Origin of the sequence: Arthrobacter sp. efr-133-R2A-63 (assembly GCF_030209795.1) — a bacterium.
In the GTDB taxonomy this organism is placed as follows: Bacteria; Actinomycetota; Actinomycetes; order Actinomycetales; family Micrococcaceae; genus Arthrobacter; species Arthrobacter bambusae_A.
In genome coordinates, this window is the sequence record NZ_JARVRG010000004.1 from 1 (window position 1) to 227,151 (window position 227,151).

Consider the following 227,151-nt stretch of genomic DNA (forward strand, 5'->3'; position numbering starts at 1 on the left):
CCATCTCGAAGAAAAACCCGTCCCAATGCTTGACAAAAACATAGGGACACCCCCCTTGGGGGAGGCCGGTTCGTTTAGCTGTTCTACAGCTTGACGAAGTACGGTTAAGGGGTGTTGAAAACCGCTCTGAAGCCCCGCTGGATCGCAGGACTTGTCTTCGCGCTCCTGCTCTCCGGGGTGTTTGTGCTGCTCAGCCAGTGGCAGTTCGGCAGATCCACCCAGAGCGACGCCCCGGTTGACAACCCCGCGGTGGAGCAAGTCAAGCCGCTTACCGGGGTATTGCAGCCTGGAACGTTCTTCCCGGGCACCGCATCGGACCAAATGGTCAGCGCCAAGGGCAGTTACGACCCCGCCAAGCAGGTCCTTGTGGAGGGCCGGCTTCTGGCAGGGCAAAAAGGGTACTGGGTAGTGAACGCGTTCGCTGTCGACGGCGCCCCCGTCCTGCACGGTGTCGCCGCCTCCGCGAAGACCTGGATCCCCGTGGCCCGCGGCTGGGTGGCCGATCCCGCCCAAGCCGGGCCTCCGCCGTCGGGCACTATCGAACTGACCGGGAGGCTCCTGCCGTCCGAGGCGCCGGTGCCAAACGTCGACGCCGGAGCGGGCCGCGCGTCTGCGGTGTCGGTCGCGGAACTCATCAACACGTGGCAAGTCTCAAGCTATCCCGGCTTCGTCGCCGCGACCTCGGAAGTATCGGCTGGCAAGACCCTCGCCCTTCCGACGCAGCTGAAGCCATTGAACATCCCGGCCCAACCCCCCAACCAACAAATCAACTGGCTCAACCTCTTCTACTCCGTGGAATGGGTGGTCTTTGCAGGATTCGCCCTCTACGTCTGGTGGCGCATGGTGGCCGATGACTACCGGCGCACCCTCGAAGACGACGAGGACGAGCCCGACGACGAATTCCCGTCAGACGATTTGCCAGCAAGTACCAAGCCAGAACAGGTAAAGCCATGATTGAGCCCAAACCGGCCATCCAGCCCGAACAGTCCGGAGAATCTGCCGCCAAGCCAACCGCGGCCAAGAAGCGCCGCTTCGGCGGAACGACTGCCCAGATCCGCTCGGCCTTGAAATTCTACAAAGTCATGGCCTACCTCACCGGTACCATGCTGCTGCTCCTGTGCGCCGAGCTCGTTGCGCGCTATGTGTTCGGCGTGTATCTCTTTGCCGGCGGAACCAACGCAATCACCGGTCAGCCCTTCGGTTTTGGATTCGCGGATGCTGAGTCGAAGGCGGTCCTGGGTGGCGTCAACGTTTCCGTCGGAGTCCTGATCGTCCACGGCTGGATGTACGTGCTGTACCTCATCTCGGACTTCCGCTTGTGGTCGCTCATGCGCTGGCCGTTCATGAAGCTCATCCTGCTCGCCTTGGGCGGCGTTGTCCCTCTCATGTCCTTCATTGTGGAGAAGAAGTTCCACTCGGAGGTAGAGATGGAACTCGCCGCGAATCCGCGGGCGTCCAAGCGCTACTGACGGGCCCGCCACGGCGGGCATTGTGAGATCGCTAACGTCGGGCTGGTTTCCCGGCTTCACGACCGGCTTCAAGGTGCACCGGGGCATCCCGGCAAAGTAGGCTGTTACGGTGACTACTCCCACCGCACCCTTCAGTTCTGAAGCTCAGACTTCCCAGAAGCCGGTGCTGGTTGTTGACTACGGTGCCCAGTACGCGCAGCTGATTGCCCGCCGCGTCCGTGAAGCGAATGTGTACTCGGAAATTGTTCCGCACACGTTCACCACCGAGCAGCTTCTGGCCAAGAACCCGGCAGCGATCATCCTCTCCGGCGGACCTTCCAGCGTTTATGCCGAGGGTGCCCCGAGGGTCGGCGCGGACCTTTTCGAGGCCGGCGTGCCGGTCTTCGGCATTTGCTACGGCTTCCAGGCCATGGCCAACGCGCTCGGCGGCAAAGTCGCGCAAACCGGTTTGCGCGAGTACGGCGCCACCGAGGCCACCACTGTCGGCGAAGCCCGTTCGATCCTTGCCGGCGTTCCGGACTCCCAGAACACCTGGATGAGCCACGGAGACTCGGTTCACGAAGCTCCTGAGGGCTTCGAAGTCCTGGCTACAACTGCAGGCGCACCTGTGGCAGCTTTCGCGAACGAAGAGAAGCATCTCTACGGCGTGCAATGGCACCCGGAAGTAAAGCACTCGGCGCACGGCCAGCAGGTTCTGGAGAACTTCCTGTTCAACGGTGCCGGCCTGAAGCCCAACTGGACCACGGGCAACATCCTCGAAGAGCAAGTGGACCGGATCCGCCGGCAGGTCGGCGATTCCAAAGTCATCTGCGGCCTCTCCGGTGGCGTCGACTCGGCCGTAGCCGCAGCCCTCGTGCAGCGCGCCGTGGGCGATCAGCTGACCTGCGTTTTCGTGGACCACGGGCTGCTGCGCGAAGGTGAAGCCGAACAGGTCGAACGTGACTTCGTTGCCGCAACCGGCGTCAATCTCTATGTCGCCAACGAGCAGGAGCGATTCCTTTCGGCGCTGGCCGGGGTCAGCGACCCCGAGACCAAGCGAAAGATCATCGGCCGCGAGTTCATCCGCGCGTTTGAGGAGGCCGAGCGGGCCATCATCGCCGAGGCCGCATCCGAAGGCGAGAGCATCAAGTTCCTCGTCCAGGGCACCCTGTACCCGGACGTCGTCGAATCCGGCGGCGGCGAAGGTGCCGCGAACATCAAGAGCCACCACAACGTGGGCGGTCTTCCCGAGGACCTGCAGTTCGAACTTGTTGAACCGCTCCGCGCCCTGTTCAAGGACGAGGTTCGCGCAGTGGGCGCACAGCTCGGCTTGCCCCAGGAAATCGTCGGACGCCAGCCGTTCCCCGGACCCGGCCTGGGTATCCGCATTGTCGGCGAAGTGAACAAGGAACGGCTCGAGCTGCTTCGCAAGGCGGACGCCATCGCGCGGGCCGAACTCACCGCGGCCGGACTCGATAACGACGTCTGGCAGATGCCTGTCGTACTCCTCGCCGACGTCCGCAGCGTTGGCGTGCAGGGCGACGGCCGCACCTACGGACACCCGATCGTACTGCGCCCGGTTTCCTCCGAGGACGCCATGACTGCCGACTGGTCGAGGCTGCCGTACGACCTCCTCGCCAGGATCTCCAACAGGATCACCAACGAGGTTGACGGGGTCAACCGCGTGGTACTGGACGTCACCAGCAAGCCGCCGGGAACCATCGAGTGGGAATAGCATCCTGAGTGACCGGTCCCTGTTTGAGGGACCGGTCACTTTGTTTTTCCCCTGAAATCAGGGGTAATTTGCCTTTCCAACAGTGTTGCGGTGCGGACTGCCGGTGGATTCCCGCTACCCTCGAAAGTATGCCGATTTGGTCCAAGTCGTCTCGAGCTAGAACAGAAAAGAAGGCAGCGGTGTCAGTAGGTCAAAGCCACGAAGAGGGCTCCGTAGAGCTTCGGAAATGGCTGTCCGGCCTCAAACCCGTGACTGGCGCGGACACCATGCTGCGCTTCGTCAAGACGCCGGAAGGGTCGATAGACCTTAGCAACGGCCACCCATCAGGCCTGGCGCAGCTCCTCGCCGGGCGCCGAACCCGGCTTTCCACCTTGATCCGGGACCGCCAGCAGTATCTTGTTGCCGCGCGGGCTGCCAGGAACCTTCGCTCAAAGATTTTCGAACTGGGAAACGACCGGGGGATCGACGCCGGTTACCTGTCCTGCGGCACGGTCGTCTGGACGTCGGCCGTGGGCGGAAAGCCCCAACGCGTCTCCGCCCCCGTCATGTTGGCCGCCATCTCACTCACGGCACGGCCGGGCGAAGACGACTACGAGCTGCAACTCACCGAGCAAGCGGGCATCAACCCCGCTTTGGTCCGGCATTTGAAGACCGTCCATGGCATCGTCTTTGACGTCAATGCCGTGAGCCGTATGGCATACAACACCGCACGACTTGACCCCCTGCCGGTCCTTGACCGTCTTGCCACGCTGGTGCAGCCGATCCACGGTGCCGAGGTCACCCCGAATCTCCTCATCACGACGCTGGCAGATCTGTCCGGGAATTTGGAAGACCCCTGGATCAACGAGAACAGCAGCATCGTTGCATCGCTGTTCGAAGCCGCCAACGGCGGGGGCGTGGAACCTGAGCCCATCAAGTCCGGAAGGTTCCCGAACCTCGACGAGCGGGACCCTTCTGAAGAGTCGCTCCTCCTGGATGCGGACTCGGACCAGCAGTACGTCGTGGATGCCGTGCGGGCAGGCGATTCGCTGGTGGTCAGCACCCCGCCAGGCAGCGGCCAGACGCAAACGGCCATCAATGCCATCGGCGCCCTCGTCAACGAGGGCAAATCGGTGCTCGTCGTGGGCGACCGGCGAGCGAGCCTCAACGGTCTGGCGGGCCATTTTGAAGCCCTGGGCCTCGAATCGATGGTCTTCAGGCCGGGCAACGGTGCCACTCCGCAGCAGCTCAAGGGCCAGCTCGTCAGCGCCATCATCCGCAACGAAAAGTCGCTGGAACCCCAGCTTGCCAACCTGCACAAGACCTTGACCGAGCACCGGCATGCCCTCATGGACCATGTCGCGTCTTTGCACAACGTGCGCCAGCGCTGGGGATGTTCGCCCTACCAGGCCATGCAATCGCTCGCGGAACTGACCGCCATCCAACCCGCTCCCGCCACGACCGTGCGCTTGAAGCGCAGTGTCTTGGACAACATCAAGGACCGCGCTGAGTTGGCTGAAAGATTGCGACGCGCCGCCGAGCTTGGCAGCTTCAGCCGGGCATCGACGTCGAGCCCCTGGTACGGGGCGCGCCTGGTCACCCGCAAGGAGACCGAGGAAGCGCAGCAACTGGCCAGCAGCGCCGCGGAACAACTTCCCCAATTGCGGGATCGGATGAACCAGCTCGCGGAGCACTCCGAAATCCGGCTTGGGGCGAACTTCGCCGAATGGGGCGCTCAGCTTGAGCTCCTGATGGCGGTACGGGAAAGCCTGGACAAATTCACCCCGGACATTTTTGACCGGCCGGTCCACGATCTCATCTCGGCTACGGCTACCTCCGCCTGGCGCCGTGAGCGGGGCCTTGAGATGCCCTCGATGCAGCGCTCCCGCTTGCGCCGCGTGGCAAAGGAATATGTGCGCCCGGGTGTCCACATTGCGGATTTGCACAGCTCCTTGGCCCTCGTTCAGGAACAACGGGCCCTCTGGTCCCAGTACGCCACCACCCAGCGCCATCCGGCAGTGCCATCCGGCCTCGCGGATTTGGGCGCCAGCTACCGCGAACTGGACAGGGACCTCCGCCGTCTGGGCGATTGCCTCAAACATACGGCTGCCGGCGGTGATCTGCACGCGAGCCGTTACGAAGAGCTCGTGGAGCGACTTGAGCGCCTTGTTGCCGACACGGGCACCCTGGAAACGCTTCCAGAGCGCACGCTTCTGGTCGAGAACATGCGCGAGCATGGGCTCGCCGAGCTTCTTGCGGACTTGGCCGAACGGGAAGTGCCTGCCGAATCCGTTGCCGCGGAACTGGACCTTGCCTGGTGGCAGTCCGCCCTCGAAGCAATGATCAGCGGCGACGACTACCTCGCCATGTCCGACGGCGATTCCCTGCGCCGGCTTGAAGCCGAGTACCGTCTGGCGGACCACGCGCACATCGCCAGTGGAGCTGCCCGGCTGCGGTGGAGGCTCGCCGAAATGTGGCGGGCCGGAATCGCTGAACATCCCCGCCAATCGGAACTCCTGCGGAACCTGATCAAAGATGGCCGCGTTACCCTCTCGGCGCTGAGCGCCCAGGCACCTGCCCTCGTAGCCCGGCTCGTTCCCGTGTGGTCCATCAGTCCGTACTTGCTGACGAGCCTCCTGCCTGCCGAACAGAAGTTCGATGCGGTGGTGATTCTCGATGCCGAGAGCACGTCCTTGCAGGCTGTGCTGCCTGCCATCGCGCGAGCCCACCAAGTGATTGCCTTCGGCGACGCGAAGATCGGCAACGCCCGCACGTTCAGCGTTGCGGTGGAGCCGCCCATGGCCGGTGCCGCGAGCCAGGACACCGTGGACAGTGCGTTCAGTGCCTTGGCCCGGGTCCTGCCCACGTGGCAGTTGAACTGGGTGTACCGGGCGGTTGACGAAGACCTCCTGCTGCAGTTGAGCAAGAACTACTACGACGGCGGCCTGCGTCGATTGCCGGACGGCCAGTCCGTCACGGGGCTGGACCGCTCGGTAGTGGTTGAATACATCCCGGACGGCACCGGCCTGCCTGGTGCCGACCACGAAGGTGTCGAATCTGTCGCCGCCGAAGTGAACCGCGTAGTTGACCTGGTGTTTCAACACGCCAGCCTCCGGCCGCGGACCTCGCTCGCCGTCGTCACCGCAAGCCTGCGCCATGCCGCAAGGATCGGTGAAGCCATCCGGCTCCAACTTCCCAACTATCCGCTGCTCTCGGGTTTCTTCAACGCCGGCGCGGAGTCCTTCCGCGTGGTGGATCTGGAGCGCGCGCAGGGACTGGTCCGCGACCACATCATTTTCTCGCTGGGCTTCGGGCGCACCCCGCATGGCCGGGCGCTGCACAGTTTCGGCCCTCTGTCCGTCGAAGGCGGGCGAAACAAATTTGCCCTGGCTATGACCCGCTCCCGAAGGTCCATGCACGTCCTGAGCTGCTTCCGTCCGGAAGACCTCGATCTTGACCGGCTGGCCCACGGCGCCGTCGACTTCCATGAACTCCTTGACCGTGAACTGTCGGGGAACTCCGATCTGGGGACACCGGCCACCAGGGCAGCCGCCAGCGAGCAAGCGCTCGGCGAGGATCCGTTGGTGGCGGATCTGGGCGAGCGGCTCCGAGCCCGGGGAGCGCGCGTGTGGCACCACTATGACGGAGTCCTGGACATCGCCGCGGCGGCCGATCCCGTGCACACGATCGGCCGGGATGACAGCGAAATGCCTACGCCGGTGGCCATTGAATCGGATGGCACGGAACGATACCGCCGCATGAGCGTGAGGGAGCGCAGCAGGCTCCGGCCACAGCTCCTGGAACGCCTTGGCTGGCGCTACATGTCGCTGTGGACCATCGAAGTATTCACGGATCCCTCGTCCTGCGCGGATCGCATTGGATCCTATCTGGGACTCGAGAAGCCTGTGGCGCCATCGTATGGTGATGTCCAGGATGGATTCCTGGACATCGATGTTGAACAATTGGAACTGAATAGCCAGGCGGAACCCTCCGCGGCCAGGTCCAGCGGCGCGCAAGGCGCTGGCTCGGGTCCGGCTATCCCCTAAGGAAACGCAATGGCGGAAAGCAAAAGCACTCATTCCAGGCCGCCCGCGGACACCAGCGCCGGAGCGGCAGACGCTGATACCGGGTTGGCCACGCAGGAGAAGGCAGAAGTGAAGCCCGCACCGGAACGGAAGCCGGCAGGAGAAGGTATTCTGCCCAAGAAAGCTTCCGAGGACGATCCGCGCCGTTGGGGCGATGAATCCAGCTACGACCATGACGCTTGGCTGAAGGAACAAAGGCCCCCGCACTGGGGCTGAATGGACCATCATGGTGGTGACTCTCCGGCGGGGTTTCGCATTACCGGTTACCTGGGGGACTGACGAGGACAAAGAACAGTTTCCCGCGTGTGGAAGCCCCGGCCAGGATTTCGGCCTGTTGCGGATTGGCAGCGACAACCACAAGGCCGTCCGCCTCGTTCGTGCCCAACCATTGGCCGGCCTTGCCTCCTTGCGCGGACGTCCACAAAACCGGGACCGCAGCCGCCAGGAGTTCTGATTTCCTGCCGGGCCCTTCGAACCCGTCGGCCGCAGTGAGCACAACGTTGACCAATTGGCCCGGCGAGATGAGTTGAATAGAAGCGGGATCGGCCATGCGCAGCGGAACGGCCGCCGTCGCGGGTGCGGTGCCGGTCAGCAGGCCGGGTCCCAGGATCTGCGCGTCTGTGGGGATCTGCCCCTTCTGCAGGGGCGAGGCGAGCTGCTTTCCCCTATAGGCAGTGCCGGGCGTGAGCGCCCCGGCTGGGATTCCGTCAGGAAGGACTTCGAGTGGTTTGAGGTCGGAATCCGTCAAGCTGGACCCCGCAGGAAGATCCCGCGCGGCGGCCAGGACGATGGCTCGCTGCTCCGAAGCAGGAGTCAATTGATGGACTGCGACCCCGACCGCCACGCATAGCAGGAGTGCCACCACGAGGCGACGGTTGCGGTTCAGCCAGCTAGCGAAGGTGCGGTGCTTGTACTGTCTCTTGGGAGGACCCAAGCGGCCTCCGGCTTTGGAGGGGAAACCCCGAAGACGGCGGGTGTGGGACGCGGCAATCGGCCCCGGCAGGCTATTGCGTGGAATCGATGAAGGCCTGGTTGGACCGAAGCCAGGCGATGCTGAACCGGGGCCTTGGGAAGCGTTCGGGGTTGCGGGCATGCTGCCACGCTAACCGGGCACTAAGGCGCATGGCAGGGCCTTAGTGAGCTATGTGGAAACGTTGAGCTATGTGGAAAACCGGGGGCAACTGGTACCCAGGAATCAGCTCGCGGCAGCCGCAGGAACGGACGCCGGAGCCGGAGATGCGGCAGGTGCCGCGGGAGCGGCCGAAACAGTACTTCCCTTGGAGTCCCGGGAGTCGGTGCGGTAGAAGCCCGATCCCTTGAAGACAACGCCCACGCTGTTGAACTTCTTGCGCAACGATCCTTGGCACTCAGGACAGTCGGACAGGGAGCTGTCCGTGAAAGCCTGAACGATGTCAAAGGCATGTCCGCAGTCTTTGCAGGCATAGGCGTAAGTGGGCACTGGTGATCCTCCTCCGGGACGAACTGCAGGTCCTGTGCTGCCGAGGCGGATTGTTCCGTCCATTAGCAGTCCCAGGGCCTGAGTGCCAATTCTATCATCCGGCGTCGGGACCGGTACTACGGAATGTGGCGAAGCAGACAGGGGAATGTGGCGAAGCAGACAGGCCGGTAAAGCCTCATCATGCGGGCCGAACAAGCTGGACGATCCGATGTGGGGTGAGTGCCTCCGCCACCGGCTTGTCGAACGGTTCGGCCGGGATCGTCCCCGCAGGCAGTACTTCATGGTCGTAGACGACGGCCACAGTCGGCGGACGGTTCCCGTCGGCGTCGAGCTTGTCGAGGAGCCGGTCGTAGTAACCGCCCCCTTGGCCGATGCGGTTTCCACCCTCGTCGACGGCGGTGGCCGGCAGGAAGATTCCGGTCGCATCCTTGATGACGTCACTGTCGAAACGTTCGCCCACCGGCTCGTCGATCGGGGCATACTTTGAGCGGACAAAAGCGGTCTCCTGTGTCCAATAGACCCAGCTCAGACGCCGTTCCGGTTCGCAGACGGGAAGGAGGATCCTGTGCCCGGCCGCGTGGAGCGCAGCGAGCAAAGGCATTGTGGGCGGTTCGGCGGCCACTCCGAGATAGGCCGCGAAAGTCGCGGGTCTCCCATGGGCAACATCAGCCGCCCATGAAACGCCCCGGCGGGCAATCCCCGCTCCAGCCTCTGCGCGCTGTTGCCCGGTCAAGGAGAGCCGGCGCTTGCGGTGATCCCGGCGGATGTCGTCTTTCAAAGTCACTTTTGCTCCATTTCCCGCTGCTGTGCGGCTCAGGGATGGGGAAAGGAACGGTGTGCTCCTTTTGGCCGGCACGTTCCTTTTTGCCCATTGTCCAGTTACTTCCGTTAGATTAGTCCGGTGACTTCCAATAACTGCGCCGTCCGCAAGGCCGTTATCCCTGTAGCCGGACTCGGCACCAGGTTTCTGCCTGCCACTAAAGCCATGCCCAAAGAGATGCTCCCGGTAGTCGACAAACCGGCCATCCAATATGTTGTCGAAGAAGCTGTGAGCGTGGGACTCAATGACGTCCTCATGATCACAGGCCGCAACAAGCGTGCATTGGAAGACCACTTCGACCGGGTACCGGCTTTGGAAGCGACGCTGGAGGCCAAGGGAGACATCACCAAGCTGGACTCGGTGCAGGCCACGAGCAACCTCGGCGATATTCACTACGTCCGCCAGGGCGACCCCAAGGGGCTGGGACACGCAGTGTTGCGTGCAAAGCAGCACGTCGGGTACGAACCTTTCGCGGTTCTTCTCGGCGACGACCTCATCGACGCCCGGGACACGCTCCTCAGCGACATGATCGAGGTCCAGCACAAAACCGGTGGATCCGTTGTGGCCCTCATCGAAGTCGAGCCCTCCCAGATCAGCGCCTACGGCTGCGCGGACATCGAGGACATCGGTGAAGACGGCTACGTCCGCATCAAACAACTTGTCGAAAAGCCTGCTGCCGACGAAGCTCCGTCCAACCTGGCCGTGATCGGCCGGTACGTACTCCACCCCTCGGTGTTCGACGTTCTCGAGAAGACCGAACCGGGCCGTGGGGGAGAGATCCAACTGACGGACGCCCTTCAGGTCCTGGCTGCCGGCGAGGGTGAGGGCAGCGGCGTCTACGGAGTCGTCTTCCGTGGCCGTCGCTACGACACCGGAGACAAGCTCAGCTACCTCAAAGCCTGCGTCCAGCTCGCATGCGACAGCGAAGACCTCGGGCCTGGACTGCGGGAGTGGCTGCCGGGCTTTGCCGCCGGCCTCAGCAAGTAGGTCCTTGTGTGGGGGTCGGCCATATGGCCGGTGACGCTCGAATGCGGCGACCTCATGTTGCGTCCCATTCACTACCGGGACAAGAAGGAATGGACCGAGGTCCGCTCACGCAACAGTGATTGGCTGGCGCCTTGGGAAGCCTCCAACCCGGCCCCGGGTGGTCGCCTTCCCAACTACCGGCAGATGGTGGCTTCCCTCAACGCCCAGGCCCGGCAAGCGAGTGCGCTCCCCTTTGTGATCACGGAGCGTATTCCTGGATTCCAGGAGCCTAGGATCGTAGGGCAGTTGACGGTCTCTTCGATCATGTGGGGATCGGCGATGACGGCCACGCTTGGCTACTGGGTGGACCAGGCCCGGGCCGGCCGCGGAATAGCTCCCACTGCGGTTGCCATGGCCACCGACCATTGCTTCAAAGCCCTTGGCTTGCACCGGATGGAGATCAACATCAGGCCGGAGAACGGGCCGAGCCTGCGAGTTGTCGAGAAGTTGGGATTCCGCGACGAAGGGCGCCGCGAGCGTTTCCTTCACATCAACGGAGAATGGGCTGACCATCGAAGCTTTGCGTTGACCTCGGAAGAGGTCCCCGGAGGCTTGCTGGCCGCTTGGCTTCGGCACGGAGCCAACTAGCCGCTTTCGGCGAATAAGGGTCATAAGTCCATTGATTTGCCGACTCTCCGACGACACACCGTTGGCAATGCGGTGGCCTCCGGCTATTTGCTTCTACGGTTTTGATTGTGGACTTCCCTCTCAGCAGCTCGGTGATATTGGTCATTGCTGTCGCGCTGTGGATCGTTTGGGTTGCGCCATACATACTCCGGAATCGTCGCCAGCACATCCAGATGGCCGGTGACTTCCCAACAGATGTTATTGACGAAGACGCTCATGAACTGCAAGCCGGGGTGGTTCTGTCAATCACCCCTCGGCAGGAGAAAGCAATGGAAACCATGCAGAGCACCGCAACCGCATTGCCCGAGGTATCGGCCGGCGCCGGCGAACGGCGTGATGCTGCATCGGAAACAGCGGTCTTCAAAGTCAGATACGGGCGCTGTGCCCTTGCCCTTGCCGCCGTTCTCCTCCTGCTCGCGGCTGCCGTTTCCGGCGTCCTCCGCATTCTTGGCCTCGTTTCCGCGTGGCTGCCGCTGGGATGCATAGTGGGCGTGGTCGCGACCGTCTTCCTGCTTCGCCGACTGGCCATCCGGGACCGCAGGGCGAAGATGAACAAGGCCTTCCGGAACGCGATGGCCCCTCCAGCCGAGAGTCCCCGCGCAAGCGCTCCTGCAACGGACCGTCCGGCGACCAAGATTTTCGACGCCGAAGCCCACGCCCGTGAAGCGACGCGACTGACCGCCGTCGAACTTCGTCAAGCCGCCCTCAATGTTGCTGTCGCCGCCGGCGACAACACAGTCCGGTTTACAGCGGAATCCAAGGAAGCTGAATGGCAGCCCGTGGACGTCCCCAAACCAACATACGTCGATGCCGCCAAGGCGCCGCGGCCCGCCCCCGAGCCCCTCGACCTGCCTGAGGCTCCCAAGCCCCTCGGCAAGCCGACGTTGAAGCCAGCCAGCGCACCGTCCGTGGGCGCGTCGGTCCAGGCGCAGCACGGCAAGCCCCAGAGCGGCCTCAGCAACCTCGACGACGTCTTGCAGCGCCGCCGGGCATAACCTCCAGTGACTACCGTCTGCGTGGCAGGTGGCACGGGACAAGTGGGCCGTGAAGTCGTCCGTTTGGCGCTCGACGCCGGGCTCGACGTGACGGTGCTGAGCCGCCGCCCGCCGTCGGGCGCGTCACCAGTCCATCGCGACGGCGCGCGCTACTTTCAGGCTGACGTCACCACCAGTGCCGGGCTGGCCGAAGCCCTGCAGGGGGCCGATGTGGTGATCGATTGCTTGGAAGGGCAATTCGGAAAAGCGCGGAGGAAATTCGCCGACGGCGGCGCGCGCCTGCTCGCCGCGGCCACCGTCGCCGGAGTCCGAAAGGCCGTTCTCCTCTCGATCATCAATTGCGACCAGAGCAGCGCGGCGTTTTATGTCTCCAAAGCAGACAAGGAGCGGGTCTACGCACTCTCGTCGCTGGAGACGGTTGTTGTGCGGGCCACCCAATTCCACAGCCTCGTGACGGCGGTTTTCCAGGCGGGCTCGAAAGTCCGCCTCATCCCGGTCTTCAAGGGTGCGCGCTTTCAAACGATTTCGCCGGCGAATGTGGCGTCCGAGTTGCTTGCCGAGGCGTTGCGGGAGCCTTCAGAAGAGCGGCACCGGAGGCGAACCATCGGCGGACCGGACATCCGGTCCATGCGCGAACTTGCTGAGATCTGGCGCAAGGCGTCGGGCCGTGCCGGGCTTCTCGTGGAGGTGCCGTTGCCGGGGGAGATGGGCAGATATCTTCGGAAGGGGCTGAATCTGGTCCCAAGCCAGCGGACCGGGACAGACACGTTCGAGTCGTGGTTGGCAAAGCGCGAAGATAGTTTGTAGCCTAGGGACACTGGCAATGCACAGTTGACCAGGGGCTATAGCTCAGTTGGTAGAGCGCTTCGTTCGCATCGAAGAGGTCAGGAGTTCGAATCTCCTTAGCTCCACAGTGAAGGCCCTCCCACCTGCGGAAACGTTGGGCAGGAGGGTCTTCGTTGTTGCTGGGGTTGCGAAATCACTAACCTGGCACTGACATGGGTCCCGGATTGAGACGGGCTCCGGTGGTTCTGCCCCTTTCGGCCCGTCGAGCCCTTCCCCCTGTTCGGGTGTGAGGAAGCGCAGCGCGTTGGGTGAGGCCCGGTTGTGTTCCATTGCGATCTCGGCAACGTTCTTCACCTGTCCCGGGGAGCCGCCCATGACTTCGGCCAAGCCGGCGGCGGCCATTGAGGAAGCGGAGCCGGCCTCGCCCTGGCAGCCCACTTCGGCGCCGGAGATCGAGGCCTGCTCCTTGTAGAGCACTCCGACGGCGCCCGCGGCAAGCAGGAACTTCAGGGATTTAATGTTGAGGTGACCAGCAGGCCCCTTCGGACCCGACGGGCGTACCGAGCCGATCCCGGACTACGCTAGGTTCGCGACGCCGGGGTAGAGCGGGTGCGCGGCGGCGAGTGCCTCCACGCGGTGACGCAGGCCGGAGAGGTCGGCGTCGGCGATCAGTGCTTCGGCGATGATGTCCGCAACTTCGCGGAACGCCGCTTCACCGAAGCCGCGGGTTGCCAGTGCCGGGGTGCCGATCCGCAGGCCGGAGGTCACCATCGGCGGACGCGGGTCGAACGGAACCGCGTTGCGGTTGACGGTGATGTCGATCGCGGCGAGGCGGTCCTCGGCTAATTGGGTTCCTCCCCGCTCTGTATCGGACCTGAGAGATTCCGCAGAACGCATTGTCGCGTTGTGTTCGGCTTGCACCGTCGGTGAGCCGGACCGAAGCCTGGCTGCTTTCCAGAGTCGCCTCGCCGCGGCGGTACGGGGGCCTGAGAGATTCCTGGGGAGGATTTGCTCCTACGGCGCCTGCCCGGTTGATGGCTGGGAGGACTCTCCCGCCACGGTTCGAAAGGCATATTCAGATTTGGGGTGATTTGGCTCACACCATACACACAACGTCAGTGCCGGGGCAACATCTGCTTGCGGACATTGCTATCGGCAGCGGGTTTACTTGTGCATGGCCTCATGGATCTGGAGCGCAAACCAAAGCTGGGCCAACGTGGAGGTTTCGGTCATGTCGAGCCCCGTCAATTCGCTGATTTTCCGGATGCGGTAGATGATGGTTTGGCGATGGGCGAAGAGCGCCGCGGCAGTCTTTTGCCACGACCTCTGAGTGTCCAAGTAGGTCTTCAAAGTCACGATGAGATCGCCTTCCTGGCTCTGTTCATACGTGAAGATCGGGCCGAGCAGCCGCTGTACCAACGCCGTGCCCTCCTCGAAACTCGTGAGCCCCAGCCAGGAGGGCCCCTCGGCGTAACGGGTCAGGCTTACGGCATTGCCTTTCGCTGAACCGAGCGCCCACAGCGATTCCTGGAGTGCGCGTTGGACGCCCCCGGCAGACGTAGGCGAGCTGATGCCAATCCGGACCCCGGGCCCCGCGCAGTGGATCAAAACGTCATCTGTCACCCCCGCGGTTACCGCCACATGAAGGGTGTTGAGACGCCGCAGGCAAGCGACCTGAAGTCCGTGGCGCCACAGTTCCACGTGAATGTTCGCCAGCCGCTCGCCGTCGTCGGCCCCTATCGAAACCACCACGAAATTCTGCGCGGAAATCTCAAAATGGCCGAGCCTGATCTCCAGTTCCGCGATCCCGAGGCGCCCATCGAACGCCTGCAGGAGGAATTCGCCTGCTAGGTGGTGCCGCCCTTCCAGGGACAGGGCCGTTCGCGAGAGTTCCAGTCCCAGCACCGTCGCCGCATGCAGAAGCACGACGGCGTCAGGGTGCGGATCGCTTTTCGGCAGCACCACCAGGACCGCATTGGCGTGGGTGGGGATGTCCATCATCAACACGTGCCGGTCCCGAAGCCGATGCCATTGGAACTTCTTTCCGGTCATGGGTATATGTCCCGTCAGGGGGGCCAATTCCGCTTGCAGGAAGTCCGGCAGCGGCTCACCGTCCGGGTGCCAGGGATGGAGGCATCGCCGGTCCACGACGAAAAGCTCCGCATTGAGCTCAGCCGCGAGTCCTTGGAGAAGGCCTTGCCAATGGTCCTCAATTGTTCCCGCCGTACGAAGCAAGTCATACACCCGTGCGGTCTGACGCAGGCGTCGCGATTCCTCCAAAAGGGAAGCTTCAGCCACGGTTCGAGCGATAGCGATGAAGGGCAATGGATACGGAATGCTAATCAGCGGCAGCGGCAACTGCTCGCAGGCCGCCAGGAACTCCGGCAGCAGCTCCGGAGCATGCATCTTTTCCCCGATGGCAAGGGCACTGGCACCTGCATCGACGAGCGCCTCGGCGAGCGCAACCTGGCCTTGGGGGTCGGCGGGGATGGACAGGCCATTGGTCATCATCAGTTCGCCGCCGGTGACCCATTCCCACAGCCTCGGCAGGTCGGAGGTGTGTGCCCAGGTGATCCGGTTGTCCCTACCCTCCGACCCGGCCAAAAACGTGAGTCCTAGCTGAGGTTCCGCCACGAGCTCAGCCACAGTAATCGCCATGAAAATGCGCTCCCGAATCGTTGGGTTCCGGCCGATTTCACGGTGCTTAGACATTTGTATAAGAGCCTCGGCCATTTGTAGTCAATCTACCGCTATGCGTCGTGATGCACGTCACTAAGAATTGGATTACCTACTTCCCGCTCAAAGGCGAGCACCCCCACATCCCAACACCGCTGCCAGCGTCGCCGCCCGGCAGCAAGCTACCGAAGGATCCCGGCATGACAACGCATCAGCCCATCGGCCCCGTCGACGCAACAAAAGTTCCCCGGTATGCGGGCCTCGGCACTTTCGCCAGGCTTCCCCAAATCGACCGCGTCCCGGACTACGACATTGCGATCGTCGGCGTACCGTTCGACGGCGGAACGTCCTTCCGGCCCGGCGCCCGTTTCGGTCCTGCCGCGGTCCGCGAAGCCTCCCGGCTTCTGCGTCCCGGGTACCATCCGGAATTGGACGTTGAGCCCGTCAACGAAGTCCAGGTTGTGGACGCCGGCGACATCGCCTGCACCCCCTACGACATCGCACGGGCCGTCCGTGAAATCGAAGAGCAGGCATTGCCCCTGATTAGTGAGGACAAGAAGCTCATCTCGATCGGTGGCGACCACACCATCGCCCTCCCGATGCTCAGGGCCCTGAACAAAGTCCACGGACCGGTCGCGTTGCTGCACTTCGATGCCCACCTGGATACATGGGACACCTACTTCGACCAGCCGGTCACACACGGAACCATCTTCCGGCGGGCGTTCGAGGAAGGCCTCCTCGTGGAAGATAGGTCCATGCACGTCGGAATCCGCGGGCCGGTCTATGACCGCAACGATTTCCTCCGCGACCATGAATTCGGATTCCAGATCATCCGCTGCTCGGACCTGGACGTCATAGGCGTTCCCGCCGCCATTGCTCGGGTCAAGGAGCGGCTCGGCGACACCCCGGTCTACGTCTCCATCGACATCGACGTCCTGGACCCCTCCTATGCGCCGGGCACCGGCACCCCTGAGATGGGCGGACTCCACTCCCGGGAGCTGCTGGCCCTGCTCCGCGGACTGGATGGCATTAACATCGTCGGTGCCGACGTCGTCGAGGTCGCGCCGGCCTACGACCATGCAGACATCACCTCGGTGGCCGCGGCCACCCTTGTCTTCGACCTCCTCGCGCTGATGGTGAATCGCGGCAAGGCCGAAACGTCCGCTGTCCGTCAATTGCAAGCAGCATCCTGGACCGCATCATGAGCACCCGAAGCAATCCCGCCGCTGTCACCGAAGTGCCCAGACTCGAAGACAAAACCATTCAGCCCATCCCGTTGAACGAACGCCACGGAAAAGCGCGGGACCTCTTCACCATCTGGTTCGGGTCCAACATCATGATCATGACCATCGTTACCGGCGGACTCGCCACGACGGTGTTCGGGCTAAGCTTTGTGCCTGCCATCGTGGGAATCATCCTCGGAAACGTCATCGGTGGCATCTTCATGGCGCTGCACTCCGCCCAAGGACCGCAATTGGGCGTGGCACAGATGATCCAGACCCGCGGCCAATTCGGCTCCTTCGGAGCACTACTGATCGTTGTCATCGTGGTGATCATGTACGTCGGATTCTTCGCCGCGAACCTGGTCTTTGGCGGCGAGGCAATGGCCGCAGTCAGCCCGGACATCAGTGTTGACGCGGGCATCATCATCATCGGCGTCGTGAGCGTTGTTGCCACGATTTTCGGCTACCGGCTCATTCACGCCTACGCTCGGTTCCTCAGCATCGTGGCTGGTTTGGCGTTGCTTCTGGCCTTCGTCTGGATCATGTTCGTCCACGGGCTGCCTGCCACTTTCCTCTACCAGGGAAACTTCAACTGGGTCGGCTTCATGGCCACCGTCTCCGTATCCGCCTTGTGGCAGCTCGCCTACGCTCCGTACGTCTCGGACTACTCCCGCTACATGCCGCAAGGCACCGGCTCGGGTCCGGCGTTCTGGGCCTCCTACTCAGGCTGCGTCCTGGGCACGCTCTTCCCGATGATCCTGGGCGCCCTGGTGGGAACCTTGGCGGTCACGATGGGCGCAGACGCCGGCAACGTCGAAATCGTCGGCAGCATGGGAGCGTTGCTCCAGCCATGGACCCTGGCAGTCGTGGGAATCTTCTGCCTCGGCGTTGCAGCCTCGAACGCCATGAATCTCTACTGCGGCGTGCTGTGCAGCCTCACTATTGGCCAGACGTTCAAGCCGAACTGGCTGCCCCGCGCCAAGACCCGAAGCGTTGCGGCAATCATCCTCTTTACCTTCGCACTCCTGATCTCGCTGTTCGCACGCGACAATTTCATCCTGTTTTACACCAACTTCCTTTCCTTCCTGATGTACGTGCTGGTTCCCTGGACGGCCATCAACCTGGTCGACTACTACCTTCTCCGGCACGGCGACTACAGGGTTGAAGACTTCTTCAAGCGCGACGGCGGAGTGTACGGGCGCTTCAACTGGGTGGCCATCGGAGCCTACGTGGCAGGCGCCCTGGTCCAGCTTCCTTTCTCGGCAACAGCGATCTACACCGGGCCCGTCGCAGCGGCAATGGGTGGCGTGGACCTCTCATGGATCGTTGGCCTCGTTGTGGTTGCCCCGCTCTACTACGTCGCGGCACGCGTGTTCCGGAAGAAGGCCGAGGCCACAACGTTCCAGGCCCCCGTACTCGCAAGCGACTTGGTCTGACGCACCGCAGACCATCCGCCTGTACTTCCCATAAACTCCCGACGCCACGACCGGCGCTAGAAAACAAGGGCAAAATCATGACACTCATCAACACCGAACAGTTCATCGTCCGCCGCGTGAGCGAAGACAGCAGCTCCCCTGCAGCCCACCACGCCTCGGGCATCGTGCCATTGCCTCTGCCGCCCGGCGGGCACTTCATTGGAGGATCGTTTGTTCCGGGCACCTCTACCCACCTCATCGACGTCGTAGATCCCGCCACTGGACTGGTCATCGCCTCCGTGCAGGCCGGCACAGCCGCGGACGTTGACGTTGCTGTTGAAGCCGCCGTGGCTGCCCAGAAATCCTGGGGCGCCACCACGCCGAAGGAGCGGTCCGAGGTCTTGAACATGATCGCCAACATCATTGAAGCCAACCGTGAAGTCTTCGAAATCATCGAGTCCGCCAACACCGGCAAGCCGCGAACCGTTGCTGAGGACGATGTCTCCAGCACTATTGATACTTTCCGTTTCATGGCCGGAGCATCCCGCACGCTGACGTCCATGGCTGGCGGGGACTATGCGACCGGGCACACCTCGGTGATCCTCAGGGAGCCCGTGGGCGTGGTTGGCGTCATCACCCCGTGGAACTACCCGTTGCTGATGGCTGCCTGGAAGATCGCGCCCATCCTGGCCGCCGGAAACAGCATCGTCCTCAAGCCGTCGGAGCAGACACCGCTCTCGACGCTAAAGCTCGCGGAACTCCTGGCCGGACGTATTCCGGACGGAATCCTCAATGTTGTGACGGGACAGGGCCGGACCGTCGGACAGCGGATTTCCGAACACCCTGACGTTGCCCTCGTCGCCTTGACGGGGAGCGTTGTCAGCGGGCAGGCCGTCGCGGAGACCGCGGCCAAATCGGTCAAGCGTGTTCATCTGGAACTCGGCGGCAAGGCTCCGGTTGTTGTGTTTGCAGACGCGGACCTCCGTGCTGCCGCCGCCGGCGTGCGAAACGCCGGGTACTGGAATGCCGGGCAGGACTGTGGCGCTGCGTGCCGCGTACTTGTGCACGAGTCGGTGGCTGCCGAGTTCACGGAACATTTGGTGCGTGAAGTCAGCACCCTGGTGGTCGGCGCTCCGGGGGCAGGGGACGACGTGGAAATCGGTCCCATGATTTCCCACCCGCACTTCGAACGAGTCAAGGAATCGCTGGCCGAGGCTAAAGCCGCCGGCCTGCACATAGCCATCGGAGGTTCTGCCCTCGAAGGACCCGGCTACTTCATCGAACCCACGGTCATCAGCAACGTGCCGGCCGGGGCGCCTATCGCCACCCACGAGATCTTTGGTCCCGTGGTCACGGTCGAGACTTTCACTTCCACCGATGAAGCCATTGCACGGGCAAACGAGAGTCCCTACGGACTGTCTGCCTCGGTATGGACCCGGGATTCAAGCCTCTCCTTGAGCGTTCCAAAGCAACTCGACTTCGGTACGGTCTGGGTAAATTCACACTTGGTGTTGGCTTGCGAGGTACCGTGGGGCGGATTCAAGGGATCCGGCTACGGCCGGGACCTCTCGCTTTACGCCCTGGACGATTACTCCCGCACCAAGCACCTTATGATCAACCACGGCGCATGAGCGTTCAGACAAGCAACGGAGCTTAGCAATGACCACCGCGAACCTTCCCGGCACATCAGTCTCGTCGCGCGCGGCCACCCCGCCGGCCCCTTTCGGAACAGACGTCACCTGGACCAATTGGGGCGGGAACCAAAGCGCCACGCCGGCCTTCACCGTCCGGCCGCGGACTGAACAAGAAGCGCTCGACGCCGTTCGTTTCGCGATCCGCGAAGGCTTGCCCGTGCGGGCGGTCGGCTCAGGGCATTCGTCCTCACCGCTGGTCCAGACGGGGGGCGTCCTGATGGACATGTCCGCACTGTCGGGCATCACCGGAACCGACCCTGTCCGGCGTCGCGCCAGGGCCCTTGCAGGCACCACGATCAATGCCTTCGGCGATCCATTGTGGGAGCAAGGCCTCGCGCTGAGCAACCAGGGAGACATCGACAAACAGCAGATTGCTGGGGCGCTTTCAACCAGCACCCACGGTTCCGGGAAGGACCTGGGTAGCTTCTCCTCAAGCCTTCGTTGGGTGAAGCTGATCAATGGTTACGGCGAGATCGTCGAAATCGGCGAGGGGCAGCTCCGCGAACTCAGGGCAGCCCAGGTGGCTTTGGGTACCCTGGGGATCTTCCTTGAGGTGGAGTTGGCGGTTGAGGAGCGCTACTACCTGCAAGAACAAATCACCTATCCCACGTGGGCGGAGACCAAGGCAACGTGGCAGTCCGACATCGACGAGAACCGCCATTACTCGTTCCTCTGGTGCCCGGAAGAAGGTTCGTGCGAGCTCTTGGACCTCCCGGGCGCGCCGGGCCTTAGCATGGCAAACCGCAGCTACACCAAACGGTACAATATCGCGCAGATCCAGGACGAGGGCGAAATTTCGGGTACGGAAGGTGCCCGGCTCGACCGTTCGTACCGGATTTACCCGGGCGGATTCACCACGCCGTTCCATGAACTCGAGTACTTTGTGCCGAGCGAAGTCGGACTGGCCGCCGTCGAGGCCGTCCAGGACCTGATCCGAACCAAACACCCTGACCAAAAATACCCCGTGGAGGTTCGCTGGGTGAAGGCCGATGAAGGCTACATGTCCCAGTTCCAGGGACGTGACACCACCGTCATCACCCTGACCACCGAACCCGGGACCGACTACTGGCAGTTCTTCCGCGATGCCGATACGGTGCTGCAGGAATTCGAGCCACGAGCGCACTGGGGAAAGATCCACTTTATGACCAGGAGCCGCTTGGAACGCCTCTACCCGGAGCTGGACACCTTCATCCAGATACGTCGCGAGTTCGATCCGCGCGGCATATTCCTCAACGACCACACCCGCGCCCTTGTAAGTTAATTGGCCGCCCCTGAAGGTCCGCCGCGTAAACGCCCACTATCGGGAGTAGAGGGGTCGGTGTTGCGTTAGGGTGGGACACGAAGGCCTCCTGGGTGAGCAGCGGTTCTTTGACAGCTCCACTCCACCCCGGGAGGCCTTCGTCATGGCGGAAATCTATGCCGTGTTCTCACACGACTTCAACCAATGTCCCTGGGTGGGCAGTACGTCTGGCCGCTACGTCGGCATCGCGTCACGCTACGCAATTTTTTGGGCCCCGGGCTCTTCCGAAACCCCGGAATCCCGGGCTTGATGTCTCTCGGGAGCGTCAAAAACCTGCTCGGCGTGACACGGTTCCTCCTCAGGCCCACCTCCTTCAGCTCAGCCGCTCCGCCAGGGACACGATGATTCCCTCCGGACCGCGCACGTAGGCCATTCGCCAGGCACCCTCGTACTGGCCGATGCCACCGACCAGCCCATACCCCTCCGCAGCCAGCCGATCGACCCGCGCCTGAAGATCGTCGACTTCGAAGGACAAGCTGCGCAGTCCGAGTTCGTTGGCCATGGCGGCAGGCGATCCCGGCTGGGGGTCCGGCCTGACGAAGCTGGAAAGCTCCACGCCGGTTCCTCCGTCAGATGTTCTCAACATGACGATCTCCGTACGGGAATCCGGGATCGCTGTGACCGTGTCAATGAAATCGCCCTCCACGAACGTCCGGCCTTCGACTTCGAGCCCGAGTCCGACGAAGAACGCCGTCACCTTATTGAGGTCCCGAACCGTGACACCGACATGGTCGAACCGCATGATGCGCGACATGGGAAAAGCCTCCAGATCTTCGTTTGCGCGGCCCCGGAGGAGCCCACAGCGGACTCTACGGCGGATTCACGTGGAGAGAAAGAACTCTGTTCAGGGTGGGGATACTGTTCCGCCCGACTGCGGGAGGAGTTTCGGCACGCTCACCGGTGAGTGGGCGCCCCGTGCGTAGGCTGGGGGAGTGGCCATGCATAAGAGTCAGCTCAGTCTGGACCGGTCTGAAGCAGTGCGGTTGGTGCGAGGGCTTTTTCCTTCGTTCACCGAATCGGAGGTCACAGCGGTCGAGAGTACCGGGACGGTCAACTACCTGTATCGGGTGGGAACCCGCACCGCCGTCAGGTTCCCGATGCAAGGCGGCGACGCTCGCGAAGTCCGTGCAGTCCTCCTAGCGGAACACGCCGCAATGCTCGAGTTCGCCGCAGCGAGCATGGTGCCGTCTCCGTTGCCAGTTGCGATTGGTGACCCCGGCAGGGATTATCCATTGCCGTGGTCTGTCCAAACGTGGATCGAGGGCGAGATTGCGACCCCAGGCTCGGTCGCGTCATCCACATCGTTCGCGTTGGACGTCGCAGCGCTCATCGGGAGCCTTCGGCAGGCGGATACTAAGGGTCGCTCATTTTCCGGCGAGGGCCGCGGTGGGGAACTGACAGCGCACGACGGGTGGATCGCGCATTGCCTGCAACGAAGCGAAGGACTCTTGCCGGTGGATCGGCTCCGCCGGGCCTGGGGATCGTTCAGATCACTGCCTCGTCTAGGTGACGATGTGATGTGCCATAAGGATCTCATTCCCGGAAATGTGGTCCTTAGGGACGGTCGCCTCGCGGGGATCCTGGACACTGGTGGCTTCGGCCCTGCTGACCCGGCGCTCGACCTCGTTGCCGCCTGGCACATGCTCGACTTCTCACGACGGGAAACCCTGCGAACCAGCCTCGCGATCGGGGACCTTGAGTGGAGGCGGGGCGCCGCTTGGGCCTACCAGCAGGCAATCGGGCTCGTCTGGTACTACGCCGAATCGAATCCGACAATGAGCGCACTTGGGCGGAGCACGCTGATTCGCCTGCTCACGGATCCGATCCTGGGGTTGTAGAACGGATGCCGCCGGACATCTTGTGCCATGTCAGACTGAACCCATGTGTCCCCGTTCCGTGAAGCCGCCCACTCTGTCCCTCAGCGCAGAGTCCGAGAGCGCAGAATCAGAAAGCGTAGCCGGCGGCGACCCGAAATCGTCGAGCGGTGCAAGCCCGACGCCGTCGAGCCGCGTACGCCGCCACCTCGCCTTGAGACTCGACGACGGCTGGCTCAAGTTTCAAACGCGTCTCGCAATCCGGCGCGGTCGGGTGGAGACCGTCATCCCCTACACCGGTTACGGAACCACTTCCTGGGTCCGGGTATTGGCGCGTGTCGTCCGCAGTGACGCGCGGGACACCGGGTCCGGCGCTCAGGCAAACGGGCTCAACCCGTTGCAGGAAGGAATGCGCGGCTGGCGCAATTTCACGAGTGCGCCCGTGGCACACGCCGCCGTGCGCGTGACCATCGCAGGCACAGATCATGACGTCGAAGCGGACCGTGGAGGCGTGGTCGACGCGCGTATCCCGGTAGCCCTCGACGCCGGTTGGCACACAATCACGCTGCAATCCGGGGAATCCAGGATCGTGGAGGCGCCAGTGCAGATCGTCGCTGACGACACAGACTTCGGCGTCGTCTCCGACATCGACGACACCGTGATGGTCACGGCGCTTCCCCGCCCGTTCCTGGCCGCTTGGAACACTTTCGTACTCGACGAACACGCGAGGACGCCGACGCCGGGCATGGCTGTGCTGTACGAACGGATCGTCAGGACGGTGCCCGCGGCACCCGTGGTGTACCTGTCGACCGGAGCCTGGAACGTCGCACCGACGCTGTCGCGCTTCCTGTCCCGCAATCTGTATCCCGCCGGCCCCAAGCTTCTCACCGACTGGGGTCCCACCCCGGACCGCTGGTTCCGCAGCGGCCAGGAGCACAAACGGACCTCCCTGGAACGTCTCGCGGCGGAGTTCCCCGGTGTCAAGTGGCTGCTGGTTGGTGACGACGGACAGCACGACGAGGCCATCTACGCCGAGTTCGCCCAACGCCATCCGCAGAACGTCAGGGCCATCGCGATCCGCCAGCTATCGGTCGGTGAGGCGGTGCTCGCGGGCGGACGGTCGAAGTCCGGGGGGCAACCCACCCCGGGGGTCCCCTGGATCTACTCTCCGGACGGTGCAGGGATGTCCGCCCAGCTAGAGCAGCTGGGCATCATCCGGCGCAGCCTCCGGTCCCCTATAGTTGGCAATTAGCGCCGCGCGTACCATTAGCTCAACCCTTCCATCATCATCATCTGGAGGTTGACGTGACAACTGCAATTATTGGAACCGGAAACATCGGGTCCCGGGTCGCCCGAAACCTTGTCCAAGGCGGCGAGCCAGTTGTTTTGGCAGCCCGAGATCAATCCCATGCTGAAGCGTTGGCAGCTGAGCTGGGTTCGTTGGCGAGTTCGGCGAGCGTCGCCGATGCGGTGTCACAGGCTGACGCCGTCGTGATGGCCGTGTGGCTGGACACCGAGAAGGAACTAGTCTCCCAATTGTCAGCGGCACTGGTCGGCAAAGTCGTGATCGACCCCACCAACCCGATCGGGCCTGATGGCCACGGCGGCTATACCACTACGCTGCCGGAGGGCCAATCGGCGGCCTCGATCGTGGCAGCCCTGCTTCCAGCCGGTGCGTACTTGGTGAAGGCCTTCGGTACGTTGGGTGCTGACGCGCTGGGGTCGGCAGCCAACAGGCCGGACGAGCGGGCTGTTCTGTTCTACGCCACTGACGACGACGCGGGGGCCGAAACCGCGGAGCGGCTCATCAGTGCTGCTGGCTTTGATCCGGTCAAAGCCGGGGGAATCGATGCGGCCGGCAGATTGGAGCTGATGCGAGGCGATCTTCACCAGAATGGCGGCCTTGGTGGACGGCTTTTGAACGCTGACGAGGCGCGCGCCGCCCTCTAAGGCCGGTCGATCGCGGCAGCTTGCACAGAGAAGGCCCTCCGAACTGCGGAAACGCAGGATCGGAGGGCCTTCGCCAAGCCAGGGGTCAGACGAAAACGGAAAGCAGCAGTACGAACGCGAATCCGACGACGGAAATGATGGTTTCCATGACCGACCAGGTCTTGATTGTTTGCCCTACTGTCATCCCGAAGTATTCCTTGACCAGCCAGAAACCGGCGTCGTTGACGTGGGAGAAGAACAGCGATCCGGCACCGATGGCAAGCACAACCAGCGCAAGCTGGGCAGGCGACAGACCGGTCGCGAGGGGTGCGATGATTCCGGCGGCCGTCACCGTAGCAACGGTGGCCGAGCCGGTGGCAAGGCGAATCAGCACTGCGATGATCCATCCCAGCACGAGGGCCGACAGGCTGGCCGCTACCGCGATCTTGGCGATCGCGGTTCCGGTGCCGCCGTCGACGAGCACCTGCTTGAAACCGCCGCCCGCGCCGACGATGAGCATGACCCCGACAATCGGCAACAGGCTCTCGCCGATTTTCTTGGTCAGGGTGGAGGCGGAGAAGCCCACCCGGGTACCGAAAGTCACCATGGCCAGAAGGACCGCCACGAGCAGCGCAAAGACCGGATCGCCGATGAAGTCGAGCAAGGGCCGCAGGGCGGCGTTCTTGTCCATCCAAATGTCTGCTCCGGCTTTGATCAGCATGAGCACCAGCGGCGACAGTAGGGTCACCAGGGTCCAGGCGAAGGACGGGCTCCGCGTTGCTTGCGGATCCTGTGCTTTTCCTGCGGGTGCGTCGCCGCGCGAACTGGCGGCTTTCGCACCAGGGCCTTGGGAACTGTCCGGCCGGGCGTTCGCGCCTGCCCCAACGGTGACGGCCAAGCCGGCACCCGCAGCTCCGATCGGTACCATCCGTGCGGCGAGACGGCCAAAGAGGGGACCTGCGATGATGACGGTGGGAATGGCTATGAGCAGGCCGAAGGCAAGAGTCACACCAACATTGGCGTGCAGGATGCCGATCGCGGCCAACGGGCCTGGGTGCGGCGGGATGAAACCGTGGAGCACGGACAAGCCTGCCAAGGCCGGAATGCCAAGGCGCATCGCCGGGCCCTTGGAACGGTGCACGGCCAGCATCACGACGGGTATGAGCAGCACGAGCCCGATCTCGAAAAACATGGGGATGCCGATGATGCCTGCGATGAGTGCCATCTTCCACGGGAGCGTTGCGGGCCGCCCATGAAGAAGCGTGTCCACGATCTTGTCCGCACCGCCGGAATCGGCCAAGAGCTTTCCTAGCATGGCTCCCAATGCAATGAGCACGCCGACATAGCCCAGCACCCCGCCAACGCCGTTTTCGTAGGACGTGGTCACCTTGTCCAACGCGATACCCGAGGCTATACCCACGAAGAGGGCGCCGATGCTGAGTGCCAGGAAAGCGTGCATCTTTACCCAGACGATCAGCAAGACTACTATCGCGATGCCGATGGCCGCCACCACAAGTACTTGGGTGTCATGGCCGGTCCACGGTTGATGCATCGCGTCCGTCGTGGCGTCGGTGGCGACTCCGGCGAAGGGTCTGTTGAGGATGGAGATTCCGTTCATGGTTCTCGTCCTGTTCCGCTCGGCCGCAGGCCGAACTTGTCCATGATTTGTTGGGCAATCACTCCTGGAGCTGGACCAACGTCGATCCGGATTCCTGGCTCATCCGGGGACAGTTCCTCAAGGTCCGCGAACTGACTCCCCAACATACTGGCGGGCATGAAATGGCCGTGTCGTTCGGCCAGCCGTGCGCTGATGGTCCCGGGCGTCCCGGACAGAAAAACGAAGACGACACCTGAACCTCGGCGATTGATGATGTTTCGATAAGACCGCTTGAGCGCCGAACAAGTAATGACGCCGTTTTCCCCATGATCCAGCCTCCGGTCGACCCACTCGGCAACCTTCTCCAGCCAGGGATATCTGTCCTCATCCGTGAGCGGATGTCCCGCTGCCATCTTGTCGATGTTTGTTTGGGGATGCAAGGCATCGCCTTCTTCGAAGGCCCAGCCAAGCCGCCCCGCAAGGAGGGCGGCGACCGTGGACTTGCCGGAGCCGGAAACACCCATCAAAACCAGCACAACCGGTTCGGCCAAAGCACGCGTCGCAAAGTCCAGAGGGTCCATGGAGCCCATCTTGGCAGCACGTTGGCCTCTGAGCCATAGCGAATCGCAGCTGATTTCCCGGCGGCCAAGGCCGGAAATGCTTCCATCAAGCGCATATAGGAAGCATACTGATGATCTACTCAATGAGGAGGGTCATGTCAGCAGTGAAAGGTGCAACAAGCGACATCATCGAAACCGACATCCCCGGCCGGATGGATCGGCTGCCGTGGTCCAGATGGCATTGGATGATCGTCATCGGCCTCGGCACCGTCTGGATCCTGGACGGACTGGAGGTCACGATCGTCGGCGCCATTGGGGACAGCCTCACGCAGCCGAATGGCGGCCTCGGCATGTCCACAGCGGACATTGGCGTCGCGGCCGCGGTCTATGTAGCGGGCGCCTGCGTCGGGGCCCTCGTTTTTGGGCATCTCACGGACAGGTTCGGGCGGAAGAAGCTCTTCCTGCTTACCCTCGGGCTGTATCTGCTTGCCACGGTGGCCACGGCGTTTTCCCTCAACCCGATGTGGTTCTTCATTTGCCGCTTCTTCACCGGTGCGGGCATTGGCGGAGAGTATGCGGCGATCAATTCCGCGATAGACGAGCTCATCCCGGCAGCACGTCGCGGCGTCGTGGATTTGGCCATCAACGGCTCTTTCTGGCTCGGCACGGCGTTCGGCGCCTCGCTCTCCGTGCTACTGCTCAATCCAGCCTTCTTCGCGCCGGGCATTGGCTGGCGTCTCGCCTTCGGCCTGGGAGCGTTTCTCGGCCTGCTGATCCTGCTTGTGCGGCGAAATGTGCCTGAATCGCCCCGTTGGATGTTCATCCACGGACGGGACAAAGAGGCGGATCAGCTCGTGCGCACGATCGAGAACGACGTCGAGGAGGCCACGGGGGAGAAGCTGTCCGCAGTCCACGAGACGCTCAAGGTCCGCCAGCGCAAGTCGATCGGCTTCGGTGTCATCATCAAGACGGCTGTCCAGCGCTACCCGAAGAGGGTCGTCCTGGGCTTGTCGCTCTTCATCGGCCAGGCCTTCCTCTACAACGCGGTGTTCTTCACCTATGCGCTCGTGCTGACGAAATTGCTGAACGTCCCCAGCGACCTTGCCCCATGGACGCTGGTCCCGATCGCCGTCGGCAACTTCCTTGGCCCGCTCGTCCTGGGCCGCTTCTTCGACAGCGTCGGGCGCCGCACGATGATTTCCGGTACCTACATCGCGTCAGGTGTCCTGCTTGCCATCACGGCGTTCGTCTTCGCCAGCGGAGCGCTTGATGCTTTCTGGCTCACCGCCTGCTGGATGGTGATTTTCTTCTTCGCTTCAGCGGGCGCCAGCTCCGCGTATCTGACAGTGAGTGAAATCTTCCCCATGGAGACTCGGGCCATGGCCATCGCGTTCTTCTACGCCGTGGGCACCGGACTGGGTGGCATCATCGGCCCCATCCTGTTCGGTAGGTTCGTTGGAGAGGGAATCCAGTCCGTGGCCTTCGGTTATGTCATCGGCGCCGTGCTGATGGTCGCCGCCGGCGTCGTCGAGATCGTGTTCGGAGTTGAGGCCGCAAGACGGTCGCTGGAAGACATAGCTGCCCCGATCACTGCCCAGTCGGAGGGAGTACCGGCCTGACGACGGCTCAGTCCGAGCCCTTGCCGATCGCGGACAGGAGCGGCAATTCTCGAATGGCACCCGGAGGCGGCAATTCAGCAAGCCGAAATCACGACGCCGGAGCTCGCCGCGGCGAGTACGGCACCGGTCGGAAGGAACAGGGCCAGAACACCGGCCAGAGCAGCGGCGATCGGGTCGATACCCCACGTGAGGACCCTGCTGGCGGATGAGAATCTTCCGAGGGCTTCGAGGGGAATAAGAAGCTGTTTGAGTGTTTCGGTTCCGGTGATGATGACCATCACGCAAGACGCCCAGAAGCCGAGCGAAAGCCCGAGGAGAAGTACGTTCGAGACGACTTGTCCAGGCGTGAGTACGAGCATGCCGAGTCCTGCGAGGGCTGGGAGCATGAAAGTTGCCATGAGTGCCCGGACAGGCCGAAACTTGTCCCACACCCATGGCGCGAGCGGCATGGAGAGCAGGCCGATGATTCCGCCGACAGCTCCTGCGATTCCGACCTCGGCCGGCGTCATGGATCCAGTCCGCAGTGCATGCGTGACATAAATCGACTGGATCGCCGTCGTGGAAAGGTTGAAATGGGCAATCGACGACGTGACAGGCCACATCACCCGATCCCGGACGAGAATCGCGAATCCTGAACCTAGCGACAAGAAATAGTCGCGGAAAGTGAATGTCTCCGGCGGCGCCTGCCGCTCTTCCCGGATCCGGCCAAGCGCCAGCGCCGACACCAGGTACGTGACCCCATCTGAAATAAAGAGGGCCACGGACGCCGCTCTTGCGAAACAAACCAGTCGACCCGATTTCGAGCCGGTCGGCGCTCCTCCGCTGGTGCCCGGCCGTCCGCAGAAAAGACGCGGCGGGCCACCGGAACCCGGGCGCGCCGGGATCTACGTTTGTCAGCGGTTGGTGTGGAAGCCGTGCTTGCTGGGTCTTGCCGATGGGCTTTTAGGCGGCATTGCAACCACTACACCCAAAAATAACGAAAACCGTGGCGTGGCACATCGTGATCGGGGTTACTGTGTTTGCATGTGGAAGGCAGAGCCCGACAAAGGCAGTACATGGCCGACAGAAATGCGGATTGCAGTGGACCTGCACAATCCGGAACTGCTGAGGCTTTTGTATGCACGGGATTCTTGGCGTCTCGATGCATCTGAGGATCTCCCCGGGCTTGGCCCATCTCCGGCTCCTGTTCAGATCACTGACGCCCAGAGATCCGCCTTCGCAAAGGATTGGGGCGGACACTGGTCTGAACTGAGGTCCTGGCTTTTTGAGTTCGAAGATTTGAAGAGCACCCAAGGGATTGAGACGTTCACCGAAAAGATCGCTACGCCGCCTATTTGGTACGATGTGCTCCACGGTGACCTGTTCCCGGAAGAAGACTTTGAAATTTGGCGTGCCGGACTGCGAAGCTTCCATAGCGACCCGCTGGACGAACAACCCGAACGGAAGAGCTTTGATGCCTTGAAACGTGCCTGGGAAAGGGGGCTGACAAATATTCTCGTCTTGCCTTACGAGAGCCCTGTTTTGCGAGTGCTTTCCCCCCACACAATCGAAATGGACTTCGCGACGTACGCTGAGCCCGAGCTATTTGATAGCGCTTTGGATCATTTTTCCGCTAACTAAAAATTCGCCAGAAAAAAGGATGCAGGGAAGCTTTCGCCTCCCTGTATTCTTTTCGCCGTTATTGGTTATCCGTAGGCGGCAGTTGGCCCTCCGGAGTAGCAGGCCGAACCGTCATTGAGAATGACGTATGAGGAGATGGGGACGACGGCGGCTCCCGGACCGACCGCTGTTTGGGCGCCTTGAGCTGACCATGAAGGGCCTGTGGAACCGCCGCTGAAGTTAAAGCTTGCAGAGTCAATCCGCCCGACCGCGTTGACATACCAGCTGCGCGTCCACACTCCCACATAGACGGAATAGCCGGTATTCACGGCAAGAATGTCATTGGAAAGTTTGGCGGCCGTGACAAACGACGAGCCGCAGGGCCTGCTCACTGAACCGTAAGGAACGGCTTGATCGACCTTTATCCCCTTGGCCTGGGCGTTTGCCTCGCGAGCCTTTTCCGCAAGCGCTTTCGCCTTCGCGGTCACCGGAAGCGGATCGAGATCACCCCTCAGGCCGGCCTGCACGGAATGCACAATCCGGAGGAGGCAGATGATTCGCAGCCCGTCACTACCGGGCTCTCCTAAGGCGCCTCGGAATCACGGTGGCCTCCTGCTCGGCAGCCGGCACCGTCTACAACGCGCACAACGCCGCCGGCGAACTCTGCCGGGTCGGTTGCAGGGCCGGGAGCTGCTCCACGCGGCCGGGCGGCGCCACCACCTACTCCTATGCCGGTAACGGCCCGGTCTTCGCCAATCGAACTCGCAAGTTGCCAATATTTGGCAATCGGTTGTCAATCCGACACCAAGCTGACTAGACTCGAGGCGAATGCATGCCCGTGAACGACCACTTGGCGCCATATGCCGCCGTGCGGGCGAAGGGATCCGAAGGAGATTTCCGTGACTGAAACCAATGCCGTGTGGAGCCTGTCCGGTTTCGGCGACGAAGTAGATCCCGATCCCGCGGTCCAGGCTGCCGTACTGCAGGCTCTCGGTGCCAGCCACATCGAAGTGCGCAGCGCGTGGGGCACCAATGTCTCCGAGCTCGAACCCGAAGAGGTTGAGCGGCTCAAGGCCATCCTGGACGGGAAGGGACTGAAGGTTTCCGCGGTCGCGAGCCCCATCGGCAAGATCGACGCCAGTGTTCCCGTGGAACATGAACTCGCCCGGCTGCGCCAGATTATTTCGGTGGCCAAGGGCCTCGATACCAAATACATCCGCATCTTCTCCTTCTACCGAGCCGAAGGGCAGAGCCCGGAAGACATCCGCGACTCAGTGATGGCGCGCCTGACCGCACTCACGAACGAAGCGGCCGCGTCCGGCGTCGTGCTCCTGCACGAAAACGAAAAGGGCATCTACGGCGATACGCCCGAGCGAGTCCTGGACCTCATGGAGACGGTCGATTCCCCTTCATTGCGGGTTGCCTGGGACAGCGCCAACTTTGTCCAGGTGGGCGTCAAGCCCTACACCGAGGGTTACGCCCGGCTGCGCCCGTATCTGGAGTACTTCCAGGTCAAGGATGCGGTGGCCGGTACCGGTGAAGTAGTGCCCGCCGGCGAAGGCGACGGCGAACTGGACGCCACCATCGCCGCACTCAAGGCCGATGGCTTTTCCGGCTTCTTTTCCCTCGAACCTCACCTGGCAAGCACCCACGAACTGGGCGGATTCTCCGGACCCGTAGCCTTCGGCGCCGCCGCGCGCGCCTTCGCGGCACTCGCTGCCAAGAACGGTGTTGCCCTCGCCTGAGGGCCTGTAGGTTCAAAGGAAAGAACTTTCGAGGGAGAAGAATGCCTACAGCAGCAGTCATCGGTTGCGGCGATGTATCGAGCGTGCACTTCGGAGCCATCGCCAAGATGGACGATGTTGAACTCGTGGCGGTCTGCGACACCGACGCCGGACGCCTCGAGGCGGCAACGGCCGCCCACGGCGTGGCCGGGTACGCGGAATACCTGGAGATGCTCGAGGCGGTGAGGCCCGACGTCGTGCATATCTGCACTCCGCACCACCTGCATGCCTCGCTGGCTGCGCACTGCCTTGAGCGCGGCGTCAGCGTGATCGTCGAGAAGCCGCTCGCCCACACCCTTGAAGAGGGTCGCCGGCTGGTCGAGGCGGCGGAACGGAGCACGGCGAAGATCGCCGTCTGTTTCCAGAACCGCTACAACGCGACGTCGCAGGCCATGCGGAGACTGCTCGACGACGGCGGGCTGGGCCAGGTTCTGGGCGCCTCGGCAACCGTGATGTGGCACCGGACAGCCGAGTACTACCGGGACAGGCCGTGGCGCGGCACCTGGGCTGGAGGGGGCGGCGGCCTCATGATGAACCAGGCCATCCACACGGTGGATCTGCTCCAGTGGCTGGTAGGCGACGTGACCAAGGTCGAAGGCCATGCATCCACGCGCTCGCTCGGCGGCGTGATCGAGGTGGAAGACACGGCGGAATTCATCGCCGGGCACTCCAACGGTGCTACCAGCGTCTTTTACGCCACCCTGGCCAACGCCACCAACGCACCCGTGACGCTCGACATCGTGACTGAAAAGGCCACGCTCAGCCTCCGGGGCGACCTCGTTGTCAGCTACGCCGACGGCACCGTGGAAACCATCCCGGAACGTGCCTTGGAATCGGGTGGGCGCGCGTATTGGGGAGTATCCCACGAACTCCTGATCAAGGACTTCTACGCCAAGCTCGGGGACCCTGCTCCGTTCTGGATCAGTCCTGCCGAAGCCGAAAAGTCACTCAGGATCGTCAAGGACATCTACGCCCAGAGCTACCCGGAAATCTCCGGGTACGTGGGCTAACCACGCGGCCTATGAGGGCCCGGAACCAACGGAGGACAAAGTGGCCAAAATCGGCGTACAGGCAATGATGCTGAAGGGCAGCTTTGCCGAAGCCGGGGCGTTTGAAACGCTTCGCAAGGTCAGCGCGATGGGGTACAACGCCGTCGAGATCTCCCAGATCCCGATGACACCGGAAAACGTTGCCGATCTGGACCGCTCCCGCGGCGAACTGGGCATGGACATCGCAGCGCTTTCGGTTGCCATGGAAACGCCCAAGGGCATGCCAGGCGATTCGCTCAAAGACCATTTCGACAAGATCGTGGACGACGCAAAGCGACTTGACACGCACCTCCTGCGGATTGGCATGATGCCGTTCCCGGCCATGAAGTCGATCGACGCCGCGGTGGACTTCGCGAAGCAAGCCAACGAATACGCCGAAAACCTCCGGGAACACGGCATTGGCCTGTACTACCACAACCACCACATCGAGTTCGCGAAGTTCGACGGCAAGTACATGCTGGACATCATTGCCGAAAACTCTCCGGCCATGGGCATGGAAATCGACGTGCACTGGGTGCAGCGCGGCGGACTGGACCCTGTCCGGACCCTGGCCAAATACGCCGGACGCACTGCCATGGTGCACCTGAAGGACTACCGGATCGGCGGGTTGCCTGAGCAGGCCTTCGGGCTCCTCGAAACGGGGGACATCGCAGGCTTCATGGCCGAGTTCAAGAACGTGGTCCAGTTCGCCGAAGTGGGCGAAGGCAACCTTGACTTCCCATCCATCATTCCCGCCGCCCAGGCCTCCGGCGCGGAGTACTTGCTCGTGGAGCAGGACGAGCTCTACGGCCGCACGGTGTGGGAAGCGCTGCAGACTTCCTACGACAACCTCGTGGCCATGGGCCACGCCGACCTCTTCTAATCCCACTACAACGGAGATCTACTCATGAGCAAGAAAGTACGCCTAGGCATCATCGGCCTGGGCCAGCAGGGCGGCACGTACGCCAAGTTCATCACTGACGGAATGGTCCCGAACATGGTGATCGGCGCTATCTGCGACACCGATCCCGGAAAGAAGGAACTGGCAGCCTCCCGGTACCCCGATGCGCCTTTCTACGACGACTACATCGCCATGCTTGAAAGCGGCGACGTCGATGCGATCGTCACGTGCGTGCCGCATTACCTGCACCCGGAAATGGGCATCGAATCGCTCAAGCGCAATATCCACGCCCTCGTGGAGAAGCCCGCCGGCGTCTACACCAAGCAGGTCAAACGGCTCAATGAGTTCGCGGCCTCCAAACCCGGGCTTTCCTTCGGGATCATGTTCAACCAGCGCAACAACCCGCTCTACAAGAAGCTGAAGGAGATCGTCGACAACGGCGAGATCGGGGCTATCCGCCGCACCAACTGGATCATCACCAACTGGTGGCGTCCGCAGGGCTACTACAACTCCAGCGAATGGCGCGCCACGTGGGGCGGCGAAGGCGGGGGCGTCCTGGTCAACCAGGCACCACACCAGCTCGACCTGTGGCAGTGGATCTGCGGCGTTCCGAAGTCCGTCTACTCCAAGGTGGCGTACGGATTCCGCCGGGACATCGCCGTCGAAGACGAGGTCACCGCCGTCGTGGACTACGGCAACGGCGCCACCGGTGTCTTCGTCACGGCCACGCACGACCTCGTGGGCACGGACCGCTTCGAGATCCTGGGCGACCAGGGCAAGATCGTGGTGGAAAACAGCAAGACCGCCACAGTCACCCGACTGGTCAAGCCCGAGCGCGAACTCAGCGACGGAATGGACATGGACGATGTCCGCAAGCTCTTCATGGGCGAATTGAAGGCCGAGGACTACTACACCACCGAGGTCATCGAATTCGAGTCGGCCTGGGGCGGACAGCACGCGGGCGTCCTGGAGAACTTCGCGGCCAACATCCTGGACGGCACCCCGCTGTTGGCACCCGGCTCGGACGGCATCAAGGGCGTCCGCCTGGCCAACGCCATCCACCTGTCGAGTTGGACCGGCAGGGAAGTCCCCCTGGACTTCGACGAGGACGAGTACATGCGCGAGCTCAACAAGCGCATCGCCGAAGAAGGCAAGTTCGCGGAACGTTCCTAGTCAGCAGGACATTCAAGCAGGACGGTCGCCGGCCGAAGGGTTGGCAACCGTCCTGCTTTTGTTGCCATGCCGGATTACGATGGAGCCGTGACTGAAGCGACGAACTCCGGAGCAGTAACCTCCCCCGCCAAGCGTGGACGCGGGGAGAAATCCTCGCCCACCATCTACGACATCGCGAGGCTCGCGGGAGTCAACCCGTCCACGGTTTCGCGCGCGCTGAGCAAGCCGGGCAGGGTCAGTGCGAAGACCCAGAAAATCATCGAGGACGCCGCCGAACAGCTGAACTACCGGGTCAACCCCTTCGCCAGGGCACTTCCCACAGGCCGCACCCAGACGATCGGACTGATTGTCGCGGACATCACCAACCCGACGTTCTTCGATATCATCCGGGGCGCGGAAACCACAGGGTCTGCCCGGGACTACACCCTGGTGCTTGCCGAGTCCGCAGAGTCGCCTGAAACCGAGCTCGTTGCGGCCCGCAGGATGTTGAGCACGGTGGATGGCCTCATTTTGGCGAGTCCGCGCATGGACGACGAAAAGATCCTGGCCTTGGCCGCGGACAAGCCAGTGGCCGTGATCAACCGCGAAATAGAGGGAGTCCCGTGCGTGGTCCCCGACGTCAACAAAGGCATTAGCCAGGCCGTGCGGAGCCTCGCCTCCAATGGCCACCAGGAGCTCGCGTATGTTGCCGGGCCGCCGCAGTCGTGGATGTCGAGCCGCCGCTGGGAAGGCGTCCAGGCTGCCTGCGATTGGTACAAGTTGGGGGCGGTCCGCTTGGAATCGTCCAAGCCAACCGTCGACGGCGGCCGCCAAGTAGCGCGCGACGTCCTGGCGAGCGGCGCGACGGCGGTCATCACCTACAACGATCTCCTCGCCATCGGCCTCATGCAGGAGCTCCAGGCCGCCGGGATGCACGTTCCCGACCAGATCAGCATTGTGGGCTTCGACGACATCTTCGGGGCAGACTTCACGACCCCGCCGCTCACCACTGTCAGGTCGCCGTTGGGGGAGTGCGGTTCCCGCGCTGCCACCCTCCTGCTGGACATGTTGCTGGGCCAGGATGGGCCCGCGGAAGCCGTCCGGGTGGACACGGAGCTCGTGGTGCGCGGTTCAAGTGGGCGGTTGATCGCGTAGCTTCAAGCGATCCGGCGGATGGGTTGCAACGGGATGGCAATAGTTGGCAACCGGTTGACAGATCGGTTCTTCGGGCTGAAAATTGACCTATGTCACAGTCGATCGCAGCCAATCCTGACCGGCTCCTGCCCGCGGATCCCGGGACGCGCAGCATTGCGCACTCCCTGCTGGAGCGCGTCCAGGACCTGCCCATCATCTCTCCGCACGGCCACGTTGACGCCGCCGTCATCGAGCACAACACCCCGTTCCCTGATCCGGCCGCGCTCCTCGTCAGCCCGGACCACTACGTCACCCGGCTGATCCACGCCAGCGGAGTCCCCATGGACAAACTGCTCTCGGAAAGCGCCAACCCGTCCGAATCGCGTGAGATCTGGCGGACTTTCGTCCAGGCCTGGCCCCTCTTCGAGGGTACGGCGTCCGGATATTGGCTGCGCACGCAGTTCGAGAGCGTGTTCAAGCTGGGCGCGGATCTCGGCGAGATGTCTGCCGACGCCAGCTACGACGCCATTGCCGCCAAGCTCGTCGAGCCCGACTTCCGTCCCCGCCAGCTCTTCAAGGACTTCAACATCGAGGTCCTGGCCACCACGGACGATCCGCTGGACAGCCTGGCGAGTCACAAGGCGATCGCCGAGGATCCTTCGTTCAACGGCCGCGTGCTTCCGACCTTCCGTCCGGATGCCTACCTGAACATCGCCCACCCGGCGTGGAGTGCCAACGTGGAGAGGCTTGTCGATTCCGCCGGCGACGGGACCGCCGGCTACGCCGGCTACATCAAGGCCCTGGAAAACCGCCGTCGTTATTTCGTGGACCATGGCGCGGTCTCCGCGGACCACGGCGTCCTCACCCCGGCAACGCTCAAGCTGGACCGGGCAGACGCCGAGCGGATCTTCGAACTGGCGCGCGCCGGCAAGGCCACGGCCGAGGACCGCAACACCTTCGAGGCCCACATGATGTACCAGATGGCCCGGATGTCGGTCGAAGACGGCCTGGTAATGACCATCCACCCGGGTTCATTCCGAAACCACCACCAGCCCACCTTCGAGGCCTACGGCGCGGACACCGGACACGACATCCCATTTGCCACGAACTACACCGAAGCCATCCGCCCCCTGCTCCAGGACTTCGGCACGGCCAAGGACTTCCATCTGGTGCTGTTCACCCTGGACGAGACGGTGTTCTCCCGCGAACTGGCCCCGCTGGCCGGGTTCTACCCCTCGGTGTACCTCGGCGCGCCGTGGTGGTTCCTCGACGCACCGGACGCCATGCTCCGCTTCCGCTCCGCCGTCACCGAAACCACCGGCTTTTCGCGGTCTTCGGGCTTCATCGACGACACCCGCGCATTCTGCTCCATCCCTGCGCGGCACGACGCCTCCCGCCGGATCGAAGCGTCCTTCCTCGCCCGCCTCGTGGCCGAGCACCGTGTCAGCGAAGACCGAGCCCATGAAATCATCGTCGACGTCGTCGACTCCTCACCCCGAAGGGTCTTCAAGCTGTGAGCAACGAACCCGGGCAAACTGCGGATCTTCCCCGCTTGAGCCGTGCCATCAAACCAATCGGCAAAGCCCCGGTGCGCATTGTGCACATGGGACTGGGAGCCTTCCACCGCTCCCACCAGGCCTGGTACACCCAGCATGCAGGCGACGCGGCTGAGTGGGGCATCGCAGCCTTCACCGGCCGCCGCCCGGATGCAGCGGAGGTCCTCGCTGCACAGGACGGCCTGTACACCGTCGTGGAGCGCTCCGACGCAGGGGACTCCTTCGAAGTCATCGGCAGCATCGTCGAAGCCGTCGACGGTGCCGACGTCGAGCGTTTCGCCGATCTTGTCGCCGCGCCCCTGACTTCACTCATCACCCTCACTATCACCGAGGCCGCCTACCGGCTCGGGTCGGACGGGAAGCTGGACAACCAAGCGCCCGACGTCGTCGCGGACCTCGCCGTCCTCGCCGGCGGTTCTGCTTCCGGCAAGCCGACGACGCCGCTGGGCAGGCTCGTGCTGGGCCTCGCAGCGCGCCGCGACGCCGACGCCGGCCCCCTCGCCGTGGTGTGCTGCGACAACCTCTCCAGCAACGGGGCGGTCGCCAGGAGCGCCGTGCTGGGGATGGCCAAGGCGTTCGACGCCGGACTCGCCGCCTGGATCGACGCCAACGTCAGCTTTGTCAGTACCTCTGTTGACCGCATCACGCCGCGGACGACGGACGCCGACATCGACGCCGTCGCTGCCGCGTGCGGCTACCGCGACGAATCGCCCGTGGTCGCCGAGCCTTTCGTCAACTGGGTGCTCAGCGGGGACTTCCCCGCGGGGCGACCGCACTGGGAGGACGCAGGCGCCGTTTTCGTGGACGAGATCGAGCCGTACGAGAACCGCAAGCTGTGGCTCCTCAACGGCGCACACTCCCTCCTCGCTTATGCCGGCCAGTTGCGCGGACACAAGACCGTGGCAGAAGCCCTCGCGGACGATTTCTGCCGACGGGCAGTGGAGGACTTCTGGGACGAGGCCGCCTCCAACCTGCCCGGTGAGGACTTGCGCATCCCCGAGTACAGGGCTGCCCTGCTGGAGCGTTTCGGCAATTCCCGGATCGCCCACCATCTGGCCCAGATAGCCATGGATGGCAGTGCCAAGCTGCGCATGCGGGCGCTGCCTGTGCTCCGGGCCGAGCGCGCCGCCGGCCGAAGCGGCCAGGCCGCTGCCCGGATGATCGCGGCCTGGACTGCCTACACCGCCACGGCAACTGGGCTCCAGGACCCGCAAGCGGCAGACATTGCCGCCGCGAACCTCCTGCCAGGCCGTGCACGGCTCGAGGCCCTGCTCGGCCTCGTTGATCCCGACTTGGTTGCCGACGCGGGGATCGTGGACCTCGTTGAACGTTTGGCCGAGTCCTTTGCGGCCGCTGGCAACCTTAGGTAGTCCGCAGGCACTCTCGACGGCGCCCGTTTCCTTCCCCGTGAAGGCAGCGGGCGCCGTCGTTTAGGCCCCGATACATGAGCGAGCGTTCGCCGGATATTCGATATATGTGAGCGAGCGTTCGGCGGGACCGACGCTCGCTCACGTATGTCGGGTTTTCCCCCGACGCTCGCTCACGTATGTCGGGTTTTCTCCCGACGCTCGCTCACGTATGTGGCTTTTTCCCCCGACGCCTGCTCACCTTGCGTGAGCGGGGGTTGGGTGGGACGGACGCTGGATTCCCATTGACGCGGAAATGTTTCATGGAAACATTTGGCAACCGCTTGCCGAATAGTTGCCGAGGTGACTAGAATTACATCAAGCTTCAACTATTTCAGGCCTGATTCGACCGAAGCCTTTCCATCATCGCAAGCCGGAACATGGGGTACCGGCAAGGGTAAAGGAGCCCGCAATGAACAAGCTCAGCAAACTCAGCATCGTAGGCTATGGGGCTGGCGACGCCGCCAACAACCTTGCCTTCACTACCGCCACCATGTTCCTGCTCGTCTACTACACCGACGTCGCAGGCATTTCCGCGGCGGCCGCCGGGACCCTGTTGCTTACCGTCAGGATCTTCGACGCTTTCGCTGACGTCTTTGCCGGACGGTTGGTTGACCGCGCGTACAGCAAGCGTTTTGGAAAATTCCGCCCATTCATCATGTTCGGCTCCATCCCGTTGCTGCTCCTGAGTGTCGCAGCCTTCTCCATTCCGCAGATTGGCGAAACGGGGATGTTGCTCTACGCCTACGTGACATACGCCGCCCTCGGCCTGGCCTACTCGTTGGTGAACATCCCCTACGGTTCGCTGGCCGGCGCGATGACGCAAGATCCGGGGGAGCGGGCAAAACTGGGCTCGGCCCGAATGGTCGGCGCCCTTATGGTCAGTTCCGCGCTGGGTATCTTCGTGGCTCCGCTGATCAGGCCCGGCGCCAACCTGCAATCCACGTTCACCATCATTACCCTGGTCTTCGTCGTGATCGGCGCAGCGCTGTACTTCTTCACATTCCTCACCGCCAAGGAGCGCGTTCACCGGGCGGTCCCCAAGGTTTCCTTCAAGCAAAGCATGGCGACACTCAAGACCAACCGTCCGCTGCTCATGCTGTGCCTGAGTTCCTTCCTGTTCCTGACCGGCTACATGGCGCTGTCCTCGGTGCAGCTGTACTACTTGCGTGACGTACTCGGCCGGCTGGATCTCTACGCCACCCTCGCGATCGTCCAGCTGGTGGTGACATTTGCCCTCGCTCCGCTCATGCCACGGCTGGTCCGGAACTTCGGCAAAAGGACCATTTACGCGGCTGCCGGGGTCCTCGCGATCATCGGTGGCGCAATCGTCTTCTTCGCTCCGGCCGCCATGGTCTGGGTCGGGTTCTCCGGTCTGCTCTTGAGCATGCTGGGCGTCATGGCCGTCAATATTGTGGTGTGGGCCCTGGAGGCTGACACGGTCGAATACGGCGAATGGAAGACCGGAGTCCGGACTGAAGGCATCACCTATGCGCTGTTCTCCTTCACCCGCAAGACGGGCCAGGCCGTCGGCGGAGCCCTTGCTGCATACGCACTCGCGGCGGGCGGCTATAAGTCGGGCACCGCGCACAGCGCCGAATCCCTGCAGGCCATCCAATTTGCCGCAGGTGCGTTGCCGGCCGTCATGACCATCCTCGCGATCGTCGTCATGGCCAAATACAAGCTGAGTGACGCGTTCCATGCGCAGATCCTGGGCGAAATCAAAGCCCGCCGTTCCCTCGAAAGTTCCGGCGCCGAGCCAATCGGCGGGGGACGCGCTGCCGGGAATCCTCCCGGTCGAGTGGTCGCGGAAACCTCGCCGGTGACCGGTGGACCGGGAAATATCTCGACGAAATAATACTGCAACCGGTTGCCAATAATTGTCATCCATCCTAAGATCGTCTTTACCCGCCCCGTGGTGCACGTCGCATCCGGGCCAGGCCAGCCCTCGATCAGCACCCCTGAAAGGACCAGCTGTGAAAATCATTGCCGCTGAAGTCTTCGTGACCAGCCCCACCCGGAACTTCGTGACCTTGCGGATCACCACCGAGGACGGCGTGACCGGCATCGGCGACGCGACCCTGAACGGCCGTGAACTCGCCGTGGCCGCGTACCTGAAGGAACACGTTGCGCAGCTGCTCATCGGCAAGGACCCGCACCGCATCGAGGACACCTGGCAGTTCCTCTATCGCTCCTCGTACTGGCGCCGTGGTCCGGTCACCATGGCCGCGATCGCCGCCGTCGACATGGCCCTGTGGGACATCAAGGGCAAAGTGGCCGGGCTGCCGGTCTACCAGCTCCTGGGCGGTGCCTCCCGCAACGGGCTCCGCGCGTACGGCCACGCCTCGGGCGCGGACATCCCTTCCTTGTTCGACTCGGTCCGGGAGCACCTGGAGCTGGGTTACAAGTCGATCCGCATCCAGACTGCCATCCCGGGCATCAAAGCCGTGTACGGCGTGGCCGCACAGGCGCAGGCCTCGGGTGAGCGCTACGACTACGAGCCAGCCGGTCGCGGTGCGTTCCCACAGGAAGAGGACTGGGACACGCGCGCCTACCTGCGCCACCTGCCCACCGTCTTCGAAGCGGTTCGGAATGAATTCGGCCCGGAAATCCCGCTGCTGCACGATGGCCACCACCGCATGACCCCCATCCAGGCAGCCAAGCTCGGCAAGGCCCTGGAACCGTACGACCTGTTCTGGCTCGAAGACTGCACCCCGGCCGAAAACCAGGAAGGGCTGCGCCTGGTCCGCCAGCACACCACAACACCGCTGGCCATCGGCGAAATCTTCAACACGGTCTATGACTTCCAGACGCTCATCAAGGAACAGCTCATCGACTACGTCCGCGCCGCGTCGACGCACTTCGGCGGCATCTCACCGCTGAAGAAGGTCATGGACTTCGCCGCCCAGTACCAGATCAAGTCCGGCTTCCACGGCCCCACCGACATTTCGCCCGTCGGATTCGCCGCGCAGCTGCACGTGGGCCTGGCCATCCACAACTACGGCATCCAGGAGTACATGCAGCACTCGGACAAGACCAACACGGTCTTCGAGCAGTCCATGACCTTCACCGACGGCTATCTGCACCCGGGCGACAAGCCGGGCCTCGGCGTCGAATTCAACGAAGAAGCCGCCAACTCCTTCCCGTACCAGCAGGCCTACCTGCCCTACAACCGCCTCGTGGACGGCACCGTCCATGACTGGTAGGAACGTCGCCACGGCCGGCGACCCCATCGCCGGAGGGAACAAGCCGCGGCGCATCGTGGTGATGGGCGTCTCAGGTTGCGGCAAGACCACCATCGGGGACCTCGTGGCCCGGGCGCTGGGCGTTCCGTTCCTCGACGGCGATTCCCTCCACCCAGTGGAAAACGTCGCCAAAATGGCCGCCGGAACCCCGCTGACCGATGAAGACCGCTGGCCCTGGCTCGCCACCGTGGGCACCGAACTCGCCAACGCCGGCGACGGCGGGCTGGTTCTCGCGTGCTCTGCCCTCCGGCGCAGCTACCGGGACGCAATCCGCGAGAAGGCACCCGACACGGTCTTCCTGCACCTTCATGGCAGCAAAGAGGTGCTGAGGGAAAGGACAGAGGGCCGTTCCGGCCACTTCATGCCGCCCGCGCTGCTGGACTCACAGCTCGCCACGCTGGAACCGCTCGACGCCGACGAGGCCGGGTTCGTCGTCGACATCGCCGTACCGGTCAACGAGGTGGTCGCCGAAGCGCTCGCCGGGATTGCCGCCGTCGCAGGCTCCGAAGCTCCGGCGGGGCACACCCGCGCCGGCGCCGTGGGCACCCAGGTGCGGCAGTTCGACGTCGACCTCCAGTCGGCGCCGTTCAACCTCGACGACGACGCCGTTGCCTGGGTGGACTCCACCATCCGAGGCATGAGCCTCGAGGAAAAAATCGGGCAGCTCTTCATCAACCACAACAACGATTACTCCCCGGAGTACCTCGACGGCGTGCTGGAGAACTATCACGTCGGCGGGATGAGGTACCGGCCGGGTCCATCTGCTGCTGTCCAGCAACACATCCGTTATGCCCAGTCCAAGACGCGCATCCCGCTCCTGGTCGCCTCCAACCCGGAAATGGGCGGAGCTGGAAGCTGTGACGACGGAACCTTCGTGTCGACCCACCTGCAGGCCGGTTCCCACCCGGACAAGTCCATTGCGAGGAAAATGGGCCAGGTGGCCGGAGTGGAAACCGCGGCTTTGGGCTGCAACTGGGCGTTCGCGCCGATCGTGGACATCCACTACAACTGGCGCAACACGGTCATCTCCACCCGGGCGTTCGGCAACACACCGGAAATCGTGGTGGAGCGCGCCAAGGAGTACTTCGACGGCATCAGCGAATCTCCCACTGTCTGCGCCATCAAGCATTTCCCCGGCGACGGCGTGGACGAACGCGACCAGCACGTGGTCACGTCGTACAACACGCTCGGGTACGCGGAGTGGAATTCCAGCTACGGACACGTGTACCGGGAGATGATCGGCCACGGGGTCCAATCCATCATGGTCGGACACATCGGGGCTCCTGAGCTCACGCGGCATTTCCGGCCGGGGACTGAAGACCGGGATATCCTGCCCGCCACCCTTGCTCCGGAGCTTCTGCAGGACCTGCTCCGTGGCGAGCTCGGCTTCAACGGACTGATCCTCACTGACGCATCGCAAATGGTCGGACTCACCCAGGCAAAGAAGCGCAAGGACCTCGTTCCAGCCACCATCGCCGCGGGCTGCGACATGTTCCTGTTCTTCCGCAACCCTGCCGAGGACTTCCAATACATGATGGACGGTTACAAAACCGGCGTGATCACCGATCAGCGCCTGCATGACGCGTTGCGCCGGATCCTGGGGTTGAAGGCCAGCCTGGGGCTGCACAAGAAGCTGCCGGAAGAGTTGACGCCGTCGGCCGAGGCACTGAGGCTGATCGGCAGCGAGGCCCACCTCACCGTCGCCGCCGAAATCGCGGACAAAACCGTCACCCTGATCAAGGACACCGCCGGCAACTTGCCCGTCACGCCGAAAACCCACAAGCGGATTCGCCTGTACGGCATCTCCGGCGGATCCGATTTCACCCGGGCGGACCCGCTGGCCTACCTGGATACGGTCAAGGAGGAACTTGAAGCCGCGGGGTTCGAGGTCCACCTCTTCAAGACGGCGGAACAGCGTGAGGCTGCGGGGGAGTCGGGCGTGAACTTCATGAGCGTCATCTCCGACGAAGCCACCGGCGATTATGCGGACAAGTATGATGCCGCATTCGTCTTCGCCAATGTCAAGGGCTTTGCCCAGGAGGCGGCGATCCGCATCAAATGGTCCAGCCCCATGGCGGCGGAAATCCCTTGGTACGTCACGGAAGTCCCCACGGTGTTCGTTTCGCTGAACCAGCCGAACCACTTGATCGACGTGCCGATGGTCAGGACGGCCATCAACGCCCATGCAGGGACGCGCGAGGCCATCCGGGCTACCATCCAGAAAATCCAGGGCAAGTCCGAGTTCCAGGGGACGTTCAACGAGAACGTGTTCTGCGATTCGTTCGACACACGGTTATAGGCCGGTTCCACCCTGTTGCGGCCACTTCCCGGAGGCACGGGGAGTGGCCGCCGCACGCAGGGGGTCGGCATCCTGGAGCTACGGAGTTCGAATCTCCTGACCTCCATATTGTCGATGCCCCGCAGTAGTATTCGGGCATGCCTGACCAGCCCGAATACCCCGCGCCGTTGAATTCAGTCGGCGCCCCGCCTCCGCGCCAAACGGAGCCCCTTTCAACCGTCTCCAGGGTGCCCGTGATCGCCAAGCTCGTTTGGCCGAAGTACCTTCAATATGTTCCGGCCATGGTCACCCGGACGTCGGAGGGCAAGGTCCTGGTCCAGTGGTGGCCGAATCCCTTCGGATCGGCCACCAGATTGACGTGGCTGAAGGATACGGACGTGAGGGCCGAGCTGCGCTACGAGCGTTGAGTCAGGCGGCCGGGTTCGCGACGTCCACCAGCTTGGTGTTGTCTTCGACGAGTTCCACGGGCCTCATCGTCCACGCCGACGACAAGGCATACGCCTCGCCCAGCACGGCATCCAACAAGGCCTGGCCCCTGGTTTCCTTGGGGTCGATCCAATCGTCGATCAAGTCCGGAGAGATCGGAACCGGGATCCGGTCATGCAGATTGTGCAGCCGCTCATGGACGCCTTCCGGAGGTGAGTCCATGGTCAGGATCGAGCATGACAAGCGCCACGCGTCGGGTGCCGACTTGTCCTCGATGCTCTCGTCGCGCCAGGGCGCAAACAAGCCGGCGAAGGTAATCAGCTCATCTTGAGGTTCGACGATGTAGCGCTGCTTGGGATCCTTTCGGCCGGGCCCCGATTTCTTCCACTCATAGTAGGCAGAGGCCCATTTATCTGTAGTCATTTTGCGGGAAATGGCATTTGGCCTGGTCGCATCGTTCAGGACGCGTCTTCAAGCAATGCGGGCTCCAAGAAATATCTTGCGTAGGATGGCGAGGCTTGGCTGCCAGTTGGAGGAATCTGCGGTCGCGTAAGAATTGTCGGCATAACCGCCAGCGCCATGAGCACCGGGCGGGAAGGTCGGCGGGTCATGGCTCACCAAGCAACTGGAGGAGCACTAGAACCTCATCGGACGACCAACCCCCGTCAATCGCGTCCCCGATCTCATCGAGCCTCGAAACCGTTGCCGAGATGCCATCCTCGTCTGCCTGCGCGAAATCGATCTCGATCGGCCGAATCGGACCGTTACCCGATCTGGCCACGTAGCCGCGGCGGACGAACGACGCCCATGCCTGCGTCAGCTGGGGCGAGAAGGCGCCGTCAATCAGTCCTCGCAGAACCAAAACTGCGGCCCTGCGAGTGACGATGAGTGGCTCGCCGAGGGTCGCTGCGGCCTCGCGAATAGCGGCATGATCGACCGCCAGAATAGCGGAGAGTGCCCCCAGGTCACCTCTGACGAGGCGCTCAAGCGCTTCTGGCAAGTGGGACTCGGAATTACGGTCCACCACGCACCCACTTAGTCTCGATCAGAAGCCAACTGCGTGAACCGTTTTTGTGGTCGATCACTTGTCCTCGCCAAGTTGAGCTGCTAACTGTCGCGCTGGATCCCAACCGATAGGCGGCTGGTCGATGCCCAGACCGTCCCACGGCATCCCTCGCGCTGCCCAGCGCTGACGCCAGCTTTCGTACGTGAACCCCAAATCGTCATCGGTCACGCCGAACTCAAATCCGCACGAGTAACAAATTTCGTAGGATCCTCCGCCCACGGTTCGAGGCGGCTCGGTGAGGTCAGGGTAGCCGCAGACCGGGCACGTGTAATGACGCATACTCACTGAAGCGCCCCCGGCTGTCGGTCCCCGCGCCCTTCCCGGCGGCGAGACGTGCTTTCGTGTTCTGTTTCGGGTTGCAGGAGCATGGGCTGGCGGCCTAAATCGGTGAGGTCAGGATCTTGCTCGACAAGACGGTCTTCAAAGTCGGCCCAGCCATGATGAACGATGTAGTGGGCCTCGCTTGCGGAGATCGGCACCAGCCAAGCGATGACAATCGTATGGTCCTCTTCCTCGCAGGTGGCGAATTCGTCCGGGAAGTAGACGGGTAGCGTCACGTAGAGGGCTTCCATCTGCGAGCCCGGGATCAAAGGTCCACGCGGGCCGATGACGTCACCCCGGAGAAGCGGCCTTTGGCTGTGGATCGTTTCCTCGCCGACTTGCTGAATCAGTGACGGGAGCACGCCATCACCTAACGACTCAGGGGCCAGCATGAGAAGTTCGTGGCGGATCTCAATATCCGAGTTAGGAGACGTGAGCGGATAGCGGCCCAGCCCGAGCGTCGCGAAGCTGATGGTTCCGGGCCCTGATCCCTGCGGGAACCGGACGATCTGGAACGGCATCCGGCGGCCGTCGGCGTCGACACTCCACCCGACCTCTATCTGCCCGAGAAATTTCTCGAAATGTTCTACGAGTCCCATTACTTTGACCCCCACCTCTGCTTTTCTGATCACCAGGGCGGCAGCCGGGGACGGTCCGCGCGGGGCTTTGTTGATGGGTCGTTTCTCATTCGGTTGAGGAGGAACTCGCAGGCTTCGCTTTCGCTGAAGAATACTTCTTCGGAGACATGGTTTCCTCGCTCTGAGCAATATACGGCCCACTCATACGCGCGGTCCTCCAGAATATGGGATTCTGGGGCCGGTCCTCCGCCGAGATCGTAGCTGAACGGGTAGAAACCTTCGGTCTCCAGTATCTGCTTCAGCTCAGATCGATTCATTTACCTACTCCATCGTTGTTGATCAGGTCTGCAGGCTTTGGGTTAGTCCACGCCTGAACTGGGGTAGCTTTTCAGCCTCGGTTGTGGGCACGTCGTGTCCGGAGGGCAATGACGGAACACGCTTCTGCTCGAACGCCGCCAGCCGCGGCTGGCACCGATAATTGTGCCGTCGATGGTCATTCCTCTGTGACGGAGACAGGCTCAACCAGTTCGGGTCCGTTGTTGCGCACGGAGTTGACTCTGTCGCTGACGACCCGGGGCACGAGGTGCGGTTCGGGCATGGAGTCCAGCAGGGCGCGCACGTCAGCTTCGGACGTGGTGTCGGGGTCGAGCCAGTCCGTATACATGTCAGGTGGCACGATCAGCGGCGTGCGGTCATGGATGTGGCCGAGTGCGTCTGAGGCCGCCGTCGTGATGATGGTGGCCGTCCGCAACCACTTGTCCGGGTGCCCGTCCGGGAGGGCAGGATCCGGCCAGTTCTCGAACAGTGCAGCGAACGCCAGGATCTGGCCATCAGCCCCGTGCAGATACGTCGGGATCTTCCCGCCCCCGGCGATCTTTTCCCACTCGTAGTAGCCGTCGCCGACGAGTAATCCGCGCCTTGCCGACGCGGCCTTCCGGAACGATGGCTTCTCGGTGACCGTCTCCATTCTGGCGTTGATGAGACGCGCCCCACCTTTGGGATCCTTTGCCCAGGAGGGGACCAGTCCCCAGCGTGCCGTGACAAGCTTCCGGGTCGCGGGCTCGCATTCGTGGGAGCTGCGGTCCAGGACCAAGGGCACGGGGTCGGTGGGCGCGACGTTGTAGGAAGGCTTCAGCTCTTCGACATACGACTCCCGGACGTCGAACGCAGCCATCAGGTCAGCGGTCGATTTGGAGACCACGTAGCGTCCACACATGAGCCCATTATCCCGTGTCCGGGTCTGGCGTCCATGGTCGGGAGCCCTGCTGGCGTTGCAGGGTGAGGATCTGGCCGTGGGCTGCTGCCAGGGCTGTTTCAAGTTCGGTGATCCGTTGGCGGTTCCTGGTGCGTTCTTCGGTGAGTTTGCCCGTCAGTGTGCGGATGATGCTGCTGGTGTCCGGCACGCGCCCGGGGTCTGGGGCCGGGACAGGGGCCGGGCGCGTGGAAACGGGGGCTTGCCGAGCGCGCAGTGTCTGGATGCGGTCGCGCAGGTCCGGGGTGCGGTAGAGGAAGTCTTTGGAGACGCCGCCGGCGGCGGCAACGCCTTCAAAGGTGATTGGCTCTGCGTTCTTGAGCAGACGACGCAGGCCCTGCTCGGCCCGTTTGATGGCGGCGGCGTGTTTTGCCTGGGCAGCCTTGCGCAGGTTCTCAACATTGCCTCTGGCCATTATCCGGTGACCTGTCGTGGTGCCTTGGCTATGTCGGCTTCGGCCCTGGAGAGAGTGCCCAGGCCTTTCATTGGTCCGGTCGGTCGGTCCGGGGCTTTCAGTGCCTGGATGATGGTGCCGAGGGCTCGTTGTTCCCTGCGCCGCAGGCTCAGCCACACGTGGTTTTCGGACATGGGTTCGCCGGTGCGCGCGGTATGGGCTTCCTGGCGTTTGCCGATCAGGGAATCCAGCGAGACGAGTTCGCCTTCGTGAACGCCCAGGAATCTCTCGTCGGTGACAAAGAGGTCGCAGCTCAGGCAGGCATTGCCTTTATCGCATGATTTGGCAGGTGGCAGGGTGCACCAACCGTTGGGAAGCACCCGGTCCGTCCTGGAGTCCAGCGCCATCAGGTCATACAGATCATCCGGGGCGAGCTCGGGGCCTGCGCCGTTCGTGGTGATCTTCCGGTATTTCAGGAACTCCGCCTTGGCCGTGGAGTCCAGTGTCTGGGCGTAGTGCAGGGTCATCTCAGGGGTTGTATGCCCCATGTACCGCTGAACAACGTGCAGCGGCACCCCGGCGTTGATCAGGCTTGTTGCCTTGGTATGGCGGAAACGGTGGGTCTGGGAGAGCCCCAGCGGCTGGCCGTCATCGTCTTTCAGTTCTGCCCGTTGGACCAGCTTCTCCATCTGCCTGCGGAAGACATGGCTGTAGTAGTGATGCCGGCAGTGCAGGTTGTTGTGGGCCTTCAGGAAAAGGTATTTCGGCGCGTCGGTGATCCCGAGGTCGTCGAGGCGGGATTTGAGCCAGCGTTGCTGCTCGGCGATTATTTCGATGACTTCGGAATCGACGAAGATCGTCTCGGGTGCGCCCTCGATCTTGGTTTGCTGGTAGCGGAGCTTGGCGATCCGTGTCCCGTCCTCGGGCTCCGGTCCGGTGACCGGAAACAGGGGGTTCGCGTCGAGCATGCAGATTTCGCTCACCCGCCGCCCGGTCGCGATCATCAGCAGCAGGATCCGCATGGCCTGCGGATCTCCGAAACCGCCCTCGGACTGGGGCGCGGCCAGCAACGGTGCCTGTGCCGCGATCCGAGACAGCACTTGGTCACTGAACAAGTGATCCTCCGTGAACTTTTGCTTCTTTGACCGGGGGATGTCTCCTGGCCTCCAGAAGCGCAGATATTCCGGGCTGAGGCCCACCCACCGGGGATCGCCGGTTGCTTTGGCCGCGTCGTCGCCATGGTCGTGCATGAACTCATACAAGCCCCGGACGGCCGCGGTGATGCGCCCGATGCTGGAGTGTGATCGTTGCCTGCCGGAAGTCCTGCGCAAGGGATCGTAGGAGAGGAAGTCCATCATGATGGCCCGGATCTTCGTCTCGTCATCGTCAAGCCGCGGGGACACAATGCCCCGTTCGGTGACAAAGGTCCCGAAGAGCCGGAAGGAGTGTTTGTGCCCCATCGCTGTCGTCCATGATGCCCGCCCGGTTTCCAGGAGGGTCTTCGTATAGAACATCGCTCCGCGCCGCAGCCACTCCGGGTCGATGTCGTGCCAATGCATGACGTATCCGCGTGAGGGTTCCTGTTCCCGCCGCGGTATCCGGAGGTCCATGTCCAGGGACCACACTTCGCGTTGCCACCAGGGGCTGTCGTCGTAGGCGAACCAGAGGAGCTTGCAGGCCCGGTCCAGTGGGCCCACGATGCTCCGCATGGTCGATGCATTCGGGAGCGCTTTGATCCGGCGGGCCCAGGTGGTGTTGAGTTCGGTTCGCCACTCGCCCGGGGTGCGGTCCATCAGGCTTGCTGAAGGCAATCCGAGGCTCTTCAGCCGCCGGCTCGTTTCGGCAAGTTCACGGCAAAGCAATCCGAGCGTCGAGCAGGGAACCCGGCCGCCGACGTCGATGATCCGCCAGATGACGAACATCAATTCCCGCTGCATCGTTTCGGGCAGGGCATCCAGGTGAATGTTGCCGATCTTGTCGTGGTAGTAGGCAAAAGTCCTCAGATACGGTTCCGGGATCGATTGCCTCGTGTAGTGCAGGAGCTGAAGCTCCGCCGGAACCTGCTGCAGCAGGGCAAGGTTCGCGGCCAGGTCGAAGGGACGCTTGTTGTGCTGGTGGAGCGCTCCGAGAACCCGGGCATCAGCTGATTTCATGTCCGTCCTTCCATCGTTCGGTCACGGTCTTCCATTCGGCCAGGGCCCTCAGTTCCTCGTCTTCGGTCACCCACGCATAGATGTCCAACGTCGTCTGCACGTCCGCGTGCCCCAGCCGCCGGCTGACAACGTGCAGCGGGCACCCGGACAACAGCAAGGCAGTCGCGTGGGTGTGCCGGAACCAGTGCGGCGTCCAGGCGGCCGGCGTGTTGTCGCCCAGCCGACCGCGGATCCGTCCGACGAGTTTGTAGATCGTCTCGGGCCGCATCGGCGCGAATTTCCGTGGCCCGTGCAGATTCACGAAGACATGCGCCTCATCGATGGCATCCACGGCAAGATCCATGCCTTCGTCGCACAACTGCCACACATACTCGGCATACAGACGGTCCAGCCCATCGGAGATGTACAGCTTGCGGTAATTGCCGCCCTTGACCCGCGCGCCGTGCGGGTGGGGTCGTGGCACGATCTCGATGAACGGGCTCTCGCCCTGGCCGGTATGCCAGTCCCGGTGCTGCAGGGACAAGGATTCGCCCATCCGAAGGCCCGTTTCCTCCAGAAGGGTAAAGAACAACCTGTCCCGCAGGGCGCCCGTCCAGGCTCCGGTTCCGGCATCAAACCGGGCACACGAATCCTTGATCACCTCGATCTGTCGAGGGGTCAGCACCGGCGCAACTTTGCGGCGCCTCCGCACCCGCACCGTCGCCGCACGCGGCTCATACGGTCGCGCATGCCCGAGAAACGGCTTGTACGGGGACCTCGCCGGGCGGGAGGAGAACAAACTGGGACCAATGTCGGCTCCGCGCCATTGGTGGAAGAGGTAGAACGAGCGGACACCCTGCAACCGCACTGCCGCCGTCGCGTCAGAGATGCGAACCTCCACGGGGTCGTGAAGGGTGCGCACCTCCGGGGGAATGCCCGTTCGAATCCACGCCAGGAAGCCGGTCAGGTCCTCCAACGCCAAAGCGTCCCAAGCCTTGTTCCGCAACCCCAGAAACTGCCACCACAACTGCAGGGCCCGGGCATAGGACTTCACGGTGTTCGGCGAACAACCGGTCTGACGAAGATGCTCAAGGAACAACTCGATAGCGGCCACCGGAAGAAGGTCATCACCGAGCACAGTCCATGTAATGTCATTGTCGTTGATCCGGACACGCTGGACTCTCACCATCCAAAGTTCCTTCAGTCACCCGAGAACAGAAACGCTGATCAGCATTCCCGGCCCCGGGAAACGACACGCCGCCTGAAGGGTGAAATCCACACGACGTTAAAGACTGCTACCGGATAAACCCGTCCTCAACAGTCCAAGGGAAGTCCGAGGGACTCTTAACGCCGTTAAAGACAGCCTCCAACGGGTACCGGATAAGCCGGAACCACCGCCCGCCACTTGGGCAGGGAAGCCCTGAATGCCGGTGTTGCGCCAGCCGTTTCCGATCGCGCGTTCCAAGTGGGCACCTTTGAATCGAACGACTTGGAGAATGTTGGAACCAGGCCCCATCGCCCGGCCGCGAGCTCGCGACCGACTGGCCCGTCTCCTGACCGTCCCCGCAGAAAGACCACGGGGTCGGTCGGGTTGATCTGGAGCGTTGGCGAGGGGTAGTCGGTATCACCGCGCAACACGGCACCGAGCTTCCTCGAGAGATAGTCTGCCTCGAAACCGACACTGAACCGACCGCACATATCGACATTCTCGCTTAGCGCTTGGGACAACGCCAGCCGTCGAAGTCCATACTGGAGCAAGATGGACCAATCCGCATCCTGATAGTCCGGACATTTGGAGGGCACCCATGAGCAACCCGCGCGGCGAGGACATGCCTCTGGCCAAGGGCAGCCCCGCCCGCTTGACCGGACCCGTTTTGGCCGGGGTTCTCCCGCACCAGCCTCGCACCGTGGTTGAGAAAGCCGCTGAAGTAGCGCTCAGCGCCGGTTTGGAGCTGGTCCTTGCCTTCGCCGACGTCACGAGTTTCCCGGCGGCAGGGGACCGGGACGGGCACTTGGCCGCTCAGGCGATTGACCCCGACGGAATCGACGACGACGCCGCGGCCATCTCGGAGTCGCTCCATTCCCGCATCGCGGATCAACTCGACGGAACGGGCGTGCAGTGGACCTTCGTGATGCTCGCCGGCGAGCCTGCCCGGTCACTAGGCCGTTACGCGGCGAGCATCAACGCTTCCATGATCGTGGTCGGAACAAAGGAACACGGCCTCGGACCGAAGTTTGAAGGACTGGTCACCGGATCGGTAGCCTTGCATCTGGCACATCGCCAAAACTGCCCCGTGCTCATGGTTCCCTTGGGCCGTCACGACCCAAGCAGGGATCAATGAAGGAAAGCAGCACCGCCCCTCCCGGAGCCGAAGCAAGGACGGCGCCATCGGACAGGACCCTGCACCGCCCCCTCCATCTACACGGCCGGTTCGTTCTGCTCGTCGCAGCCGGAGGAATCCTTGGGGCTTTGAGCCGCTACGGGTTTGGCATGGCGCTTCCCGCACCGGACTCCTGGCCGCTGCCCACCCTTCTTATCAATCTGTCCGGCGCGCTTGCGCTGGGCTGGCTACTCGAAGCGCTCGCGCGGAGCGGGCCCGACGCCGGTCTCCGCCGGATTGCCCGCTTGGGCATTGGAAGTGGTTTCCTCGGGGCCTACACCACCTACAGCACCCTGGCGCTGGACTCGGTGCATCTCTTCGGAGCAGGACGCGGAGTGGACGCTATGTGGTACTTGGTGGCCAGCCTGTTGGGCGGCGTCGCGGCCACAACCCTTGGTATCTGGCTTGGGACGCTCCGGCACAAATCCGCCCCACGGGGGAAGGTCCAGCCATGACCCTCCTTCTGATCGCGCTCGCGGGGGGTGCAGGGGCGGCTGCGCGTTTCGTGGTGGACGGAGCGGTCCGTTCCTGGGCCCGGACTGCGCTGCCGCTGGGCACCATCTTCATCAACCTCTCCGGGTCGCTGCTCATGGGGATCCTGGCGGGACTGGTCATGGCGCATCAGGCTCCCGAATCCCTTCAGCTGATTCTCGGCACTGGATTCCTCGGCGGATACACGACCTTCAGTACGGCGAGCTTGGAGACCGTCCGGCTTGTCCAGAGCGGCCGGACCGGCCTTGCCTTCCTTAACGGCGTGGGCACTATGGCGGCATGCGTCGGGGCCGCGGCAGCCGGCGTCGGGCTCGTCTTGTTGTTCTGAAGCGGTACACCGCACACGTCCGGGAAGTCACCTACACCCAGTGGCAACCAAACTCTGGAATAACCCCTCAGGAGAAAACAATGTTTGAAAAAGTCGTGCAGGACGGGGTCGTCCTGAAGCCTCTTGAGCCATGGCACGCCGGCGAGTTTGCCGAGCACATGAACAGGGCGAGAGACCATATCCGGCCGTGGGTCGGACCGACCTTTGTCACCGACACCGTCGAGGGTGCCCGCGCTACGCTTCAGCGTTACGCCACAGCCACTGCGAACGACGGGGCGCGCATCTATGGACTCTGGAACGAAGGCAGGATCGTCGGAGGCGTGATGTTTGTGACGTTTGACTCCGCCTGGGGCATTTGCGAGATCGGCTGCTGGCTCGAACCCGGTGCTGTCGGAGGCGGTCTCATCACCCGGTCGGTCCAGCTGCTCATGGAATGGGCTTTCGTGGAGCGTGGGATGTCCCGCATCGAATGGCGGTGCCGCACCGACAACGACCGCAGTGTTGCTGTCGCGCAGCGACTGGGTATGCGTTCGGACGGAGTCCTTCGCAGCAGCTGGGTCTACGACGGAAAGCGATACGACAAAGAGGTATTTTCAACACTTCGCGCGGAATGGATGAGCACACGGCCTGATATCGCTCAGTGAGAGTAGGGGGTCACTCAAGGCCACGGTGACGAAATTGTTCGATTAATCACTTTTGCCCCGCGGGGTCCACTAGCCTCATCTGAGGACTAAGGGGGCCCATGTTGGAAATCGCGTTGACCTGCGCAAACGCAAACTTGAATGTAGATGCAGGGGGTACCTTCCATTTGCGGTGGGCGCCAGGTTCATCGGTGTCGGGCGCCGATGCCGACGCCGTCGTCGCTGCTGTCCGGGGTGTCACCGGAGGTCGGCTACAGCCGATGCTCGTCGAGGTCGTGGACGTATGTTTGGGTCTCGAGGCCAGAGCGACGCTGTTGGGGACCCGGTTTGTGTCCGCTGTTGCACTGGTCGGGGCTACGGTGGTCGACCGGGTGATGGCTGCCGCGTTGTTGCGTGAGCAAGAGTGCCCGCACGGATACTTCACGTCCGTCGAGGACGCCAGGGAATGGCTGAGAGGCTTGCCGGATCCCCAGGCGTTGGAAGAAGCGGTCGTCTGAGAAGCCCACACGGAAGGCTTCCGCGGGTCCGCCGACTACGAGCGGTGGAAGGGGTTGCTGCACCATTTCTACGACCCGTTCCCCGTCGTCGAGCACTTCACGACGGTTCCGAAACGCGCCTCGTAATGGATCCGCGTGCGGGTCAGAGCAGGCCTTTGCGGACGGCTTCGTAGATGGTGCTGATGGTCGGCGTGAACCCGAGGCTGCGGGCGAGGTTCACATCCATTTGTCCCTTCCAAGGGTGGGTGTCTGGCGGTCGTCGCGGGTGCGGAATACTGCGGCAAGGTGGATGACCGCGGTGACGCCTTCCACGGCTGCCGGCAGGGACTCGGGTCTGAGGATGTCACCTTCGGCGCGTTCCACGCCATCCGGGGGTTCTTTTCCGGGGCGGACGAGGGCGCGGCATTCGATGCCCGCGTCGGTGACTCTCTTGAGGAGACGGGACCGACCAAGCCGGTTCCTCCGGTGACGAGAATGGTCATGGTCTCCCTCCGATGAGGGGTGCTGCGAGTCCGGCGAGCAGGATGCTGATGCCTTGGTCCAGTTCGGCGGCGCCGTCGTAGTCGGCGAGGACCGGGCCGAGGGCGCGGAGGCGGGGGAATTCCTTCGCGGGCAGGCGGTGCAGGCCAAGGCGGAGCAGTGCTTCGTTTTCCTCCGGGTCCACGATGAATTCCTGCAGTTCATTGAGGATGTGGCCGTACAGGAAGCCGTAGTACGCCCGGTAGACGTGCAGTGCGTCGCCGGGGGTGAAGCCGGCGTCGATCAGCAACGAGAGGATTTGCTCGAGCGGGCGCAGCGTGCCCAGCGGGCGCAGGCCCAGGGGCGTCGACAGCGGGCGGGTGACGAGCAACGGCACGACGTTCGGGTGCCGCAGCGCGAGCAGGCGCAGGTCGTGGGCTATCTGGCGCAGCTGTGCCTGCCAGTCGGGGTTGTCCGGGGAGATGGGAAGCTCTTTCAGGACCTGCTCCGTCACTCCGTCCAGGAGCGCGGCGCGGTTGGCGGCGTACCGGTAGAGGCTCATCGGATCCCGGCCTAGTTCCTGGCCCAAGCGGCGCATGGTGAGCGCGTCCAGTCCTTCCGCGTCCACCAGTGCCAGGGCGGTGGACAGGACGAGGTCCCGGCTCAGCCTGGGTTTCTGCCCGGCGGGCTTGTCGCCGGCACCTGCAGCGGAAGAATTGGCCGGAGACTCTGGGGGAGGCATGGGGTTACGTCCTGATCTGATCGTTTCATCGCGGCTCTTGCCGGGAAAATAAGCTTGCTTACTTTGTAGTCTACGCGTAAAGTCTACACTGTAGATAAGTTCCTACCTAGGTTCGAGGAAGCAGGCTCAAGCGCATGGCAGCGGGCCGTTCGCACCGCTTCGGAAGTCCGTGACTGCGCACCACGCATGGACCGTCAAAACCGCACTTACCCACCATCCACCTTTACTTACACTCAATAGTAAGTATGCTTACTAATGAATGCCCCAGGCCGCCGGCCGGGGCACGCAAACAAACAAGGGAGATTCACATGTTGCTTTGGATAGCCATCATTATCGCCGTTCTCTGGCTTCTCGGCCTGCTCGGCGGCATCGGCGGAGGCCTCATTCACATCCTTCTGGTCGTCGCTGTGATCGTTCTGATCTTCCACTTCGTCCGCGGCAGGTCACGCGTCTAGCCTCCAGCTGCCACGCTGCCGCCCCTCTTGGGCTAAAGTCCAGGAGGGGCGGCGCATTTAAGGGCCGGACTCCTCCGGGGAACGGCCTTCAGCTGCCCCCGGCCTCTACTTCTTCAAAAGGCTCCGGGGCTTCCACCCGGCCCAGGAGCGACAGCCGGCTCGCGATTCTGGCCATGTCAACGGTCGGGGCGCTTGTCTGCCGGGAGCCACTCGGATGCTTCGGGTCCCGGGCCGGATCACCGGCTAAGCCCCAGTCCAGGGGGCCGTGCCCGACCAGGAACAGCGTGATGTCCCGGTCGTAGAGGACATCCACCACATCGCTGAACCGTTGCCAGGCCGATGCGGACCCGGCAGCCGACTCGACCGTGGGCGAGGGTACGCCGTCGATCACCCAGGCATCGTAGTCCTCCGCCAAGGCGAGGTAGTCCGCCGTCGACATCCTGCCTCCGCACAATTCCGCGAAACCAACCCAGAGCACGTCGTCGGCCGCTTTGACGGTGAGTCGTTGCGTTGTGGGCGTGAGGATCCTCTCTTGCGATTTCGACGGCGGGAACAAACCGAAAGCTCCCAGCTGCGCCGGCGTTCCGGGGGTAATGATCCTGCCCCTGCTGAAGCCATCCTGCCCGGGAGCCACTAGAGCCAGTTCTTCCGCTTGAAGATGACCCACATGACAAAGCCCGCGAGAACCATCATGCCGAGTGCCATGGGATAGCCGAGCGGCCAATGGAGTTCAGGCATAACGTCGAAGTTCATGCCGTAGAGCCCGGTCACGAATGCGGGTGCGAAGAAGATCGCGGCCCACGAGGAGATTTTCTTGGTTTGTTCGTTTTGTGCCGCGCTCGCCTCGTTTTGCCGGTTCGCGGTCAGGGTCCCGTCGAGGGTCAGGGCGTTTTGGAGCAGGTCGCGGAACCCGTTTGCCCGGGAAATTACCTGCTCGACGTGGTCTTCCACGTCGCGGAGTTTGCGCTGCAGTTCGATGTCGACCCGGTATTTCTCGAACCCGCGCTTCAGGGAGGCCATCATTTCGGGGAGCGGGTTGATCGCGCGCTGGAACTGGATGACCTCCCGGGCGAGTTCGTAGATGCGCCGCGAAACCAGGGGATCGCCGCCGAAGAGCTGGTCCTCGATCTCGTCGATGTCGTTTTCCAACCCGGAGATCACGGGGCCGTAGTCGTCCACCACCTGGTCCAACAATGCGTACAGGACGGCCTCGGGACCATGGCGCAGCAGCTCGGGTTGTTGTTCCAGATCGCGACGGACCTGGGCCACCCCGGGTGTTTCAGCGTGCCGGACCGTGACTACGAAGTTCTTCCCCGTGAAGATATGAAGTTCACCGAACTCCACGGTCTCCGTAGCGTCAACGTATCTCGCAGGCCGGAGGACCGTGAAGAGGTTGTTGTCGTACCGTTCCAGCTTGGGCCGCTGGTGGGCATTGACGGCGTCCTCGACGGCGAGCAGGTGGAGGCCGAACTCGGCAGCCACTGCCGCCATTTCCGTCTCGTCCGGCCGGTACAGTCCAATCCACACCATTCCGCCGTGCGCGGCCAGCGTTTCAACGCTTTGCTCAAGGCTTTCCGGAGTCGCGGTCCGGATACCGTTCACATAGACGGCATTGTCAATGATGGTCACGAGGTTATTCTCCTCCGCTACTGCAACGCCCCGATGATTGACCCGGCGGCGGTCATGGCCACGATGTCGTGGCCGGAGTCGATGAGGGTCACGGCGGACGGCCTGCCCGCGAAACCGTTGTGGATGACGTGGCCGCCCACGCGGAAGACGACAGCAATTACCAGCGCGAAGAAGCCGCAGGCCAAGCTGCCATGCACGCCCAGCTTTCCGATGAGGACGGCCAGCAGAATGCTCGTGAGTGCTGCGGCAACCATCATGGGGGTCCAGATTCCAGCCCCGCCGTCGATCTTCTTGAGGTCTTCTTCGGTCTTGCCGATGGCCTGCATCCATCGTCTGCCGAGGACCGCCGGCATGTACCAGACAAATCCGATGACCATGCTTGAGAAGAATGCCAGGAGTATGGCCAGCCAGTTGATGTGCGGAAGAGAAGAGAGCCAATCCATCCTGGAATCCTAGTCGGCTTGGCTGACCGGCGAATCAGGGGAAACCTGCGTTTTTGCCCGTTTGGCAGCTCCGGCCGTTTCTGCCGCGCCCACGAGCCTGCCGATGAGAGGTTCTGTCCGGTAGGGGATATGGGTGTGCAGGGCAAGGACCGTTTCCGTGCGAATGACGCCTTTGGTTCTGAGGATGGAGCGAAGCGCGGTTTGCAGGTTGTGCGTGTCGGTGGCCACCACCCGGCACAGGAGATCGCCCCGCCCGGAAATTTCATGCACCTCAAGGACCTGGGGGATGCGGCGGAGGGCTCCGATGACCCCGTCGAGTTCCCGGTGGGTCACCTCCAGCGTCACGAAGCCGACGACGTCGTACCCCACCTTTTCGAGGTCGACCTCGCGGCCGCCGTCGTTCAGTACGCCTGAGCGGACCAGGCGGCGCATCCTCGATTGGGCGGTGTTGCGTGCAATCCCCAGGGACTCGCTAAGTTCGCCGATCTGTACCCGGGGATCACGGATCAACTCGAGCAGGATCTTCAGGTCCGTCGGATCGAGGCTGTTCAAATCATCACTCCGGATCATTTTTAGTCATCGACAAACATCAATTTTGACTGTTCTGATCAATTGTTTCATGGAGATCTGATCTATCCAGCAGGTTTGCGACATCCTGTTGCCATCAAATATTTTGGGCCGCATAGTCCCGGCCCACAAAGCCAGGTTCCGTGACGGCCGCTGAGGCAAAGGCACGGAAATGACGGTCTTTAGCGAACTCCGCATGCGCCAGGCCACCGCCGGGCGCTGGGGCTGGGATGCTTCCACCACGGCGCGGCTGGTTTTGGCCGGCGCCGTCATGTTCACGCTCCTGGTCGGTGCCAACTTGGCGAGTCCGCTGTATCCGTTGCTTCAGGCGGAACTGGGGATCACCTCACTCGGGGTGACAATTGCCTTTGCAAGCTACGTCCTGGCGCTCGTCGCTGTGCTGATGCTCGCCGGCCACTGGTCGGACCACATCGGCCGGCGTGCGGCACTGGTGCTGGCTGTCCTCGTGGGCTTGGCCGGCGGCCTGGTTTTCGCCAACGCGGACAATCTCCTGATGCTCTCGGCCGGCAGGATGCTCCAAGGCATCGCCGTCGGCCTTGCCACCGGAGCGAGCTCAGCGGCTTTGCGTGAATTGCTTCCGTCCCGGCCGGAGTGGGCTTCGCGCTTCACCTTGCTGTCGTCCTCCGGAGGTGTGGCCGCGGGTCCTGCCATCGGCGGATTGCTCTCGCTGCTCCCGGGCGCTACCTCAACGCCGTTCTTCATCCACGCTGCCGTCCTGCTTCTTCTGCTGATCCCACTGTGGCTCCTCAAAGCTCGTCCGGCGATTCGGCCCGCCGAAGGCCCGCGTCCCTACACCGTGCTTGCCCCGCGGCGACCCTCCGTTTCGCGGGAAGCCAGGGGAGCCTTTTGGCTGGCCTCCAGCGTGGGATTCCTCAGCTTTGCCGTGTTCGGATTCTGCCTTTCGCTTGCGCCCGGCTACTTCGCCGTCGTCGTGCACGCCGATTCCCGCCCCATGACCGGGCTGCTGGCCGGACTCACGCTCGGGGCGTCCGCTCTCAGCCAATTGCTGACAGTCCGCGGCCGGTTCGCCGTGCCCGCTGGACTGGCCGTCCTGGGAGTGTCCATTGTGCTGGTCGGCGTGGCGGCTTCTTTGTCCAGTCCGGTGCTGCTGGTGGCGGCGAGTCTGTCCGCCGGGGTCGGGCAGGGGATCGCCTTCCGGCTCGTGTTCAATGACGTCGCCAGCAAGGTGGAGGCGTCCCGGCATGCGCAGATCATCAGCACCGTCTATGTCATCACCTACCTTGGCAGTGCCGTGCCGGTCATCGGGCTGGGTCTGGCCGCCTCGGTCATCGGCTTGAGCGCCGCTGCCAGCTATTTCACCGTGGTGTGCGGGCTGGCAGCTGCCGTGCTCGCTGTCCTGTCCCTCCGCAGGGTGCTCCGGCAGGGCTGAGCGGCAGTTAATCCGGCATAACCAAGTTCGCAAAGATTGATTTGCAAAGAAATGCTTGCAAAGGTTTCTTTGCAAGCGTATCGTTTCCGACATGGACAAGGCCCCAGAGCAGGAATTCCCCGTCCGCAAGGTCGATACGGCGTCCCTCAAAGCGCTCGCGCACCCGTTGCGCGTTCAAATTCTCGAGATGCTGTCCCGTTACGGGCCGCAGACTGCCTGCAGCCTGGCCGAGCTCCTCGATGAATCCAGTGGCGCCACGAGCTACCACTTGCGGCAACTTGCCAAATTCGACTTCGTCCAAGAGGTGCAAGGCAAGGGGACTGCGCGGGAGCGGTGGTGGGAGCGGCCCAGGGGAGCCATCCAGATCACCTCGCCCGAGTTGGCTCATTCACCGGCAACGCAGGAGGCATCGCGGCTGGTAACCCGGGAGTTTGAACGGAGCAGGCAAGCAGTCCTCGCCGACTTCATGGCACATGGGATGGACTCCCTGGACGAAGATTGGCTTGACGCAGCCATCGTCAACACCGCCAACGCCAGGATGTCAGCCGAGCAGCTCGCCCGTTACTCCCGTTCCATGGAAGCCTTCGCCCGCAAGCTCCTGGAAGACATCAGGAGCGAACCCGAGGCGGACGACGCCCGCCCCGTGCAGATCCACTTCAATGCATTCCCGATCCTGGGCGTCCCGGCGTGGGCCGGGGACAAGAAATCCCGCGACGCAAAGTCGCAGGCAGCAGACACCGAAGGGAAAGAATCATGAGCACTGCCACCGCATCATGCGGCACTTACCGCCGGCCCTCCATGCTGGAGTCGGCAGCCGCCGGTATCGGAACCAGCCTGGTCTCGTGGGCCGAGCGTAGGCGGTACATCCCTCCGGCCGAGCTGGCCATGCAGCGAGCGGCGTTCACTCGCCGGGAGGAACTCGGTGAATTGCGCCGGGACGCACTGGGGGCCGCACACTCGGGACTCGAGCCACGTCACTGAGCCGATCTCATCCACGCCGGGTCCAAGCCGGCAGCTATTCCGGCAGCGGACCGTGGTTGCCCTGGATGTGGGCAAAGACCAAGGTGGTTTCGGTGTGGCCCACCACGGGGTCCGTCGCGAGGTTGTCCAGGACCCAGTCGCGAAGGTCGTCGGTGTTGGCAACCGCGATATGCAGAAGGTAGTCCACGGAGCCCGAGGTGTGGAACGTGGAGATCACTGCGGGGAGCGCGGGAACCCGGGCTGTGAAGCGGTCAATCTGGTCGCGGTCATGGGCGCGGAGGCGCACGGCGATCAGGGCCTGGACCGAACGCCCGATTGCCGGAAGGCTCAGAACGGCTTCGAAACCCTCGATGATGCCGCGTTCGGAAAGCGACCGCGTGCGCATGAGCGCCGTCGACGGTGCGATTCCGACCAGTTCGGCGAGCTGCTTGTTGGAGATCCGGGCATCGTCAACCAATGCCGCCAGGATGCGTTCGTCGATCGCATCCAAAGGCTCGCTGATTCCGACGGGCCGAACGTTCTTCGGGGTGGTGCTCACGGATCCTCCTGAAAGTGCTTTCTGTTCATCATAGAGGCCAATTTCCGCACAATCCATTCATTTGCACTGTCAATATCCGAATTATTGCCAGATACTAACCGAATTCAACGGTGAATAATTCAAGGAGAACTGTGACAGCCATCGACACACTCGCAGTCCACGCGGGCCGGACAGGACTCACGGAACAGGGCGTGCACGCCGTTCCCATCGACCTTTCAACCACTGCGCCTTTGCCTTCAGTCCACGACGGCGGCCTCGCGTACGAGCAGATGGCCACGGGCGGCGTGCCCCTCGACGGTCAAAGCACCGTGTACCAGCGTCTCTGGAATCCTACGGTAGCCAGGTTCGAAGACGGCGTAGCGGCGCTCGAAGGCGCAGCGCAATCCGTTGGTTTTGCCTCAGGCATGGCCGCGTTCAGCGCGGTGCTGCTCGCCGCCCAATCGGAAGGCAAGACGCACGTGGTTGCGGTGCGGCCCCTCTACGGCGGCACGGACCACGTGCTGGCCAGCGGCCTGCTTGGCAACCAGGTCACGTTCGTCAACGCCGACGGCGTGCGGGATGCCCTTCGTCCGGACACCGGCCTGGTGGTGGTGGAGACCCCCGCGAACCCGAGCCTGGACCTCGTGGACCTGAACCGCCTCGTGTCCGACGCCGGAGACGTTCCGGTTCTTGTGGACAATACGTTCGCGACGCCGATCCTCCAGCAACCGCTCAAGCACGGCGTCGCGATGGTGCTCCACAGTGCCACGAAATTCCTGGGCGGCCACGGCGATGCCATGGGCGGTGTCGTGGCAACGAGCGTGGAGTGGGCCACGCGGCTGCGCCGGGTCCGTGCCGTGACCGGCGGCATCCTGACTCCGTGGCCCGCGTACTTGTTGCACCGGGGCCTGGCGACCCTTCCCATCCGGGTGCGAGCCCAGCAGGACCACGCCCACAAGATCGCTGCTGTGCTCACGAGCCACGAACTGGTCGCAAAGGTCTATTACCCGGGGCTTCCCGAGTGCGATCCCCTGCACTTGGTGGGCACGCAGATGAGCGGCCCGGGCTCATTGATGGCTTTCGACCTCGAATCGGCCGAGCATGCGGAACGCATTCCCGGCGCCGTCCGCCTCATCACGCACGCGGTGTCGCTGGGCGGCATCGACACGCTGATCCAGCACCCCGCCGGCCTGACCCATCGCCCGGTGGCCCCGGAGGCCAAGCCCCAGGCGCGCATGCTGAGGCTTTCCATCGGCTTGGAAGATCCGGCCGACATCATCGAGGACCTGGTCCAGGCTATCGAGTCCACCCGTTAGCGTGTCCCGGATCCCGGAGCTGCCGTGAGCCTTGGTTACCCAAGGCAATCGACTGGTTACCTTGAGTCGTTCGCATTACCATGAAATTACTGGGGTTGTCAATTTCCAAAGGTGAATCGGATGACTCAAGGAGGCACTCGGAATGAGTGATGTCAGTCCACTAAGGAATGCAGTCCGCAAGGGAAGTGGCCTCAAGCAACTGGGTGGTACTTGGGGTGAACTCCTCGCCGAGTTCCTCGGCACGTTTGTCCTGATCGCTTTCGGCGACGGCGTCGTGGCCATGGCAGTTGCCGCCTTGCCCGGCTCGGGACGGGCCGCGACGTCGACCACGATCTTCATGGCCGCCGGCGACTGGTTGTTGATCACGTGGGGATGGGCCATCGCCGTCACGATGGCAATCTACGTCGGCGGCGGGGTTAGCGGGGCCCACATCAATCCGGCCGTGACGCTCGCTTTCGCGGTACGGCGGAAGTTTCCGTGGAAGAAGGTGGGCCCCTATATCCTTGCCCAGATTGTCGGCGCGTTCGCCGGTGCCGCGCTGGTGTACCTGCTCTACCACGATGCCATCGACGCCTATAACAAGGCTGTCGGCACCGGGCGCGGGGATCCGAAGGGCCTGGCCACCTACTCCATTTTCGCCACGTTCCCGGCACCGTACTTCAACGGGAATCCCGTGGGGCCGCTGGTGGATCAGGTTGTTGGCACGGCTTTCCTCGTTTTGTTCGTCGTGGCGATCATCGACGTGCGCAATACCGCCGTACAGGCGAACCTGGGTCCGTTCATGATCGGGCTGGCGGTGGCGGCGATCGGCATGTCCGTGGGCGCGAACGCCGGCTACGCGATCAACCCTGCCCGTGACTTCGGACCGCGGTTGTTTGCGTGGCTCGCCGGATGGGGCCAGACGGCGATGCCGGGCACCGTAGACGGATCGTTCAGTTGGTATTTCTGGATCCCGATCGTCGGCCCCCTCGTCGGTGGAGTGATCGGTGTGCTGATCTACGACTGGTTTATCGGGGATGTGCTCCATGCGCGCACCCTGCTGGCGGAACCCACGCTTCCGGGACGGACCGGCGCGGACATCCCCCGGGCGTCCGAACCTAAGCAAGCAGCCTAGGGATAGCTCAATCCCGGGGCTGATCCGCCGAGCCGTGCGGCGCGCGCACGGTCACGCGGAGGAGCCGACGACGGCGACCTGGCGCGCCGGGGACCGGTGCACGACGGCGGTGATCACCGCCGTCGTGCACGCCAGTGCCATGACCGTCAAGGCGAGCGCCGTCCAGCCGAAAGCCTGGAAGGCGAGTCCTCCGGCCCAGCCGATGATGCTGGAACCCAGGTAGTAGAAGAGGTTGTACAAGGACGCGGCTTGCGCGCGGCCGCTCGTCGCGATGGTCCCGGTCCAACCTGCACCGATGCTGTGCGCGGCGAAAAAGCCGCCGGTGAAGACCACCAAGCCGGCCAGAACGGCGGCGATGTTGTCCCACAGGGTGAGTCCAAGGCCGGCTGTCATGGTCACTATCCCGGCGAGCAGGACCGTGCGGCGGCCGAATCGCATGGACAAGCCGGCTCCCCAGCGAGAGCTCACGGTTCCCGACAAATAGGCCAGGAAAATCAGGCTGACGACCGTGGCGGGAAGTCCGAAGGGCGCGGCGTGGAGTCGGAATCCGAGGTAGTTGTAGACAGCCACGAATCCACCCATCAACAGGAACGCTTGAACGTAGAGGGCCAGCAGCCGCGGATTGGAAGAATGGCCCGCCAGCGTCTTCATGGCTCCGCGGAAACCTCCAGCGGAACGGGGCGTGAAGCGTCGCGGCTTCGGGACCAGCAGCAGGAACAGGGCGGCAGACACTGTCGCCAGGACGGAGACTGCGAAGGCTGCGGCCCGCCAACCCCACAATTCACCGATGGGTCCCGCGAGCAGGCGGCCGGCCAGTCCGCCGAGGGTGGTGCCGGCGACGTAGCTGCCCGCGGCCAGCGCAGCGTGCACTTTGTTGACTTCTTCATTCAAGTAGGCGATCGCGATCGCCGGAATACCGCCGAGGGCCATGCCCTCCAATGCCCTCAAGGCGAGGACAAGGGGGAAAGTGGGAGCAAGGGGGACAAGCAGGCCCAGGACGGTGGCGGCCGCGATTCCGATGGCCATCGCACGCACGCGGCCGATCTTGTCGGCAACGAAAGACCAAGGCAGCACCGTTGCCGCGAGGCCTACCGTCGCCAAGGAGATGGTGAGCGCCGCCCCTGCGGCCGTGATGTGCAGTTCGTTCGCCATGAGCGGCAAGACAGCCTGGGTGGAGTACAGCTGCGCGAAGGTGGCCACCCCGGCGAGGGCCAGGCCGGCGAGGATCCGCCGGTACGCGGTGGAGCCTTTCAGGTGGCCCTCCCAGTCGAACTCGGCAGGGCTCGGGGATGCTGCGCTTGTACTCACCTTTCCACAGTAGGGCGAGCCTAAGTGATGACTCCAATGCATTAGTTATTTAGGATTGATAGCAGATATGGATGATTTGCAACGGCGGTCGATCTGAGATTGGACAAGCATGGACATCGAACACAAGCAATTGGTCCAATTACTCCCGTTGCTGCCACTGCTGGCCGAGCTTGGCCGCACCGAACATGTCACCGAGACAGCCGAACTGCTCGGAGTACCCCAATCGACGGTGAGCCGGGCGCTGGCCCGGGCAAGCGCCGTCGTCGGAACCGAGCTCCTGATCCGTGAGGGGCGCGGCGTCCGCCTGACCCCTGCCGCGAAGACGCTGATTCCCTACATCGAGGCGGCGCTCGCGGAATTCCAGGCGGGACTCGACGTGGTCCGCCACGAGTCCGACGTTGTCCGCGGTCGAATCGCCGTAACCTTCCAGCACACCTTCGGCGAGGCGACGTTGCCACTCCTCATGAGCGCCTTCCGGAGCCGGCATCCCACCACGGCTTTCGAGCTGAGCCAAGGAGCGCGCGCCGCCTGCCTTGAATCACTCATCGCCGGTGAAGCCGACTTCGCGTTGACGGCACCCGTGGCGGGTCCGGGCAGGAACCTTGGCTCGGCGGCGCTGTACCGCGAGCCGCTGCGGCTCGTGGTCCATCACCGCCATGCAGTGGCACGGCGGCCCAGCGTGCGGCTCGCCGAGCTCAAGCACGAGCCGTTCGTTTCCATGGGCCCGGGCTTCGGCCTGCGCTCGCTGACCGACGCGATCTTCCGGGATGCGGGCTTTCGCCCACGGGTCGCTTTCGAGAGCCAGGATTCGCACACCATCCGCGGGCTTGTGTCCGCCGGCCTGGGGTACAGCATCCTGCCGCCCGGGGGACTGGGTCCGGGACCCCAAGGGGTTCTGGATTCCACCGACCTGGGGTGGGTGGAAGTACCGCTCGACTCGGAACTCGCATACCGGGAGATAGGGATAGCCTGGCGCGATCGGCGCAAGGAACCGGACCCTGTCAGGCTTTTCCGCGAACTCGTGCTTTCCGAAGGGCCGGGGCTGCTCGCCGGCCTTGTCAAAGCGCGGTCCGGAAGCCAATAGGAGCACCAAGCGGCCCGCGCTAGGCTTTTGGACGTGGAGACTGCAGAGAACGCGACGCCCCGGCCCGACGTAACGGTCATCGGGCTCGACATCGGTGGCACGAAGACCCGCGGCGTCCGTTTCGAAGACGGCAAACCGGTCCGCGACGAAAGCACCGGCAGCTCCAACGTCCAGAACGTCAGCCGGGAGACGGCGGCCAGGAATCTCGCCGAGCTCTTCGCCATGATCGGTGGCGGCGACGTTGACCGCGTCCTCGCCGGCGCAGGCGGAATCGACACCGACGCCGATGCCCGCGCCCTCGCCGAGCTGATCGAACCCCATGTCCCCGGCGCCCAGGTCACGGTGGTCCACGATTCCCGCCTCCTGCTGGCGGCAGGCCGGGCCAGCACGGGAGTGGCGGTCATCGCCGGGACCGGATCCGCGGCCTGGGGTAAGAACGCCGAGGGGGAAGAAGCCCGTGCCGGCGGCTGGGGTTTTCTCCTGGGCGACGAGGGCAGCGGTTACTGGCTCGGCCGTGAGGCGGTGCGCCACAGCCTCCGCAGGATGAACAAGGGGCTGGCACCGGATGGCCTCACAGCGGCCCTTTTGGAATCCTGCGGGGTGGACGATCCAAACAAACTCATCGCGCTTTTCCATTCGGAGGACACCGACCGGCGGTATTGGGCCCAGCGCGCAAGCGCAGTGGTCGAGACTGCACGCGAGGGGCTCGAGATCAGCCGCCAACTTCTGGACCAGGCAGGACGGGATCTCGCGGAGCTCGCGGCGCAGGCCGTCCGGCAACTGAGCCTCTCCGGTCCGGTGATTCTTGGCGGCGGGCTCGGGATGAACGTGGAACCCTTGCAGTCCGCATTCCGGGCGGGACTGGCCGCGCACGGAATCACCGATGTGCGCGTCCTGGACCAGGAACCGGTTTTCGGTGTGCCGCGGATTGTCGCGGAGCTTCCTTAGCCGGGCACGGACCCAGGGGCGACGCGCAAACGGCCAGCGGACCCGGAGAGAGACCGGCGACACGCGGAGACCGGAGTCCCGAGCCCTGCTCTGTGTCGCCACGCCATTTGGGTGTCGGGACCGTTAGCCAGTAGCCCTGTTCCGGGACCTCGGCTTGAGCTGGACTCCCGGCATGGGCGGTGCGGCGATGCGCCCGGCTTCAGCTCCGGCGTCGGGCCCGTGGCCGTGGATCCAGCCGAATCGGGCATTGCGGGCATCCTCGTCGTTCAGGAGGGCCTGGGCTTCCCAGTCTTCGCGGGCCTGCTCCACTTCCTCGTGCGTCCGGCCCACGAAGTTCCACCACATCAGGATGTCCTCTTCGAAGGGTTCGCCGCCCAGGAGCATGAAGCGGGTTCCCGGAGCTGCCTCAAGCCGGAGCGATTCCCGGCCCATGCCGAGGAAGGCCAGGGGACCGGGGTCGACTTCTTGGCCGTCGATCACCGCGGAGCCGTCCAGGACCAGGACGGCATGCTCGAAACCGGGATTCAGCGGCATCTCGACGGCGCCCGAGGCTGAGACTTCGACGCCGACTATCGGGCTGTACATGATCGCGGGGGAGCGTTGTCCGGCAAATTCACCCACGAGCACAATCGCCGTGAAACCGTCGGCGGCGACCACCGGAAGGTCCACGATCTGCTGGAACGACGGCGCCCGGTGCCTTACGGCGTCGGGCAAAGCGACCCACAACTGCAGGCCGCGGGACAGCGGCAGGAGAGCGCCGCCGTCGGGCGCGTCCGGGTCGAGTCCTGCCGGGAGGACGCCGAACTCGGAATGCGAAATGCCGCGGCCGGCCGTCATGATGTTCAACTGCCCGGGACGGACCACGACGTCGCTGCCGACGCTGTCGCGGTGCCGCACCTCGCCGTCGAGGGGCCAGGTGACCGTCTGCAATCCCATGTGCGGGTGGGGAAGGACGCTCATTGCGACGCGATCCGGGCCGAAGCTGTCGAGGAAACACCAGGCTCCTACCGTCGGCATCCCGCGCTGGGGGAGAGTGCGGGAGACATTCATGGCCCGGACGCCGCCGAGGGGAACCTCGCGGGCCGGCCAGAGCTGCACAAAGGGTCCTTGCCCGGGATGTCCGGCCGGGCAGACTTCCTGCGACGGGGCCGTTTCCAAGTTGGTCACAATGCAACTCCCTGTGCTGAACGGTGTTCCCTCCAGCTTAGGCCTAGGCTGGCTCCATGAGCATCCAGTTCGACACCCGCCCGGCCGCGTACGGAGTGGTCATCCGCGACGGAGCGATCCTCCTCGCCTATTGGAAGCAAGACGGCAAGGAAGGCTGGACCCTTCCCGGAGGAGGCCTGGACCTGGGGGAGCATCCCGTGGACGGCTGTCGCCGCGAGATCCAAGAGGAAACCGGGTACGACGCCGATATCGGGACGATGCTCGGAATCGACGTCGGCCACTGGCCGGGTGAAGAGCGGCTGGACGGATCCGACCGTGATTTCCAGGCCATCCGGCTGGTCTACGAGGCGAGCATCACGGGCGGAGAATTGACACACGAAATAGACGGCAGCACCACCCACGCCGCATGGGTGCCGCTGGGCAAGGTTCCCGGACTGAACCGGGTATCGCTGGTGGACATCGGCCTCCGCCTGCACAGCGAGCGGCCACTCAACGGAAAACTGCAGTCGCCCTGAGCATTGCCGATTCATTACGGTCTTCGCGCCTGCGCTGACATCGTCGGTGGCGCTGGTTAGGCTGTAGAACATCAGTTCACTGTTGATTGACTTCCATCGTTGATATTTGCGGCCCGAAAAGTTAGGTAAGCCCCGGAATGGCTGAAGCCATGATTGAGTTCCAGAGCGTCACCAAGCAGTATCAGGGTGGGCAACCCGCCGTTGATGGATTGAGCATGTCCATCGACAAAGGTGCCATCACCGTTTTCGTCGGGCCCTCGGGCTGCGGAAAGACCACGTCCCTGCGGATGATCAACCGCATGGTGGATCCCACCTCGGGCACCATCACCGTGGACGGCAAGGATGTTTCGAACGAACCTGCCGCCCAGTTGCGCCGCTCCATGGGCTACGTCATGCAGTCTTCGGGACTCATGCCGCACCGTTCGGTCCTGGACAACATTGCCACCGTTCCACGGCTCAACGGCGTTTCCAGGGCGGCAGCCCGCAAACGCGCGGAAGAGCTGCTCGACGTCGTCGGGCTGGCTTCGGTGCTCGGCAAGCGGTACCCGTCCCAATTGTCCGGCGGCCAACAGCAGCGCGTCGGGGTAGCCCGTGCGCTCGCAGCGGACCCACCCGTGCTGCTCATGGATGAGCCTTTCAGCGCCGTGGACCCGGTGGTCCGCGACGAACTCCAGCAGGAACTCCTGCGGCTGCAGCGCGAACTGGCCAAGACCATTGTTTTCGTGACCCACGACATCGACGAAGCCACCGTGCTCGGTGACAAAGTGGCCGTCTTCGCCGTCGGAGGCAAACTGGCGCAATACGCGGCACCGGAGGAGATCCTCCGGGCCCCTGCCAATGACTTCGTCGCCTCGTTCGTGGGCCGCGACAGGGGATTCCGGCACCTTGCCTTCAACGGCGCCGAAGCTGTTCCGGTACATCCGGTCAAGACGGTGGAGGTCCCGCAGGTTGCCGCGGGGAGCACAGAATGGGCCTTGGTGCTCGACGGCGACTCCCGGCCCCTGGGGTGGGCCTCGCCACGCGACGGTGCCGGGCTGATTCCCGGAGGCTCTTTGTTCCGGCGCGGGGATACGCTCCGCCGGGCGCTGGATGCCGCCTTGTCCTCGCCTTCCGGCCTTGGCGTGGTGGTTGACGACGACGGCAGGCTCGTCGGCGTCCTCAAAGCCGATGAAGTGCTGGCCCTGATCGAAGTGACCCGGCACAACCGGGAGGACGCCCCCTGATGGAATGGTTCCTGGCGAACAGCGGCATGGTCTTCGAACGGGCCGGCGAGCACCTCATCCTGGCTTTGATTCCCATGGTTTTGGGACTGCTCATCGCGGTGCCCCTGGGGCAGCTGGCCCGTCGGAACCGTACCCTCAGGGCCGTGGTCACCACGGGAAGTTCGCTGCTTTACACCATTCCTTCCCTGGCGCTTTTCATCATCCTGCCGCCGATCCTGGGAACCCGGATCCTGGATCCGCTCAATGTGGTGGTCGCCCTCACCCTCTATGCCGTTGCCCTGCTGGTGCGGGCTGCCATGGACGCCTTCGATTCCGTGGACGACGACCTCCGCATGGCGGCTGTGTCCATGGGATTCAAGCCGACCGCACGCTTCCTGCAGATCGACCTTCCGCTCTCCCTGCCGGTGCTGTTTGCGGGCCTTCGCGTGGTGTCAGTCAGCAATATCTCCCTCGTGAGCGTCGCCGCGCTCCTGGGCGTCGGGAACTTGGGAATGCTGTTCACTGACGGGCTGCAGCGGGCGTTCGTCACAGAGGTGGTGGTGGGCATCATCGCGATCCTCCTGCTGGCCCTCGTCATGGACACCGTCCTGGTCCTTCTGGAGAAGCTGCTGACGCCCTGGACGCGGGCCGGTGCGGTCACCGCCAAGCAGGATGGCAAAACAGCGCAGTTCATCGCTGATGCCCGGGTCCACGCGGAGGCAGGCCGATGAGCAACATCTTCGTTGACACCATCGCGTGGCTCACGGATCCGGCCCACTGGTCAGGAAGCGACGGAATCGCCACGAGGCTCGTGGAGCACCTGCAGTACTCGGGGCTGGTGCTGGTGATTGCCGCGGCCATCGCCGTGCCGGTGGGTCTCTTCATCGGCCACACGGGACACGGGCGCGTCGTTGCCGTGGCGTTTGCCGGCGCTTTGCGAGCCCTTCCCACCCTTGGCCTGCTTGTACTCTTCGCCTTGTTGGCCGGGAGCGGTCTCATGCCACCCGTCTGGGCCCTGGTCATCCTGACCGTGCCGCCCCTCCTGGCCGGGACCTACGCGGGGATTTCCAGCGTGGATCCGACGGTGGTTGACGGTGCACGGGCCATGGGCATGACAGAACTCCAGATCTTGTTCCGTGTGGAGCTGCCCAACGGACTCCAAGTCATGTTCGGCGGCATCCGCACTGCGGTCCTCCAAGTCATCGCAACGGTTTCCGTGGTGGCGTATCTTCCGCTGGGCGGCCTGGGGCGTTATCTTTTTGACGGATTGGTCCTTCAGGACTTCCCCCGCATGCTCGGCGGGTCACTGCTCATCGCGGCGTTGGCAATCGCCGTCGACCTCGTTCTGGCCTTGGCGCAGAGGATGCTCCTCCCGCCCGGGCTTTCCATCGATTCCCACGGCGGCCACAAGGCCGCCGGAGATCTCGCAGCCACCGCACCAGCGGGGGCTGCCGTTCAAGGAGGTACCGCATGAAGCAACCCGTCACCCTGACCCGCCGCGGGCTCGGCGGCCTGGCGGCCGGCGTCGGCATTGCGCTTGCATTGAGCGCATGTGGCGGCAGCCCGCTGTCCAGCCCGTCCACCAACGCCCCCTCCGGGGCCGGTGGCTCGCTCGTCGTGGGCTCGGCAGATTTCCCCGAGAGCCAGGTCATCGCCGAAATCTACGCCGGAGCACTGAACGCCGCCGGCGTCACCGCTACGACGAAGCCCAATATCGGATCCCGCGAGATCTACTTCAAGGCGGTCCAGGACGGTTCGATCGACCTCGCCCCCGACTATTCCGGTAACCTCCTGTCCTACCTGGACACCAACGCCTCGCAGGTCTCCGCCGACGACGTCTACAAGGCGCTTCCCGGGAAGCTTCCGCAGGGCCTGGGAGTACTCGACCCCGCCAAGGCCGAAGACAAGGACGCCATGGTTGTCACGAAGGCCACGGCGGAAAAGTACCAGCTCAAGTCCATCGAAGACCTCGCCAAGAACTGTGGAGACTTCACGATTGCGGCACCGGCAACCTTTGAGACCCGCGCCTACGGACTCCCGGGCCTCAAGGCCAACTACAACTGCGTGCTCAAGGGCCTGAAGCCGTTCAGCGACGGAGGCGGCAACCTGACACTGCAGGCGCTGCTTTCCAACGACGTCCAGGTTGCCGACATCTACACCACCACGCCGTCCATCCAGGACAACGCGCTGGTGGTCCTGGATGACCCCAAGAACAACTTCAAGGCCCAGCAGGTCCTCCCGCTGTACAACATGGCCAAGATGACGGACAAGGCGAAGCAAGCGCTCAACAACGTGTCCAAGATTCTGACCACGGACGACCTCATCAACCTCAACCGCGCCGTGAGCGGCAACCAGAAGCAGAATCCCAAGGATGCCGCAGCCGCTTGGCTCAAGGACAAGGGGATCGTGAAGTAAGTCCCCACCGCCTCCCTCGCCTCGCTCCGCTCGTCCAGGGAACCCTCCCCGCCACCTCCCCAAAACTCGCAAGCTCGATTGGGGCCCCTCGGTGGCGTGGGCCCAGGCGGCGGAGGCCCGTGCAAAGGACGACGGCGGTGAGGAACCCTTGTGGGGGCCTCGCCGCCGTCGTCGTCAATGTGAGTGATGTCTCAACGGAAGTACATCCCCGGTGTGGCATATTTGATGAATGGCAGAATTCAAGCAGTCCACCAAGCTTCATAATGTCCTTTACGACATCCGTGGACCGATTCTTCAGGCCGCCCAGCAGATGGAGGCAGAGGGTCACCGCATCCTCAAACTGAATATCGGAAACCCGGCACCGTTCGGATTTGAAGCGCCGGACGCGATTTTGGTGGACATGATCCGCCATCTGCCCCATGCCCAGGGTTACAGCGATTCGCGCGGAATTTTCTCGGCCCGTACCGCCGTTTCGCAGTACTACCAGACCCGTGGCATCCAAAACATCCACGTTGACGACATCTACCTTGGCAACGGCGTCAGCGAGCTCATCACCATGTCGCTCATGGCGTTGCTGGAAGTGGGAGACGAGATTCTCATCCCCACTCCCGACTACCCGCTCTGGACCGCCTCGGTAGCACTGGCCGGCGGCCGTCCGGTCCACTATCTGTGTGACGAAGAATCGGGCTGGCAGCCGGACCTTGAGGACATGGAATCCAAGATCACGCCGCAAACCAAGGGCATCGTGGTCATCAACCCCAACAACCCCACGGGTGCCGTGTACCCGGAGGAGACCCTCAAGAAGATCGTGGCACTGGCCGAAAAGCACGGCCTTGTGGTGTTCGCCGACGAGATCTACGAGAAGATCCTCTACGAAGACGCCGTCCATGTGAACCTTGCCGCGCTCACCGGCGACGACGTCCTCTGCCTGACGTTCAGCGGACTGTCCAAGGCCTACCGGGTGTGCGGCTACCGTGCCGGCTGGATGGCCATCTCCGGTCCCAAGAAGGACGCCGCAGACTACCTCGAGGGCATCAACCTGCTCGCCAACATGCGTTTGTGCGCCAACGTGCCGGCACAGCATGCCATCCAGACCGCCCTCGGGGGCCACCAAAGCATCAACGATCTCATCCTGCCCGGCGGCAGGCTACTTGAACAGCGGAACAAAGCCTACGACCTGCTCAATGCCATCCCCGGCGTGAGCACACAACAGGCCAGGGGAGCCCTCTACCTGTTCCCGAAGTTGGACCCCGAGGTCTATCGCATCCGCGACGACGAGAAATTCGTCCTCGACCTGCTCAGGGAACAGAAGATCCTCGTCTCACACGGACGGGCCTTCAATTGGGTGCGTCCGGACCACTTCCGCATGGTGACCCTGCCAAACGTCAAGGATATTGAAGAAGCGATCGGCCGCATGGCGGACTTCCTCGGTCGGTACCAAGGGAACTAGCCTGTTGTGCAGGCCGCGACGACTGCGGCCAGACCAGAGGAGAAGCCCACATGGCCGCTGCAGTGCGTTTCAAGCACAGTCCGTCAAAGGAACTGAAGGCCGGCCCGGGCTTCCTGCTGTCCGGTGTGGACCCGGAATCCACGCCGGGCTACAAAGGGAAGAAGTCTGACGGCGTCGCGTTGCTTGCCGCCCAGGACGAACGCTTGGACGAACTGCAGGAGATGCTCTTTGCGGAGGGAAAGTTCGGATCGTCCAAACGCGTGCTGCTGATCCTCCAGGCCATGGATACTGCCGGCAAGGGCGGGATTGTCGAGCACGTCGTCGGGTCCATGGATCCCCAAGGAGTCAAGGTCGCTCCGTTCAAGGCTCCAACGGACGAGGAGAAAGCCCACGATTTCCTCTGGCGGGTTGAGAGGTCCCTTCCCGACGCTGGATTCGTCGGGGTCTTTGACCGCTCGCACTATGAGGATGTGCTGATTCACCGGGTGCACGGTTGGGCCAACGAGGCCGAACTGGAGCGGCGCTATGCTGCCATCAATGAGTTCGAGGCACGCCTCGCCGAACAAGGCACGGCGATCGTCAAGGTCATGCTCGACATCAGCCGCGATGAACAGAAGGAACGCCTGCTTGCGCGCTTGGACGACCCGTCCAAGCACTGGAAGTACAGCACCGGCGACCTCAAGGAGCGCGCGTTTTGGGATTCCTACATGGAGGCCTACCAACTCGTCTTCGAGAAAACCTCAACCGAAGTGGCGCCTTGGTATGTGGTTCCGGCGAACAAGAAGTGGTTTGCGAGGATCGCTGTCCAGGAACTTCTCCTGGAGGCCCTCGAAAAGCTGGACCTGGCGTGGCCCGCTGCCGACTTCGACGTGTCGGCGGAACGGGCCCTGGCCGTCCGCTCCTAGCCGGCGGTCGGGCTGTCCTCGCCCTTGCTCCGGGCCGCCGCCAGCCTCCTGCGGGCGCCCTCCAGCCACTCCTCGCATCGCTTCGCAAGAGCTTCGCCGCGTTCCCAGAGGGCGAGTGATTCCTCAAGGCTCGCTCCACCCGCTTCAAGGCGGCCGACAACGGCCATGAGCTGCTCACGGGCTTCCTCGTAGCTGAGGGCGTCCAGGTTCTCAGCCGTAGCCTTGGCTGCAGGGGATGTGCTTTCTGCTGTCATTTCTTAGTCCTCGTTTTGCTGGTGCTTGCTCGGGTGGGCGGCAGTTCCGGACGATTCGGAGGATCCGGAAGATACGGCGGCAAGGCGGCCTTCCGCCAGCCGAAGGGTCAGTCCAGTGCCTTCAGGGGCTTGGTCCGGGCTCCGGACGACGTCGTGGCCCACCCCGTCCGCCCCGGCAACCTGGACGACGGCGTACCCGCGGTCGAGCGTCTTTTGGGGGGACAACGCCCGTACCTGGGCGCGGAGGTGATGCACTTGGTCAAGGGCGCGGACAACCGCGGAGCTCACCGCGGTGTGTGCATGTTTCCGGAGGCGCTCGATGTCCTCTTCCCGTGCCGTGACCATTCCCTCGGGTGACGCCAGTACAGGTCGCGATCTCAACGCGTGGAGTCGATCCGTTTCGCGGTCCACCAGGCGGCCGACGCCGCGGCGTAGCTGCTCGCGGGCCTGACGTACCGTCGCCAATTCCTCGACGACGTCAGGGACGATCCTCTTCGCGGCGTCGGTGGGCGTGGAAGCGCGAAGGTCTGCGACATCGTCCAGGATGGGGTGGTCTGCTTCGTGGCCGATAGCGCTGACCACCGGGGTGGTCGCCGCGGATACTGCCCGGACCAGTTCCTCGTTGCTGAACGGAAGCAGGTCTTCCAGGGCTCCGCCGCCCCGGGCGATCACGATCACATCCACGTGCGGGTCGGCGTCGAGTTCCTTGAGCGCAGCCAGGATCTGGTTGACTGCGGTGACGCCCTGGACTGCAACCTCCCGGACGGCGAATTCGACGGCGGGCCAGCGAAGGGCAGCGTTGCGCAGAACGTCCTTCTTGGCGTCCGAATCGCGGCCCGTGATAAGCCCGATCCGGTGGGGGAGGAGGGGCAGCCGCTTCTTCCTCGTGTCCGAAAACAGCCCTTCGGCGCCAAGGGCTTGGCGCAAGCGCTCGATCCTCGCGAGGAGATCGCCGAGGCCGACGGGACGGATGTCCTTGATGGACATGTTGAGCCGACCGGTCTTGAGCCAGAATTCGGGTTTCACCAGGGCCACGACGCGTGAGCCACGCTCAAGCGGCATCTTCTGGCGGTCCAGGACATTGGACCACAGGGACGCCGGCAAGGAGATTTCGGCGTCGGTGTCCCGCAGCGTCACGAAAGCGCTGCTTCCGCGCCGGTTGAGTTCGATGACCTGGCCTTCGATCCAGGCTGCCGGGGCGCGTTCTATGTGAGTCTTGAGCTTGCGGGACAGCAGCTGCAGCGGCCAAGGATTGTCGGGACTTGTCTCCGACGCCGTCGCGGGCAGGGTTGACTCTGCCTTCGTGGATTCTTCCCCGGAGGACGTCTCTTCCCGGGCTCCGGCGTCGGGGAGCCCCGAAATCGGCAACGCCCGCGGCGCGCCGCCGGGTAGGGCATCATGGGACACGCGGGTAGCCTCCTGCGGATGGCTTGTGCATGGTTCCGTCCTCGCTGGTATTTTGCTAAGGGGTGCCGGAAGCACTGCTGCTACCAGTGCTGCTTAAAATCGCTACCGGAAAGCCGGCGGCAGGCTTCCAACTCTATCCATACCTTGTAGCATGCATGACCGACATTTACCCGTCGTCGCTCCGCCTGGAACTGCTGCACTCCAATCTTGAGGAATCCATTGCGTACGTTCGTCTCTGCAATCGCGGTGATCTTTGCCCTTTTGCTCACAGGAATCGCCGTCCCTATGGCATGGACGGACGCCAATATCGTCCGGGAAGACGGGTTTGTGGCGCTCACCGCGCCGATCGGGAAGGACCAGTCGTTCCAGGCCCGCCTGGCTGCCACCGCCGTCGCAAGCCTTGAATCAAAAGTCAATCTACCGGCGCCCGTGGAACAACTTGGTTCTTCATTCCTCAAGGACGCGGCCACGGCAATGACCACATGGCCCGAATACCCGCAAGCGTGGAATGAAACCGTACGCCGGAGCCACCAACTGAATTTCACGGGCAACGGAGGCCCCGGGAACTCGACCTCGGGGACATCCCTGGTGCTCGACGTCGGGCCCCTGGTCAAGATCGCCGCGGACCGGCTGCACGCGGCAACCGGCCTCCCGATTTCGACGCCGGACTCCACCGTGATCAACATCGGTGGACCCGCCCAGCGCCAACAGGTGGACGCCATCGCGGCGTACGCCCCGATGTGGTGGATCCCCGGCCTCGGCGCCGTCCTGCTGTTTGCCCTGGGGCTGCTGGCCGCTAAACGCAGGGGCGTGGTTCTCCTGTTCGCCGGACTGGGCTTGGCCGCCGTCGCGGCGTTGTGGCAAGTGGCGACGACCGTACTGAAGGGCGCAGGCGATGCAGGCCTGGGTGGAACCGCCACGGGTGGGCTTTTCGCGCGGGAGTTGGTGGCGGCGTCGGTCGACAATTTCACCGGCTGGATCACCAACGCATGGATTGCCGCCGGAGTGTTTGTGCTTCTCGGCCTGCTCGTCGTGATCTTCTCCCGCAAGACGAGGCCGAGCGTGCGGGCGAATGCTGCCGGTAGCATGGAGGGATGACCAGCTCAGCAGTTTCCATTCCGATGCCCTCTGTCCCGCGTAGGCGTCGGACGCCGGAAGAGGTGCTGGCCGCCGCTCCGGTTTCCGGCCCCAAACGAGTCCTGCTCGCGGCACCCCGCGGATATTGCGCCGGTGTCGACCGCGCAGTCATCGCAGTGGAGAAGGCGCTGGAACACTACGGTCCGCCGGTCTACGTGCGTAAGCAGATCGTGCATAACGTGCACGTGGTCACGTCGCTGGAGGAGAAGGGTGCCATCTTCGTCGAGGAGACGGACGAGGTACCCGAAGGCGCCCTGGTGATCTTCTCCGCCCATGGCGTGTCCCCGGCTGTCGTGCAGTCTGCCGAAGACCGCGGCCTGCGCACCATCGATGCCACCTGCCCGCTTGTCACGAAGGTGCACCGCGAAGCCGTCCGCTTCGCCAAGGAAGACTACGACATTCTCCTCATCGGCCACGACGGTCACGAGGAAGTGGAAGGAACGGCGGGCGAAGCCCCGGACCACATCCAGATCATCAACGGTCCGCACGAAGTGGACAAGGTCACCGTGCGCAATCCGGAGAAGACCATCTGGCTTTCGCAAACCACCCTGAGCGTCGACGAGACGATGGAAACCGTCCGGATGCTCAAGGAGCGGTTCCCCACGTTGCAGGATCCGCCCAGCGACGACATTTGCTATGCCACCACCAACCGTCAAGTGGCCATCAAGAAGATTGCCCCGCAAGCTGACCTCGTCATCGTTGTGGGATCTGCGAACTCTTCCAACTCCGTGCGGCTCGTCGAAGTGGCGCTTGAGTATGGCGCCAAAGCCTCCTACCGGGTCGATTTCGCGAACGAGGTGGACGAGAGCTGGTTCGAAGGCGTCGCCACCGTGGGCGTAACTTCCGGTGCTTCCGTTCCCGAGGTCCTGGTCCAGGACGTTCTCCGATTGCTGGCCGATTACGGCTACGGTGCGGTCGAAGAGGTGGTGACGGCGGAGGAAGACCTGCTGTTCTCCCTGCCGAAGGAACTGCGCGCCACCCTCAAAGAGGCCGGAGACGTCACACGCGCCCTGGGCGGACGCGGGAACCGGCCGAACTCGTAGTCGGGGCCGAAGGCCCTCAGGCCGCGGATTCTCCTTCGATCAACTCGGGTGCGGCGAGGGTCCGCGGTACTGCTTCCACCGCCGGCGGTGACACCAGGCCGTCGGTGTCCATGGAATTGAGTTTCCGTGCCGTCGGCAAAACGCGTGCTTCGAGCGTTCCGACGAGTGCGTTGTAGCGATCCACCGAGGTCTTCAACGACGAACCCAATTTGCCCACGTTGTCGCCGAGAGTGCCCATCCGTTCGTACAGTTGCCGGGCGAGCTCGAAGAGTTCCCGGGCGTTGTCCGTCAAGACGTCCTGGCGCCACGTGAAGGCAACGGACTTGAGAACTGCCAACAAGGTGCCGGGGGACGCGAGCACCACATTCCTGGACAATGCGTGATCCAACAGTGCCGGGTCCGCTTCGAGGGCCGCGGCCAGGATGGATTCCGCGGGCAGGAAGCAGATCACCAGCTCGGGTGAGTTGCCGGGGATGTCCCAGTACTTCTTCGATCCCAAGGCATCCACGTGGGACTTGAGCGCCTTCGCATGCGCGGTCAGCAGGGCATCAGTGCTATTGCCCGTCGACAGGATGCCGTTCTCCGCGGAGTGCTTGGTGTCGCCATGTCCTGTGCTGCCTTGTTCTTGGGCAGCGAGGTAGGACGCCAGCGGAACCTTTGCATCCACTACCAACTGCTTTCCACCCGGCAACTGGACCACAAGATCCGGCCGGATGGCATTGTCGGCGGAAGCGGAGTGCACCTGCTCGTGGAAATCGACGTGGCGCAGCATGCCGGCGGCTTCCACCACCCGGCGCAGCTGGACTTCACCCCACTGGCCCCTCGCACTGTTGGACCGTAGGGCGGAGGCAAGGGCGTGCGTTGAGCGCAGCAGTTGTTCATCGGACAGCCGGGCTTCCTGGAGTTGCTGGGCAAGCTGGCCGTACTGCTCCAAACGATCCCGTTCCAGAAGGGAGACCTGTTGCTGGACGGCTGTCAGCTTCTCTGCGACCGGGGCGAGGGCACGCAATACACTGCCATCCTGGTTCCTGGACTCGCTCAGTTCACGGTTCTGCGACAGCAGAAGGCGCCGTTCGGCGTCGGCCGCGGCAAACTGGGCGTTCACCGAGGCAAGCCGGGCCGAGACGCCGTCGAAATCTTCTTCGAGCGCCGCATTCCGGCGCCGGAACAGGACGAAGCCGGCCACCACACCGGCGGCCCCTCCGAGAAGAAGCATGAACAAAGCGAGAATTACTGCGAAACCATCCATGCTTCCAACCTTGGCATAGGGGTAGGACAATTTAGCGAAGCCGGGTCACGGCACCGGGGCGTGGGCTCCCGGGTTCTTCCCCGCAAAGCGGACAGGGGCACTCAACGGGTAGAATCAATGCTCGTGGCTCTTACTATTGGCATCGTCGGACTGCCCAACGTCGGCAAATCAACTCTTTTCAACGCACTGACCCGCAACCAGGTGCTGGCCGCGAACTACCCGTTCGCCACCATCGAGCCAAACGTCGGCGTCGTCAACCTCCCGGATCCGCGCCTGCAGAAGTTGGCGGAGGTCTTCGGATCGCAGCGCCTCCTGCCCGCCGTCGTCTCGTTCGTTGACATCGCCGGAATCGTCAAGGGCGCCTCCGAAGGCGAAGGCCTGGGCAACAAGTTCCTGGCGAACATCCGCGAAGCAGAAGCCATCGCCCAGGTCATCCGCGTCTTCGACGACCCCGACGTTGTCCACGTCGATGGCAAGGTCGATCCCCGCTCTGACATTGAGACGATCAACACCGAACTGATCCTGGCCGATCTCCAAACGATTGAAAAGGCCATTCCCCGGATCGAAAAAGAAGTCAAGATCAAGAAGCGGGAAGCTGCCGAACTCGCTGCGATCCTGGCAGCCCAGTCCGTGTTGGAACGGGGCGACACGATCTTCTCCTCCATCAAGAGCGACAAGCTCGAGATGGAGCACCTCAAGGAGCTCAGCCTCCTCACGGCCAAGCCCTTCATCTACGTCTTCAACTCGGACGAAGGAATCCTCGGCAACCCGGAGAAGCAAGAGGAACTGCGCGCCATGGTGGCGCCGGCGGACTGCATCTTCCTCGACGCCAAGCTGGAATCCGATCTCGTCGAACTCGACGAGGAAGAAGCCCGCGAGATGCTTGAGATGAATGGCCAGGACGAATCCGGCCTGGACCAGTTGGCACGCGTCGGTTTCCACACGCTCGGACTGCAGACCTACCTCACCGCCGGTCCCAAGGAAGCCCGCGCCTGGACCATCCACCGAGGCGACACCGCGCCGCAGGCCGCCGGAGTCATCCACACGGATTTCCAGCGCGGATTCATCAAGGCCGAAGTTGTCTCCTACGACGACCTTATCGACGCCGGGTCGATGGCCGAGGCCAAGTCCCGTGGCAAGGTGCGTATTGAAGGCAAGGAATACGTCATGGCCGACGGCGATGTGGTGGAGTTCCGCTTCAACGTCTAACCTTGGCGGGCTCGTTTAACGTGGGTCAGTTTAGTCACGCTGGATGTCAGAAAATCTGTCCAGCCCCGCCTTACCGCGGGCGGCCCTTCCCTATTGCTTTGCAAGCAGGGGGTTCGGGGGTTCGAGTCCCGGTGCCTCCACCATATTGAAGAATGAAGGAGCCAGGCGTTTAGAACGCCTGGCTCCTTTGTTTTCCCAGTTCAGAAGCGGTTTTTGCCCGGAGGACTGGATCTTCTGGTCTCATGACACGACGCGGCGAAGAGCCTGGCCGGTAGTAGATCTGTCGATTTCGGTTGTAATTTGTGTTCATACCGTTAGTACTGACTGGCGAAACAGGGCTGCCATGGAGCTTGCCGGTCCAACACCGGACCCAGGAGCGCTTGGCATCACCGGGATACACACCGGAATTTTGCGCGTCGGCGGCATGGATCACACTTAAAGACCTCATCAGGTTGGAAAACGCCTCAGCACTTGGCCATGACGTCGTTGAGATTCTGGGTTCCTGGAGGCAGGACAATCCTTCCCTGCCGCTGGACCAACCCATCCACCAGCAGGGGATCCCACTGAACTCGCTCATGTGGGAGAAGAACCGAGTTTCCGAGGTCATACGCAGGTTTACGACGAGGATGGGTCGGGCGTGAAAAAAGCGCGGTGACGGGGCAGATTCAGCTGCGTGCGATGAAAGTTTTTGCGGTATTAGCCGCTTGCAGGAAAGACCCCGATGACTCCCCATAACTGGGTGTAGCTACGGTGGTTGAACCCCGCCGAACCCTGCTGCCGAGGCTCCGCTGCTTCCCGCAGAGGCCCCGAATCCGATGCCAACGCCTTCGCACTTCTCGTGGTCCGAACCGACCTGTCCGTGCCGGCACGGCCTTCCCTGCAATGTCACCCGCCGCCAACGCCCTGTCGACGCAAGTGCCGACCCAGTTTTATCAGGGCTAGGGACCTGGTATGGGACCGCCCCGGGTTTGCTTGACTCCTTGAGTCAACGAAATCCGGGGCAGTCCCGAGACCCAGTCCGTTCGCAACGGAGGCCTACCGTCGAAATCCGTCCGTGACGATCCGAACGTGGATCGCTGCCGAGATCAGCCGGACAACTGTGGCTCCGATTACGCTGCCAATGGGAAAGCTGTGGTTGCCGTCGTCGAGCTTGACGCGTGGGCGCCTGGCAACGATGTAGAAGACGATACCGACGACTAAAGCAAGACACTGTCAGTCCCTGGTGCCATGATTCAGCCATGAGCGGACTGAATCAGAGCGGCGAACCCGAACCGGATCCGGTCGTGGTCCCCGATACGGGGATCGACTGGGCCCGTGCCGTGCGCGCGCACCAGGCGGTCCCGGTATGGGTGCGGCTGACCTTCGACGACGAGCGACCGGCCTGCACGGAAAAGGGCTTCGCCTGCGCGTGGACCGACCAGCACGTGCTCGTGCAGGTGCTATGGGAACTCTCCTACTACCGCCGCGCCCGCGAGTTCTGGGTCCACGCCGGACAGGTGAAGCGCCGCGTGGTCGAGCGTCGGTGGCTCGACCGCTCCGCCTGAGCACGGCCCGGATCTTGGTTGGACCTGCCACCAAGTCGCTGTTGTCGCCCGGCCGGGCGGCGTAGAGTCCTCTTCCAAGAACGGTGGCATGGTCGATGACCTTTGGGGGCCTGGATCTGATGAATAAGACGTGGAGACGGACGATTGCCCGACCGTCTTTCTGGGGAGCCACGGCCCTTCAGGGACTGATGGCGTCCCAGCTTTTCGTCGCCGTTGGAGCGGTCTTGAATCCCGAGACAACATTCCGCGGTCAGGTATGGCCGAGCGGAGCGATCTATGCCGTGACGATAACGGTGTTCCTTTTCTTTTTTCCGTTGTTCACGCCGGATACCGTCAAGAACCCCGACAATCTTAGCGACGAGCAGAGCGCGACAATAGAGCTGGCGCTGCGCACTGGGACACTTCCCGCGGCCAGTCTGTTCGCAGATTGGGGTCCTGCCCTTGAACGAAGGCGCCGGGGTCTGGCAGTGGGCCGCTGGGTGCTGCCGGTTTTGATGGCTGGTTTCATCGCACTGAATGTTTATGACTCGGTGATTGACCCAAGCGGTGCTTGGTTTTACTGGATCAGTGCGGTTTTGTATGCGGTCATGGCGGTGACCGGTGAGGTCGGCATTCGGCGGAGAGCCCGCAGGATTCGGGCACTTAACCACCAACTCGAGAAGTTTCGCGAGGGAGAACGACACGATGCCTAGGCGAAGGTGCGGCCAGTCCAGTCTTCTTGGCCGCGGAAATAGGTCGGACCAGCGCAGTATCCATATGGGAATGGAGACGTAGATACGGATGCTAACCCCGCAAGGGGCATCGTCAGCACGAATGCCAGACGTCCCTCATGAGCCATATGTCCTCGTCGTTCAGACACTCGGCGTCGTATTGCTCCCGCATCTCGCGAACCGCAATGGTCTCGGCGGCCTCGGGGCTGTCAGTCTCGACGGACCTGGCCCAGAGGTCATCTTGCCGTGTTGCCGGCTCGGGGCTGTCAGTCTCCTTGGGGCAATCTTCTGATGCCGGTTGGCCTCGGAACTGACGTTGGTCCGGTTGTTCAGTATCCACTCGGTCCGACGGGTAATGGGGGCGATTGCTGGTTTTGGGAAGTGCTTGCCACTTCTAGGAAAATGCCAATAACCCCCAATAACTCCGTATAAGTCCGTATCCGGGCAAAGGACCGCCCCTTCGATTCGCTCAGCTACGGCCGCGCCGCCCGGCACGTTCCGCGAATGCGTCCAGAGCTGCCAGCATGTCAGGCGCCCGCCAGAACCGGCCTTTCTTGAACTTGTCTACGCCGACGACGATCCCGGCTTCCTCCAGGGCGTCCAGGGCGCGCTTCTGACGCATGTAGTCGAGGCCGAGCTTGGACTCCAGAACCGCTGCGTTGACAACTGGCTGGCTGGCAAGAAGATCCAGGACCGGCCACACAGCCGAGTCGCGGCGTGCTGTGATCCCGTCGGCCCAGCCCTCGGTGATGGCGACGACGTCGTTGGCAAGCGTCGTGCCGTTCTCAATGGCCCGGAACGCGGCCTCCGAAGTCACGGTGATGATCAACTCCGGGTCCCCGGCCCGGAAGGCAGTGAGAGCAGCGTGATAGCCGCCGACGTTGGCGAGCAGCCCGGCGGAGACGGGGACAGTGACATGCGAGGCCACGCCCCGGTGCTTGAGCATGGCGTGCAGCAAGGCTCTTCCGGTGCGGCCGTTGCCGTCGGCGAACGGATGAATGGTCTCGAACTGGGCGTGCGCGATGGCGGCCTGGACGATCGCCGGGACGTCCTGGCGCCGGGCATAGTCCATGACGTCCGTCATGAGCGCCGGGACGCGGATGTGATGCGGCGGGACGAATTCGGCGCCGATTGGACTGTATTGGCTGGTGCCGATCCAGACCTGTTGCTCGCGCCAGTGTCCGGCGACGTCGGCGTCGGACGTGCCGTCCATCAGGGCCCGGTGCATGTCCAGGACGCTCTCGGGCGTCAGGTGGTCGGCGGCGGCCAGCGCTGTCTCCATTGCCCGGACATTGCGGACGACCAAGGTGGCGTTGGCCTTGTCTTCCACGCCGAGCTCGGCCTCGCCCAGGCTGCGGGCGCTGGCGGTCAGGTTTTCGATCTGGGAGGACGCGACGGACTCACTGCGCAGCATCAGAGACACGAACGGGCGCAGGTGCTTGCCGTAGCGTTCGTCGAACCGGCTGATCTCCTGGGTGGCTTCCTCGGCCAGGGCCGCGACCCCGGGAGAGGGGAGGTAGGCCGATTCTGCGATAGTCGACGGGATGAACGCCTCATAGGGCTGCCCGGCCATCCCGGACAGATAGTTGCTGGTACGGAAGGCGTCCTGGGTCCCGGTCCATTCGTAGCTTTCATACTCGCCCGCCGGCCAGGTCAATGCACCGCCCAAGGTGACGTGCCCGTAGGTGCCGTCGCCGTGCTTAGGCTGCTCCATGATCGCCTAACTGTAAGAATATCTCGTGGATTCTTACATTTATACTCCTAAGCGTAAGAATCCACTACAGATTCTCTCATATAGACATTGAATGAGGGCCACGGCACCGTCTCGGCCTCTGGTCGCCTCCATACGCAGAAGCATTGCTCCGCGGGATCACTGTCTGCGGTGACGGGAGAGATTCAACGGGGGAACCCAGGTCCCGGCGAGTACCTCCGAGAGTTCGCGGCACCGGGACAACGGGAGGCCCCTGACGTCGTGGCCGACAGCGAATGCGAGTCATCGTCAAGTCCGTGGCGACTTCGGAGCGCTCTGAGATGATGAACGCAACGCGCAGAGAGGGGCCGTTCTATGGCCACCCGTGATGACGAGAACCGGACCTCGGGGGATCAAACCCTCACTGATGTAGCCGCTGTCGCGCCTAGGAGGAGGGGCGGCCATCACCCTACGCAGCCCGCCAAACACTGACTGTGTGGTAGACCGTCTGCAACTGTTCTTAGCGTCCTCTGAGCCCACTTGTCGGCGGCATTGTGACCCACGTATCCCGCTAAGGGATCCTTGACCGGGACTGCGCTACAGGTCAGTTGCGGGTGCTTTCACCGATGGCCTGGCTGTCCTCCACGACCGGCGCATCCCCGGCTCGAAGGCCAACATCGACCACGTCGCCATCACTCCCGGTGGAATCTGGGTGATTGATGCCAAGCGGTACAAGGGACGGCCTGAGCTGAAGATCGAGGGCGGCATCCTTCGCCCACGCGTCGAGAAACTCCTCGTTGGCCGCCGTGATTGCACGAAACTGGTTGATGGGGTGCTCAAACAGGTCGACGTCGTGCGAGACCTCGTCGGGGATGTTCCGGTCACCGGGGTGCTGTGCTTCATCGAAGCAGTCTGGCCCCTGATCGGGGGCGCGTTCTCGACTCGTGGCGTTCACGTGCTTTGGCCGAAACGGTTGGCCAAAGTGCTTATGGAGCAGACAGCCGGCGACGTTGATGTGGCGAGGACGCGTGAGTCGGTAGCCTCGCGGTTCAAGCCGGCGTGACGTCAGGTGACTATGTTCGAAGCTGTTCGGAAGCACCTAAGGGATCGCTTACCGGGACGCCTCGAAGAGAATGAGCCCGGACCGACCGTCGTCCGCGGTCACTCCGCGAATCTTTGAGGATCGGACGACTGGCCGGAAGCCGAAGCCGAGAGTCTCGTGCATTCGGATGGATGCCGTGTTGTGTTCGTTCGTGAAGTAGTAAGCGGTCGAGGCCCGAGACCAGATCCATTCCAATCTCGCACGGGTGAGGGCAGAACCGACTCCTCGCCGGCGGAACCCCGGCGCGACTACGACGCCCCCGAGATAGTGGCCCGCTGGTGCGCCGCCATCGGGATGCGGGTGGAGATGCGTCTTAGCTACGCCGACGACCTCGCCTTGCGTGACAGCCACCAACACGACTCGGTCGCTCCTGGGAGCGATCATCTCACTGGTCCAGCGTGCTCGGGCACTGGCATCACAGACCGCATGCACGTGTGCGAGGTCGTCCAGGGTCGATTCACGAATCTGCATGGGCACAGCGTACTGGGCGCGGGGAGTCCTCCCTCGGTCTTGCCCGCTAGCCGATCCCCCGCCGACTCGTTCCGCGCCGTTGCTGGCCTAAGCCATATACGTAGGACCCGCGCGGTGATTTGGGCGATGACGAGGGGATTACTGCAACCATGTTCCCCATGACTGGAATGAAGATCGGGGGCCTTCATGGTTTCGGCCGTGATTCCATGACAACTGGGCTCAGACCTTATTCCATGGCGGAACGTGGTGGAGTTCCGCTTCAACGTCTAGCGCCCAAGCAGTGATCCGTAACTCACTTGCTGTGGTTCGGTCCGCGGATTGGACACTGCCGGAACATCGGCATGTATGCGGCCATGCCACAAAGGGTCCCCGCTGATGCGGGGACCCTTTGTGGTTGTCGGGAGGATCAGGTGCGCGGCACTTTACCGGAAAATGGAGCGGCCCGTTAGGCCGCGGGTGCCGCGGCGGAGGCCTTCTTCTCGAGCGACTGGACTGCCTTCTGGATCTTGGCACCGTATCCGCCGTTCAGCGCAGTGTCCTTGATCTTGTTGGCCTGGGTGTCCAGGTCAGCCGGGGCGGCGGCCTTGAGGGTCTTCAGATCTGACTGCAGGTTGGCCGGGAGCTTCGCGTAGAGTTTCGGGTGGCCGATGAGTTGGTCGGCAATCCTCTGCATGCCGGCGCCCGGGTTGGCAGAAGTCAGGGCGGTGCGCAATTCCTGCCGCAGCCCTGCGGTCCCGGTGGCGGTCTTCTGCAGGTTCTCGGCGCGCTTCTGGATGTCGGCGCCGTATCCGCCGGAGAGGGCGGTGGTCTTGATTTTGACGGCGTCCTTCACCCGGTCAGCCGGGGCGGCGTTCTTGAGGGTCGTCAGGTCCGCCTGAAAGGCGGCTGGAAGCTTGGAGAAAACCTTCGAGTGGTTCACCAGCGCGGTGGCGGCCTTCGCGGCGCGGTCCCCGGCAGCCTGCGGGCTGTTCGCATTGAGGCGCAGGAACGCGCCGAGATTCCCTGCACCTGCGTGGGTGCCGGTTTTGGCTCCGGCCGACGGGCTTGCGGTTGCGGACGGCGCCGGGGCGGACGGCGAGGCTGCTGCTACTCCGATGCCGACGGTGGCCATTGCGCCGGCGGCCACTACGGCGGCCGCTCCGATTCCGATACGGGTTTTCAGTGACTTCGTTGTGGGCTTTGCCATTCGGTGTCCTTCCACATGCGGTTCGTGTCTGCCGGTTCATTGCGCAGACATGTAAGCCCCACTACCTTATTCGTCCACTCTGGGCGCAGGCTGGGTACGTGGTGCCGCGGCTGCCGACTCACCAAACAAGTCTGGCCGGGTTTCTTTCCGCCTGGACAACACACGCCCGCAGCGTCGGCCTGCCAGGGCGGGAAAGCGTGTCGTGGCGCCTTCGGCGTCGCCCAAATCCCTTAGAACAGCGGCCAAGGCACCGCGGACATCTCACCGCTCGGAGCCGGGAACCGCCCTGCCAAGCGCAACCGGGCGCAGCGGGCGGCGAGCGATGCGATTTCTTCGGCGCTGAGCAAGTCCGCCAGGCTTCGACCCAGCCCACCGCGCAGTCCTTTGCTGACACGATCGATGCCGTCCAGTTCCTCGGCTGTCAGAGGGTCTCCCAACCATCCCCACAGCACCGTGCGCAGTTTGTGGTCTCGGTGAAAGGTGAGCCCATGGTCGACGCCGTGCCGGTGTCCGTCCGTCATGGCAAGAATGTGGTCGCCTTTGCGGTCGGCGTTGTTGACGACGACGTCGAACACCGCCATGCGTCTGAGCGCTGGTGAATCTTCGTGAACGAGGGTGACCATCCGTCCGTTCGCATCTTGTCCCTCGAGGACGGGTTTCCAGCCCGTCTCCGGCACATGGTCCGTTTCGACCAGGTCCACGGCGTTTTGCGCGGGGTCTTGGTCCTGCCAGAGCTGCACCATTCCTTCGCCCATCGGACCATCGCGCAGCCAGGTGCGCGGCACGATGTCCCAGCCGAAAGCCTGCGAGACCAGGTAGGCGGCCACTTCCCGGAGAGCTAGGGTGCGATGGGGAAAGTCCCACAGCGGGGTTTCGCCGGCTATTGGCTTATAGACAACCGCCACGTCGCCTATGCTGCCCAGAAACGTGGCGTTTGAAGCCGTCGTGATGCGGCCGGTGAGCGTCAGCTCGGCGGTCACTAGGTCCGGCGCTGGCATCAGACCTCGGGGAGGGTACAGACGTGCCCGTCGGGGTCTATCGGGTAACCGCAGAGCGGGCACGTCGGACGCCCGGCGGCCACGATCTCACGGGTGCGTTTGGCGAACGCGCGCGCGGTGCCGACCGGCATGCGCACCAGGAGCATTTCGGTCTCGTCAGCGCCGTCCTCATCAAGCGACGGGTCGCTTTCATCAGCATCGACATCGGTGATGGGGTAGGCCTCTAGTACCACCTGGGCCGTGGTTGGGTCCCAGCCTAGGCTCATGACGCCGGTGCGAAACTGCTCCTGAACGGCGTCGAGCTGATCATTGTCGACAAGTTCGATGGGAGTACTCGTGGGAACGCTGAAGGGGTTGCCCTCCACGGTGATGAGCTGGTCGAGAATTTCGTCGATCTTCTCCGCGAGCAGAGCCGATTGCTGCTTCTCCAAGGCAATACTTACGACCTGCGTCCCTGCCCGTACCTGCAGGTAGAACGTGCGCGCCCCTGGAAGGCCAATGGTTCCGACGACGACCCGATCAGGCCAGGCAAACTCGTGAACACGTGTAGGCATGTCAGTATTCTAAAGCCTGTCGAACAATTGGTTCGGCAGCACCGTTCTCGGGTGTCCGTTGATCAGACTGGTGCCTGGTCGCGGGTTCCCGCGTCGTTCACGATGGTTTCGTCCTCGCTGGTGCGGGGGCCAGAGCCTTCGTGTCGGCGGGCGTTGGTGTCCCGGCCCGTGCTTCGGGGTCCGGGGCCTGGGCGTGGTGCTTCTGGGCCCAGGCGGCGAGATTGGCCGCGGCGTTGAGGTCCCGGTCGATGGCGAGCCCGCAGTTCCCGCATTCGTAGGCCCGTTCCCCGAGGCCGAGCCCGGGACGGGCGTGGCCGCATTGGGAACAGGTCTTCGAGGAGGGAAACCATCGGTCCACCAGGGCCAGTTCGCCGTTCCGCCATGACTGTTTGTAGGCGAGCTGTCTTGCGAGCTCGGCCCAGGTGGCGTCGGCGATCGCGGCGGCGAGGTGGTGGTTGGCGAGCATCCCTGTGACGTCCAGGTCTTCGATGGCGAGCCGGGCGTGGGTCTTGGCCAGCTCGTTCGATGCCTGGTGGCGGAAGTGCTGCCTGCGGTTGCGGATGTGCTCGTGGTGGCGGGCGAGCCGGGTTACGGCCTTGGCCCTGTTCTTGGATCCCTTCTTCTTCCGGGAAACCGCCTTGGACAGCCGGCGGTTCTTGGCCAGGATCCGGCGCAGCGGCCTTGTGTCGTCATGGACCCGCAGCGTCCCGATTCCGGGCAGGGCAGCTTCTTCGAAGACCTGCTGACACACCCGGGTCCGCCAGGAGAGCCCGGTGACCACTGATTCGACAGCCCCTGCGCCGTCGACGGCGAACACCCGCCCGGCCGCGTCGGAGCGCTTCCAGGCGTTGAAAGCGTTGATCAGGTCGAACCCGCTCCACGGCACCTTTCCTCCGCACCGCTGGGCTTGGCAGGTTCCCTGCGGGCGTCCAGGTGCAGGCGCAGGCACTGGTTGAACGCGAACCTGGCCGCTCCCGCGTGACGGGCGAGCACGACGGACTGCTCGACCGTGGGGTCGAGCCGGTACCGGAACGTCGTATGCCTGCCCATCGCCTCCGATCCTGCCACGGTGCTCCGACAATCCTGTCGGAGCACCCCGGCATCATCCGTCCATGACCGCCATGACCGCCATGACCGCCATGACCGTCATGACCGCCATGACCGCGTACCCTGCTCCGCTGCGCAAGCCCTATCCCTGGCGACGTCCCGGACACCGCATGGGCAAGGACCGACCACCCCCTGGCCCCCGACAGGACCGGCCCGGGCAGGCCATGCCCGGCGCAGCGGTGGCGGGGATACCTCGACGCGATGCTCTACGCCCTGGCCACAGGCCGCCCCTGGCGGGCCCTGCCGGACGACTTCCCGGTGACCTGGAGCTCAACGCACCGGCATTTCCTGCGCCTGACCAGGTTCCCCGCCCTGATCCGCAAGGCCAAGAAGGCCTGCCCCACCTTTGAGCTCGTGTGGCTGGACAAGGGCTACACCGGCCAAGCCGCTACGGACTCCGCCGCAGCGCCAGGGATCAAAGACCGTGATCGTTTCAGGCCCCAAACCCAGGACCGGATTCGTTGTCCTCAACCGCCACCGCCGCCTCGTACGCCAATACAAGACCACACCCACCGCCCACGAAGGCTTCCTCGTCCTCGGCCAGCTCCGCCTCACCCTCAAACGCCTCGACAAAGGCCGATTGTTCGACAGACTTTAGGCGGATGAGGCTTATGGCGCCTTTTGCCCTGCACCGCCGCCCACCGGCGCATCGCCAGAGTGGACGCCGTTTGACAGCCACGACAGGTCACCCGCGTCGGTATTGGTCGCGTAGACGCTCGGCCGGCTACCGCCGTAGCGCACGATTGATACGGAGCCGGGTCCCACGGTAATACGCTGGAACAGGTCGAGGTGCATGCCAAGCGCGTCGGCGAGGATTGACTTGATGATGTCACCGTGACTCACTGCCGCCCACACGGCTCCAGGCCCGTGCTCGGCTTCGAAGGCTGCATCGTGGCGTCGAATCGCGGCCACCGACCGAGCCTGCATCGCGGCCATGGATTCACCTCCGGGGAAGACGACGGCGGACGGTTGGGACTGCACAACCGGCCACAGATCCTCGGTCGCGAGATCACTGAGCGTGCGGCCCTGCCACTGGCCGTAATCGCACTCGGTGAGATCGGGATCGACCGGCGCGTAAGGCGTGCCAGCCTGGTGATCGAGGATGAGCTGGGCGGTCTGCTGGCAACGCTCCAGCGGGCTCGACACCACCGCGACCAAGGGCACGGCCGCGAGACGGGTTCCCGTCAGAGCCGCCTGGTCGCGCCCGATGTCGTCCAGGCCGACGCCGACGGCCCGTCCGGCTAGCAGGCCAGTGGCATTGGCTGTAGTGCGGCCGTGCCGCACGAGAATAACTGTCGCCATCCACCCAGCCTATCCGTCCGCTCGCTGCGGTGGCGCCGATAGTTACGCCGTCCATCCGGCGCGGTGTATACCGGGGTGACTTCGCCGGCCGGACGCCTGCTTTCCTGTGACGGAACGCGTGGTGAGGGCCCGATTTAACGTCTAGCGTTATTAACGCCGTGCGTTATATCCTGATGTCATGATCAGGTCGTTCGGGAGCAAAGACACCGAACGACTGTGGCGTCGTGAGCATGTGGCTTCGATGGATTCACGGATCCTTCGGTCCGCCCTCCGCAAGCTTCGCCAGGTGGGGTCCGCGGAGTCGATCGAGGATCTCCGCGTTCCGCCGGGGAACCGGCTCGAAGCACTGAAAGGTGACCGGGCCGGTCAATACAGCATCAGGATCAACGACCAGTGGCGGATCTGCTTCAGGTGGACAGACGCTGGACCAGAGGAGGTGGAGATCGTTGACTACCATTGACTATCTTGCGCCGATTCACCCAGGTGAAGTTCTCATGGAGGATTTCATTGTGGGTTTCGGCATCACGCAGAACAAGCTCGCCGTGGCGATCCATGTGCCGCCGCGCCGAATCAATGAGATAGTGCACGGCAAGCGTGCGATCACAGCCGACACGGCACTACGTCTCGGCAAGTATTTTGGAACGTCGGCTCAGTTCTGGCTCAACCTGCAGACGCATTACGATCTCGACGTTGCCGAAGATCGTGCGGCTGGGCAGATCGCGGCCATCACGCCTCTCAAGATCGCGTGAACAAATCGGTGCGGCTGGTCATCGACATGCCGGTACAGTGCATCTCGCGAATTATCCACATAGCGCAACTCAACCGTCCTGCGCGGCTTGCTCTTTGGCAATACTTGGTGAATGGGAATCAGATATTACGCATATGCATTCGACGGCGACCTCACTGAACGGGTGCTTTCCGACCCGATGACCTTCGTGTCGGTCGATCCGCTTGCTGATGCTTGGGGCCTTGACCCTGGTATCGGGACCAGTGGTACCACCTTCGAGCAATTGATATCTGAGCGCGACATGCTCTATCTGGACAAGGCGTGGCGGCATCTACAGGTTCTCACGGCCCCAATGGGGGAGGCCATGGCGGCGCGACCCGCTTTTCGTATGTTTGAAGGGATCGTGACCATGCATGGCGACGGTTGGGACCCGTGGGTAAGGGCCTTGACTCCGTCCGAGGTTTTGACGATTGCTCAGGACTTGGACGATATCTCTGATGCGGAGGTGAGGCTGCGGTTGCCGGATTCGCCACGTGTCGATCGGGACCTGGACGTCGAGTATGCCGTTGGCTATCTTCGACTCGCTCGGGTCTTCGCCGCCAATCTCGCCGACGAGGGGCGCGGCATGGTCTACCTGATCGGGTAACGATCATCCTGTCTCAGCCCCAACGTTCAATATCTCGGCTCAGGATATTGGGCCAGGTTTCGACATCGTCCGGGGTGCGGGCGACCGTCAGTGTTGCTTGGGGAAGCAGCGCGGCAAGGGATTCCGCGGGTGACAGCGGGTGGCCCGGATCATCAACCCACGCCAGGATCGTCGTCGGGATATCGATTCGCGCGACGGCCTCAGGAGCAGGCAGATCGCTGAGTGCCGCGCCCCGAAATACCGACGGCAAGAGGGCATCGGGGACGTCGGGCACGGTCTCCGGCGCACCAATCGTGGCCGGCGGTGGTGTTGTTCCGCGGGTGGTGGCGAGGAATGCCTCGACACCAACAGACTCGATAAGCGCCGCGGCAACCCGGTAGTTTGCAGCCTGCGCAGCTCGGGTTTCCCACGCAGTGGGCGGCACCATGAGAGTGAGCCCGGTAAAGCGGTCCGGCTCGCGGGAAGCGGCGTGCAGGAGTGTGCCGGTACCCATGGAGGGACCGACTCCGTGGACACGTTCGCCGGGGAACCAGTGATCGAGCAGCCGCAGGAGGTCGTCGGCGAGGTTTTGCCACTGATAGTCCTCGGGGACCTTCCGCCCTGTCGACCGGCCATGGCCGCGTGCGTCGTACCGCAGCAGCCGGGTTCCACTGAGCCCTCGGCCGAGGTCGAGGTTGAGAACCCGATCGTGCGCGCGGCTTGAGGTGAGGCCATGCAGTTGGACAATCGGATGCCCACCTTCGTCGCTCAAAGCAACCGCAAGCTCGGCGCCGGGAACCTCGAAAGTGGGCATCAAGCTCCTCGTTTCGTCACTGGCCGCGGCACTTGGAGCGGCCGCGTTGAGCATTCAGGCTATCTGGGGCGATACGATACTGCCATGCGCCTGACCAACGTCACGCACCTGCGCCTACCGTTCGGACGACTTTGGGGCTATGACGTCAGCGTGTCTGCGCTCCGCGGTCGTCTTCGGTGTCCTTTGACCAGCGGCTCCATCTCGGGGCCGGCGACCGGCGCGGCTCCTGGATGGCAATGTCTTTTCGGCTGCCTGCACCAACTGGTCGTGAGGCAATTGCCGATGCCTGGCTGGCCGTCGTCGGCCGTCACGGAACTCTGCGAACGGCATTCGTGCCCGGTGCGGACGGTGATCCGGAGCTTCACGAAATTGAAATTGGTCCGGGAACCTGGGTGGAGCATGAGGTATCTCCCGGCCAGGCCGTCAATGAGGCGGTGCGGGACATCCTCGATGCGGCCTGCTCCCCATACCAACGCCCCTCACACCGGCTGTGCGTCTTGGAGACTGCCGCTGGAATCACCGTTGTGATCGCGGCCGACCACGCACATGTGGACATGTGGTCGATGCTGGTGATCGCGCGCGACCTGCTGTCAGCCCTCGACGCCGGGAGCGACGGCCGTGAACTGTTGCCCGAGCCAGCGCCGGCGTTTGTTGAACACACCCAGGCGCTGCTGGACCGGAAACCGGCGCCGGACCACGTGCGCCACCGGTGGGAACAAATCATCGGGGACAGCGGCGGCGCAATGCCGCAATTCCCACTGCCCCTGGGTGCGCCCGATCCTCAGCGCGAGCGCGTGGAAGTTCGCGATGTCTTCGATCTCGACGACGGTGCGGCATTCGCGGCGCAAGCCCGCAACGACGGTGTCTCGACGCTTGCACTCGCCGTTGTCGCGATGACCGCGGTGACCCGAGAGTTGGCGGGAACCCCGCTGCGAGCCGTATTTCCCGTGCACAGCCGCTTCGACGACAAATGGCATGACTCAGTCGGATGGTTCATCACTAATTCGGTACTTGAGTCTGCGGTCGCCGAGCCGCTCGCCGCGGCGGCCGCGGTCAAAGAGGCCGTACAGCTTGGCGCATGGCCCCTCGCGGACGTCCTGGCTCCATGGGGCGGCATGCCGGTAGCTCCCGGGATGTTCGCGATCTCCTGGCTGGACCTGCGCAGGCTGCCTGTGCGAATCGATTCCGTCGGACTCGACGCCCAGTACGTGAGCGCGACAATCGACACGGACGGCGTCATGCTGTGGTTCATCCTGGACGACACCGGGTTGCATTTGAGGTGCCGCTATCCTGACACCGTTGAGGCCCGGATCAGCGTCGGCGGATGGCTTGATCTTCTGGTCGCTCGCTTGCAGTCAGATGCGCGGTCCTCGGTTCGAGGACTTCTGCGCGTGGCTGGTCGGACCTTCAGGCTGGAACGGGCGAGACGCGATGATGTTAAAGCCATCGCCGCGCTGCTGTCGGATGATCAGTTCGGTCCGGATCGGGAGTGCGCCGAGCTCGAGCGATACGAGGCGGCCTACAACCTGGTTGTTCGCGACAGCTCCAACTATCTGGGGGTTGTCCGCAATGATTCCGATTGCATTGTTGCCACGATGCAATTGACCGTCATTCCAGGACTTTCCCGGGGTGGTTCTTCCCGACTACAGATCGAAGGACTTCGAGTTGCTGCCGCGGAACGTTCACAGGGCTTGGGTGCCGCGATGCTTGAGTGGGCCCACAATTTTGGCCGTGCGCGTGGGGCGCAACTAGCACAAGTGACCACCGACGAAGCACGGGAACGGGCCCGAGCCTTCTACACCCGGCTCGGGTATCGGACGGCACACGTCGGGCTGAAACGGCGTATATAGGCACCTCGCCTGCGCGTCGTTGGTGGGTTCGGCGTGACTGCGGTTCCAGCCCTGCGACCGACGGCAGCCGTTTTACACGTTCCAGTGGTAGTGCCCGTTCTTGTCGGCGCCCTTGCCGCCGCAGACGTAGCTCCGGCCATTTGCCGCAATCCCTTGCATGCCGACGTCGGCATTAGGGCAAAAGGCTCCGGGGATTATCCCTTGGACCGTGTTCGGCGCTGCGGGCGGCTGGGCAGCGGGACCAGGGTCTGCGGGCGCCGCCGGTGCGGCTGGTACAGCAGGCGCCGGCGCCGGTACTGCGGGTGCCGGTGCAGCCGGGGCTGGTGCGGCGGGCGCTGGTGCGGCGGGCGCTGGTACGACGGCGACCGGCGTCGCCGACGGCGGAGCAGCGGCCGCCGTCGTGGGGGCCTCAGGAGAAGGCGACGACGAAGAAAATGCCGCATTGACGCTTTCGCTTGGCGACGCCGTAACCGTGGCCACCGCTGATTCGCTTGGCAAGTGGCGCACTTCCGACGCCGGTGCGCCGCACGCGGCCAGCGCCAAGCCGACGATTGCGCCGATGACGGCACGCTGAATGGAACGGGTTGAGACCATGATTCCCCCAAATAGGCCAGTGAATTGAGAAAAGACTAGGCCTGCATACGGGGGAAAGCGAGACTAACCGGCTGTTTTTGGGAACCAGACGACGGTGGCGCGCTCGCCGTCGTCGGACACTCCGGCAGGTTCATCGCCAAGCGGTTGGCCGTGCGCCAATCCGGACCATTGGTACTCTCCGCCTGGGTGAATCTCCGGGAAATCCGATACCTCGCCCTCGCTGCGTTCCTTGTCGCGGGGACCGCCCTCATAAGTGAATTTCTCGCCCATGCACCTCAACGTAGCCCCCGGGGCGAGGCCTGGATACCCCCTCCACCCTGCCAGCGGCCCATGCGGACCCACGCCGGAGTTCCTGCCCCGAAGGGTTCAGTGATGGAGAATTAACTGACATAAGCCCCGAATCGCCTTGAATCGGGGCCTATGTCATGTTGCCTTGGATCAAGAAACCACTTGGACGTCCTTGAATGATTGCATCTCGATAACAAACTTTACCGGCGGGAAACTTTCGACCCAAACATCCGTTCCGGGCGCTAGGCTACTGCTCATGTGAGACGAGCCACAAGCCTGCTGAGGGGGTTGTGGCAGTCTGCCGGAGTCAACAGCGCCGGCTTTTTCCACTCAAAAAAATAGGAGGCGGAATGCGTTTCGGACGTACTTCCAAAGCAGTGGGTATTGCGGCAATCGCCGTGATGGCACTGAGCGCCTGTGCCGGCAATTCCGGTGGCAATACCCCATCCACCGGAGCAGCTGCCAAGACGGGTGGCACGGCCACTGTGGTCGAGGTCAACGCTTTCAACACGTTCAACCCCAACACAGCCGATGGCAACACTGATATCAACTCCAAGATCAGCTACGCAACGCACTCGGGCTTCTACTACATCGACAACAAGCTGAACGTCGTTCACAACGACAAGTTCGGCACGATGGAGAAGGTCTCGGACAACCCGCTGACCGTCAAGTACACCATTAACGATGGCGTGAAGTGGTCTGACGGCACTCCGGTTTCCGCAGCTGACCTCCTCTTGCAGTGGGCAGCCTTCTCCGGTTACTACGACGACGCCGACACCAAGGCCAAGACGGGTACGTCCTACTTCTCTTACGCCGGTGACAACACCGGCTTGAGCCTGACGGACTTCCCGGAGATCAGCAACAACAACAAGACCCTCACGCTCAAGTACTCCAAGCCGTTCGCCGACTGGGAGATCGTGCTGGGTGGTCCCGGCATTGACGTTCCTGCACACGTCCTTGCCCAGAAGGCTGGCCTGAAGGACACCCAGGCCCTGATTGACTTCTTCAAGAGCAAGCCGCGCGGAAACCCCAAGGCGCCACTTCCGACGGACCCGAAGCTGAAGGCAATGTCGGACATGTGGAACACCGGCTTCGATACGAAGACGCTTCCCGCGGACCCGACCCTGTTCCTCTCCAACGGCCCTTACATCGTGAAGAGCATGAACCAGGACCAGTCCCTCACCATGGTCCGGAACAAGGACTACAACTGGGGGCCGACTCCGAACCTTGACGAAATCACCGTCCGGTACATCGGTTCGGCACCGGCCCAGGTCCAAGCCCTCAAGAACGGCGAGGCGGACATCATTGCCCCGCAGGCTTCCGCTGACACTCTCGACCAGTTGAAGGCACTCTCCAGCCAGGGCGTTACCGTCGACCAGGGCAACCAGTTGGCCTTCGACCACCTGGACCTGAACTTCTCGGGCCCGCTGGCCGACCAGAATGTGCGTACCGCCTTCATGAAGACCGTGCCCCGCAAGGACATCGTCAACAAGATCATCGGCAAGCTTGACCCGAACGCGAAGCCGCTGGATTCCCAGATCTTCGTACCCCAGCAGGCTGCGTACGCTGATTCCGCCAAGAACAACGGCTCCTCGGCCTTCCAGGACGTGGACATTGATGGTGCCAAGAAGCTCCTGAACGGTGCTACTCCGGAAATCCGCATCATGTACAACAAGGACAACCCGAACCGTGTTGACGCCTTCTCGCTGATCCGCGAATCCGCCACCAAGGCCGGCTTCAAGATCGTCGACGGCGGCCTGGGCGCCTCTGACTGGGGCAAGGCCTTGGGCAAGGGCGGCTATGACGCCACCATCTTCGGTTGGATCAACCCGGGTGTCGGCGTGTCCGGTGTTCCGCAGATCTTCAAGACCGACGGTGGAAACAACTTCAACCAGTTCAGCAACACCGACGCGGACAAGCTGATGGAGCAGCTCGTGGTCACTACGGACCGCAGCAAGCAGGATGACCTCCAGAAGCAGATCGACAAGAAGATCTGGGACAGCTCCTATGGTCTTCCGCTCTTCCAGTCAGTGAACGTGGACGCCTACAGCGACCGCATCACCGGCGTGAAGCTCATGCCGAACCAGACGGGCGTTTGGTGGAACTTCTGGGAGTGGGCTCAGAAGTAAACCTTGCTCGCTGAGCTAAATTACCTGCCAAGGCGCCGGGACCGACGTATCATGGTCCCGGCGCCTTGGTTGGTGCACCGGCATATTGTCTGCTTCCCACAACCTCATCCAGGGAACGGGCACGATTCTGCGATGGGCGCCGGCGAACCCGGGCCTGGATTTCGAGGTTCCTCACCATGTTGACCTATATAGTCCGGCGGTTGATTACCGCCGCGTTCATTCTTCTCGGGGCATCGTTCCTGGTGTATCTCCTGACAGCGTCGTCCGGAGATCCCCTGGCCGAGTTCCGGGCCAGCAGCGCGCCGAACCGGCAAGCGCTGATGGATGCCCGCATCGATCTGCTTGACCTCAACACGCCACCGCCATTGCGCTACTTCAAGTGGCTCGGCGGTGCGGCCCAATGCATTGTGCCGTTCGGAAACGCCTGCAACCTCGGCAAGAACATCGCCGGGCAGCCCATTACCGAAGCTCTCGGCTTTGCCCTGGTTCAAACGCTCACGCTCGTCACGGGCGCTACGATCCTGGCCATCCTGATCGGCATTTCCCTCGGCATCGTCACAGCACTCCGCCAGTACAGCGCGCTGGACTACGGCGTGACGTTCATGGCGTTCCTTTTCTTCTCGCTGCCGATCTTCTGGGTTGCCGTCCTGCTGAAGGAATTCGGCGCCATCGGCTTCAACGACTTCCTTCGAAATCCGGAAATACCGCCGACCGTCGCTTTGGGGATCGGTGCCGTCCTTGGCGTTATCGGCGCCGTGGTTGTCGGCGGCGCGGCCAAACGCCGGCTCATCGTCGGCGGGTCGGTCTTTGTGGCCGTCTCCCTCATCCTTTTCTATTTCTCCCTCACGCAGTGGTTCCGCAATCCCGGTTTGGGCCCTGTCGTCATTGCCATTCTTGGAGTGGGAATTGCCTTCGGAGTCACCGTCCTGGTTTCAGGACTCAAGAACCGCAAGGCCCTCCAGTCAAGCCTGATCGTGGTGGGCATCGGCGTGATCGCCTACTTCGCGGTCCAACCGTTGCTCAACGATGCGACCGGGCTCATGATTTTCCTGCTTGCCATCGCCACCATCCTTGTTGGACTGGCGGTCGGGTACTTCATGGGCGGCTACGACCGCGGGCAGTCAATGCGTGCCGCCGCGATCACCGCTTTCCTGGTGGGAGCGCTCGTTGTGATGGACCGCTTCATGCAAGCGTGGCCGTCGTACTTCAACAACAGCAGGGTTCGCGGACGCCCCATCGCCACCATCGGTGCAGGAACCCCGAACATTCAGGGTGACTTCTGGATCATGTCCACCGACACGCTGACCCACCTCGTGTTGCCAACCATCGCCCTCATCCTGGTGTCCCTGGCCAGCTACACGCGATTCACGCGCTCGTCGATGCTGGAAATCATGAACATGGACTACATCCGGACGGCGCGGGCCAAGGGCCTGAGCGAACGGTCCGTGATCATGGGCCACGCATTCAGGAACGCCCTGATACCGATCGCAACGATCGTAGCCTTCGATATCGGCGCGTTGATCGGTGGCGCAGTCATCACGGAATCGGTGTTTTCCGTCCGTGGCATGGGCTTCCTGTTCATTGACGGACTGCAACGCTCGGACGTGAACCCGGTTATGGGTGTCTTCCTGTGCGTTGCCATCACCGCAATGGTCTTCAACCTCGTAGCGGACCTCGCGTACTCCGCTCTCGACCCACGCGTAAGGATCAAAGCATGAGCCAGCCAACCCAAGAGGAAGAAATCCTGGCACAACAGGCGCTTGCCGAAGCCGCAGGCGCCGAGGCCGGCAGCGAAGCAACCGGAGGCCTCAGCCAAGGCCAGATTGTCCGCAAACGGTTCTTTGGCCACACCGGAGCCCTGATCGGGCTCGCAGTGTTCGCCGCGATCTTCCTGCTCGCCTTCACTTCCGTGGGTGCCTTCGGCATACCCGGGTGGTGGAAGTACAACCACACGGATGTTTCGCCCCTCGTCAATGATGGCGTCCCTACGTCGTCGTTGTGGCCCCTGGCTTGGGGCGAGCACCCGTTCGGCCAGGACCGGATTGGCCGCGACCTGTTTGCCATGACCATGCGCGGCGCCCAGCAGTCCATCACCGTCATGGTCCTGATTGGTGCCATCGCGGGGGCGGTCGGCGCAATCGTCGGTGGCCTTGCCGGCTATTTCCGCGGCTGGGTGGAAGCCATCCTGATGCGCCTCACCGACGTCATCATCATCATCCCGGTGTTGCTCCTCGCGGCCGTGGTTGGCCAGATTGCCAACCGCAGGGATGAAGGCAGCTGGATTGCAAGCTTTGCTTCCAACAACGGCGTCGTCATTCTCGGCGTCTTCCTCGGCTTCGTCCTCTGGGTGGGCCTCGCCCGCCTGGTCCGCGGAGAGTTCCTGACCCTGCGCGAGCGGGAGTTCGTGGACGCAGCCAGGATCTCCGGAGCGTCGAACGCAAGGATCATCTTCAAGCACATCCTCCCCAACGCCGTCGGTGTGTTGATCGTTAACGTGACCCTGACGATGTCCGCGGCGATCCTGCTGGAGACCGCCCTCAGCTACCTGGGCCTCGGGGTGAAGGCTCCCGACACTTCGCTGGGCCTGTTGGTTGCCCAGAACCAGGAAGCCTTCGCCACACGGCCGTGGCTGTTCTGGTTCCCCGGCCTGTTCATCATCCTCATCTGCCTGAGCATCAACTTCATCGGTGACGGCCTGCGGGACGCCTTCGATCCGCGGCAGAAGAAGTTCAAAGCGAAGAGCGCCGTCGAAACCACAAGCCACTCCAGCACGACGGCGCCGGTTGCCGATGCCTCGAAAGGCAGCTGAGTGCGACCTGTCCGGGAAAACCTCCTACAGGAAGACCGCCCAGTAACTGGCCGCGGCCAGGACCACCGTGGCCGCTATCCGGAACCATCCGACGGCGACCGTCACCAGGGCGTCCTCGGCCCGGCCGGGTTCCACGCGGCCGGCCTCCACGAGGTCCTGCCAGCGGGTGCGGACGAGGACTGCAGCGGCACCGGAATCGGTGTTCTTGAGGTCCCCGGGGCGAACCGAGCTGCCGGGGCCGTACGTGGTGCCCGGGAGTCCTTTGAGGTGTTCGGGGCGGGCATTGCGCCCGCCCCAGATTCCCGGTGCGGGAGCAGCCCACGCCGGGTACTTCTTGCGCGGCGTCACCAGCGTGAGGGCGTAGCGGGTATCAACTTGCACCAGTGCGTCCCAAGGAACATCGATGGTCCGGTAGGGATTCTCCAGCGCGACGCCGGAATCCCGGACCACCACCACCGGGCGCCAGAAGAGCAACCAGCCAAGGAACGCTACGAAGAGCAGGGGAGCGGCTCCCGGAAGGGCCCGCGGCCCGCCTGCCACAAGCGTGACCACCACTCCGAAAACCGCAACGGCCCAGCAGATCCAAGCAAACAACTTGCTGGTGCGGGCCTTGAAGATTTCGACATTTCCGGCATACGGCTCTCTGCTCATGCCCCTAATAATTCAGGATTCCGGGCTACTTCACTAATCACCCCTTGGAGGGTGGCCCGGGTGGAAGGGAAGACCCAACATGACTGACAACGCCAGCCCCGAACCGGAGGCTACCCAGCTCGAAACCGAGTCGGACAGGAGCACGCGCGGGGCCATGGTCCTGGAAGTACGCGATCTCAGCGTCGACTTCGGCGTAGACAAGAAATGGGTTCCTGCGGCCATCGGACTGAACTACGAGGTCAGGGCCGGCGAGGTCCTCGCCATCGTCGGTGAGTCCGGTTCCGGCAAGAGCGCCAGCTCCATGGCCCTGCTCGGCTTGCTGCCCAGCAACAGCCGCGTTCGGGGAAGTGTGAAGCTTTCGGGCAAGGAATTGCTCGGCGAAAAGTCGGGCAACATCCGCGAGGTCCGGGGCAAGGACGTCGCCGTGATCTTCCAGGAGCCCATGACCGCGCTCAACCCTGTGTACACCGTGGGTGCGCAGATCGTCGAGACGCTCCGGCTGCACAACTCGATCTCCCCGGATGAAGCAAGGCAGCGGGCCGTGCGCATGCTCGAGCTGGTGGAACTTCCGGATCCGGAGAAGGCATTCAAGTCCTATCCGCACCAGCTCTCCGGCGGCCAGCGGCAACGGGCCATGATCGCGCAGTCATTGTCCTGCGATCCCAAGCTCCTGATCGCAGACGAACCCACTACTGCGTTGGACGTGACGGTCCAGGCCGAAATACTGGATCTGATGCGCAACCTGCGCAACAAGCTGGACAGCGCAATCGTCCTGATCACGCACGACATGGGCGTGGTGGCAGACCTCGCCGACCGGATCGCAGTGATGCGCAAGGGCGTCATCGTGGAGAGCGGCACTGCGCAACAGATCTTCAGCAACCCGCAGCACGAATACACGCAGGCTCTTCTGGCCGCCGTTCCCCACCTGGGACAGGGGGCGGACAGCACCGACGTCGACGTTACCGCGGCATTGGCCGCGGCAACCCACGCCGAGCTGGAATCGGTCGATCACGACGAGCTGGTCCGCCGGGAGCGCGAGAACCAGACTGCTTTGAAGGCAGCGGCGGAAGAAGCGTCCAGGCCCAAGGGTGAACCGGTGCTTGAGCTGGTCGACGTGGCCATCGAGTACCCCAAGCAGGGCAGGGTTCCGGCGTTCCGTGCTGTCGAGGGGGCCAATCTCGTGATCTACCCCGGTCAGGTGGTGGGTCTCGTCGGGGAGTCCGGTTCGGGCAAAACGACCATTGGACGCGCCGCCGTCGGGCTCTTGCCCGTAGCCGAAGGCAGCATGCGGGTGGTGGGGCAGGACATTTCCGCCGCCAAGCGCAATGGAAAGCAACTGCACCAAGTGCGGCGCGACATCGGCATGGTGTTCCAGGATCCGTCGTCGTCGTTGAACCCTCGGCTGCCCATCGGTGAGAGCATCGGCGAGCCGATGTTCCTAGCGGGGGTGGCGAAGGGCGTCAATCTGCAGAAACGGATTGAGACCCTTCTGGACCAGGTGGAACTGCCGCGCGGCTACCGCAACCGGTATCCGCATGAATTGTCAGGCGGCCAGAAGCAGCGCGTCGGCATTGCCCGGGCGCTGTCGCTGCAGCCCAAGCTCATGGTCGCGGATGAGCCGACGTCGGCGCTGGACGTTTCGGTGCAGGCAAAGGTCCTGGAACTCTTCCAGAACCTGCAGAGGGAGCTGGGGTTCGCGTGCTTGTTCGTCACGCACGACCTCGCCGTGGTTGATGTGCTCGCGGACCGGATCTGCGTGATGCAGCGAGGCCGGATCGTGGAGCAAGGCACCCGGGAACAGATCCTCCGCAATCCGCAGGAGCCCTACACGCAGAGGCTGCTGGCCGCGGTGCCGCTTCCGGACCCCGAGAAGCAGCGCGAGCGTCGGGAACTGCGCGCGCAGCTCATGGCGGCGGGCATCGAGTAGCAATCCGGAGGCGTTCCCGGCGGCACGAACCGACCGGCGCAACCGCAAGAGAGTCTCCGTCGCCATAGGCGGCGGGGGCTCTTTTTCGTGGGTGTTCTTGTGTTTGTTTGAGGCGCCGGGTGTGTCTGTTGTACCCCTTTGGGGTGCCATAAATAGCCCAACATTCCGGGGAAAATCAGGGATCAGGCATGTCGAGTCTAGCAACGCAGGGCTCATTGCGTGAAATGACTGCTTCATTTACGTGAAATGACTGCTTCATTACTAAAACTGTCAACTGCACACTTCGTTCTTCACGCCAATGGGATTCCATATTTCGGACAAGCTGTGGTTAGGATTACACATCCATGTAGGCCGCGTCACAGGATATTTCTGTGCCTGGCCCCGGGGGCAGCTATGAGTTGCCCTGACCCATCCCCCTGAATCCCTAGGAGGCGGAATGCGTTTTTCGCGCACTTCCAAAGCTCTTGGCTTGCTGGCAGTCGCCGCACTTGCCCTCACCGGATGCGGCAGCGCCGGCGCCGGAAGCAGTGCAGCAACCGCTGCCGGCGATCCGAACAAAATCATCACCGCATACAGCAATGAACCCCAGCACCCCCTGCTCCCGTCCAACACCAACGAGGTGTACGGTGGCCGCGTTGTCGACCTCCTGTTCGAAGGCCTGACCAGCTACGACGCCAATGGCAAGTCCGTGAACGCACTCGCGGAGTCCATTGACACGACTGACGGCCAGAACTACACCATCAAGGTCAAGAAGGGCGCCAAGTTCACCAACGGCGAGGCAGTTACTGCCAAGAGCTTTGTTGACGCTTGGAACTTCGCAGCCCTGAGCACCAACGCCCAGGCCAGCAGCAGCTTCTTCGAATCCATCGAAGGCTACGACGCAGTCAGCGCCGTAAAGACGACCAAGGGCGCGGACGGCAAGTCAACGTCGACTCCCGCACCGACCGCCCAGACGATGTCCGGCCTCGTGCTGAAGGACGATTCGACCATCACGGTCAAGCTGGCCCAGCCGGAAGCCGACTGGCCGCAGCGCCTCGGCTACTCCGCCTTCATGCCGCTTCCGGCTGACGCCCTGAAGGACCCGAAGGCCTTCGGCGAAAACCCCATCGGCAACGGCCCGTACAAGATGGCCGCGAAGGGTGCCTGGCAGCACGACAGCCAGATTGCCCTCGTCAAGAACCCTGACTACCAGGGCAACCGTATGGCCAAGAACGGTGGCGTGACCTTCAAGTTCTACACCGACCCGGCTCCGGCTTACACGGACGTCCAGGCCAACAACCTTGACGTGACCGACGTCCTGCCGACGAACGCCCTGAAGACCTACACCACGGACTTCCCGGACCACAACCTGAACAAGGCTTACGCAGGCAACGCGACCCTGAACATCCCGAACTACCTGCCTGAGTTCCAGGGACCGGCCGGCCAGCTGCGTCGCCAGGCCATCTCCATGGCGATCAACCGCGATGAGATCACCAAGGTCGTCTTCAACGGCACCCGCATCCCGGCGAAGGACTTCACGTCGCCGTCCATCGACGGCTACAACGACAACGTGGCCGGCTCCGACGTCCTGAAGTTCGACGCCGCGAAGGCCAAGGACCTCTGGTCGAAGGCAAACGCCATGAGCCCGTGGCCCGCCGGCAAGGTTCTCCAGCTCGCGTACAACACCGATGGTGGCAACAAGGAATGGATTGACGCTGTTGCCAACAACCTGAAGAACAACCTCGGCATCCAGGCAGAAGGCCAGCCGTTTGCGAAGTTCGCAGAGATCCTGAACCTCCGCACGGCGAAGACCCTCCCGGGCTTCACCCGCGCAGGCTGGCAGGCAGACTACCCGTCGCTGTACAACTTCCTCGGCCCGCTGCTGAAGACCGGTGCCAGCGCCAACTACGAGGGTTACAGCAACCCTGACTTCGACAAGCTGCTGACCGAGGGCCTTGCATCCAAGTCCACGGACGACGCCAACAAGAAGTTCACCCAGGCACAGGAAATCCTCTTCAAGGACCTTCCGAACCTGCCCTTGTGGTACCAGGCCCGCCAGGCCGTATGGAGCCAGAACGTCAGCAACGTCGACTCCGGCTGGAACGGCGTCCTGCTGTACTACAACATCACCGCAAAATAGTCCTTCTGGACTTGTTCCAAGCTCGTTAGCGTATGGGGGTCCGGCCACAAACCGGGCCCCCATGCCTTGATTCGGCACGAAAGCTGTCCCCAATGAATCCCTATATTTCCAAGAGCGTCCAGGAACCGTTGCTGTGACCCAGTACATCCTCCGGCGTTTGCTGCAGGTCATCCCCGTGTTCCTGGGAACCACCCTGCTCGTGTACTTCATGGTCTTTGCCCTCCCGGGCGACCCCATCCGCGCCCTGTTCGGCGACCGGCCGCCCAGCGAGTCCGTCATTGCCGCGCTGCGCCAGCAATACAACCTCGACCAGCCGTTCTGGGTCCAGTACGGGCTGTTCCTCAAGAACCTCTTCACCTTCAACCTAGGGGTGGACTTCACCGGCCAGCCAATCGCCGCCACCCTTGGCCGCGTTTTCCCGGTCACCGCCATGCTCGCGGTCGAGGCCCTTGCCATCCAGGCCGTCTTCGGAGTGGCCTTCGGCCTGATTGCCGGCCTGCGCAAGGGGAAGATCTTCGACTCCACCGTGCTGGTCGCTTCCCTCGTCGTCATTGCCGTCCCGACGTTCGTCCTGGGCTTCGTGCTCCAGCTCGTCGTTGGCGTGCAGCTCGGCTGGGCCAAGCCGACCGTTGGATCCAACGCGGATTGGGGCACCCTGATCCTTCCGGCGACGGTTCTTGGCCTCGTGTCCTTTGCCTACGTGCTGCGCCTGACCCGCGCCTCGGTCATTGAAAACATGAACGCCGACTACGTCCGCACCGCAACCGCAAAAGGCCTTTCCCGCCCCCGCGTGGTCCTGGCCCACATCCTGCGAAACTCCATGATCCCCGTGGTCACCTACCTGGGCGCGAACCTGGGTGGCTTGATGGGCGGCGCGATCGTCACCGAAGGCATCTTCAACGTGCCCGGCGTCGGCCAAAAGCTCTACCAAGCCGTGATCCGCAGCGAAGGCCCCACCGTCGTCGCCATTGTCAGCGTGTTGGTACTGGTCTTCGTTGCCGCCAACCTGTTGGTCGACCTCCTCTACGCCTGGCTTGACCCCAGGATTCGCTATGAAAAGTAGATCCGATATGAAAAGTAACCGTCAGATCGAGCACTACGTTGCCCCTATCGACGAGACACCGCTGCTCGCGACCGATACCCTCAAGGTCGACGCAGCACCCCTGAGCCTGTGGGCTGATGCCTGGCGGAAGCTCCGCCGTCGGCCGCTCTTCATCATCTCGGCGCTCATGATTCTCCTGCTCCTCGTCGTCGCGTTCTTCCCGGGCCTGTTCACACAGACAGCCCCGAACGACAACTGTCAGCTGGCCGACTCCCTCGGGGGTCCCTCGGCCGGCCATCCCCTGGGATTCACCTTCCAGGGCTGCGACATCTACTCCCGCGTCATCCACGGCACGCAGGCATCCTTGACCGTCGGCGTCGTCTCCGTCATCTTCGTGCTGATCATCGGAGTTACGCTCGGCGCGCTGGCCGGCTTCTTCGGCGGCTGGGTTGACACCGTCATTGCCCGCATCGGCGACATCTTCTTCGCCTTGCCTTTGGTCCTCGGCGCACTGGTAGTCACCCAGCTCCCGTTCTTCCGCGAGAACAAGAGCGTCTTCACGGTGGTCATGGTCATCGTGATGCTCGGCTGGCCCCAAATGGCCCGCATCACCCGCGGCGCGGTGATCGAGGTCCGCAACGCGGATTTCGTCACCGCCGCACGCTCACTCGGCGTCTCCAAGATCGGCACGCTGGTCCGGCACGTCGTACCGAACGCGCTTGCGCCGATCATCGTGCTGGCCACCATGGAGCTTGGCGTCTTCATCGTGACGGAAGCAACGCTGTCCTTCCTCGGCATTGGCCTGCCCGGCAGCATCATGTCCTGGGGTAACGACATTTCCGCAGCGAAGGACACGTTGCGCACCAACCCCGAGGTGCTGATGTTCCCCGCAACCGCACTGTCCATCACGGTCCTGAGCTTCATCATGCTTGGCGACGCGCTGCGTGACGCCCTTGATCCCAAGAGCCGCAAGCGATGAAGGAGGCAATCATGTCAACGTCCAACATCACCATCGACGAAGCCGGATCCGAAGAGCGTCCGCTCCTGGAAATCCGTGACCTCGCCATCTCCTTCCAGACGGCGAGCGGCGAATTCCAGGCCGTCAAGAACGCGCACCTGACCATCATGCCCGGCGAGACCGTCGCCATTGTGGGGGAGTCCGGTTCGGGAAAGTCGACGACGGCGCTTGCCGCCATCGGCCTCCTGCCGGAGAATGGCAGGGTTTCCGGCGGGCAGATCCTGCTCGACGGCGAGGACATTTCCCATGCACCGGAACGGCGCATGATCGAGCTGCGTGGCAACACGATCGGCATGGTTCCGCAGGATCCGATGTCCAACCTGAACCCGGTCTGGAAGATCGGCTACCAGGTGCGCGAAACACTTCGCGCCAACGGCAAGCCCAGCGGTCCTGCCGACGTCGCCCGCGTCCTGGGGGAAGCCGGCCTGCCGGACTCCGCTCGCCGCGCCAAGCAGTACCCGCACGAATTCTCCGGCGGCATGCGCCAGCGTGCCCTGATCGCCATCGGCCTGTCCTGCCAGCCCCGCCTCCTGATCGCGGATGAGCCGACGTCGGCCCTGGACGTGACCGTGCAGCGGCAGATCCTGGACCACCTCGAAACCATGACGGCGGAACTCGGTACGGCTGTCTTGCTCATCACCCACGATCTTGGCCTTGCTGCCGAGCGCGCGGACAAAGTGGTGGTCATGTACCGCGGCAACGTGGTGGAGGCTGGTCCTTCGCTCGAATTGCTCCGCAACCCGCAACACCCCTACACCCAGCGGTTGGTGGCCTCGGCCCCGTCCCTCGCTTCCAGGCGTATCCAGGCTGCCAAGGCCGAGGGAATCCAGACCGAAGAACTCCTGGCGCCCACCGACGTCGTGGCCGAAAAGGCGTTGTCCGACGACGTCCTGAAGGTCGAGAGCCTCAGCAAGATCTTCAAGCTGCGCTCAGGAGTGGGCAAGGCAACGGACTTCAAAGCGGTGGACAACGTCTCGTTCAACGTCAAACGCGGGACGACGACGGCGATCGTGGGGGAGTCGGGTTCCGGCAAGTCCACCGTGGCCCAGATGGTCCTCAACCTGCTTGCACCGACGTCGGGCCGGATCGTGTTCGACGGCGTGGACACTTCCACCCTGAACAGCCGGGAGATCTTCAAGTTCCGGCGCCGCGTTCAGCCGATTTTCCAGGACCCGTACGGTTCGCTTGACCCGATGTACAACATCTTCAGGACCATCGAGGAACCGCTCCGGACCCACAAGATCGGTGACAAGGTCAGCCGCGAGAAAAAGGTCCGGGAACTCCTGGACCAGGTGGCGCTGCCGCAGTCCACGATGCAGCGGTACCCGAACGAACTCTCCGGCGGCCAAAGGCAGCGTGTCGCGATCGCGCGGGCGCTGGCCCTCGACCCCGAAGTGATCATCTGCGACGAGGCGGTCTCCGCCCTCGACGTCTTGGTTCAGGCCCAGGTACTGAACCTCCTGGCCGAGCTGCAGTCCAATCTTGGTCTGACGTACCTGTTCATCACGCACGACCTCGCCGTCGTGCGGCAGATCGCTGACCATGTCTGCGTGATGCAGAAGGGCAAGCTCGTGGAGACGGGCAGCACCGACGACGTCTTCGATTCGCCGCAGCAGGACTACACCAAGGCCCTGCTTAACGCGATCCCGGGTGCCAGCCTCATGCTGCCGCCCGTGGTGGCCTGACGGGTTTGACGCCCGTCTGCTAAGCGCCAGTTTGGCGGGTAGAAGAGCCGGTACCACTTCCGTGGGGGGAAGTGGTCCCGGCTCTTTTGCTGTTTCCGGCGCGTCTCGGAGCTCGCTGCCCATTGTGATGAAGGGCACAATTCGGCGGCCTGGAGGGTGATTTTTAGGCCAATAAATACCACAGCGCTTAGACTCTAGGAAGGTGCCCTGTGTCAAAGGGGCTAATCCGTCGTGCGTTCCGGTTGGAAATGTCGCGATACAACAGCTGACTTCACCACTGAATCGAGCCATTACGCATGTCTGAAACCACCACCAACACCGCCGCGGCCACTGCATCGCGCAGTGATCTGCGCAACGTCGCGATTGTGGCCCACGTTGACCACGGCAAGACCACCCTGGTCGACGCCATGCTCAAGCAGACCAACTCCTTCGCCGAGCACAACCACCTGGAAGACCGCGTCATGGACTCCGGTGACCTGGAGCGCGAAAAGGGCATCACCATCCTCGCCAAGAACACCACGGTTGCCTACAACGGCCCGTCGTCCAATGGCGAGACCATCACCATCAACGTGATCGACACCCCCGGCCACGCCGACTTCGGTGGCGAGGTTGAGCGCGGCCTGTCCATGGTTGACGGCGTGGTCCTCCTGGTTGACGCTTCCGAAGGTCCGCTGCCGCAGACCCGCTTTGTGCTCCGCAAGGCCCTTGCCGCCCACCTGCCCGTCATCCTGCTGGTCAACAAGACCGACCGCCCCGACGCCCGCATCGAAGAGGTTGTCCACGAGTCCATGGACCTGCTCCTCGGCCTGGCCTCCGACCTCGCGGACGAAGTTCCGGACCTGGACCTCGACAAGATCCTCGAAGTACCCGTGGTCTACGCCGCAGCGAAGGTCGGCCGCGCCTCCCTCGAGCAGCCGGCTGACGGCTCGGCCCCGGATAACGAAGATCTCGAACCCCTCTTCAAGGCGATCATCGAGCACATTCCGGCGCCGACCTACAACCCGAACGGTGTCCTTCAGGCGCACGTCACCAACCTGGACGCTTCCCCGTTCCTCGGCCGCCTCGCCCTCCTGCGCATCTACAACGGCACCCTCCGTAAGGGCCAGACCGTCGCTTGGGCGCGCGCCAACGGCGAGCTGAAGAACGTCAAGATCACCGAGCTCCTGGCCACCAAGGCCCTTGACCGCGTGCCGGCGGAGTCCGCCGGCCCGGGCGAGATTGTTGCTGTTGCCGGCATCGAGGAAATCACCATCGGTGAGACCCTGACCGACGCCGAGAACCCGCAGCCGCTGCCCCTCATCACGGTGGATGACCCCGCGATCTCCATGACCATCGGTATCAACACCTCTCCGCTGGCCGGCAAGGTCAAGGGCGCGAAGGTCACAGCCCGCCAGGTGAAGGATCGCCTGGACAAGGAACTGATCGGTAACGTCTCCATCAAGGTTCTGCCTACCGAGCGTCCGGACGCCTGGGAAGTCCAGGGCCGTGGCGAGCTCGCACTGGCCATCCTCGTGGAGCAGATGCGACGCGAAGGCTTCGAACTGACGGTCGGCAAGCCGCAGGTTGTCACCCGGACTGTTGACGGCAAGATTCACGAGCCGATGGAACACATGACCATCGACGTGCCCGAAGAGTACCTCGGTGCGGTCACGCAGCTCATGGCCGCGCGCAAGGGCCGCATGACCAACATGGCCAACCACGGTACCGGCTGGTGCCGCATGGAATTCATCGTTCCTGCTCGCGGCCTCATCGGCTTCCGTACCAAGTTCCTCACGGACACCCGTGGCGCCGGCATCGCTTCCTCGATCTCCGAGGGCTACGAGCCGTGGGCCGGCCCCATCGAATACCGCACCAACGGTTCGATGGTTGCCGACCGCGCCGGCGTCGTCACCCCCTTCGCGATGATCAACCTGCAGGAACGCGGCTCCTTCTTCGTGAAGCCCACGTCCGAGGTCTACGAAGGCATGATCGTCGGCGAGAACTCGCGCGCTGATGACATGGACGTCAACATCACCAAGGAAAAGAAGCTCACCAACATGCGTGCTGCTTCCTCCGACACCTTCGAGAACCTGACGCCGCCGCGCGACCTGACCCTCGAAGAGTCCCTCGAATTCGCCCGCGAAGACGAGTGCGTTGAGGTGACCCCGGATTCCATCCGCATTCGCAAGGTGATCCTGGACGCCAACGAGCGCGCCAAGGCTACCCGCGCACGCGCCAAAGTCTGATCCTGCGCTGATTGCGTACTGACGCACTGAACGGATTGACGCATTGAATAAGGGAGCCACCGGAACGGTACGCGGCATCGCCGCGGCTGTTCCGGTGGCTCTTTTTGCTGCCGTTGCAGGCACCGCACTGCACCGGCAGACGCTCCTCGTTGCCGGCGTCGACGTCTATTGGGGCACCGCGGCAGCATTGCTCCTGCTCGCCTCGCTCCAGCTCCTGCTGGGCGCGTGGTCGCGGTCTTTGCTCCCGACGGCGGTAGCGGGCATTCTTTGTTACGCGACCGTAGGCCTGCTGTCCGCGGGCGGAACCGGCAAGCAGCTGATCGTCGCGGATGTGCCTGGAAATGTGTGGGTCTACGGGAACGCAGGGATCACGTTTGTCATGCTCTTGTGGTGCCGGCGCTACCGGCGTAGGTCGCGCGGCTAGCTAATCTGCGCTCGGGTCCCGGTGGTGGGCGATCAAGAGCGAGGTGGCCTCGCCGTCGTCGTCTGCCGGAAGCCGCATGTATTCTTCGACGACCGCCCGTAACTTGCCCATCATTTCCTGCTGCCGTGCTGCGTTGAACTTGACGCCAAGCCGCCAGATTTCGATGTCCTCGGGTGCGAGTCCGCGGGTTTCCTGGACGAATGTTTCGATCAGGATCGGGGAAATATCGTTGACGGGTGTGCTCCAGGAGGCGCGTGTGGCGATATATGGAACCTCTTTGGCGCCCCTCTTTCCCTTCCGGCCTTCCTGAGGTTCGAGAAAGCCGGTGCGCACCAGGGTCCTGACGTGGTGCAGGCTCGACGCCGGGTTGATGTCCAAGAGCCCGGCAATCTCTTTGTTGGTGCGCGCGTGGTGCAGGCAGAGCCGGAGGATCCTCAGGCGCAAGGGCGAGCTCAAGGCGCGGCCCTTGGCGACCAGGTCGCTGTCGTCCCACGCGTGTTCCGTCATGGAGGCCAGTGTAGCCACCCATAAGTGATTGACATATACCAATCACTGCAGGAAACTGAGCGGGTGAACGCCGGGACCACTGACAACGCTCAGCAGGGCGACAACGCTCTGCAAACTGAGGCGACTCTCCAAAGTGACACAGCTCTTCAAGCTGCCCCGGCTCAGAAGCCGGCCTCGCTTTGGCGGGACCGGAACTTCATGACCTTCTGGTCGGGCCAAGCCGTCAGCCAGCTCGGGGCGCAACTTGGGCAATTGGCATTCCCCGTCCTCGCAGTGACTTTGCTCGGCGCCAGCGAGTTCGAAGTTGGTGCACTCAATGCCGCCGGCCTTGCGGCCTTCCTGCTCATCGGTTTGCCGGCAGGAGCCTGGGTTGACCGCTGGCTCAAGCGTCGCACCATGATTGTGGCTGACCTGGTCCGGACCGCGGCGATGGCCACCGTACCTATACTCTGGTGGGCCGGCATCCTGCAGATCTGGCACCTGTACGCTGTTGCCGCCGTCGTCGGGGCTGCGACGGTCTTCTTCGACGTTTCCTACCAGAGCTACGTGCCCGTGCTCGTGGACGCCGGGAAGGTGCCGCAGGCCAACTCCAAGCTGGAAGCCACCTCCCAGATCGCCCGGATCGGTGGTCCTGCCGCCGGCGGTGCGCTCCTGGTGATCGTTTCCGCCCCGGTGCTGTTCGTCGGGGAGGCGATGGGGTACCTGTTGTCGGCCATCTTCCTGCTCAGAACACGCGACGCGGAAGTCCCCGTGCCCGCGAAGGACCGGCGGCCGCTGGCGAGCGAAATCAAGGAAGGCCTGGTCTTTGTCGTCAGGCATCCGTTGATCAGCAGGGTTGTGGCTTGTACGGGCGGGGTCAACTTCTTCACCACGCTTGCTTTCACTTTGATGCCGGTACTCGTGCTTCGTGAATTGGGACTTGGTCCGGAGGGCATGGGCCTCATCATGGCGGTCGGTGCTGTGGGTGGTCTGATCGGGGCGGTTGCGGCGCCCCGGTTCGCGGCCTGGATCGGCGAGGGGACCGTCATTCCCGTGGCGTCGATGATCAGCTCGCTTTTCCTCCTTCTGGTCCCGTTGTCCGTGCTTGCCCCTGAACGATGGATGTCCCTCGTGATGCTCATCGTCTCGGAGTTCGGGTTCGCCTTCGGAGTCCTGGCGTACAACATCATGCAGTTGAGCATGAGGCAGCGGGTGTGTCCTCCCCGGCTCCTGGGGCGCATGAATGCGTCCATTCGCTTTGTGGTGTGGGGAGTCATGCCGATCGCAGCCCTCGCCTCGGGTCTCCTGGCCGAGAACCTTGGCCTCGTCCCGACACTCTGGATCGGCTGGGCCGGAAGCATTGTTCTTGTTGCGCCGGTGCTGTTCTCCCCGCTGTGGGGAATGCGCAGGCTGCCGGACGAGGTGCACGGCGCCTGACCGTCCCCTTGGGACATGCCCCGCCTTGGCCCGCAGCATTGGACATATTGGCAACATGCTCATTCCTTGGTCTCCACGTGGCGCATGCTCTGCGGTGAGGGGGGCGCATGTCCAGCGCTTGGCCACAGGAGTGGACTGGACGTTTTCCACATAGTGAATAGTGGCGCTTCCGCACCCATGATTCGGCCGGAACGATGGGCACATGGTGAATATTATCGACGTCATTTCAGCGTACGACGGCGTGGCGCGGGCCAAGCATCTTGCTGCGGCCGGGGTATCGCATTTCCAACTGAAATCCGCGTTGGCGAGCGGGCGGATTCTCCGGGTGGCGCGAGGGGTTTATGCGATGCCCGACGCCGATCCCGGCTTGGTTGCCATCCGATCCCTTCCTGCTGAACCGGCCTGCGTTTCCGCGGCCGAGCTGTCCGGGTTGTGGGTCTTGGATCCCCCTCAATTTCCCCATGTGGCCGTCCCTCACAGCCGAAGGTACCAAGGTTTTGTTTGCCATAGAACCGCAACCCCGCCGTCCCTCATGGATTCAGTTGTCCAGGCCCTCCGTTGCCTGCCGGACCTGGATGGGCTTGTCATTGCGGAATCTGCCGTAGCTCTGGGGAGGCTACCGCTCTCTGGCATGAGGATGCGGCTAAGCGGGCGGAACGATGCGCGGGAGCGGAGGCTGGTGTCACAAATTGTTCCCCAGTCACAGTCGATCATTGAGTGCATCGCCCGGTACCTCCTGCGCGAAGCCGGTTTCCATGTGGAATCACAAGTGAACATACGCGGCATGGGGCATTTGGACTTGATGGTGGACGGAAGGCTGGGGATTGAAACCGACGGAGCAGGCTTCCACATGGACAAGCCGAGCTTCGAGGAGGACCGCCGCCGGTGGAATGTCACCACCAGGCTGGGTATTCCCACCTTGGTTGTGAGCTATTCCATGCTGAAGAACCGGCCTCGGGAATTTGTGGCGATGGTCCGCGACACTCTGAGGTCGCTCGACCAGGCCGCGTGATCTCCGCCTAGCTCATCTTCGGCCCCGTCAAAAGGGACATGCCCATCGCTGCGCCTCAGGAACCGACATGTGCCTCGCCCGGGCTTGCGCTGCCGCGGGACATGCCCAGCCCTCCGAGCCAGGAATGGACATATTCGCACTATGTCCAATGGTTTGAGCGGGCGGTGGGCATGTCCAGCGGTTCGAGCGGGAATGGGGCATGTCCGCGTTGGTGGGCAGAGGTGGGTGGGCAGAGGTGGGTGCGCAGAGGTGGGTACGCAGGGGTGGGTACGCAGGGGTGGCGCGGGATTACTCGCGGGCTGTGCGCGGACCACGGCGCGGAGGCGGAGGAGGGACCTCCTTGGCGGCCACTACAAGGGCAAGGGGGATCTCGACATCGGATTGCCGGGTACGGATGGTGCACGCACCATTGACGACGGAGAGCAGGTAGCCGAGGGCATCGGTGAAGCCGTCGTCCAGCCGGTATCGGACAACGACTCGTGTTCCGGATACGGTATTGAGCAGGAAATCCTGGGGCCGGGGCTGATTCACCAGTTCATAGTAAGACGCCCGGCTAGGTTGCTGAGTTCCGGCTGGGGGATAATAGGCTCAGAATTCGATGTACCGGCCACATGGCCGGTGGTACTACCCGGAAACTGTCCGGGACAACTGTGGAGAGGCAAGGGACGTGACCTACGTAATCGCGCAGCCGTGTGTGGACGTCAAGGACAAGGCATGTATTGAAGAGTGTCCTGTTGACTGCATCTACGAAGGCGAACGTTCCCTCTATATCCACCCGGATGAGTGCGTGGACTGCGGAGCTTGTGAACCCGTGTGCCCGGTGGAAGCGATCTACTACGAGGACGACACGCCGGAGGAATGGGCCGACTACTACAAGGCCAATGTCGAGTTCTTCGATGACCTTGGTTCCCCGGGCGGGGCTGCCAAGATCGGCAACACCGGCAAGGACCACCCCTTCATCGCTGCGCTGCCTCCACAGAACCAAGACCACTAAGAACGGTTGCTTCCTTTGATTTCTGCGGCCCCCGCTTTCGGCCTCAACCTGCCCGACTACCCTTGGGAAGCCATGGCACCGTATGTGGCCAAGGCCTCGGAACACCCGGGCGGGGTGGTCAATCTTTCCATCGGAACCCCCGTGGATCCTACGCCGCAGCTGGTTCGCGAGGCGCTCGCCGGGGCCGCCGATGCCCATGGGTACCCGACAGTCCACGGTACGGAAGCACTCCGCGAGGCTGTGTCCGCCTGGTTCGCCAGCCGTCGCGGGGTCCCCGGGATCGATCCGAGGGACATCATGCCCACGGTCGGCTCCAAGGAATTGGTCGCTTGGCTGCCGTTCCTGCTGGGACTCAGCGCGGGTGACGTCGTGGTCCGTCCCACTGTTGCCTACCCCACCTACGACATCGGCGCCATGCTCGCAGGGGCCACCGCGGTCGCCGCGGACAGCCTGGACGAACTGGATTCAGCCACCCGCGCCAAGGTCCGGCTCATCTGGATCAATTCCCCGGGCAATCCCACGGGCAGCGTCCGTGACGTCGAATCGCTCCGGCAGATCGTGGCCCAGGCGCGCGAGATCGGTGCAGTCGTGGCGTCGGATGAATGCTATGCCGAACTCGGCTGGGGTGAATGGGATGCGCAGCGTGGCGGCGAGGCCGTTCCGAGCGTCCTTGATCCGCGCGTCACGGGAGGATCCACGGACGGCCTCTTGTGCGTCTACTCGCTGAGCAAGCAGTCGAACCTCGCCGGCTACCGTGCTGCTTTCGTGGCCGGGGATTCGTCGATCGTGGCAAACCTCGTCAACAGCCGCAAGCACGCAGGCATGATCGTGCCCTACCCGGTTCAGGAAGCCATGCGCGCCGCGCTCGGCGATGCCGGCCACGTGCTTGCCCAAAAAGATCTCTACCGCGGACGCCGCGAACGCCTCGTGCCTGCACTTCAGAACTTCGGCCTGGAGATCCACGAGTCCAAGGCGGGCCTGTACTTGTGGTCCACGGCAGGGGAGGCGACGTGGGACACGGTCCAGCGTTTCGCTGACCTGGGGATCGTCGTCGGGCCGGGAGTGTTCTACGGAGACGCAGGCAACGGTTTCATCCGAGTGGCGCTCACGGGCACCGACGAACGCATCGATGCGGCCGTGGAACGCTTGAACACTGCCCGGTAACAATGCTGTGACTTGCCGCACAGGGCGCGTCATTCCGCCAGTAACCGTAGCTTGTGAATTAGTTTGTCCCGCTTACTGGCGGTAGCTTTTAACTGACTATCAATGGTGGCTTTCTCCATGAAGGCAGTCCGGCCGATGGCACCTGCACCTGCAGGCCCCCGGTTGGAGTCACCAGATGTTGGTTGGATCAAGCTTTCGACCGAGGCCAAGAGCCTCATGAAGGGGACTCCATGACTGAGACCACCAGCGCTACCCTGCGCCATGCCGGCGGAGAGCTCGAACTCCCGCGGATCAAGGTTGTAGAAGGGAACGAAGGATACGACGTTTCCAAGCTGCTGAAGCAGACGGGCGCCGTCGCCTATGACCCCGGCTTCATGAACACCGCCGCCACGACGTCGGCGATCACCTACATCGATGGCGACGCCGGTATCCTGCGGTACCGCGGCTACCCGATCGAGCAGCTTGCCCAGCACTCAAGCTTCCTGGAAGTTTCCTACCTGCTGATCTACGGCAACCTTCCCACACCCACCGAGCTGGACGCGTTTGACCAGCGGATCCGCCACCACACGCTGCTCCACGAAGAGCTCAAGGGCTTCTTCGGCGGCTTCCCGCGTGACGCGCACCCGATGCCGGTGCTTTCCTCGGCTGTCTCCGCGCTGTCCACGTTCTACCAGGACTCCTTGGACCCGTTCAACCCGGAGCACGTGGAAGTTTCCACTATCCGCCTCATGGCGAAGCTCCCGGTCATCGCTGCCTACGCACACAAGAAGTCCATCGGCCAGCCCATGCTGTACCCGGACAACTCCATGAACCTCGTGGAGAACTTCCTGCGCCTGAGCTTCGGCCTGCCGGCAGAGCAGTACGAGCTGGACCCCGTCGTCGTCAAGGCGCTCGACCTTCTGCTCATCCTGCACGCCGACCACGAGCAGAACTGCTCGACGTCGACCGTCCGCCTGGTGGGCTCCTCGAACGCGAACCTGTTCGCTTCCGTTTCCGCAGGCATCAACGCCCTCTTCGGGCCCGCCCACGGTGGCGCCAACGAAGCCGTGCTGAAGATGCTGCGTCAGATCCAGGCCGACGGCATCAAGCCTGAGGAATACATGGAGAAGGTCAAGAACAAGGAGGACGGCGTCCGCCTCATGGGCTTCGGGCACCGGGTCTACAAGAACTACGATCCCCGCGCGAAGATCATCAAGGCGACCGCGCACGAGATCCTGGGCAAGCTCGGCGGAAACGACGAGCTCCTGGACATCGCGATGCGCCTCGAAGAGAAGGCGCTGGCCGATGATTACTTCATCCAGCGCAAGCTCTACCCGAACGTCGACTTCTACACCGGCCTGATCTACAAGGCCATGGGCTTCCCCGAGAAGATGTTCACCGTGCTGTTCGCCATCGGCCGGCTCCCCGGCTGGATCGCCCAGTGGCGCGAAATGATCAACGATCCCCAGACCAAGATCGGCCGTCCGCGGCAGCTCTACACCGGAGAGCCGGAGCGCGACTACCCGGCAGTCTAGTCCCCACCGGCTCCCAGGCCTCGCAAGCTCGGCCCGGGTCCCTCGCCGGTGTGGGCCCTGTCAACGCGGGGTCACTTACGGTCCGTCCCAAGGGACATCATGGGCCGTAAGTGACCCCGCGTTGCTTTAAGAGCTGTAGCCGAGGGGGTTGTTCTTCTGCCACCGCCAGTGGTCTTCGCACATCTGGTCCACGGTCTTCGTGGTGGACCAGCTCAGGTCGGCCAGGGCGGAGGAGGCGTCCGCCCAGAACGCGGGCAGGTCTCCGGCGCGGCGGCCTGTGATCTCATACGGCAGCGGGTGCCCGACGGCCTGTTCGAACGCGTGGAGCATCTCCAGCACGGATGTACCCTTGCCGGAGCCGAGGTTCCAGCGGTGCACGCCGGGGCGTTCCGCAACGTAGTCCAGGGCGGCGACGTGGCCCTCCGCGAGGTCGACGACGTGGATGTAGTCCCGCAGGCAGGTGCCGTCCGGGGTGTCGTAGTCTCCACCGAAGACCATGAGCTTGTCGCGGCGGCCGACGGCAACTTGGGCGATGTACGGAACCAGGTTGTTGGGGATGCCCTGCGGGTCCTCGCCGATACGGCCTGAGGGGTGTGCACCCACCGGGTTGAAGTAGCGCAATAGAGCGATGTGCCAACGTTCGTCCGCGGCGCCCAGGTCCGTGAGGATGTCCTCGACCTGCTCCTTGGTACGTCCATAGGGGTTGTTGGCCCCGATCTCCATCTTCTCGATGTAGGGGATGGGGTTGTGCTCGCCGTATACCGTTGCCGAAGAACTGAAGACGATCGAGCGGACCCCGTGCTTGTCCATGGCGCGCAGCAGGTTCAGTGTGCCCACGATGTTGTTGTAGTAGTAGTTCAAGGGTTCCTGCACGGACTCGCCAACCGCCTTGAGCCCGGCGAAGTGGATGACGGCGTCGATGCTGTGCTGGTCGAACACGGCCTCAAGCGCGGCCTCGTCCACCAGGTCCACCTGATGGAATGCTGCGGTCTTTCCCGCCAGTTCGCCGACGCGGCGCAGGGATTCTTCGCTTGAGTTCACGAGGTTGTCCACCACGACCACTTCGTGTCCGGTTTCCAACAGGGACAGGACGGTGTGCGATCCGATGTAGCCGGTGCCACCCGTGACAAGAATTCTCATGCAAGCAACGGTAGTCGAACTTGGTGCGTGCCCGCTCAGTGTTGCGTAGGCCACAGTCGCGCGGTCCCGTGTGCCGGACGACATGGTTCAAGCACGTTTGTGCTAAAAAGATTTGTGCCCAAGATTGTCGATGCCGAAGCCCGGCGCCAAGAAGTAGTCGAAGCCGTCTTCAGGATCATCGCCTCGGATGGCCTCGAGCGGGCCTCCTTGCGGGAGGTGGCCGACGAAGCCGGGCTGGCCGTTGGTTCGGTCCGCCACTACTTTGCCAGCAGTGACGAATTGCTGGTCCATTCCTTTGCCGTGGTCATCGACAGGATCGCCGGGCGGCTGGACGAGGCGTTCGCCGTCGTCGAATCCCTGGACAATGGGTCGGCGGAACACGACGCCGCCGTGTTAACCCTGCTGGGTCAATTCCTTCCGCTCGACGAGGAACTGGCCGTCGACGCCTGCGTGTGGATGGCATTCCGGCACGCGGCCCGGATCCGTCCGATGCTCGAGCCGGAAGCCGCACGCAGCCACCGTGCCGTGGCCGCCGTCGTCGGCCGCTTGGTGATGCGGCTGATGCCCGACGGCGGCTCCGGCCAGGAGCGTCTGGTGACCGAGGCCGAGCGCCTTCTGGCGACCCTCGACGGACTGTGCATGCACGCCTTGCTGCAGCCCGAATGGATGACGGCCGAGGTGTGCCGCGACGTTCTGACCGCACATGTGGACAGTCTTGTTGCGGTGCCTTCCAACCGTTAACGTCGCGCCTCTTCGGGAATAGACTGGAACTCTGAGTGGGCACCTGCCAAGGGAGGCAATCGGATGCATGACACAGGCGGTCAGGGGTGGCGGATCACAATGGACACCTCCGGACCGATGCTCATTGCCTTGTATCTGAGAGACGTTGCTGGATTGGACGGAGCCGGGACGCCGACGTTGTCCCACGCCACACCTAAAGTCAGGCAGGCGGACCACACGCACCTCACCGCCGAGGTAGGCGGAGTGCCGGCCCTCAAGACCGAGTGGGAGGCGTGGTGGGAGCGGCTGCTGAGGGCGTATCCGGATGCCGCGCCCGAGCTTTCACCCCCGGGATTCAACGCTTTCGGCAATTCGCCGGCCCTCCGCCGGGTACTTCAGGCACACTTCGGTGCCGCCCTCACATGGGCCCGTGAACGCCTTGAAGAGTACGAAAAACTCGAGGCTGAACGCGAAGCGAGCGGCGCCACGCTGCTTCTGGGCGATATGGTGGAGGACCGGCTGCTCGAAGTCGGCCGGAGTTCCCGGGACTTTCAGTTGACGATCATCGAGTTGCCCCTCAACGAGCCACGGGCCTGGTACCTTGAGCCGGACAAGATGATCATGAGCCACCGGCTCTTGTCCGAACCGGACATCTTCCGCAGCTACGTCCAGCCAGTGGTCGAACTACTGGCCTGAGGCCGGCAGCCGGAGGCGAGTACCCCTGAACATTACGTCTTCGGGGCCGAAACCGTGATGGTCACGGATCCCGATGCTGCCGCTGAATCCTGCCACCCTTTGTGGTCCTGCCGGTTCCAGCTGGCGCCCGCCACGTCAACCTGTGTCACGGAGAGGTCCTTGGCGTTCGCCACGGCCCACTGGGCCACCGCCCACGCCTGCGCTCCAGTGATGTTCAACTGGACCGTGCGGCCTTGGGACACGGCCGGCAGGGAGCCGAACGCCGTCGTCATGGCTGCCGTAACGGCATTCGGATCACCGGCAGCGTCCGCGGCGCGGAGGGTGCAGTCCAGGGCCCTTTCGGAATGTCCGGTCAGCGCCGACGCGTAGGCCCTGCCCATCGCTTCCTGCTGCGCGTACGCCTGGGGGTACGCGGAATGCTGGACCGCTTGCGCCGCATCGGTGATCGCCATGGTTTCGTAGCCGGGCACCTTCACCAAGTGGTCATAGAAGGCGTTTGTCGCGTAGACGGGATCCATGACCTCGGCTTCGGTGCCCCACCCCTGGGACGGGCGCTGCTGGAAGAGCCCCCTCGAATCGGGGCCCACCTCGTCACCGTGGCCGATATTGCGAAGTTTGGATTCCTGCATTGCGGTGGCCACGGCGATTGTGGCCGCGCGCGGAGGCAGCCCCCGCTGAACCGAAATGGCCGTGATGAGGGCGGCGTTCGCCGCCTGGTCCGTCGCCAACTCGTAGGAATCCGAGCCGACGACGGCGACGCAGCGCTCCGTAACCAAGGTTTCGGAGCGCTGCAGTACAGTCACCACGGCATAGATGGCGCCGGCCACCAAGGCAAGCGCCAGCAACAGGATGATGGTGCGTCGGAGACGGCGCATCCAGGTATCAGCTAGTTGGCGTGGAGGGCTTCGTTGAGTTCCACCGTCTGGCCCTTGCGGGGGAGGACCTCGACTTCACCGGTGGTGGAGTTGCGGCGGAACAGCAGGTTCGGCACGCCGGAAAGCTCCACAGCCTTGATGATGCTGCTGGTGTCTTCGCCGTTGGCGTCCTTCGGGCCGGGGATACGCACCCGGGTTCCGGCAGTGACGTAAAGGCCGGCTTCAACCACGGAGTCGTCGCCGATGCTGATGCCCACACCGGAGTTGGCGCCCAGAAGCACGCGGTCACCCAGGGAGATCTTTTCTTTGCCGCCGCCGGAGAGGGTTCCCATGATGGAGGCTCCGCCACCGACGTCGGTGCCGTCACCGGCAACAACGCCTGCCGAGATGCGGCCTTCCACCATGGACGTCCCGAGGGTGCCGGCGTTGAAGTTCACGAAGCCCTCGTGCATGACCGTGGTGCCCTCTGAGAGGTAGGCGCCCAGGCGGACCCGGTCGGCGTCGGCGATCCTGACGCCGGTGGGGAGGACGTAGTCCACCATGCGGGGGAACTTGTCCACTCCGTAGACCGTGACGGCGCCGCGCTTGCGCAGCCGGGCACGGGTCAGTTCGAAGCCGTCCACGGCGGCGGGGCCGAAGTTGGTCCACACAACGTTGGGGAGCTTGCCGAAGATGCCGTCCAGGTTGATGCTGTTGGGCTTGACCAGCCGGTGCGAAAGCAAATGCAGCCGGAGGTAGGCGTCAACGGTGTCTGCGGGGGCTTCGTCCAAGTTGATCTGGGCAAAGACCACTTTTTGCTCGGTCCGGCGGTCGGCGTCGTGGCTGTCGGCGGCGAGTGCGGTCAGCGACTCGTCGGCGTGCTCCACGGCCCGCAAGGATGCGGCAGCTTCGCCCAGTGCCGGCGCCGGAAACCATACGTCCAGCACTGTCGCTTCTCCGGCGTCGGAGGTGGCGATGGTGGCCAGGCCAAAGCCGTAGGCGGAGCGATCGTTGTCAGAAGCGCTATCGAGAGCGGCAGAGGCAGCGGTTTCAGTCATGGCGCAAGTCTATCGAGAGCCACTGCTTCCCTTGAAACCGTGTGTGGACCGAAGGGGTCGCAATTCGCTCGGGCTACAGTGGATAGGTGACCGTTGAAACTACTCCAATCCTTCTTGACATCAGGCAAGACGTTGCGCTTCTGACCGCCGCGCTGATGGACATCAACAGCGTGTCCGGCAACGAAGCCGCGCTTGCAGACGCCGTTGAATCCGCCCTCCGCACAATCCCTGGACTGCAGCTTGTGCGGGACGGGGACGCGATCATTGCCCGGACCGAGCTGGGACGCCCGGAGCGTGTGATCCTGGCCGGCCACCTCGATACCGTGCCCTTGCCCACCGTGGAGGGTTCGCTCGGCACCGTGCCGTCAACGTGGGAGTCCGGCGTCCCCGGGACGGGAAACCTCTACGGACGCGGAGCCACGGACATGAAGGGTGGGGTCGCGGTGCAGCTTGCGCTGGCCGCAACCATGTTCGACGGCGGCGCCGAGCCCGGCAAGGATGTCACCTTTGTTTTCTACGACCACGAGGAAGTCGAAGCGGTCAAGAGCGGCCTTGGCCGCTTGGTACGGAACCACGGCCATCTCCTGGAGGGGGACTTCGCGATTCTCCTCGAACCCACCGACGGCACAGTGGAAGGCGGGTGCAACGGCACCAGCCGCTTCGAAGCCACCACGGTCGGGGAAACGGCGCATTCCGCGCGGGCATGGATGGGCAGCAATGCCATCCACGCTGCCGCGCCCATCTTGACCCGCTTGGCGGCCTACGAACCGCGCACCGTCAACGTGGACGGACTGGATTACCGGGAAAGCCTCAATGCCGTGAAGATCAACGGCGGCACCGCGGGAAACGTGATCCCGGACCGCTGCGTCGTGGAGATCAACTACCGCTTCGCGCCGGACAAGACCCCGGACCAGGCCGAAGCCCATGTCCGTGAATTGTTGGAGGGCTTCGACGTGGTCCGCACCGATGCCGCCGCCGGAGCGCGGCCCGGACTCAACCACCCGGCTGCGGCGTCCTTCGTTGCCGCCGTCGGGGCCGAGCCCAAACCCAAATACGGTTGGACCGACGTCGCCCGCTTCAGCGAACTGGGCGTTCCCGCGGTCAACTTCGGGCCGGGCGATCCGCTTCTGGCGCACAAGGACAACGAACACGTCGACGCCGATGCCATCCGTGAGTGCCTCCGCGCGCTCAGGTCGTGGCTGGCTGACTAGGTCGGGCGCCCTCACTTTTGCTTGAGATCGCGGGTGTGGCCCGTGGGCTTGGTTCTGGAACCAAGCCCACGGGCCACACCCACGTTTGCGGGAAGTCGGCTGCTGGACCAACGGCAAGTGAACAAGTTCCACTTCTTCGCATCGAACGGCCCGCCCTGGGCGAAGCGAAGATCGATGAATCCGACGATGGCGACAATGACCAGGGCAGGACGCGAGGCCGAGAATCCGATAGCGTGCGCGGGCCTTAGTTTGCAACACCGCAATCAACAGGGCCGCGCCGGAACGGCAGCAGCCGGCATCCGCGCTAGCCTAGGTCAATGAGTACGAGCCAGCCCCAAGTTCCTAGTCCAGACGCCAATGGCAAGGCGATGAGCAACGGATCGGCACCGTCAGTCCCCGCCGTTGCCCCGGAGCCGCCAGCAAAGCACAAAGGACCTTTGGAACTTCGGCGGAAACAGGCCACCATGCCGATGTCGGACCAGCGACTCCTGGACACCAGGGGAGCGGACCACTTCATTCACACCGACCCGTGGCGGGTCCTGCGGATCCAGAGCGAATTCGTCGAAGGATTCGGTGCTCTCGCTGAGCTCGGCCCCGCTGTCAGTGTCTTTGGGTCGGCCCGCACCAAGCCGGGCACCAGCTATTACGATATGGGCGTGCAGGTCGGCCGCCATCTCGCCGAAGCCGGCGTCGCCGTCATCACCGGGGGTGGCCCGGGATCGATGGAAGCGGCTAACAGGGGAGCGGTCGAAGGCAACGGCGTCTCCGTTGGACTGGGAATCGAACTGCCCTTCGAACAAGGCCTCAACCGGTGGGTGGACCTTGGTATCAACTTCAGGTACTTCTTCGCCCGGAAGACCATGTTCGTCAAGTACGCGCAAGGGTTCATCGTGCTGCCGGGCGGACTGGGAACCCTCGACGAATTGTTCGAGGCCATGGTTCTGGTGCAGACCCGCAAGGTGACATCATTCCCGATCGTCCTTCTGGGGGTCGATTTCTGGAGCCCGATGATCGAATGGATCAAAGGAACCCTGGTGGCCGAAGGCATGGTTTCCGCAAAGGACCTGGACCTCATCCAGCTTGTGGACGATCCCGCGGACGCGGTTCACCGCGTGCTGCACGGTATCCCGCGCCCGCCCTCGACTAACGGCGACCAGCGCCCGGAGTAGCGTTGCCGGCACGGAGGTCTCAGCTGAGTCTGGCACGATGGTTGTTGTGAGCTTTTTTCTGGTCTTCCTCGCGATTGTCGTTATCGGTGCCGTCTTGTTCCTCGGCGCCGGCATGGCGAGATCCAGCCGCGACTCCGGCGCCGGCTTGGATGAACCTGTCCCGAACCTGCCGCCGGTCCTGTTGCCGGCCGGAGCCAAGGCGTCCGACGTCGACCGCGTCCGTTTCGCCCTGGGCCTGCGGGGCTACCGCATGGACCAGGTGGATGAGGTGCTCGATGAGCTGAGGGATCAGCTGACGTCCCAGGAGAGGGAAATCGAACGACTGAAACTGGCCCTTGAAGCAGCCGGGGACCAGGAAGAACCACAGGAGTGACCCGGCCAGTCGAAGTGGGGACTCCTAACGGATCCCTGGCCCGAAGGCTGCGCCTTGCCGGAGCCCGGGCCGTCGCCTGGCCGTGGTGGGTCCAGGTCGCCCTCGTCTACATCGCGTCGAGGCTTGTCAGCGCTTGCATCTTCATGGCTGCGGCATTGCAGCAAGGTGTCAATCCGTGGTTCCCGCCGGCGCCCGACTACTGGAATTTCATCACGATCTGGGATGGGCGCTGGTACGCCGAAGCCGCGAACAACGGGTATCCGTCTGAATTGCCGCTCAATGCGAACGGCGGCGTCGCGGAAAATTCCTGGGCGTTCTATCCCCTTTTTCCCTACCTTGCCAGGGCCCTCGGTGCCTTCACCGGACTGGCGGCGCTGCCTGCCCTGACAGTCATTGCCGTGGTGGCCGGGCTGGGCGCGGCCCTGGTGGCCTACAAACTGTTCCGGGAATACGCCGGGCGCACCACGGCGCTCTGGGCTGTGACCTTCTTCTCGATGTTCCCGGTCTCGGCCATCCTGCAGGTCCCCTATGCCGAGTCCCTCAACACCCTCTTGCTGGCGGGTTCACTTCTGCTTATGGTGCGCCGCAAATACCTGGCTGCGATCCCGGTGGTCTTGCTCATGTGCCTGTCGCGGCCCACCGGCGTGCCCTTCGCGGCCATGGCTGGCCTGCTCCTGCTCCACCAATTGTGGAAGAGGTTTGGACGCCGCCCCGGCGCGGAGTCCGTTCAAGGAACCATGCCCGCGGCCGCCATTCCCACGTCCAGGGAACTTGGATCGCTGGCGGCACTTGTAGTCGTCAGCGTGGCAGGGGCCCTCGCGTGGCCGGCCATTGCCTGGGCGGTCACGGGCGATCCCCTGGCCTACACCAAGACTGAAACGGTTTGGCGCGGGGACGACCTCGTTCCGTTCAAGCCATGGTTCGAGACCGGCCAACTGCTCTTCGGACCAGTACTCGGTATCCTGGCGCCGTTTGTCTTCGCGGGGCTCTTTGCCTTGCTGATGATGAGCAAACCCGTCCGGGCGCTCGGCGCCGAGCTGAGGCTGTGGTGCACGTGCTACATGGGCTATCTCCTGATCTTCCTGCACCCCCAGACGAGTACGTTCCGGATGCTCTTGCCTTTGTTCCCCTTGGCGCTCAGCGCGGCCTGGTTGTCCCGTTCGAAGGCCTACCGCGGCACCGTGGTGGTCATGTTCTTCCTCCTCCAGATCGTGTGGATCGTCTGGCTGTGGGCGTGGGCCCCGCTGCCGGGCGGCGGCGACTACCCGCCGTGATGCCGCGCCGGTCTTTCCCCTGTTCAAGCGCGATCACGGCCCGCCGGGAAAAGTCCATCAATTAGCTACGGGCGGGTAATTACGAGATAATGGACACAAGCAAGGACAAAAGCACTCTCGGGTGCTCGGCGACGACGACTGAACTGCCATGAATGTCGGCGCCGTATATTCCACGCGGAGCCAGCCCGGCCGGGTTGGCGGGATTTGGGACAACTGGAGGGGATTTTCCTAATGGCGGCTATGAAACCACGTACTGGCGACGGCCCTATGGAAGTAACCAAAGAGGGCCGCAGCCTGATCATGCGTGTGCCGCTCGAAGGCGGAGGACGGCTGGTGGTCGAGCTCAACGCAGCAGAGGCGGCGAACCTCAAGGAATGCCTCGTAGGCGTTACCGAATAGATTCACTAGGCAGGGCCCGGCATAAGAGCCGGCGCCCTGCTTTCATGTTTAATCCTGAACAGCGAACGGCGCCCTGCTACTTCTTGACTGCGACCAGCAAGCCGTCACCTGTCGGAAGCATCGCCGAGGAGAGCCGTTCGTCGTCGCGGATGGCCTTGCCGATCTGGCGAAGCACCACGGTGGTGCTGTCCCGGGCAGCCGGGTTGGAAACCTTGTCCTTGTCCAGCGCGTCGTTGATCACCAGGGTCCCGCCCGACTTCAAGAGCCGGATTGCTTGCTCGACGTAACCGGGAAAATTGGGTTTGTCCGCATCGATGAACACGAGGTCGTACGCGGAGTCGGTCAGGCGCGGCAGGACGTCGGCGGCACGGCCGGAGATGGTCCGGGTCCGGTTCGCGGGACTGCCGGATTCCAGGAACGCCTCGCGGGCGGCCTTGAGGTGCTCGACGTCGACGTCGATAGTGGTCAGGACAGCCTGCGGGCTGAGGCCGCGCAACAGGCACACGCCTGAGACGCCTGCCCCGGATCCGACCTCTACAACGGTCTGCGCCTTCGAGGCCGCGGCGAGGACGGTCAGGACTGCGCCGACTCCGGGGCTGACCGGGGTAACGCCCAAATCGTAGGAGCGTTCACGGGCGCGAAGCAACACGTCGTCCTCGGCAGGCAGATCTTCTGCATAGGACCAGCTGGTTGACTTGTCGGCACTCATGGGGGTTCGCTTTCCAGGCAGAGGGGTATTGCTTCCAGACTACTGGCTACGCGCCGCCCAGCCCGGACGCCCGCGGCCCGCAATTCTGTGTCTTCGGGGCGCCTTCTGGTCATTGTTCGCTCTGCGGGAAAAGCATGCCGGTGATCAGCAAAATCCCAGCCAACACTGGGATGATATATATCCAGCCATCCAAGCGAGGGCTGGCAACGAACTCCTGAGTGACCGGCAGGATGACAAACAGTTTGAGGGGAGCGGACGATGCGGGCATCAAGTGCTGCGCCAGTCCAGACAACGGCAGCAGTCCTGGGTTCCACCGACACGGCCCCGCCGGCCGAGGAGTGGGTCAGGCCCAGCTGGGAGGAAGTGGTGGAGAACCACTCCGCCAAGGTCTTCCGCCTTGCCTATCGGCTCACTGGAAACAAGTTCGACGCCGAGGACCTCACCCAGGAAGTCTTCGTCAGGGTGTTCCGTTCGCTCGAAAACTTCAAGCCAGGCACCCTGGACGGCTGGCTGCACCGCATCACTACCAACCTCTTCCTCGACCAGGCCCGTCGGAAGAGCCGCATTCGCTTCGATGCCCTGGCCGAAGACGCCGAATCCCGGCTGCCCGGGCGTGAACCGGGTCCCGAGCAGAGCTTCGAGCTGAACAATCTCGACCTGGATGTCCAGCGCGCCCTGGAAGAACTCCCGCCGGACTTCCGCGCCGCCGTCGTTCTTTGCGATCTTGAAGGCCTGTCCTACGACGAGGTTGCCGAAGCGCTCGACGTGAAGCTGGGGACCGTCAGGTCCCGCATCCACCGCGGACGGACGATGCTCCGTGAAAAACTCGCACATCGGGATCCACGGCCGGTCCAGGCCCGCAAGCCGCGGCTCAAGATGCCCCGCATCGCCGGCCTCCTTTAGTCGCCGATGGGTCTGCTGAAAGGACGACGCGGCAGCTTGGCTCGGGGAACTATCCGGCACAGCCGCGACCCCGGCCATCTGCAGGAATGCTCTGAATGCCATGCCGCGGTCCTGCGCGAACGCCAGTACCTCGAACGGCTCCGCCGTGCGTCCGTTCCCGAAGCGAGCGAGGATTTCACCAACCGGCTGATCGAACACACACGGCGGTTGGCGCAATCCGATGCTCCTGAGCGTCCTGCTCCGCAGCGGAGCGTGTGGCACGGTATCCGGCTTGCCAGCGCCGCGGCGGGCGGACTCGCCGTGAGCGCCGGAATCCTGGCGGTTGCAGCCTACGCGCTTGGCGGTGAAGTTGCGCCGCAGGCATCCAACCGCGGAGAACAGGAAGTCCGGACCCTTGTCAGCTCAACCGTGCCCGGAAGTGCGGGAGAGGAGCTCCCCGTGACGGGTTCGCAGCTGAGTCTGCCCGTCAGCGTGGCAGGAACGGTGAGCCTGGACGAGCAGCAATTGTCCGAACTGCGGAAAGACGGCTGGGCATGTCCCGAAATGGCCGGCATGGGATACCACATGGTTTCCGCCCGGGCCCTGATGCAGGACGGACACCCCGCCGTTGAGCTGCGCCTCAGCGACGGTGACCATCACGCCACCCTGGTGGAGCAGCACTTGGAGGGAAGCGGCGCTTCGGGGACCCAACTGTCGATCGCCCAGGGCGCCCCGTGGCAGGCCGTCTACTCCTCGCCGGTAGCCGTGCTGCGTTACTCGTCCGACATGCCTGCCAACCAGGCTGCGGGAGCCGTTCCGGAGCTTGTGAAGGCTGGAGACTCCCTCATGGTTGCCCGGCCGGCCGAAAACAGCGCAGAGACCTGGAACGAACGGTTGCAGCGGGGTCTCCATGCCCTCGCGGGCCTCGCAGGTTTCTGAGCGGACCAACGGACAAGGTAACCTTCGATACGTGTTTGGAATCAATGGCTCGGAGTTCGTCGTCCTGCTGATCATCGGCGTCATCGTGATCGGCCCCAGCCGTTTGCCTGAATACACGCGGAAGTTGACGAATCTGGTCAAGGAACTGCGGCGCATGGCGTCCGGGGCCCGTGAGCAGATCAAGGAAGAAGTCGGCATCGACATAGATGACGTCGACTGGAAGAAGTATGACCCGCGCCAGTACGATCCGCGCAGGATCATCAAGGAAGCACTGCTCGACGACGACACGAAGCCTGTCAGCGACGGTGCGCCTGTCGCCGTGGACACCGCGGCGAAAGCACCCGAGCGGGTTGTCGAACGGCTTTCCGTCGGCGAAAAGGCGCCTTTCGACGCCGAGGCCACCTAGAAGCTATTTCGGCTGGATCCCGAGGGACATTCCGGCCAGGCCGCGCGGCTTGGCGTTGAGCTTGCCCGCGATGCCCTGAAGCGCCTGCGCGGCAGCCGTCTCCGGGGCCGCCAACACCACCGGGCGGCCCGCGTCCCCGCCTTCGCGCAGACGGATGTCCAAGGGAATCTGTCCCAACAGCGGGACGTCGCTTCCGACGGCGGCACTCAGCCGCTCAGCCAGCACCCGCCCGCCGCCGCTTCCGAACAATTCCATCCTGCCGCCGTCGGGCAGCTCCAGGAAGGACATGTTCTCCACGACTCCGGCAAGCTTCTGGCCCGTCTGCGTTGCGATGGTTCCGGCTCTTTCGGCAACATCCGCCGCTGCCGCCTGCGGGGTGGTCACCACGAGGATTTCGGCGTTGGGAAGCAACTGCGCCACGGAGATGGCGATGTCGCCCGTGCCCGGCGGAAGATCCAGGAACAAGGCATCCAGATCGCCGAAATACACGTCCGTGAGGAATTGCTCCAAGGCACGGTGCAGCATCGGCCCGCGCCAGGCGACTGCCTTGTTCCCGGAAACAAACATGCCGATCGAGATCACCTTCACGCCGAAGGCCACGGGCGGGAGGATCATGTCGTCCACGCGCGTGGGCTGCTGCGTGATTCCCATGAGGGCCGGGACGGAGAAGCCGTGGACATCGGCGTCGACGATTCCCACGCGCAGCCCCTGAGCCGCAAGGGCGCAGGCAAGGTTGACCGTCACCGAGGACTTCCCCACACCGCCCTTGCCGCTCGCGACGGCGAACACCTTCGTCAGGGAGCCAGGTTCGTTGAAGGGGATTCCGCGTTGACCGCCAGCGCCGCGCAGACGTTCCTTGAGTGCGTCTCGTTGCGGCTGCGTCATGACCTTGAGTTCGACGTCGACGCCCGTCACTCCCGCAACCCGGCCAAGGGCAGCGGTGGCGTCGGCCGTGATGGTTTCGCGCAGGGGGCAGCCGGCGATGGTCAGCAGCACCACAACCCGGACAGTTCCGTCCGGACTGGCCTCTACCGACTCCAGCATCCCCAATTCAGTAATGGGACGGCGGAGTTCGGGATCGATGACGGTTGCCAAGGCAGCGTTGAGGTCCTCGACAGAAGGTGTGCTCATGGAGTGGATGTTCAGCTTTCGGGCTGGTCGGGAGGACCTGAGTGCCTGGCCGGCGAGGTGCCGACGGACGAGAGGTCGGGTTCGGTCTGGTCAGCGCTGGAATGCGCCGGGTGGATCTTGGGGATCTGCTGCGTCCTGGGATTGCGCTGCTTGTCGCGCTTTTCCTTGATCTTGTCCTTGGCCTTCTCGCTCCGGTTCGAGCCGGCGGGATCGTCCGTACGCATCTCGTCCTGCGCTTCGAGCAGATCCGACAGCAGCGAGCGGAGTTCGGCACGCACGTAGTCCCTGGTAGCGACCTCGCGCAGGGCGATGCGAAGGGCGGCGACCTCACGGGTCAGGTATTCGGTATCAGCCAGGTTGCGCTCGTCCCGGGCGCGGTCCTGCTCGATTGTCACGCGGTCCCTGTCGTCCTGGCGGTTCTGGGCCAACAGGATCAAGGGCGCCGCGTACGAGGCCTGCGTGGAGAAGAAAAGATTGAGGAGGATGAACGGATAGGGATCCCATTGGAATCCAAACAAGCCAATAACGTTGAACGCGATCCAGATGACCACGAAGATCGTCATGTAGAACAGGAAGTTCGCCGTACCCATGTAGCGGGCGAAGCGCTCGGCAAACCGGCCGAAGGCATCAGGATCGCTGCCGAAGTTCGGCAGCATGCGGGAGCGCAGCTCGAGCGGGGTGTCCAGTCCTCCGGTGGTGGGCTTCTCAGCCAATTCGGCCTCCTAGTTTCCTGATCGGGGCTCCGTCTTCATGGGTTCGCCAGTCGTCCGGGAGCAAATGGTCCAAGAGGTCATCAACAGTCACCGCCCCCACCAGGCGGCCGGCGCTGTTCACGACCGGGAGGGAGTTGAGGTTGTAGGAGGCCATGGTGTGGCTGACCTCGCTGACGCTGGCATGATCGGAAACCGGCTCAAGGTTCTTGTCCACGATGCTGCCCAGCTGCTCGGGCGGGGCGCTGCGGAGCAATTGCTGGATATGCACGACGCCGAGGAACCGTCCCGTGGGTGTCTCCAGCGGCGGCCGGCAGATAAAGATGGCCGAAGCCAAGGCGGGGGAGAGCTCTTCGCTGCGCACATGGGCCAGCGCTTCAGCGACCGTGGCTTCCGGTGGCAGGATCACGGGCACCGGGGTCATGAGGCCGCCGGCAGTGTCTTCGTCATACTGCAGGAGCCTGCGGACGTCGTCGGCCTCGTCGGGCTCCATCAGGAGCAGTAGTTCCTCGGCCTTCGCGGAAGGCAAGTCCGCCAACAGGTCCGCGGCGTCGTCCGGGTCCATTTCTTCCAGCACGTCGGCTGCGCGTTCGTTGTCCAAGGCGGACAAGAGCGTGACCTGGTCTTCTTCGGGCAATTCCTGGAGCACGTCGGCGAGGCGTTCGTCCTGCAACTCGCTGGCCACTTCGATCCGTCGCTTGTCCGACATTTCCTGGAGTGCATCGGCGAAGTCGGCCGGCTTGAGGTCCTCGTGGGTGGCAACGAACTGGCTGGCACCCTGGGGATCGTTTTCGGAGCCCTGCAGGGTCTCCGACCAGTCCACCAGGAGGGTGTGGCCGCGGCGCAGCCCCCGAAGCCTGGAGGTAGACGTGCCGCGTCGAACGAAAAGCTTGGAGACCAGCCAGTCGCCGTTGCGCTGCTGGTCCATGGCGATGTCTTCGATGATGGCGTCGCCGCTGCCGTCCTTGAGCGTCACCTTGCGGTCAAAGAGCTCGCCGACGACCAACTGCTCGGCACCGCGTTGCTGGAAGCGCCGGAGATTGACCAAGCCTGTGCAGATGATCTGGGCCTGGTCCATCGACGTCAGCCTGGTCATGGGAACGAAGACGCGCTTCTTGCCCGGAACCTCGACGACGATACCCACTGCGTGCGGGGCCCCGCGCAAGCCGCGTGAAAGCACCACGACATCGCGCAGCCGGCCCAGGCGATCACCCAGGGGGTCGAAAACGTCGAGGCCGAGCAAGCGCGCAACAAAGATGCGTGAAGGATTTGTGCTCACCCTTACAGGCTACCGAGTCTGCTCTCTTTTAGCTGAATTTCAGCCGGTTCACATGTGTATGGGACAGAATGGGGGTATGGCGAACATTTTCGGTGCCCCCAAGGCCACGGAGGAATCCCGCAGCGTCCCCAAGGGCGACACCGTGGGCTCTTACACTTCCTATCTCGATGCCCAGAAGGCGGTGGATTATCTAGCCGACCAGCAGTTCCCCGTCCAGCATGTCTCCATTGTCGGAAACGACCTCAAAATGGTGGAGCGGGTCACGGGACGGCTCAGTTACCCGCGCGTCGCTTTGTCCGGCGCCCTGAGCGGTATGTGGTTCGGCCTGTTCGTGGGCGTCATGCTTTCGTTCTTCACCCCTGCCGGCGGACCTTTCTCGATTGTGACGTCGGTGCTGATGGGCGCGGCGTTCTTCATGCTCTTCGGGATCGTCACCTACGCCGCGCAGCGTGGAAAGCGGGACTTCACTTCCACCAGCCAGGTAGTGGCGACGAACTATGACGTCATTGTCGCGCTAGAGGCATCTAACGAAGCCCGACGTCTCCTTCACCAATTGCCGATGAATCCTTCCGAGGCGGCTGTCGGCCGGCCTCCTCAGGCGTACACGCCGCAGGACTACCGGAACCCTCCTGTCCATCCAAGCGCACCCCAGGGCCCTGGGCCGGAACGCCCGGCGTCCTGGCAGGACCCCTACGGCCAGCGTGGGCCCGAAGCCGGACAGGGAACGGCGGGCGAGCCAGCCCAGCCCGTCGCAGACGCCCCGGTCGCGGCCGCGCGGCCAACAGCCGGCGTTCGCTACCCGGATCTTCCCGACGGCCGGCCTCAGTACGGTGTACGGGTGAACGAACCCGGAAACGGCGAGCACGCTGCCAACGGCGAGGATGCGGCCAAGCAGTAAAAAGTTCCTAGCGCCAAGGGGCAGCAAAAGAGGAGGGCTACCGGATCGATATCCGGTAGCCCTCCTCCCGCGTTTTGCCTCAGTGGTTACGCTTCGGCGTCCTGGTAGATGCCCGCCATCCAGGACTCGACGTCGTCGGCCTTGCGGGGGAGGGCGGCGCTGAGGTTGACGGGACCGTCTGCCGTCATCAGGATGTCGTCCTCGATCCGGACGCCGATTCCACGGTATTCCTCCGGAATGGCGAGGTCTTCGTTCTTGAAGTAGAGCCCGGGTTCGATGGTGAACACCATGCCCTCGGTGAGCACGCCGTCCAGGTATAGATCGCGCTTGGCCTGGGCACAGTCGTGGACGTCCAGGCCTAGGTGGTGGCTGGTACCGTGCGGCATCCAGCGGCGGTGTTGCTGGCCTTCGTTGCTGATGGCTTCCTCGACGGAGACGGGCAGCAGGCCCCACTCGGCAAGGCGTTCTGCGAGGACCGTGGTGGCGGCCGTGTGGATGTCGCGGAACTTCACGCCCGGCTGGGCTGCGGCGAATCCGGCGTCGGCTGCGTCAAGAACGGCTTCATAGACCTTGCGCTGGACATCCGAGAACTTCCCACTGGCCGGAATGGTGCGGGTGACGTCGGCTGTGTAGAGCGAGTCTGCCTCCACGCCGGCATCCAGCAGCACGAGTTCCCCGGCGTTGACCTTGCCCGTGTTCCGGGTCCAGTGCAGCACCGTAGCGTTGTTTCCGGCGGCCGCGATGGTGTCGTAGCCGAGCTCGTTCCCTTCCTCACGGGCACGCGCGAAGAAGGCGCCTTCGATGACGCGTTCGCCGCGGTGGTGGGTCATGGCGCGGGGGAGGGCGCGGACGACGTCGGCGAAGCCTTCCACCGTCGCAGCGACGGCGGCCTTCATCTGCTCGATTTCCCACTGGTCCTTGAGCAAGCGCAACTCAGAGAGCGCCTCGCTGAGCAGTTCGTCCAGTGCATCGAGCTCGCCGAGGTCCAGGTTCTCCGGATCCTTGGCCGTGTTGTAGCGGGCGGTGTCCACGAGGGCATCGATGTTCTCGTCTACTTTGCGGACCAGGCGGATGGCGATGCCGCCGATTTCGGGGGCACCCACGTTCTTGGTGATGGCCATCTCGAGTTCGTCGAGATGCGCCGTCCTGAGTCCGAGGCGCGCTTCGAATTCGGCGAGCGTCGGACGGGCGCCGATCCAGAACTCACCGGAACGCGAGTCGGCGTAGAACTGTTCCGTGTCGCGGCCGGCCAGCGGACGGAAGTAAAGCGTCGCGAGGTGGTTGCCGCCGTCGTCGCCGGTTCCTTCCTCGACAGGTTCCAGGACCAGCACGGCGTCGGGCTCGTGGTCCAGGCCCAGGCCCGTGAGGTGGGCGAAACCGGAGTGGGGGCGGAAACGGTAGTCGGTATCGTTGGAGCGGACCTTGAGCGGGCCGGCCGGTACGACGAGGCGCAGGCCCGCGAACTTGCCGGAGATCGCCCGACGACGCGTGGCGGCGTGGTCTGCGACGGCGTCACGCGCAGGGGTCACCTGCGGCGCGGGCGCCCAATTGCCGGCCATGAACGCCTTGAAGGCATCGGATGTGGGCCGCTGGGAGCGGTTGTTGACGCGCTCCTCCAAGGGCTGGGAGGCTGTGGTTTCACCGTTTTGGGTGTTATCTGCATCGTTCACCGTCCAATCGTCCCATCAAGGCCGATACTAGGCCAGCGGCGCGACGGTCCAAGCCGTCCGTAATCAAATACGCTTGGAAAGTGAAGATCGACCTGCATGCGCACTCCAATGTTTCCGACGGGACCGAGGCTCCCGCGGGAGTGATCGCTTCCGCGTCTGCTGCGGGTCTGGATGTGGTGGCCCTGACCGACCACGACTCCACTGACGGATGGGAGCAGGCCTCCGTCGCGGCCCTCGAATTCGGGGTGGCTTTCGTGCCGGGGATGGAGATCTCGTGCCGCACCCGGGAGGGGATCAGCGTCCATCTGCTCAGCTACCTCCACGATCCCGCACACCCCGGCCTGCTCGAGGAAATCACCAAGGCGAAAGACGCGAGGCTCACCCGCGCCAAGCGGATGGTCACGCTCCTGGCGGAGGACTACCCCTTGAGCTGGGACGATGTCATCCACCATGTGGCTCCGGGTGCGACCGTGGGCCGGCCCCACATTGCGGACGCCCTCGTGGCGGCCGGTGCCGTGGCGAGCCGCTCCGAGGCGTTCACCGCGATCCTGACTTCGCACTCGCGCTACTTCGTGCAGCACTACGCACCGGACCCGGCGCTCGCCGTCGAGCTCGTCCGGGCGGCGGGCGGAGTTCCCGTCTTCGCACATCCGGTGGCCTCTGCCCGCGGCCGGGTGGTCGGGGAGCGGACGTACCGGGAAATGATCGACGCCGGCCTCCTGGGGCTCGAAGTGGAGCACCGAGACAATCCCGAGGAAGGCCGCGTGTTCCTGCGGCGCCTGGCTGCTGAACATGGCTTGTTCATGACCGGTTCGTCCGACTACCACGGAACCGGCAAACCCAATCTGCTCGGCGAGAACCTGACGTCCCCCGACGTCCTGGCCCGTATCGAGGAGTTGGGCACGGGCAGTTCGGTGGTCCGTTAGACGGGGTGGAAGGTGGCCTTGCCGTCCAGGCGTTTCCGCATCACGTCGATAGCCGGGGCATTCTGGTCCACGCACACGAACCTGCGCTCGAGCTTCGACGCGACCGAGCCGAGCGTGCCTGAGCCGGCGAAGAAATCGAGGCACCAGTCTCCTGGCCGGCTGGACGCCGTGACGATCCGCCGGACGAGGCCTTCCGGCTTTTGCGTCGGGTAGCCGGTCTTTTCCTTGCCGGTCGGGGAAACGATGGTGTGCCACCAAACGTCCGTGGGAAGCTTCCCCAGTTCGCGCTTGGCCGGCGTCACGAGGCCGGGCGCCATGTACGGCTCACGGTCCACCTCGGCGTTGTCGAAATGGTACTTGGCGGGGTTCTTGACGTACACGAGGATGTTGTCGTGCTTGGTGGGCCAGCGGTTCTTGGCGCGTGCACCATAGTCGTAGGCCCAGATGATCTCGTTCAGGAAACACTCCCGGCCGAAGATCGAGTCCAGCATGACCTTGGCGTAGTGCACCTCGCGGTAGTCGAGATGCAGGTACAGGGTGCCGTCGTCGGCGAGCAGTCGCCAGGCTTCCACGAGCCGGGGTTCTAGGAAGGACCAGTAGTCGCTGAAGGCGTCGTCGTAGCGGTGCAGGGCGCCCTTGATGGTGTCATAGGAACGGCCTTTGAAACCTACGCGGTCGCCGTCGCCGTCGGCGTTGCGGACCATGCGCGTTTCCTGGCGGCTCTGGACCCGGCCCGTATTGAAGGGCGGGTCCACGTAAATCAGTGTGAAGGCGCCGTCCGGCAGCGTCGGGAGGAAAACCGCGTTGTCCGCGTGAACCACCAAGTTGCTACCGTCCGGCGCCCAAACAGTGTCAGTCATTGAGGCCGTTAAGCCTCGGTGCTCTCGCCGGATGCACCGGAAGCGGAGACCACTTCGCCGTTGCGGCGGCGGGTGCGGGAGCGGCGTGCGCGGGCCGGCTTGTCGGCGCCCTCGCCGGACTGTGCCTGCCCGGATTGGGGCTCGGCAGACTGGGCCGAACCCTCAGCGGGGGCTGTTTCGCCTTCGGACGTACGACGGCGGCGCGTGCGGTTGCGGCCGCCATCACCGTCTCCTTCGCGGGCCGGAGCGTCGCCGGACTTGGGACCGCGGCGTGCACCTTCACGGCCACCATCGCGCCCGCCGGCGCGAGCGGTGCGTCCACGCCCGGAATCGCCTCCGGAACGGGAGTTCTTCTTGCCGGTCTCGCCCAGGTCTTCAAGGACCTCGGCGTCAACGCCTGCGAGGGTGCGCTTGTCGCGGGGCAGTCGGCCCTTGGTGCCCGCGGGGATGTCGAGTTCCTCGAAAAGGTGCGGCGACGAGGAGTAGGTTTCCACGGGCTCCGGGTAGCTCAAGCCAAGCGCCTTGTTGATGAGGCCCCAGCGCGGCATGTCGTCCCAATCGACGAACGTCACGGCTGTGCCCTTGTTGCCAGCGCGGCCGGTGCGGCCCACCCGGTGCAGGTAGATCTTTTCGTCTTCGACGCACTGGTAGTTGATCACGTGCGTGACGTCATCGACGTCGATGCCGCGTGCGGCGACGTCGGTGGCCACGAGGACGTCCACCTTGTTGTTGCGGAAGGCCCGGAGGGCCTGTTCGCGGGCGCCCTGGCCCAAGTCGCCGTGAATGGCGGCGGCCGCGAAGCCGCGGTCCACGAGTTCCTCGGCAACCTTGGCCGCGGTGCGCTTGGTCTTGGTGAAGATGATGGTCCGGCCGCGGCCGCGGGCCTGCAGGATGCGGGCGACGACCTCCACCTTGTCCATGCTGTGGGCACGGTAGATGAGCTGCCGGATGTCGCGCTTCGTCAGGCCTTCGTCGTCCGGGTCGGCGGCACGGATGTGCGTGGGCTGTGTCATGTAGCGGCGCGCCATGGCGATGACCGGGCCAGGCATAGTGGCCGAGAAGAGCAGGGTCTGGCGGACGGCGGGTGTGCCGGCAATCAGGGTCTCTACGTCGGGAAGGAAGCCGAGGTCAAGCATCTCGTCTGCTTCGTCGAGAATCACCATGCGAACATTCTTGAGGTTCAGGTGCTTCTGCTTGTACAGGTCGATCAGGCGGCCGGGAGTGCCGACAACAACCTCGACGCCCTTTTGCAGGGCTTCGATCTGGGGCTCGTAAGCGCGGCCGCCGTAGATGGTGGCGATGCGGGCATTGCGTTTCCGTGATGCCGTCTGGAGGTCGTTTGCCACCTGGACGGCGAGTTCGCGGGTAGGAACAATCACCAGGGCCTGGGGCGCACCCGGGACTGCGAGCTTCTCGTGGCCGGCGTCGCCCGGTCCGACGACGCGCTGCAGCGCCGGGATGCCGAAGCCGAGGGTCTTTCCGGTACCGGTCTTGGCTTGGCCGATGATGTCGTGACCGCCCAGGGCGACCGGGAGGGTCATGGCCTGGATGGGGAACGGGTGGGTGATTCCGGCGTCGGCGAGGGATTCGACGATGTCTGCGCGGACGTTGTAGTCGGCGAAGGTCTTTTCCGCGATCTCGTGGGGTGTTTCATCCGAGGAAATGGTTTCCTCGGGTTCGATCGTTTCGGTTCCGTCTGTCAGAACTTCATGGGTGTGCAATTCACTCACAGTGGAGTTTTCCTTATTCATTTGGGCTGCGCTGCGTGCTCAACGGTTGTGGCAGGGCCGTTCCGGAGCACGGATGGGCGCAAGCAAATCCAGTGGAAGCCGATCGCGGGCTATCTAAATACTGGCACTGGGGACCAGCTGGTGTATCTCAAGATCGCGTAGGGGCGGGCTTGTTGATGTCAAAAAATGAACTGAATCAACGACCGGGCATCCATTACTACTTACACAGTCTAGCGTCTGGGGACAATAAACCCCGGATCGCGGTCCCGGGCCCGCGAACGAAGTGCGCTACGGGAGGAGCTCGAAGGTGATTTGGCGGGTGGCAATGTCCGCGTGAAGCAGTTTCACGCGGACCTTCGTTCCGGACTCCATTTCGCCATCGCAACGAGCGGTGACCGCGGGCTCGGCGATCTGCACGACACCGTAGGGGCCGTGCTGGGCTCCGTTCCCGTTGCCGTTTCCGTTGTTGCCGTTGTGGCTGTTCCCGTTGCCGTTTCCGTTGTTTTTGGCGGGCTTCGATCCGGAAATCACCACGGCGTCGAATTCCTGTCCGATGTGGTTGACAAGGAGCGCTGCCTCCACCGTGTCCAGGGCCAGGTGCTCCATTTTCGCGGCCAGCTGGTCGGATGACGCCATGATCTCGGGCAGGCTCGGCAAAGCGTCCCGGGCCCATGCTGGTATCTCGGTTCCATTGCTGAGCGCCTCGCAGATGACCAGGACAAATCGATCGACCAGGCGGCGCAACGGAGCGGTGGTGTGGGCATAGGGTGCCCCGATGGCGGACTGCATCACGCTGTCCGGGACCTCGCCGTCGAAAGGCGTGTAGCCGGCACCACGGAAAAGCAGTCCCGCTGAATGGAGGATGGCCAGTTGCCGGGGGTCCTTGGCATCGAGGCTCCGCAGGTACTCGCCATAGCTGGTCCCTTCGGTCCAAGGTTTGCCAAGCGCCCCGGTTTGCCGTTTGAAATGGAGCAACGAACGCTCATCGGGGGCGGGCATGGTCCGTAGGATTCCCACTTTGCCGTCGAGCATCAGCTGGGCGGCTGCCATCCCGGTCATGAGCGAAATCTGGGCGTTCCAGTCCTCCACCGGCAGCGAGGGAGCTGCGACGATCCTGTAGCCCTCGCCGTCGGGCAGCTGCACGATTTCCTGCTCAGGCATGTTCAGGCTGGCTCCGCCGCGGCGGCGTTCGAGTTCCACCCGCTTGAGTCCGACCTCCTTGAGGAGATGAAGGACGGGATCGGCCGCGCCGGAATCGATCTCCGCCTGCACGCCTTTGTAGTCGAGCTTGGCGCGGCTGCGTACGCTTGCCCGACCCACAGAGACAGTGCGGAACTCCGCTTCGGCGTCGAGTTCGAAGTCCCACACGAACGCGCCGCACGTCTGGCCGGCCAACAGGCTTCCGGCGTGCTCGCTGATGATCTCGGGGTGCAGCGGTATGCGGCCGTCCGGGGCATAGTACGTTTGCCCGCGGTGGCGGGTTTCGGCGTCGAGCGCTCCTCCCGGGGGCACGAAGGAGGGCACATCGGAGATGGCGTAGAGGACCCTGTAACCATCGCCGGACCGGTCGATGAAGAGCGCCTGATCGAGATCCGTGGAAGAGGCCGGGTCGATCGTGATGAACGGAACGTCCGTGAGGTCCTGCACCGGCAGGGTGTGTCCGGAAACCGCCGCTTCGGCGTCGCGCAGCGCTTCAGCGGGATAGCCTGCAGGCAGCTCGAGTTCAGTCCGAAGCGCCGCCAGTGCTTCCGCGAGCTGGTTCGACGTTTCACTGACATTCGGGGCTATCCGCTGATGTGACACGAAAGTCAGGGTAACTCCAAAATCTTTCGGCGTCTCGCTAGGCCGCAGCAGCGTCAAGGGCGGCCAGGAGTGCCTGGGCTGCCGCCGTCGGATCCTCCGCCTCGGTGATGGCGCGGACCACTACGATGCGGCTTGCACCGGCCTCCACTACCTCTTCGACGTTGCCCAGATCGATGCCCCCGATCGCGAACCAGGGGAGCACCACACCGCCGACTGTCTCAGCGTCTGCCTGCTTCACGGCGTTGGCGGCGTACTTCACCAGATCGAGCCCGACGGCGGAGCGTCCCGGCTTGGTAGGGGTGGCCCACACCGGCCCGACGCAGAAGTAGTCGAGGCCGCTGCGGCCGGGGGACGCGGCGATGGCCGCGTCGATCTGTTCCGGCGTGTGCGTGGAGAGGCCGATGATGGTGGGGTCGTGGAGCAGCTTCCGGGCCGAGCGCAGCGGAATGTCCTTTTGGCCGATATGGAACACCGGTGCGCCGGAGAGGGAGGCTATGTCCGCCCGGTCGTTGACTGCCCAGAGACGGCCGTGACGGTGCGCCACGGATTGCAGGATTTGCAGGAGTTCCAGTTCCTCGGCGGCTTCAATCGTCTTGTCACGCAGCTGGATGATGTCCACGCCGCCCTCGAATGCGGCATCGACAAATTGCTCAAAATCACCCTGTTGCTTGCGGGCGTCGGTGCAGAGGTACAGGCGGGCGGTGGTGTGGACATCGTGCTGGGTCATGGAAACAGAGTAGTTCCTCTAAACTGGGCTGGTACCGCGGGAGCCGCGGCGGCGGTCACAATCGCCGCGCGGCTGAGAGGGCTTCAGCGCCGACCGCTTGACCTGATCCGGCTAGTACCGGCGTAGGGAAGGACTCCATGGAAGAAGCAAACACCCGGAACGGGCCCCTCCACGCGGATGTCGCGGTGATCGGGGGCGGTGTCATTGGCCTCGGCATCGCGGGGGAAGCCCGCAGATCCGGCCGTTCGGTTGCCCTCATCGATCCCGCACCGGCCAGCGGCGCTACGTTCGCGGCAGCGGGAATGCTGGCGCCCGTCAGCGAATTGCACTACCAGGAAGAGGACCTCCTGGAGCTCATGCTCGAATCATCGGCGTTGTGGCCGGGCTTCGAACGCAATGTGACCGGCTCAAGCGCCGGGCGCGGCACGGGTTACCGCACGACGCCGACCCTCGCCGTCGGTGCGGACGCCGCGGACCGCCGGGCGCTCGCCGACCTTCGGGACGTCCAGCTCGCCCATGGCTTGGTGGTGGAATCCGTTCCGTTGCGCGAGGCGCGGGAGCGCGAGCCGCTCTTGAGCCCGCAGATTTCCTGTGCTTTCGATATCCCGGGCGATCACCAAGTGGATCCGCGCCGGCTCTCGGCCGCGATTCTCGCCGCCTTGGCAAACCACCAGCCCGGCGATTCGAGCTGGATCGCGGGGGCAGAGGACGGGTTTGCGGTCCACGACACTGCGGCGGGCCTCCTGTGGGAGGACGGGCGCGTCGTCGGGACGGTGCTCGGCTCGGGCGCCAATGTTCTCGCCACGGAAACAGTAGTAGCCAACGGACTTGATGCTGCCCGCTTGAACGGCCTGCCGGATGGATTGTCGCTGCCATTGCGTCCCGTGTACGGCGACATACTGCGGCTGCGCGTCCCGGAGCATCTGCAGCCCCTTGTCACCGCCACCGTCCGTGGGATGGTGCGCGGAGTGCCCGTGTATATCGTTCCGCGCGACGACGGGACCGTGGTGATCGGCGCAACGCAACGCGAAGACGGTTTGTCGGCGTCCGGGGGAGGAGCCAACCCTGTGTCAGCAGGCGGCGTGTATCAATTGCTCCGCGACGCCCAGGTACTGGTTCCGGCTGTCGCCGAACTGGAGCTCCTCGAAGCGACCGCCCGTGCCCGCCCTGGCACACCGGACAACGCACCGCTGTTGGGCCGTGTCGAAGGTCGCGAAGGAACCGTGCCCGGCCTCATCGTGGCCAGCGGCTTTTTCCGGCACGGCGTGCTCCTCACCCCTGCAGCGGCGAAAATCTGCGTCGGACTCATGGATGGCACCGTCGATCCGCGGTGGAACAAATTCCGCCCGGACCGCTTCTCCCGCCCGCTGTCTGCAGCAAGGGCATCCACAGGCGGCCCGTCGGCCGACACCCCACATCCCCTTCCGAAGGACCACGCATGAACATCAAATTGAACGGCGCAGACCACACACTGAGCGACGGCGCGTCCGTGACCACACTCGTCAGCCACATCACCGGACGGGTTGTGGACCCCAGCGGCCAGGCGGCCGACGGACGCAAGATCGGCGTCGCCGTCGCACGCAATTCCGAAGTGGTGCCGCGCAGCCAGTGGGCTGCCACCGCGCTCGCAGAGGGCGACGAACTCGAAATCGTGACCGCAGTACAGGGAGGCTGAACCATGACCACAGCAAGCACTCACGCAGGAAGCACCCGAACCGACGCCCTGGTAATCGATGGTGTTGAGTTCGGCTCGCGCCTCATCATGGGAACCGGCGGAGCCCCGAGCCTGGACGGCCTGGGAGCAGCCCTGTTGGCCTCCGGCACCGAACTCACCACCGTTGCCATGCGGAGGTACTCACCGACGGAGACAGGTTCCCTGTTCCAGTTGCTCGTGGACCACGGCATCCGTGTCCTGCCCAACACTGCCGGCTGCTTTACCGCCAAGGACGCTGTCATGACAGCCGAACTTGCCCGGGAGGCCTTGGAAACGGATTGGGTCAAGCTGGAGGTCATCGCCGACGAGCAGACGCTCCTGCCCGATGCCGTGGAGTTGGTGGATGCAACGGAGAAGCTGGTGGACCGCGGCTTCAAGGTCTTCGCCTACACCAACGACGACCCCGTGCTGGCGCTTCGGCTGGAAAACCTCGGAGCAACGGCGGTGATGCCGTTGGGCGCGCCTATCGGTACCGGCTTGGGCATCCTGAATCCCCACAACATCGAGCTCATCGTGTCCCGGGCTTCCGTGCCGGTAGTGCTCGACGCCGGCATCGGCACTGCGTCCGACGCCGCACTGGCCATGGAGCTCGGTTGCGACGCCGTGCTGCTGGCCACCGCAGTGACTCGCGCGCAGAACCCGGTGCAGATGGGCGAGGCCTTCAAACACGCGGTCATCGCCGGTAGGCTGGCGAAGCAGGCGGGCCGCATCCCGCGCCGGGAACACGCGCTGGCGTCATCGGCCATGGAAGGCCGGGCAGAGTTTCTCTAGCGGGTTTTTGCCGGCCGTCGGCGGATTCGTGTGAATCCCCTGTCAGCGAAGGAGCCCCCCATGGCCGGCAAGGATGACATCCTCACCAAGTCCGCGATCGACGACGCCTTGGCGGATCTGCCGGACTGGCGGTACCGCCTGGGCAGCCTCGTCACGGTCTATAAATGCCCGACGTCGGCGGCGGCACTCGAGCTGATTGCCGCCGTCGGGCAGATCGCCGAGCAACAGAACCACCACCCGGACCTGGACTGGAGGTACAACCGGGTGTCGATCCGCTACACCTCCCACGACGCCGGGAGCGAAGTAACCCAACGCGATGTCCGGGCAGCCATGAACGTCAGCCGGGCAGCCAAGGAAGCCGGGGCAGTGGCGCGACCCGAAGCTCTGCCGTGAGCCGGTTTGTCCGCGACACGCAAACAGAACGGCGACGCCCGGATACAGGAGTCGCCGCTCTGTTTGAAGTGTCGCCGGCCCGTGCGAGCAGCCCCAGCTAGAGCCGCAGGGCCGCGGTCAGCTGGGCAGTATCGTGCCGGGCCCGGTGGTGGCCCAGGAAGTACGAGGCCACCGCGGCCGCCACGGTACCCAGAACGATGGGCAGGACCCAAGGGATCCACGTCACGCCAGGCTGGTAGCCAAAGCCAAGTTGGATGAAGATCATCCAACTCAGCATGGCGACGGCCACCGAAACGCCGGCGGGCAGGGTGATTCCGTACGTGCCCCGGCGTTTGTCAGTTCCCCAGACAATGAAGCCCGAGGCGATGGTGGCTAGCGCCACGATGACAAGTGAGAGCATGCGGACTCCTGGCTCGCTGGTGTTCTGGTGTAAAAGCTTAGAGCGCGCCGAAGCCGACCCGGCGTACTTCCTCGGCACCGATCTCAACGTATCCGAGGACGTTGCCGGGAACGATGACCTGACGGCCCTTTTCATCGGTCAGGCGCAGGTCCGTGCCGTTGGCAATGGCCTCGCTCACGATCTTGGCAACAGCCTCGGCGTCGAGAGCGGACTCAAGCGCGATCTCACGGCCAACATTCTGAATGCCGATCTTTACTTCCACAGCGGGGCCTCCCAGCCAATCAAAAAATTACTCAGTCCTCTATTTGTAGTCTAGGACTCTTTCGGGAAGCGACTGATTCCGCGCCAAGCTAAACGGTAGATCAGGTCGCTGGCAACATCGAGGTCCAAATCGCCGTCGGTCTCGAGCCAATACCGGGCACTGACCTGCGCCATTCCAGCCAGGCCCCGGCCCAGCAGCTGGGCCTCCAGCGGGGGCAGCTTGGTGTCTTCGGCGATGACCTTGGCGACGGCGTCGGCAAAAGTGCGGTTGAACGTCTCCAAACGCGAACTGACGTCCGGGTCATTGATGAGGTCGGATTCGAAGACGAGCCGGTGCGCTTGGTCATCGCCTGCGATGAAACGGTAGTAGGCGCGCATGACTGCCTGGACGCGTTCCTTGTTGTCCGACGTCGAATTCAGCGCCGTAAGCATCTGGTCCGTGAGCGTGGCCAGGTGGCTGTCGAGGAGTGCCATGTAGAGCTCCCGCTTGGACGGGAAGTGTTGGTAGAGCACCGGTTTGCTGACATGGGCTGTCTCGGCGATTTCGTCCATCGCTGCACCATGGAACCCGTTGGCAACGAAGACTTCCAAGGCGGCGTTCAAGAGCTGGGCCCTGCGCTCATCGCGTGGCAGCCTGGCCGAACGCGGCGAACCGGTCCGATCCTGCCTGACCTGTGCCTCCTGTTTGATACGTGCACTCTCAGCCACTTGTCTGCCGCCTTTCCTTTGCAGTTATGACCACAATACTGCGCAGTAATATGACCGGGCGGCAGCGGCAGGCATACTTTGGAGTATGGCCACTATTTTTGCTGCCCAAACGTTGCCGCCCTCTCCTTCTTCGACACTGCCGCCCCTCGTGGAACCGGCGGCGGAACTGACCACCGAAGAGGTGGAACGGTATTCGCGCCACCTCATTATTCCCGAAATCGGTGCGGCCGGTCAGCGTCGGCTCAAGAATGCAAAAGTCCTGGTGATAGGTGCAGGCGGACTGGGCTCTCCGGCTTTGCTGTACCTCGCCGCCGCCGGCGTGGGGACGCTCGGAATCGTGGACGACGACGACGTCGACCTCAGCAACCTGCAACGCCAGATCATTCACGGCGTAGGAGATGTGGGACGGCCGAAGATCGAATCGGCACGGGACGCGATCAAGGAGCTCAATCCACTCGTCAACGTGCAACTGCACAACGTCCGCCTGGACTCCTCCAATGCCTTGGAGATTTTCTCCGGCTACGACCTCATCCTGGACGGGGCGGACAACTTCGCCACCCGGTACCTTGTCAACGATGCCGCGGCGATTCTCGGCAAACCGTACGTCTGGGGATCGATTTTCCGCTTCGACGGCCAGGTCAGCGTGTTCTGGGAGAAGCACGGGCCCAGCTATCGCGATCTCTACCCCGAGGCCCCTCCTGCCGGCTCGGTCCCGTCCTGCGGCGAGGGCGGCGTGTTCGGCATGCTGTGCGCTGCTGTCGGCTCGCTCATGGTGACTGAGGCAGTCAAGCTGATCACCGGCGTCGGGCGCTCCATGCTGGGACGGGTGGCGCTCTTTGACGCCCTCGGCGGCAGCTGGCGCGAAATCAAGGTTTCGAAAGACCCGGAGGCCGAACCGATCACCGAATTGACCGATTACGAAGCGTTCTGCGGCATCATCCCGGCACCTGCGGGGGACTCGGTTCCGACGGTCACGGCCACCGAACTTTCCGGGATGCTCGAGGCCCGCGCGGCAGGGGAACGCGACTTCGAACTGGTGGATGTCCGCGAGATCGGTGAACACGAGATCGTGAGCATCGACGGTTCGGTGCTCATCCCGCAGGGACGGATCCTGGCGGGGGAGGCCTGGACGGAACTGCCGCAGGACAAAGAGATCGTGTTCCACTGCAAGGGCGGCACCCGTTCCGCGGCGGTGCTCGCGGCTGCACAGCGCGCCGGCTACACGCGCGTCAGCCACCTCGACGGCGGGATCCTCGCTTGGGTGCACGACGTCGAGCCCGGCAAACCCGTTTACTGAACCGACAAGCGCAGGTGAACATGAAAGGTCCCGATATGAGCGAGGAATCCATGACCACACCGCAACACCCCATCGGATCGGGTTTCGGCCACGGCTCCACGGCATCGGACGTTGTGGCGGGAGTGGACCTTCACGGCAAGACCGCAATTGTGACGGGCGGTTATTCCGGGCTCGGCCTGGAAACGGTGCGGGCCTTGTCCTCCGCCGGGGCCAAGGTCACGGTTCCGGCCCGGCGTCCTGAACATGCCAAGGAAGTCCTCGCCGCTGCCGGCCTTGCACCGGAGCAAGTGACGGTGGAAGCCTTGGACCTGGCCGATCAGGACGCAGTGAAGGATTTCGCGTCACGTTTCCTCTCATCCAACGAAACCCTGGACATCCTGGTCAACAACGCGGCCATCATGGCCAGCCCGGAGCAACGCGTGGGTCCGGGTTGGGAATCCCAATTCGCCACCAACCACTTGGGCCACTTCACGCTTCTCAACTCCCTGTGGCCTGCGCTGGCGGCTGCCGGTTCGGCCCGCGTCGTGGCCTTGTCCTCCACCGGGCACAAACTCTCGCCCATCCGTTTCGAGGACATCAATTTCGAGAACGGCTACGACAAATGGAAGGCCTACGGCCAGGCTAAGACGGCCAACGCGTTGTTCGCCGTCGAGCTTGACCGCCTGGGCCGCTCCTCCGGAGTACGGGCCTTCGCGGTCCATCCAGGCGGCATCATGACCGAGCTCCAGCGCTACCTTCCGCGGGAAGAGATGGTCGCGGCGGGATGGATGGACGATGCGGGCAACGTCAGGGAGGGCTTCAAGACTCCGGAGCAGGGCGCAGCCACGTCCACGTGGGCAGCCACCTCGCCGGCACTGGCAGGCATGGGCGGGGTGTACTGCGAAGACTGCGACATCGCCAAGCCCACGGACCCTGCCTCGCCGCTCGCGCGGTACCAAGGAGTGGATGCACACGCTGTGGATCCGGAAGCCGCAACAAGGCTGTGGGCCGTGTCCGCAGAAATGACGGGAGTCAACGCGTTCGCGTAGGGCCGGGGGGCTCGCGAAGCAGCGCCTAAGGACATGCTCATTCTTGGTGATTGCAGCCGGACATATTCCTGTTATGTCCAGTGCTGGTGATCAGGGGAGGGCATGCTCTGCGCTGGGCAAATCAGCACGGTGATTCGCGAGCCAGCGCCTAGGGACATGCTCATTCTTGGTGATTGCAGCCGGACATATTCCTGTTATGTCCAGTGCTGGTGATCAGGGGAGGGCATGCTCTGCGCTGGGCAAATCAGCACGGTGATTCGCGAGCCAGCGCCTCAGAGGGACATGCTCATTCGTGGTCGTTGCAGCCGGACATATTCCTGTTATGTCCAGTGCTGGTGATCGGGGGAGGGCATGCTCTGCGCTGGGCAAATCAGCACGGTGATTCGCGAGCCAGCGCCTCAGAGGGACATGCTCATTCGTGGTCGTTGCTGTTGGACATGATCCTGTTATGTCCAGTGCTGGTGATCAGGGGAGGGCATGCTCTGAGTGAATTCGAGCGTGGACAACGCCACCCGGGCCACGAGGGGACCCAGGCCGTGAGGGGACGCGCGGGCTAGGCGCTTTCAGCCTGCTGGGATGTTTGTTGGTGGTCGACAGGACACGAGGCCGCCGGTGATGCGGCCGGCTGTTCCACCTGGATGCCGTACAAGGCCTCGAGGGCTGCCACGTAATCGTCTTGCTGGCCGTTGGCGGCGAGTTCCCGTGCGCGGACCGTGGGGATGTGGAGCAACTGCTTGACCATGCGGCGGAGGGCGAACTCGACCTCTTCGGCCGCAGCGGTGCAGCCATGCCGGGCCCGGACTTTCTCCATCTCGGCGTCGAGCACGTTCATCGTGTGGCGGCGCAGGGCCACAATGGCCGAATCGACGGACCGGGCTTCACGTTCCTGCTCGAAGGCCTCGGCCGCGCCGGACACAATGGTGCTCGCTTGCGCCAGCGACTCTGCTTGCTCCTGGGGCGCCGCGAGCCGCACGGATTCGAGCGTCAGGAGCTCGACGCCGTCGAGCTCGCCCACTGCGGGGTCGAAGTCGTGGGTGAGCGCGAGGTCGATCGCGATGAGCGTCTGGGTGGACAAAGCGCGGACCTTGGCAAGCTCGGCGGCCTCCACTCGCGTGTCCGACCCGCTGCAACCGATCATGACATCGGCGGCGGCGACGGCGGCAGGGAGCGTTTCGGCGTCGAGTGCGGTCCCGCCGCGGGTCGCCACGAAAGTGCCGGCCCGGCCGGAAGACGAGTACACGGAGACGTCGGTGCATCCACGATCGCGCAGCAGCGACATGGTGGCTCCGGCGTAGGCCCCGGTCCCGAAGACAACAACCTTCTTGGTGCTCCAGTCGGCGTTCTCCGAGAGGTCGGTGGCGAGGTCCAGGGCTACTGAAACGATCGACAGGCCACGGGAACCAAGAGCTGTCTGGGCCCCCACGTCTTTGGCCGTCTTGGAAGCGGCCTGGAACAAGCGGACCAGCCCGGAACTCGCGGTTCCTTCGTGCTGGGCAGTGATGAGGGCGCGGCGCACTTGGCCGGCGATTTCGCGTTCGCCGACAACGGCGGAGTCCAGCCCGGCGCTGACGGCGAAGAGGTGCCTGCTGACCTCGGGGCCGGTGCGGGTGCTGAAGGCGCGCGAGACGAGTTGCTCGTTGAGTCCGCTCAGGCCACTGATCTGCGTGACGAGCGCCGAACGGGCGGCTTCGAGGTTCTCGGCGTGGGGGGTTTCGCCGTAGATTTCGTAGCGGTTGCAGGTGGCCAGGACCACGGCACCGGAGACAAGTTGGGAATCGGCCAAAGCGGACGAGGCAACCTCGGATGAACCGTTGCTCAACTGAGCGACGGTCTCAAGATCGATGTCGGCGTGTGTAGCCACCAATGAGAAAAGAACCACAGCAAAGCCATCATAGCTTTTTCGGCGCCATGTAGAACAACGCGCGCCAGTGGTTCTCCGCACTGCCGGCAGTGATGCCCGTCACCCCGCAATGTGCGGGACAGGCTGTCGTTATCTTTTGACCCCGATCTTCGGCACAATCGAAGGCATGACTTCCAGTTCCGCACTGCCTCATTCTGTGTCGGCCACCGACATTTCCGGCACAGCCGCTTCAGGCCTTGATGCAAGCCACCCGCTGATGGATGGCCGCACCGCAGACTCCCCGCTGATCCAGGCTTATCGCGGAGGCAAGCCGTCCCGCCGTCCTGTGTGGTTCATGCGGCAGGCCGGCCGCTCGTTGCCGGAATACCTCAAAGTCCGTGAAGGCGTGGCAATGCTGGACTCCTGCCTGCGCCCCGAGCTCGCCTCCGAGATCACGTTGCAGCCGGTTCGCCGCCACGACGTTGATGCGGCCATCTTCTTCTCCGATATCGTCATCCCCCTCAAGCTGGCCGGCGTCGGCGTGGACATCGTCCCCGGCGTCGGGCCCGTGCTGGACAAGCCCGTCCGCACCGCGGCTGACGTCGCCGCCCTGCCTCAGCTGACGTGGGACGCCCTCGAACCGATCCGCGAGGCCGTCCGCCTGACGGTCGCGGAGCTCGGCACAACACCCCTGATCGGCTTCGCCGGTGCGCCGTTCACGCTTGCCGCGTACATGGTGGAAGGCAAGCCCTCCCGCGACCACCTCGGTCCGCGCACCATGATGCATGCCGATCCGGAGACCTGGACCGCCCTGGCCAATTGGGCGGCCGACGCCTCCGGCATGTTCCTGCGGGCGCAACTGGAAGCCGGCGCCTCGGCAGGTCAACTGTTCGACTCGTGGGCAGGATCCCTTGGGCTCGCCGACTACGCCAAGTACGTTGCTCCCGCTTCGACCCGCGCCCTTGACCACGTCCGTCATCTCGGCGCGCCGCTGGTCCACTTCGGTACGGGAACGTCCGAGTTGCTCGCCGCGATGCGCGACGTCGGCGTGGATGTCGTCGGCGTGGACTACCGGCTGCCGCTTGACGAGGCAAACCGTCGGCTGGGCGGCACAGTGCCCTTGCAAGGCAACATCGACCCGGCGCTGCTTTCCGCACCGTGGGAGGTACTGGAAGCCCATGCCCGTGAGGTGATCGCAGCCGGCTCCTCAGCCCCGGGCCACGTCTTGAACCTCGGCCACGGCGTGCCCCCGGAAACGGATCCCGCCGTCCTGACGCGGGTAGTGGAACTCATCCACTCGATCCCGGCAGGGTAGCCGGCATGCGCGGGGCACAAACACAGCCCGGACACGCACCTTCCGCAGATTCAGCAGCCGGCTTGGCCGCCGTCGTCGTGGGCGGCGGAATGTCCGGCCTGCTCGCCGCCCGTTGCCTGGCCAAGGCCGGGATCACCGTCACGGTGCTCGAAGCGGGCGAGGCGTGGGGCGGTTGCGTGGGAAGGCACACTGTCGGCGGCCTTGTGCTGGACAGCGGCGCCGAGTCCTTCGCGACGCGCTCCACCGCCGTGGCCGATCTCGCCCGCGATCTCGGGCTCGGCGGCAATATCGTGGCGCCCCATCCTGGAGGTGCCTGGGTGCAGTTGCCCGACGGCCCGCAGGAACTGCCGAAAACCGGAGTGCTCGGAATCCCGGCGAACCCCTGGGACCCGGAAGTCCGGCGGTCCTTGGGCTTTGCCGGTTCCCTGCGGGCCTCGCTCGACCGCTACCTGCCCGCATCCGTCGGCACCTCGGCCGCGGTCACCAGCGTCTCCTCCTTGGTCCGGGCGCGGATGGGCAAACGGGTGCTCGAACGGCTTGTGGCGCCCGTCGTCGGAGGAGTGCACTCCGCCGATCCCGGACTGCTCGACGTCGACATGGTCGCTCCCGGCCTGCGTGCGGCATTGCGCCAGCACGGTTCGTTGACCGCGGCGGTGGCCAGCCAGCGCGAGGCCGTGCCGAACCGCGACGGAAGCGGGACGGCGAAGGCGGGATCCGCCGTCGGCGGCTTGGAAGGCGGAATGAACACGCTTGTCACCGCCCTCGTGGCGGAGTTGCGTTCGCGGGGCGTCGCCCTCGTTTCAGGTGCCCGGGTGGATTCGATCACCCGCACCGAAAGCGGTTGGCAGGCTACCGCCGCGGGCACAACGTACGACGCCGGCCGGCTCGTGGTGGCGCTCGACGGTCCGGCCGCCGTCGGGCTGCTGGAGGGGGCGCTTCCCGAATTGTCCGCGCTGCGCCCCGCCGCAGGCCCGTTGGTGAGCCTGGTGACCTTGGTGGTGGACGTGCCCGAACTGGACCGGCGCCCCCGGGGCACGGGCATTCTTGTCGCTCCGCAGACCGAGGGGATCGAGGCGAAAGCGCTCACGCACGCCACGGCAAAGTGGGACTGGCTGGCGGAAGAAGCGGGCCCCGGAACGCACGTGCTGCGCCTGTCCTATGGGCGTGGCGAGGGGGTGGACTCTCCTGAGTCGGCGGCAGCGCAATCCGTCGCCTCACTCAATGACGATGCCTTGTTTGAGGCCGCGCTCCGCGACGCGTCGACCTTGCTGACTGTGCCGATTGTCCGTGAAGACGTACTCGATTGGGACGTCGTCCGTTGGGCGGGCGCCTTGCCGTTCGCCGCCGTCGGTCACAAACAGCGCGTTGCCGAAGTGCGCCGCGTCTGCGCCGAAGCCGAAGGATTGACCGTTGTGGGCGGCTGGCTCGCCGGAAACGGCCTGGCAGCCGTGGTTGCCGACACTTCCGCGCAGATCGACGCAGTCTTGTGAAATGCACCACTTCTACGCCTTGTAGAAGTGGTGCATTTCGACTTAGCGGCATCCACGGGGCAGACTTGTACCATGAGCCACACTTCTGCCGAATCTGTCACTAAAACTGCCGAATCCGAAGAGCAGTTCTTTACGCTGTGGACCGTCTTCAAGCGGTCGGGCGATGTCCTGCGCAGCGCCGACGCTGTTCAGGATTTCGAGCAGCTGGCTGCCAAGCTTGCCGAGGACGGCGTCGTCCTTCGCGGAAGCTACGACGTCTCCGCCATGCGCTCCGACGCCGACATCATGGTGTGGCTCCACGGCGCCAAGCCTGAAGCCTTGCAGCAGGCCGTGCGTGATATCCGCCGCAGCGCGCTGTTCGCCGGCACCGAGATCGTCTGGTCCGCCATGGGCGTGCACCGCGAAGCCGAATTCGCCAAGAACCACGTTCCTGCCTATGCGCGCGGCGTCGAGCCCAGCACGTGGCTGTGCGTTTACCCGTTCGTCCGCTCCTATGAGTGGTACATCCTGCCTGCCGACGAGCGTGGCAAGATGCTGCGCGATCACGGCATGCTCGGCCGCGACTTCCCCCAGGTCATTTCCAACACCGTATCCTCCTTCGCCCTGGGCGACTGGGAGTGGATCCTGGGCCTCGAAGCACCCGAACTCGTTGACCTGGTGGACCTCATGCGCCACCTGCGTGCCACCGACGCCCGCAACCACGTCCGCGAGGAAATCCCGTTCTACACCGGCCGTCGCATCACCGCCGCGGAGATCGCCGAGGTCCTCGCGTGAGCGGCCGCCACTCCACGGGCCCGGCCAGCCTCACCGAGGTCAACGACGTCACCGAGGCCGGACGCATGGCTCCCAAAGAGTACGACGCCGTCCTCCTCGCCTCTTTCGGCGGCCCCGAAGGCCAGGACGATGTCATTCCCTTCCTGCGCAATGTGACCCGTGGCCGCGGCATCCCCGATGAGCGCCTTGAAGAGGTGTCGCACCACTACCGTGCGTTCGGCGGGATCAGCCCCATCAACCAGCAAAACAGGAACCTCAAGGCCGCCCTTGAAGCGGAGTTGGCCTCACGCGGCATCAGCCTTCCCGTGCTGTGGGGCAACCGCAACTGGGATCCTTACATCCCGCAAACCCTCCAGGAAGCCTACGACGCCGGCCACCGCAAACTGCTGATGGTCACCACGAGCGCATACTCCTGTTACTCCAGCTGCCGCCAGTACCGCGAGGACATCGGCATCGCGCTGACGGAGAGCGGCCTTGACGGCAAACTCGAAGTGGACAAGGTACGCCAGTACTTCGACCACCCAGGCTTCGTCGAACCCTTCGTGGAAGGAACGGCTGCAGGACTTGCGGAGGTCAAGGAGAAACTGGCTGCGGCCGGTCTCCAGGACGCTCCGGTGCACATCCTGTTTGCGACGCACTCCATTCCAACCCGTGACGCCGAAGCCGCCGGGCGTTCGGACGCCGAGCCCCGCGAGTTCGAGCAGGACTCTGCCTACGTCGCCCAGCATTTGGCTTCCGGCGCCGAGGTGGTTCGTCGGGTTGAGGCCGAATCCGGGCTCACCGCTCCGTGGTCCTTGGTGTACCAGTCACGTTCCGGCGCGCCGAGCGTTCCGTGGCTTGAGCCGGACATCAACGATGCCATCGAGGAACTGGCCGGCCAGGGAGTCAAGGGCGTCGTGATCGTCCCCCTCGGCTTCGTTTCCGACCACATGGAAGTGGCCTGGGACTTGGACACCGAGGCCTTGGAAACCTGCAAGAACCTCGGAATCGCCGCGACCCGCGTTCCCACCCCGGGAACCCACCGCACGTTTGTCTCCGGCCTGGTGGATCTCATTTGCGAGCGGACGGTAGCCAACAATATCGCCGATCGCCCCGCGATGACCGGGCTCGGGCCGTGGTACGACATCTGCCGTCCGGGCTGCTGCGCCAACTTCCGTGGGGAGAAGCCCACGATTGCGGGTGCGGACACCTCGGTCGGCACGGGGCATGATGCCTACCCCGCAGGAGAAAGCGCGAAATGACCGTTCGGATCGGCACCCGCGCGAGCAAGCTCGCGCTCACCCAAAGCCAGCAGGCCGCGGACCAGCTGGCCGCCGTCGGCGGCTTCCCCGTCGAACTGGTGCGCATCAAGACCGAAGGCGATGTCCGGACGGGTTCCCTGTCCCAGATGGGCGGCACCGGAGTGTTCGTCGCCGCTCTTCGCGACGCGCTGTTGGAGAACGCATGCGACGTCGCCGTGCACTCCTTGAAGGATCTCCCCACGGGTGCGGCGCCGGGGCTCACCATTGCGGCAACGCCGAAACGCGTCGATGTCCGGGACGCCTTGTGCGCCCGTGACGGCCTCAAGTTGGCGGACCTTCCGGCAGGCTCCAGGGTCGGTACCGGATCGCCGCGCCGCGCCGCCCAGCTGCGCGCCGCCCGCCCGGATCTCGACGTCGTGGACATCCGCGGCAACGTGGACACCCGGCTGGGCCGCGTTCCGGGGCTCGCCGGCAACGCGGAAGATTCACCCGGCGACCTCGACGCCGTCGTCCTCGCCGCGGCGGGACTGGAACGGATCAGCCGGCTCGACGTCGTGACGGAGTTCTTCGAAACCGACGTCATGCTTCCAGCGCCCGGACAAGGCTCGCTCGCGATCGAGTGCCGCACGGCTGACGCGCCCGGACAGTCCGACTCGGCCGAAGGTTCCCAGGGTGCACTCGCACAGGCCCTGGCCGCACTGAACGATGAAGACACCCGGCTGGCCGTCACGGCGGAGCGGGCCGTCCTGGCCCGCCTCGAAGCCGGCTGCGCTGCGCCCGTGGGCGCCTACGCTTACCGCAAGGGGAGCATGCTCTATCTGGAAGCGGTGGTCTGTGCCGTCGACGGGAGCGCGTCCGTGCGCGAGAAAAAGGCCAGCGACGGCCTCACTGAGGTGGGCGCCACGTTGCTGGGCATCGAAGTCGCCGAACTCCTCCTCTCCGCGGGCGCCGCGGACATCACAGATCTTGCAGCTTCCCGATAACCGGAGCCACCAGGAGACCATGGGACGGCACAGTGCAGTGAAGTCGGGGGAGGCCCGGGTCCTTGAAGGCGCCCGGGTCCTTGTGACGCGCAGCCCGGATCGTGCCGCGCCCCTCGTCAGCGCCCTGCGTGAGGCCGGCGCGGAGCCGCTCCTGTTGCCCTTGATCGACTTCGAACGAGCCCGCGACCAGCACTCCCTCGAGGTCGCTTTGGACGCCCTCCGTGCCGGGGCGTACGGCTGGTTGGTGGTCAGCAGCATCACCACGGTGCGTGCCCTGAAGGAAAAGGCGGCCGAGCGGCGCTTGGAGCTGAAGGAACTGATTCCGGATTTTGTCCGGATCGCGACGATCGGTCCGTCGAGCCGGCGGGTCCTCGAAGCGGAAGGCCTTCCCGTGGACCTCGCACCGGAGGACGTCCAGTCGGCCGCGGGACTCGTCTCCGTCTGGCCGACAGGGCCGGCCAATGTGCTGTTGCCCCAAGCTGACATCGCCGATGCGACGTTGGCGGAGGGGATCGAGGCCAAGGGAGCCGCAGTCCAGGCAGTGACGGCCTACCACACCGTGGACTACCCGGCGGCCCCCGGACGCAGGCTCATTGCTGCCTTGGTGGCTGCGAACGGCTGGCACACGGGAAGCGGATCCGGGGCCCCGGAGCTCACCCCCGACGACGCCAAAGCCGAACTTTCCGGCGGCCGGCTCCACGCCGTCGTCGCCGCTTCACCCAGCGCGGCACGCCGCATCCACGCCTCGCTGGCTCCGCTGCGGGATTGCCGCTTCATTGCGATCGGGCGCTCGACGGCGGCAGAGGCTGCCGCTCTCGGCATTCCAGTTGCGGCAACCGCCAAGGAACCCACACCCGCCGGCATCGTGGCCGCCCTACGCACCGTATTCGACACCGAAGGGAACGAAAGTTGAGCTTTCCAAACCACCGGCCCCGCCGGCTCCGCACCACCCCCGCCATGCGCCGGATGACCGCCGAACACCGCTTGGCGCCCGCTGACCTCATCCTGCCGGCCTTTATTCGCGAAGGACTCAGCGAACCGGCTCCGATCAGCTCCATGCCCGGCGTCGTCCAGCACACCACGGACTCGCTGAAGCGCGCCGCCGCAGAAGCCGTGGAGCTGGGCGTCAGCGGCATCATGCTGTTCGGTGTTCCCGCCGTCCGCGATGCCCGCGGCACCGCCTCCCTGGATCCCGATGGCGTGCTTAACAAGGCCATCCGCGACGTCCGTGCGGAAGTGGGCGATGACCTGGTGGTCATGGGCGACGTGTGCCTCGACGAATTCACCGACCACGGCCACTGCGGTGTCCTGGACGCCAACGGCTACGTGGACAACGACGCCACCCTCGAAATCTACGCCCAAATGGCTGTAGCACAGGCCGACGCCGGTGCCCACGTCCTGGGGCCGTCCGGGATGATGGATGGCCAGATCGCCGTGATTCGCCAGGCCCTTGAAGAAGCCGGACACCGGAACACCGCGCTCCTGGCCTACGCGGCGAAATACGCCTCAGCTTTCTATGGCCCCTTCCGCGAAGCCGTGGACTCGCAGCTCAAGGGCGACCGCCGGACGTACCAGATGGATGCCGCAAACCGCCGGGAAGCCATCATCGAGGTGGAACTCGACCTCGAAGAGGGCGCTGACATGGTGATGGTCAAGCCGGCCATGAGCTACCTCGACGTCCTGGCCGACGTCGCCGCCATGAGCCCGGTCCCCGTGGCGGCCTACCAAATCTCCGGTGAATACGCCATGATCGAAGCGGCTGCCGCGAACGGCTGGATTGACCGCCGCGGCGCCATCACAGAATCCGTGCTCGGCATCAAACGGGCCGGCGCCGACATGGTGCTGACGTACTGGGCGTCCGAGCTCGCCGGCTGGCTCAAGGAGTCCTGATGACCGAAACCCCTTCCGCTCCGACGGCTCCGGTGGGTGCTACGGAGATCCTCCTCGGGCTGAACACTTTCGGTGACGCCGGGGTGGACGCCGACGGCAGTCCGAAACCGCACGCCCGGGTATTGCGGGAACTGTTGGCGGAAGCGGAACTGGCGGACGCCGTCGGGCTTCATTCCTTCGGGGTGGGGGAGCACCACCGGCGCGACTTCGCTGTCTCGGCGCCCGAAGTGTTCCTCGCGGCCGCGGCCGCCCGGACAAGGCAGATCAAGCTCGGTTCGGCCGTCACCGTGCTCAGCTCCGACGATCCCATCAGGGTCTTCCAACGTTTCTCCACCGTTGACGCGCTCTCCAACGGGCGGGCAGAAGTGATGCTGGGCCGCGGCTCGTTCGTGGAATCGTTCCCGCTGTTCGGCCTGGACCTGGCCGACTACGAAGTCCTGTTCGAGGAGAAGCTGGAGCTCTTCGACAAGGTCCGGGCGCAGAAGCCCGTGCATTGGGAAGGCCGCACCCGGCCGAACGTGAGTGGAATGAGCGTCTTTCCGCCGCTGGAACACCACTTGTTGCCGACGTGGATCGGTGTGGGCGGAACCCCCGAGTCGGTGCTGCGCTGCGCCCAATACGGCTACCCGATCATTTTCGCCATCATCGGCGGGGAACCGCGCCGCTTTGCCCCGCTGGTGAATTTGTACCGCGAGGCAATGGGGAAGTATAGACACCCCATGCAGCAGATTGCCACGCATTCGCCCGGGCACGTCGCTCCGACCGACGAGGAAGCCCGCGAGGAGTTGTTCCCGCATTGGCTGGCCCAGCGCAACCGTATCGGCGCCGAACGCGGCTGGGGACCGGCGAGCAGGGGCGAGTTCGACGCCATGTGCGGCCCGGAGGGGGCACTCTATGTCGGCTCGCCGGAAACGGTTGCCCGGAAGATCGTCTTGCTGAAGCGGAACCTCGGCGTGGACCGTTTCGACCTCAAATACAGCAACGGGACGCTGCCCCACGAATCCATGATGCGCTGCATCGAACTCTTCGGCACCGTGGTGGCCCCACTCGTGGCCGGGCAGCTCGCCGGTGCCTGAACCCCGGTAGCCGCCCTCGCCGGTGCCTGAACCGCTCCTCATCCCTGAAAGAATGGACACCATGAGTTCAAACACCCCTGTCTCCGACCAACTGTTCGACCGCGCCCGCTCCTTGATGCCCGGCGGCGTCAACTCTCCGGTGCGCGCCTTCGGATCCGTCGGCGGCACTCCGAAGTTCATGGTTTCCGCGCAGGGTCCGTACCTGACCGATGCTGATGGCCGCGAATACGTGGACCTCGTCTGCTCATGGGGCCCGGCGCTGCTGGGTCACGCGCACCCGGCCGTCCTTGACGCCGTCCACGCCGCCGTCGACCGAGGCTTGTCCTTTGGCGCGTCCACGCCGGATGAGGCAAACCTCGCCGCGATCGTCAAGGAACGCGTCTCCGCCGTCGAACGCATCCGCATGGTGTCCACGGGCACCGAGGCCACCATGACCGCTGTACGCCTGGCCCGTGGCTTCACTGGCCGCAACCTGATCGTGAAGTTCGCCGGCTGCTACCACGGCCACCTCGATGGACTGCTCGCCGCGGCCGGCTCGGGCCTTGCGACCATGGCGCTGCCCGGTTCGGCCGGCGTCACTGAAGCCGCCGCCGCTGAAACCCTTGTCCTGCCGTACAACGACCTCGGCGCGGTGGAAGCCGCTTTCGCCGCGCACGGCAACAACATCGCCGCCGTCATCACGGAAGCCGCTCCCGCCAACATGGGCGTCGTGACACCGGGCGAAGGCTTCAACGCTGGGCTGTCGCGCATCACCCGGGAGCACGGTGCGCTGTTGATCCTGGACGAAGTGCTCACCGGGTTCCGCACCGGCTACGCGGGTTACTGGGGCCTCACGGGGCGCCAGGAAGGCTGGATGCCGGACCTGCTGACCTTCGGCAAGGTCATCGGCGGCGGCATGCCGACGGCGGCGCTCGGCGGACGTGCCGACGTCATGGATTACCTTGCCCCCCTTGGTCCGGTGTACCAGGCAGGAACGTTGTCCGGGAACCCGGTGGCCATGGCCGCAGGCGTCGCCACCCTGACACACGCGACTCCGGAGGTCTACGACTTCGTGGACACCCGCTCGCTGGAACTCTCCGCGGCACTCTCATCGGCGCTGGACACCGCCGGCGTGGACCACTCGATCCAGCGCGCCGGGAACCTCTTCTCCGTGGCCTTCGGCACGTCGGCCAACGGCGTCCACAACTACGCCGACGCCCAGGCCCAGGACGTCTTCCGCTACGCACCGTTCTTCCACTCCATGCTGGACTCCGGCGTCTACCTGCCGCCGTCGGTCTTCGAAGCGTGGTTCCTGTCCGCTGCCCACGACGACGCCGCCATGAACCGGATCTTTGACGCACTCCCGGCCGCAGCCAAGGCGGCCGCGGAGGCCACGGCCTTGTAAACGGCGCTTTTCCCATGTTTTGCAGGCTGCTCCTTACCCGTAATGCTCGGGCGGGAGCAGGCTGTGGGCAACGATCGAATCGACAAGGCGATGATTCATCTGCTCAAATCGTCCAGAATTTCACTGCTCATTCTCTTCGCCCTGATGGCCGGGGCGTTTGCCGGAATAGCGCACGCCGACACTCCTGAACCGGGGGTCAGGGCCGTCGGAGACCCGCCCCCGACGCCAACTACTCCACAGGCCGCCCCCACGCCCGGGTTTTTGACCTCTCCAGGGGGATCGCCGGAGGCCCCTGCTCCGCCGGCCGGGCCTTCCGAGCCGCCGCTTCCTCCGCACCCGACGCCGGAACAGCGGCTCGCGGGTTTGACCCTGGAGCAAAGGGTGGGGCAGCTGTTCATGGTGGCAGCCAAGGCCGACGGGAGCGATGCCGGCACCGTGGCAGATCTCCTGAACAACCACGTGGGCAACATATATCTGGCCGGACGCAGCCAGGCAGGCCTTGCGGCGACGGCATCAGTGGTGGCAAAGCTGAAGGCAGCCATTTCGCCCGCGGCGAGCCGAGGGTTGCCGCTGTCCGTCGCGACGGACCAGGAGGGCGGTTCTGTTCAAGTCCTTAGGGGACCCGGATTCGAGCCTATTCCCGCAGCCTTGGACCAAGGCAACTCAAACCCCGACCAGCTACGCGCCGACGCCCGGCAATGGGGGTCGGAACTCCTGCGGGCCGGAGTGAATGTCGATCTGGCGCCCGTACTGGATACGGTACCCAGCCCCGAATTCGCGCCCTCGAATAAGCCCATCGGCGTCTTCAAACGCGAATACGGCTTCATCCCGGCTACGGTGACCGAACACGGGAACGCTATGGCGGCCGGATTGCGGGACGCCGGGGTGGCGCCGGTGGCGAAGCACTTTCCGGGAATGGGACGTGTCCGCCTGAACACCGATGTCAGCACGAACGTGCACGACACCGAAACAAGCCGGACGGATCCCTACCTGATGCCGTTCAAGGCTGCGATCGACGGCGGGCTGCGGTGGGTCATGATTTCGAACGCCTACTACGACAAGATCGATCCCGACCACGCGGCGCCGTTTTCGTCCGAGATCATGCGCACCATGTTGCGGACGGACGCAGGGTTCACCGGAATCATCGTGTCCGACGATTTGTGCAACGCCGTGCAGCTGTCGCCCTGGAGCGTGGGGGACAGGGCGACGAATTTCATCAGCGCGGGCGGCACCATGGTCCTGTGCGCGGATACCGCTTCAGTTCCGGCGATGTATGCCCAGGTCCTGCAGCGGGCGCAGGCCGATCCCGACTTCCGTAAATCCGTGGATGCCGCGGCCCTGACTGTCCTTCAAGTGAAGGCCGGGAAGTGAGCCGGATGCGAAAAATCCCCGGCTGCGGACGGGCTCACCGCTGTGGGCGTCCCGTCCGCAAGCCGGGGATTCTCCGGTAAGTCCTAGAGCACGTCCGAAAGGAAGCCCTTCAGGCGATCGGTCCGCGGTTCGGTGAAGAGCTGTTCCGGCGATCCGCTCTCTACGACGACGCCTGCATCCATGAACGTCACGGTGTCCGACACGTTCCTCGAGAAGCCCATTTCGTGGGTTACCACCACCATGGTCATGCCTCCCTTGGCCAGATCGGTCATGAGTGCGAGCACGCCTTTGACCAGCTCAGGGTCCAGGGCCGACGTTGCCTCGTCGAAGAACATGACCTCGGGCTTCATGGCAAGCGCCCGCGCAATGGCGACGCGCTGTTGTTGCCCGCCCGAGAGGTTGGCTGGCCGGGCGTCGGCTTTGTGCTTGAGCCCCACGAGGTCCAGTTGTGCCAAGGCATCTTCCCGGGCCTGCTCCTTGGACATTCCGCGCAGCTTCCGGAGCGCGAGGGAGATGTTCTCCGCCACGGTCTTGTGCGGAAACAGGTTGAACTGCTGGAAGACCATGCCGATTCTCCGGCGCAGTTCGTCCGGGTTGTCCTTGAGTACCGAACGGCCATCGAGCAGGATGTCACCCTGCTCGGGTTCGATCAACCGGTTCATGACGCGCAGGAGCGTGGATTTACCTGAGCCGGAAGGGCCGATCACGGAAGCCGTAGTGCCCTTCTCGACGTGCAGGTCGATGCCGCGCAGGACATGGTTGGACCCGAAGGACAGATGGATGTTTTTTGCTGTCAGTGTTCCTGACGCGAACTCGCTCAAGCGTGGGCTCCCTTCCCGACGACGGCGGCTGCCTCGTCCGGTTCCTTCTTCTCCGGCCGGCCCGAACGCAGGCGGCGGTCAATCCAGTTCACGAAATGCGTCAACGGAATGGTCAGTGCCAGGTAGAAGATGGCTGCCGCCACATAGGGCGACAGGTTTCCGCTGGTGGAGGCAGCGTCCTTGCCGATCTGGAAGATCTCGCGCTCCGAGGCCAGCAGGCCCAGGAGGAAGACCAGCGACGACTCCTTGATCAATGCAATGAATTGGTTGACCAACGCGGGCAAGACCCGCCGGACGCCCTGGGGAACCACCACAAGCCGCATGGCAGGGCCGTAGCCGAATCCCAAAGCACGCGTGGCCTCGAGCTGGCCCTTGTCCACGCTCTGGATACCGGAACGGAAGATCTCGCCGATGTACGCCCCCGACATCAGCGACAGCGCCGCGATGGCCATGGGGTACGGGCTCGTGGAGCCCGTCAGCTGGCGAATGATCGGGCCGAATCCGAGACCGATCACGAGGATGGTGAGCACGGGCGGCAGCCCACGGAGGATATCCGTGTAGACGCGGGCGATCCACCGGGCCACCGGATTCCGGGATATCCCCATAAGGGCGAGCAGCATGCCGAGCACCGTTCCGATGACACCGGAGGTGACGGCCAGGACGAGCGTGTTCGGCAGGCCGACTGCGAACATCTTGGGGATGACTTCGCCCATCGCCTTCCAATCGAGGAAGGTCTCAGAGAGCAGTTTGAAGATATCCATGGAAGCCTGGGTTACTTGGCCGGGATCTGGACGGCCTTGCTGCCCGGCTTCCAGCCCTGGGGAGTCTGCTCCGCTTTGGTCGGGCGGTCTTTGTACCACTCGGCCGTCAGCTTGGTCCAGGTACCGTCCGCGATCACGGCGTCAAGGCCGGAGTTGAGGGCGTCGATCAGGGGCTGGTTGTCCTTGTTCACGGCCCAGGCGGTGAAGTTCTGGGTGTTGACGACCTTTTCGGCGATCTTCGTGTTGTCGCCGTCCTTCACCTGGCCCGTGGCCTGCTGCGACGGGGCGACCCAGGCATCAACCTGACCGCTCTTCACGTTGGCGTAGACCGTGTTGTAGTCGGGGAAACGGACGGGCTCAAGCTTGAGCGTGTTCGTGACGTAGTCGTCCTGGACGGTGCCCTGGACGACGCCGATGCGGACGTCGGACTTGAGGTCTGCGAAGCCCTTGACCTTGGAGTCGGTCTTGGTCACGACGGCCATGTAGCCGAAGTCGTAGCCATTGGTGAATCCGACCGTTTCGCGGCGCTTGTCCGTGGTGGAGATCGAGGAGGAGCCGACGTCGAACTGCTTGTTCTTGACCTGGGACAGCAGCGCGGAGAAGTCAGTGGAAGCGAACTCGACCTTGAGGCCCAGCTTGGCGCCAACGGCACGCAGGAGTTCGTTGTCGTAGCCGGTGAACTTGCCCGAGGGATCGATGAAGATGTTCGGCGGGGCGTCCGAGAGCGTGCCGACGCGCAGTGTGCCGTCGGTGATCAGGCCCAGCTTGGACTTGTCGATCTTGTCCAGCGGGGTGACGTCCTTGGTGGTGTACTTGTCCAGCGTCTTCTGGTCGCTGCCCTGGAGGGCGTCGGTGGGCGAGGCGCTGCCTGTGCTGCCGGCTCCGCCACCGCAAGCGGCGAGCGAGACGGCGAGAACTGCAGCCACGGGGACAGCAGAGAACCACTTCAGGGCTTTGATTTTCATCAAGCAAATCACTTTCATCGGGGAACACGCGTTCGTATCGAGACGGGCGGGGAACGCGGCCAAAGCAGGTTTGGGCCGCAATATCAGAACTCGACCCGCCAAACTTAATTATGTCATCCGCCTATTCAGCGGAAAATTGACGGCGATAAGACGCGTGATTCCAGAAAAATCCGAATTAAGTTCAATGCATTATGCGGATTGCCCCTGAAGTGCCGCACTCGCTGGCATTGAGGGGGAATTGGTGACTGACGCCCAGCTGGCTTTCAGGCAGCAAGTGCAGTGTGACGTGCATCCCATCATGCGGACGATGGGAAAGCGTCCGGTCCGTGGACCGGGAAACTTTAGAAGTCTCCTCCGCTGGCGTCTTCCGGGGGGAGAACCGGCCAATTGCCTTCGATGACGGCTGTTGGTTTGGTCTTGCGCAGGTAGCTCTGGAAATCGGCGGCCTGGGCAGCCGCCCAATCAACCTGCAGGTGGTGCAGCTTGGAAGCGGGCATGTGCAGCTTTGGGAACTTGCCGGCCATGGCATCAAGGACACGCAGGGTGGCAAGGGCGTCCGCGGCGGAAGTGTGGGCGTTGTCCAGGTTCACGCCGTACTCTTCGCACAGCGCGGTCAGGGTCCGCTTGCCTTTGCGGTACCGGTCAACCTGCTTGTTCATGACGTAGGGGTCAAGGACCGGGAAACGGGTCAATTGCGGCACGCCGTATCGTGCTGATTCGGCGGCCAGGACCGTGAAGTCATAGCTGGCATTGAACGCAATGACCGGCACGCCGTCGTCGAACAGTTCCTGGAGCGCGGCAGCAACTTCGCGCGTCACGTCTGCCGCCGGTCGGCCTTCGGCCCTCGCCTTTTCCGTGGTGATCCCGTGGATCTCGCTGGCCTCCAAGGGAATCTCCGTACCGGGATCCGCCAACCATTCGAGCTCCTTGACGACGCTGCCGTCGTCGTCCACTACGGTGACCGAAGCGGTGACGATCCTGGCCGAACGGGAATTCCGTCCCGTGGTCTCGAGGTCGAACGCGGCGCGGGGGAGGGTGTTCCAAGAGCTCATGCTTCAACGCTACCGGCGCCCTACGACAAGAACCGGACCGACACTCCTTCTGCGCCGATCCGGGGGTCCATGCCGATAGGCTGGTGGCATGCGGATGGAGTTTGTGACGGCGGTGCTGGCCGTCGTGGATCTCATGCCGCCCGGCGTTGCCGTCTCCTACGGGGATGTTGCCGAGCTTCTTGGTTCAGGCGGTCCCCGCCAGATCGGATCGGTCATGAGCCACCATGGGAGCACGGTGGCTTGGTGGCGGGTACTGCGTGCAAGCGGCGAGGCGCCCCCAGGGCTTGAGTCAGAAGCGCTGCACCACTACGTGGACGAGGGAACACCGCTGCACGGCGCCTACGCGGAATACCTGCGGACTGGCGAGGGCCGCTGGCGGGTTGACCTGGCGCGTGCCCGGTGGGCTCCGACGGACCGGGACTTCGACAGTATCGATGCGATCTCCGAACAACTCGAGCGTCAGCTCCATAAATTGTCGGTGCCCGATGATGAAATGACCGTGTGAGTCCAACACCGACACCCCAAGCAGCATCGCAGGAAGCAACAACATCGCCGCGGCAGGCGCAATCCCGGCACTCGCCTGCCCGCTTGCGCCTGCTTCCCCCTCGCGAGGTCCGCTACGCAGCCCCGGAGTTGTCCGCCGACCAAGCTGCCGTCGTCGGGCTCCCGCACGGATCCGGGCCGGTCCTGGTGCCGGGGGCGCCGGGCACCGGGAAGTCCACCGTGCTGGTGGAAACCGCCGTCCGGCGGGTTCAACGTGACGGCGTGGATCCGGAACGGATCCTGATTCTCGCACCCGGCCGGCATGCGGCGTCGGCGCTGCGGGACACCTTTACGGGGCGGCTGGACCGGAGCTTGAGTACGACGCCGGCGCGCACCTGGGCGTCATACGCCTTTGACCTGATCCGGCGAGCCAAAGCCGAGGGCGTACTGCCGCTTCAGCGGCCACCCAAACTGCTCTCGGGACCGGAACAGGACCTCATTATCAAGGAACTGCTGGAAGGGCACGCCCGGCCGGGCTTTGAACTTCCATGGCCGCAGGACTTGTCCGCGGCGTTGCCCACGCGGGGTTTCCGGCAGGAGATCCGGCAGCTCTTCGACCGGATCATCGAATCCGGACGGACTGCGGAAGATCTCACGTCGCTTGCCTACGAATGCGGCAGGCCGGACTGGATTGCCGCAGCGGACCTCTATTCGGAGTACCGCGACGTCCTGGACCTGCGCATGCCGGAAGCCTTTGACCCTGCCGGAATCATTACCGCGGCGCGGCAGATCTTCCAGGACTCGCCCGGATTCCTGGCGGCCGAGCGCGAACGGTTGCAGTTGATCCTCGTGGATGACGTGCAAGAGGCGAATCCCGCCGTGTTTGAATTGCTCGCGGATATCGCGGAAGGAAAGGACGTCTTGGTGGCGTCCTCTCCGGATACCGTGGTCCAAGGGTTCCGCGGCGCACGCCCCGACCTTGTCTCCGAACTGCCGCGGCTTCTCGGCGGCCTCGCGGGCACCGTGCGGGAGCTTCCGCTATGGCACACACACCGCCACCTCCCCGACGTCGCGAAAGCGTGGACCGGTGTGGCAGCGCGTATCTCGCAGCGGGCCGGGGGCCAGTTGGCCCGGCGTCTGGATCCCCTTCCCGCATCGGCGGAGGAGGCGCCTTCGGGCAAGGCGCGGGCCGCGGGCCGGGTGGAAGCACATGTGCTTCCCTCCACAGTCCACGAGTTGCGCTACGTGGCTCAACGAATCCTCGAAGCACAGCTGCGCGAGAACCACGAGTTCGGCGACATCGCAGTGATCGTGCGCAACGGTGGGCAATTGGCGCAATTGCAGCGCTATCTAAGCGGCCAAGGAATCCCGGTCCGCGTCCCGGTCGCGGATTCCGCGGTCCGTGATGAAGTGGCTGTTCGCCCCCTGCTTGAGGTGTACGGAGTGGTGCTGGATACCGCCAAGCTGACGCCCGAGTCCGCCGTCTCCCTTCTCACGTCGAGGATCGGCGGGGCTACAGCCATCGAGTTGCGCCGCCTCCGGCAATCCTTGCGCCGGGAGGAGCTGCTGGGCGGAGGCGGTCGGTCCAGCGATGCGTTGCTCGTTGAAGCTTTGCTGGAGCCCGGAGCGCTGGGGTCCTTGGGTATCGAGGGCAGCTCGGCACGGCGTTTGGCCCGCATGATCGCGGCAGGACGTGCTGCGGCCGCCGAACCCGGAGCCAACGCGGAGACGGTGTTGTGGGCTTTGTGGCAAGCCACCGGGCTGGCTTCGCGCTGGACCGAAATGGCGCTCGACGGCGGCGCGGCCGGCGCCCGCGCGGACCGGGACCTCGACGCCATGATGGCCCTGTTCCACACCGCCGAGCGCTATGTCGACCAGCTTCCCGGCTCCGGTCCCGAACAATTCCTGGAGTATCTGCTCAGCCAGGAACTCCCCATGGACACCCTTGCCGCCAGGGCACAGGTGGAAGAAGCAGTGGAGCTCATGACGCCGGCCAGCGCAGCCGGGCGGGAATGGGCCGTGGTCATCGTCGCGGGCCTCCAGGAAGGCGTCTGGCCCAACACCAGGCTCCGGGGTGAACTCCTCGGGAGCACTTTGTTTGCCGATGCGGTGGAGCATGGGGTTGAACATGCCTTGCAACGGGGTCCCCTCAGCAGGCTGCGGGATATCCGCTACGACGAGCTGCGCAGCTTCTCCACAGCCGTTTCACGTGCCCGGGAAGTCCTCATCTGCACGGCGGTCTCTTCCGAAGACGAGCAGCAATCTGCCTTTCTTGATTACGTGGCGCCCTTGGAACCGGGACAGTACCTACGTGAGTACACGCCGGTGGGCCGGCCCATGACGCTGCGCGCCCTGGTGGCCGAGCTCCGGCAGCGCGTTCAGCCGGACGACGTCGCGCTTGGCCGCCCGGGCGTGGCCGAGGATGCCGCCGAAGCTGCGCGCGTCCTGGCACACCTTGCCACCGCGGAGCCCGCCGTGCCGGGCGCACATCCGGATTCCTGGTGGGGACTGGCGCCACTCAGCAGCGAGGAACCGGTGGTGCCGGCAGAGGGCACCGTGTTCGTTTCTCCGTCGAAGGTGGAAACGGTGCACAAATCGCCGTTGGATTGGTTCGTCCAAGCGGCCGGGGGAGAAGCCGCCACCGACTTTGCCCGCAGCCTGGGCACCTTGGTCCATGCAATTGCCCAGGAACTGCCGGATGCTTCCGGCGCTGAGTATGTCGCCGAGCTGGTGCGCCGCTGGCCGACACTGGGTATGAAGGACAACTGGGAAGGCCGGCTGGACTTCCAACGGGCAGAGCAGATGGTCCGGAAACTCGCCCAATACGTCCTGGTCATGCGGAGCGAAGGCCGAAGCCTGGCCGGGGTCGAAGCGGACTTCGAGGTCCCCCTTCCGGAGGTGCGCCTGGGCCACGTTGGCGAGGATTCCGATGCTGTCCGGAACGCCGTGCTCCGGGGACAAGTGGATCGTCTGGAAATAGACGCAGAGGGCAGGCTGGTGATTGTCGACCTCAAGACGGGCAAACGGCAGCCGGGCAAGGCCGAACTCGCCAGGCACCCCCAGCTCGGTGCCTATCAGGCGGCCGTGTTGCACGGGGCGTTCCAGGAAACCGTTCCAGGATCCGTTCCTGGCGGTGCCGTGCTCGCACAGCTGGGGACCAAGACGAAGACTCCGGCGGTCCAGGTGCAGGAGCCCCTGGATCCGGGAGATAACTGGGCACAGGACCTTGTCAGCGAGGCCGCTGTGCTCATGGCCGGAGCAAGCTTCGAAGCACGTCACGATCCCTCAAAAGGCAGCCACGGAGGCCACGGCTGCCGGCTACCCGATATTTGCCCGTTGTGCGCCAGGGGAAAGCAGGTCACTGAATGAGCGTCCAGACACTCGCAGGAATCGAGGCGGAAGAGTCCGCCGCGGTTGGCGCGGTCTTGCCGGAACCCCGGTTTTCGCCCGGCGAATTGGCCGATATCCTCGGCGAACGGAACCGTCCGACGGAAGAGCAGTCCGCCATCATTGCGTCGCCGTTGACCCCCCGGTTGGTCATCGCCGGAGCCGGATCCGGGAAAACCGCAACCATGGCAGACCGTGTGGTGTGGCTTGTGGCGAATGGATGGGTTCGCCCTGAAGAGGTCCTGGGCGTCACCTTCACCCGGAAGGCGGCAGGGGAGCTGGCCAGCCGTATCCGTGCCAAATTGGCCACCCTGCAACGCATCGCGTCGCCGGGCAACGGGCAGTACGGCTTCCCGGAGGGAGTCGCGGGTTCCGATGAGCTTGAACCCAAAGTCTCCACTTACCACTCCTACGCCAGCGGCATCGTGTCCGACTACGGCTTGCGCCTGGGTATTGAGCGCGATGTGGTGCTGCTCGGCGGCGCCCAGGCCTGGCAGCTGGCGAGCGAAGTGGTTGAAGCGTACGACGGCGACTATGAGCACTTCAGCGCTGCCAAGTCCACCTTGGTCAACGCCGTGATGCAGTTGGCCGGCGAGTGCGCCGAACACTTGCGAGAACCGGCCGAGGTTCAGCGTTGGTTGATGGACCGCGTGTCCGAATTCGCGCAACTGCCCTATACGTCCGCGGCGAAAAAGAACCCGTCCCAGGCTGCGGGCGATCTCGGCGCCATGTTGCGGACCAGGGCCAGCGTCGCGGACATGGTGGGGCGTTACCAAGAGGCCAAGCGAAACCGCGGAGTCCTCGACTTTGGCGACCTCGTGGCGCTCGCTGCGAAGATTGCCCAGGACATACCACTGGCAGCTGCCACCGAACGGGCCCGCTACAAGGTGGTGTTGCTGGATGAATTCCAGGACACCTCACACGCGCAACTTGTCCTGTTTTCCCGCCTGTTCGGGGGAGGTCATGCCGTGACGGCGGTGGGGGATCCCAACCAGTCTATCTACGGATTCAGGGGTGCTTCGGCCGGCCAACTATTCCACTTCGTCCAGGAATTTCCGGTCCGGGTGGAAGATGGCTTCGGAACGGCATCCCTTGCGACGGCACCCACCTCGTACCTGACCACTGCCTGGCGGAACGGGCGCAGCATCCTGGCCGCCGCCAATGTCATCTCTGCGCCGCTCAACAAGGCCGCCGCCACTGAAGGAGCCCCGGGCTCCAGGGCCGAAGACACTGCTGTGGCCGTGCCGCCGCTGCAACCGAGCCCGGCGGCCGTGGACGGCAATGTTGTCCTCGGACGTTTTGGCACGGACGAAGACGAAGCCGCGGCGATTGGGCGGGATGTCCGCCGTTATCGGCGCACCGTCTTTGAAACCGCGGCCGACGGTACGCCGGTTTCCCCCACCATGGCAGTACTTTGCCGCCGTCGGGCACAGATGGAATGCTTGCGGCGTGAATTCGAGGTCCAAGGGATTCCGTATGAAATAGTCGGCCTCGGCGGACTCCTCGACACCCCTGAAGTGGTGGATCTCGTGGCGGCGCTCCGGGTCCTCGCGGATCCCGGCCGTTCAGATGCGCTGATGCGTTTGCTGGCCGGGGCCCGGTGGAGGATCGGGACTGCGGATTTGATGGCTTTCCGCGACTGGTCCCAATTCCTGGCCAGGCGGCGATCACAAGGCGCTACGGTGGACAGCGGTGCCGGAGACGAGGCGTCGGGTGCGGACGAAAGCCCGATGGAGACGGTCGTCGAAAGCGACATTACGGATGCAGCCAGCCTTGTGGAAGCGCTGGACTTCCTGCCGCGTCCAGGATGGACTTCCGGCCATGGGCGCTCCCTCAGCGCGGCAGCCTTGGACCGGCTTGGCCGCTTGTCTGCGGAGCTTCGGAACCTGCGGGGGTTCATCGGAGATGATCTGACCACGTTGATCGGCGAGGTGGAGCGCGCCATGCTGCTGGACATTGAGGTCGCTGCGAAGCCCGGGACGAGCATCCACCAGGCCCGCCGGAACCTGGACGCGTTCCATGACGCCGCGGCGGGTTTCCTGCAGACTTCACAGCGCGTGGACCTGCTGGCTTTCCTGGGGTGGCTTGAAGCGGCCGCAACAGAAGAAGGCGGACTCGACATGGCCGACGCCGAGGTGAACCACGAGGCCGTGCAATTGCTGACCGTCCATGCCTCCAAAGGCTTGGAATGGGACGTTGTCTTTGTCCCCGGCCTCAATGCCGGGGCCTTCCCGAGCAACCGGGACTCCCGGTGGAGCAGCGGTACCGCGGCCCTGCCATGGCCGCTCCGAGGCGACCGGGCGGATCTCCCCCAATGGGATCTGGACCAGCCGGACCAAAAGGGCTGGCTTGACGCCGAAAAGGACTTCAAATCGGAAGTCCAGCACCACGGCGAGGCCGAAGAGCGGAGACTCGCCTACGTTGCCTACACCCGGGCAAAGTTCGTCCTGTGGGCATCGAGCGCCGCGTGGAATGGTTCCCGGGCCGGGATAGCCGAGACTTCGCCCTTCCTTGCTGAGCTGGCGTGCCTTGCCGGCGAGGCAGGCAGCGATTCCGGTGGAGCATCGGCCGCTGCCATCCACCCCCAGTCCCTCAGCGAAGACGCGCTGCCCACAGAGAGCCCCCTGACTGTCGGCACCGAGGTGGCGATCTTCCCCTATGATCCGCTCGAGGGCCCGAGCGACCCTCGAACGGGGGAACGGCTCCGCTTGGTCCCCGGCCGGCGGGCCGCCATGGAGGCGGCGGCGACCAGGGTCAGGAACGCCGTCGACGGACTGCAGAAGGATTCGCCGCTGGTCATGGACGCCTCGCTGGGCTCACTCCGCGGGGCGGCGGCCGGCTGGGCCGCCGAAGCGGAGTTGTTGTTGGAACGGCAACTGCGGCGGAAGCCGGTCCAAGACGTCCATTTGCCCGGACACATCTCGGCATCGATGTTCGTCGACCTGGGAGACGATCCGGCCGCTGTCCTGGGCCAGCTCCGGCGCCCGGTGCCCCGGCAACCCGGGATCTCGGCACGCAAAGGCACCGCCTTCCACTCCTGGGTCGAGGAATACTTCGGAACCACAGGAATGCTGGATCTCGACGAAGCGCCCGGCTCTGACTCCCACATCGACGAAGCCTACGGACTTGATGACATGGTGGCGACGTTCAGTAGTTCAGAATGGGCCCACCGGTCCCCGGCCTTCGTCGAAGTTCCCGTGGAAACGAGGATCGGGGACGTCGTGGTGCGCGGACGGATTGATGCTGTCTTCCGCGGGGCGGACGGCACATGGGAACTGGTGGACTGGAAAACGGGCAGGCGCCCGTCCGGCAGGCAACTCAAGACCCGCGCCGTGCAGCTGGCGGTGTACCGGCTGGCATGGGCGCGCCTCAAGGGTGTGCCGTTGGAGCACGTCAGCGCAGCGTTCTACTACGTTGCCGATGACGCTGTGGTGAGGCCCCACGACCTGGGCACGGCCGAAGAACTGGAGAACATCATCGCTTCCGCGCTGGGCCACTGAAACCGCTGGGCAACTGAAACCACCGCAGCCAAGCCGGGACGGACTAGTGGTCCTTGGCGTCCTGCAACGGTGCGGGCTCCACTACTTGGAGGGCCGTCGTCGAGGTGTCGTCTGATTCGGACGGCGCCTCGGGTGCCGGGGCTGTCCCGTTTGTCGATTCTCCCGAACCGTCCTCGGCGGCGACGCCCGTGGCAGCTTCCCCGAGGGGTGCAACCGTGACTGACGGCGTTGCCGCGGCAGTTTCCGGACGGGCCGCGGGAAGGTCGTCGTCAGCAGATTCCGGGATGGCTGTGACACTTACCGTGGGCTTCGCTGAGTCGCCCTCAGCGGCCGCGGCTTCCGAAACCATGACAACTGCGGGTGCCGCAAGCGCGTCCGCAGCGGCAAGCTCCGCGGCTGCGGCCTCGGCCTCCTCGGCTGCCAACGCGTTTTGCTGTTCGATGTCGTCGGCGAGGGACTTGAGCATCGCCTCGGCTTCTGCCGTCATTTCACTGTGGCCGGCCGCCAAGGCCTTGACGAGATACTGGGCCAGGGCGAATTCGGCAAGGAGCGCCGAGCGTCGGAGCAGGTGGCCGTCCGGAGTGTCGCGTCGGGCTTCCGTGTAGTGCCGCATGACGGATTCCACGAATCCCTGTTCGTTTGACGCCACGAGCCAGGCAAAGTCATCGGCGGGATCGCCGATGCGCAGATCGGTCCATCCCGTCACGGCCGTGACACTGTCGCCATCGACCAGCAGATTGTCTTCGTGCAGATCGCCGTGGACCACGCACGGGTTGAAGCGCCACAACGCCACATCCTCGAGTGCGTGCTCCCAGCGACGCAGCAGGGCGGGCGGTATCTTGCCCGTTGTGGCAGCCTGGTCCAGCTCGTTCAACTTGCGCTGGCGGAATTCGTTGGCCGTGTAGCTGGGAAGGTCGGCGTTGTTCACGAGCGATTGGGGGAGGTCGTGGACGGCGGCCAGCGCCGCACCGATCTCCTTGGCCAAGGAGTCACTGCAGGTGGACAGTTCTTCGATGCTGCGCGTGGCCCCGGCCAAGTGGGCATAGACAAAGGTGCTCAGCGCGCCTTGGCGCACCGTTCCGGCGACAGTGGGCATCAGAAAAGGCAGTTCGGCCCGGATTGCCGGCGCGAAAGCCCGCAGAATCATGAATTCGGTTTCCAGCCGCGCGCTGGCTTCCGGATGGCGTGGCGAACGGACGCGCCAACGCTTGCCCTCGGAGTCCACCAGGAGCGCCGAATCGAAATCGGCAGCATCATCCGGGGCAGAGGCGGCAGCCATCGGCGTCAGGCCGGGCACCGCCGCAGTAGCTACAGCGGCCAGTTCGAACGGTGTTCTTCTCACGTCTTCCACGGTAGATTGACATGCGCCTCTGGCAGCGATGCAGTGCGGCGAGTCTTGAGATCCGCTGGAAAACAGCATTCAGGGGTGTGCATCGCTGAAGGTTCCAAATGTCAATTGTCGGTGCGAGTCAGTACGGTAGGTACATGAGTTTCACCGAGTTCCAGGCGCCGGCAAACCACCTTATCGATACCGTTCTTCCGGTGCGCCCAGCCATGGTTGACCGCGGATCTGCCGAACGCCTGAAGCCAGGCATGCTGGATGAAGTGATCTCCTCGGGCGCGGCCAAAGCCATGGTGTTGTCCCAGCGCCAAGCCCTCGTCGTGGGCGACAAGCTGTGGCTGGGCGACGCCGCGCCGCTCTTCGACGCCCTTCAAGCGGCTGGCGGACCGCTCACTGCCATCTATCTCGGCCGGACCCTCGCTGCTTCATCGGCCCCGGAGAAAACGCCCATCGTCCTCTTTGTGCCCGCCGAGCCGCTTTCGCCCGGAGCCGCGGGCCTTCCGGCCGACGGTTCCTGGGCAGGATTCCGGGAGGTCGCTGCCCGTCTCGGTGCCATGGACACGGCCTTGTTTGTTGAGGCCAGCGCCATTTCCAACTGGCATGCAACCCATACCCACTGCCCGCAGTGTGGAACTCCCACGGAAATCGAAGCCGGCGGCTGGGTCCGGCGGTGCCCGCGGGACAAATCGGAACACTATCCAAGGACCGATCCGGCCATCATCGTCACCGTGGTCGGTTCCGACGGCAGGCTGCTCCTGGGCGGAGGAGGGCCGCTTGACGCCAAGAACTACTCCACGCTGGCCGGCTTCGTGGAGCCGGGGGAATCGCTTGAACAGGCCGTGGTCCGCGAAATCGGCGAAGAAGTGGGCGTGCGGGTCACCGCGTGCCAGTACCTTGGATCGCAGTCGTGGCCGTTTCCGGCCTCCCTCATGCTCGGGTTCACCGCAACAACGGACGACGTCGAGGCCCGGCCCGACGGCGTCGAGGTCACCCGGGCGCGCTGGTTCAGCCGCGCGGAACTCCAGGCAGCCGTGCTCAGCGGTGAAATCACGATCTCCACGAGGCTTTCGATTGCGCGTTCCCTGATCGAGCACTGGTACGGCGGCGTCATCGAGGACCTCCAGCAGTGACGGACGGTATTTTCAGCGAGACCGTTTCACTCGAGGACCGGATTCTCGGCGGCCTTGATGCCGAGCAGCGGGAAGTCGCCAGCAACCTCAACGGGCCGATGTGCGTCCTGGCCGGAGCGGGTACGGGAAAAACCCGGGCCATTACGCACCGCATTGCCTACGGTGTGCACTCCGGTGTCTACAGCCCGCAGCGCCTCCTGGCCGTCACCTTCACGTCCCGGGCGGCCGCCGAGATGCGCAGCCGGCTGCGGGATCTCGGCGTCGGAAACGTCCAGGCACGCACCTTTCACGCTGCGGCGCTCAGGCAACTCCAGTTCTTCTGGCCGCAGGCAATCGGCGGCGTCCTGCCGAACTTGCTGGACCACAAGGCGAACATGATCGCCGAAGCCGCGCGGCGGCTCCGGTTGAGTACGGACCGGGCATCCATCCGTGATCTTGCTGCTGAGATCGAGTGGGCCAAGGTTTCCATGCTGACGCCGGCCAACTACCTTGAGAACGCGCACGGCCGCGGCACTCCGGGAGGCTTCGACCTCACCGCCGTCGCACGGGTTTTCCAGTCTTACGAGGACGTGAAGACGGACCGCAATGTGATCGACTTCGAGGACGTCCTGTTGATCACGGTGGGCATCCTCCAGGAGGACCCGAAAGTGGCAGCCACGGTCCGCGAGCAGTACCGGCACTTTGTCGTGGACGAGTACCAGGACGTTTCCCCGCTCCAGCAGAGGCTTCTGGAGCTGTGGCTCGGCGGCCGCGACGAACTCTGCGTAGTGGGCGACTCCAGCCAGACCATCTACTCCTTCACGGGAGCCTCTCCCAAGCATCTCCTCGGATTCAAGGGCCATTACCCTTCCGCGACGGTCGTCAAACTCGTTCGCGACTACCGTTCCACGCCCCAAGTGGTGAAGCTCGCCAACGATCTCCTGGGATCCCGCCGCAGTGGTGGGACGGTTGCCGACGCCGCTTGGGCCAAGCCCCTGCAGTTGGTAGCCCAGCGCCCGGCCGGACCTGAGCCCCGGTTCATGGAGTGCCCCGACGACGAAGCCGAGGCGGCGGTGGTCGCGGGCCGGATCCGGGAATTGATCGACGCCGGCACCAAGGCGAGCGAGATTGCCGTGCTTTTCCGCACCAACGGCCAGTCGGAAGCGTACGAACAAGCTCTTGCCTCTGCGGGTATCGGCTACCAGCTGCGGGGCGGTGAGCGTTTCTTCGCCCGCAAGGAAGTCCGCGACGCCATCCTGCAGCTGCGGGCGGCCACGCGTGCCGTTGCCGAGGATTCCGGCAAGGAACCGCTCGGCCAACTGGTCCGGGACATCGTGGCTTCGCTCGGCTACACGGATGCCGCCCCACATAGCGGCGGTGCCCTCCGCGAACGCTGGGAGTCGCTGGCAGCACTGGTGGCACTCGCGGACGAACTTGTTGTCAGCCGTGGGCCGGAATTCACCTTGATGGAATTCGTCAACGAACTCCAGGAACGTTCGGTTGCGCAGCACGCGCCGACGGTCCAGGGCGTGACCCTCGCATCGCTGCACGCCGCGAAGGGCCTGGAATGGGATGCCGTGTTCCTGGTCGGCTTGAGCGAAGGACTCATGCCTATTTCCTTTGCCGACACTCCCGAGAGCGTGGACGAAGAACGCCGACTTCTCTACGTCGGGATCACGCGGGCGCGCGAGCACCTGAACCTGTCCTGGTCCACGGCCCGCACGCCGGGCGGCCGTGCCAATCGCAAGCCTTCGCGCTTCCTCGACGGGCTCCGTCCCGATTCGGTGCTCGGAGCCAGCGCGCGCAGCCGCGCCACTCCACGGCGCAAGGCGGCAGCACCGGCGTCGTGCAGGGTCTGCGGCACGATGCTCGCCACTGGCGCCGAACGCAAAGTGGGTCGCTGTAGCCAGTGCCCGCCTACGTACGAAGAACAGACTTTTGAGGCCTTGCGGCAATGGCGCAAGGAAGAGGCCTTGAGCAACGATGTCCCCGCCTACGTGGTCTTCACGGACGCGACATTGACGGCCATCGCCGAAGCCCGGCCCGCTTCGCTTGAGGAGCTTGCGAAACTCGCCGGCGTCGGACCCTCCAAGCTGGAAAAGTACGGCGAAGCCGTGCTGGCGGTTCTGGTCGAGAACGGGTCTGCCTAGTGCCTCCGGTCGCGCGCCAGCCGGCTTTGCCGCTGACCACCGACGACGGCATGCCTGTCGTCGTTCGTCGCTCCGCCCGCCGTCGTCGCACCGTGGCGGCCTTCTGGGAGGACGGGAACGCCGTTATTGCGATCCCTGCCCACTTCACGAAGGCCCAGGAGAATGAATGGGTCCGGCGGATGCTGGACAAGCTCAAGAGGCAGGGGGAGCGGGGCGCTCAGGGTGCCGGCAGGAGGAGGCCCGCGAGCGACGCGGCCCTTGCCGCTCACGCCGCGGAACTCTCGTCACGGTACCTGGGCGGCCGTGCGGCCCCGACGTCGGTCCGCTGGGTCAGCAACCAGAAGTCACGGTGGGGCTCGGCGACTCCCGCGGACGGGACCATCCGGCTTTCGGACAAGCTCCGGGCCATGCCCCAATGGGTGATCGACTACGTGTTGCTCCACGAACTCGCGCACCTTCTGGTGGCCGGGCACAATGCCGCGTTTTGGCGCCTGCTGGAGGAGTACCCCGAAACGCAGCGGGCGAAGGCCTTCCTGGAGGGCGTCGCCTTTGCGACGTCGCGGGGGCTTGGACCGGATGAAGAAGGCGCCGGCGCACCAGCCGGGGGCTGGGACGCCGACGCCGACTAGGCGTTTCAGGAGCGGCTATCCTTTGGGCTCTTCGGGTCCCGTGTTATCGGGCGAATCTCCGTCTTCAGGCTTCGGAGCCTCCGGGGTGCCCTCTGTGTTCTCCTCATCCTTCGGAGCGTCGTAGCCGCCTTCAAGGAGCTTCTGCAATGCATCGTCCACCTCGGTGTCGCTGGCTTCAGCCAAGCGGCGCCGTTCGGTGAAGCCCGCCGGGTCGTCGAGGTCATGCGCGGTGGGGAGCAGGTCGGGGTGCTGCCAGATGGCGTCGCGGCCGGCGATTCCACGTTCGTCCTTCAAAGCGGCCCAGAGCGTCGCGGCTTCGCGCAGGCGCCGCGGGCGCAGCTCGAGTCCCACCAGCGAGGAGAACGCGTGTTCGGCGGGTCCTCCCGTGGCGCGGCGCCTGCGCACGGTCTCGCGGAGGGCGACGGCGGATGGCAGCACGTTCTCGGTGGCGGCGGCCGTGAGTTCGTCCACCCAGCCCTCAACCAGCGCCAGGGCGGTTTCGAGTTTCTCGAGGGCAGCCGACTGTTCGGGAGTGCGTTCGGGGGTGAATACCCCTTGGGAGAGGGCTTCTTGAATGCCCTCGGGGTTGCCGGGATCCAGGTCCCGGGCGAGATCCTCCACGCGGGACAAGTCGATATGGATGCCCCGGGCATACGCTTCAATCGCTCCGAGGAGATGGCCGCGCAGCCAAGGAACCTGCACAAAGAGCCGGGCATGTGCGGCTTCACGGACGGCGAGGAACAACCGGACGTCGTTCTCAGGGACGCTCAGGCCTTCGCCGAACTTCGCCACATTGGCTGGCAGCAACGCCATTTCGAGGTCGGCGAGTGGGACGCCGATGTCGGTGGAGCTGACCACTTCGGCGGACAGGGCGCCGATGGCCTGGCCCAGTTGCATTCCGAAGATTGCTCCACCCATGTTCTGCAACATGGACGAGGTGCCGCCCATCATGGCCTTCATTTCTTCCGGCATCTGCTGGGTCAGCGCGTCCGACAGGGCGTTGGCGATGCTGTTGGCCACCGGCTCCGTGAGCCGTTTCCACGTAGCGAGGGTAGCTTCCACCCATTCAGCGCGGGACCAAGCGCGGCCGATGAGGCCGGTTGCCTGAAGATCGGTCACCGGATCGAGCCAGAGTTCCGCGAGCCGGAGCGCTTCGTCGACCTCGCGCGCCTGCACGGCGTTCACCGAGGGATCAGTGCCGGCAGCGGCAACCCGGCGGGCGTTCTCGTGGGCGAGCTGCCAATTGACAGGGCCCTCGGAAGTGGAGCTCATCATGGCCTGTACCTGGGCGAACATTTGCTGCAGCATGTTGGGGTCGTTTGGCAGCCCTGCGGCCTTTGCCAGTTCGGCGGGGTCGATGTTGCCCATGCCTTGCCCGCCCATCAGGTTCTTCAGCATTTCTGCCAAGGGATCCACGGGTGAATCGTCTCCATTAGGAGGGGTATTGGGGTTGGAGGTCATGGTGCCGCCGATCGTCGGTGTGACTGGTGATCACTTTCAAGGTACCGCGATGCCCGGGGGCTGTCTGCCTCAGGAACGCGTCGTTCGCTCTAGGCAAAGCACGTCTGGCAGGCACAGCAAGTAGGGTGGATCGTTGGTATGTTTACTGGCCTCCACCCTGAGGGGGTCGAAACGGTAGCGTTGGGCACACAGTTCCCGGCGCGGAGAGGCCTTTCATTGACTAGTTTGCCGAGCCCCGGAGCTGCCGCGGAACCCGGACAGCCTCTCGGCCCCTCCACCCCCCAGGGCGTCCCGACGTCGGACGGCCGTTTCGCGGCGGGGGACGCCGCGCCATCGCAGGAACCGCCCCAACCGCCACGTCGCCGGGACGGACGGTACATCGCGATGCTGGTCTCCGGCGCGCTGACCATCGTCCTGGGAATCGCCGCGGCTGTCCTCCCTGTTCCCTACGTCGTGGAATCTCCCGGTCCGACGTTCAACACCTTGGGCACCGACCACAACAAACCGGTCATCAGCATCACGGGACACGCGACATATCCCGCCAAGGGCAACCTGGACCTGACCACCGTCTACATCAACGGCGGCCCCAACGGACCCGTCAACATTTTCGAGGCGTTCCAAGCATGGCTGGACGGTTCGAAGGCGGTATATCCCGAAGAACTTCTCTATCCCAAGGGCACCACCAGGCAGCAATCCGAACAGGAAAGCGCGGTTGCCATGACCACCTCCCAGGAGAACGCCGTTGCCTCGGCCCTCCAGGAGGAAAACATTCCGTACGGGCAGAAGCTTGAAGTCGCGGGGCTGTCCGACGGCTCGGCCTCCTCAGGCAAACTCCAAGCGGGGGATGTCTTTACCTCGATCAACGGCAAGGCGATCACGTCCCTGAACGTCGTCCAAACCGCACTGGCGGCCGGCGCGGGGGCGCCGGCCGCCGTCGTGGTCGACCGGAACGGCAAGCCCGTAACGGTGAGCATCACCCCGGGCAAGGGCTCAAACGGCAAGTACATCCTGGGCGTACTGCTGCAGTACAAGTTCACCTTCCCGTTCGACGTCAAGATCTCCCTGGACCAGGTGGGCGGACCGAGTGCCGGCATGATGTTCGCACTGGGCATCATCGATAGCATCACCCCCGGCGACCTCACGGGGGGCAAGCATGTGGCCGGCACGGGCACCATTTCGCCGGACGGCACCGTCGGCCCGATTGGTGGAATCGCCCAGAAAATGCGCGGAGCCCGCAATGGCGGCGCCACCCTTTTCCTGGCGCCCGCCGCCAACTGCGACGAGGTCGTGGGGCACATTCCGGACGGGCTGCAGGTAGTCAAAGTGGATACTCTGGCGGACGCAAAATCAGCCGTTGAACGACTCGCCTCGGGCCAGGACATGTCCCGCCTCCCGGCATGCTCCAACAACTAGACTGATGATGGAACTTAGCTCCACTGCCACTCGTGGCACTAATGACGGCCTCCGCCATTAGCACCCGGCACCGGGGCCGACGAACACACACGCACTGATGACCGTAAACTGACGACCAGCGATGAGGTATCGAGTTTGTCCCGTCCAGCCAGCACCAGCCCGCCCGGAAGACCGCAGCGGAGACGGGGTGCCCTCACTCCAACTTTGATCATCGTCGCCGTCGTGGTGGTGGGATTCATTTTCTTCGCCAATGTGTGGACAGACGTCCTCTGGTATCAGCAGTTGGGCTTCTTCGAAGTCTATTTCCGGGAGAACCTGGCCCGGATCCTGATCTTCCTCGCGGGCTTCGTGCTGATGGCCGTGCCGATTTTCTACGCAATCCGCGTCGCCTATCACGCACGGCCTGTCTACGCCCCGGACGCCGAGGTCAGGGACAACCTGAACCGGTACCAGGCTCAACTCGAACCTGTGCGGCGCGTGGTCATGATCGGCATCCCCGTGCTGTTCGGCCTCTTCGCCGGCAGCGCGGCCGCGAGCCAGTGGCAAGCGGTGCTCTTGTTCTTCAACCAGGTGCCGTTCGGCCAGAGCGACCCGCAATTTGGCCTGGACATCAGTTTCTATCTCATGACCTTGCCGTTCCTCGGCTTCGCCACAGGCTTCCTCATGAGTGTTGTGGTGATCGCCGGCATCGCCGGAATCCTCACCCACTATCTCTATGGAAGCATCCGGCTCATGGAGCGCGGCATCTTCACCAGCCGTGCAGCCCAAATCCACCTCGCCGTGACCGGAGCCGTTTTCCTGCTGCTGCTTGGAGCCAACTTCTGGCTCAACGTCTACGACACCGTTCAAAACCAAGGCGGTCACTGGGCCGGCGCCCTCTATACCGACGTCAACGCGGTGATCCCCACACAGACAATCCTGGCCGTTGCCGCGGGTCTGGTGGCTATCCTCTTCATTGTGGCCGCCGTGATCGGGCGTTGGCGCCTGCCGGTCATCGGCACGGCCATGCTGATCATCACGTCCATCCTCGCGGGAGGGGTCTACCCCTGGGTCATCCAACAGTTCCAGGTCCGCCCCTCTGAGCAGACGTTGGAAAACAAGTACATCGATCGCAATATTTCGATGACCCGGGCAGCGTACGGTTTGGACAAGATTCAGGTATCCCCGTATAACGCCACCACGGACGCCAAGACCGGGGCGCTTGCCAAGGATGCGCAGACCACCGCCAATATCCGGTTGTTGGACCCGAACCTTGTCTCTTCTGCGTTCTCCCAGTTGGAGCAGTACCGTCCGTATTACCAGTTCCCCAAGTCCCTGAACGTCGACCGCTACACCGTGGACGGCAAGACCCAGGACACCGTGATCGCAGTCCGTGAGTTGAACCAGGACGGGCTCAACGCAAGCCAGCAGACCTGGGTCAACCGGCACATCGTCTACACACACGGTTACGGCGTCGTGGCTGCCAAGGGCAACACGGTCACCGTCGACGGCAAGCCGGACTTCCTGTTGTCCGGGATTCCGTCCATGGGTATCCTAGGCAGCGATACGAGCTACCAACCCCGCATCTACTTCGGTGAGGATTCGCCTGACTACTCGGTTGTCGGCGCCCCGGACGGTGCTCCTCAGCGCGAGCAGGACCGTCCTGCCGCCACGGACAGCACCACCGAGACGCAGTACACCTTCACCGGCAATGGTGGCCCCAGCGTGGGCAACTGGTTCAACCGCCTCCTGTACTCCATCAAGTTCCAGTCCTCGGATCTGCTGCTGTCTGACGGCGTCAATGTGAAGTCCCAGATCCTCTACGACCGCTCTCCGCGAGATCGAGTTGAAAAGGTCGCTCCGTACCTGACCGTGGATGGCAGCGCCTATCCGGCGGTTATTGATGGCCGGGTGAAGTGGATCGTGGACGGTTACACCACCAGCCAGTACTTCCCCTACTCCCAGCAGCAACAACTGCAAACCGCCACCGCTGACTCGCAAACGACCTCCGGGCGCACTGCGGTCTTGCCGAACAGCTCCGTCAACTACATCAGGAACTCGGTCAAAGCGACTGTTGACGCCTATGACGGCTCAGTGACGCTGTACGCCTGGGACGACCAGGACCCCATTCTGAAGTCCTGGCAGAAGATCTTCCCCAGCACCATCAAACCGATCTCGGAGATGTCCGGACAGCTGATGAGCCACGTGCGTTATCCGGAGGATCTCTTCAAGGTCCAGCAGGAGCTGCTTGGCCGTTACCACGTGACCAACGCGGACAGCTTCTACCAGAACAACGACGCGTGGAGCGTGCCGAACGATCCTACAGTCACTGATCCCGTCCGGCAGCCTCCGTATTACCTGTCCCTGCAGATGCCCGGCCAGACCAAGCCGGCGTTCCAGCTGACCTCCTCGTTCATTCCACAGGTAGTCAACGGAAACGCCCGGAACATCCTGTATGGCTTCCTGGCTGCCGACTCCGACGCCGGCAACCAGAAGGGGGTGAAGGCGGACTCATATGGCCAGTTGCGATTGCTCCAATTGCCCACGGATACCCAGGTTCCGGGCCCGGGCCAGGCGCAGAACAAGTTCAACTCTGATCCTGAGGTGTCGCAGCAACTCAACCTGCTCAGGCAAGGAGCTTCCGATGTGCTCAACGGCAACCTTCTGACATTGCCGGTGGGTGGCGGCCTGCTTTACGTGCAGCCGGTTTACGTGAAGTCAACTGGCGAAACGTCCTACCCGACGCTTCAGCGAGTGCTCGTAGCCTTTGGTGACAAGGTAGGTTTCGCGTCCACCTTGGATGCGGCGCTGAAGGTCTTGTTCGGCGGCGATTCCGGTGCCTCGGCAGGAGACTCGGCCAATAACGGCCAGACCACCACCACTCCGCCAGGGAGTACTACACCCCCTGCCGCGGCGGATGCCCAGGCTCAGCTGAAGGCTGCGTTGGATCAGGCAAACAAGGCCATCCAAGATGGACAGGCCGCCCTGGCCAAGGGTGACTTCGCGGGATACGGCGCCCAGCAGAACCTTCTGTCCGCAGCAATACAGAAAGCTCTCGACGCCGAGTCGCGGCTTGGCGTCGCCCCGGCTCCGTCAGCGAGTGCAAGCCCGTCGGCGAGCCCGTTGCCGACGCCGTCCCCTTCGCCGAGCAAGTAGGCAATTCTCCAGCCGGCTGATTTCGCCCTGGCCGGGGGTATGAAAGACCGGGCCAGCCCATAGTGGGTTGGCCCGGTCTTTCTTTTGATCGGGAGGCCGGGGCGAGGGAGACGGAGGTCACGTCGTCTGGATTTGGCCTGACATTCACCTGCGGGTAAAGTAGTTCTTGCGACGCGGGGTGGAGCAGTTCGGTAGCTCGCTGGGCTCATAACCCAGAGGTCACAGGTTCAAATCCTGTCCCCGCAACTGGAGAAAAGATCCGGCACAGTGGAAACACTGTGCCGGATCTTTTTTGTTTTCCGCCGATGTGTGGCTGGGGAGGGCGGAATGGGTAGAGCGCATGCCTGGGACGGCGCCGAGTCCCAACGTGCCGCAGCCCACACCCGGGTGGTCAGAGGTGTCCTTGAATGTGCGGTAGAGTTGATTTTGCGACGCGGGGTGGAGCAGTTCGGTAGCTCGCTGGGCTCATAACCCAGAGGTCACAGGTTCAAATCCTGTCCCCGCAACTAAATAACGAAAGAGTCCGCCCGCCTGGGCGGACTCTTTCGTTTAACTCCTGCTCTTGCGGCTTTCCCGCTTTCCCGGGGGTATGGGACACAGCGTGTGTACTGCCTGGGGACGTCTTGGACACAGTCTTTGACGGCTATGCGGGCCATTCCGGGTGATTCGTTTTTCCACACGTAGAAGCGCTGAGATCCACACTGAGATTGCCGGAAAGTACACTGATTTTGGGCCATTTTGCACGGATTTTGGCCACTTCGCCCCCTGAAAGGCGCAATTTAGGGCTAGTTTCTTGGGCGGGGGATTGTGGCAGTGTTCTCCCGGGTACCGAAGCTTGACGAGTTCCAAGCGGAGCGCCGGGAACAACTCCCGGGGGCGCTCCGCGTTGGCCGGTTCGAGGAGGATCTTTCGATGAAAAAGCTTTTGAAGGTCGTGGGCGCGTCGGCGGATGGAGCGGCTGCGGGCGTCGCACTGGTTTTTGTCCTGTGTATTGCTACCGGCTTGATCGCCATCTTGACAGGTTCGCCCGTCAGTTTGCCCGGATTCCTGGCGGTCGCCGCTGGAAGTGAAAATGGCGCCTTGGCCCTGGAAGCCCGGCCCACGTTTGCCGGATTCGCCGTTGTCGTTGCCTTGACGATGTTGGCCAGGATGATCCAGTTCGCCCGACGCCGGGACCCTGCGACTCCCGCTCCGCGCTGACGATCCAACCCCCTGGAGGCCGCACGCTTGAGGGACTGCGCCTGGGACGCATACCAAAGACGCATACCAAAACCGATGCGGAAAAGCCCGCCTCCCGGAAGAATCACTAGGAGTTCCAAGTATTCCTTCCTTCGCTCCATGGTAAATACTAGGAGTTCCTAGTATTCTCGATTCCAAGCGTCAGCCATTTGCATCGAGGGAGCTGTTGAATGAAGATCGTCGTGCTCGTCAAACAAGTGCCGGATACGGCTGAGGAACGGAAGCTCGACCCGGCAACCGGGCAGCTGGACCGTGAGTCCACCGATTTGGTTGTCGATGAGATCAACGAGCGCGCCCTCGAAACCGCGTTGCGCATCAAAGATACGAACAAGGGCACTGAAGTAGTGGCCATGACCATGGGGCCCGATCAAGCCACCCAGTCGCTGCGCAAGGCCCTTTCCATGGGAGCCGATTCAGGCGTCCATGTCGTGGATGATTCCCTCAGCGGCGCCGATACCGGGCGTACAGCCGCGACCTTGGCGGCAGCGCTGAGGTCCACAGGATTTGACGTGGTGGTGGCCGGGAACGAATCGACGGATGGCCGCGCCGGCGTCGTGCCTGCCATGATTGCCGAACATCTCCAGTTGCCGCTGTTGGGATCGCTGATCTCCGCGGAAATCGCCGACGACGGCGTACGCGGCGTTCGCCAGGGCGAGGGCGGGACTCTCAACGTCCGCGCCGGATTGCCCGCCATCCTCACGGTGACCGAACGTTTCCCGGAGGCCAGGTTTCCCAACTTCAAGGGCATCCTGACGGCCAAGCGCAAACCCGTGATCACCTTGTCCGTCGCAGATCTCGGCGTCGCGGCGACCCCCAGCCGCAGCGTGGTGATCTCCACCGCTGAACGCCCGCCGCGCGCAGCCGGACGGAAACTCATCGATGACGGGGACGCAGCCAGCGAACTGGCCGAGTTCCTCGTCGCCAACCGACTGGTCTGAGGGAGGACAAGAAAATGACGAACATCCTGACACTCATTGAAGTTTCCCACCGCGGCGGGATTGCCGCTTCCGCCCGCGGACTGCTGGCTGCCGCAGCGACGCTCGGTTCGCCGGTCGCCGTCGTCGTGTCGGCTGCTCCCTTGGCGGACGACGACGTCGCGCGCCTCGGCGAGCTGGGCGCGGTCAAGGTCTACTCGGCTGTGACCGCTGCCGCCGGCAGTGTCTTGGTGGCACCCGCAGTGGATGCACTGAGCGGGGCCGTCGATGCCTATAGGCCGGCTGCGGTCCTCACCGCGAACTCCGTGGACGGCCGCGAAGCAGCCGCCCGGCTTGCAGTGCGGGTCGGCGGAAGCGTGCTCGCCGACGTGGTTCGCGTGCGCAGCGACAACGGAACCGTTGTCGCCCAACATTCTGTGTTTGGCGGTGCCTACACCGTCGAGTCCGTGGTGGAAGGCGGACTGCCCGTCCTCACCATCCGGCAGGGGGCGATCGAAGGGGAGGCTCCTGCGGCCACGGCAGAAGTGGACACAGTGTCCCTGGAAGCCACGACGGACGCTGCCACTGTCATTGACCAGTTCAACGACGACGTTGCCGTCTCCGTCCGGCCCGAGCTGCGAACTGCCGCCACGGTGGTCTCCGGCGGACGGGGCCTGGGCTCGTCCGAGAACTTCGTGCTGGTCGAACAGCTCGCCGACGCCCTGGGGGCTGCGATCGGTGCGTCACGTGCCGCCGTCGACGCCGGTTACATAGCCCAGACGGCCCAGGTGGGCCAGACCGGCGTGAGCGTGTCCCCGCAGCTGTACATCGCACTGGGAATTTCCGGAGCCATCCAGCACCGCGCAGGCATGCAGACTGCAAAGACCATCGTGGCCATCAACAAAGACGAGGACGCGCCCATTTTCGAGGTGGCCGACTTCGGAATCGTGGGCGATATCTTCACGGTGGTTCCGAAACTCATCGAGGCCGTCAAAGCCCGTTCCAACTGACGGCGTAACAGGCTTTGGCCGCTTCGGTCCAAAGTCTGTTAGCTTGATGCGTCCCTGATTGCGAAGTTCTTCCGAGAGGTGTCTGAGAAGATGTCCACCCCCGCCAAAAAGTCGACAGCAGCCAAGAGCAAATGGTCCCAACCCCTCTGGGTGGTTCCAGGCGTGCTGCTGGCACTTTTGCTCATCGTCTTGTTGGCCAAATGGTTGACGGGCCTGTCGGGTGTGCAGTCGTTCTTGCACGACTTCCCGGGCGCCTCCAGCCTCCCCGGGAACGCTCCTGTGGGTTTCCCGGCATGGCTCGGATGGCAGCACTTCCTGAATGTCTTCTTCATGGTGCTCATCGTTCGATCCGGTTGGCAGGTCCGCACGGCCAAGAGGCCGCCTGCCCAATGGACCCGCAACAACAAAGGATTCATCCGGACCAAGAATGCGCCGACCAAGATCAGCCTGGACCTGTGGTTCCACCTGACCCTGGATGCCCTGTGGGTGCTGAATGGCATCGTCTTCATCATCGTGATTTTTGCTACCGGGCAGTGGATGCGGATCATCCCCACCAGCTGGGATGTCTTCCCGAATGCCGTTTCCGCCGCCCTTCAGTACGCCTCGTTGAACTGGCCCACTGAGGACGGCTGGGTGAACTACAACGCCCTGCAGTTGCTGACCTACTTCGTCACGGTCTTCATCGCCGCCCCGCTTGCCATCATCACCGGCCTGCGCACCTCCTCTGCCTGGCCCAAGAAGGCCGGGACGGTCAACAAGATCTATCCCATCGAGCTTGCCCGGGCGGTGCATTTCCCGGTGATGGTGTACTTCGTGCTCTTCACCATCGTGCACGTCACCTTGGTCCTCGCTACCGGGGCCCTGCGCAACCTGAACCACATGTACGGCGGCAGCGACGATATCAACTGGGTTGGTTTCGGCATTTTCGCCGTATCCCTCTTGGTCATTGTGGGCGCGTGGTTCCTCGCGCGGCCTCTGTTCCTTCGCCCCGTCGCTTCGCTGATGGGCAAAGTCAGCAAGTAAAAGCATCGAATAGCCAGTAGAACCGGACAACCCGGAGAACTGGGAAGAACTGCAAAGGAGTGCCAATGTTTGAGCTCACGGAGGACCAGCGCGCGGTGGTCGAGATGGTGCGCGACTTCGCCACAACGGCCATCGCGCCCCACGCCGCGGAATGGGACGAGACCAAGCATTTCCCTGTGGATGTCCTGCGTGAAGCGGGCACCCTCGGCATGGGCGGCATCTATGTGAGGGAAGAGTTCGGCGGCTCGGGGCTTTCCCGCACGGATGCGGCGCTGATCTTCGAGGAGTTGTCCAAGGCAGACCCCACCATCGCGGCCTACATTTCGATCCACAACATGGTGGTGTGGATGATCGACGCCTTCGGCAACGATGAGCAACGGGCGCAATGGGTGCCGCAGCTTGCATCCATGGAGGCGCTGGGCAGTTACTGCCTCACGGAGCCCGGGGCCGGTTCGGACGCCGCCGCGCTGAGCACCAAAGCAGTGCTCGACGGCGACAGCTACGTTCTCAACGGCACCAAACAATTCATTTCGGGCGCGGGAGTTTCCAGTGTCTACGTGGTCATGGCACGGACTGCGGACACAGGCAGCCAGGGCATCACCGCAATCGTTGTGCCTGCGGACGCGCCGGGACTGTCCTTCGGTCCGAATGAAAAGAAAATGGGATGGAACGCCCAGCCCACCCGGCAGGTCATCTTCGAAAACGTACGCGTCCCCGTGGCGAACAGGCTTGGCGAGGAAGGCACGGGATTCGGCATAGCCATGAAAGGCCTCAACGGAGGCCGGGTCAACATGGGCGCTTGTTCCCTGGGAGGTGGCCAGGCGGCCCTGGAGAAGTCCATCGCCTACCTCAAGTCCCGATCGGCTTTTGGCGGCCCGCTCATCAACCAGCAATCCCTGCTGTTTGATATCGCCGACATGGATACGGAACTCGAAACCGCCAGGACCCTTGTCCTCCGGGCAGCAGACGCCTTGGATCGCGGCGCTCCGGACACCGTCAGGTTATGCGCAATGGCCAAGCGCGTCGCTACGGACGCCGGTTTCAATGTCGCCAACAAGGCCATCCAGCTGCATGGCGGCTACGGCTACTTGTCCGAGTACGGCCTTGAGAAGATTGCCAGGGACCTGCGCGTGCACCAGATCCTGGAAGGCAGCAACGAAATCATGCGACTCATCGTTGGACGGCTCGCTGTCGGGGCATAAGGCGCGCAACAAAAACGAATGGCCGGGCCTCATGGAAACTGGAGGCCCGGCCATTCGTTTGGCTGGACTAGAGCTTGTCGAAGTCTGCTTCGTCCACAGTGTCATCTTCCGGAGCAGCAGCGCCGGCGCCGATCGCGGCCTTTGAACCACCCGACTTCAAGGCGGCCAACCGGGCCTCGATCTCCGTCTGCTCTCCGAGATCCTCAAGCTGGTTGAATTGTGCGTCCAGGCTGGAGGCGGCCAGCTCCTGCTGGCCGAGGACCTTGGCTTCTTCGCGGCGGATCTTCTCTTCGAAGCGGCCCACCTCGCTGGTGGGATCCATGATGTCGATGCTCTTCAGGGCGTCGTGCACCTGGGTCTGCGCAGCGACCGTCTTGGAGCGGGCAACCAGCTCGTTGCGCTTGCTGGTGAGCTCGTTGAGTTTGCCCTTCATCTGGTCGAGGCCGCTCTTGAGCTTGTCCACGACCTCCGACTGGGAGGCGATGTTGGGCTCGGCCGCCTTGGCCTCGTTCTCGGCCGACATCTGGCGCTGAATGGCCACCTTGGCAAGGTTGTCGAACTTCACTGCGTCGGTTGCGTTGCCTGCCGCGCGGTACTCGTCCGCCTTGCGGGAGGCTGCGAGGGCCTTGTTGCCCCAGTCCTGGGCGTTCTTGATGTCCTCGTTGTAGTCGGCCTGGAGCATGCGGAGGTTCCCGATGGTCTGCGCCACAGCGGATTCGGCCTCGGCGATGTTGTTCGAGTAGTCGCGGACCATCTGGTCCAGCATCTTCTGGGGGTCCTCAGCCTGGTCGAGCAAGGCATTGATGTTCGCCTTGGCGAGCTGTGCGATCCGCCCGAAAATGGACTGCTTAACCATGGTGTTGCCTTTCGTCCTGCTCAGTGGTGCCCACTGAATCCAGTGATCAGTTCTTGTACCGCTTCTACGTGGGGGACCGGCCCCCACCTAGTCTTCGCGAGCTAGAAGCTCCCGTCACCGCCGGAGTCGCCGCCCCAGCCTCCACCGCCGCCGTCGCCGCCGAAGAAGCCTCCGCCGCCACCGCCGTCGCCGGCGAAGAAGCCTCCGCCGCCTCCGCCGTCGTTGTTTCCGCCGCCCCAGCCGCCTCCGCCGCCGTGGAGGATGGAGTTGATGAGGATGCCGCCGAGGATCGCTCCGCCGAGGCCGCCACCATTTCCCCCGCCACCGAACATGCCGCCCCGGCCGTAGCCTTGGTTGGCGAAGCCGCCGAACTGATCGACGTCGGACTGGGCCAGTTGCGCGGCTTGTGCCGCGAGCGCCTGGGCCTGCTGGGCGTACGTCAGCGCCGTCACCGGGTCATTGCTGGAAATGGACAGGGCGTAGTCGAGATTCCGCTGGGCTTCGGCCAAGCGCGTACGGGCTTCGGTGCCGACCCCGCCGCGTCGCGCCGCAATGTAGTCCGAGGTAGCGCTGATCTGGGACTGGGCCGCCATGATGGTCTGCTGGAGCGCGGCCTGTGCACGCCTTGCCTGTTCCTGCTGGTCGCGGATGCCCGAGAGGGACTGGTCCAAGGCCTGGTGGGCCTTCTCCACGCGGTCCAGGGTGGCAATGGGATCGATCTTCCCGCCCTGGATTTCAATCTTGACTTGCGCCAGCGCTGCTTCGACTCCGGCCACCGGACCGGCCAGCTCCGGGTGTTCGCCGGACTGGATCATCGCTTTGGCCTGGGCCAGGTCCTGGCTGGTGTCCGCCACGGCGCCGTCCAGCGAATTCCGGGCTTCGTCGAGGCTGCCAGCGACCTTGGAGATGGCCCCGATCAGCACGTTGGTCTGGTGCAGGCCTTCTTCCGCGGCGCGGACCGCTACCGCGGCAAGGCTGCTCTCGCCGGTGGCAAGCTTTTCCTGTGCCGTGGTGGTCGCATGCCGGACGAAGGCAAGCCGGTCCTTTGCCTGGGTGATGTTGTCGCTCACGTGCCCCAGCGCGCTGTCTGCGTACTTCTCGCGCAAGCCGTCGAGCGATTGCTCCGCGCTGCTGATCTTTGCCTCGGCGTCGTCGGCGCCGGCAGCAACCGTGGCCAAAGCCTGGGGCGCGTTCTTCTCAAGTTCGCGCAGGGAATCGAAATCGGCCTTCTGCTCGCGCAGTGATTCGAGGGCAGCCTCGGAGCGTCGGATGATTTCGCCAAGCCAACTGCGCTGCTGCTCCTCGGTGTCCGGGATGTGGTCATCAAGTTGTTGCTGTAGCTTGAAGGATTCTGTCATGTGGTTCTTTGCGTCCAGCAGCGCCTTGGTGAAGTTCCCGACGGCGGCATCGCCGTATTGCGCCTGGGCGAATCCGAGTTCCTGCTCGCTGGACTTGATGGTGTCATCCGCTTCGATGAGCAAGGATCCGGCTTTGCGCCGCAGGTCCGCGATGCTCAAGGAGGCCAGGGGATCGAGCTGTTCTCCCTGCGGTCCGTAACCCGCAGCGGAGGCCGGGCTCTTCTTGCGACGGTTGCGGAAGTACAAGTACGTGCCTACGCCTCCGGCCGCAACCACGGCGGCACCCACGAGCACGGCCGTGCCTGCGCCGGAATTCTGGGTGTCTCCGATGGCCTTGGCGGCATCGATCACGGCTTGGTCGTAGTTTTTCTTGCCCTGGACAAGGTTCGCCAGGACGGCGTTCTTGAGGATGTCGTCACGCTGGGAGTCGGTGATCTTGCTCCCGGGCCCGCGGGTGATGTTCACCTTGCCGTCGTCCGTGGCGATGGCCAGCAAGACGTCCGTGGATCCGAACGACTTCTTCTTTGCCACTGCGTTGCCCCAGTCGCTGGGCGTGCTCGGGTTGGTGAAGGTCTTTTCGGTCACGACATACAGATTGAACTGGTGGTTGTCGTAGAGGGACTTGATGGCGCTTTGAACCGCGCTCTTGTCGCGAAGGACGCCGGCGTCGTCAGTGATGTTCTGGCCGGACGGGATCGTCACCGGGTCGGCAGCCCAGGCTCCAGCGGCCGGGAGGACCAGCACTCCAGCCAAACCGATGACGGCGAGTACACGTTTCACTATTGACCGCATGTGCAACCCTTCAGCACGTCTGCGATTGGTCCGGGCCGGAGCAATCGAAACAGAATGCATCAGCGCCCCCACGCATGGTTGTCGAGCCGCAGGTCGCTGTGGCAATTCCACTTGATACTATGGTGCACCTTTTGGGCCGTCCACAGCGGTAAATATGCCGCCAGCGAAACGGGGAGAGATCTGCCCTTCCGCAGCGTTGAAGGGCTAGTCGGCGCCATTCGAGGACCCAGGACCGTTCCGATGAGTGCGTTCAGCAAGCTCCCAGCGAACGTCGACTCTTGATCCAGCAAGAGCGACGATAGTTAAGGGGACGAGGAAGAAAGGAAGTCCCATGACGGAGAACCCAGCACAGGGCGCCGCGCCTGAGAACAATGGCCCCGAGAACCATGGTCCTGAGAGCAACGGCAAGGCGGAGGCGGACAAGCAAGCCAATTCCCAGCCTACGGCCCCGCTGCCGGCATACCAGCCGGGTCAGGATTTCACGGCGAAGCCCGAATACCCCGCGCGGCCCGACCACACAGCGCAGGCTCCGGTAGCCCCTGCACCTTGGGCCCACGGGCCGGCCGAAAACCCCACCGAGCAGATCCAGTCCCAGCACAGCGCTCCCCAGAACGGAGCGCCCCAACACGGAGCGCCCCAGCACAGCGCGGCACCGCAGCACCCCTATCCGCAGCACCAGCCCTTCTATGGCGGACCGAACCCTGCGCAGCACTATTCCACGCAGCAGTTCCCGGCCCACCCGGGCGGTCCGGCAGCCGGCCCGAAGCGCAAGCCGGTCTTCGGCGTCGGGACCTTGGTGGCCTGCATCCTGGCAGCGGGCCTTGTGGGCGGAGGCGTCGTGGCGGCCAGCGATCAATTGTTGAGCAGCCGGACCCCGGCGGCGGCCAGCAGCGGCCAAACGGGAACCGTGATTGTCAACAACACGGACAACGTCAACGCCATCACGGCGGCCGCAGCCAAAGCCACGCCAAGCGTCGTGACCATCATGGCTTCGAGCGGAAACCAAGGCGGTACCGGTTCGGGCATCATCCTCGACGACCAGGGTCACATCCTGACGAACACCCACGTCGTGACCCTTGACGGTGCCAGCGCCAATGCCGCCATTGAGGTGCGGCTGAGCGATGGACGTGTCCTCAAGGCGACGGTAGTTGGCACGGACCCGCTTTCGGACCTCGCCATCATCAAGGTGGACAACGCCTCCGGACTCGTCCCGGCCACCCTGGCTGATTCCAGCAAGATCAACGTCGGCGACAACGCCATCGCCATCGGCGCCCCGCTCGGCCTGCCCGGCACGGTCACCGACGGCATCGTCTCCACGCTCAACCGCACCATCAGCGTGGCATCCTCGGCTGTTCCCAACGGCGGCTCCGACAACTCGCAAAACGGCGGCCAGGGCGGATTCCAATTCGCGCCTCCAGGCGGTGGCCAGAGCCAGAGCAGCGCCGGCCAGGGCACCGTTTCGCTCAACGTCATCCAGACCGACGCGCCGATCAACCCCGGCAACTCCGGCGGAGCGCTTGTCAACACCAAGGGCGAGATCATCGGCGTCAACGTGGCTATCGCTTCCGCCGGAAGCAACAGCTCCTCGTCGTCGTCCAGCGGCAACATCGGTGTGGGCTTCAGCATCCCGATCAACAACGCGAAGCGTATTGCACAGGAACTCATCCAGAACGGCAAGGCCACCCACGGGCAGTTCGGCGTCAGCGTGCAGCCCAAGTCGGCCACTGGAAGCAGCTCCGGATTCTCGGTAGGTGCGCAGGTCGCAGCGGTGACAGCGGGTTCCGCCGCTGAGAAGGCCGGGCTCAAGGTGGGCGACGTCGTCACCAAGTTCGCCGGCATGGACATTACCGATCCCGAGCAACTCACCGCGGCTGTCCGTCAGCAGGCGGCAGGTGCAACGGTCAAGGTGACCATCCAGCGCGGCGGCCAGTCACAGGATCTCGACGTGACCCTGGATGCTGCCCCGTAACAGCTGCGCTGTTGCGGCAGATTCCAGCGGGGCAAACAGCCGGCAGTCAACGACGGCGGGCGGCACCACTTGCGGTGCTGCCCGCCGTCGGCGTATGCCCTGTGCTGCTCCGAGCCGGAACGATCCTCGAAACAGGAGTTAATGCGGACACCCGGCGTTGTCCGAGTGGTGGCGCAATATGCTTAGCTAAGACGAGCCCGTACGCTGGGCACTCTTGGCCATGCGCCTAGTTGCTGGCCATTCCCGAGCATGGAAGGCTGCCTCGAACACAGTGGGAGACACATTGAAGATTGTTGTTCTGGTCAAGCACGTCCCGGACGCGCAGTTCGACCGACACCTCACCGGCCCAGGCAACACCACGGACCGCGACGAGAGCATTCTGTCCGAACTGGACGAATATGCGCTTGAAGCTGCGCTGCAGCTCAGCGAGGCCCGCGGAGGCGCGAAGGCAGGCAACGAGGTCATCGCCTTGAGCATGGGTCCCGCCGGTGCCGTGAACGCCATCAAGAAGTCCTTGCAAATCGGAGCCTCCTCAGGAGCGCATTTGAGCGACGACGCCTTGGCGGGTTCCGACGCCGCTGCCACCTCGCTGGCCCTCGCCGCGGCAATCCGGTATCTCGGCGCCGACTCGCCCGTGGACCTCGTCCTGACGGGCATGGCCTCGACCGACGGCGAAACGTCCTTGGTTCCGGCGCAACTCGCCGAGCGGCTCGGACTCCCTCAAGTCACGTTTGCTTCCTCCCTGGAGGTCGACGGCGACCGCGTCCTTGCGCGCCGCGACGGTGACGCCCACGCCGACACCGTGGAGGCAACCTTGCCCGCGCTGGTATCCGTGACGGACCAGATCAACGAGCCGCGATACCCCAACTTCAAGGGCATCCTTGCAGCCAAGAAGAAGAAAATCACGGCACTCACCCTCGCCGATATCGGAGTCGATGCCGCGCAGGTGGGAGCCGCAGGTTCGCTGACCGCCGTCGAGACCGCTGAAGCGCGGCCGCCGCGCACTGCCGGCACCATCATCACCGACGAAGGCGACGCCGGCATCAAGCTGGTTGAGTTCCTGGCCGCCCAGAAGCTGCTCTAAGAGGATTCCGACACATGGCAAAAGCACTTGTATTCATTGACAACCCGGGCGCGGCGCTCAAGAAGAGCAGCCTGGAACTCCTGACGATCGCCCGTTCCCTCGGGGAAGCGGTGGTCGCCGTCAACGGCGAACTGCATGACGACGTCGCCGCCTCCTTGGGGGCGCACGGAGCCTCGGTGATCTACCGTCCGTCCGCCACGGACCTGGACGACTACCTGGTTGCGCCGAAAGCCGCTTATCTTGCCGCGGCAGTCGAGGCAACCGGAGCCGGGATCGTCCTGCTCGAGAATACGGCCGACGGCAAGGAAATCGCGGCCCGTCTGGGCGTGAAGCTCAACGCCGGGGTCATCACCGACGTCGTGGGGGTCGACGCCGACGGCACGGCCCATAAGTCGGTCCTGGCTGGCTCGTACACCACCACGGCCAAGGCGCGGACCGCCGTCGCCGTGCTCACGGTCAAGCCGAACAGTGTTGACGTCGATGCCCCGGCCGCGGCGAACACGCCCGAAGCCGTCACCATCGACGTCCCGGCCGATGCCACCGCGAATGCCGCACGGGTCACCGGGCGGGCGGAAAAGCCGGCCAGTGGCCGTCCCGAGCTCACCGAAGCCCGGATCGTCGTTGCAGGTGGACGCGGGGTCGACGGCGACTTCGGTCCTTTGGAAGAACTGGCCGACGCCCTGGGCGGTGCACTCGGGGCTTCCCGTGCCGCCACGGATGCGGGCTGGATCGGCCATGACTACCAGGTTGGCCAGACCGGCAAAACCGTATCCCCGCAACTCTACATTTCGGCGGGCATTTCGGGAGCGATCCAGCAGAAGGCCGGGATGCAGACCTCCAAGGTCATCGTCGCGATCAACAAGGATGCTGAATCGCCCATCTTCGAAATCGCGGACTTCGGCATCATCGGCGACCTTTTCAAGGTTGTTCCGCAGGCCACCGAAGAGATCAAAAAGCGGAAAGGCTGATCCCTTTGTCTTCTGACGCCACGTCAGCAAAGAGCCCGTTCAACGCCTCCACGGAGCGCGTTGAGCGGGTGCTTTGTTTTACCGCCCACCCGGACGACGTCGACTTCGGCGCGGCCGGCACCATCGCCGCCTGGACCGCTGCCGGCGTCGAGGTCAGCTACTGCGTCATGACCGACGGCGACGCGGGCGGCTTCGATCCTGCCCACCGCGAGGAGATCATTTCCATGCGCGCGGAGGAGCAGGAACAAGCCGCCGCCCTCGTCGGCGTGACGGACGTGCACTACCTTCATGAACGCGATGGATACTTGGAACCGACGCACGCGGTAATCAAGCAAGTGGTGAAGCTGATCCGCGAAATCCGCCCCGACGTCGTCCTCGCCATGCACCCGGAGCGCAACTGGGACAGGATCCAGAAGAGCCATCCGGACCACCTCGCCGTGGGGGAGATCGTGACCCGGGCCGTGTACCCCGCGCTCGAGAACCCCTTTGCCTACCCGGAACTGGCGGAAGCCGGCCTCGAAGCCTACAAGCTGCCATGGCTGTGGCTCTTCGCCGGTCCTGAATCCCGTGAGAACTATTTCGTGGATGTCACCGACCACATCGACGCGAAACTGGCGGCGATCCGGATCCACGCGAGCCAGCACCCCGACCTGGAAGGCATGGAGCGGGCCGTCCGGAGCATGCTCCGGCACAACGCCTCGCGCGCCGGCATGCCGGATGGGCGCAGCGCCGAAGCGTTCCATGTGGTCGAGGTCAACGGTTCCCAAACCATCGCCGGTTTCTGAAATTGCTGATGTGTTAGCTGTGTCATATGCTTACTCTCGTTTAAATCATATTTAATTGAGAGAGGCAGACTTTGATGGCGAAGACTGCACAACAGCCGGTATTGGTGATCATGGGGGTCTCCGGTTCCGGCAAGTCGACAGTGGCCGGCGTATTGGCCGGCCGGCTGGGCTGGGACCTCGCCGAAGGCGACGACCTGCACCCGGAAGCGAACGTTGCAAAGATGCAGGCGGGGCACGCACTCAGCGATGAGGACCGTTGGCCCTGGCTGGACATCATTGCCGATTGGATCAAGGAGCGCACCGCAGCAGGAAAGCCGGGCATCATCACATGCTCGGCCTTGAAGAAGCGCTACCGGGACGTCCTGCGCGGCGAGGGCGTCGTGTTCGTCTTCCTGCAGGGGAGCAAGGACAAGATTTCCGACCGGCTGGCTTCGCGCCACGGGCACTTCATGCCTGCCACGCTCCTGGAATCCCAGTTCGACGCACTGGAAGCGCCCACCGAGGACGAGAACCACATCTCCCTGTGCGTCTCCGCTTCTCCTGCCGAAGAGGCAGACGAAATCATCGCACGGCTCGGCCTCGGGGCGCAGCCGGCACACACAACTGGAGACGCAGCGTGAACTGGACCGGGCACGACACCCAACTCCTCGTGGTCGCGGCTATCGGCATTGCGCTGATCGTGCTGCTGATCGCCAAATTCAAAGTCCACCCCTTCCTCTCCCTGGTACTGGGCTCGGCCTTCGTTGGCCTAGCCTCCGGAGTCGGGCTGGACAAGGTGGTCAGCAACTTCGAAGACGGCGTGGGCGGCGTCCTCAAGGAGGTCGGCCTCCTGATTGCGCTCGGCGCCATGCTGGGCAAGCTCCTGGCGGACTCCGGCGGCGCCAACCGGGTAGTCGATACCCTGCTTGAAAAGGCCAAGGGCAACAGGGTGGTCTGGATGATCACCTTGGTTGCGGTCATCATCGGCCTCCCGATGTTCTTCGAGATCGGGCTCGTCCTGCTGCTTCCGGTGATTGTCCTGGTCACCCAGCGCTCGCAGATGAAGCTCATGCGCATTGCCATTCCGGCGCTCGCAGGCCTCTCCGTGTTGCACGGCTTGATCCCGCCGCACCCAGGACCGCTCATCGCGGTCAGCGCGGTGAAGGCCGAACTGGGCACCACCCTGGCCCTTGGGCTCCTGGTGGCCGTCCCCACCGTCATCATTTGCGGACCGCTGTTTTCCCGTTTGGCCGCGCGCTGGGTTCCCGTGGATGCCCCGGCAGTGGCCGGCGGCGTCGACACCAAGCATGCCGTCGACCTGAGCGAAGTGAAGCGCCAGCCGACCTTCCTCGTCACCTTGCTGACCATCATTTTCCCTGTGGTGCTCATGCTCCTGAAGGCCATCGCAGACATTGTCTGGCCCGACGCCGCCCACGCACCCATGATCCGCACCGTCCTGGACTTCGTCGGGCAGCCCCTTGTGGCGATGACCCTGGCTGTGCTCGCGGCGATGGTGACCTTCGGCTACGCCGTTGGCTTCACCGGAAGCAAGATCACCGCCAAGCTTGGCAACAGCCTTGGACCGATTGCCGCGATCCTGCTGATCGTGGGCGCAGGTGGTGGCTTCAAGCAGACCCTGATCGGTGCCGGCGTCGGTGACGCGGTCAAGAAATGGGCCGAGGGCGCCAATATGTCGGTGCTGGTCCTGGGCTTCATCGTGGCCGTGGCGCTTCGTTTGGCCACGGGCTCGGCGACGGTTGCCACAGTGACGGCTGCGGGCATCGTCGCTCCCTTGGCGAGCAGCCTGAGCCCGACGCATGCCGCACTCCTTGCCTTGGCCATCGGTGCCGGCTCGCTCTTCCTGTCCCACGTCAACGATGCCGGGTTCTGGCTCGTGAAGGAACTCTTCGGCCTGACGGTCGGGCAGACGTTCAAGACGTGGTCGGTGATGGAGACGCTCATCTCGGTGGTCGCCTTCGGTTTCATCATGGTGCTTTCGCTGATCATTTAGCGGGGCTGCCCAAGAGCCAGTACGACGGCGGCCCGCCCCCCTGTGTTTCCAGTGGGGGCGGGCCGCCGTCGCGCTTTTCGGCAAGAATGCCCTACCTTAGCTTTTCTGCCGCGTAGACCTTGATGCCTTCGAGCAGGTAGGGCGCCAGGCCGACCCGGACCTTGTCGTAATTGGCAGTGAACCGGGGGTCGTCCACGTACATCTGTCCGAGGCCCACGTAGGATTCTGCGTTGGGCGTCCAACTGGCGCAGATCCACTTGTAGTGCCTGCCGACGGCTGCCTGGACGTCCGGGTGGTCCGCCGGAAGGGCGGCGTCGAAGCACCGGGCGAGATCCTGGTTCAGCGACGCATACTCCTCCATGAAGGCCTGCTTTTGGGCCGTGGTCATCGCCGAGTGGCGGGCCTTGCTCTCCTCGACGGCCCGATCGCCCCAGCGCTCGCGCGCTTCGGCTTCGTAGGGGTTGTTGTCGAAATCCTTGAAGATGTTCTCCGCGGTCATGGTTTCTCCTTGACGTAGTGCTGCGATAGTGGCGTCGACCGTCCGGGACATGCGGTCCAGTCGGTCGCGCTCGGCCAGCAGCCAGTTCCTGTGCACGGCAAGTGCCTCCACGGGGTCGGCCTGGCCATCCAGAACTTCGCCGATGGTCTCGAGCCCAAGGCCAAGTTCACGAAGCAGGAGGATCCGCTGCAGGCGCAGCAGTTCGGGCTGGCCGTAATACCGGTAGCCGTTGTGTCCCGTGCGGGCAGGTTCCAGGAGCCCGAGCTGGTCGTAGTGGCGCAAGGTCCGCGAGGAAACCTTGCTGGCCTTGGCCAGCTCGGAAATGGTCCAGGTATCTGCCTTGTCCTGCTTCATGTATCCAGCGTAAAAGTTGACGTTACGTCAACGTCAAGCCCGTCGCCAACGGCTCCTGTCGGGCCAGAGCCGGCCGCTCCTACGCGAGAGGCGCCGCGGCAACCGTGGGAAGGGTTGGTTTTTTGGAGCCGCCCACAGGTTCAACCGTGATGCCGATGGCCGCCGCGCTGGAAATGCCGGAGACAACTGCCGGGTGGCTCAAGGCTTGGGCGTCCATGAGTCCCTGGGATACGGGGGCGGAGCCGTCCTTGGGAATAAGCCACATCTGATATACCTTGCCGGCCGGGGGAGCCGGAACTCCATTCATGCGGACCACCACGGCGTTCTTAGAGGTGGAGATCGACACGGTGGCGGTGCCGCCGCCGTTGACGTCGACGGTCGCTTGCCGGACGTCGTTGGCCTGAAGCACTTGGTTCACGGGATCGTTTTGCCCGGCCACGTAGACGCCCACGCCTACACCGCCAAGTGCGATGACCGCGGCCGCCGCAGCGGCTGCAACCCAACCTCGGACTCCTCCGAAGCGTCGGCGATCCCGTCGGTTCCGTTCCGCGGCGAGGTCCACGACGTCGGGGGAAACGTGCGTTGCGGCGGCGGGCGGCGCTTCGGAAACGGAGGAAGACGCGGACGCTGTGCCGGTTTGTGAACTGCGTGGTTGTTGCGGGAGCTGCCGCAGAATGTCCTCCAGGAGTCCGGGAGGCGGTTCGGCCTCGTCGGCGAAGGACGTGGCAAGGGTCTCGCGTGACTGCCTCACCCGCTCAAGGAACGCCGGGCGTTCAGGCGCGGCGGCAATGTAGTTGTCGATTTCTGCTCGCTCGGCGTCGCTCAGGGCGTCGAGGGCATAGATCTCGGCAAGCTCCAGGACGCGGCCTTCGGCAAGATCAGTAGCTATGTCTGTGGCGAACATCCTGCGGAGGCCTTCCTTCCCGAAGTTCCGGTTGTTTTCATCGTGTTCGGTCATGTCAGCTCACCCCCCAGGCAAGTCTTGAGTCGGAGAAGTCCATCGCGGATGCGGGACTTGATGGTCGGAATCGCGGCGCCGAGCTGTTCGGCGACCTCCCGGTAGGTGAGGCCGCCATAGTAGGCGAGCCGCACGGACTCCAGTTGCGTCTCCGTCAGGGTGGCGAGGCAACGGGTGACGGACTCGGCCTCGAGCCGGCTGGTGGCTTCTTCTTCCACGGAATCGTGGTCAAGGAGTTGGCTCGCGGCACCATATTTCGCTTCGCGGTCCGTGGCGGACTGGGCGGAGCGGACGCGGTCGATAGCGCGCCGGTGGGTGATCGTCATGAGCCACGCGAGCGGGCTGCCGGCCTCGGGATTGAATTTGCCCGCGTTTTGCCAGACCTGGATGAACACTTCCTGGGTGGTATCTTCGCTCAGGCCAGCATCCACCAAGACGCGCTTGGCCATGCCGAAGACCCTCCGCGACGTGAGCCGGTAGAACTCGCTGAAGGCGCCGCGGTCGCCGTCGGCCATCAACCCCAGCAATTCCGCAAGCTGCGCATTCGAGCCGGCAATCAGGCTGGGGGCCTCGTGGCCTCGCACATTGGGTGTATCCATCACCGTCCAGCATAGATTGCTCGTGACCCTGGCAGTACCAGAAGCACTGTGAGTCTTGAGAGTAGCCACCTGCGCCCCTTCCACGGCCGCCGCTTCACCGGCCCCTTGATTCGCAGGCCAGCTGCCCGCCCAGGCTTTGTGCCTGCATAGGGTATTCGGCGCAGGGCGAGCTTTGGATGGGTGATACGCGGCGGTCGCCTTGAGGCTGTCCGGGCGGCCGCTTGGCGTGGCTAGAGTTTCGCGCCCGCAAAACCGTGCTGGCGCCAGGCCTCGTACACCGCGATGGAAGCCGCATTGGCAAGGTTCAGCGAGCGGAGGGACGGCAGCATGGGAAGCCGGACGCGGGCCGTGACGTGCGGATCCTGCTTCAGCCAGGCGGGAAGTCCGACCGACTCGGGGCCGAACAGCAGGACGTCGCCTTCCTCGTAGGCGATGTCCGTGTAGGAGGATTCGCCGTCGGACGTGAATGCGAAGACGCGTTCTGGCTGCAGTGCCGCCCATGCGGCCTCGATGTCCTTGTGCACCGTGACTACTGCGAGGTCGTGGTAGTCGAGTCCCGCGCGGCGCAGTTTCGCGTCGGAGAAGTCGAAGCCCAACGGCTCCACGAGGTGGAGCTCCGCGCCGGTGATGGCGGCGAGCCGGATGGCGTTTCCCGTGTTGCCCGGGATTTCAGGGGTGTGGAAGAGGATGCGGAACACGTATCAATCCTAGCCAGCGAAAAGAGGGCGTTGCTCAGTGCATGCCGCGCAGCAGTCGGGCAAGGACCGGGACAACCACGGTGTTGGGCACGGGTCCTGAACTCAGGAACTGCTTGAGCCCGCGTGCCAGCCCGGAGGCGTTGACGATTTGCACCGAGCCGAAATCTCCGTCCGTGCGCCTGTAATGGTCGATGACCGGCTCGTGCGGGTTGCCGTCCGGGCTGTGGACTACCACCCAGCCCGTCACATTCAGTTCCGGGAAGATCTCCTGCATGTGGCGAACGATCAGCTCGAGTTGGGGGGGCGGCACCGAGCGGCCGCCGTGCTTGAGGGCCACGCCGTCCCAGGCATAGGCGCCCTTGGGCAGCAGCATGGAACCGATCAGCGCCAAGCGGTAGCCGACAAGCAGGGCGTGATCGATGTGGCTGTCATCCGAGGGGGAGCGAAGCCCGTTGATGAGCCGTGCCGAAGGGATGGCGGGCAGGATCTGGCGGCTGATGAGCTGGACTGTCCGCATTTCGCGCTGAATGCGGGCTTCGGCGCCGAAGATCCCACGCTTCCGGGGAATCCCATGGATCTGCAAGGCGGCCTCGCGCTTGGAAATGAGGGGAATCTCCAAGGGATCATCGAAGGGCGGGACGTAGACGGGGGCGTCGCCGGCGGTGTTCCGCGGGGCATTCGGACGGTGGACCCCGGCCCGGGTTTCCGGTCCGGGAGCGCCGGTGCCGGCGTAGTCAGGCCTTTGCGCCGGGAACGGGGTTGTCCTGCCCGAAACGCCGCTCGCATAGCGGCGGTCGTACTCCGCCCGCCGCTTGGGATCAATCAGGGTCTCGTACGCAAGCGTGACTTGTCGAAAGACTTCGGGATCCCCGCCGTGGTCCGGGTGGGCGTTCCTCGCGGCCTTCCGGTAGGCCACTTTGATCTCCTTGTCCGACGCCGTGACGGGGACCTGGAGGATCTGATAGTGGGAACTGCTGCCCTGAGCCAACCACGGGCCTTTCTCTGGGATTCTGAAGATTCCCGCCGCCCTGTGCCGGAACGGCGATCTTGGCAAGTCTAGCCAGCCCACCATGAGAACGACGGCGGCCGGGGCTTTAGTTCCCCGGATCCCGCCCCTGCCGGTGGCATGATTCATGCTGTGAACTCCCCTGCCGGCCCCGATCATCCCTTTGACCTGCCCAGCACCGGCTCCGACGGGCTGGGCGGTCGGCCGCGTCGAAGGATCGTGCTGGCAGTCAATCCGACCGCAGCGTTCGGCCGGCACGCCCTTGCCGGGGACGAAGCCGCCCGCTGTCTCCGCGCCGCAGGCCTCGACGTCGTCGTCCTTCGACGCGACAGCATGGACGCCCTGCGGGAAGCCGTCGGCGAAGCGCTTCGTGCGCGTCCCGATGCCTTGGTGGTTGTGGGCGGCGACGGCATGGTCCATTTGGGCGTCAACTCGCTCGGCGGGACGGCCTTGCCGCTCGGGATTGTTCCCGTGGGTACGGGAAACGACATGGCCCGGATGCTTGGACTGCCCCTGAAGGACGTAGCGGGATCGTGTGCCCGTGTGATTTCGGCGCTCGCCGACGGCGGCCGGCTGATCGACGCGGGCCGCGTAACTTCCGGCGGACGCACCATGTGGTTTGCCGGGGCGGTATCCACGGGATTCGACGCCGCTGTCAATGAACGGGCGAACTCCTGGAAATGGCCCAGGGGTACGCTCCGCTACACCCTCGCGATGCTCCGGGAGCTCGGATCGTTCCGGGCCATCAACTACACCGTGACGGCCGACGGCGCGTCATCGCGGGAGGGCGCCATGCTGATTTCCGTGGCCAATGTCCAGTCGATCGGCGGCGGGATGCGCATCGTCCCCGATGCGGCGCCCGACGACGGGTGGCTGGATCTGTTTGTCGTCAAGCCCCTGTCCCGGCTGGCCCTCCTTGCGGTGTTCCCGAAGGTCTTTTCCGGCCGGCACACCTCGCACCCGGCGGTGGAAATCCGCCGGGTGCGCTCAGTGCGGCTTGGCGCGGAGAACGTGGTGGCCTACGCCGACGGCGAGCGGATCGGCCCCCTCCCGCTGGAGATCGACGTGGTTCCGGGCGCCTTGCGGGTCTTGGCCTGACCCTGGCGGTCAGCGGCGCCCGGCGACAGCCAGGCCGAAAAGGACCGGCGCCACGGTGAACACGGTCCGGAGGAACAGGAATGCCTGCCGCCGGGGATCCATGGACATCAGCGATCCGGTCTTCGCTTGGGCCCAGGATGATGCGGTACTCACGATGCCTTCTTTCTAAAAGTGGATAATTTGATTTTAGGGAAGGATTAATCAATGAGTGTTGATTTTAGAGATAAGCTGGATGCATGACCGGACTTCCCTGGCTGCGTCGGCTTTCCGCCTTGGCATCCCTCGACGACGGCAATCGCCGCCGCCTGTACGAGCACGTCTGCGGCGCAAATGACGCGGTCAGCCGCGACGAAGCCGCGATGGCCCTCGGTCTTCCCCGCAGCACGGCGTCCTTTCACCTTGACCGGCTGGTCCGTGACGGGCTCCTGAGTGTCGAGTTCCGCAAGCTCGGGGGCAAAGTGGGTCCGGGTTCCGGGCGCCCTGCGAAGCTGTACGCGCCTGTCGTTGAAGAGGTCGGTGCCTCGGTGCCTGAGCGCCACTACGACCTCGCCGGCGAAGTGATGGCCTCTGCCATCCAGGCCTTGATGACACAGGGGGGCTCCCCCCGCGAAGCGCTTCTCGAAACCGCCTACGCCCGGGGCCGCGAGGCCGGGAGCGTCGAGCCGCATTTCGAGGATGTCCTGGCCAACTACGGCTACAGGCCGGAAACTGACGACGACGGCGGGTACTCCCTGGTCAATTGCCCGTTCCACCGGCTGGCCGAAAGCCACACGACTGTCGTCTGCGCCCTGAACGGCGCCTTCCTGAGCGGAGCGGCCGCCGCGTGCGGAATTGCCGAGGACCGGATCGCCGATGACAACCGGGAGGGCCATTGCTGCGCAAGGATCCTTCCCGCGGATTAGGGGGAGCGCCGGGACGGCACCTGCCGCGCAAGCCTGAATCGGTGTGCCTCGATAGACTTGGGTAGTGCCTGTTTACCTGGACCATGCCGCCACCACGCCCCTGGCCGCTGTAGCTCTCACCGCCATGACCCGCGAGCTGGCGCGGACCGGCAATCCGTCATCGCTGCACGCTTCCGGACGGCGTGCGCGCCGATCCGTGGAAGAGGCTCGGGAAGCGATCGCGGCAGCCGCAGGGGCACATCCCTCCGAGCTCATCTTCACGTCCGGGGGAACCGAAGCGGACAACCTCGCCGTCAAGGGGCTGTACTGGGCCCGCCACGACGAAGACGGCCGCCGCAAGCGGATCCTGTGCTCCGCCGTCGAGCACCACGCGGTGCAGGACACGGTCGAATGGCTTGAACGTCACGAAGGAGCCGAAGCGGTCTGGCTCCCCGTCGACTCCCAGGGCGTAGTGCAACTTGACGCTGTGCGGGCGGAGATGGAACGAGACCCGGGATCGGTGGCCCTGGTCACTGTCATGTGGGCAAACAACGAGGTGGGCAGCATCCAGCCCGTCAAGGAGATCGTGGACATCGCCGCCGCCCACGGCATACCCGTGCACTCGGACGCAGTCCAGGCGTTCGGCTCGATTCCCCTGAGCTTCCGCGGCTCAGGGCTCGCCGCGATGTCGGTCTCCAGCCACAAAATCGGCGGACCCGTCGGCGTGGGTGCCCTCTTCCTGGGGCGTTCCACCAAGGTCGTTCCCGTCCAGCACGGGGGTGGGCAGGAGCGCGACGTGCGCTCGGGGACCCTGGACACGGCCTCCATCGCGGCATTCGCCGCCGCGGCTGAGTCTGTTTCCCACAACCTGGTGGCAGAGCGCGAACGGATCGGCGCCTTGCGGGACCGGATCATCGACGGCGTCAAGGTCGCCATTCCCGAGGCGGTGCTCCGCGGCGCGCCCGGCGACGCCCGGCTTCCCGGCAACGCGCATTTCACGTTCCCTGGCTGTGAAGGCGATTCCCTGCTGTTCCTGCTGGACCTCGCGGGCATCGAATCCTCCACTGGCTCCGCGTGCACCGCGGGAGTCCCCAGGCCCTCGCACGTCCTGCTTGCCATGGGGCTGGACGAGGAGACCGCCCGCGGGGCGCAACGATTCAGCCTGGGACACACTTCGAACGACGCCGACGTCGACGCCCTGCTCAAGGCCCTTCCGGACGCGTATGCCCGGGCGAAGCTTGCAGGAATGGCCGGTCACGAGTCCAGCATCCAGACCGCAGCCACGGTGGCCCGAAGCCACGGCAGCGTCCCTGCCGGGATCCCGGCCGGCGATCAGTCTCCGGACAACAACTGATCCAGCGGAACAGCGGGATCCGCCAGGCGGGCCACATCCACGGGTATGCGCCCCGAAATGAGCGCCTTGACGGGCTTCTGTGCCCGCTGCCGGTTGACACTCATGCCCGCCACCACCGCACCGTCCCGTAGCCAGAAGGCGAGGAAGCTGTTCTCCTCCAACGCGCCCCGGATGACGGGTATGGAACCTGCCGCGAGGGTGGGATATCCCCAGTACTCCATCGAGACGTCGAACTGGTCCGTGTAGAAATACGGGACGACGTCCAGCATCGCGTCCTGTCCCAGCATCGCCTTGGCTGCGACCTTGCCGCCGTTGAGGGCGTTGGACCAGTGCTCGCTCCGGTGGTGATCGCCGGTGAAGGGGTGGAGGGCGTTGGCGACGTCTCCGGCCGCGAAAACGTCCGGGCTGCTGGTCCGGAGCGAAGAATCCACCACGATTCCGTTGCGGATGTCCAGCCCTGCGGCTTCGGCGAGGCTCGTATCCGGAACCACGCCGACAGCCACCACCACGAGGTCGGCAGGAAGCACTTCGCCGGAGTTGGTGACAACGGCGCTCGCCCTGCCCCCGGTGCCGGTGATCTCCGCTGCGCTCGCAGGGAGCCGGAACTGCACACCGTGCTTTTCGTGCAGGCTGCGGAAGAAGCCCCCTAGTTCGGGGCCGATGGCCGTGCTGAGCGGGACGTCTTCAAGCCCCAGCAAGGTCACGCTGTTGCCGTAGCTGCTCGCGGCTGCGGCGAGCTCCATGCCGATCCAACCCGAGCCGACCATCACCACAGTCCGGCCCCCGCCGGACAGTTCTTCCTTGAGTCGCCGGGAATCATTGAAGGTCCGGAACGTCATGACGCCCGCAAGATCGGAAGCAAGGAGGGGAATCCGGCGCGGCTGCGCCCCGGTGGCGATCAGGAGCTTGCTGAACTTCAGCTCGGTTCCTGACTCCAGCTTCACCGTGTGGGCGGCAGGATCGGCAGCCGCGACCTCCTCGCCAAGGAGGAGTTCGACGTCGTTCTCCCCGTACCAGCCGGCCGCCAGAACCGGGACGCTGTCCTCGTCGGCCTTGCCCAGGAGAAATTCCTTGGAGAGGGGAGGGCGCAGGTAGGGGAGCTCATTCTCGGCGCAGACCACGGTGATGCGGCCCTGGAAACCTTCGGAGCGCAGGGTTCTTGCCGCCGTGGCACCGGCGAGTCCGCCGCCTGCGATAAGGATGTGTTCAGTGTCCATGGTGACTCGATTCGCGGGGCGTGGGCGGTTCGCGTGGCCAGGCTGCGTGTGGATGAATGAATGCGCACTCGGCCGGGATCTAAAACTGTTTATTTTGACTTTAGAATCGTCCGCGACGGCGGTCAAGGCATTTTTTGAGGCGGATTCCCGCGGGCGCTAGAATAGTTGGGCGCGCCTCGTCTCTTCCGCGCAAATCTTCCCCCCAACATCAATAGAAAGCCAGCATGCGAGTTCTTGCAGCCATGAGCGGCGGAGTCGACTCCGCCGTTGCCGCCGCCCGCGCCGTCGAGGCAGGGCACGACGTCGTTGGCGTCCACTTGGCGCTGTCCCGCATGCCCGGAACGCTGCGCACCGGGAGCCGAGGCTGCTGCACCATCGAAGACTCCCGCGATGCCTGGCGCGCGTGCGACGTCCTGGGGATTCCTTATTATGTCTGGGACTTCTCGGAGCGCTTCAAGGAAGACGTCGTCCAGGACTTCATCGATGAATATGCTGCCGGCCGCACTCCCAATCCCTGCATGCGCTGCAACGAGCGGATCAAGTTCGCCGCCCTCTTGGAGAAGGCTGTCGCCCTCGGATTCGACGCGGTCTGCACCGGCCACTACGCCAAGGTCATCCAGGACGCGGACGGCAATCCCGAACTCCACCGAGCGGCCGATTGGGCCAAGGATCAAAGCTATGTCCTCGGCGTCCTGACCCACGAGCAGCTTAAGCACTCCATGTTCCCGTTGGCGGAGACCCCGTCCAAGGCTGAGGTCCGCGCCGAGGCCGAGCGCCGCGGCCTGTCCGTGGCGAACAAGCCGGACAGCCATGACATCTGCTTCATCCCGGACGGCGATACCGCCGGCTGGCTCGCCGAGAAGATCGACATGACCACCGGCGACATCGTGGACGAGGCCGGAACCAAGGTCGGGGAACACCCCGGGGCCAACGCCTTCACCGTAGGCCAGCGCCGCGGCCTCAAGCTCGGCACCCCTGCCGCTGACGGCAAGCCGCGCTTCGTGCTGGAAATCCGGCCCAAGGAAAACAAGGTGGTTGTCGGGCCCGAAGCGCTTCTGGCCATCGACGAGATCCGTGGAATCAAGGTGTCCTGGGCAGGCGTGCCCATTGCTGAGGTTTCCACGGGCGCCGAGTTCGACTGCCACGCCCAGGTCCGCGCCCATGGTGATCCGGTTCCTGCCAAGGCTTCGGTCGTGCGGCACACCGACGACGCCGGCATCGGACGCGAAGGCCTCGTGGTGACTCTTGTCGAGCCCCTGCGCGGGGTGGCTCCCGGGCAGACAATCGTGCTGTACCAAGGCACGCGTGTTCTCGGCCAGGCAACCATCGACGCCGCCCGTTCCCTGCAGCGCGCGGAACTCTAGGGCCGCGAATTCCGGCGACTTTCCCAGGGGAGCACCGGCAATATTGTTAGCGCTAACAAGTGCGCTTCTCGACACTGGAAGCGCCCTGACGTGGCCCGCGTAGCCGACTTCGAGCCAAAAGAAAAGTAAATTTTGTGTCTCAACTCACAAAATCAAACGTTTCACCAAAAATGCTTCTGATTGAATCGTGGAGTCAGGAGTATGTGCTCCGAGAAAATTACCCACGGCGGTTCGCCGTATCCATCGAACAGAAAGTTCACTGATGGCATTGAACAAAAAAGCCTTGCGCAGCGTTATCGCGTTCGCGGGCATCTCCGTATTCGCTCTGACGGCCTGCACGGGCCCGGCGGGCGGCGGCGGTTCAGCATCTTCAGCTGCAAGCGGCCCGATCGCTTATGGCACCACCGACAAGGTGACCGCGCTCGACCCTGCAGGCTCGTATGACAACGGTTCCTTCATGGTGATGAACCAGGTCTATTCCTTCCTCCTCAACTCGAAGCCAGGAAGCGCGGACCCGGTTCCGGACCTGGCAGCGTCGGCGTCGTTCACGTCGCCAACCGAGTACACCGTGAAGATGAAGCCCGGACTGAAGTGGGCCAACGGCCATACGCTGGACTCCACCGACGTCAAGTTCTCCTTCGACCGGCAGCTCAAGATCAACGACCCCGCTGGTCCTGCTAGCCTGCTCGAAAACCTGGACAGCGTCAGCGCCCCTGACCCCAGCACTGTCGTTTTCAAGCTGAAGCTGGCCAACGACCAGACGTTCCCGCAGATCCTCAGCAGCCCGGCCGCGCCGATCGTGGACCACCAGGTCTTCCCGGCCGACAAGCTGCTTTCCGATGACGACATCATCAAGGCCAAGGCGTTCTATGGCCAGTACACGATCGACAGCTACAAGAAGAACGAGCTCATCAGCCTGAAGGCATACCCTGACTACCAGGGTGTCCTGGGCAAGCCGGCCAATGACGCCGCCACGATCAAGTACTACGCTGAGCCGACCAACATGAAGCTGGACATCCAGCAGGGCAACATCGACGTTGCAAACCGGAGCCTCAGCGCCACCGACGTCGACGACCTCAAGAAGGACTCGAAGGTCAAGGTCAACGTTGGTCCCGGCGGCGAGATCCGCTACATCACGTTCAACTTCAACACCATGCCGTTCGGCGCCAAGGCACCCGATGCCGACCCGGCCAAGGCACTTGCCGTGCGCCAGGCAATCGCCAACCTCGTTGACCGCCAGGCCATCGCGGACCAGGTCTACAAGGGCACCTACCTGCCGCTGTACTCCAACGTCCCCAGCGGATTCCTGGGCGCCAACGAGTCGTTCAAGGACGCTTACGGTGACAACGGAAAGCCGAGCCTGGACAAAGCCAAGAAGGTCCTTTCCGACGCCGGCGTCAAGGACGTCGTCACCCTGAACCTCCAGTACAACCCGGACCACTACGGCAAGTCCTCGGGCGACGAGTACGCCATGATCAAGGACCAGCTGGAAAAGTCGGGCCTCTTCAAGGTCAACCTGCAGTCCACCGAATGGGTGACCTACAGCAAAGCCAGCCGTGCCGACGAGTACCCGCTGTTCCAGTTCGGTTGGTTCCCTGACTTCAGCGACCCGGACAACTACCTGACCCCGTTCTTCCCGAACGGTGGCTTCTTGAAGAACCACTTCAACGACCCTGCCGTGACAGACCTCATCAACAAGCAGCTGACCACCACGGACAAGTCGGCTCGCGAATCCACCATCAAGGACGCCCAGAACGCTTTGGCAAAGGACATTTCCACTTTGCCGCTGCTCCAGGGTGCCCAGGTTGCCATCTCGGCACAGGGCGTGAACGGCGTCGACAAGACGCTTGACGCTTCCTTCAAGTTCCGATTGGGAACTATTTCAAAGTAAGCAGCCGGTAGGGGGAGGCGGGTGCCAACAGGTGCTTTGCCTCCCCTTATTGCTGATTGCCTCACATTTTGAGCAAAACCCCGCGCGATCCGCGGGCAATGAACTTTAGGTAGCAATGACAACACTTATAGAGGTGCCCGACGTCGAACCGGACGCGGTCGCTCCCAAGAGTAAATCAGCGGGCGGGGGTCTGGGCAGGTACATCGTGGTCAGGTTCTTCCTGATCATTCCCACGATCTTCATCCTCGTGACCCTGGTTTTCTTCCTCATGCGGGTCATCGGAGACCCCATTACCGCAGCCCAGGGCGGCCGGCTTCCTCCGGATGTCCTGGCGCAGAGAATCCACGACGCCGGTTACGACCGGCCGATCATCGTCCAGTACTTCGAATACCTCGGCCAGCTGGTCACAGGCAACTTCGGCACTACCATCACCGACCGGCGCCCCGTCGTCGAAATGCTGTCGACCTTCGGCGCGGCCACCCTCGAGCTGTCGATCAATGCGCTGATCGTGGCGCTCGCAGTCGGCATCCCGCTGGGCATGATCGCCGCTCAACGGCGCGACAGGGCGACTGACGCTTTCCTGCGCTGCTTTGCGATCCTCTGCTACGCCACCCCGGTGTTCTTCTCCGGACTCCTGCTCAAGCTGACGTTCTCCGTTTGGCTCGGCTGGCTCCCCGTGGCCGGGCGTGTGTCCACCCGAACCGAGCTGGCCATGGGCCAATTGGCCGCCCCCACCGGCATCTATTGGCTTGACGCCCTCCGCAGCGGCAATTTCAACGCACTCGGCGACGTCGTGTCGCACGCCGTGCTTCCTGCTGTTGCCCTCGGTCTGCTGACCGCCGGCGTCTTCCTGCGCCTCGTCCGGACCAACGTCATCGGCACGCTGGGCAAGGACTACGTCGAAGCCGGCCGTTCCCGTGGCGTCAGCGAGTTCCGCCTTGTGACCAAGCACGCCTACAAGCCGGCGCTGATCCCCATCATCACCGTCATGGGCCTGCAGATCGCCCTGATGCTCGGCGGAGCCGTGCTCACAGAGACTACCTTCGAATGGAAGGGCCTTGGCTACCAGCTGGTCCAATACCTGAATGCGAGGGACTTCGTCGCGGTCCAGGGCATCGTGGTGCTGCTGGCCGTCATCGTCGCATTCACCAACTTCGTCGTGGACGTCGTCGCCGCGCTGATCGACCCGCGAGTGAGGTACTGACATGAGCACTGCAACAATTTCAGGACGAAAGAAGTCCTTCCTGTCCGGACTTCCCGTCATTTCCCACGTCAACAAGAGCGTTGGCCTCCAGCGGGGCATGCTCATCACAGGGCTTGTGCTGACCGGGCTCTTCCTTCTCTCGACCGTGCTTGCGCCGTTCATCGCACCGTACGGCTATTCCCAACTAAGTGACGCTTCCGGCTCGTTCCCCACCCAGGAGGCCCCCAGCAGCAAGCACCTGCTCGGCACCACGGTGGGCGGCTATGACGTTCTTTCCCGCGTCCTATGGGGTTCACAGACCGCGGTGACCGTGATCGTCGTCGCCGTGGCGATGTCCATCTTCCTCGGCGTGGCGCTGGGCCTGCTCAGTGGTTACTTCGGCGGCTGGCTGGACCGGGTGCTGGTAGTCATCGCCGATGCCATCTACGCCTTTCCTTCCCTGCTCCTGGCGATCGTCATGTCGATCGTCATCAGCCGTGGCCAGTCGAGCTTCTGGGGCGGAATCCTCGCCTGCGCCTTCTCGATCACCGTGGTGTTCGTTCCGCAGTATTTCCGCGTGATCCGGGCCGAGACCATCAGGCTCAAGGCCGAGCCGTTCGTGGAATCGGCCATGGTCCTGGGTGCTTCCAGCTTCCGGATCATCACCCGGCACATCTTCAAGAACGCCACCCGGACGCTTCCGCTGATGTTCACCCTGAACGCCTCCGAAGCGATCCTGACCCTGGCCGGCCTCGGCTTCCTGGGCTTCGGCATCGAACCGTCCTCAGCCGCAGAGTGGGGCTTCGACCTCAACAAGGCCATGGCAGACGCGTCCTCCGGCATTTGGTGGACGGGCGTCTTCCCGGGTATCGCGATCGTCCTCACGGTGCTGGGGCTGACCCTGGTCGGCGAGAGCATCAACGATCTCAACGATCCCCGGCTACGTGGTCGCAAGCGTGCTGGAGGCAAGGCCTCCCGCTCGAAGGCCACGGCAGGAACCGACGGCAAGAACACAGGGGCCACCACCACTCCTGAACCAGAAGCAGGTAAGGCATGACCACCAACATCGGCAACATTTCGGACCAGCCGCTGCAATCCGGCCAGCCGGTCCTGGACATCGAACGGCTCAAAGTCACCTTTGCCACGGACAGCGGCGACGTCTACGCGGTCAAGGACGTCAGCCTCGAGGTCAAAGCCGGCGAAGTCGTGGCGATCGTGGGGGAGTCGGGTTCCGGCAAGACTGTTACGGCCAAGACCATCCTCGGCTTGCTCCCGGAGACAGCCATCAGCTCCGGAGCCGTGCTGATCAACGGCAACAACGTCATCAGCGTCAGCGCGTCCAAACTGCGCAAGATCCGCGGCCGCGACGTAGCCATGGTCTTCCAGGAGCCGTCAACGGCCCTGAACCCGGTGTTCACGGTCGGCTGGCAGATCGCCGAAGGCATTCGGGCCCATGCCTCGGACGGACACCGCATCTCGGCCAGGGAAGCCAAGAAGCGGGCTACCGAAGCCCTGCGCAAGGTAGGCATCCCCGATCCGGAGACCCGCGTCAACTACTATCCCCACCAGCTTTCGGGTGGGCAGAAGCAACGCGTGGTCATCGCTGCCGCGCTTGCCTTGAACCCGGGTTTGATCGTGGCGGACGAGCCGACGACCGCCCTGGACGTCACGGTCCAGGCCGAAATCCTTCAGTTGCTCCGGGACCTGCGTGACAAGTACGGCACCTCGATTGTCCTCATCACCCACAACATGGGTGTCGTGGCCGACCTGGCGGACCGCGTCGTGGTCATGTATCAAGGTGACGTCGTGGAAGAGGCTACTTCCAGGGTGCTCTTCGCGGAGCCCAAACAGGACTACACCAAGAAGCTGCTGGCCGCCGTGCCGCACCTCGGCCGCAACTCAGCGTCTGAAGGGGCCACTGAGCGCCTGCACCAAGGCGGAAAGGTCCTGGTTGAGGCAAAGAACCTCACCATCGAGTATCCAGGCCGCCTCGGCAAGCCTGGGTTCAAGGCCGTGGACAACGTCAGCTTCACGGTCTCTGAGAACGAGGTCTTCGGCCTGGTTGGCGAGTCCGGTTCCGGCAAGTCCACGATCGGCCGGGCCATCGCGGGCCTCAACAGGGCAACCGGGGGCAGCCTCAAGGTGCTTGGTTACGAAATGCTGGGCTTCAAGGAGCACACGTTCAAGCCGCTGCGCAAGGACATCGGCTTCGTCTTCCAGGACCCGGCCGCCTCGTTCAACCCGCACCTGACCATTGGTGAGTGCGTGGCGGAACCGCTGCTCATCCATACCCACCCCAGCCCGGCTCAAGCACGCCTGCGCGTGGCGCAGTTGCTCGAATCGGTGCAGCTGCCGGCGTCGTACGCTGAACGCTTCCCGCACGAGCTCTCCGGCGGGCAGCGCCAGCGTGCTTCGCTGGCGCGTTCGCTCGCGCTCAACCCGCGCCTCCTGATCGCCGACGAGCCGACCTCGGCCCTCGACGTGTCCGTGCAGGCAAAGGTCCTGGAACTGTTCAAGGACATCCAGGAAGAGTTCGGCTTTGCCGCGCTATTCATCAGCCACGACCTCGCCGTCGTGGACATCCTCTCCCATTGGGTCGGAGTGTTGTACAAGGGCAAGCTCGTGGAACAAGGGATCGGCAGCCAGATCATGGGCAGTCCCCAGCACGACTACACCCGTAGGCTGATCGCCTCGCTGCCGGTGCCGGATCCTGACGAACAGGCCCGACGCCGGGAAGAGAACCGCGAGCTGCTGGGCATCTAGCCCGCCATCGAAGCGGTGATCCACCAGAAAGGACATGCCCGCCCTTCTCCACGAAGGGCGGGCATGTCCGTTCCGTCTGGGCTATTCGGACACAATGCTGATGTTGAAGAGTTTGTCCTTCGGCTGGCGCATGAAGATCCGGAGCCACAGCGGCATCCACATTTCAAGGCCGCGGGCGGCGTCGAGCCCGCCCAGGTCGTGGATGTGCTCCGGAATCCAACCGAACTCCCGCAGGAGCCCGACGACGGTGGCTTTCGCGTCGTCGTCGTTCCCCGCCACGAAGACGTCATGGGCACCATCGGCAAGCCTGAGCGGATCAACCATCAGCGGAGCAGTCAAAGTGTTGAGGGTCTTGACCACACGGGCCTCGGGGAAGGAACGCTGGATGGTCTCGGCAATGCTGTCGGTATTGCAGACGGAGAGCGACGGCGGGAACCCTTTGGAAAAGTCCAGCGGATTGGATACGTCCACCAGGACCTTGCCGGCCAGGTTCGCGGCCCCGGCTTCGCTCAATGCTGCGAGCGAGACCGTGCCCGGGGTTGCGTTGACCACGATTTCCGCCATGCCGGCCGCCTGGGCGAAGGAACCGGAACTCGCTCCCGGCCCTGCCTGCGCAGCCCACTCCGTACCCTTGGGATTGCCGGCCTCCCGGGAACCCATCATGACCTCGTGGCCGACCTCCACCAATTTGCTTGCCAGGGCATGCCCTACCATTCCGGTGCCAAGAACTGCGATCTTCATGCGTGCTCTCCTTATCATCGGCGTGGACATGCCCATTCTGCCCCTCAAGGCCCGGCCGGCACACCCTAGACTGGAGGAATGACCGAGCAGAACCACGCCCTCCCCGACGCCGACTCCTTCGATCCTTCCGCCAGCTCCCTTGCAGGCCGTGTGGACCAGGCCGTCATGGACGAGCTGCTCTCCATCCGGTCCAGCATCGACAACATCGACGCCACCCTCGTCTTCCTCCTCGCGGAACGCTTCAAGGCCACCCAGAAAGTGGGCGTCCTCAAGGCGACGCACAAGCTTCCTGCAGGGGATCCGGGGCGCGAGTCCGCCCAGATTGCCCGGTTGCGCCGGCTCGCCGAAGAAGCGCACCTCGATCCTGCCTTCGCCGAGAAATTCCTGAATTTCATCATCAGCGAGGTCATCCGGCACCACGAGGCCATCGCCGAGGGCCACCAGGCTTCCATCGCGCAGGCCTGACGACGTGCCTGCCGAAACCACGCAGAACCAGGTCACCGCCACGGCCTTGGGTCCCTGGCCCGGGACTGATCCTGCCGAGGCGGCACGGGTGATCCGTGGCGAGCTGGGCAGCCCGCACCTGCCGTTCCTTGCCGAGCTTCCCGACCGCGGTGTCGGCTCGGACGCCCTCGGCCGGACTGCATCGCTTCTGGTCGAGCTGGCGATCGATGTCCAGCCACACGGCTGGCGCCTGGTTGACCGCCCGGGGAAAGACCTGCGGCGCGCCAAGTCTGCGCTTGCCACGGACATCAACGTCCTCGCCGATGTTGCCGGCTCGGAAGAGACCTCCGCCCGGGAACTCAAGATTCAGTTGCGCGGCCCCTTGAGCCTCGCGGCCGGCCTCTATTTGCACAATGGGGAGCGCGCCCTTCTTGATTACGGCGCCAGGAGGGACATTGCCGAGTCCCTGGCGGCCGGCGTCGCCGAGCACGTGTCCCGGATCCGCGATGCCGTGCCGGGCGCCGGGATAGTGGTCCAGCTCGACGAGCCGGACGTCTCTTCCGTGTTGGCGGGCACCATTCCCACCGCGAGCGGTTACCGCACCCTGCGCGCCATCCCGGTCGAAGAGGCCACGGGCGCCTGGCGTCTGGTCATCGACGCGCTGCGGGCCGCGGGAGTCGCGGAGACAGTGGTTTCGGTTCCTGAGATCGAAGCACCCATCCAGCAGATCCTCGCAGCCGGGGCCGACGGCGTCGCGCTTCCGCTCAAAGCACTCACCACGCGCCAATGGGAACAGCTTGCCACCGCCGTCGAAGCGGGCAAACGTGTGTGGGCCGGCGCCCTCCCCGTAGAGAATCCGCGGGCAAACCTGCCACGCACCGCCGAACTCGTGGACAGCGTGTGGCGGCCTTGGCGCCAACTCGGCCTGCCGGCGTCGAGCCTGGGGGCCGTGCGTGTCACGCCGTCGGACGGGCTGGCCGGGTACTCGCCGTCGGGAGCCAAAGAGGTTCTGAACCGCTTGACCCAGCTTGCTGACGGGCTGAACCAGCTCGCGCTCGGTTAGCCTTTCGTCCGGCGCCTTCTAGACCCGCCGTTCCCACCGGTCCGGCTCGGCGTAACGGGGGAGCCCGACGGCGGCAGTCGCGGTGCGGGCCGCCACGGCACCATCGGTCGCTGGTAGCGAGGGTGCCAAACGGTAATCGAAGGAGCCTGCGTAGACCAGGACCAGGCCCACATGGCGCTGAAGGACCTTCACCTGGATCCGATGTTTGCCTTCTGCCGCATCCCACCATTGCTCTGCGTAGGCTTTGGCGTCCAGGTAAGCCGGCAGGGCGAGCCTCAGGGGACCCAGGAACAAACGCGAGGCGCCCGAGACGCCGCGAAGCCGCCCCTCGGGCGTGACGTCCAGGTCCAAAGCCGTGGCGAGCCGGCGATACCGGCCCACGTAGTCGACCAGACGGGTGCCGTCGTTGCTGGTTTCCGCGACGGTGGTGTCATGGAACAAGCGGGTGTGCCCGGGGAAGAAGATTTCACGCCGGGCAGTGAGGCTGGAGCGCCCGAACGGGTCAAGGTGCGCATGATTTTCGATGCGGAACGGGATGCGCTCCCCGTATTCGGGGAAGAAGGCCTCTTCCCCGGCGACCGTGGCAAGGAGGGGGCGGAGCCATTTCTGGCGGCAACCGACGACGTCGAAGACGCCCTCGCCGATTCCGTAGTATCCGGAACCCGGGGCGAGGGAGAAGTAGTCCTGGAGCTCGGGCTGCAATTGGCGGAACTTGGCGCCCAGCGCCAGCTCGTAGATGGGTGTGCTCATGTGCTTTCCTCGGATTCCGGGTAATTGATTCTTGTGGACACGGCGCCCGGCCGGGCTACAAGCGGCCTGCGGCCTTCAGCCGAATGTACGCATCCGCCAGGAGTGGCGGCAATTCCACGGGCTCGGCGTCGACTACCTCCGCGCCAAGCTGCCGCAATTGGGCGCTCACGGCCTCACGGTCCAGCAGGGCACGTTCGGCGGCAGACGCACGGAAGACCTGGCTCGCCGTTGTGCGTTCCTCCTTCATCCGTCCCAGCAAGGGGTCCCGGACCGATCCAATCAGCACCACGTGCTGCCGCGCCAGTTGCGCTACCAAGGGGATGAGTCCCTCTTCCGGAGCGCCGCTGTCGAGCGAGGTCAACAGGACCACGAGGGAACGGTGCGCCGAAATGGCCCGAATCTCGGCCGGGATCCGGGCCCAGTCCATCTCGATCAGTTCCGCCTCGAGCGGAGCCATGGCCTGGACCAGGGAGCCGAGGAGATTGCCTTTCGCCGCCGAATCGACGCGCCCGCGGACGCGCCTGTCGAAGGCGAAGAAGTCCACGCGGTCTCCGCCCCGTTCAGCCAGCACTGCCAGCAAGAGCGCCGCCTCCATCCCGGTGTCCAGTCGGGGCTCGTCGTCTATCCGGGCTGCCGCCGTGCGCGAGGTGTCGAGCATGATCACGACGCGTCGGTCCCGTTCCGGCCGCCAGGTCCGGACGACGACGGCGGTGCGCCGGGCGGTGGCCCGCCAGTCGATGGAGCGCACATCGTCACCCCGGACGTAGTCGCGGAGGGAATCGAACTCTGTGCCGGCTCCGCGGATCTGCACGGCCGCCTTGCCGTCGAGCTCCCGCAGTTTCCGCAGCTTGGGCGGCAAATGCCGCTTGGAATGGAATGGCGGCAGGACGCGCAGACGGCCGGGGAGGGCCACGGTACGTTGCCTGGCAGCCAGGCCAAGCGGGCCGAAGGAACGCAGCGTAACGTGCGGTGCGGTCAGCTCGCCGCGCCGCGTGGGCCTCAGCCGTACCGACACTCGCCGCCGCTCACCAGCCGGGATATCGGCGCGCTGGACCGCGGCGACGGTCCCGGCGGACGGCTGCCAGGCGTCCCGCACCAGCCCGCGGAAGGTTCGCCGGTTGCCGTTCTCCAGCGTCAGAACGGACTCCGTTTCCGAATGCAGGGTGACATTCCCCGGGTCCTTCCGCTGCAGGGCGATTTTCGCGGGCGATGCGGCCAGCACGATGTCGCACAACAACAGCGCGAGCAGGACGGCGGTGGTGAGAAGGACCGTGCTCCAGGCGGGAAACAGGACCAAGGGGGCCAACGCGGCGAAAACCAGCAGCACGAAGCGGCCTGTGATCGCCATTCAATACCCCTGGATGGTCATGGTTCGGACAGTCATGAGGCACGGCCTCTCAACGTGGCACGGGAACAGAAGCCAGGATGCTTCCGAGGACATCGTCTATGTGCACACCGTCCATTTGTGCCTCGGGACGAAGCCCAACACGGTGCCTCAAACACGGAAGGGAGAGTGCTTTGACGTCGTCGGGGGTGACAAAGTTGCGTCCGGACAACCATGCCCAGGCACGCGAGGTGTTCAGCAACGCCGTGGCACCACGCGGGGAGACGCCCAGCTGGAACGACGGCGCCGCCCGCGTCGCCCGCACGACGTCCACGATGTAGCCGAGGATCTCTGGGGCAACTGTCACTCCGGCCACCGCGTCGCGGGCATTTTGGAGTTCGGCGGGCCCCGCTACGGGCCTGACTCCCGCCGCGGGCAAATTGCGTGGATCAAAGCCTTCCGCATGCCTTCGGACCACTTCGATCTCTTCTGCACGTCCGGGCAACGGCATGGACAGCTTGAGGAGGAAGCGGTCCAGCTGGGCCTCGGGCAGCGGATACGTGCCCTCGTACTCGACCGGGTTCTGCGTCGCGGCCACAATGAAGGGCGATGGCAGCGGCCGGGAAAGCCCGTCCACCGATACCTGTCGCTCCTCCATGGCTTCCAGCAGCGAAGCCTGGGTTTTGGGAGGCGTTCGGTTGATTTCGTCCGCCAGCATGATGTTGGTGAACACCGGTCCTTCGCGGAAGGTGAATTCCGAGGTGTGCGAGTCGTAGACGAGCGAGCCCGTGACGTCACCGGGCATGAGGTCCGGCGTGAACTGGACCCGCTTCGTATCCAGGCTCAGGGCGGCGGACAAAGCACGCACCAGCAGGGTCTTGGCAACGCCCGGAACACCCTCAAGCAGTACGTGCCCCCCGCACAGCAGCGCGATGAGCATGCCCGTTACCGTTGCATCCTGCCCGACGACGGCCTTGCCTACTTCGTGACGGACATCCAGCAACGCTTTGCGGGCAGTATCGGACGTCGCAGGGGCCGGCGCCGGTTGCCCGTGCGACGCCGGGCCTCCCGAGTAGCCATGGTCGCCGTCTGTGAAGCTGTTCGCTTGATTGCTCATTGTTTGATTGCTGAGCGGTTGATTACTCATGGGGCCGTTGCCTCCTGCTCGAGTTTTTCGATGCTTTGTGCCCAGTGGACCAGTTCTGATTCGCTGCGTGGCCGGTGGTCCAGCAGTACCGTCCGCAGTTCCTGTGCAGGCCGGGTGACCTTCCGGGACACGGCATCGAGGACGGCTTGTGCGCCGGCCTCGGGTCCGAGTCGGAAGTGCTTGGCAAGCCTGGTTAACGTGCCGGCCCGGAGATTATCGGCTGCCCGGCCCACAGCGCGGGAATCCTGGTACAGACGCGCGCGGCCTTCCGCGGTCTCCACGGCCTTGACCACCACCGGCAGCGGCTCGAACACCAGCGGACCAAGCCGCCTGCCCCGCCACAGCACGGCGAGCACCGCGATCACCGCCAACCACAAGCCCAGGAAGCCAACCCACGGTGGCGCCAAATCATTCAGCGTAGGCGGCCCGCCGTCATTCGGTACGTCTCCAAGGCCGGGCAGATACCAGACGAGATCCGGCGCAGGCCCGAGGGTTCGGAGTGCCAACGCGGCATTGCCTTCCACCTGAAGGAGATCATTGCTGAGCAGGGCTGCGCTGCCGAGTACCACCAGCCGTCCGTCCGCAGTGGCCGCGTACATGCCGCCGTCCTTGCTGCTCGGGCGGTAGCACATCGCTTCGGCCCCTGTGTAAAGGAACGCGCCCTTCGCGGAGACACTCCCTGCTGCCAGCGGATCGGCCTGACCGCATCCAGCTTCCAACGTTGACGTACCGTCGGGAACCACCCCGGCGCTATGGATCCCGCTGCCCAGTCCCGTGAGGGTGCGGAGCCCGGGGGCCACGACCACCACCCGCGCGGCCGTTTGCAGCAAGCTGCGCAACTGGGCGGAATCGAGATAGCCGTTGCGGTCATACAGGAAGACGGTGGCGCCCGGCTCCTTCGCCAGCAGCGAGGTGGTCTTCGCGAACGAATCGGATTCCGTGACCGCGACTCCGTGCCGCCGGAGGATTTCGGCGGCGGCCATCGCACCATCCGGCGCCGGATTGCCGGCGGAGAGGGGTGCGCTGTCCGGGTTCGCGGGGGACTGCGTCACCGTGACGACGCCCAATACCGCGACGATGGCACCGATGATGATCCAGGCCACATGGCGGCGCGACCAGGCCCGCAACTGCGCGGGCCATCGGAGCTCCTGGGTGTCGGCGGTCATCGCGGCACCGCCAAACCGATGGCGGGTTGGCCGGCGAAGTCAGGTTTCATGCCCGACAGTCCGGTGTCCAAGGCCAGCACTGCAGCATGATCGGAAGCCGTGGCAGTTGCTTTCCCGTACTTCACGCCATCGAAAATGCGGGCCGCTTCCTCGAGCCGCGAACTGGCTTCCCCGAATGCGCGTCCCAATTGAGCAGCCGCCTCGTCCGCGGTCCGGCCAGCCTGGATATCAATGATTGCCCGGTCCTCCGCGGAGCGGACCACAGCACGGAATTGTTCGACGACGGCCGTTTGCCAGTCCCCGCGGCTTGCCGCAGCAGCTGCCCGAGCGCGGAACGCGCCGGCGTCAGCTGTTGCCTCGCCGTCGAAAACATCCGCCGAGATCTTCTTCCGGGCGTTGAGCCTTGGCCTGACAACGATCACCGCGACCACGATGAGGACCACGGCCAGGGCGCCGATCAACGGCACTCCGATATTCGGCCCGCTGATGGAGTCGCCGTTCAAGGAGCGGAGCCAGTCGATGAACTGGTTCCATATCTGGTCTATCCAACTGGGTTTGGCGGCTGCGTACTGCGGTTTGGACAGTTCCTCAACCGCCCACCGTTGCGCTTCGGCGCGGTCTGGATCAACGGGAGGCTCGGAGGCGGCGAAAAGAAAGGCGAAGGGAGCGGATGCCGGAATCATCCTGTGTGGAAGCCCTGACCGGTGGTCGGCGGCCACGATTGCGCACCGGCTTGACGTGGCCCGCGGCGGCCCGGAACGCCGTCGGGATCTTCCCCGGTTTCCAGGAGGCGCAGGAGCTCCACATCCAGTCCGTCGCGCCGCATCCTCAGGTCCATATAAATCAGGGCCGCTACCGAGGTTTGGAAAGCGAAGCCAACGGCGCTTACCAGGATCCCGACCACCAGCGAAACGACTGCCAGGACAATGGCCGTGGTGGTCACTTGCGGGGCCCCGGCATGGGGTGCGAACACAGCGGTTACTCCGCCGGACGCCAAGCTCAGGGGAATCTGGATGACCGACCCGATGATACCCACCATGAAGGCCACGAGCAGCGTGATTCCGAAGATCCGCCACCAGTTCCGGGTGGTCAGCGCCCACGAGCGTCGGAGACCGGCGAAGACGCCGAGTTCCTCTACGGTGATCGCCGCGGGGGCCACCATCAGCTTCGTGTAGATCCAGGCATATACGACGATCGCGCCCAGTCCCATTGGGAGAAGCAACAGCCCCCCGACCGGTCCCAATCCAGTCAGGATGAGGACGGCCAACAAGAACAGGACGAGGAAGAACAGCAACGCTCCGGCGAGGATGAGGGCGGCGAAGCCTACCAGGGGCCAGAGACGCGAGCGGGCGAGGGACCACATTTGCTTGAACCCGGTGGGCCGGTTCAACGCCGACCTGGCGACGGGAATCGCCATGACTCCTTGAAGGATGGCCGCCAGCACCATGGAGAGCAACGAGATTCCCATGATCCCGGCAGCCGCGCCAAGGACCGGGCTGAAGTATTGCGTCGCCTCGTCCTGGCTCGTGAAGCCCCCTACGGGAGGTCGGGCGATCCCTAGCGTGGCAAACTCGACCACCCCGCTCAATGCGCCGGTGATCGCCTGGACAATAAGGGCCGATCCAAACATGGTCTTCGCGTTCCGGCGGATGGTCTGGAACGCGCCGTCCATGATCTCACCGAAGAAGAGCGGGCGGAGGGGCACGATTCCGGGTTTCGGGGGAGCCACGTAGCGTGGCTGGCCATAGGGAGGTGGACTGCCGGCCGGCCAACGCGGATCGGCCGGCGCGCCCCACGCTTGCCCCGGATACTGCGGCGCGCCCCACTGTGGTTGCGCGCCCCACTGTGCTTGCGCGCCCCACTGTGGCTGCGCGCCGGGCGGGGGTGCGCCCCACGGCGGTCGGGGTCCCTGCTCAGGCCGGTATGCCGGGTCTGGCTGTGACACGTTTTCCTCCCCAAAAGATGCGTCCGCAGCAGTGCACCGACCCCGGAAGGGGCCGTTCGCACCAGCCTATAGTTCCGCCGTCGTGCCTCATAGCCCATTCGCTTGCGGGCTGCAGCGCGCCATGCCGTGATCGGGCTCAACGGGACAAAGGCTTGGTGATAAGGGAATATATAACTATGAAGGCACGCATCCTGGTAGTAGACGACGACGAAGCGCTGGCCGAAATGATCGGCATCGTGCTGCGGAACGACGGCTTCGACCCGGTTTTTTGCGCGGACGGTGGGCAAGCGCTGGAGGTCTTCCGTTCCTCAAAGCCAGATCTGGTACTGCTTGACCTGATGCTGCCCGGATCGGATGGCATCGAAGTGTGCCGCCAGATCCGCGGGGAGTCGGACGTCCCCATCGTCATGCTCACCGCCAAATCGGACACCTCCGACGTCGTCCGCGGCCTTGAATCCGGTGCTGACGACTACGTGCCCAAGCCTTTCAAGCCTGCCGAGCTCGTGGCCCGGGTCCGTGCCCGGCTGCGCCCGGGAGACCAGAAGGCGCCCGAGACACTGCGGATTGCCGACGTCACCATTGACGTGGCGGGCCACTTGGTGACCCGCGGCGGAGAGCGGATCTCGCTGACGCCGCTGGAATTCGATCTCTTGGTCGCCTTGGCGCGCAAGCCCTGGCAGGTCTTCACCCGTGAACTGCTCCTTGAGCAGGTATGGGGCTATCGCCACGCCGCCGACACCCGGCTGGTCAACGTCCATGTCCAGCGCCTCCGGTCCAAGATCGAACGTGACCCGGAAGCTCCCGAAGTTGTATTGACGGTTCGTGGTGTCGGATATAAAGCAGGCGCCTGAGTCTTCCACCGGCGAGCCCGGCACTGACCAAGAGGCCGCGGCGGCCAAGGTCAAACATCCTGTTCCAGGACATCCTGTGCCGGAACACACGGACGCGCGGGCACTGAATCTCCCCTGGATCCTCGAGCGCACCCGCATATGGACGCGCCGCGCCCTCATCCTGGCACTGCGTGTCTCCCGCCTCGTGGTGACCGGACTTCGCCACATCCGGCCGGGAATCCGGTACTTGTGGCGCGCCCTGCTGCGCCGTTGGCGCCGCTCCCTCGAATTCAGGACCGTCGCGGTGACGATTGTGCTGTCGATGGTGTCTTTTGCGGTAGTCGGCGCGTACCTCTCAAACCAAATCGCGAACAACCTGTTCCAGGAACGTTTGAAGCAAGCCGAATCCGAGAGCCGCTACTACGTCAAGCAAGTCCAGGACACCTTCGACGGT

215 protein-coding genes, 3 tRNA genes, 3 pseudogenes and 2 riboswitches (1 of these 223 only partly in view) are annotated in these 227,151 nt (G+C 64.0%); of the genes and pseudogenes, 139 read left to right on the plus strand and 82 right to left on the minus strand.

The features are described from left to right. Positions 1–111: 111 nt before the first annotated feature. From QRN45_RS00595 to QRN45_RS20980, 5 genes are all read left to right on the plus strand, one after another. Positions 112–954, plus strand: coding sequence for an SURF1 family protein (locus tag QRN45_RS00595; protein WP_241709808.1), 843 nt, complete (start codon positions 112–114; stop codon positions 952–954). Further along, positions 951–1,469: a DUF3817 domain-containing protein gene (locus QRN45_RS00600; RefSeq protein ID WP_241709807.1), complete on the plus strand. Its 519-nt coding sequence runs from the start codon at positions 951–953 to the stop codon at positions 1,467–1,469. The genes QRN45_RS00595 and QRN45_RS00600 overlap by 4 nt, the downstream gene beginning before the upstream one ends. Before the next feature lie 109 nt (positions 1,470–1,578). After that, positions 1,579–3,183: a glutamine-hydrolyzing GMP synthase gene (gene guaA / locus QRN45_RS00605; RefSeq protein ID WP_241709806.1), complete on the plus strand. Its 1,605-nt coding sequence runs from the start codon at positions 1,579–1,581 to the stop codon at positions 3,181–3,183. Between the two features lie 128 nt (positions 3,184–3,311). After that, entirely contained in the window at positions 3,312–7,208 is a 3,897-nt protein-coding gene (locus tag QRN45_RS00610) for an AAA family ATPase (protein ID WP_372489687.1), read from the plus strand. Positions 7,209–7,217: 9 nt separating this feature from the next. After that, a complete protein-coding gene (locus QRN45_RS20980) occupies positions 7,218–7,463 on the plus strand; it encodes a hypothetical protein (RefSeq protein ID WP_372489686.1) in 246 nt (81 codons plus the stop codon). Between the two features lie 40 nt (positions 7,464–7,503). On the opposite strand, the gene cpaB is transcribed toward QRN45_RS20980, so the two are convergent. From cpaB to QRN45_RS00625, 3 genes are all read right to left on the minus strand, one after another. Then, on the minus strand, positions 7,504–8,181 hold the full coding sequence (gene cpaB, locus QRN45_RS00615) for a Flp pilus assembly protein CpaB (RefSeq protein ID WP_241709805.1): 678 nt from the start codon (positions 8,179–8,181) through the stop codon (positions 7,504–7,506). Between the two features lie 261 nt (positions 8,182–8,442). Further along, complete coding sequence (locus QRN45_RS00620) at positions 8,443–8,706, minus strand: FmdB family zinc ribbon protein (protein ID WP_059387425.1); 264 nt, start codon at positions 8,704–8,706, stop codon at positions 8,443–8,445. Positions 8,707–8,884: 178 nt separating this feature from the next. After that, on the minus strand, positions 8,885–9,490 hold the full coding sequence (locus QRN45_RS00625; RefSeq protein ID WP_284762155.1) for a 5-formyltetrahydrofolate cyclo-ligase: 606 nt from the start codon (positions 9,488–9,490) through the stop codon (positions 8,885–8,887). 117 nt (positions 9,491–9,607) lie between these two features. Between QRN45_RS00625 and galU the strand changes: the two genes are divergently transcribed. From galU to QRN45_RS00650, 5 genes are all read left to right on the plus strand, one after another. Further along, positions 9,608–10,513, plus strand: coding sequence for a UTP--glucose-1-phosphate uridylyltransferase GalU (gene galU, locus QRN45_RS00630; RefSeq protein ID WP_078108149.1), 906 nt, complete (start codon positions 9,608–9,610; stop codon positions 10,511–10,513). 54 nt (positions 10,514–10,567) lie between these two features. Continuing rightward, on the plus strand, positions 10,568–11,140 hold the full coding sequence (locus QRN45_RS00635; RefSeq protein WP_171983522.1) for a GNAT family N-acetyltransferase: 573 nt from the start codon (positions 10,568–10,570) through the stop codon (positions 11,138–11,140). Positions 11,141–11,448: 308 nt separating this feature from the next. Then, positions 11,449–12,174 (plus strand): hypothetical protein, encoded by a 726-nt coding sequence (locus QRN45_RS00640; protein ID WP_308196819.1) that lies wholly within the window; start codon positions 11,449–11,451, stop codon positions 12,172–12,174. Between the two features lie 21 nt (positions 12,175–12,195). Then, a complete protein-coding gene (locus tag QRN45_RS00645; protein WP_284762365.1) occupies positions 12,196–12,981 on the plus strand; it encodes an SDR family oxidoreductase in 786 nt (261 codons plus the stop codon). Between the two features lie 31 nt (positions 12,982–13,012). Continuing rightward, positions 13,013–13,085, plus strand: a tRNA-Ala gene (locus QRN45_RS00650). 193 nt (positions 13,086–13,278) lie between these two features. Here QRN45_RS00650 and QRN45_RS00655 read toward each other — a convergent pair. From QRN45_RS00655 to QRN45_RS00665, 3 genes and pseudogenes are all read right to left on the minus strand, one after another. Next, a pseudogene (locus QRN45_RS00655) lies at positions 13,279–13,470 on the minus strand (L-serine ammonia-lyase, iron-sulfur-dependent, subunit alpha); the annotation flags it as partial. Between the two features lie 66 nt (positions 13,471–13,536). Beyond that, positions 13,537–13,809 (minus strand): annotated as a pseudogene (locus QRN45_RS00660) (serine hydroxymethyltransferase); the annotation flags it as partial. 115 nt (positions 13,810–13,924) lie between these two features. Beyond that, positions 13,925–14,025: riboswitch (glycine riboswitch) on the minus strand. 99 nt (positions 14,026–14,124) lie between these two features. Next, a complete protein-coding gene (locus QRN45_RS00665) occupies positions 14,125–15,618 on the minus strand; it encodes a PucR family transcriptional regulator (RefSeq protein WP_284762158.1) in 1,494 nt (497 codons plus the stop codon). A 218-nt stretch (positions 15,619–15,836) separates the two neighbouring features. On the opposite strand from QRN45_RS00665, the gene speB reads away from it, so the two are divergent. From speB to QRN45_RS00685, 4 genes are all read left to right on the plus strand, one after another. Then, complete coding sequence (speB, locus tag QRN45_RS00670) at positions 15,837–16,841, plus strand: agmatinase (protein WP_078108213.1); 1,005 nt, start codon at positions 15,837–15,839, stop codon at positions 16,839–16,841. Then, on the plus strand, positions 16,838–18,295 hold the full coding sequence (locus QRN45_RS00675; protein ID WP_078108214.1) for a purine-cytosine permease family protein: 1,458 nt from the start codon (positions 16,838–16,840) through the stop codon (positions 18,293–18,295). Before speB ends, QRN45_RS00675 begins: the two co-directional genes overlap by 4 nt. A 77-nt stretch (positions 18,296–18,372) precedes the next feature. Then, positions 18,373–19,905, plus strand: coding sequence for an aldehyde dehydrogenase family protein (locus QRN45_RS00680; RefSeq protein ID WP_241709802.1), 1,533 nt, complete (start codon positions 18,373–18,375; stop codon positions 19,903–19,905). A 28-nt stretch (positions 19,906–19,933) separates the two neighbouring features. Beyond that, the gene (locus QRN45_RS00685; RefSeq protein WP_241709801.1) at positions 19,934–21,229 is read left to right on the plus strand and encodes a D-arabinono-1,4-lactone oxidase; all 1,296 of its coding nucleotides are present in this window, start codon (positions 19,934–19,936) and stop codon (positions 21,227–21,229) included. 352 nt (positions 21,230–21,581) lie between these two features. Here the strand turns inward: QRN45_RS00685 and QRN45_RS00690 are convergent, their stop codons facing one another. Beyond that, positions 21,582–22,022, minus strand: coding sequence for a VOC family protein (locus QRN45_RS00690; RefSeq protein ID WP_241709800.1), 441 nt, complete (start codon positions 22,020–22,022; stop codon positions 21,582–21,584). Positions 22,023–22,206: 184 nt separating this feature from the next. Here QRN45_RS00690 and QRN45_RS00695 point away from each other — a divergent pair, with 184 nt between their 5' ends. From QRN45_RS00695 to QRN45_RS00705, 3 genes are read left to right on the plus strand one after another with little or no spacing between them, the layout of a single operon-like run. Then, the gene (locus QRN45_RS00695; RefSeq protein WP_274619731.1) at positions 22,207–23,106 is read left to right on the plus strand and encodes a phosphotransferase; all 900 of its coding nucleotides are present in this window, start codon (positions 22,207–22,209) and stop codon (positions 23,104–23,106) included. A 43-nt stretch (positions 23,107–23,149) separates the two neighbouring features. Beyond that, entirely contained in the window at positions 23,150–24,334 is a 1,185-nt protein-coding gene (locus QRN45_RS00700) for an App1 family protein phosphatidate phosphatase (RefSeq protein ID WP_284762159.1), read from the plus strand. A gap of 53 nt (positions 24,335–24,387) precedes the next feature. Further along, positions 24,388–25,032: an NADPH-dependent F420 reductase gene (locus QRN45_RS00705; RefSeq protein ID WP_284762160.1), complete on the plus strand. Its 645-nt coding sequence runs from the start codon at positions 24,388–24,390 to the stop codon at positions 25,030–25,032. Between the two features lie 85 nt (positions 25,033–25,117). Here the strand turns inward: QRN45_RS00705 and QRN45_RS00710 are convergent, their stop codons facing one another. Both QRN45_RS00710 and QRN45_RS00715 read right to left on the minus strand, forming a co-directional pair. Further along, positions 25,118–26,629, minus strand: a complete 1,512-nt coding sequence (locus QRN45_RS00710) for a GntT/GntP/DsdX family permease (protein ID WP_443627691.1) — start codon at positions 26,627–26,629, stop codon at positions 25,118–25,120. Beyond that, positions 26,626–27,189, minus strand: a complete 564-nt coding sequence (locus tag QRN45_RS00715) for a gluconokinase (RefSeq protein WP_241709797.1) — start codon at positions 27,187–27,189, stop codon at positions 26,626–26,628. The genes QRN45_RS00710 and QRN45_RS00715 overlap by 4 nt, the downstream gene beginning before the upstream one ends. A 134-nt stretch (positions 27,190–27,323) precedes the next feature. On the opposite strand from QRN45_RS00715, the gene QRN45_RS00720 reads away from it, so the two are divergent. Further along, a complete protein-coding gene (locus QRN45_RS00720) occupies positions 27,324–28,787 on the plus strand; it encodes an MFS transporter (RefSeq protein ID WP_284762162.1) in 1,464 nt (487 codons plus the stop codon). A 74-nt stretch (positions 28,788–28,861) separates the two neighbouring features. Here the strand turns inward: QRN45_RS00720 and QRN45_RS00725 are convergent, their stop codons facing one another. Continuing rightward, positions 28,862–29,548: an MFS transporter gene (locus tag QRN45_RS00725; protein ID WP_284762164.1), complete on the minus strand. Its 687-nt coding sequence runs from the start codon at positions 29,546–29,548 to the stop codon at positions 28,862–28,864. 262 nt (positions 29,549–29,810) lie between these two features. On the opposite strand from QRN45_RS00725, the gene QRN45_RS00730 reads away from it, so the two are divergent. Beyond that, positions 29,811–30,407, plus strand: coding sequence for a hypothetical protein (locus QRN45_RS00730; RefSeq protein WP_284762165.1), 597 nt, complete (start codon positions 29,811–29,813; stop codon positions 30,405–30,407). Positions 30,408–30,472: 65 nt separating this feature from the next. Here QRN45_RS00730 and QRN45_RS00735 read toward each other — a convergent pair whose 3' ends face one another. Further along, positions 30,473–30,913 (minus strand): hypothetical protein, encoded by a 441-nt coding sequence (locus QRN45_RS00735; protein ID WP_284762166.1) that lies wholly within the window; start codon positions 30,911–30,913, stop codon positions 30,473–30,475. Positions 30,914–31,246: 333 nt separating this feature from the next. Here QRN45_RS00735 and QRN45_RS00740 point away from each other — a divergent pair, with 333 nt between their 5' ends. The 11 genes from QRN45_RS00740 to QRN45_RS00790 all read left to right on the plus strand — a co-directional run bounded on the left by QRN45_RS00740 (position 31,247) and on the right by QRN45_RS00790 (position 45,298). Beyond that, positions 31,247–32,131, plus strand: a complete 885-nt coding sequence (locus tag QRN45_RS00740) for a sugar phosphate isomerase/epimerase family protein (RefSeq protein WP_078108221.1) — start codon at positions 31,247–31,249, stop codon at positions 32,129–32,131. A gap of 41 nt (positions 32,132–32,172) precedes the next feature. Then, positions 32,173–33,180, plus strand: a complete 1,008-nt coding sequence (locus QRN45_RS00745) for a Gfo/Idh/MocA family protein (protein ID WP_284762167.1) — start codon at positions 32,173–32,175, stop codon at positions 33,178–33,180. 40 nt (positions 33,181–33,220) lie between these two features. Continuing rightward, positions 33,221–34,081, plus strand: a complete 861-nt coding sequence (locus QRN45_RS00750; RefSeq protein WP_284762169.1) for a sugar phosphate isomerase/epimerase family protein — start codon at positions 33,221–33,223, stop codon at positions 34,079–34,081. A gap of 24 nt (positions 34,082–34,105) precedes the next feature. Then, positions 34,106–35,272, plus strand: coding sequence for a Gfo/Idh/MocA family protein (locus QRN45_RS00755; RefSeq protein WP_241709792.1), 1,167 nt, complete (start codon positions 34,106–34,108; stop codon positions 35,270–35,272). Between the two features lie 87 nt (positions 35,273–35,359). Further along, positions 35,360–36,406, plus strand: a complete 1,047-nt coding sequence (locus tag QRN45_RS00760) for a LacI family DNA-binding transcriptional regulator (RefSeq protein ID WP_284762171.1) — start codon at positions 35,360–35,362, stop codon at positions 36,404–36,406. 89 nt (positions 36,407–36,495) lie between these two features. Next, on the plus strand, positions 36,496–37,902 hold the full coding sequence (gene uxaC, locus QRN45_RS00765) for a glucuronate isomerase (RefSeq protein WP_241709790.1): 1,407 nt from the start codon (positions 36,496–36,498) through the stop codon (positions 37,900–37,902). A gap of 86 nt (positions 37,903–37,988) precedes the next feature. Further along, positions 37,989–39,311 carry a mannitol dehydrogenase family protein gene (locus tag QRN45_RS00770; RefSeq protein ID WP_284762366.1) on the plus strand — a complete coding sequence of 441 codons (1,323 nt, stop codon included), beginning with the start codon at positions 37,989–37,991 and terminating at the stop codon, positions 39,309–39,311. Between the two features lie 448 nt (positions 39,312–39,759). Continuing rightward, positions 39,760–41,205, plus strand: coding sequence for a glucuronide transporter (uidB, locus tag QRN45_RS00775; RefSeq protein WP_284762173.1), 1,446 nt, complete (start codon positions 39,760–39,762; stop codon positions 41,203–41,205). A gap of 118 nt (positions 41,206–41,323) precedes the next feature. Further along, a complete protein-coding gene (gene manD, locus QRN45_RS00780) occupies positions 41,324–42,553 on the plus strand; it encodes a D-mannonate dehydratase ManD (protein WP_059387443.1) in 1,230 nt (409 codons plus the stop codon). Next, positions 42,543–44,891, plus strand: coding sequence for a gluconokinase, GntK/IdnK-type (locus tag QRN45_RS00785; protein ID WP_284762174.1), 2,349 nt, complete (start codon positions 42,543–42,545; stop codon positions 44,889–44,891). Before manD ends, QRN45_RS00785 begins: the two co-directional genes overlap by 11 nt. Positions 44,892–45,028: 137 nt before the next feature. Continuing rightward, positions 45,029–45,298, plus strand: a complete 270-nt coding sequence (locus QRN45_RS00790) for a hypothetical protein (protein ID WP_139359719.1) — start codon at positions 45,029–45,031, stop codon at positions 45,296–45,298. A gap of 1 nt (position 45,299) precedes the next feature. On the opposite strand, the gene QRN45_RS00795 is transcribed toward QRN45_RS00790, so the two are convergent. The 8 genes from QRN45_RS00795 to QRN45_RS00830 form a co-directional block, all read right to left on the minus strand. Beyond that, complete coding sequence (locus tag QRN45_RS00795; RefSeq protein WP_284762175.1) at positions 45,300–45,740, minus strand: SOS response-associated peptidase family protein; 441 nt, start codon at positions 45,738–45,740, stop codon at positions 45,300–45,302. Between the two features lie 184 nt (positions 45,741–45,924). After that, the gene (locus QRN45_RS00800) at positions 45,925–46,344 is read right to left on the minus strand and encodes a hypothetical protein (RefSeq protein WP_284762176.1); all 420 of its coding nucleotides are present in this window, start codon (positions 46,342–46,344) and stop codon (positions 45,925–45,927) included. A 320-nt stretch (positions 46,345–46,664) separates the two neighbouring features. Beyond that, on the minus strand, positions 46,665–47,303 hold the full coding sequence (locus tag QRN45_RS00805; RefSeq protein ID WP_284762177.1) for a suppressor of fused domain protein: 639 nt from the start codon (positions 47,301–47,303) through the stop codon (positions 46,665–46,667). A gap of 472 nt (positions 47,304–47,775) precedes the next feature. Continuing rightward, on the minus strand, positions 47,776–48,498 hold the full coding sequence (locus tag QRN45_RS00810) for an SOS response-associated peptidase (RefSeq protein WP_284762178.1): 723 nt from the start codon (positions 48,496–48,498) through the stop codon (positions 47,776–47,778). Positions 48,499–48,505: 7 nt separating this feature from the next. Continuing rightward, positions 48,506–48,949 carry a DUF6262 family protein gene (locus tag QRN45_RS00815; protein WP_284762179.1) on the minus strand — a complete coding sequence of 148 codons (444 nt, stop codon included), beginning with the start codon at positions 48,947–48,949 and terminating at the stop codon, positions 48,506–48,508. Beyond that, positions 48,949–51,081, minus strand: coding sequence for a tyrosine-type recombinase/integrase (locus QRN45_RS00820; protein ID WP_284762180.1), 2,133 nt, complete (start codon positions 51,079–51,081; stop codon positions 48,949–48,951). Before QRN45_RS00820 ends, QRN45_RS00815 begins: the two co-directional genes overlap by 1 nt. Next, entirely contained in the window at positions 51,068–52,249 is a 1,182-nt protein-coding gene (locus tag QRN45_RS00825) for a tyrosine-type recombinase/integrase (protein WP_284762181.1), read from the minus strand. Before QRN45_RS00825 ends, QRN45_RS00820 begins: the two co-directional genes overlap by 14 nt. Before the next feature lie 164 nt (positions 52,250–52,413). After that, a complete protein-coding gene (locus QRN45_RS00830) occupies positions 52,414–52,758 on the minus strand; it encodes an SOS response-associated peptidase family protein (protein WP_284762182.1) in 345 nt (114 codons plus the stop codon). 107 nt (positions 52,759–52,865) lie between these two features. Between QRN45_RS00830 and QRN45_RS00835 the strand changes: the two genes are divergently transcribed. The 5 genes from QRN45_RS00835 (at position 52,866) to QRN45_RS00855 (ending at position 55,399) form a co-directional block, all read left to right on the plus strand. Then, on the plus strand, positions 52,866–53,402 hold the full coding sequence (locus QRN45_RS00835; RefSeq protein ID WP_241709786.1) for a universal stress protein: 537 nt from the start codon (positions 52,866–52,868) through the stop codon (positions 53,400–53,402). Then, positions 53,399–53,896 carry a fluoride efflux transporter FluC gene (locus QRN45_RS00840; RefSeq protein WP_284762183.1) on the plus strand — a complete coding sequence of 166 codons (498 nt, stop codon included), beginning with the start codon at positions 53,399–53,401 and terminating at the stop codon, positions 53,894–53,896. The genes QRN45_RS00835 and QRN45_RS00840 overlap by 4 nt, the downstream gene beginning before the upstream one ends. Then, positions 53,893–54,261 (plus strand): fluoride efflux transporter CrcB, encoded by a 369-nt coding sequence (crcB, locus tag QRN45_RS00845; RefSeq protein WP_284762184.1) that lies wholly within the window; start codon positions 53,893–53,895, stop codon positions 54,259–54,261. Before QRN45_RS00840 ends, crcB begins: the two co-directional genes overlap by 4 nt. 80 nt (positions 54,262–54,341) lie before the next feature. Continuing rightward, a complete protein-coding gene (locus QRN45_RS00850) occupies positions 54,342–54,905 on the plus strand; it encodes a GNAT family N-acetyltransferase (protein WP_264636681.1) in 564 nt (187 codons plus the stop codon). Positions 54,906–55,093: 188 nt separating this feature from the next. Beyond that, complete coding sequence (locus QRN45_RS00855) at positions 55,094–55,399, plus strand: hypothetical protein (RefSeq protein WP_241709783.1); 306 nt, start codon at positions 55,094–55,096, stop codon at positions 55,397–55,399. Between the two features lie 216 nt (positions 55,400–55,615). Here the strand turns inward: QRN45_RS00855 and QRN45_RS00865 are convergent, their stop codons facing one another. Together QRN45_RS00865 and QRN45_RS00870 are read right to left on the minus strand one after the other, a co-directional pair. After that, on the minus strand, positions 55,616–55,762 hold the full coding sequence (locus QRN45_RS00865; protein WP_284762185.1) for a hypothetical protein: 147 nt from the start codon (positions 55,760–55,762) through the stop codon (positions 55,616–55,618). Positions 55,763–55,877: 115 nt separating this feature from the next. Further along, positions 55,878–56,600, minus strand: a complete 723-nt coding sequence (locus QRN45_RS00870) for a TetR/AcrR family transcriptional regulator C-terminal domain-containing protein (RefSeq protein WP_284762186.1) — start codon at positions 56,598–56,600, stop codon at positions 55,878–55,880. Between the two features lie 308 nt (positions 56,601–56,908). Here QRN45_RS00870 and QRN45_RS00875 point away from each other — a divergent pair, with 308 nt between their 5' ends. After that, positions 56,909–57,055, plus strand: coding sequence for a lmo0937 family membrane protein (locus tag QRN45_RS00875; protein ID WP_139359721.1), 147 nt, complete (start codon positions 56,909–56,911; stop codon positions 57,053–57,055). An 88-nt stretch (positions 57,056–57,143) separates the two neighbouring features. Here the strand turns inward: QRN45_RS00875 and zapE are convergent, their stop codons facing one another. From zapE to QRN45_RS00895, 4 genes are read right to left on the minus strand one after another with little or no spacing between them, the layout of a single operon-like run. Then, entirely contained in the window at positions 57,144–57,689 is a 546-nt protein-coding gene (gene zapE, locus QRN45_RS00880; protein WP_284762187.1) for an AFG1/ZapE family ATPase, read from the minus strand. Next, positions 57,689–58,684 carry a magnesium/cobalt transporter CorA gene (gene corA / locus QRN45_RS00885; RefSeq protein WP_241710564.1) on the minus strand — a complete coding sequence of 332 codons (996 nt, stop codon included), beginning with the start codon at positions 58,682–58,684 and terminating at the stop codon, positions 57,689–57,691. The genes zapE and corA overlap by 1 nt, the downstream gene beginning before the upstream one ends. Positions 58,685–58,701: 17 nt before the next feature. Continuing rightward, positions 58,702–59,127 (minus strand): DUF1761 domain-containing protein, encoded by a 426-nt coding sequence (locus QRN45_RS00890; protein ID WP_284762188.1) that lies wholly within the window; start codon positions 59,125–59,127, stop codon positions 58,702–58,704. Between the two features lie 9 nt (positions 59,128–59,136). Continuing rightward, on the minus strand, positions 59,137–59,679 hold the full coding sequence (locus tag QRN45_RS00895) for an Lrp/AsnC family transcriptional regulator (protein ID WP_284762189.1): 543 nt from the start codon (positions 59,677–59,679) through the stop codon (positions 59,137–59,139). 187 nt (positions 59,680–59,866) lie between these two features. On the opposite strand from QRN45_RS00895, the gene QRN45_RS00900 reads away from it, so the two are divergent. From QRN45_RS00900 to QRN45_RS00910, 3 genes are all read left to right on the plus strand, one after another. Continuing rightward, a complete protein-coding gene (locus QRN45_RS00900; RefSeq protein WP_284762190.1) occupies positions 59,867–61,105 on the plus strand; it encodes an MFS transporter in 1,239 nt (412 codons plus the stop codon). Between the two features lie 91 nt (positions 61,106–61,196). Further along, on the plus strand, positions 61,197–61,862 hold the full coding sequence (locus QRN45_RS00905) for an ArsR/SmtB family transcription factor (protein ID WP_241710568.1): 666 nt from the start codon (positions 61,197–61,199) through the stop codon (positions 61,860–61,862). Beyond that, complete coding sequence (locus QRN45_RS00910; RefSeq protein WP_284762191.1) at positions 61,859–62,086, plus strand: 2-nitropropane dioxygenase; 228 nt, start codon at positions 61,859–61,861, stop codon at positions 62,084–62,086. Before QRN45_RS00905 ends, QRN45_RS00910 begins: the two co-directional genes overlap by 4 nt. 34 nt (positions 62,087–62,120) lie before the next feature. Here the strand turns inward: QRN45_RS00910 and QRN45_RS00915 are convergent, their stop codons facing one another. Next, positions 62,121–62,624: an Lrp/AsnC family transcriptional regulator gene (locus tag QRN45_RS00915; RefSeq protein WP_078108298.1), complete on the minus strand. Its 504-nt coding sequence runs from the start codon at positions 62,622–62,624 to the stop codon at positions 62,121–62,123. 131 nt (positions 62,625–62,755) lie between these two features. Between QRN45_RS00915 and QRN45_RS00920 the strand changes: the two genes are divergently transcribed. Then, positions 62,756–63,919, plus strand: a complete 1,164-nt coding sequence (locus QRN45_RS00920; protein WP_264636672.1) for a trans-sulfuration enzyme family protein — start codon at positions 62,756–62,758, stop codon at positions 63,917–63,919. Between the two features lie 142 nt (positions 63,920–64,061). Then, complete coding sequence (locus QRN45_RS00925) at positions 64,062–65,033, plus strand: MIP/aquaporin family protein (protein WP_284762192.1); 972 nt, start codon at positions 64,062–64,064, stop codon at positions 65,031–65,033. Between the two features lie 51 nt (positions 65,034–65,084). On the opposite strand, the gene QRN45_RS00930 is transcribed toward QRN45_RS00925, so the two are convergent. Then, positions 65,085–66,383, minus strand: a complete 1,299-nt coding sequence (locus QRN45_RS00930) for an MFS transporter (protein ID WP_502870686.1) — start codon at positions 66,381–66,383, stop codon at positions 65,085–65,087. Between the two features lie 67 nt (positions 66,384–66,450). Between QRN45_RS00930 and QRN45_RS00935 the strand changes: the two genes are divergently transcribed. After that, the gene (locus QRN45_RS00935; RefSeq protein ID WP_284762194.1) at positions 66,451–67,425 is read left to right on the plus strand and encodes a LysR substrate-binding domain-containing protein; all 975 of its coding nucleotides are present in this window, start codon (positions 66,451–66,453) and stop codon (positions 67,423–67,425) included. Positions 67,426–67,458: 33 nt separating this feature from the next. Further along, positions 67,459–68,373 carry an N-acetylglucosamine kinase gene (locus tag QRN45_RS00940; RefSeq protein WP_284762195.1) on the plus strand — a complete coding sequence of 305 codons (915 nt, stop codon included), beginning with the start codon at positions 67,459–67,461 and terminating at the stop codon, positions 68,371–68,373. A 123-nt stretch (positions 68,374–68,496) separates the two neighbouring features. Here QRN45_RS00940 and QRN45_RS00945 read toward each other — a convergent pair whose 3' ends face one another. Then, positions 68,497–69,540, minus strand: coding sequence for a pirin family protein (locus tag QRN45_RS00945; protein ID WP_284762196.1), 1,044 nt, complete (start codon positions 69,538–69,540; stop codon positions 68,497–68,499). Between the two features lie 56 nt (positions 69,541–69,596). Between QRN45_RS00945 and QRN45_RS00950 the strand changes: the two genes are divergently transcribed. The 7 genes from QRN45_RS00950 (at position 69,597) to QRN45_RS00980 (ending at position 76,027) form a co-directional block, all read left to right on the plus strand. Beyond that, positions 69,597–70,055 (plus strand): NUDIX hydrolase, encoded by a 459-nt coding sequence (locus tag QRN45_RS00950; protein ID WP_284762197.1) that lies wholly within the window; start codon positions 69,597–69,599, stop codon positions 70,053–70,055. 137 nt (positions 70,056–70,192) lie between these two features. Next, on the plus strand, positions 70,193–71,278 hold the full coding sequence (locus tag QRN45_RS00955) for an ABC transporter ATP-binding protein (RefSeq protein ID WP_274619756.1): 1,086 nt from the start codon (positions 70,193–70,195) through the stop codon (positions 71,276–71,278). Then, entirely contained in the window at positions 71,278–71,988 is a 711-nt protein-coding gene (locus QRN45_RS00960; protein ID WP_284762198.1) for an ABC transporter permease, read from the plus strand. Before QRN45_RS00955 ends, QRN45_RS00960 begins: the two co-directional genes overlap by 1 nt. Continuing rightward, positions 71,985–72,731, plus strand: a complete 747-nt coding sequence (locus tag QRN45_RS00965; protein WP_241710579.1) for an ABC transporter permease — start codon at positions 71,985–71,987, stop codon at positions 72,729–72,731. Before QRN45_RS00960 ends, QRN45_RS00965 begins: the two co-directional genes overlap by 4 nt. Continuing rightward, positions 72,728–73,672, plus strand: coding sequence for an ABC transporter substrate-binding protein (locus tag QRN45_RS00970; protein ID WP_241710580.1), 945 nt, complete (start codon positions 72,728–72,730; stop codon positions 73,670–73,672). Before QRN45_RS00965 ends, QRN45_RS00970 begins: the two co-directional genes overlap by 4 nt. Before the next feature lie 229 nt (positions 73,673–73,901). Next, complete coding sequence (locus tag QRN45_RS00975) at positions 73,902–75,122, plus strand: pyridoxal phosphate-dependent aminotransferase (protein WP_078108262.1); 1,221 nt, start codon at positions 73,902–73,904, stop codon at positions 75,120–75,122. A gap of 50 nt (positions 75,123–75,172) precedes the next feature. Next, positions 75,173–76,027, plus strand: coding sequence for a PPK2 family polyphosphate kinase (locus QRN45_RS00980; protein ID WP_284762199.1), 855 nt, complete (start codon positions 75,173–75,175; stop codon positions 76,025–76,027). Here the strand turns inward: QRN45_RS00980 and QRN45_RS00985 are convergent. Beyond that, positions 76,024–76,281 (minus strand): exodeoxyribonuclease VII small subunit, encoded by a 258-nt coding sequence (locus QRN45_RS00985; RefSeq protein ID WP_284762200.1) that lies wholly within the window; start codon positions 76,279–76,281, stop codon positions 76,024–76,026. The genes QRN45_RS00980 and QRN45_RS00985 overlap by 4 nt on opposite strands. 3 nt (positions 76,282–76,284) lie before the next feature. Further along, positions 76,285–77,568: an exodeoxyribonuclease VII large subunit gene (xseA, locus tag QRN45_RS00990; RefSeq protein ID WP_241710587.1), complete on the minus strand. Its 1,284-nt coding sequence runs from the start codon at positions 77,566–77,568 to the stop codon at positions 76,285–76,287. A gap of 339 nt (positions 77,569–77,907) precedes the next feature. On the opposite strand from xseA, the gene QRN45_RS00995 reads away from it, so the two are divergent. Then, entirely contained in the window at positions 77,908–78,786 is an 879-nt protein-coding gene (locus QRN45_RS00995; RefSeq protein WP_284762201.1) for a hypothetical protein, read from the plus strand. Further along, positions 78,783–79,868 (plus strand): 4-hydroxy-3-methylbut-2-enyl diphosphate reductase, encoded by a 1,086-nt coding sequence (locus QRN45_RS01000; RefSeq protein ID WP_241710584.1) that lies wholly within the window; start codon positions 78,783–78,785, stop codon positions 79,866–79,868. Before QRN45_RS00995 ends, QRN45_RS01000 begins: the two co-directional genes overlap by 4 nt. A gap of 16 nt (positions 79,869–79,884) precedes the next feature. Here QRN45_RS01000 and QRN45_RS01005 read toward each other — a convergent pair whose 3' ends face one another. Beyond that, positions 79,885–81,117, minus strand: a complete 1,233-nt coding sequence (locus QRN45_RS01005) for a DNA recombination protein RmuC (RefSeq protein ID WP_241710585.1) — start codon at positions 81,115–81,117, stop codon at positions 79,885–79,887. Between the two features lie 123 nt (positions 81,118–81,240). On the opposite strand from QRN45_RS01005, the gene ychF reads away from it, so the two are divergent. The 3 genes from ychF (at position 81,241) to QRN45_RS01020 (ending at position 84,562) form a co-directional block, all read left to right on the plus strand. Continuing rightward, complete coding sequence (gene ychF / locus QRN45_RS01010; protein WP_078108300.1) at positions 81,241–82,326, plus strand: redox-regulated ATPase YchF; 1,086 nt, start codon at positions 81,241–81,243, stop codon at positions 82,324–82,326. Positions 82,327–83,564: 1,238 nt separating this feature from the next. Continuing rightward, positions 83,565–83,870 (plus strand): hypothetical protein, encoded by a 306-nt coding sequence (locus tag QRN45_RS01015; protein ID WP_284762202.1) that lies wholly within the window; start codon positions 83,565–83,567, stop codon positions 83,868–83,870. A 188-nt stretch (positions 83,871–84,058) separates the two neighbouring features. Then, positions 84,059–84,562 (plus strand): hypothetical protein, encoded by a 504-nt coding sequence (locus tag QRN45_RS01020; RefSeq protein ID WP_284762203.1) that lies wholly within the window; start codon positions 84,059–84,061, stop codon positions 84,560–84,562. A gap of 487 nt (positions 84,563–85,049) precedes the next feature. Here QRN45_RS01020 and QRN45_RS01025 read toward each other — a convergent pair whose 3' ends face one another. Continuing rightward, a complete protein-coding gene (locus QRN45_RS01025) occupies positions 85,050–86,294 on the minus strand; it encodes a Fic family protein (protein ID WP_284762204.1) in 1,245 nt (414 codons plus the stop codon). A 652-nt stretch (positions 86,295–86,946) separates the two neighbouring features. Between QRN45_RS01025 and QRN45_RS01030 the strand changes: the two genes are divergently transcribed. Beyond that, a complete protein-coding gene (locus QRN45_RS01030) occupies positions 86,947–87,333 on the plus strand; it encodes a nuclease-related domain-containing protein (protein ID WP_284762367.1) in 387 nt (128 codons plus the stop codon). Positions 87,334–87,381: 48 nt separating this feature from the next. Here QRN45_RS01030 and QRN45_RS01035 read toward each other — a convergent pair whose 3' ends face one another. From QRN45_RS01035 to QRN45_RS01060, 6 genes are all read right to left on the minus strand, one after another. After that, positions 87,382–87,843 (minus strand): GNAT family N-acetyltransferase, encoded by a 462-nt coding sequence (locus QRN45_RS01035; RefSeq protein WP_284762205.1) that lies wholly within the window; start codon positions 87,841–87,843, stop codon positions 87,382–87,384. 445 nt (positions 87,844–88,288) lie between these two features. After that, complete coding sequence (locus QRN45_RS01040; RefSeq protein ID WP_284762206.1) at positions 88,289–89,029, minus strand: hypothetical protein; 741 nt, start codon at positions 89,027–89,029, stop codon at positions 88,289–88,291. A 230-nt stretch (positions 89,030–89,259) separates the two neighbouring features. Continuing rightward, a complete protein-coding gene (locus QRN45_RS01045) occupies positions 89,260–90,027 on the minus strand; it encodes an SCO1664 family protein (protein ID WP_284762207.1) in 768 nt (255 codons plus the stop codon). After that, positions 90,027–90,581, minus strand: a complete 555-nt coding sequence (locus QRN45_RS01050) for a DUF3090 domain-containing protein (protein ID WP_284762208.1) — start codon at positions 90,579–90,581, stop codon at positions 90,027–90,029. The genes QRN45_RS01045 and QRN45_RS01050 overlap by 1 nt, the downstream gene beginning before the upstream one ends. 97 nt (positions 90,582–90,678) lie before the next feature. Then, complete coding sequence (locus QRN45_RS01055; protein ID WP_284762209.1) at positions 90,679–91,467, minus strand: RNA-guided endonuclease InsQ/TnpB family protein; 789 nt, start codon at positions 91,465–91,467, stop codon at positions 90,679–90,681. Further along, entirely contained in the window at positions 91,443–91,649 is a 207-nt protein-coding gene (locus QRN45_RS01060; RefSeq protein ID WP_284762210.1) for a helix-turn-helix domain-containing protein, read from the minus strand. The genes QRN45_RS01055 and QRN45_RS01060 overlap by 25 nt, the downstream gene beginning before the upstream one ends. Before the next feature lie 171 nt (positions 91,650–91,820). Here QRN45_RS01060 and QRN45_RS20875 point away from each other — a divergent pair. Both QRN45_RS20875 and QRN45_RS01070 read left to right on the plus strand, forming a co-directional pair. Further along, positions 91,821–91,928, plus strand: a pseudogene (locus tag QRN45_RS20875) (hypothetical protein); the annotation flags it as partial. Between the two features lie 184 nt (positions 91,929–92,112). Next, entirely contained in the window at positions 92,113–92,286 is a 174-nt protein-coding gene (locus QRN45_RS01070; protein ID WP_284762212.1) for a hypothetical protein, read from the plus strand. 11 nt (positions 92,287–92,297) lie between these two features. On the opposite strand, the gene QRN45_RS01075 is transcribed toward QRN45_RS01070, so the two are convergent. Beyond that, complete coding sequence (locus QRN45_RS01075) at positions 92,298–92,990, minus strand: histidine phosphatase family protein (RefSeq protein ID WP_284762213.1); 693 nt, start codon at positions 92,988–92,990, stop codon at positions 92,298–92,300. A 178-nt stretch (positions 92,991–93,168) separates the two neighbouring features. On the opposite strand from QRN45_RS01075, the gene QRN45_RS01080 reads away from it, so the two are divergent. The 3 genes from QRN45_RS01080 to QRN45_RS01090 all read left to right on the plus strand — a co-directional run bounded on the left by QRN45_RS01080 (position 93,169) and on the right by QRN45_RS01090 (position 94,363). Next, positions 93,169–93,450, plus strand: a complete 282-nt coding sequence (locus QRN45_RS01080; RefSeq protein ID WP_234748389.1) for a type II toxin-antitoxin system RelE/ParE family toxin — start codon at positions 93,169–93,171, stop codon at positions 93,448–93,450. Beyond that, positions 93,437–93,739, plus strand: a complete 303-nt coding sequence (locus QRN45_RS01085) for a HigA family addiction module antitoxin (RefSeq protein ID WP_241710030.1) — start codon at positions 93,437–93,439, stop codon at positions 93,737–93,739. Before QRN45_RS01080 ends, QRN45_RS01085 begins: the two co-directional genes overlap by 14 nt. A gap of 111 nt (positions 93,740–93,850) precedes the next feature. Beyond that, positions 93,851–94,363, plus strand: coding sequence for a DUF1877 family protein (locus QRN45_RS01090; protein WP_284762214.1), 513 nt, complete (start codon positions 93,851–93,853; stop codon positions 94,361–94,363). Positions 94,364–94,376: 13 nt separating this feature from the next. On the opposite strand, the gene QRN45_RS01095 is transcribed toward QRN45_RS01090, so the two are convergent. Further along, on the minus strand, positions 94,377–95,156 hold the full coding sequence (locus QRN45_RS01095; protein ID WP_284762215.1) for an alpha/beta fold hydrolase: 780 nt from the start codon (positions 95,154–95,156) through the stop codon (positions 94,377–94,379). A 236-nt stretch (positions 95,157–95,392) separates the two neighbouring features. On the opposite strand from QRN45_RS01095, the gene QRN45_RS01100 reads away from it, so the two are divergent. Together QRN45_RS01100 and QRN45_RS01105 are read left to right on the plus strand one after the other, a co-directional pair. Further along, positions 95,393–97,006: a GNAT family N-acetyltransferase gene (locus QRN45_RS01100; protein ID WP_284762216.1), complete on the plus strand. Its 1,614-nt coding sequence runs from the start codon at positions 95,393–95,395 to the stop codon at positions 97,004–97,006. Between the two features lie 208 nt (positions 97,007–97,214). Then, the gene (locus QRN45_RS01105; RefSeq protein WP_284762217.1) at positions 97,215–97,580 is read left to right on the plus strand and encodes a hypothetical protein; all 366 of its coding nucleotides are present in this window, start codon (positions 97,215–97,217) and stop codon (positions 97,578–97,580) included. Between the two features lie 83 nt (positions 97,581–97,663). Here QRN45_RS01105 and QRN45_RS01110 read toward each other — a convergent pair whose 3' ends face one another. Beyond that, positions 97,664–97,870 (minus strand): hypothetical protein, encoded by a 207-nt coding sequence (locus tag QRN45_RS01110; RefSeq protein ID WP_284762218.1) that lies wholly within the window; start codon positions 97,868–97,870, stop codon positions 97,664–97,666. A gap of 368 nt (positions 97,871–98,238) precedes the next feature. Between QRN45_RS01110 and QRN45_RS01115 the strand changes: the two genes are divergently transcribed. From QRN45_RS01115 to QRN45_RS01125, 3 genes are all read left to right on the plus strand, one after another. After that, complete coding sequence (locus tag QRN45_RS01115; protein ID WP_284762220.1) at positions 98,239–100,017, plus strand: ABC transporter family substrate-binding protein; 1,779 nt, start codon at positions 98,239–98,241, stop codon at positions 100,015–100,017. Positions 100,018–100,193: 176 nt separating this feature from the next. Continuing rightward, a complete protein-coding gene (locus QRN45_RS01120; RefSeq protein WP_241710024.1) occupies positions 100,194–101,735 on the plus strand; it encodes an ABC transporter permease in 1,542 nt (513 codons plus the stop codon). Beyond that, positions 101,732–102,826, plus strand: a complete 1,095-nt coding sequence (locus QRN45_RS01125) for an ABC transporter permease (RefSeq protein ID WP_078108281.1) — start codon at positions 101,732–101,734, stop codon at positions 102,824–102,826. The genes QRN45_RS01120 and QRN45_RS01125 overlap by 4 nt, the downstream gene beginning before the upstream one ends. A 24-nt stretch (positions 102,827–102,850) precedes the next feature. Here QRN45_RS01125 and QRN45_RS01130 read toward each other — a convergent pair whose 3' ends face one another. Further along, positions 102,851–103,477, minus strand: coding sequence for a PH domain-containing protein (locus tag QRN45_RS01130; RefSeq protein ID WP_241710023.1), 627 nt, complete (start codon positions 103,475–103,477; stop codon positions 102,851–102,853). A 79-nt stretch (positions 103,478–103,556) separates the two neighbouring features. Here QRN45_RS01130 and QRN45_RS01135 point away from each other — a divergent pair, with 79 nt between their 5' ends. From QRN45_RS01135 to QRN45_RS01165, 7 genes are all read left to right on the plus strand, one after another. Next, positions 103,557–105,404, plus strand: a complete 1,848-nt coding sequence (locus QRN45_RS01135; protein WP_284762222.1) for an ABC transporter ATP-binding protein — start codon at positions 103,557–103,559, stop codon at positions 105,402–105,404. 436 nt (positions 105,405–105,840) lie between these two features. Then, positions 105,841–107,523 carry a peptide ABC transporter substrate-binding protein gene (locus QRN45_RS01140; protein WP_241710021.1) on the plus strand — a complete coding sequence of 561 codons (1,683 nt, stop codon included), beginning with the start codon at positions 105,841–105,843 and terminating at the stop codon, positions 107,521–107,523. A gap of 133 nt (positions 107,524–107,656) precedes the next feature. Continuing rightward, positions 107,657–108,586: an ABC transporter permease gene (locus tag QRN45_RS01145; RefSeq protein ID WP_059387472.1), complete on the plus strand. Its 930-nt coding sequence runs from the start codon at positions 107,657–107,659 to the stop codon at positions 108,584–108,586. 7 nt (positions 108,587–108,593) lie between these two features. Further along, complete coding sequence (locus QRN45_RS01150) at positions 108,594–109,544, plus strand: ABC transporter permease (protein WP_078108285.1); 951 nt, start codon at positions 108,594–108,596, stop codon at positions 109,542–109,544. An 11-nt stretch (positions 109,545–109,555) separates the two neighbouring features. Beyond that, a complete protein-coding gene (locus tag QRN45_RS01155) occupies positions 109,556–111,268 on the plus strand; it encodes a dipeptide ABC transporter ATP-binding protein (RefSeq protein ID WP_241710020.1) in 1,713 nt (570 codons plus the stop codon). Between the two features lie 296 nt (positions 111,269–111,564). After that, positions 111,565–113,493 carry a translational GTPase TypA gene (gene typA, locus QRN45_RS01160; RefSeq protein ID WP_078108286.1) on the plus strand — a complete coding sequence of 643 codons (1,929 nt, stop codon included), beginning with the start codon at positions 111,565–111,567 and terminating at the stop codon, positions 113,491–113,493. 43 nt (positions 113,494–113,536) lie between these two features. Continuing rightward, on the plus strand, positions 113,537–113,917 hold the full coding sequence (locus tag QRN45_RS01165) for a hypothetical protein (RefSeq protein ID WP_241710019.1): 381 nt from the start codon (positions 113,537–113,539) through the stop codon (positions 113,915–113,917). On the opposite strand, the gene QRN45_RS01170 is transcribed toward QRN45_RS01165, so the two are convergent. Further along, a complete protein-coding gene (locus QRN45_RS01170) occupies positions 113,918–114,424 on the minus strand; it encodes a helix-turn-helix domain-containing protein (RefSeq protein ID WP_241710018.1) in 507 nt (168 codons plus the stop codon). Positions 114,425–114,622: 198 nt separating this feature from the next. Between QRN45_RS01170 and QRN45_RS01175 the strand changes: the two genes are divergently transcribed. Then, on the plus strand, positions 114,623–115,840 hold the full coding sequence (locus tag QRN45_RS01175; RefSeq protein WP_241710017.1) for an MFS transporter: 1,218 nt from the start codon (positions 114,623–114,625) through the stop codon (positions 115,838–115,840). 202 nt (positions 115,841–116,042) lie between these two features. Further along, positions 116,043–116,852: a type IV toxin-antitoxin system AbiEi family antitoxin domain-containing protein gene (locus QRN45_RS01180; RefSeq protein WP_284762223.1), complete on the plus strand. Its 810-nt coding sequence runs from the start codon at positions 116,043–116,045 to the stop codon at positions 116,850–116,852. Between the two features lie 288 nt (positions 116,853–117,140). Here QRN45_RS01180 and QRN45_RS01185 read toward each other — a convergent pair whose 3' ends face one another. Continuing rightward, on the minus strand, positions 117,141–117,383 hold the full coding sequence (locus QRN45_RS01185) for a putative acetyltransferase (RefSeq protein ID WP_284762224.1): 243 nt from the start codon (positions 117,381–117,383) through the stop codon (positions 117,141–117,143). 136 nt (positions 117,384–117,519) lie between these two features. On the opposite strand from QRN45_RS01185, the gene fdxA reads away from it, so the two are divergent. The 3 genes from fdxA (at position 117,520) to QRN45_RS01200 (ending at position 120,524) form a co-directional block, all read left to right on the plus strand. After that, positions 117,520–117,846, plus strand: a complete 327-nt coding sequence (gene fdxA / locus QRN45_RS01190) for a ferredoxin (protein ID WP_018776555.1) — start codon at positions 117,520–117,522, stop codon at positions 117,844–117,846. A gap of 15 nt (positions 117,847–117,861) precedes the next feature. After that, positions 117,862–119,010: a succinyldiaminopimelate transaminase gene (dapC, locus tag QRN45_RS01195; RefSeq protein WP_284762225.1), complete on the plus strand. Its 1,149-nt coding sequence runs from the start codon at positions 117,862–117,864 to the stop codon at positions 119,008–119,010. A 230-nt stretch (positions 119,011–119,240) separates the two neighbouring features. After that, a complete protein-coding gene (locus tag QRN45_RS01200) occupies positions 119,241–120,524 on the plus strand; it encodes a citrate synthase (protein ID WP_059387479.1) in 1,284 nt (427 codons plus the stop codon). Positions 120,525–120,650: 126 nt separating this feature from the next. Here the strand turns inward: QRN45_RS01200 and galE are convergent, their stop codons facing one another. Next, positions 120,651–121,664 carry a UDP-glucose 4-epimerase GalE gene (galE, locus tag QRN45_RS01205; RefSeq protein ID WP_241710014.1) on the minus strand — a complete coding sequence of 338 codons (1,014 nt, stop codon included), beginning with the start codon at positions 121,662–121,664 and terminating at the stop codon, positions 120,651–120,653. Between the two features lie 114 nt (positions 121,665–121,778). On the opposite strand from galE, the gene QRN45_RS01210 reads away from it, so the two are divergent. Both QRN45_RS01210 and QRN45_RS01215 read left to right on the plus strand, forming a co-directional pair. Then, positions 121,779–122,405: a TetR/AcrR family transcriptional regulator gene (locus tag QRN45_RS01210; RefSeq protein ID WP_241710013.1), complete on the plus strand. Its 627-nt coding sequence runs from the start codon at positions 121,779–121,781 to the stop codon at positions 122,403–122,405. A 63-nt stretch (positions 122,406–122,468) separates the two neighbouring features. Then, complete coding sequence (locus tag QRN45_RS01215) at positions 122,469–123,080, plus strand: hypothetical protein (RefSeq protein ID WP_241710012.1); 612 nt, start codon at positions 122,469–122,471, stop codon at positions 123,078–123,080. A 32-nt stretch (positions 123,081–123,112) separates the two neighbouring features. On the opposite strand, the gene QRN45_RS01220 is transcribed toward QRN45_RS01215, so the two are convergent. Beyond that, entirely contained in the window at positions 123,113–123,955 is an 843-nt protein-coding gene (locus tag QRN45_RS01220; protein WP_284762226.1) for a transglycosylase SLT domain-containing protein, read from the minus strand. A gap of 11 nt (positions 123,956–123,966) precedes the next feature. Further along, positions 123,967–124,992 carry a 2,3,4,5-tetrahydropyridine-2,6-dicarboxylate N-succinyltransferase gene (dapD, locus tag QRN45_RS01225; protein ID WP_241710010.1) on the minus strand — a complete coding sequence of 342 codons (1,026 nt, stop codon included), beginning with the start codon at positions 124,990–124,992 and terminating at the stop codon, positions 123,967–123,969. An 86-nt stretch (positions 124,993–125,078) separates the two neighbouring features. Here dapD and dapE point away from each other — a divergent pair, with 86 nt between their 5' ends. The 5 genes from dapE (at position 125,079) to QRN45_RS01250 (ending at position 129,418) form a co-directional block, all read left to right on the plus strand. Then, positions 125,079–126,203 (plus strand): succinyl-diaminopimelate desuccinylase, encoded by a 1,125-nt coding sequence (gene dapE, locus QRN45_RS01230; RefSeq protein ID WP_284762227.1) that lies wholly within the window; start codon positions 125,079–125,081, stop codon positions 126,201–126,203. 368 nt (positions 126,204–126,571) lie between these two features. Continuing rightward, positions 126,572–127,372, plus strand: coding sequence for an LOG family protein (locus QRN45_RS01235; RefSeq protein ID WP_241710039.1), 801 nt, complete (start codon positions 126,572–126,574; stop codon positions 127,370–127,372). A gap of 37 nt (positions 127,373–127,409) precedes the next feature. After that, positions 127,410–127,745: a DivIVA domain-containing protein gene (locus QRN45_RS01240; RefSeq protein ID WP_078108309.1), complete on the plus strand. Its 336-nt coding sequence runs from the start codon at positions 127,410–127,412 to the stop codon at positions 127,743–127,745. Then, complete coding sequence (locus QRN45_RS01245; RefSeq protein WP_502870687.1) at positions 127,742–129,019, plus strand: putative hexosyltransferase; 1,278 nt, start codon at positions 127,742–127,744, stop codon at positions 129,017–129,019. Before QRN45_RS01240 ends, QRN45_RS01245 begins: the two co-directional genes overlap by 4 nt. Positions 129,020–129,250: 231 nt before the next feature. Beyond that, on the plus strand, positions 129,251–129,418 hold the full coding sequence (locus tag QRN45_RS01250; protein WP_009357720.1) for a DUF3117 domain-containing protein: 168 nt from the start codon (positions 129,251–129,253) through the stop codon (positions 129,416–129,418). A 76-nt stretch (positions 129,419–129,494) separates the two neighbouring features. Here the strand turns inward: QRN45_RS01250 and QRN45_RS01255 are convergent, their stop codons facing one another. Beyond that, on the minus strand, positions 129,495–130,127 hold the full coding sequence (locus QRN45_RS01255; RefSeq protein ID WP_078108310.1) for an O-methyltransferase: 633 nt from the start codon (positions 130,125–130,127) through the stop codon (positions 129,495–129,497). A gap of 258 nt (positions 130,128–130,385) precedes the next feature. Here QRN45_RS01255 and sigE point away from each other — a divergent pair, with 258 nt between their 5' ends. From sigE to QRN45_RS01270, 3 genes are read left to right on the plus strand one after another with little or no spacing between them, the layout of a single operon-like run. Then, positions 130,386–131,030, plus strand: a complete 645-nt coding sequence (sigE, locus tag QRN45_RS01260) for an RNA polymerase sigma factor SigE (protein WP_078108311.1) — start codon at positions 130,386–130,388, stop codon at positions 131,028–131,030. 36 nt (positions 131,031–131,066) lie between these two features. Next, positions 131,067–131,948 carry a hypothetical protein gene (locus QRN45_RS01265; protein WP_284762228.1) on the plus strand — a complete coding sequence of 294 codons (882 nt, stop codon included), beginning with the start codon at positions 131,067–131,069 and terminating at the stop codon, positions 131,946–131,948. Between the two features lie 31 nt (positions 131,949–131,979). After that, entirely contained in the window at positions 131,980–132,354 is a 375-nt protein-coding gene (locus tag QRN45_RS01270) for a twin-arginine translocase TatA/TatE family subunit (RefSeq protein WP_284762229.1), read from the plus strand. A 3-nt stretch (positions 132,355–132,357) separates the two neighbouring features. On the opposite strand, the gene QRN45_RS01275 is transcribed toward QRN45_RS01270, so the two are convergent. From QRN45_RS01275 to QRN45_RS01285, 3 genes are read right to left on the minus strand one after another with little or no spacing between them, the layout of a single operon-like run. Beyond that, positions 132,358–133,485, minus strand: a complete 1,128-nt coding sequence (locus tag QRN45_RS01275; protein ID WP_284762230.1) for an Mrp/NBP35 family ATP-binding protein — start codon at positions 133,483–133,485, stop codon at positions 132,358–132,360. 11 nt (positions 133,486–133,496) lie between these two features. Next, positions 133,497–134,141: a DUF1003 domain-containing protein gene (locus QRN45_RS01280; RefSeq protein ID WP_078108529.1), complete on the minus strand. Its 645-nt coding sequence runs from the start codon at positions 134,139–134,141 to the stop codon at positions 133,497–133,499. Positions 134,142–134,190: 49 nt separating this feature from the next. Then, a complete protein-coding gene (locus tag QRN45_RS01285) occupies positions 134,191–135,474 on the minus strand; it encodes a magnesium transporter MgtE N-terminal domain-containing protein (protein ID WP_078108315.1) in 1,284 nt (427 codons plus the stop codon). A gap of 76 nt (positions 135,475–135,550) precedes the next feature. On the opposite strand from QRN45_RS01285, the gene QRN45_RS01290 reads away from it, so the two are divergent. After that, a complete protein-coding gene (locus tag QRN45_RS01290; RefSeq protein WP_171983539.1) occupies positions 135,551–136,372 on the plus strand; it encodes a YflT domain-containing protein in 822 nt (273 codons plus the stop codon). 86 nt (positions 136,373–136,458) lie between these two features. On the opposite strand, the gene QRN45_RS01295 is transcribed toward QRN45_RS01290, so the two are convergent. Beyond that, complete coding sequence (locus QRN45_RS01295) at positions 136,459–138,042, minus strand: aminopeptidase P family protein (RefSeq protein WP_284762232.1); 1,584 nt, start codon at positions 138,040–138,042, stop codon at positions 136,459–136,461. Positions 138,043–138,122: 80 nt separating this feature from the next. Between QRN45_RS01295 and QRN45_RS01300 the strand changes: the two genes are divergently transcribed. Next, positions 138,123–138,968, plus strand: a complete 846-nt coding sequence (locus QRN45_RS01300) for a PHP domain-containing protein (protein ID WP_241710004.1) — start codon at positions 138,123–138,125, stop codon at positions 138,966–138,968. Here the strand turns inward: QRN45_RS01300 and QRN45_RS01305 are convergent. The 4 genes from QRN45_RS01305 to thiE form a co-directional block, all read right to left on the minus strand. After that, positions 138,965–139,828 carry a DNA-methyltransferase gene (locus QRN45_RS01305; protein ID WP_078108318.1) on the minus strand — a complete coding sequence of 288 codons (864 nt, stop codon included), beginning with the start codon at positions 139,826–139,828 and terminating at the stop codon, positions 138,965–138,967. The genes QRN45_RS01300 and QRN45_RS01305 overlap by 4 nt on opposite strands. An 8-nt stretch (positions 139,829–139,836) precedes the next feature. Continuing rightward, a complete protein-coding gene (locus QRN45_RS01310) occupies positions 139,837–141,558 on the minus strand; it encodes a DEAD/DEAH box helicase (RefSeq protein ID WP_284762233.1) in 1,722 nt (573 codons plus the stop codon). 288 nt (positions 141,559–141,846) lie between these two features. Then, a complete protein-coding gene (locus QRN45_RS01315; protein ID WP_078108320.1) occupies positions 141,847–143,361 on the minus strand; it encodes an RNB domain-containing ribonuclease in 1,515 nt (504 codons plus the stop codon). Between the two features lie 37 nt (positions 143,362–143,398). Further along, positions 143,399–144,088: a thiamine phosphate synthase gene (gene thiE, locus QRN45_RS01320; RefSeq protein WP_284762234.1), complete on the minus strand. Its 690-nt coding sequence runs from the start codon at positions 144,086–144,088 to the stop codon at positions 143,399–143,401. A 26-nt stretch (positions 144,089–144,114) separates the two neighbouring features. Further along, positions 144,115–144,234, plus strand: a riboswitch (TPP riboswitch). On the opposite strand from thiE, the gene thiO reads away from it, so the two are divergent. From thiO to QRN45_RS01340, 4 genes are all read left to right on the plus strand, one after another. Beyond that, positions 144,226–145,530 (plus strand): glycine oxidase ThiO, encoded by a 1,305-nt coding sequence (gene thiO, locus QRN45_RS01325; RefSeq protein WP_284762236.1) that lies wholly within the window; start codon positions 144,226–144,228, stop codon positions 145,528–145,530. (Overlaps the previous riboswitch by 9 nt.) After that, a complete protein-coding gene (gene thiS / locus QRN45_RS01330) occupies positions 145,527–145,763 on the plus strand; it encodes a sulfur carrier protein ThiS (protein WP_264636661.1) in 237 nt (78 codons plus the stop codon). The genes thiO and thiS overlap by 4 nt, the downstream gene beginning before the upstream one ends. Positions 145,764–145,766: 3 nt before the next feature. Then, the gene (locus tag QRN45_RS01335) at positions 145,767–146,573 is read left to right on the plus strand and encodes a thiazole synthase (protein WP_284762238.1); all 807 of its coding nucleotides are present in this window, start codon (positions 145,767–145,769) and stop codon (positions 146,571–146,573) included. A 60-nt stretch (positions 146,574–146,633) separates the two neighbouring features. Beyond that, positions 146,634–146,966 (plus strand): 4a-hydroxytetrahydrobiopterin dehydratase, encoded by a 333-nt coding sequence (locus QRN45_RS01340; protein ID WP_264636660.1) that lies wholly within the window; start codon positions 146,634–146,636, stop codon positions 146,964–146,966. Between the two features lie 97 nt (positions 146,967–147,063). On the opposite strand, the gene QRN45_RS01345 is transcribed toward QRN45_RS01340, so the two are convergent. Genes QRN45_RS01345 through QRN45_RS01355 form a run of 3 tightly spaced genes read right to left on the minus strand, consistent with a single transcriptional unit; the run spans position 147,064 to position 148,335 of the window. Continuing rightward, a complete protein-coding gene (locus QRN45_RS01345; RefSeq protein ID WP_241709997.1) occupies positions 147,064–147,366 on the minus strand; it encodes a hypothetical protein in 303 nt (100 codons plus the stop codon). Between the two features lie 37 nt (positions 147,367–147,403). Then, on the minus strand, positions 147,404–147,628 hold the full coding sequence (locus tag QRN45_RS01350) for a DUF3107 domain-containing protein (RefSeq protein WP_059387503.1): 225 nt from the start codon (positions 147,626–147,628) through the stop codon (positions 147,404–147,406). A 50-nt stretch (positions 147,629–147,678) separates the two neighbouring features. After that, positions 147,679–148,335 (minus strand): TetR/AcrR family transcriptional regulator, encoded by a 657-nt coding sequence (locus QRN45_RS01355; RefSeq protein ID WP_370873866.1) that lies wholly within the window; start codon positions 148,333–148,335, stop codon positions 147,679–147,681. Between the two features lie 85 nt (positions 148,336–148,420). Between QRN45_RS01355 and moeB the strand changes: the two genes are divergently transcribed. Both moeB and QRN45_RS01365 read left to right on the plus strand, forming a co-directional pair. Then, complete coding sequence (gene moeB, locus QRN45_RS01360) at positions 148,421–149,632, plus strand: molybdopterin-synthase adenylyltransferase MoeB (RefSeq protein ID WP_284762240.1); 1,212 nt, start codon at positions 148,421–148,423, stop codon at positions 149,630–149,632. A 35-nt stretch (positions 149,633–149,667) separates the two neighbouring features. Further along, positions 149,668–150,660, plus strand: a complete 993-nt coding sequence (locus tag QRN45_RS01365; RefSeq protein ID WP_241709995.1) for an SDR family NAD(P)-dependent oxidoreductase — start codon at positions 149,668–149,670, stop codon at positions 150,658–150,660. A 553-nt stretch (positions 150,661–151,213) separates the two neighbouring features. Here QRN45_RS01365 and QRN45_RS01370 read toward each other — a convergent pair. Next, positions 151,214–152,539, minus strand: a complete 1,326-nt coding sequence (locus QRN45_RS01370; protein WP_284762241.1) for a glutamyl-tRNA reductase — start codon at positions 152,537–152,539, stop codon at positions 151,214–151,216. A 148-nt stretch (positions 152,540–152,687) separates the two neighbouring features. Here QRN45_RS01370 and hemE point away from each other — a divergent pair, with 148 nt between their 5' ends. From hemE to QRN45_RS01420, 10 genes are all read left to right on the plus strand, one after another. Continuing rightward, on the plus strand, positions 152,688–153,815 hold the full coding sequence (hemE, locus tag QRN45_RS01375; RefSeq protein ID WP_284762242.1) for a uroporphyrinogen decarboxylase: 1,128 nt from the start codon (positions 152,688–152,690) through the stop codon (positions 153,813–153,815). A gap of 5 nt (positions 153,816–153,820) precedes the next feature. Further along, on the plus strand, positions 153,821–155,305 hold the full coding sequence (gene hemG / locus QRN45_RS01380) for a protoporphyrinogen oxidase (protein WP_284762243.1): 1,485 nt from the start codon (positions 153,821–153,823) through the stop codon (positions 155,303–155,305). Between the two features lie 72 nt (positions 155,306–155,377). Further along, positions 155,378–156,079 (plus strand): hydrogen peroxide-dependent heme synthase, encoded by a 702-nt coding sequence (gene hemQ / locus QRN45_RS01385; RefSeq protein WP_264636657.1) that lies wholly within the window; start codon positions 155,378–155,380, stop codon positions 156,077–156,079. Positions 156,080–156,144: 65 nt separating this feature from the next. Continuing rightward, a complete protein-coding gene (locus QRN45_RS01390) occupies positions 156,145–157,320 on the plus strand; it encodes a ferrochelatase (protein ID WP_264637963.1) in 1,176 nt (391 codons plus the stop codon). Beyond that, positions 157,317–158,303, plus strand: coding sequence for a hydroxymethylbilane synthase (gene hemC / locus QRN45_RS01395; protein ID WP_284762244.1), 987 nt, complete (start codon positions 157,317–157,319; stop codon positions 158,301–158,303). The genes QRN45_RS01390 and hemC overlap by 4 nt, the downstream gene beginning before the upstream one ends. 19 nt (positions 158,304–158,322) lie before the next feature. Continuing rightward, positions 158,323–159,216: a uroporphyrinogen-III synthase gene (locus QRN45_RS01400; RefSeq protein ID WP_264636655.1), complete on the plus strand. Its 894-nt coding sequence runs from the start codon at positions 158,323–158,325 to the stop codon at positions 159,214–159,216. Continuing rightward, positions 159,213–160,193, plus strand: a complete 981-nt coding sequence (gene hemB / locus QRN45_RS01405; RefSeq protein ID WP_264636654.1) for a porphobilinogen synthase — start codon at positions 159,213–159,215, stop codon at positions 160,191–160,193. The genes QRN45_RS01400 and hemB overlap by 4 nt, the downstream gene beginning before the upstream one ends. Beyond that, positions 160,193–161,269, plus strand: a complete 1,077-nt coding sequence (locus QRN45_RS01410; protein WP_264636653.1) for an LLM class flavin-dependent oxidoreductase — start codon at positions 160,193–160,195, stop codon at positions 161,267–161,269. Before hemB ends, QRN45_RS01410 begins: the two co-directional genes overlap by 1 nt. A gap of 61 nt (positions 161,270–161,330) precedes the next feature. Next, the gene (hemL, locus tag QRN45_RS01415) at positions 161,331–162,653 is read left to right on the plus strand and encodes a glutamate-1-semialdehyde 2,1-aminomutase (protein ID WP_264636652.1); all 1,323 of its coding nucleotides are present in this window, start codon (positions 161,331–161,333) and stop codon (positions 162,651–162,653) included. Between the two features lie 63 nt (positions 162,654–162,716). After that, the gene (locus QRN45_RS01420; protein WP_264636651.1) at positions 162,717–164,024 is read left to right on the plus strand and encodes a glycoside hydrolase family 3 N-terminal domain-containing protein; all 1,308 of its coding nucleotides are present in this window, start codon (positions 162,717–162,719) and stop codon (positions 164,022–164,024) included. A gap of 83 nt (positions 164,025–164,107) precedes the next feature. Here QRN45_RS01420 and QRN45_RS01425 read toward each other — a convergent pair whose 3' ends face one another. The 4 genes from QRN45_RS01425 to QRN45_RS01440 all read right to left on the minus strand — a co-directional run bounded on the left by QRN45_RS01425 (position 164,108) and on the right by QRN45_RS01440 (position 167,623). Beyond that, positions 164,108–164,845, minus strand: coding sequence for an amino acid ABC transporter ATP-binding protein (locus QRN45_RS01425; RefSeq protein WP_264636650.1), 738 nt, complete (start codon positions 164,843–164,845; stop codon positions 164,108–164,110). Next, positions 164,842–165,606, minus strand: coding sequence for an amino acid ABC transporter permease (locus QRN45_RS01430; RefSeq protein WP_264636649.1), 765 nt, complete (start codon positions 165,604–165,606; stop codon positions 164,842–164,844). Before QRN45_RS01430 ends, QRN45_RS01425 begins: the two co-directional genes overlap by 4 nt. An 11-nt stretch (positions 165,607–165,617) precedes the next feature. Continuing rightward, entirely contained in the window at positions 165,618–166,571 is a 954-nt protein-coding gene (locus QRN45_RS01435; RefSeq protein ID WP_078108336.1) for an ABC transporter substrate-binding protein, read from the minus strand. A 341-nt stretch (positions 166,572–166,912) separates the two neighbouring features. Beyond that, entirely contained in the window at positions 166,913–167,623 is a 711-nt protein-coding gene (locus QRN45_RS01440; protein WP_264636648.1) for a 3'-5' exonuclease, read from the minus strand. A gap of 88 nt (positions 167,624–167,711) precedes the next feature. Between QRN45_RS01440 and QRN45_RS01445 the strand changes: the two genes are divergently transcribed. The 3 genes from QRN45_RS01445 to QRN45_RS01455 all read left to right on the plus strand — a co-directional run bounded on the left by QRN45_RS01445 (position 167,712) and on the right by QRN45_RS01455 (position 174,993). Then, positions 167,712–168,128, plus strand: coding sequence for an MGMT family protein (locus QRN45_RS01445; protein ID WP_078108338.1), 417 nt, complete (start codon positions 167,712–167,714; stop codon positions 168,126–168,128). Between the two features lie 83 nt (positions 168,129–168,211). Then, positions 168,212–171,475: an ATP-dependent helicase gene (locus QRN45_RS01450; RefSeq protein ID WP_264637962.1), complete on the plus strand. Its 3,264-nt coding sequence runs from the start codon at positions 168,212–168,214 to the stop codon at positions 171,473–171,475. Further along, positions 171,472–174,993 (plus strand): ATP-dependent helicase, encoded by a 3,522-nt coding sequence (locus QRN45_RS01455; protein ID WP_284762247.1) that lies wholly within the window; start codon positions 171,472–171,474, stop codon positions 174,991–174,993. The genes QRN45_RS01450 and QRN45_RS01455 overlap by 4 nt, the downstream gene beginning before the upstream one ends. A 43-nt stretch (positions 174,994–175,036) precedes the next feature. Here QRN45_RS01455 and QRN45_RS01460 read toward each other — a convergent pair whose 3' ends face one another. Next, on the minus strand, positions 175,037–176,335 hold the full coding sequence (locus tag QRN45_RS01460) for a macrolide 2'-phosphotransferase (protein ID WP_264636646.1): 1,299 nt from the start codon (positions 176,333–176,335) through the stop codon (positions 175,037–175,039). Positions 176,336–176,478: 143 nt separating this feature from the next. On the opposite strand from QRN45_RS01460, the gene nudC reads away from it, so the two are divergent. The 3 genes from nudC to QRN45_RS01475 are packed head-to-tail and all read left to right on the plus strand — an operon-like array spanning position 176,479 to position 180,223. Beyond that, a complete protein-coding gene (gene nudC / locus QRN45_RS01465; RefSeq protein ID WP_241710501.1) occupies positions 176,479–177,465 on the plus strand; it encodes an NAD(+) diphosphatase in 987 nt (328 codons plus the stop codon). After that, positions 177,462–179,594, plus strand: a complete 2,133-nt coding sequence (locus QRN45_RS01470; RefSeq protein WP_284762248.1) for an ATP-dependent DNA helicase UvrD2 — start codon at positions 177,462–177,464, stop codon at positions 179,592–179,594. The genes nudC and QRN45_RS01470 overlap by 4 nt, the downstream gene beginning before the upstream one ends. 50 nt (positions 179,595–179,644) lie before the next feature. Then, positions 179,645–180,223 carry a M48 metallopeptidase family protein gene (locus QRN45_RS01475; RefSeq protein WP_284762370.1) on the plus strand — a complete coding sequence of 193 codons (579 nt, stop codon included), beginning with the start codon at positions 179,645–179,647 and terminating at the stop codon, positions 180,221–180,223. 15 nt (positions 180,224–180,238) lie between these two features. Here the strand turns inward: QRN45_RS01475 and QRN45_RS01480 are convergent, their stop codons facing one another. After that, positions 180,239–181,684: a zinc-dependent metalloprotease gene (locus QRN45_RS01480; RefSeq protein ID WP_078108345.1), complete on the minus strand. Its 1,446-nt coding sequence runs from the start codon at positions 181,682–181,684 to the stop codon at positions 180,239–180,241. Positions 181,685–181,900: 216 nt separating this feature from the next. On the opposite strand from QRN45_RS01480, the gene QRN45_RS01485 reads away from it, so the two are divergent. The 9 genes from QRN45_RS01485 (at position 181,901) to QRN45_RS01525 (ending at position 191,620) form a co-directional block, all read left to right on the plus strand. Further along, positions 181,901–183,097: a YlbL family protein gene (locus QRN45_RS01485; protein ID WP_372489704.1), complete on the plus strand. Its 1,197-nt coding sequence runs from the start codon at positions 181,901–181,903 to the stop codon at positions 183,095–183,097. A gap of 135 nt (positions 183,098–183,232) precedes the next feature. Further along, positions 183,233–186,232, plus strand: a complete 3,000-nt coding sequence (locus QRN45_RS01490; protein ID WP_078108347.1) for a UPF0182 family membrane protein — start codon at positions 183,233–183,235, stop codon at positions 186,230–186,232. 172 nt (positions 186,233–186,404) lie between these two features. Then, positions 186,405–186,478 (plus strand) — tRNA-Met (locus QRN45_RS01495). Positions 186,479–186,664: 186 nt separating this feature from the next. Beyond that, positions 186,665–186,738 (plus strand) — tRNA-Met (locus tag QRN45_RS01500). 406 nt (positions 186,739–187,144) lie between these two features. Beyond that, positions 187,145–187,432 (plus strand): hypothetical protein, encoded by a 288-nt coding sequence (locus QRN45_RS01505; RefSeq protein ID WP_241709150.1) that lies wholly within the window; start codon positions 187,145–187,147, stop codon positions 187,430–187,432. 209 nt (positions 187,433–187,641) lie between these two features. After that, complete coding sequence (locus QRN45_RS01510; protein WP_264636645.1) at positions 187,642–188,409, plus strand: electron transfer flavoprotein subunit beta/FixA family protein; 768 nt, start codon at positions 187,642–187,644, stop codon at positions 188,407–188,409. Between the two features lie 14 nt (positions 188,410–188,423). After that, positions 188,424–189,395, plus strand: coding sequence for an electron transfer flavoprotein subunit alpha/FixB family protein (locus tag QRN45_RS01515; protein WP_264636644.1), 972 nt, complete (start codon positions 188,424–188,426; stop codon positions 189,393–189,395). Between the two features lie 90 nt (positions 189,396–189,485). Continuing rightward, a complete protein-coding gene (locus QRN45_RS01520) occupies positions 189,486–190,418 on the plus strand; it encodes a cytochrome b/b6 domain-containing protein (protein ID WP_241709153.1) in 933 nt (310 codons plus the stop codon). 65 nt (positions 190,419–190,483) lie between these two features. Then, positions 190,484–191,620, plus strand: a complete 1,137-nt coding sequence (locus QRN45_RS01525) for an acyl-CoA dehydrogenase family protein (RefSeq protein ID WP_078108352.1) — start codon at positions 190,484–190,486, stop codon at positions 191,618–191,620. Positions 191,621–191,687: 67 nt separating this feature from the next. On the opposite strand, the gene QRN45_RS01530 is transcribed toward QRN45_RS01525, so the two are convergent. Beyond that, positions 191,688–192,476: a PspA/IM30 family protein gene (locus QRN45_RS01530; protein ID WP_078108353.1), complete on the minus strand. Its 789-nt coding sequence runs from the start codon at positions 192,474–192,476 to the stop codon at positions 191,688–191,690. A gap of 101 nt (positions 192,477–192,577) precedes the next feature. Beyond that, positions 192,578–194,626, minus strand: coding sequence for a TPM domain-containing protein (locus QRN45_RS01535; protein ID WP_284762251.1), 2,049 nt, complete (start codon positions 194,624–194,626; stop codon positions 192,578–192,580). A 331-nt stretch (positions 194,627–194,957) separates the two neighbouring features. Between QRN45_RS01535 and QRN45_RS01540 the strand changes: the two genes are divergently transcribed. The 6 genes from QRN45_RS01540 (at position 194,958) to QRN45_RS01565 (ending at position 201,422) form a co-directional block, all read left to right on the plus strand. Next, positions 194,958–196,595, plus strand: a complete 1,638-nt coding sequence (locus tag QRN45_RS01540; RefSeq protein ID WP_284762253.1) for a S1C family serine protease — start codon at positions 194,958–194,960, stop codon at positions 196,593–196,595. 283 nt (positions 196,596–196,878) lie between these two features. Next, positions 196,879–197,679, plus strand: coding sequence for an electron transfer flavoprotein subunit beta/FixA family protein (locus QRN45_RS01545; RefSeq protein WP_078108537.1), 801 nt, complete (start codon positions 196,879–196,881; stop codon positions 197,677–197,679). 14 nt (positions 197,680–197,693) lie between these two features. Further along, a complete protein-coding gene (locus tag QRN45_RS01550; RefSeq protein ID WP_241709160.1) occupies positions 197,694–198,647 on the plus strand; it encodes an electron transfer flavoprotein subunit alpha/FixB family protein in 954 nt (317 codons plus the stop codon). A gap of 5 nt (positions 198,648–198,652) precedes the next feature. After that, entirely contained in the window at positions 198,653–199,432 is a 780-nt protein-coding gene (locus QRN45_RS01555; protein ID WP_241709161.1) for a PIG-L deacetylase family protein, read from the plus strand. A gap of 74 nt (positions 199,433–199,506) precedes the next feature. Then, positions 199,507–200,052 (plus strand): gluconokinase, encoded by a 546-nt coding sequence (locus tag QRN45_RS01560; RefSeq protein WP_264636640.1) that lies wholly within the window; start codon positions 199,507–199,509, stop codon positions 200,050–200,052. Next, positions 200,049–201,422, plus strand: a complete 1,374-nt coding sequence (locus QRN45_RS01565) for a GntT/GntP/DsdX family permease (protein WP_078108359.1) — start codon at positions 200,049–200,051, stop codon at positions 201,420–201,422. Before QRN45_RS01560 ends, QRN45_RS01565 begins: the two co-directional genes overlap by 4 nt. Before the next feature lie 91 nt (positions 201,423–201,513). Here QRN45_RS01565 and QRN45_RS01570 read toward each other — a convergent pair whose 3' ends face one another. From QRN45_RS01570 to QRN45_RS01590, 5 genes are all read right to left on the minus strand, one after another. Then, on the minus strand, positions 201,514–202,275 hold the full coding sequence (locus QRN45_RS01570; protein WP_284762255.1) for a MerR family transcriptional regulator: 762 nt from the start codon (positions 202,273–202,275) through the stop codon (positions 201,514–201,516). Positions 202,276–202,354: 79 nt separating this feature from the next. Continuing rightward, on the minus strand, positions 202,355–203,233 hold the full coding sequence (locus QRN45_RS01575; RefSeq protein ID WP_284762256.1) for an anti-sigma factor: 879 nt from the start codon (positions 203,231–203,233) through the stop codon (positions 202,355–202,357). After that, the gene (gene sigK / locus QRN45_RS01580; RefSeq protein WP_284762257.1) at positions 203,230–203,832 is read right to left on the minus strand and encodes an ECF RNA polymerase sigma factor SigK; all 603 of its coding nucleotides are present in this window, start codon (positions 203,830–203,832) and stop codon (positions 203,230–203,232) included. The genes QRN45_RS01575 and sigK overlap by 4 nt, the downstream gene beginning before the upstream one ends. Positions 203,833–204,062: 230 nt before the next feature. Further along, positions 204,063–204,530, minus strand: a complete 468-nt coding sequence (locus QRN45_RS01585) for a tRNA (cytidine(34)-2'-O)-methyltransferase (protein WP_078108363.1) — start codon at positions 204,528–204,530, stop codon at positions 204,063–204,065. 34 nt (positions 204,531–204,564) lie between these two features. After that, positions 204,565–205,518, minus strand: coding sequence for a J domain-containing protein (locus QRN45_RS01590; RefSeq protein ID WP_284762259.1), 954 nt, complete (start codon positions 205,516–205,518; stop codon positions 204,565–204,567). A 210-nt stretch (positions 205,519–205,728) separates the two neighbouring features. Between QRN45_RS01590 and QRN45_RS01595 the strand changes: the two genes are divergently transcribed. Further along, positions 205,729–206,634, plus strand: a complete 906-nt coding sequence (locus tag QRN45_RS01595; RefSeq protein ID WP_502870689.1) for a diacylglycerol/lipid kinase family protein — start codon at positions 205,729–205,731, stop codon at positions 206,632–206,634. 9 nt (positions 206,635–206,643) lie between these two features. Here the strand turns inward: QRN45_RS01595 and QRN45_RS01600 are convergent, their stop codons facing one another. Beyond that, positions 206,644–206,787, minus strand: a complete 144-nt coding sequence (locus QRN45_RS01600; RefSeq protein WP_284762261.1) for a hypothetical protein — start codon at positions 206,785–206,787, stop codon at positions 206,644–206,646. Positions 206,788–206,870: 83 nt separating this feature from the next. Here QRN45_RS01600 and QRN45_RS01605 point away from each other — a divergent pair, with 83 nt between their 5' ends. Further along, positions 206,871–207,536, plus strand: coding sequence for a helix-turn-helix transcriptional regulator (locus QRN45_RS01605; protein WP_284762263.1), 666 nt, complete (start codon positions 206,871–206,873; stop codon positions 207,534–207,536). A 64-nt stretch (positions 207,537–207,600) separates the two neighbouring features. Further along, positions 207,601–208,869: a cysteine desulfurase family protein gene (locus QRN45_RS01610; RefSeq protein ID WP_284762264.1), complete on the plus strand. Its 1,269-nt coding sequence runs from the start codon at positions 207,601–207,603 to the stop codon at positions 208,867–208,869. On the opposite strand, the gene QRN45_RS01615 is transcribed toward QRN45_RS01610, so the two are convergent. Continuing rightward, entirely contained in the window at positions 208,848–210,086 is a 1,239-nt protein-coding gene (locus QRN45_RS01615; RefSeq protein WP_284762265.1) for an NAD(P)/FAD-dependent oxidoreductase, read from the minus strand. The genes QRN45_RS01610 and QRN45_RS01615 overlap by 22 nt on opposite strands. A gap of 224 nt (positions 210,087–210,310) precedes the next feature. Here QRN45_RS01615 and mnmA point away from each other — a divergent pair, with 224 nt between their 5' ends. The 5 genes from mnmA (at position 210,311) to QRN45_RS01640 (ending at position 217,287) form a co-directional block, all read left to right on the plus strand. Further along, on the plus strand, positions 210,311–211,450 hold the full coding sequence (gene mnmA / locus QRN45_RS01620) for a tRNA 2-thiouridine(34) synthase MnmA (protein ID WP_264636637.1): 1,140 nt from the start codon (positions 210,311–210,313) through the stop codon (positions 211,448–211,450). Between the two features lie 262 nt (positions 211,451–211,712). After that, positions 211,713–213,341, plus strand: coding sequence for an ABC transporter substrate-binding protein (locus tag QRN45_RS01625; protein WP_241709184.1), 1,629 nt, complete (start codon positions 211,713–211,715; stop codon positions 213,339–213,341). Positions 213,342–213,456: 115 nt separating this feature from the next. Continuing rightward, a complete protein-coding gene (locus QRN45_RS01630; RefSeq protein WP_241709190.1) occupies positions 213,457–214,545 on the plus strand; it encodes an ABC transporter permease in 1,089 nt (362 codons plus the stop codon). A gap of 1 nt (position 214,546) precedes the next feature. After that, a complete protein-coding gene (locus tag QRN45_RS01635) occupies positions 214,547–215,581 on the plus strand; it encodes an ABC transporter permease (protein ID WP_078108372.1) in 1,035 nt (344 codons plus the stop codon). Further along, positions 215,578–217,287 carry an ABC transporter ATP-binding protein gene (locus QRN45_RS01640; protein WP_078108373.1) on the plus strand — a complete coding sequence of 570 codons (1,710 nt, stop codon included), beginning with the start codon at positions 215,578–215,580 and terminating at the stop codon, positions 217,285–217,287. The genes QRN45_RS01635 and QRN45_RS01640 overlap by 4 nt, the downstream gene beginning before the upstream one ends. Positions 217,288–217,368: 81 nt before the next feature. Here the strand turns inward: QRN45_RS01640 and QRN45_RS01645 are convergent, their stop codons facing one another. Next, the gene (locus QRN45_RS01645) at positions 217,369–218,028 is read right to left on the minus strand and encodes an NADPH-dependent F420 reductase (RefSeq protein WP_284762266.1); all 660 of its coding nucleotides are present in this window, start codon (positions 218,026–218,028) and stop codon (positions 217,369–217,371) included. Between the two features lie 78 nt (positions 218,029–218,106). Between QRN45_RS01645 and QRN45_RS01650 the strand changes: the two genes are divergently transcribed. Continuing rightward, a complete protein-coding gene (locus QRN45_RS01650) occupies positions 218,107–218,493 on the plus strand; it encodes a chorismate mutase (RefSeq protein WP_059387536.1) in 387 nt (128 codons plus the stop codon). A gap of 4 nt (positions 218,494–218,497) precedes the next feature. Beyond that, positions 218,498–219,535: a uroporphyrinogen decarboxylase/cobalamine-independent methonine synthase family protein gene (locus QRN45_RS01655; protein WP_284762267.1), complete on the plus strand. Its 1,038-nt coding sequence runs from the start codon at positions 218,498–218,500 to the stop codon at positions 219,533–219,535. Positions 219,536–219,553: 18 nt separating this feature from the next. Here QRN45_RS01655 and QRN45_RS01660 read toward each other — a convergent pair whose 3' ends face one another. Genes QRN45_RS01660 through QRN45_RS01685 form a run of 6 tightly spaced genes read right to left on the minus strand, consistent with a single transcriptional unit; the run spans position 219,554 to position 225,651 of the window. Further along, positions 219,554–220,285, minus strand: a complete 732-nt coding sequence (locus QRN45_RS01660) for a DUF4166 domain-containing protein (RefSeq protein WP_284762269.1) — start codon at positions 220,283–220,285, stop codon at positions 219,554–219,556. A gap of 55 nt (positions 220,286–220,340) precedes the next feature. After that, positions 220,341–221,633: a DUF58 domain-containing protein gene (locus QRN45_RS01665; protein WP_284762270.1), complete on the minus strand. Its 1,293-nt coding sequence runs from the start codon at positions 221,631–221,633 to the stop codon at positions 220,341–220,343. 49 nt (positions 221,634–221,682) lie between these two features. Further along, positions 221,683–222,726, minus strand: coding sequence for an AAA family ATPase (locus QRN45_RS01670; RefSeq protein ID WP_241709199.1), 1,044 nt, complete (start codon positions 222,724–222,726; stop codon positions 221,683–221,685). 26 nt (positions 222,727–222,752) lie between these two features. Then, positions 222,753–223,922, minus strand: a complete 1,170-nt coding sequence (locus QRN45_RS01675; protein WP_284762271.1) for a DUF4350 domain-containing protein — start codon at positions 223,920–223,922, stop codon at positions 222,753–222,755. Next, positions 223,919–224,605 carry a DUF4129 domain-containing protein gene (locus QRN45_RS01680; RefSeq protein WP_284762272.1) on the minus strand — a complete coding sequence of 229 codons (687 nt, stop codon included), beginning with the start codon at positions 224,603–224,605 and terminating at the stop codon, positions 223,919–223,921. Before QRN45_RS01680 ends, QRN45_RS01675 begins: the two co-directional genes overlap by 4 nt. Beyond that, complete coding sequence (locus QRN45_RS01685; protein ID WP_284762273.1) at positions 224,602–225,651, minus strand: DUF7847 domain-containing protein; 1,050 nt, start codon at positions 225,649–225,651, stop codon at positions 224,602–224,604. The genes QRN45_RS01680 and QRN45_RS01685 overlap by 4 nt, the downstream gene beginning before the upstream one ends. Positions 225,652–226,043: 392 nt before the next feature. Here QRN45_RS01685 and mtrA point away from each other — a divergent pair, with 392 nt between their 5' ends. Together mtrA and mtrB are read left to right on the plus strand one after the other, a co-directional pair. Further along, positions 226,044–226,718, plus strand: coding sequence for an MtrAB system response regulator MtrA (gene mtrA, locus QRN45_RS01690; protein ID WP_059387541.1), 675 nt, complete (start codon positions 226,044–226,046; stop codon positions 226,716–226,718). After that, positions 226,690–227,151, plus strand: partial view of an MtrAB system histidine kinase MtrB gene (gene mtrB, locus QRN45_RS01695; RefSeq protein WP_241709210.1) — the start only. 1,518 nt of this gene lie beyond the right edge of the window; 462 of the gene's 1,980 nt are visible here — the first part of the coding sequence; the start codon lies at positions 226,690–226,692; its stop codon lies beyond the right edge, outside the window. The genes mtrA and mtrB overlap by 29 nt, the downstream gene beginning before the upstream one ends.

Bases quoted from the DNA above. Each gene is read 5' to 3' on its own strand.
- QRN45_RS01575 (WP_284762256.1), bottom strand. From the start codon at position 203,233: ATGACCGAACACGATGAAAACAACCGGAACTTCGGGAAGGAAGGCCTC.
- QRN45_RS00905 (WP_241710568.1), top strand. From the start codon at position 61,197: ATGGACAAGGCCCCAGAGCAGGAATTCCCCGTCCGCAAGGTCGATACG.
- thiO (WP_284762236.1), top strand. From the start codon at position 144,226: ATGGAAGAAGCAAACACCCGGAACGGGCCCCTCCACGCGGATGTCGCG.
- QRN45_RS00715 (WP_241709797.1), bottom strand. From the start codon at position 27,189: ATGGACCCTCTGGACTTTGCGACGCGTGCTTTGGCCGAACCGGTTGTG.
- QRN45_RS01680 (WP_284762272.1), bottom strand. From the start codon at position 224,605: ATGATTCCGGCATCCGCTCCCTTCGCCTTTCTTTTCGCCGCCTCCGAG.
- moeB (WP_284762240.1), top strand. From the start codon at position 148,421: ATGGCCACTATTTTTGCTGCCCAAACGTTGCCGCCCTCTCCTTCTTCG.
- QRN45_RS01140 (WP_241710021.1), top strand. From the start codon at position 105,841: ATGCGTTTTTCGCGCACTTCCAAAGCTCTTGGCTTGCTGGCAGTCGCC.
- QRN45_RS01125 (WP_078108281.1), top strand. From the start codon at position 101,732: ATGAGCCAGCCAACCCAAGAGGAAGAAATCCTGGCACAACAGGCGCTT.
- QRN45_RS00960 (WP_284762198.1), top strand. From the start codon at position 71,278: ATGGAATGGTTCCTGGCGAACAGCGGCATGGTCTTCGAACGGGCCGGC.
- QRN45_RS01280 (WP_078108529.1), bottom strand. From the start codon at position 134,141: ATGCTGCCGAACTTCGGCAGCGATCCTGATGCCTTCGGCCGGTTTGCC.
- QRN45_RS01445 (WP_078108338.1), top strand. From the start codon at position 167,712: ATGCGGATGGAGTTTGTGACGGCGGTGCTGGCCGTCGTGGATCTCATG.
- QRN45_RS01625 (WP_241709184.1), top strand. From the start codon at position 211,713: ATGGCATTGAACAAAAAAGCCTTGCGCAGCGTTATCGCGTTCGCGGGC.
- QRN45_RS01035 (WP_284762205.1), bottom strand. From the start codon at position 87,843: ATGCAGATTCGTGAATCGACCCTGGACGACCTCGCACACGTGCATGCG.
- QRN45_RS01155 (WP_241710020.1), top strand. From the start codon at position 109,556: ATGTCAACGTCCAACATCACCATCGACGAAGCCGGATCCGAAGAGCGT.
- QRN45_RS01250 (WP_009357720.1), top strand. From the start codon at position 129,251: ATGGCGGCTATGAAACCACGTACTGGCGACGGCCCTATGGAAGTAACC.
- QRN45_RS01455 (WP_284762247.1), top strand. From the start codon at position 171,472: ATGAGCGTCCAGACACTCGCAGGAATCGAGGCGGAAGAGTCCGCCGCG.
- QRN45_RS01080 (WP_234748389.1), top strand. From the start codon at position 93,169: ATGATCAGGTCGTTCGGGAGCAAAGACACCGAACGACTGTGGCGTCGT.
- QRN45_RS00685 (WP_241709801.1), top strand. From the start codon at position 19,934: ATGACCACCGCGAACCTTCCCGGCACATCAGTCTCGTCGCGCGCGGCC.
- QRN45_RS01220 (WP_284762226.1), bottom strand. From the start codon at position 123,955: ATGCGCCGTCTCCGACGCACCATCATCCTGTTGCTGGCGCTTGCCTTG.
- dapD (WP_241710010.1), bottom strand. From the start codon at position 124,992: ATGACTGAAACCGCTGCCTCTGCCGCTCTCGATAGCGCTTCTGACAAC.
- QRN45_RS01645 (WP_284762266.1), bottom strand. From the start codon at position 218,028: ATGAAGATCGCAGTTCTTGGCACCGGAATGGTAGGGCATGCCCTGGCA.
- QRN45_RS01560 (WP_264636640.1), top strand. From the start codon at position 199,507: ATGGCGAAGACTGCACAACAGCCGGTATTGGTGATCATGGGGGTCTCC.
- QRN45_RS01570 (WP_284762255.1), bottom strand. From the start codon at position 202,275: ATGAAGCAGGACAAGGCAGATACCTGGACCATTTCCGAGCTGGCCAAG.
- QRN45_RS01120 (WP_241710024.1), top strand. From the start codon at position 100,194: ATGTTGACCTATATAGTCCGGCGGTTGATTACCGCCGCGTTCATTCTT.
- hemL (WP_264636652.1), top strand. From the start codon at position 161,331: ATGAGTTCAAACACCCCTGTCTCCGACCAACTGTTCGACCGCGCCCGC.
- QRN45_RS00900 (WP_284762190.1), top strand. From the start codon at position 59,867: ATGACGGTCTTTAGCGAACTCCGCATGCGCCAGGCCACCGCCGGGCGC.
- QRN45_RS00815 (WP_284762179.1), bottom strand. From the start codon at position 48,949: ATGGCCAGAGGCAATGTTGAGAACCTGCGCAAGGCTGCCCAGGCAAAA.
- uxaC (WP_241709790.1), top strand. From the start codon at position 36,496: ATGTCACAGTCGATCGCAGCCAATCCTGACCGGCTCCTGCCCGCGGAT.
- nudC (WP_241710501.1), top strand. From the start codon at position 176,479: ATGAGTTTCACCGAGTTCCAGGCGCCGGCAAACCACCTTATCGATACC.
- QRN45_RS00805 (WP_284762177.1), bottom strand. From the start codon at position 47,303: ATGGGACTCGTAGAACATTTCGAGAAATTTCTCGGGCAGATAGAGGTC.
- QRN45_RS00680 (WP_241709802.1), top strand. From the start codon at position 18,373: ATGACACTCATCAACACCGAACAGTTCATCGTCCGCCGCGTGAGCGAA.
- QRN45_RS01525 (WP_078108352.1), top strand. From the start codon at position 190,484: ATGTTTGAGCTCACGGAGGACCAGCGCGCGGTGGTCGAGATGGTGCGC.
- QRN45_RS01275 (WP_284762230.1), bottom strand. From the start codon at position 133,485: ATGAGCACACCTTCTGTCGAGGACCTCAACGCTGCCTTGGCAACCGTC.
- QRN45_RS01335 (WP_284762238.1), top strand. From the start codon at position 145,767: ATGACCACAGCAAGCACTCACGCAGGAAGCACCCGAACCGACGCCCTG.
- QRN45_RS01305 (WP_078108318.1), bottom strand. From the start codon at position 139,828: ATGACTGACACTGTTTGGGCGCCGGACGGTAGCAACTTGGTGGTTCAC.
- QRN45_RS00840 (WP_284762183.1), top strand. From the start codon at position 53,399: ATGAAGGAAAGCAGCACCGCCCCTCCCGGAGCCGAAGCAAGGACGGCG.
- QRN45_RS01000 (WP_241710584.1), top strand. From the start codon at position 78,783: ATGACCAGCTCAGCAGTTTCCATTCCGATGCCCTCTGTCCCGCGTAGG.
- QRN45_RS00665 (WP_284762158.1), bottom strand. From the start codon at position 15,618: ATGGCGATTACTGTGGCTGAGCTCGTGGCGGAACCTCAGCTAGGACTC.
- sigK (WP_284762257.1), bottom strand. From the start codon at position 203,832: ATGGATACACCCAATGTGCGAGGCCACGAGGCCCCCAGCCTGATTGCC.
- QRN45_RS00730 (WP_284762165.1), top strand. From the start codon at position 29,811: ATGTGGAAGGCAGAGCCCGACAAAGGCAGTACATGGCCGACAGAAATG.
- QRN45_RS01640 (WP_078108373.1), top strand. From the start codon at position 215,578: ATGACCACCAACATCGGCAACATTTCGGACCAGCCGCTGCAATCCGGC.
- QRN45_RS01535 (WP_284762251.1), bottom strand. From the start codon at position 194,626: ATGCGGTCAATAGTGAAACGTGTACTCGCCGTCATCGGTTTGGCTGGA.
- QRN45_RS01480 (WP_078108345.1), bottom strand. From the start codon at position 181,684: ATGACCTCCAACCCCAATACCCCTCCTAATGGAGACGATTCACCCGTG.
- thiE (WP_284762234.1), bottom strand. From the start codon at position 144,088: ATGACCCAGCACGATGTCCACACCACCGCCCGCCTGTACCTCTGCACC.
- uidB (WP_284762173.1), top strand. From the start codon at position 39,760: ATGAACAAGCTCAGCAAACTCAGCATCGTAGGCTATGGGGCTGGCGAC.
- QRN45_RS00930 (WP_502870686.1), bottom strand. From the start codon at position 66,383: ATGCATTGGAGTCATCACTTAGGCTCGCCCTACTGTGGAAAGGTGAGT.
- QRN45_RS01175 (WP_241710017.1), top strand. From the start codon at position 114,623: ATGACCTTCTGGTCGGGCCAAGCCGTCAGCCAGCTCGGGGCGCAACTT.
- QRN45_RS00935 (WP_284762194.1), top strand. From the start codon at position 66,451: ATGGACATCGAACACAAGCAATTGGTCCAATTACTCCCGTTGCTGCCA.
- QRN45_RS01130 (WP_241710023.1), bottom strand. From the start codon at position 103,477: ATGAGCAGAGAGCCGTATGCCGGAAATGTCGAAATCTTCAAGGCCCGC.
- QRN45_RS00810 (WP_284762178.1), bottom strand. From the start codon at position 48,498: ATGTGTGGACGCTACGTGGTCTCCAAATCGACCGCTGACCTGATGGCT.
- QRN45_RS01115 (WP_284762220.1), top strand. From the start codon at position 98,239: ATGCGTTTCGGACGTACTTCCAAAGCAGTGGGTATTGCGGCAATCGCC.
- QRN45_RS00985 (WP_284762200.1), bottom strand. From the start codon at position 76,281: ATGACAGCAGAAAGCACATCCCCTGCAGCCAAGGCTACGGCTGAGAAC.
- QRN45_RS00720 (WP_284762162.1), top strand. From the start codon at position 27,324: ATGTCAGCAGTGAAAGGTGCAACAAGCGACATCATCGAAACCGACATC.
- QRN45_RS01635 (WP_078108372.1), top strand. From the start codon at position 214,547: ATGAGCACTGCAACAATTTCAGGACGAAAGAAGTCCTTCCTGTCCGGA.
- QRN45_RS00830 (WP_284762182.1), bottom strand. From the start codon at position 52,758: ATGTGCGGTCGGTTCAGTGTCGGTTTCGAGGCAGACTATCTCTCGAGG.
- QRN45_RS01170 (WP_241710018.1), bottom strand. From the start codon at position 114,424: ATGACGGAACACGCGTGGGACGACAGCGACCTGGTCGCCAAGGGCCGC.
- mnmA (WP_264636637.1), top strand. From the start codon at position 210,311: ATGCGAGTTCTTGCAGCCATGAGCGGCGGAGTCGACTCCGCCGTTGCC.
- QRN45_RS00695 (WP_274619731.1), top strand. From the start codon at position 22,207: ATGCATAAGAGTCAGCTCAGTCTGGACCGGTCTGAAGCAGTGCGGTTG.
- QRN45_RS01530 (WP_078108353.1), bottom strand. From the start codon at position 192,476: ATGGTTAAGCAGTCCATTTTCGGGCGGATCGCACAGCTCGCCAAGGCG.
- QRN45_RS01135 (WP_284762222.1), top strand. From the start codon at position 103,557: ATGACTGACAACGCCAGCCCCGAACCGGAGGCTACCCAGCTCGAAACC.
- QRN45_RS00975 (WP_078108262.1), top strand. From the start codon at position 73,902: ATGGCAGAATTCAAGCAGTCCACCAAGCTTCATAATGTCCTTTACGAC.
- QRN45_RS01345 (WP_241709997.1), bottom strand. From the start codon at position 147,366: ATGCTCTCACTTGTCATCGTGGCGCTAGCCACCATCGCCTCGGGCTTC.
- QRN45_RS00910 (WP_284762191.1), top strand. From the start codon at position 61,859: ATGAGCACTGCCACCGCATCATGCGGCACTTACCGCCGGCCCTCCATG.
- QRN45_RS01040 (WP_284762206.1), bottom strand. From the start codon at position 89,029: ATGGCAAAGCCCACAACGAAGTCACTGAAAACCCGTATCGGAATCGGA.
- QRN45_RS01240 (WP_078108309.1), top strand. From the start codon at position 127,410: ATGGTTGTTGTGAGCTTTTTTCTGGTCTTCCTCGCGATTGTCGTTATC.
- QRN45_RS01095 (WP_284762215.1), bottom strand. From the start codon at position 95,156: ATGCCCACTTTCGAGGTTCCCGGCGCCGAGCTTGCGGTTGCTTTGAGC.
- speB (WP_078108213.1), top strand. From the start codon at position 15,837: ATGACAACGCATCAGCCCATCGGCCCCGTCGACGCAACAAAAGTTCCC.
- QRN45_RS00875 (WP_139359721.1), top strand. From the start codon at position 56,909: ATGTTGCTTTGGATAGCCATCATTATCGCCGTTCTCTGGCTTCTCGGC.
- QRN45_RS00980 (WP_284762199.1), top strand. From the start codon at position 75,173: ATGGCCGCTGCAGTGCGTTTCAAGCACAGTCCGTCAAAGGAACTGAAG.
- hemE (WP_284762242.1), top strand. From the start codon at position 152,688: ATGACTTCCAGTTCCGCACTGCCTCATTCTGTGTCGGCCACCGACATT.
- QRN45_RS00835 (WP_241709786.1), top strand. From the start codon at position 52,866: ATGAGCAACCCGCGCGGCGAGGACATGCCTCTGGCCAAGGGCAGCCCC.
- QRN45_RS00790 (WP_139359719.1), top strand. From the start codon at position 45,029: ATGCCTGACCAGCCCGAATACCCCGCGCCGTTGAATTCAGTCGGCGCC.
- QRN45_RS00870 (WP_284762186.1), bottom strand. From the start codon at position 56,600: ATGCCTCCCCCAGAGTCTCCGGCCAATTCTTCCGCTGCAGGTGCCGGC.
- QRN45_RS01400 (WP_264636655.1), top strand. From the start codon at position 158,323: ATGGGACGGCACAGTGCAGTGAAGTCGGGGGAGGCCCGGGTCCTTGAA.
- typA (WP_078108286.1), top strand. From the start codon at position 111,565: ATGTCTGAAACCACCACCAACACCGCCGCGGCCACTGCATCGCGCAGT.
- thiS (WP_264636661.1), top strand. From the start codon at position 145,527: ATGAACATCAAATTGAACGGCGCAGACCACACACTGAGCGACGGCGCG.
- QRN45_RS01435 (WP_078108336.1), bottom strand. From the start codon at position 166,571: ATGAAAATCAAAGCCCTGAAGTGGTTCTCTGCTGTCCCCGTGGCTGCA.
- QRN45_RS20980 (WP_372489686.1), top strand. From the start codon at position 7,218: ATGGCGGAAAGCAAAAGCACTCATTCCAGGCCGCCCGCGGACACCAGC.
- QRN45_RS01550 (WP_241709160.1), top strand. From the start codon at position 197,694: ATGGCAAAAGCACTTGTATTCATTGACAACCCGGGCGCGGCGCTCAAG.
- QRN45_RS01515 (WP_264636644.1), top strand. From the start codon at position 188,424: ATGACGAACATCCTGACACTCATTGAAGTTTCCCACCGCGGCGGGATT.
- QRN45_RS01150 (WP_078108285.1), top strand. From the start codon at position 108,594: ATGAAAAGTAACCGTCAGATCGAGCACTACGTTGCCCCTATCGACGAG.
- QRN45_RS01660 (WP_284762269.1), bottom strand. From the start codon at position 220,285: ATGAGCACACCCATCTACGAGCTGGCGCTGGGCGCCAAGTTCCGCCAA.
- QRN45_RS01090 (WP_284762214.1), top strand. From the start codon at position 93,851: ATGGGAATCAGATATTACGCATATGCATTCGACGGCGACCTCACTGAA.
- QRN45_RS01430 (WP_264636649.1), bottom strand. From the start codon at position 165,606: ATGGATATCTTCAAACTGCTCTCTGAGACCTTCCTCGATTGGAAGGCG.
- QRN45_RS00770 (WP_284762366.1), top strand. From the start codon at position 37,989: ATGGGACTGGGAGCCTTCCACCGCTCCCACCAGGCCTGGTACACCCAG.
- QRN45_RS00690 (WP_241709800.1), bottom strand. From the start codon at position 22,022: ATGTCGCGCATCATGCGGTTCGACCATGTCGGTGTCACGGTTCGGGAC.
- QRN45_RS01110 (WP_284762218.1), bottom strand. From the start codon at position 97,870: ATGGGCGAGAAATTCACTTATGAGGGCGGTCCCCGCGACAAGGAACGC.
- QRN45_RS01215 (WP_241710012.1), top strand. From the start codon at position 122,469: ATGCATGACACAGGCGGTCAGGGGTGGCGGATCACAATGGACACCTCC.
- QRN45_RS01670 (WP_241709199.1), bottom strand. From the start codon at position 222,726: ATGAGCAATCAAGCGAACAGCTTCACAGACGGCGACCATGGCTACTCG.
- QRN45_RS01255 (WP_078108310.1), bottom strand. From the start codon at position 130,127: ATGAGTGCCGACAAGTCAACCAGCTGGTCCTATGCAGAAGATCTGCCT.
- QRN45_RS00675 (WP_078108214.1), top strand. From the start codon at position 16,838: ATGAGCACCCGAAGCAATCCCGCCGCTGTCACCGAAGTGCCCAGACTC.
- QRN45_RS01100 (WP_284762216.1), top strand. From the start codon at position 95,393: ATGTCTTTTCGGCTGCCTGCACCAACTGGTCGTGAGGCAATTGCCGAT.
- mtrA (WP_059387541.1), top strand. From the start codon at position 226,044: ATGAAGGCACGCATCCTGGTAGTAGACGACGACGAAGCGCTGGCCGAA.
- QRN45_RS00925 (WP_284762192.1), top strand. From the start codon at position 64,062: ATGAGTGATGTCAGTCCACTAAGGAATGCAGTCCGCAAGGGAAGTGGC.
- QRN45_RS01340 (WP_264636660.1), top strand. From the start codon at position 146,634: ATGGCCGGCAAGGATGACATCCTCACCAAGTCCGCGATCGACGACGCC.
- QRN45_RS01440 (WP_264636648.1), bottom strand. From the start codon at position 167,623: ATGAGCTCTTGGAACACCCTCCCCCGCGCCGCGTTCGACCTCGAGACC.
- QRN45_RS00825 (WP_284762181.1), bottom strand. From the start codon at position 52,249: ATGGTGAGAGTCCAGCGTGTCCGGATCAACGACAATGACATTACATGG.
- QRN45_RS01475 (WP_284762370.1), top strand. From the start codon at position 179,645: ATGCCTGTCGTCGTTCGTCGCTCCGCCCGCCGTCGTCGCACCGTGGCG.
- QRN45_RS01025 (WP_284762204.1), bottom strand. From the start codon at position 86,294: ATGGAGCAGCCTAAGCACGGCGACGGCACCTACGGGCACGTCACCTTG.
- QRN45_RS00635 (WP_171983522.1), top strand. From the start codon at position 10,568: ATGTTGCGTCCCATTCACTACCGGGACAAGAAGGAATGGACCGAGGTC.
- QRN45_RS01540 (WP_284762253.1), top strand. From the start codon at position 194,958: ATGACGGAGAACCCAGCACAGGGCGCCGCGCCTGAGAACAATGGCCCC.
- QRN45_RS00785 (WP_284762174.1), top strand. From the start codon at position 42,543: ATGACTGGTAGGAACGTCGCCACGGCCGGCGACCCCATCGCCGGAGGG.
- QRN45_RS01050 (WP_284762208.1), bottom strand. From the start codon at position 90,581: ATGCCTACACGTGTTCACGAGTTTGCCTGGCCTGATCGGGTCGTCGTC.
- QRN45_RS01045 (WP_284762207.1), bottom strand. From the start codon at position 90,027: ATGCCAGCGCCGGACCTAGTGACCGCCGAGCTGACGCTCACCGGCCGC.
- QRN45_RS01235 (WP_241710039.1), top strand. From the start codon at position 126,572: ATGAGCAACGGATCGGCACCGTCAGTCCCCGCCGTTGCCCCGGAGCCG.
- crcB (WP_284762184.1), top strand. From the start codon at position 53,893: ATGACCCTCCTTCTGATCGCGCTCGCGGGGGGTGCAGGGGCGGCTGCG.
- QRN45_RS01180 (WP_284762223.1), top strand. From the start codon at position 116,043: ATGGTGAATATTATCGACGTCATTTCAGCGTACGACGGCGTGGCGCGG.
- sigE (WP_078108311.1), top strand. From the start codon at position 130,386: ATGCGGGCATCAAGTGCTGCGCCAGTCCAGACAACGGCAGCAGTCCTG.
- QRN45_RS01410 (WP_264636653.1), top strand. From the start codon at position 160,193: ATGACCGAAACCCCTTCCGCTCCGACGGCTCCGGTGGGTGCTACGGAG.
- hemG (WP_284762243.1), top strand. From the start codon at position 153,821: ATGCGCGGGGCACAAACACAGCCCGGACACGCACCTTCCGCAGATTCA.
- QRN45_RS01675 (WP_284762271.1), bottom strand. From the start codon at position 223,922: ATGACCGCCGACACCCAGGAGCTCCGATGGCCCGCGCAGTTGCGGGCC.
- QRN45_RS01665 (WP_284762270.1), bottom strand. From the start codon at position 221,633: ATGGCGATCACAGGCCGCTTCGTGCTGCTGGTTTTCGCCGCGTTGGCC.
- QRN45_RS01605 (WP_284762263.1), top strand. From the start codon at position 206,871: ATGACCGGACTTCCCTGGCTGCGTCGGCTTTCCGCCTTGGCATCCCTC.
- QRN45_RS00745 (WP_284762167.1), top strand. From the start codon at position 32,173: ATGCCTACAGCAGCAGTCATCGGTTGCGGCGATGTATCGAGCGTGCAC.
- QRN45_RS00610 (WP_372489687.1), top strand. From the start codon at position 3,312: ATGCCGATTTGGTCCAAGTCGTCTCGAGCTAGAACAGAAAAGAAGGCA.
- QRN45_RS00795 (WP_284762175.1), bottom strand. From the start codon at position 45,740: ATGACTACAGATAAATGGGCCTCTGCCTACTATGAGTGGAAGAAATCG.
- QRN45_RS01505 (WP_241709150.1), top strand. From the start codon at position 187,145: ATGAAAAAGCTTTTGAAGGTCGTGGGCGCGTCGGCGGATGGAGCGGCT.
- QRN45_RS01520 (WP_241709153.1), top strand. From the start codon at position 189,486: ATGTCCACCCCCGCCAAAAAGTCGACAGCAGCCAAGAGCAAATGGTCC.
- QRN45_RS00600 (WP_241709807.1), top strand. From the start codon at position 951: ATGATTGAGCCCAAACCGGCCATCCAGCCCGAACAGTCCGGAGAATCT.
- QRN45_RS01015 (WP_284762202.1), top strand. From the start codon at position 83,565: ATGAGCGGACTGAATCAGAGCGGCGAACCCGAACCGGATCCGGTCGTG.
- QRN45_RS01075 (WP_284762213.1), bottom strand. From the start codon at position 92,990: ATGGCGACAGTTATTCTCGTGCGGCACGGCCGCACTACAGCCAATGCC.
- QRN45_RS00965 (WP_241710579.1), top strand. From the start codon at position 71,985: ATGAGCAACATCTTCGTTGACACCATCGCGTGGCTCACGGATCCGGCC.
- QRN45_RS00820 (WP_284762180.1), bottom strand. From the start codon at position 51,081: ATGAAATCAGCTGATGCCCGGGTTCTCGGAGCGCTCCACCAGCACAAC.
- QRN45_RS01630 (WP_241709190.1), top strand. From the start codon at position 213,457: ATGACAACACTTATAGAGGTGCCCGACGTCGAACCGGACGCGGTCGCT.
- QRN45_RS00640 (WP_308196819.1), top strand. From the start codon at position 11,449: ATGGAAACCATGCAGAGCACCGCAACCGCATTGCCCGAGGTATCGGCC.
- QRN45_RS00970 (WP_241710580.1), top strand. From the start codon at position 72,728: ATGAAGCAACCCGTCACCCTGACCCGCCGCGGGCTCGGCGGCCTGGCG.
- QRN45_RS00890 (WP_284762188.1), bottom strand. From the start codon at position 59,127: ATGGATTGGCTCTCTTCTCTTCCGCACATCAACTGGCTGGCCATACTC.
- QRN45_RS00955 (WP_274619756.1), top strand. From the start codon at position 70,193: ATGGCTGAAGCCATGATTGAGTTCCAGAGCGTCACCAAGCAGTATCAG.
- QRN45_RS00700 (WP_284762159.1), top strand. From the start codon at position 23,150: ATGTGTCCCCGTTCCGTGAAGCCGCCCACTCTGTCCCTCAGCGCAGAG.
- QRN45_RS01365 (WP_241709995.1), top strand. From the start codon at position 149,668: ATGAGCGAGGAATCCATGACCACACCGCAACACCCCATCGGATCGGGT.
- QRN45_RS01005 (WP_241710585.1), bottom strand. From the start codon at position 81,117: ATGGATGGTTTCGCAGTAATTCTCGCTTTGTTCATGCTTCTTCTCGGA.
- QRN45_RS00950 (WP_284762197.1), top strand. From the start codon at position 69,597: ATGAGCATCCAGTTCGACACCCGCCCGGCCGCGTACGGAGTGGTCATC.
- QRN45_RS01615 (WP_284762265.1), bottom strand. From the start codon at position 210,086: ATGGACACTGAACACATCCTTATCGCAGGCGGCGGACTCGCCGGTGCC.
- QRN45_RS00710 (WP_443627691.1), bottom strand. From the start codon at position 26,629: ATGAACGGAATCTCCATCCTCAACAGACCCTTCGCCGGAGTCGCCACC.
- QRN45_RS01650 (WP_059387536.1), top strand. From the start codon at position 218,107: ATGACCGAGCAGAACCACGCCCTCCCCGACGCCGACTCCTTCGATCCT.
- QRN45_RS00850 (WP_264636681.1), top strand. From the start codon at position 54,342: ATGTTTGAAAAAGTCGTGCAGGACGGGGTCGTCCTGAAGCCTCTTGAG.
- QRN45_RS01020 (WP_284762203.1), top strand. From the start codon at position 84,059: ATGGCGTCCCAGCTTTTCGTCGCCGTTGGAGCGGTCTTGAATCCCGAG.
- QRN45_RS01510 (WP_264636645.1), top strand. From the start codon at position 187,642: ATGAAGATCGTCGTGCTCGTCAAACAAGTGCCGGATACGGCTGAGGAA.
- QRN45_RS00755 (WP_241709792.1), top strand. From the start codon at position 34,106: ATGAGCAAGAAAGTACGCCTAGGCATCATCGGCCTGGGCCAGCAGGGC.
- QRN45_RS01390 (WP_264637963.1), top strand. From the start codon at position 156,145: ATGGCTCCCAAAGAGTACGACGCCGTCCTCCTCGCCTCTTTCGGCGGC.
- hemQ (WP_264636657.1), top strand. From the start codon at position 155,378: ATGAGCCACACTTCTGCCGAATCTGTCACTAAAACTGCCGAATCCGAA.
- QRN45_RS01290 (WP_171983539.1), top strand. From the start codon at position 135,551: ATGGCGAACATTTTCGGTGCCCCCAAGGCCACGGAGGAATCCCGCAGC.
- QRN45_RS00740 (WP_078108221.1), top strand. From the start codon at position 31,247: ATGCCGCCGTGCGGGCGAAGGGATCCGAAGGAGATTTCCGTGACTGAA.
- hemC (WP_284762244.1), top strand. From the start codon at position 157,317: ATGACCGTTCGGATCGGCACCCGCGCGAGCAAGCTCGCGCTCACCCAA.
- galE (WP_241710014.1), bottom strand. From the start codon at position 121,664: ATGAGAATTCTTGTCACGGGTGGCACCGGCTACATCGGATCGCACACC.
- QRN45_RS01200 (WP_059387479.1), top strand. From the start codon at position 119,241: ATGACTGAGACCACCAGCGCTACCCTGCGCCATGCCGGCGGAGAGCTC.